180 protein-coding genes (1 of these 180 cut by a window edge) are annotated in these 230686 nt (G+C 44.3%); 105 read left to right on the forward strand and 75 right to left on the reverse strand.

Annotated features, from left to right (window positions below):
* Positions 1-200 precede the first annotated feature (200 nt).
* A complete protein-coding gene (locus B0E43_RS17610; protein WP_077352204.1) occupies positions 201-644 on the reverse strand; it encodes a nucleoside deaminase in 444 nt (147 codons plus the stop codon).
* 10 nt (positions 645-654) lie between these two features.
* Complete coding sequence (locus tag B0E43_RS17615) at positions 655-1791, reverse strand: hypothetical protein (protein ID WP_077352206.1); 1137 nt, start codon at positions 1789-1791, stop codon at positions 655-657.
* Between the two features lie 206 nt (positions 1792-1997).
* Between B0E43_RS17615 and B0E43_RS17620 the strand changes: the two genes are divergently transcribed.
* On the forward strand, positions 1998-3107 hold the full coding sequence (locus tag B0E43_RS17620; RefSeq protein ID WP_077352208.1) for a Na/Pi symporter: 1110 nt from the start codon (positions 1998-2000) through the stop codon (positions 3105-3107).
* 207 nt (positions 3108-3314) lie between these two features.
* Here B0E43_RS17620 and deoC read toward each other — a convergent pair whose 3' ends face one another.
* Positions 3315-3977, reverse strand: a complete 663-nt coding sequence (deoC, locus tag B0E43_RS17625) for a deoxyribose-phosphate aldolase (RefSeq protein WP_077352210.1) — start codon at positions 3975-3977, stop codon at positions 3315-3317.
* A gap of 3 nt (positions 3978-3980) precedes the next feature.
* Complete coding sequence (locus B0E43_RS17630) at positions 3981-5195, reverse strand: NAD(P)-dependent oxidoreductase (protein ID WP_077352212.1); 1215 nt, start codon at positions 5193-5195, stop codon at positions 3981-3983.
* A 34-nt stretch (positions 5196-5229) separates the two neighbouring features.
* Here B0E43_RS17630 and B0E43_RS17635 point away from each other — a divergent pair, with 34 nt between their 5' ends.
* A complete protein-coding gene (locus tag B0E43_RS17635; protein WP_077352214.1) occupies positions 5230-5820 on the forward strand; it encodes an isoprenylcysteine carboxylmethyltransferase family protein in 591 nt (196 codons plus the stop codon).
* A gap of 14 nt (positions 5821-5834) precedes the next feature.
* Here the strand turns inward: B0E43_RS17635 and B0E43_RS17640 are convergent, their stop codons facing one another.
* The 4 genes from B0E43_RS17640 to B0E43_RS17655 are packed head-to-tail and all read right to left on the reverse strand — an operon-like array spanning position 5835 to position 8998.
* Positions 5835-6389, reverse strand: a complete 555-nt coding sequence (locus B0E43_RS17640) for an FKBP-type peptidyl-prolyl cis-trans isomerase (RefSeq protein WP_254423453.1) — start codon at positions 6387-6389, stop codon at positions 5835-5837.
* Positions 6386-6955, reverse strand: coding sequence for an FKBP-type peptidyl-prolyl cis-trans isomerase (locus B0E43_RS17645; protein ID WP_077352216.1), 570 nt, complete (start codon positions 6953-6955; stop codon positions 6386-6388). The genes B0E43_RS17640 and B0E43_RS17645 overlap by 4 nt, the downstream gene beginning before the upstream one ends.
* Before the next feature lie 36 nt (positions 6956-6991).
* A complete protein-coding gene (locus B0E43_RS17650; protein ID WP_077352218.1) occupies positions 6992-7918 on the reverse strand; it encodes an FKBP-type peptidyl-prolyl cis-trans isomerase in 927 nt (308 codons plus the stop codon).
* 42 nt (positions 7919-7960) lie between these two features.
* Positions 7961-8998: a bifunctional oligoribonuclease/PAP phosphatase NrnA gene (locus B0E43_RS17655; RefSeq protein WP_077352220.1), complete on the reverse strand. Its 1038-nt coding sequence runs from the start codon at positions 8996-8998 to the stop codon at positions 7961-7963.
* 187 nt (positions 8999-9185) lie between these two features.
* On the opposite strand from B0E43_RS17655, the gene B0E43_RS17660 reads away from it, so the two are divergent.
* On the forward strand, positions 9186-9608 hold the full coding sequence (locus B0E43_RS17660; RefSeq protein WP_077352222.1) for a nucleoside-diphosphate kinase: 423 nt from the start codon (positions 9186-9188) through the stop codon (positions 9606-9608).
* Between the two features lie 260 nt (positions 9609-9868).
* On the opposite strand, the gene B0E43_RS17665 is transcribed toward B0E43_RS17660, so the two are convergent.
* The 4 genes from B0E43_RS17665 to B0E43_RS17680 form a co-directional block, all read right to left on the reverse strand.
* Entirely contained in the window at positions 9869-10681 is an 813-nt protein-coding gene (locus tag B0E43_RS17665; RefSeq protein ID WP_077352224.1) for a YgcG family protein, read from the reverse strand.
* A complete protein-coding gene (locus B0E43_RS17670; RefSeq protein ID WP_077352226.1) occupies positions 10662-11096 on the reverse strand; it encodes a TPM domain-containing protein in 435 nt (144 codons plus the stop codon). The genes B0E43_RS17665 and B0E43_RS17670 overlap by 20 nt, the downstream gene beginning before the upstream one ends.
* A gap of 2 nt (positions 11097-11098) precedes the next feature.
* Positions 11099-11689 (reverse strand): LemA family protein, encoded by a 591-nt coding sequence (locus B0E43_RS17675; RefSeq protein WP_077352228.1) that lies wholly within the window; start codon positions 11687-11689, stop codon positions 11099-11101.
* 102 nt (positions 11690-11791) lie between these two features.
* Positions 11792-12964 carry a retroviral-like aspartic protease family protein gene (locus B0E43_RS17680; protein ID WP_254423454.1) on the reverse strand — a complete coding sequence of 391 codons (1173 nt, stop codon included), beginning with the start codon at positions 12962-12964 and terminating at the stop codon, positions 11792-11794.
* Positions 12965-13256: 292 nt separating this feature from the next.
* On the opposite strand from B0E43_RS17680, the gene B0E43_RS17685 reads away from it, so the two are divergent.
* Entirely contained in the window at positions 13257-13736 is a 480-nt protein-coding gene (locus B0E43_RS17685) for a Fur family transcriptional regulator (RefSeq protein WP_077352232.1), read from the forward strand.
* On the opposite strand, the gene B0E43_RS17690 is transcribed toward B0E43_RS17685, so the two are convergent.
* The gene (locus tag B0E43_RS17690; protein ID WP_077352234.1) at positions 13714-14163 is read right to left on the reverse strand and encodes a hypothetical protein; all 450 of its coding nucleotides are present in this window, start codon (positions 14161-14163) and stop codon (positions 13714-13716) included. The genes B0E43_RS17685 and B0E43_RS17690 overlap by 23 nt on opposite strands.
* Positions 14163-14777, reverse strand: a complete 615-nt coding sequence (locus tag B0E43_RS17695; RefSeq protein WP_077352236.1) for a cytochrome c oxidase subunit 3 — start codon at positions 14775-14777, stop codon at positions 14163-14165. The genes B0E43_RS17690 and B0E43_RS17695 overlap by 1 nt, the downstream gene beginning before the upstream one ends.
* A 120-nt stretch (positions 14778-14897) precedes the next feature.
* On the opposite strand from B0E43_RS17695, the gene mfd reads away from it, so the two are divergent.
* From mfd to B0E43_RS31410, 4 genes are all read left to right on the forward strand, one after another.
* On the forward strand, positions 14898-18248 hold the full coding sequence (mfd, locus tag B0E43_RS17700) for a transcription-repair coupling factor (RefSeq protein WP_077352851.1): 3351 nt from the start codon (positions 14898-14900) through the stop codon (positions 18246-18248).
* Positions 18249-18425: 177 nt separating this feature from the next.
* Positions 18426-19649 carry a gliding motility lipoprotein GldJ gene (gene gldJ / locus B0E43_RS17705; protein ID WP_077352238.1) on the forward strand — a complete coding sequence of 408 codons (1224 nt, stop codon included), beginning with the start codon at positions 18426-18428 and terminating at the stop codon, positions 19647-19649.
* Positions 19650-20083: 434 nt separating this feature from the next.
* A complete protein-coding gene (locus tag B0E43_RS17710) occupies positions 20084-20287 on the forward strand; it encodes a hypothetical protein (RefSeq protein WP_077352240.1) in 204 nt (67 codons plus the stop codon).
* A gap of 33 nt (positions 20288-20320) precedes the next feature.
* On the forward strand, positions 20321-20506 hold the full coding sequence (locus B0E43_RS31410) for a helix-turn-helix domain-containing protein (protein ID WP_371454725.1): 186 nt from the start codon (positions 20321-20323) through the stop codon (positions 20504-20506).
* Positions 20507-20525: 19 nt separating this feature from the next.
* Here B0E43_RS31410 and B0E43_RS17720 read toward each other — a convergent pair whose 3' ends face one another.
* The gene (locus B0E43_RS17720; RefSeq protein ID WP_217349181.1) at positions 20526-21587 is read right to left on the reverse strand and encodes a DUF481 domain-containing protein; all 1062 of its coding nucleotides are present in this window, start codon (positions 21585-21587) and stop codon (positions 20526-20528) included.
* 190 nt (positions 21588-21777) lie between these two features.
* On the opposite strand from B0E43_RS17720, the gene B0E43_RS17725 reads away from it, so the two are divergent.
* Positions 21778-24192, forward strand: a complete 2415-nt coding sequence (locus B0E43_RS17725) for a prolyl oligopeptidase family serine peptidase (protein WP_077352244.1) — start codon at positions 21778-21780, stop codon at positions 24190-24192.
* 119 nt (positions 24193-24311) lie between these two features.
* Here the strand turns inward: B0E43_RS17725 and B0E43_RS17730 are convergent, their stop codons facing one another.
* Positions 24312-25094 (reverse strand): undecaprenyl-diphosphate phosphatase, encoded by a 783-nt coding sequence (locus tag B0E43_RS17730; protein ID WP_077352246.1) that lies wholly within the window; start codon positions 25092-25094, stop codon positions 24312-24314.
* Positions 25095-25233: 139 nt separating this feature from the next.
* Between B0E43_RS17730 and B0E43_RS17735 the strand changes: the two genes are divergently transcribed.
* The gene (locus B0E43_RS17735) at positions 25234-27117 is read left to right on the forward strand and encodes a mucoidy inhibitor MuiA family protein (RefSeq protein WP_077352248.1); all 1884 of its coding nucleotides are present in this window, start codon (positions 25234-25236) and stop codon (positions 27115-27117) included.
* A gap of 56 nt (positions 27118-27173) precedes the next feature.
* Here the strand turns inward: B0E43_RS17735 and B0E43_RS17740 are convergent, their stop codons facing one another.
* Genes B0E43_RS17740 through B0E43_RS17755 form a run of 4 tightly spaced genes read right to left on the reverse strand, consistent with a single transcriptional unit; the run spans position 27174 to position 29331 of the window.
* Positions 27174-27899, reverse strand: a complete 726-nt coding sequence (locus B0E43_RS17740; RefSeq protein ID WP_077352250.1) for a hypothetical protein — start codon at positions 27897-27899, stop codon at positions 27174-27176.
* 11 nt (positions 27900-27910) lie between these two features.
* Positions 27911-28438 carry a hypothetical protein gene (locus B0E43_RS17745; protein WP_077352252.1) on the reverse strand — a complete coding sequence of 176 codons (528 nt, stop codon included), beginning with the start codon at positions 28436-28438 and terminating at the stop codon, positions 27911-27913.
* A gap of 43 nt (positions 28439-28481) precedes the next feature.
* A complete protein-coding gene (locus B0E43_RS17750; protein ID WP_077352254.1) occupies positions 28482-28763 on the reverse strand; it encodes a transcriptional regulator in 282 nt (93 codons plus the stop codon).
* Entirely contained in the window at positions 28756-29331 is a 576-nt protein-coding gene (locus B0E43_RS17755; RefSeq protein ID WP_077352256.1) for a hypothetical protein, read from the reverse strand. Before B0E43_RS17755 ends, B0E43_RS17750 begins: the two co-directional genes overlap by 8 nt.
* Positions 29332-29458: 127 nt before the next feature.
* On the opposite strand from B0E43_RS17755, the gene B0E43_RS17760 reads away from it, so the two are divergent.
* From B0E43_RS17760 to B0E43_RS17770, 3 genes are all read left to right on the forward strand, one after another.
* Positions 29459-29911 carry a DUF1569 domain-containing protein gene (locus B0E43_RS17760; RefSeq protein ID WP_077352855.1) on the forward strand — a complete coding sequence of 151 codons (453 nt, stop codon included), beginning with the start codon at positions 29459-29461 and terminating at the stop codon, positions 29909-29911.
* 80 nt (positions 29912-29991) lie between these two features.
* Positions 29992-30630, forward strand: coding sequence for an energy transducer TonB (locus B0E43_RS17765; RefSeq protein WP_077352258.1), 639 nt, complete (start codon positions 29992-29994; stop codon positions 30628-30630).
* A gap of 55 nt (positions 30631-30685) precedes the next feature.
* Entirely contained in the window at positions 30686-31180 is a 495-nt protein-coding gene (locus B0E43_RS17770) for a copper resistance protein NlpE (protein ID WP_077352260.1), read from the forward strand.
* Positions 31181-31182: 2 nt separating this feature from the next.
* Here B0E43_RS17770 and B0E43_RS17775 read toward each other — a convergent pair whose 3' ends face one another.
* A complete protein-coding gene (locus B0E43_RS17775; protein ID WP_077352262.1) occupies positions 31183-32115 on the reverse strand; it encodes a hydrogen peroxide-inducible genes activator in 933 nt (310 codons plus the stop codon).
* 290 nt (positions 32116-32405) lie between these two features.
* Here B0E43_RS17775 and B0E43_RS17780 point away from each other — a divergent pair, with 290 nt between their 5' ends.
* The 12 genes from B0E43_RS17780 (at position 32406) to B0E43_RS22825 (ending at position 59839) form a co-directional block, all read left to right on the forward strand.
* Positions 32406-33713: a Gfo/Idh/MocA family protein gene (locus tag B0E43_RS17780; RefSeq protein WP_077352265.1), complete on the forward strand. Its 1308-nt coding sequence runs from the start codon at positions 32406-32408 to the stop codon at positions 33711-33713.
* A 24-nt stretch (positions 33714-33737) separates the two neighbouring features.
* Positions 33738-34949: a redoxin domain-containing protein gene (locus B0E43_RS17785; protein WP_077352268.1), complete on the forward strand. Its 1212-nt coding sequence runs from the start codon at positions 33738-33740 to the stop codon at positions 34947-34949.
* A 112-nt stretch (positions 34950-35061) separates the two neighbouring features.
* Complete coding sequence (locus B0E43_RS17790) at positions 35062-35502, forward strand: MarR family winged helix-turn-helix transcriptional regulator (RefSeq protein WP_077352270.1); 441 nt, start codon at positions 35062-35064, stop codon at positions 35500-35502.
* Between the two features lies 1 nt (position 35503).
* Positions 35504-35926, forward strand: a complete 423-nt coding sequence (locus B0E43_RS17795; protein WP_077352272.1) for an Ohr family peroxiredoxin — start codon at positions 35504-35506, stop codon at positions 35924-35926.
* Positions 35927-35962: 36 nt separating this feature from the next.
* The gene (locus tag B0E43_RS17800; protein ID WP_077352274.1) at positions 35963-36160 is read left to right on the forward strand and encodes a DUF2281 domain-containing protein; all 198 of its coding nucleotides are present in this window, start codon (positions 35963-35965) and stop codon (positions 36158-36160) included.
* Positions 36157-36540: a type II toxin-antitoxin system VapC family toxin gene (locus B0E43_RS17805; protein WP_077352276.1), complete on the forward strand. Its 384-nt coding sequence runs from the start codon at positions 36157-36159 to the stop codon at positions 36538-36540. Before B0E43_RS17800 ends, B0E43_RS17805 begins: the two co-directional genes overlap by 4 nt.
* Before the next feature lie 190 nt (positions 36541-36730).
* On the forward strand, positions 36731-39265 hold the full coding sequence (locus B0E43_RS17810; protein ID WP_077352278.1) for a M14 family metallopeptidase: 2535 nt from the start codon (positions 36731-36733) through the stop codon (positions 39263-39265).
* Positions 39266-39466: 201 nt separating this feature from the next.
* Positions 39467-43153 carry a two-component regulator propeller domain-containing protein gene (locus B0E43_RS17815; RefSeq protein WP_077352280.1) on the forward strand — a complete coding sequence of 1229 codons (3687 nt, stop codon included), beginning with the start codon at positions 39467-39469 and terminating at the stop codon, positions 43151-43153.
* A gap of 261 nt (positions 43154-43414) precedes the next feature.
* Complete coding sequence (locus B0E43_RS17820; protein WP_077352282.1) at positions 43415-50083, forward strand: sensor histidine kinase; 6669 nt, start codon at positions 43415-43417, stop codon at positions 50081-50083.
* A complete protein-coding gene (locus B0E43_RS23005) occupies positions 50073-50237 on the forward strand; it encodes a hypothetical protein (RefSeq protein ID WP_168171972.1) in 165 nt (54 codons plus the stop codon). The genes B0E43_RS17820 and B0E43_RS23005 overlap by 11 nt, the downstream gene beginning before the upstream one ends.
* A gap of 474 nt (positions 50238-50711) precedes the next feature.
* Positions 50712-56057, forward strand: coding sequence for an ATP-binding protein (locus B0E43_RS17825; protein ID WP_139352817.1), 5346 nt, complete (start codon positions 50712-50714; stop codon positions 56055-56057).
* Between the two features lie 2 nt (positions 56058-56059).
* Positions 56060-59839, forward strand: a complete 3780-nt coding sequence (locus tag B0E43_RS22825; RefSeq protein ID WP_139352818.1) for an ATP-binding protein — start codon at positions 56060-56062, stop codon at positions 59837-59839.
* A 205-nt stretch (positions 59840-60044) separates the two neighbouring features.
* Here B0E43_RS22825 and B0E43_RS17835 read toward each other — a convergent pair whose 3' ends face one another.
* From B0E43_RS17835 to B0E43_RS17850, 4 genes are all read right to left on the reverse strand, one after another.
* Positions 60045-61097, reverse strand: coding sequence for a 2-oxoacid:ferredoxin oxidoreductase subunit beta (locus tag B0E43_RS17835; RefSeq protein WP_077352286.1), 1053 nt, complete (start codon positions 61095-61097; stop codon positions 60045-60047).
* Positions 61072-62910, reverse strand: coding sequence for a 2-oxoacid:acceptor oxidoreductase subunit alpha (locus B0E43_RS17840; RefSeq protein WP_077352288.1), 1839 nt, complete (start codon positions 62908-62910; stop codon positions 61072-61074). Before B0E43_RS17840 ends, B0E43_RS17835 begins: the two co-directional genes overlap by 26 nt.
* Positions 62907-64712 (reverse strand): FAD-dependent oxidoreductase, encoded by a 1806-nt coding sequence (locus B0E43_RS17845; RefSeq protein WP_077352290.1) that lies wholly within the window; start codon positions 64710-64712, stop codon positions 62907-62909. The genes B0E43_RS17840 and B0E43_RS17845 overlap by 4 nt, the downstream gene beginning before the upstream one ends.
* 366 nt (positions 64713-65078) lie before the next feature.
* A complete protein-coding gene (locus tag B0E43_RS17850) occupies positions 65079-65357 on the reverse strand; it encodes a hypothetical protein (RefSeq protein WP_077352292.1) in 279 nt (92 codons plus the stop codon).
* A gap of 116 nt (positions 65358-65473) precedes the next feature.
* Between B0E43_RS17850 and B0E43_RS23195 the strand changes: the two genes are divergently transcribed.
* From B0E43_RS23195 to B0E43_RS17905, 11 genes are all read left to right on the forward strand, one after another.
* Positions 65474-67651: a tetratricopeptide repeat protein gene (locus tag B0E43_RS23195; RefSeq protein WP_077352294.1), complete on the forward strand. Its 2178-nt coding sequence runs from the start codon at positions 65474-65476 to the stop codon at positions 67649-67651.
* Between the two features lie 19 nt (positions 67652-67670).
* Positions 67671-68048: a response regulator gene (locus B0E43_RS17860; RefSeq protein WP_077352296.1), complete on the forward strand. Its 378-nt coding sequence runs from the start codon at positions 67671-67673 to the stop codon at positions 68046-68048.
* Positions 68049-68108: 60 nt separating this feature from the next.
* Positions 68109-69473, forward strand: a complete 1365-nt coding sequence (locus B0E43_RS17865) for a sensor histidine kinase (RefSeq protein WP_077352298.1) — start codon at positions 68109-68111, stop codon at positions 69471-69473.
* Positions 69474-69615: 142 nt separating this feature from the next.
* On the forward strand, positions 69616-71394 hold the full coding sequence (locus B0E43_RS17870; RefSeq protein WP_077352300.1) for a patatin-like phospholipase family protein: 1779 nt from the start codon (positions 69616-69618) through the stop codon (positions 71392-71394).
* A 104-nt stretch (positions 71395-71498) separates the two neighbouring features.
* Positions 71499-74747, forward strand: a complete 3249-nt coding sequence (locus B0E43_RS17875) for an ATP-binding protein (protein ID WP_077352302.1) — start codon at positions 71499-71501, stop codon at positions 74745-74747.
* 6 nt (positions 74748-74753) lie between these two features.
* The gene (locus B0E43_RS17880; RefSeq protein WP_077352304.1) at positions 74754-75134 is read left to right on the forward strand and encodes a response regulator; all 381 of its coding nucleotides are present in this window, start codon (positions 74754-74756) and stop codon (positions 75132-75134) included.
* 32 nt (positions 75135-75166) lie between these two features.
* Positions 75167-76492, forward strand: a complete 1326-nt coding sequence (locus tag B0E43_RS17885; protein WP_077352306.1) for a sensor histidine kinase — start codon at positions 75167-75169, stop codon at positions 76490-76492.
* Between the two features lie 16 nt (positions 76493-76508).
* The gene (locus B0E43_RS17890; protein WP_077352308.1) at positions 76509-76889 is read left to right on the forward strand and encodes a response regulator; all 381 of its coding nucleotides are present in this window, start codon (positions 76509-76511) and stop codon (positions 76887-76889) included.
* Between the two features lies 1 nt (position 76890).
* The gene (locus tag B0E43_RS17895) at positions 76891-77931 is read left to right on the forward strand and encodes an adenylate/guanylate cyclase domain-containing protein (protein ID WP_077352310.1); all 1041 of its coding nucleotides are present in this window, start codon (positions 76891-76893) and stop codon (positions 77929-77931) included.
* Between the two features lie 17 nt (positions 77932-77948).
* The gene (locus tag B0E43_RS17900) at positions 77949-78698 is read left to right on the forward strand and encodes a DUF6090 family protein (protein ID WP_077352312.1); all 750 of its coding nucleotides are present in this window, start codon (positions 77949-77951) and stop codon (positions 78696-78698) included.
* A gap of 151 nt (positions 78699-78849) precedes the next feature.
* A complete protein-coding gene (locus tag B0E43_RS17905) occupies positions 78850-82473 on the forward strand; it encodes an amidohydrolase family protein (protein WP_077352314.1) in 3624 nt (1207 codons plus the stop codon).
* Between the two features lie 83 nt (positions 82474-82556).
* Here B0E43_RS17905 and B0E43_RS17910 read toward each other — a convergent pair whose 3' ends face one another.
* From B0E43_RS17910 to B0E43_RS17925, 4 genes are all read right to left on the reverse strand, one after another.
* Positions 82557-82895, reverse strand: a complete 339-nt coding sequence (locus B0E43_RS17910; protein ID WP_077352316.1) for a DUF86 domain-containing protein — start codon at positions 82893-82895, stop codon at positions 82557-82559.
* The gene (locus tag B0E43_RS17915) at positions 82885-83193 is read right to left on the reverse strand and encodes a nucleotidyltransferase family protein (protein ID WP_077352318.1); all 309 of its coding nucleotides are present in this window, start codon (positions 83191-83193) and stop codon (positions 82885-82887) included. The genes B0E43_RS17910 and B0E43_RS17915 overlap by 11 nt, the downstream gene beginning before the upstream one ends.
* A gap of 66 nt (positions 83194-83259) precedes the next feature.
* Positions 83260-83724 carry a TspO/MBR family protein gene (locus B0E43_RS17920; protein ID WP_077352320.1) on the reverse strand — a complete coding sequence of 155 codons (465 nt, stop codon included), beginning with the start codon at positions 83722-83724 and terminating at the stop codon, positions 83260-83262.
* 2 nt (positions 83725-83726) lie between these two features.
* The gene (locus B0E43_RS17925) at positions 83727-84029 is read right to left on the reverse strand and encodes a DUF4286 family protein (RefSeq protein ID WP_077352859.1); all 303 of its coding nucleotides are present in this window, start codon (positions 84027-84029) and stop codon (positions 83727-83729) included.
* A gap of 95 nt (positions 84030-84124) precedes the next feature.
* On the opposite strand from B0E43_RS17925, the gene B0E43_RS17930 reads away from it, so the two are divergent.
* From B0E43_RS17930 to B0E43_RS17940, 3 genes are all read left to right on the forward strand, one after another.
* The gene (locus tag B0E43_RS17930; protein ID WP_077352322.1) at positions 84125-84790 is read left to right on the forward strand and encodes a carotenoid biosynthesis protein; all 666 of its coding nucleotides are present in this window, start codon (positions 84125-84127) and stop codon (positions 84788-84790) included.
* A gap of 98 nt (positions 84791-84888) precedes the next feature.
* Positions 84889-85335, forward strand: a complete 447-nt coding sequence (locus tag B0E43_RS17935; protein ID WP_077352324.1) for a sterol desaturase family protein — start codon at positions 84889-84891, stop codon at positions 85333-85335.
* Complete coding sequence (locus B0E43_RS17940; RefSeq protein ID WP_077352326.1) at positions 85332-86228, forward strand: MerR family transcriptional regulator; 897 nt, start codon at positions 85332-85334, stop codon at positions 86226-86228. The genes B0E43_RS17935 and B0E43_RS17940 overlap by 4 nt, the downstream gene beginning before the upstream one ends.
* 82 nt (positions 86229-86310) lie before the next feature.
* Here B0E43_RS17940 and B0E43_RS17945 read toward each other — a convergent pair whose 3' ends face one another.
* The 5 genes from B0E43_RS17945 to B0E43_RS17965 form a co-directional block, all read right to left on the reverse strand.
* Entirely contained in the window at positions 86311-88998 is a 2688-nt protein-coding gene (locus B0E43_RS17945; RefSeq protein ID WP_077352328.1) for an ABC transporter permease, read from the reverse strand.
* Positions 88999-89002: 4 nt separating this feature from the next.
* Entirely contained in the window at positions 89003-91627 is a 2625-nt protein-coding gene (locus B0E43_RS17950) for an ABC transporter permease (protein WP_077352330.1), read from the reverse strand.
* Complete coding sequence (locus B0E43_RS17955; RefSeq protein WP_077352332.1) at positions 91627-94218, reverse strand: ABC transporter permease; 2592 nt, start codon at positions 94216-94218, stop codon at positions 91627-91629. Before B0E43_RS17955 ends, B0E43_RS17950 begins: the two co-directional genes overlap by 1 nt.
* Position 94219: 1 nt before the next feature.
* Entirely contained in the window at positions 94220-96838 is a 2619-nt protein-coding gene (locus B0E43_RS17960) for an ABC transporter permease (protein ID WP_217349183.1), read from the reverse strand.
* A gap of 129 nt (positions 96839-96967) precedes the next feature.
* Positions 96968-97312 carry a PadR family transcriptional regulator gene (locus tag B0E43_RS17965; protein ID WP_077352334.1) on the reverse strand — a complete coding sequence of 115 codons (345 nt, stop codon included), beginning with the start codon at positions 97310-97312 and terminating at the stop codon, positions 96968-96970.
* 296 nt (positions 97313-97608) lie between these two features.
* Between B0E43_RS17965 and B0E43_RS17970 the strand changes: the two genes are divergently transcribed.
* The 7 genes from B0E43_RS17970 to B0E43_RS18000 all read left to right on the forward strand — a co-directional run bounded on the left by B0E43_RS17970 (position 97609) and on the right by B0E43_RS18000 (position 105244).
* Positions 97609-98121, forward strand: a complete 513-nt coding sequence (locus tag B0E43_RS17970; RefSeq protein ID WP_077352336.1) for an RNA polymerase sigma factor — start codon at positions 97609-97611, stop codon at positions 98119-98121.
* Positions 98122-98125: 4 nt separating this feature from the next.
* On the forward strand, positions 98126-99610 hold the full coding sequence (locus B0E43_RS17975) for an NAD(P)/FAD-dependent oxidoreductase (protein ID WP_077352338.1): 1485 nt from the start codon (positions 98126-98128) through the stop codon (positions 99608-99610).
* 21 nt (positions 99611-99631) lie between these two features.
* The gene (locus tag B0E43_RS17980) at positions 99632-100474 is read left to right on the forward strand and encodes a phytoene/squalene synthase family protein (RefSeq protein ID WP_077352340.1); all 843 of its coding nucleotides are present in this window, start codon (positions 99632-99634) and stop codon (positions 100472-100474) included.
* Complete coding sequence (locus tag B0E43_RS17985) at positions 100474-101184, forward strand: lycopene cyclase domain-containing protein (protein ID WP_077352342.1); 711 nt, start codon at positions 100474-100476, stop codon at positions 101182-101184. Before B0E43_RS17980 ends, B0E43_RS17985 begins: the two co-directional genes overlap by 1 nt.
* A gap of 3 nt (positions 101185-101187) precedes the next feature.
* Entirely contained in the window at positions 101188-102033 is an 846-nt protein-coding gene (locus tag B0E43_RS17990) for a 4-hydroxy-3-methylbut-2-enyl diphosphate reductase (RefSeq protein WP_077352344.1), read from the forward strand.
* A 16-nt stretch (positions 102034-102049) separates the two neighbouring features.
* Positions 102050-102769 carry a fatty acid desaturase gene (locus B0E43_RS17995; protein ID WP_077352346.1) on the forward strand — a complete coding sequence of 240 codons (720 nt, stop codon included), beginning with the start codon at positions 102050-102052 and terminating at the stop codon, positions 102767-102769.
* Positions 102770-102841: 72 nt separating this feature from the next.
* A complete protein-coding gene (locus B0E43_RS18000; RefSeq protein ID WP_077352348.1) occupies positions 102842-105244 on the forward strand; it encodes a TonB-dependent receptor in 2403 nt (800 codons plus the stop codon).
* Here B0E43_RS18000 and B0E43_RS18005 read toward each other — a convergent pair.
* The 12 genes from B0E43_RS18005 to polA form a co-directional block, all read right to left on the reverse strand.
* Positions 105241-105702: a DUF1905 domain-containing protein gene (locus B0E43_RS18005; RefSeq protein ID WP_077352350.1), complete on the reverse strand. Its 462-nt coding sequence runs from the start codon at positions 105700-105702 to the stop codon at positions 105241-105243. The two genes, B0E43_RS18000 and B0E43_RS18005, sit on opposite strands and share 4 nt — an antisense overlap.
* 50 nt (positions 105703-105752) lie before the next feature.
* The gene (locus B0E43_RS18010; RefSeq protein WP_077352352.1) at positions 105753-106199 is read right to left on the reverse strand and encodes an outer membrane insertion C- signal; all 447 of its coding nucleotides are present in this window, start codon (positions 106197-106199) and stop codon (positions 105753-105755) included.
* A gap of 383 nt (positions 106200-106582) precedes the next feature.
* Positions 106583-107017, reverse strand: a complete 435-nt coding sequence (locus tag B0E43_RS18020; protein ID WP_077352356.1) for a hypothetical protein — start codon at positions 107015-107017, stop codon at positions 106583-106585.
* Positions 107018-107079: 62 nt separating this feature from the next.
* On the reverse strand, positions 107080-107766 hold the full coding sequence (aqpZ, locus tag B0E43_RS18025; protein ID WP_077352358.1) for an aquaporin Z: 687 nt from the start codon (positions 107764-107766) through the stop codon (positions 107080-107082).
* Between the two features lie 106 nt (positions 107767-107872).
* Positions 107873-108838 carry a PD40 domain-containing protein gene (locus B0E43_RS18030; RefSeq protein WP_077352360.1) on the reverse strand — a complete coding sequence of 322 codons (966 nt, stop codon included), beginning with the start codon at positions 108836-108838 and terminating at the stop codon, positions 107873-107875.
* A gap of 136 nt (positions 108839-108974) precedes the next feature.
* Entirely contained in the window at positions 108975-109343 is a 369-nt protein-coding gene (locus B0E43_RS18035; RefSeq protein ID WP_077352362.1) for a DMT family protein, read from the reverse strand.
* Positions 109344-109488: 145 nt separating this feature from the next.
* Positions 109489-110199: an outer membrane beta-barrel protein gene (locus B0E43_RS18040; protein ID WP_077352364.1), complete on the reverse strand. Its 711-nt coding sequence runs from the start codon at positions 110197-110199 to the stop codon at positions 109489-109491.
* Between the two features lie 172 nt (positions 110200-110371).
* Positions 110372-111118 carry a TMEM175 family protein gene (locus tag B0E43_RS18045; protein WP_077352366.1) on the reverse strand — a complete coding sequence of 249 codons (747 nt, stop codon included), beginning with the start codon at positions 111116-111118 and terminating at the stop codon, positions 110372-110374.
* A gap of 193 nt (positions 111119-111311) precedes the next feature.
* Entirely contained in the window at positions 111312-112241 is a 930-nt protein-coding gene (locus tag B0E43_RS18050; RefSeq protein WP_077352368.1) for a glycosyltransferase family 2 protein, read from the reverse strand.
* A gap of 9 nt (positions 112242-112250) precedes the next feature.
* A complete protein-coding gene (locus B0E43_RS18055; protein WP_168171973.1) occupies positions 112251-113480 on the reverse strand; it encodes an FAD-dependent oxidoreductase in 1230 nt (409 codons plus the stop codon).
* Between the two features lie 36 nt (positions 113481-113516).
* Positions 113517-114890, reverse strand: coding sequence for a DNA repair protein RadA (gene radA, locus B0E43_RS18060; protein ID WP_077352372.1), 1374 nt, complete (start codon positions 114888-114890; stop codon positions 113517-113519).
* Between the two features lie 200 nt (positions 114891-115090).
* On the reverse strand, positions 115091-117928 hold the full coding sequence (gene polA, locus B0E43_RS18065; protein ID WP_077352374.1) for a DNA polymerase I: 2838 nt from the start codon (positions 117926-117928) through the stop codon (positions 115091-115093).
* 160 nt (positions 117929-118088) lie between these two features.
* On the opposite strand from polA, the gene B0E43_RS18070 reads away from it, so the two are divergent.
* Positions 118089-118388, forward strand: coding sequence for a hypothetical protein (locus tag B0E43_RS18070; RefSeq protein WP_077352863.1), 300 nt, complete (start codon positions 118089-118091; stop codon positions 118386-118388).
* A gap of 173 nt (positions 118389-118561) precedes the next feature.
* Here B0E43_RS18070 and B0E43_RS18075 read toward each other — a convergent pair whose 3' ends face one another.
* Positions 118562-118999: a hypothetical protein gene (locus tag B0E43_RS18075; RefSeq protein ID WP_077352376.1), complete on the reverse strand. Its 438-nt coding sequence runs from the start codon at positions 118997-118999 to the stop codon at positions 118562-118564.
* Positions 119000-119073: 74 nt separating this feature from the next.
* Here B0E43_RS18075 and B0E43_RS18080 point away from each other — a divergent pair, with 74 nt between their 5' ends.
* Positions 119074-120753: an amidase gene (locus tag B0E43_RS18080; RefSeq protein WP_077352378.1), complete on the forward strand. Its 1680-nt coding sequence runs from the start codon at positions 119074-119076 to the stop codon at positions 120751-120753.
* A gap of 97 nt (positions 120754-120850) precedes the next feature.
* On the opposite strand, the gene B0E43_RS18085 is transcribed toward B0E43_RS18080, so the two are convergent.
* Positions 120851-121414, reverse strand: a complete 564-nt coding sequence (locus B0E43_RS18085; protein ID WP_139352819.1) for a hypothetical protein — start codon at positions 121412-121414, stop codon at positions 120851-120853.
* The gene (gpmI, locus tag B0E43_RS18090; RefSeq protein ID WP_077352382.1) at positions 121411-122937 is read right to left on the reverse strand and encodes a 2,3-bisphosphoglycerate-independent phosphoglycerate mutase; all 1527 of its coding nucleotides are present in this window, start codon (positions 122935-122937) and stop codon (positions 121411-121413) included. The genes B0E43_RS18085 and gpmI overlap by 4 nt, the downstream gene beginning before the upstream one ends.
* Positions 122938-123071: 134 nt before the next feature.
* On the opposite strand from gpmI, the gene B0E43_RS18095 reads away from it, so the two are divergent.
* Together B0E43_RS18095 and nadC are read left to right on the forward strand one after the other, a co-directional pair.
* The gene (locus B0E43_RS18095; RefSeq protein ID WP_077352384.1) at positions 123072-123467 is read left to right on the forward strand and encodes a DUF4783 domain-containing protein; all 396 of its coding nucleotides are present in this window, start codon (positions 123072-123074) and stop codon (positions 123465-123467) included.
* A 42-nt stretch (positions 123468-123509) separates the two neighbouring features.
* A complete protein-coding gene (nadC, locus tag B0E43_RS18100; protein ID WP_077352386.1) occupies positions 123510-124367 on the forward strand; it encodes a carboxylating nicotinate-nucleotide diphosphorylase in 858 nt (285 codons plus the stop codon).
* Here the strand turns inward: nadC and queG are convergent.
* Complete coding sequence (gene queG, locus B0E43_RS18105) at positions 124348-125295, reverse strand: tRNA epoxyqueuosine(34) reductase QueG (RefSeq protein WP_077352865.1); 948 nt, start codon at positions 125293-125295, stop codon at positions 124348-124350. The two genes, nadC and queG, sit on opposite strands and share 20 nt — an antisense overlap.
* A 92-nt stretch (positions 125296-125387) precedes the next feature.
* On the opposite strand from queG, the gene B0E43_RS18110 reads away from it, so the two are divergent.
* Together B0E43_RS18110 and B0E43_RS18115 are read left to right on the forward strand one after the other, a co-directional pair.
* Positions 125388-125645 (forward strand): DUF6364 family protein, encoded by a 258-nt coding sequence (locus tag B0E43_RS18110; protein WP_077352388.1) that lies wholly within the window; start codon positions 125388-125390, stop codon positions 125643-125645.
* Positions 125638-126048, forward strand: coding sequence for a PIN domain-containing protein (locus tag B0E43_RS18115; protein ID WP_077352390.1), 411 nt, complete (start codon positions 125638-125640; stop codon positions 126046-126048). The genes B0E43_RS18110 and B0E43_RS18115 overlap by 8 nt, the downstream gene beginning before the upstream one ends.
* Positions 126049-126176: 128 nt before the next feature.
* Here the strand turns inward: B0E43_RS18115 and B0E43_RS18120 are convergent, their stop codons facing one another.
* Together B0E43_RS18120 and B0E43_RS18125 are read right to left on the reverse strand one after the other, a co-directional pair.
* Complete coding sequence (locus B0E43_RS18120) at positions 126177-128867, reverse strand: discoidin domain-containing protein (protein ID WP_077352392.1); 2691 nt, start codon at positions 128865-128867, stop codon at positions 126177-126179.
* Positions 128868-129078: 211 nt separating this feature from the next.
* On the reverse strand, positions 129079-129294 hold the full coding sequence (locus B0E43_RS18125; protein WP_077352867.1) for a hypothetical protein: 216 nt from the start codon (positions 129292-129294) through the stop codon (positions 129079-129081).
* Between the two features lie 252 nt (positions 129295-129546).
* Between B0E43_RS18125 and B0E43_RS18130 the strand changes: the two genes are divergently transcribed.
* Together B0E43_RS18130 and B0E43_RS18135 are read left to right on the forward strand one after the other, a co-directional pair.
* Entirely contained in the window at positions 129547-130647 is a 1101-nt protein-coding gene (locus B0E43_RS18130; RefSeq protein ID WP_077352869.1) for a VWA domain-containing protein, read from the forward strand.
* A gap of 2 nt (positions 130648-130649) precedes the next feature.
* Complete coding sequence (locus B0E43_RS18135; RefSeq protein WP_077352394.1) at positions 130650-132176, forward strand: magnesium chelatase; 1527 nt, start codon at positions 130650-130652, stop codon at positions 132174-132176.
* A 151-nt stretch (positions 132177-132327) separates the two neighbouring features.
* Here B0E43_RS18135 and B0E43_RS18140 read toward each other — a convergent pair whose 3' ends face one another.
* Positions 132328-132690 carry a DUF1304 domain-containing protein gene (locus tag B0E43_RS18140; RefSeq protein ID WP_077352396.1) on the reverse strand — a complete coding sequence of 121 codons (363 nt, stop codon included), beginning with the start codon at positions 132688-132690 and terminating at the stop codon, positions 132328-132330.
* A gap of 102 nt (positions 132691-132792) precedes the next feature.
* Between B0E43_RS18140 and B0E43_RS18145 the strand changes: the two genes are divergently transcribed.
* Complete coding sequence (locus B0E43_RS18145) at positions 132793-134169, forward strand: tRNA/rRNA cytosine-C5-methylase (protein ID WP_077352398.1); 1377 nt, start codon at positions 132793-132795, stop codon at positions 134167-134169.
* Positions 134170-134172: 3 nt separating this feature from the next.
* On the opposite strand, the gene B0E43_RS18150 is transcribed toward B0E43_RS18145, so the two are convergent.
* The gene (locus B0E43_RS18150; RefSeq protein ID WP_077352400.1) at positions 134173-135363 is read right to left on the reverse strand and encodes a hypothetical protein; all 1191 of its coding nucleotides are present in this window, start codon (positions 135361-135363) and stop codon (positions 134173-134175) included.
* A gap of 161 nt (positions 135364-135524) precedes the next feature.
* Between B0E43_RS18150 and B0E43_RS18155 the strand changes: the two genes are divergently transcribed.
* Positions 135525-135944 (forward strand): DUF202 domain-containing protein, encoded by a 420-nt coding sequence (locus tag B0E43_RS18155; protein ID WP_077352402.1) that lies wholly within the window; start codon positions 135525-135527, stop codon positions 135942-135944.
* Here B0E43_RS18155 and B0E43_RS18160 read toward each other — a convergent pair whose 3' ends face one another.
* Positions 135945-137030, reverse strand: coding sequence for a P1 family peptidase (locus tag B0E43_RS18160; RefSeq protein ID WP_254423455.1), 1086 nt, complete (start codon positions 137028-137030; stop codon positions 135945-135947). It abuts the gene before it with no gap.
* A 133-nt stretch (positions 137031-137163) separates the two neighbouring features.
* On the opposite strand from B0E43_RS18160, the gene nth reads away from it, so the two are divergent.
* From nth to B0E43_RS18175, 3 genes are read left to right on the forward strand one after another with little or no spacing between them, the layout of a single operon-like run.
* The gene (nth, locus tag B0E43_RS18165; protein ID WP_077352407.1) at positions 137164-137835 is read left to right on the forward strand and encodes an endonuclease III; all 672 of its coding nucleotides are present in this window, start codon (positions 137164-137166) and stop codon (positions 137833-137835) included.
* Positions 137836-139611 carry an asparagine synthase (glutamine-hydrolyzing) gene (asnB, locus tag B0E43_RS18170; RefSeq protein WP_077352409.1) on the forward strand — a complete coding sequence of 592 codons (1776 nt, stop codon included), beginning with the start codon at positions 137836-137838 and terminating at the stop codon, positions 139609-139611. It abuts the gene before it with no gap.
* Positions 139608-140828, forward strand: coding sequence for a glycosyltransferase family 4 protein (locus B0E43_RS18175; RefSeq protein ID WP_077352411.1), 1221 nt, complete (start codon positions 139608-139610; stop codon positions 140826-140828). The genes asnB and B0E43_RS18175 overlap by 4 nt, the downstream gene beginning before the upstream one ends.
* Here B0E43_RS18175 and gldB read toward each other — a convergent pair.
* Complete coding sequence (gene gldB / locus B0E43_RS18180) at positions 140791-141795, reverse strand: gliding motility lipoprotein GldB (RefSeq protein WP_077352413.1); 1005 nt, start codon at positions 141793-141795, stop codon at positions 140791-140793. The two genes, B0E43_RS18175 and gldB, sit on opposite strands and share 38 nt — an antisense overlap.
* Positions 141796-141914: 119 nt before the next feature.
* Between gldB and B0E43_RS18185 the strand changes: the two genes are divergently transcribed.
* From B0E43_RS18185 to B0E43_RS18240, 12 genes are all read left to right on the forward strand, one after another.
* Complete coding sequence (locus tag B0E43_RS18185; protein ID WP_077352871.1) at positions 141915-142919, forward strand: SPASM domain-containing protein; 1005 nt, start codon at positions 141915-141917, stop codon at positions 142917-142919.
* Positions 142920-143038: 119 nt separating this feature from the next.
* Positions 143039-145624 carry an SLBB domain-containing protein gene (locus B0E43_RS18190; protein ID WP_077352415.1) on the forward strand — a complete coding sequence of 862 codons (2586 nt, stop codon included), beginning with the start codon at positions 143039-143041 and terminating at the stop codon, positions 145622-145624.
* Positions 145624-146691: an exopolysaccharide biosynthesis protein gene (locus B0E43_RS18195; protein ID WP_077352417.1), complete on the forward strand. Its 1068-nt coding sequence runs from the start codon at positions 145624-145626 to the stop codon at positions 146689-146691. Before B0E43_RS18190 ends, B0E43_RS18195 begins: the two co-directional genes overlap by 1 nt.
* Before the next feature lie 13 nt (positions 146692-146704).
* The gene (locus B0E43_RS18200; protein ID WP_077352419.1) at positions 146705-147997 is read left to right on the forward strand and encodes an oligosaccharide flippase family protein; all 1293 of its coding nucleotides are present in this window, start codon (positions 146705-146707) and stop codon (positions 147995-147997) included.
* A complete protein-coding gene (locus B0E43_RS18205) occupies positions 147981-148928 on the forward strand; it encodes a glycosyltransferase family 2 protein (protein WP_077352421.1) in 948 nt (315 codons plus the stop codon). The genes B0E43_RS18200 and B0E43_RS18205 overlap by 17 nt, the downstream gene beginning before the upstream one ends.
* Positions 148919-150313, forward strand: a complete 1395-nt coding sequence (locus B0E43_RS18210; protein WP_077352423.1) for a hypothetical protein — start codon at positions 148919-148921, stop codon at positions 150311-150313. Before B0E43_RS18205 ends, B0E43_RS18210 begins: the two co-directional genes overlap by 10 nt.
* Positions 150314-150315: 2 nt before the next feature.
* Positions 150316-151191 carry a class I SAM-dependent methyltransferase gene (locus B0E43_RS18215; RefSeq protein ID WP_077352424.1) on the forward strand — a complete coding sequence of 292 codons (876 nt, stop codon included), beginning with the start codon at positions 150316-150318 and terminating at the stop codon, positions 151189-151191.
* Positions 151192-151337: 146 nt separating this feature from the next.
* Positions 151338-152492, forward strand: coding sequence for a glycosyltransferase family 1 protein (locus tag B0E43_RS18220; protein WP_077352426.1), 1155 nt, complete (start codon positions 151338-151340; stop codon positions 152490-152492).
* The gene (locus tag B0E43_RS18225; RefSeq protein ID WP_077352428.1) at positions 152464-153360 is read left to right on the forward strand and encodes a class I SAM-dependent methyltransferase; all 897 of its coding nucleotides are present in this window, start codon (positions 152464-152466) and stop codon (positions 153358-153360) included. Before B0E43_RS18220 ends, B0E43_RS18225 begins: the two co-directional genes overlap by 29 nt.
* Positions 153353-154501, forward strand: coding sequence for a glycosyltransferase family 4 protein (locus tag B0E43_RS18230; protein WP_077352430.1), 1149 nt, complete (start codon positions 153353-153355; stop codon positions 154499-154501). The genes B0E43_RS18225 and B0E43_RS18230 overlap by 8 nt, the downstream gene beginning before the upstream one ends.
* On the forward strand, positions 154488-155612 hold the full coding sequence (locus tag B0E43_RS18235; RefSeq protein ID WP_077352432.1) for a glycosyltransferase: 1125 nt from the start codon (positions 154488-154490) through the stop codon (positions 155610-155612). The genes B0E43_RS18230 and B0E43_RS18235 overlap by 14 nt, the downstream gene beginning before the upstream one ends.
* A 153-nt stretch (positions 155613-155765) precedes the next feature.
* Positions 155766-156179, forward strand: coding sequence for an OsmC family peroxiredoxin (locus B0E43_RS18240; RefSeq protein WP_077352434.1), 414 nt, complete (start codon positions 155766-155768; stop codon positions 156177-156179).
* 59 nt (positions 156180-156238) lie between these two features.
* Here the strand turns inward: B0E43_RS18240 and rlmF are convergent, their stop codons facing one another.
* From rlmF to B0E43_RS18265, 5 genes are all read right to left on the reverse strand, one after another.
* Entirely contained in the window at positions 156239-157192 is a 954-nt protein-coding gene (gene rlmF, locus B0E43_RS18245; protein WP_077352436.1) for a 23S rRNA (adenine(1618)-N(6))-methyltransferase RlmF, read from the reverse strand.
* Between the two features lie 24 nt (positions 157193-157216).
* Positions 157217-157948 carry an SIMPL domain-containing protein gene (locus B0E43_RS18250; protein WP_077352438.1) on the reverse strand — a complete coding sequence of 244 codons (732 nt, stop codon included), beginning with the start codon at positions 157946-157948 and terminating at the stop codon, positions 157217-157219.
* Between the two features lie 107 nt (positions 157949-158055).
* Positions 158056-159528, reverse strand: coding sequence for a M14 family zinc carboxypeptidase (locus B0E43_RS18255; RefSeq protein ID WP_077352440.1), 1473 nt, complete (start codon positions 159526-159528; stop codon positions 158056-158058).
* 197 nt (positions 159529-159725) lie between these two features.
* Positions 159726-160421: a response regulator transcription factor gene (locus tag B0E43_RS18260; protein ID WP_077352442.1), complete on the reverse strand. Its 696-nt coding sequence runs from the start codon at positions 160419-160421 to the stop codon at positions 159726-159728.
* The gene (locus B0E43_RS18265; RefSeq protein ID WP_168171974.1) at positions 160418-162130 is read right to left on the reverse strand and encodes a cell wall metabolism sensor histidine kinase WalK; all 1713 of its coding nucleotides are present in this window, start codon (positions 162128-162130) and stop codon (positions 160418-160420) included. The genes B0E43_RS18260 and B0E43_RS18265 overlap by 4 nt, the downstream gene beginning before the upstream one ends.
* A gap of 219 nt (positions 162131-162349) precedes the next feature.
* On the opposite strand from B0E43_RS18265, the gene lysA reads away from it, so the two are divergent.
* From lysA to B0E43_RS18290, 5 genes are all read left to right on the forward strand, one after another.
* The gene (lysA, locus tag B0E43_RS18270; RefSeq protein WP_077352444.1) at positions 162350-163573 is read left to right on the forward strand and encodes a diaminopimelate decarboxylase; all 1224 of its coding nucleotides are present in this window, start codon (positions 162350-162352) and stop codon (positions 163571-163573) included.
* Between the two features lie 224 nt (positions 163574-163797).
* Positions 163798-171552, forward strand: a complete 7755-nt coding sequence (locus tag B0E43_RS18275) for a PKD domain-containing protein (protein ID WP_077352446.1) — start codon at positions 163798-163800, stop codon at positions 171550-171552.
* Positions 171553-172590, forward strand: coding sequence for a type IX secretion system membrane protein PorP/SprF (locus B0E43_RS18280; protein ID WP_077352448.1), 1038 nt, complete (start codon positions 171553-171555; stop codon positions 172588-172590).
* A gap of 392 nt (positions 172591-172982) precedes the next feature.
* A complete protein-coding gene (locus B0E43_RS18285) occupies positions 172983-175049 on the forward strand; it encodes a gliding motility-associated C-terminal domain-containing protein (protein WP_168171975.1) in 2067 nt (688 codons plus the stop codon).
* A gap of 3 nt (positions 175050-175052) precedes the next feature.
* The gene (locus B0E43_RS18290) at positions 175053-176093 is read left to right on the forward strand and encodes a type IX secretion system membrane protein PorP/SprF (protein ID WP_077352451.1); all 1041 of its coding nucleotides are present in this window, start codon (positions 175053-175055) and stop codon (positions 176091-176093) included.
* A 46-nt stretch (positions 176094-176139) separates the two neighbouring features.
* On the opposite strand, the gene B0E43_RS18295 is transcribed toward B0E43_RS18290, so the two are convergent.
* Positions 176140-176628: a hypothetical protein gene (locus tag B0E43_RS18295; RefSeq protein ID WP_077352453.1), complete on the reverse strand. Its 489-nt coding sequence runs from the start codon at positions 176626-176628 to the stop codon at positions 176140-176142.
* 86 nt (positions 176629-176714) lie between these two features.
* A complete protein-coding gene (locus B0E43_RS18300; protein ID WP_077352455.1) occupies positions 176715-177824 on the reverse strand; it encodes a PD40 domain-containing protein in 1110 nt (369 codons plus the stop codon).
* Between the two features lie 74 nt (positions 177825-177898).
* Between B0E43_RS18300 and B0E43_RS18305 the strand changes: the two genes are divergently transcribed.
* Together B0E43_RS18305 and B0E43_RS18310 are read left to right on the forward strand one after the other, a co-directional pair.
* Entirely contained in the window at positions 177899-179140 is a 1242-nt protein-coding gene (locus B0E43_RS18305; RefSeq protein WP_077352457.1) for a M20/M25/M40 family metallo-hydrolase, read from the forward strand.
* Positions 179141-179145: 5 nt separating this feature from the next.
* Positions 179146-179925, forward strand: coding sequence for a Fic family protein (locus B0E43_RS18310; protein WP_077352459.1), 780 nt, complete (start codon positions 179146-179148; stop codon positions 179923-179925).
* 1 nt (position 179926) lies between these two features.
* Here B0E43_RS18310 and B0E43_RS18315 read toward each other — a convergent pair whose 3' ends face one another.
* Both B0E43_RS18315 and B0E43_RS18320 read right to left on the reverse strand, forming a co-directional pair.
* Positions 179927-180970: a glycoside hydrolase family 43 protein gene (locus B0E43_RS18315; RefSeq protein ID WP_077352461.1), complete on the reverse strand. Its 1044-nt coding sequence runs from the start codon at positions 180968-180970 to the stop codon at positions 179927-179929.
* 305 nt (positions 180971-181275) lie between these two features.
* Positions 181276-181686: a GxxExxY protein gene (locus tag B0E43_RS18320; RefSeq protein ID WP_077352463.1), complete on the reverse strand. Its 411-nt coding sequence runs from the start codon at positions 181684-181686 to the stop codon at positions 181276-181278.
* Positions 181687-181976: 290 nt separating this feature from the next.
* Here B0E43_RS18320 and B0E43_RS18325 point away from each other — a divergent pair, with 290 nt between their 5' ends.
* From B0E43_RS18325 to B0E43_RS18345, 5 genes are all read left to right on the forward strand, one after another.
* Entirely contained in the window at positions 181977-184136 is a 2160-nt protein-coding gene (locus B0E43_RS18325; RefSeq protein WP_077352465.1) for a TonB-dependent receptor, read from the forward strand.
* A gap of 12 nt (positions 184137-184148) precedes the next feature.
* Positions 184149-184793, forward strand: coding sequence for a hypothetical protein (locus B0E43_RS18330; RefSeq protein ID WP_077352467.1), 645 nt, complete (start codon positions 184149-184151; stop codon positions 184791-184793).
* 186 nt (positions 184794-184979) lie between these two features.
* Positions 184980-185981: a sensor histidine kinase gene (locus tag B0E43_RS18335; protein ID WP_254423456.1), complete on the forward strand. Its 1002-nt coding sequence runs from the start codon at positions 184980-184982 to the stop codon at positions 185979-185981.
* Positions 185978-186730 carry a LytTR family DNA-binding domain-containing protein gene (locus B0E43_RS18340; RefSeq protein WP_077352471.1) on the forward strand — a complete coding sequence of 251 codons (753 nt, stop codon included), beginning with the start codon at positions 185978-185980 and terminating at the stop codon, positions 186728-186730. Before B0E43_RS18335 ends, B0E43_RS18340 begins: the two co-directional genes overlap by 4 nt.
* Before the next feature lie 74 nt (positions 186731-186804).
* Positions 186805-187617 (forward strand): DUF4349 domain-containing protein, encoded by an 813-nt coding sequence (locus B0E43_RS18345; protein WP_168171976.1) that lies wholly within the window; start codon positions 186805-186807, stop codon positions 187615-187617.
* Positions 187618-187715: 98 nt separating this feature from the next.
* Here B0E43_RS18345 and B0E43_RS18350 read toward each other — a convergent pair whose 3' ends face one another.
* A complete protein-coding gene (locus tag B0E43_RS18350; protein ID WP_217349184.1) occupies positions 187716-188612 on the reverse strand; it encodes a sugar phosphate isomerase/epimerase in 897 nt (298 codons plus the stop codon).
* 137 nt (positions 188613-188749) lie between these two features.
* Here B0E43_RS18350 and B0E43_RS18355 point away from each other — a divergent pair, with 137 nt between their 5' ends.
* Positions 188750-189652, forward strand: a complete 903-nt coding sequence (locus B0E43_RS18355; RefSeq protein WP_077352475.1) for a cation diffusion facilitator family transporter — start codon at positions 188750-188752, stop codon at positions 189650-189652.
* A 14-nt stretch (positions 189653-189666) separates the two neighbouring features.
* Here B0E43_RS18355 and B0E43_RS18360 read toward each other — a convergent pair whose 3' ends face one another.
* The gene (locus tag B0E43_RS18360; protein WP_077352477.1) at positions 189667-190128 is read right to left on the reverse strand and encodes a DUF4251 domain-containing protein; all 462 of its coding nucleotides are present in this window, start codon (positions 190126-190128) and stop codon (positions 189667-189669) included.
* A 226-nt stretch (positions 190129-190354) separates the two neighbouring features.
* Between B0E43_RS18360 and B0E43_RS18365 the strand changes: the two genes are divergently transcribed.
* From B0E43_RS18365 to B0E43_RS18385, 5 genes are all read left to right on the forward strand, one after another.
* Positions 190355-191473 (forward strand): hypothetical protein, encoded by a 1119-nt coding sequence (locus B0E43_RS18365; protein WP_077352877.1) that lies wholly within the window; start codon positions 190355-190357, stop codon positions 191471-191473.
* A 211-nt stretch (positions 191474-191684) separates the two neighbouring features.
* Entirely contained in the window at positions 191685-192752 is a 1068-nt protein-coding gene (locus B0E43_RS18370) for a DUF3500 domain-containing protein (protein WP_077352479.1), read from the forward strand.
* Between the two features lie 4 nt (positions 192753-192756).
* Positions 192757-194142 carry a sulfatase gene (locus tag B0E43_RS18375; RefSeq protein WP_077352481.1) on the forward strand — a complete coding sequence of 462 codons (1386 nt, stop codon included), beginning with the start codon at positions 192757-192759 and terminating at the stop codon, positions 194140-194142.
* A gap of 225 nt (positions 194143-194367) precedes the next feature.
* Positions 194368-195861: an amidohydrolase family protein gene (locus B0E43_RS18380; RefSeq protein WP_168171977.1), complete on the forward strand. Its 1494-nt coding sequence runs from the start codon at positions 194368-194370 to the stop codon at positions 195859-195861.
* Between the two features lie 115 nt (positions 195862-195976).
* Positions 195977-196507 carry a nuclear transport factor 2 family protein gene (locus tag B0E43_RS18385; protein ID WP_077352485.1) on the forward strand — a complete coding sequence of 177 codons (531 nt, stop codon included), beginning with the start codon at positions 195977-195979 and terminating at the stop codon, positions 196505-196507.
* A 125-nt stretch (positions 196508-196632) separates the two neighbouring features.
* On the opposite strand, the gene B0E43_RS18390 is transcribed toward B0E43_RS18385, so the two are convergent.
* The gene (locus B0E43_RS18390) at positions 196633-198363 is read right to left on the reverse strand and encodes a hypothetical protein (protein WP_139352820.1); all 1731 of its coding nucleotides are present in this window, start codon (positions 198361-198363) and stop codon (positions 196633-196635) included.
* Between the two features lie 332 nt (positions 198364-198695).
* A complete protein-coding gene (locus B0E43_RS18395) occupies positions 198696-202793 on the reverse strand; it encodes a two-component regulator propeller domain-containing protein (RefSeq protein WP_077352489.1) in 4098 nt (1365 codons plus the stop codon).
* Between the two features lie 328 nt (positions 202794-203121).
* Here B0E43_RS18395 and B0E43_RS18400 point away from each other — a divergent pair, with 328 nt between their 5' ends.
* From B0E43_RS18400 to B0E43_RS18440, 9 genes are all read left to right on the forward strand, one after another.
* Positions 203122-204789 (forward strand): arylsulfatase, encoded by a 1668-nt coding sequence (locus tag B0E43_RS18400; protein WP_077352491.1) that lies wholly within the window; start codon positions 203122-203124, stop codon positions 204787-204789.
* Positions 204770-206104 (forward strand): APC family permease, encoded by a 1335-nt coding sequence (locus tag B0E43_RS18405; protein ID WP_077352493.1) that lies wholly within the window; start codon positions 204770-204772, stop codon positions 206102-206104. The genes B0E43_RS18400 and B0E43_RS18405 overlap by 20 nt, the downstream gene beginning before the upstream one ends.
* Complete coding sequence (locus tag B0E43_RS18410) at positions 206101-208131, forward strand: S9 family peptidase (RefSeq protein ID WP_077352495.1); 2031 nt, start codon at positions 206101-206103, stop codon at positions 208129-208131. Before B0E43_RS18405 ends, B0E43_RS18410 begins: the two co-directional genes overlap by 4 nt.
* Positions 208132-208177: 46 nt before the next feature.
* Positions 208178-209488, forward strand: a complete 1311-nt coding sequence (locus B0E43_RS18415; RefSeq protein ID WP_077352497.1) for an APC family permease — start codon at positions 208178-208180, stop codon at positions 209486-209488.
* The gene (locus B0E43_RS18420; protein WP_077352499.1) at positions 209485-209946 is read left to right on the forward strand and encodes a DUF4440 domain-containing protein; all 462 of its coding nucleotides are present in this window, start codon (positions 209485-209487) and stop codon (positions 209944-209946) included. Before B0E43_RS18415 ends, B0E43_RS18420 begins: the two co-directional genes overlap by 4 nt.
* A gap of 335 nt (positions 209947-210281) precedes the next feature.
* Positions 210282-210800, forward strand: coding sequence for a nuclear transport factor 2 family protein (locus tag B0E43_RS18425; RefSeq protein ID WP_077352501.1), 519 nt, complete (start codon positions 210282-210284; stop codon positions 210798-210800).
* Between the two features lie 204 nt (positions 210801-211004).
* Positions 211005-211637 carry a DUF2306 domain-containing protein gene (locus tag B0E43_RS18430; protein ID WP_077352503.1) on the forward strand — a complete coding sequence of 211 codons (633 nt, stop codon included), beginning with the start codon at positions 211005-211007 and terminating at the stop codon, positions 211635-211637.
* Between the two features lie 27 nt (positions 211638-211664).
* Positions 211665-212666 (forward strand): cytochrome C, encoded by a 1002-nt coding sequence (locus B0E43_RS18435; protein WP_077352505.1) that lies wholly within the window; start codon positions 211665-211667, stop codon positions 212664-212666.
* 29 nt (positions 212667-212695) lie between these two features.
* On the forward strand, positions 212696-212998 hold the full coding sequence (locus tag B0E43_RS18440; protein WP_077352507.1) for an EthD family reductase: 303 nt from the start codon (positions 212696-212698) through the stop codon (positions 212996-212998).
* Between the two features lie 22 nt (positions 212999-213020).
* On the opposite strand, the gene B0E43_RS18445 is transcribed toward B0E43_RS18440, so the two are convergent.
* Entirely contained in the window at positions 213021-213752 is a 732-nt protein-coding gene (locus tag B0E43_RS18445; RefSeq protein WP_077352509.1) for a response regulator, read from the reverse strand.
* On the reverse strand, positions 213752-215698 hold the full coding sequence (locus B0E43_RS18450; protein ID WP_077352879.1) for a histidine kinase dimerization/phosphoacceptor domain -containing protein: 1947 nt from the start codon (positions 215696-215698) through the stop codon (positions 213752-213754). Before B0E43_RS18450 ends, B0E43_RS18445 begins: the two co-directional genes overlap by 1 nt.
* Positions 215699-215866: 168 nt before the next feature.
* Between B0E43_RS18450 and B0E43_RS18455 the strand changes: the two genes are divergently transcribed.
* The 3 genes from B0E43_RS18455 to B0E43_RS18465 are packed head-to-tail and all read left to right on the forward strand — an operon-like array spanning position 215867 to position 217977.
* A complete protein-coding gene (locus B0E43_RS18455; protein WP_139352821.1) occupies positions 215867-216634 on the forward strand; it encodes a hypothetical protein in 768 nt (255 codons plus the stop codon).
* Between the two features lie 19 nt (positions 216635-216653).
* Positions 216654-217418, forward strand: coding sequence for a lipopolysaccharide assembly protein LapB (locus B0E43_RS18460; protein WP_077352513.1), 765 nt, complete (start codon positions 216654-216656; stop codon positions 217416-217418).
* A gap of 28 nt (positions 217419-217446) precedes the next feature.
* Positions 217447-217977 (forward strand): nuclear transport factor 2 family protein, encoded by a 531-nt coding sequence (locus B0E43_RS18465; RefSeq protein ID WP_077352515.1) that lies wholly within the window; start codon positions 217447-217449, stop codon positions 217975-217977.
* Between the two features lie 69 nt (positions 217978-218046).
* Here the strand turns inward: B0E43_RS18465 and B0E43_RS18470 are convergent, their stop codons facing one another.
* From B0E43_RS18470 to B0E43_RS18480, 3 genes are all read right to left on the reverse strand, one after another.
* Complete coding sequence (locus B0E43_RS18470) at positions 218047-219678, reverse strand: M28 family peptidase (protein ID WP_077352517.1); 1632 nt, start codon at positions 219676-219678, stop codon at positions 218047-218049.
* Between the two features lie 42 nt (positions 219679-219720).
* Positions 219721-220464 carry a hypothetical protein gene (locus B0E43_RS18475; protein ID WP_077352519.1) on the reverse strand — a complete coding sequence of 248 codons (744 nt, stop codon included), beginning with the start codon at positions 220462-220464 and terminating at the stop codon, positions 219721-219723.
* Between the two features lie 62 nt (positions 220465-220526).
* The gene (locus B0E43_RS18480) at positions 220527-223793 is read right to left on the reverse strand and encodes a S41 family peptidase (RefSeq protein ID WP_077352521.1); all 3267 of its coding nucleotides are present in this window, start codon (positions 223791-223793) and stop codon (positions 220527-220529) included.
* Positions 223794-224118: 325 nt separating this feature from the next.
* Here B0E43_RS18480 and B0E43_RS18485 point away from each other — a divergent pair, with 325 nt between their 5' ends.
* The 4 genes from B0E43_RS18485 to glgP all read left to right on the forward strand — a co-directional run bounded on the left by B0E43_RS18485 (position 224119) and on the right by glgP (position 229677).
* Positions 224119-225429, forward strand: coding sequence for a DUF418 domain-containing protein (locus B0E43_RS18485; protein WP_077352881.1), 1311 nt, complete (start codon positions 224119-224121; stop codon positions 225427-225429).
* 65 nt (positions 225430-225494) lie between these two features.
* A complete protein-coding gene (locus B0E43_RS18490; RefSeq protein WP_077352523.1) occupies positions 225495-226016 on the forward strand; it encodes a nuclear transport factor 2 family protein in 522 nt (173 codons plus the stop codon).
* A 131-nt stretch (positions 226017-226147) separates the two neighbouring features.
* Complete coding sequence (locus tag B0E43_RS18495) at positions 226148-227800, forward strand: carboxylesterase/lipase family protein (RefSeq protein ID WP_077352525.1); 1653 nt, start codon at positions 226148-226150, stop codon at positions 227798-227800.
* 221 nt (positions 227801-228021) lie between these two features.
* A complete protein-coding gene (gene glgP / locus B0E43_RS18500; protein ID WP_077352883.1) occupies positions 228022-229677 on the forward strand; it encodes an alpha-glucan family phosphorylase in 1656 nt (551 codons plus the stop codon).
* Positions 229678-229810: 133 nt separating this feature from the next.
* On the opposite strand, the gene B0E43_RS18505 is transcribed toward glgP, so the two are convergent.
* A protein-coding gene (locus B0E43_RS18505; RefSeq protein ID WP_077352885.1) for a PQQ-dependent sugar dehydrogenase crosses the window boundary here: on the reverse strand, positions 229811-230686 show its 3' portion. 798 nt of this gene lie beyond the right edge of the window; only the last 876 of its 1674 coding nucleotides appear in the window; the start codon falls outside the window, past its right edge — the gene reads right to left on this strand; the stop codon is at positions 229811-229813.

Raw genomic sequence — 230686 nt, forward strand, 5'->3', positions numbered from 1 at the left:
TTGAACAAAGAAGGGAAGACGATACAAGTCCGTCTCCCCTTCACAGTCTGGCTGATGCCGACTTAAGTATCGAAATTTAAGAAAATCCTTATTTCTTCTTGACTTTAAACACAGAATCTCAATGGTTTAAACCTAAAAGTGTTCAAAGCAGCAAGATTTGATCAACACTAACTTTTTTACCCAAAGACGAACTATCAAACTTAATCTCTCAGCTTTTTAAAGAAATCGAGGACTAGTTTTTCAGCTTCTTCGGCCAGCATTCCGGAAAAAACCTGGGTCTTGGGATGAAGCATAGCAGGATTGGTTTTCCGAAAGCCCCTTTTGTTATCGGAAGCTGCGAAATGAACTTCTCCTATTTGGGCCCAAAACAGGGCGCCGGCACACATGGCACAGGGTTCCAAAGTCACATAAAGACGGCAATCATTGAGGTATTTTGCTCCAAGATTATTTGCTGCCGATGTAATTGCCAGCATTTCGGCATGGGCCGTCACATCATGGAGCCTCTCGGTTTGGTTATAGGCACGGGCGATGATCCGGTTTTTGGATACAATGACTGCACCCACGGGTATTTCTCCTTCTTCAAAGGCGAACTTGGCTTGTTTCAAAGCCTCATTCATGAAATACTCGTGGGTGTATAAATCCAATTTTTAAATTTTATCTGAAAAGATCAAAAATTTCCTTTCTCACGCCCTCATTGATGACAATGGCCAATATCAGGGAAACAATTAAACCCGCCAAAGCTTTGAACATATCCTTTCTTGCCAATCGGAAAGCTCTGACGAGCCAGGCATTTCGTTTCTTGGCTTTTCCATGCTTCCCTAGAGCAATAGCCAGCTCCCTTCCCGCAAGCAAACCGATAAATACCCAGGTTGTGCTCATAGGAACATTGTTGTACAGCTTGAAATAAAACAGAATCGCAGCATACACTAAATCCACAAGGGTTGCTGCTCTTACATCAGCTACATTGGTTTTCTCATTGATGATATCCTGGATTTTGTCTCCTTTGAGATAAAAAATCAGTCCCAATCCCAAAAACACAAAGCCAGTATAAGCTACAAATTCATAAACGTCCAGTTGCCTTGGAAGAAATACTGCGATGTTGGCTGCGTCTTGCATGATCCACACTGCCCAAAGAGTACCGGAAGTAATCCATTGCAAAACCATCCAATAGGGTCTTGCCTCACCTTTCAGGTAATTTTTAACGAATCGCTCAAGCGCAAACCATACGATTACTGCCAAACCGAAGGCAAGTATATATCCGATAAAACTTTTGGTCATTACGGACACTATGGTACCCGCTTTATAGGTAAAAACATTCAATAACAAGAAAGTGGTGGATACAGGCCATCTCATTCGTGTCATGATCAATAGCACGATTGGTGCCGCTAGCTGGAGAAAGACAAATTCCTCTGGTGCCTTCTCCAAGCCAGGGGTGGTCAGCAGTTGAAAAGTAACATCACCGTTGAACACAAACCAGCTATAAGTAATGGTGCCCACCCAAATCAAACCTATGAAAAGCCACAACCAATACCATTTTCTGGCTTGATTGGAAATGATAAAAGTTCCGATAGTCTGGATACTGTCGTTCGCGATGGCAGAATAGGCTGCAAGAGCAAATCCAAACCACATGGCCGCATAAGTATATGGCGTAATTAAACCTGCAATGGAAATAAGGATACAGGTAATAATCAGGAAAGGGCGTTCGCTTTTGGTAAAATCAAAAATGGAATAGGTTTTCTTCGAAAGCTTTTCCTGATTGATATTTTGGTCAATTGCTTGTTTCTTGGCCATGTCGAGGCTTATGGGAGATCGGGCGCAAAATTAATTAAGTTATTCGCAACCTATGTTAACAAATTGTTAACTAAGGACAAAACCTTTTGTCAAGAGACTTTTGAGGCTTGCAATTCGTGAAAAAATTTGAACTTTGACCCAAATTTCTCATTAAAATTCTGATTTTCACTTTTAGTGGAAATCCCAAGTGGAACTGACCTATCTGAATGGAGGAGCTTGTATCGGAAAAGACTACTTTAAGTAAGGTCAGAAGCTACCTGATCGTTTTGATTTCGCTTCTGCTGTTCATTTTTGCGATTGATCTGTTGACAGTAGCAATGGGTCGGCTCAACAGCGATGTGGCGAGAGACATCATCGAAGCCACCCGAAATCCCTTCATCAGCCTATTTGTTGGACTTTTGGTGACTGCTTTGATTCACAGCAGCTCCACAGTGACTTCAAGCATTGTCGCCATTGTTGCTTCAAGCAATATGACACTTCAGCAGGCTGTCCCCATGATTTTGGGTGCAAACATCGGAACTACCCTTACCTCCACCATGGTTTCTTTCACTTTTATCAACAAAAGAAAAGAATTCAAACGGGCACTTTCATCGGGGATTTCACATGGAATGTTTAACATTCTAAATGTATTCATCCTCCTTCCTCTGGAATTGTACTTTAATTTCCTTTCCAATTCTGCAGAAAAATTAGCCAAACTTTTTGCAACCGACAACGACCGTTTGGGGCCATTTGAATACAACCGGATATTCACCAGAAATGTAACAGAGTGGATTGTGGAAAATATCAATATCCCTTTCCTGTCCACCATTCTTGCGATTTTCTTGGTGTTTTTCTCTATCAAAGTTCTGACAACTTCAGTATATAAGACCTTTGTTTTAGACGCTTTTCAGGATATCAGCAAGGTTATATTTAAAAATACCGGCCTTGCTTTTCTTTATGGAATGTTCTTCACAGCGGCTGTCCAATCCAGCACGGTGACGACTTGCCTGGTGGTGCCATTGGTTGCCAATAGGAAAGTCAGTGTGGTAAAATCCTTTCCCTTTATCGTCGGAGCCAATATTGGCACCACTATCACTGCAGTGATTGCTGCGCTGTACAAAACCGAGGCTGCGATTGCAGTAGCTCTTGTCCATGTTCTGTTTAATTCGATCGGGGCATTGATCTTTTTGCCATTTCCTGAAATAAGACAGATTCCGGTGAAATTGGCCGAATGGATGGGTGATACATCCGTACGGTACAGAGTTTTTGGATTTGCCTATATTCTGCTGACTTTTTTCATCATTCCGTTTCTGCTGATTTATTTAAGCCAGGACTAGGTTTAACCCGAAATATGCATTAGCAATTCTATTGCGGGCTGATCCGCCGCGGCGGACAAAATCAGCCACTAAGTTGCTGTTTTCGACTTCACCATCCCGTACGTACGGGATGCCTCAGTCTCCAAACAGCCTGATTTTCTTGCAATTTCAGCCCTTCCCGACATTCATCGGGACAGGCTATAACGAAACCTAATGCATAGTCCGGGTTTAAGAAACCTTTCTTTGCGCATCCATGATAGCTTTGGCAGAACTGGTACCGATCCGGTCAGCGCCTGCACGGATCAGTTCAAGTGCAAAATCCAGGGTTTTGATTCCGCCACTTGCCTTCAGACCAATAGCTGAGGGGAGAGATTCCCTCATCAGTCTGATATTTTCTACGTTGGCGCCCGAAGGCGCATATCCGGTGGAGGTTTTCACAAAATCAGCTCCTGCATCCTGACAGATTATGCAAGCCTCTTTGATCTGATCAGGACTGAGATAGGCCGTTTCGATAATCACTTTGAGAATCCGATCGGCTTCATGACAGATTTTGGCGATCTGGGCGATTTCGATTTTTGGCCAATTCATCCCGGAATGGAAAGCCGTTTGGGACCAAACCAAATCCAACTCATCGGCGCCTTCCTTGATGGCCTCTTTGGTCGCAGCCACTTTGGTCGCAGTATCTTCAAAACCAAAAGGAAATCCAATAACTGTCACCACCTGAATGTCCTGGTCTTTAAGATCCCGCTTTGTCTTTTTCACCCAAAAAGGAGGAACACAAACTCCGACAAACTGCTCCTCGATTGCATCAGCAATAAGCAAATCCACCTCTTTCGCGGTCATCGTAGGACGAAGGAGGGTTGATTCCAAAAACCGGTTTAGATTTTTCATGGCTCAATTTCCATCTTCAGCATAGACAAAATCCATCAGATACATAAACTCCAGGGTCAGATCTCCATCTCTTGCAATAGTTGCTTTCTCCAGAATAGATGCGTTCTCCTCCAGCAAAGCCGGAATGACCCATTGCTCGAGCTGCCTGCCAAACTCTACCGAGGACTCCCTCGGTAGCTCACAAGGTAAATTGTCAATTGCCATCACCGAAATACTGGTTTGGCTTCCGAAAGCCGGAATTTCAGCGCCGTTTTCACGATCCACATCATATACAGGATCCAAAATGGTAGAGGTACGAAGCGTAGTCGGGATCGATCCCCCCATATCACAAGTGACATCAGCAATGACGGAAAGGGCAAAATCAGGCGAATTGATATCCTCTACCCTAAATAATCGGGGCGCATCGGGATTCCAATAAGCTCCCGCAATCAACATTTCTCCAGCCTCGGCGAATTTGAGAAAATGACTTTCATACTTTTCCGGATGGGAATAAAACTCCTCCCGATCGTATCCCCCGTCCACTTTGCGCCGGTTGTAATCCGAAGAACTTAAAACGGTGTATACCGGCTCCTCAAAATAGAGGTGAAGAAATTCATGGGTTTCCACTTCAGGGATGCTTAAAACCTCCAGGATTTCTTTGATACCTTTGCCTACCCGGCCTGCGCCAGTGACTACAATTTTGATGGGTGGAAGCTGAACTTTTTTCAATTCCAGTTTCAGTTCGGCGAGGTCACGACATTCCGAAGCGCGCTTGATATCATACAGGGCGGTTTTTTTTCCATAAGTCCAGAAAGCATTGTAAGCTCCAACAATTCCTGCCCAGCGACCGAATGCAACAACCCGCTCACCTTCCTCATCTTTCAAAACTTCGTAATCAATCAGCCGGATGTTTTTGTCTAGAATGGCCCGGAGGAGCTTTTTGTTATAAAATTGTTTTTTGATGGTGTGGGAAAAAAAGAAATAAGTCTTACCCGCAATAAGGCGGTCCACAGGAACTTCCTTGACACCAAACAAAATATCCGCCTGTGAAATATCCTGCGTCACCTCGATACCTGAGTTTTGGTATTCCTCATCCGAAAAACAGCGGTCGGGGCTGGATTCGACCAGAAAGGACAAGGCGGAACCATAGGAATCGCGGAGTGTTTTCAATTGGTCGGGCGAAAATGGCGCTCGTTTGTCTGGTGGGTTTTTTCCCTCGCGGATTATTCCGATTTTCATAAAAATCTACTTATACCGGGTTTAGTTCTGGCAAATGACAAATCTCCTATTGGCTCTGAGTTGGGCGCTATTCTACATTTTGCACACTGCAGTAGCTGCTTCCAAGTTAAAAAGAATTTTGAAGGCAAAACCGCCCGCGACATCCAAATGGTATAGCTTATTTTATTCGGTTTTGTCGGCAGTACTTTTTATGGGGATTATCCTTCAGGCACTTTTTCTTCCTGTTCAGACCATCTGTATCCCGGGTCAGTTTGGCCAATATGCCGGATATATGGTTACGACTGCTGGTGTAATAGTCTTTGTGAAAGCAATCAAAGAAATCCCCTTGCTGTCATTTTTTGGGTTGAGGAAGAAAAAGCCTGAAGAATTGGAATTGGTCAGTTCGGGAATCTACTCCCAGATCAGGCATCCCTTTTTTTTTGGGCTGTTGGCTATCTTTCTGGGATATTTTCTGGTATCCGGAACCCTTGGCGCTTTGATTCATCTGACCTGTCTGGTCCTGTATCTGCCGGTTGGGATCTATTTTGAGGAAAAAAATCTTGTGGCTGTTTTTGGAGAAGACTACCGGGAATACCAACAAAATGTGCCTCCCTTTTTCCCAAAAATCCATAAAAAAAGGGGCTGAGCCCCTTTTTTATTTTAATCTATTCCGAGGAAATCAACCTCGAAGAGTAAGATCGAATTTGCCGGTATTCGGCTGTTGTTGACCTGATCCCGATAGGCATAAGGAGATGGAATTATCATCACCGCTTTGGTGCCTGGACGAAGTCTTCTAAATCCCAATTCCCACCCATAAATCACACTATTGGTTCCCATTACAAAACTAAAGGGGAGATAATCCCGACCCTCGACAAAAAGGTCATTTTCACGGGCTACACTTTCAATTGAAGTATCGAATACAGATCCACCTTCCATCAGGGAACCTGTGTAATTGGTATAAACCACTGTATTGGTCGTTGGTCTAGAACCTGCCCCTTCCTCCTGAACAATAATCACCACGCCACTTGGATCATGGATCCGATAAATGCTGTCGATCTGTGCGGTATCCAGAAAAGCAGCGATTTTGACGCTGTCAATAGCAAGGTTAGCCTCTATATCATATGCCGGACCGGTATTGTATGGATTGGTGGGCTCGCAGGCCATCATAGAAAAGCCTCCCAGCAAAACCAGAATCGGTAGGAACCTTTTTATCATGGATTGGTATGTTTAGGACCTTTTTTCACCTGAATCAATTCAAGTTCGAAAATAAGCGGAGAATTGGCAGGAATCCCTTCTCTTGGGTTGCTACCATAACCCATCCCAGAAGGAAAGATGACAGTGGCTTTCTCCCCTGGTTTCATTTTGGAGATTCCAAATTCAAAGCCGGTTAGGAAAGCTCCAAGACCATTTGGAAAGGTCAAAGGTTTATATTCTCTTCCAGATTGAAACACTCCATTATCCTTTGCAACCTGCTCGATCGTAGAATCAAATATCACATCGGAAAGAAGCCTTCCTGTATAATTCACTGTCACTGTATCCCCTATCAACATTCCTGAATTGACCTCGGGTGAAACTGAAGTCTCCCAGAACATATAAAATGCATCGCTTACCAATCCGTATTCTTTAACAGCACCATCAAAAGGGTTTTCTGCAAGGTAATTTTCAATGGCTTCCTTATCCTTCTGGAAAATCACTTCCTGACTCTGGTCAGGATCAATACAGGAGGAAACAGAAATGGCTCCCAAAAGCAAAGCTGCAAATGCGATCAGTCGGTAATGCATAGGTTCTGGTTTAGTTTTAATCTATTCTGAGAAATGTTATTTCTGCACGTCGGTCACTTCTACGTCAAAGACGAGAATTGAGTTGGCCGGAATCAGAGCACCAGCTCCGCTTTCTCCATAGGCCAATGGGGAAGGAATGATAAATTTGGCTTTTGATCCTTTTTTCAACAGCATCAAGCCTTCATCCCATCCCGGAATTACCTGACCCATTCCCACATTAACAGGAAGTGGCTCATAAGGTCTGCCTTCGGTGAAGATATTGTTTGCTTTAGCAATCTCAGCCAAAGAGGTATCAAACAAGGTTCCGTCGATCAGGTACCCGGCATAGTTAACATGCATGGTAGTACCTGGAGTGGTAGCTTCGCCGGTTCCTTCCTGCTCGATGATATAATAGAGACCGTTTTCAGTTTTCTGGGCATTCAAGCCTTTTTCTTTCACGTAAGCTTCGATGGTAGCAGCTTCTTCCACAAGCAAGGTTTTGGCTCTTTCGGCGCTTTTTGCCTGCTCAGCCATCATAGCTTCTTGATAGAATACCTGCATTGCAGAGTCAGTTTTCACATCAAATGCACCCAGTTTCACTTTCACGACATCGTCTTCCTTCAGGAAAGGAGGCTGGTTGTTGTTGAAAATCACTTTGGCAGTGGACTGGAAATTGATGGAGTCACCTTTTCTCAGGGTAAGGAAGATCTCATCCATACCGTTTTGAGGAGTAATGGTATCATTGGCCATCAGGTAGCCTGGAAATGGCTGATCGATGGTAGTGTAGATGACCGAATCGGTTGCAGTTGTGATTTCCAGGTTGTAAAGGACAAAATGCCCATTGGGAGCTTTTTCCGATCCTTCTTCGATATATGTATATTCGATTGCGTCTTTTTCAGTTGTTTTGGTTTTCTGACAAGAAGACATAGTGCTCGCTCCAAACATCAGAACGAGGATTGCCAAAAGGCTTTTGCTGTTTTTCATAAAGGTTAAGTGAATTTTCTGAGTAATTTTTCTGCGTATGCCTTAGCTGGCTGTGACTGGTTCGGAATGAAACAGTTCATCCTGACATTTTTCTACAAGTGATTCAAATCGATCAACGGTTTCTTTCAGGCTTAGTGCAGATTTTCCTCCGGCAGCATTTTTATGTCCTCCTCCGTTGAAGTAAGACGCGGCAAATTTGTTGACCGCTACATCGCTGCTGGACCGGAATGAAATTTTTATTCCGTCTTCCCGCTCTGAGAACAAAGCGGCAAGCTTGATGCCATCCAAAGATAAAGCATAATTGACCAATCCTTCGGTGTCTCCGGTCTGGCTTTGATATTTTTTAAGATCTTTTTTGCTGATCACAAAGTAGGCCGTCTGAAGGTCTTCGCGCACGACCAGTCTGCGGGTAATCGCAAAACCGATGAATTTAAGGCGGTTTACAGAGTTGGAATCGTAGATCCAGTTGGAGATCTGGGTAGGGTCTGCCCCTTTGTCGATCAGTTCGGCGACCACGAGGTGGACGTTTTTGGTGGTATTCGGATGGCGGAACCCACCTGTGTCCGTCATGATTCCGGCATAGAGACACTCGGCGATATCTTTGTCGATGGCGTCTTTGTCACCCAAGTCTTCCACAATCAGTTGGTAGACCAGCTCGCAGGTAGCGGCAGCTTTGGTGCTCCAATACTTAAAGTGTGCAAATTCCTCCGGATCTTGGTGGTGGTCAATGTTGACCACAAAAGCTTTGGACTTCCGGATCATCTCCCCCAGTTCATTGACTCTATCCAGGACTGAAAAGTCGAGGCAGAAAATTATATCTGCCTGCTCCAGACGAAGTGAAGCCAATGGAATGTCTTCTGGCTTGCTGAAATCCAGGACGGATTCGTTGCCTTTCATCCAGGAGAGAAAGGAAGGATAATCCGATGGAGTCACCACAGTGACCTCATGTCCTTTTTTGAGGAGATAGTTCGCCAGACCCAGGGAAGAACCCAATGCATCTGCATCAGGTTTCACATGGGTGGTGATGAATATTTTCTTGGGAGAGGAAAGTTCTTTTTTAAACGAGGCTAACGCTTCCATTAATATCAATTCAGCGGCACTTTTGGCTCATGTAGCGTGCAAAGGTCTGCAATTTTTCCAGAAACACCAAAGAACTCATTCTTCTGATCCTAAGCTTCATAGACTAGAATTCACTGCGCCAAGCTGGATTGTTATGGGAAAACCCCTATTTTTGCGGCCAAATTAAACCAAGACAAAACAAGATCCCATGGCAAGTAACAGAACATTCACGATGATCAAGCCGGACGCTTTTGAAGCCGGAAACTCAGGCGCTATCCTGAAAATGATCGAAGAGGCGGGCTTCAAAATAGTGGCCATGAAAGCTACCCAACTGACTCCGGCATTAGCTGGAAAATTCTATGAGGTACACAAGGAGAGACCATTCTATGCTGATCTGTGCAAATACATGTCCTCAGGACCAATCATCGCAGCTATCCTTGAAAAGGACAATGCAGTGGAAGATTTCCGTGCTTTGATCGGTGCGACCAATCCTGCCAATGCAGCTGAAGGTACTATCCGTAAGATCTTCGCCAAGTCTATCGAAGCCAATGCGGTCCATGGATCTGATTCCGACGAAAACGCAGCCATCGAAGGGAGCTTTTACTTTTCTCAAGCGGAGAGAGTTATTTAATCCTTCAACAGTCGATGGACGACAGTCCACAGCAATCAGCTATTGGACGGATAAATCAAAAAAAGCGCCTCAAATGGGGCGCTTTTTTTGATTTATTGGATTGCATTTTTTGCTTTTTGTCAAATCTGGGAATGTAGACATCTCACATAATTCAAAGTAAAATAAGATTTCTTTTATTTTACTTTGGCCGCTTAAAGTAAAATATAGACATCCGAATATTCCAACACTTTTTATAGCAATCGGATTATTGCAATCGGACTTTACCAGCTCCCCCCAGCTCCGCCGCCGCCAAAGGATCCACCGCCGAAGCCGCCAAACCCTCCTCCGCCACCGAAGCCGCCGCCAAAGGATCCTTTACCTGAGGAGAAATCACCGAATTTGCCGCCACCGCCTTTGAGCATATTGGCCAGCATGATGGTCGTCCAGAGGTCAATTCCCCCACCTTTTCCGCCCATGTGGTTGTCGTTGTCTTTTCGGTTTTTGATCAATGGAATGATTACAAACAGGACGATAAAGAGCAGAATGAAGAAAATTGCTCCTCCATGATCGCCATCTGACTCCACATCTTCGGCTTTGTATTCTCCGGAAGCCAGCTTGAAAATCATGTCTGTGGCCTGATCCAATCCCTGGTAATAGGCCTCCATTTTGAAATTAGGAAGGATCAGATTAGTGACGATCCGCTTGGCAAGCGCATCGGGCACGGCACCTTCCATACCATAACCTGTCGCTATAAACACATTTCGATCTTCCATCGCAGCAAGGATCAAAATGCCGTTGTTATTGTCGGCACCGCCGATTCCCCAGGCTTGAGCAAGGCGCTGGGAATAGTCCGCAATCTCGTATTCCCCTGTGGAACGCATCAGCACGATGGCAATCTGGGTAGAGGTACTGTCATTGTAGGCCACCAGTTTTTGTTCCAAACTAGCCACTTCATCAGCGGAAAGTGTTCCGGTGAAATCAGTGACCAAGCGTGGAGGATTTGGAACGGGAGGAAAATCCTGTGCATTGATTTGTCCGAATAGGAGGACAAAAAATACCAGGAGAATTGGCTGCTTAGCCGAAAGATACTTCATCCGAAAGTTCGTTTTTGTCGTCGGTTTTATCATAAGGGAAATGAGCTCCCAGCTGATCACCGGCTAAGTGAATGCCTTCGATGAGGCCTTGAGTGAATTTTCCCTGACGGAAATGGGAGGCCATTACTTCCTTGGTGCTTTCCCAAAAGTCTTTGGGAACTACTGCGTTGATTCCGGCATCTCCCAGGATTGCAAATTTGTGATCCAAAACTGCCAGATAGAATAAAACTCCATTCCGGTCCTTGGTCTGATACATTTTGAGGGTTTCAAAAACCTCCGCAGCCCTGTCTAGGACATTGGCTTTGCAGTGATTTTCGATATGAACCTGGATTTCTCCGGAGGTACGAATTTCAGAAGACTGGATTGCAGCCTTGATTTGGTCCTTTTCCTCCGGAGAAAATAATTTCTCGGCCATGATTAGAATTGTACGGTTGGGGCATTTTCAGCTCCTTCGGAAGCCTGGAAAGTACCTTTGGTCTCGAAGCCATACCATCCTGCAAACAGGTTGTTTGGGAAAGTACGGATGTTGGCATTGAAGGCAACCACGGATTCGTTGAAGTTTCGTCTGGCTACTGCAATTCTGTTTTCAGTACCTTCAAGTTGGGCCTGCAATTCCAGGAAGTTTTGATTTGCCTTCAGGTCAGGATATTTCTCCACAGTCACCAACAAGCGGCTCAATGCTCCTGAAAGCTGGTCCTGGGCCTGCTGGAATTCCGCAAGTTTTTCGGGAGTAAGATTGGTGGGATCGATCGTCATAGAAGTCGCTTTGGCACGTGCTTCCACCACACTGGTAAGTGTCTCCTGCTCAAATTCCGCGTAACCTTTAACGGTGTTCACCAGATTTGGAATTAGATCTGCACGACGCTGATATTGGGTTTCCACTTCAGCCCATTGTCCATTCACTTGTTCTTCCGTTTGGACAAACTGGTTGTAGCTACCGACTGCTTTGGTGTAGAGATAAATACCCAAGACAGCGATAATGGCAACAGGGATGAGAAATTTTTTCATAGTTTGTGAGTTGTGTTAAAAACGAGATGTTACACGGATTTCCTGTCCATGTGTTGTAATCCTGGATCAAAGTTATCCAAATTATCTTTTGCAGAGTGTTATTTAAATCTGCTTTTTCAGATAGATACTCACTTTGTAGTCACTGAAATTGTTCAAGTCATTGTTGATATACCGCCTCATCTCGAATTCAATTTCCCTGCCTTCCTCAGAGCGCAACAGTTTGAAAATCTCCGACAATTCCCAGAGAAATGTAGGAACCCGATTGATGGAAAGGATTTCATCAAAGGCCAAAATACCGGTTTTGTAAGCAGGTGAACCCAAGCGAACATCACTCACATAAAACCGGTTCTCGTCATTTGGAACTTTTTTCAAAGTCAATCCGCTCATGTCAAATTCAAAGGGTGCATAAAAGTTGTCGCCCTTGCGGATCAAGGCCCGTTTTCTGGGATAATCCAATACCAGCCGTGTCCTTCCCAGGACTTCTGATCCCAGGCTACCCTGCCTGCCAGTGGCCACGATTATGTCGCTAAACGTATTTTTATCAGGATAGGAAGTAAGTACCTCCTTCATGATCAAGCCTTCTATATTAAGCGAATTGACACGACCGATATAGCCATATAGGACTCCTCCCAGCGATTGGCCGAGTTGCGATTCGATAAAAAGCATAGGCATTTTGATGTCATCGGAGGTTTCCTGATTTAAAAGAAGGCCATGATTGGCTCCGGTATCGATCAGTAATTTGGCTTCGAGTTTAGGCCCGTTCTTTTGATTGATCTTTGCATTGACATAGGCTTTGCTATCCTCGATTAGTAAATCGAATTTCTTATAAAAAGGCGGTTTCCATTTGAGGGCTTTTTCTTTGTAAAACTCGACAAAGCCTTCATCATAGTTGATTTTTACCGGGTTAAACTTAAAAAACTCGTAGCCTAGAATCCCATAAACCGGCACTCCGATCACAGACTCCAGTTCGAAAAAATCCTCTTCCAGCACCAAAAGGCTTTGGAGTCTTCCCTCGATTTCACCCAAATCCAGGGTATTGACAGGGGAAACCTGGGCCATAATAACTGTGGAACCATCAGCTCCGGCAATACTCAGCCTTCGGGTATAGGTCAATCCCAAAGCATCACCTAGCGTTTTACTAAAAAGGATGTTGGACCGGACTCCTGTGTCTACCAAAAAATTGATCGCCTCTTGGCCATTGATGGAAACTGGCAGGATAATCAAGCTGTTTGAAGAATAAAAAGGAATTCGGACTTTCCTGACATCCTCCTTCATAAAGAACCCGGGTACTTGTGCCCAACCGGAGTCAGCAAACAGAAAACTTAAAAACAAAAGGAGCAGAACCTTTCTACAAGTCATTTGGGTAGGGAGATCTCTGTTAAAAGTTAATCAGATTTATTTTATCCATATACTTCCTCTAACTCAAAATCTACAATACTTGGCCGGGATTCACGTCAAAATTCATCAAGGGTAATTTAGATTAATCCCAAATTAACCAAGTTAACCGAGAACGGTTTGTCAAAAAATCGGGAATACGTCATCTTTAATTTTTAATCATGTAAACCACATGGCAGATCCGGCCCTGATAGAGAAAGCAAAAAAAATCTTTGAAAATTTCCTTATTAAACAAGGAAATAGGAAGACCCCAGAGCGGTTTTCAGTCATCGATGAACTGTACATTTTACCTGAAGATGAACACATCGATGTGGAAGGCCTTTTCCTAAAAATGCGAAACAAGGGTTATTCCATCAGTCGGGCTACCATCTACAACACCCTCGATCTGCTGGTAGAAAGCGGCTTGGCTGTGAAGCATCAGTTCAAAGATAAAGTTGCACTATACGAGCAGGCACTAACTTACAAGCACCATGATCACCATGTTTGCAACCAGTGCCGCAAAATCAGGGAATTCTCGGATCCCAAAATCAATGATATCAAAGAAAAGATGGGAAGAGAATTCCAGTCGGCCATCACCAGTCACTCCTTGGTTCTTTACGGAGATTGCAAAATCGAAAACTGTGAAAACCTCATTGTGTTGCAGACCTTTTGAAAATTTTTCGATAGACGGGCTTCCGGTAAGCAAACTGTACCCAAAGCACCGGATAAAGCAGGTAGTTCATCAATCCAAAAGGCGCTTCAAATTCAATCTCATCACGGATTACTGAGCCAATTCCTGTAGAAATCACCCGATGGGTATGTTTCCATTTTTTGAGAAAAAAGGGTAATTCCACACCCCAATCGACAAAGTAAAATTCCAAATCCGTTGTCCGGTCTTCAGTAATTTCACTGGTCCATTTTTGTCTGAAAAAGAGGAAATCCAGCTCCAGAGTGACGAAATCACCTTTTCTGGATCCATCAAATCGAAGCACCCTGACCGGAGGAAAAGGCGGGCTGAGTTTCTTGAAGAGTGATTGGTCGAAACCTGATTTCACTTCCAGGTAGCTTTGCTCCACAGAGGTTTGAAGGGCAATTTTCATTAAAAGCTGAGTACGAAAAGAAAGAACAAAACCAGCCAAATTACCTCCATAAATTGCCAGTAAACGGTGAAAAGTCGGATCCGCATTTTTTCGAAAGGATTTGTGATTAGGATCAGTTTCCGGATGCCGTCTTCCTGAGTTTTGCGCAGCTGAAAAAGCAAAATCAAAGCAAAAACCATAGCACCAAGGAGGTGAAAAATATGAATTCCCGAAAGCAGATACAGAAAACTCCCACTCGGAAGTCCCGTAAAATTGATGCCCATATCTGTCAGTTCTTTCCATCCTGCTACTTGAAGTATGGTAAATATCACCCCCAACAAAAAGGTATTTCGAAGTGAACTTTCGAGTTTGGAAATATTTTCTTCCTGAAAATGGAGGCGCATTTTGACAACGGTATATCCCGAAAGAATCAGCATGAAAGTAGAAATCAAAAATGCCACCGGAATGCGATGGTTGGACCCAGCCAACTGATTGCTGCCTGAAAAAAGAAATGCTATCACCAAAAACAAAAAAATCAAACCGCTGCCAAGCATTCCCAAATATAGTAATGTCTCGTAGGGATGTAGGCTTTCGATGCGCTGAAGCCAGGATTGGGGTTCCTTGGTTCTATTCATTCTCTAAAAACATTTTGGATGAGGCTTGGTTCAGAAAAAAACCAATTCCTCAAACTACACCCCGAAAAAGGCCAAAAAAACATAAATTTGGCCCTCTCTTTTCCTCTTAACAATTCTATCTTGGATCGTCAGTCCTTCCTTAACATTTACCAGTCCGACCCGATTTTTCAGACGCTTGCTCATCAGCTGGCCTCCGGAGAAAAATTCCGACTCCAGCTTCGGGGACTATCCGGAAGTCTCGACATGGTTCTTTTTGCTTCCTATTTTGAGAAAAATGGCGGATTCCATCTGATCATCGCCCAAGACAAAGAAGAAGCTTCCTATCTAAATTCGGATTTGCAAAACCTACTGAACACCGAGGAACACATGGTCTTCCCCGGCAGCTTCAAAAGGCCCTACCAATACGATGAAGTGGACAATGCCAATGTCCTCATGCGGGCAGAAATCCTCAATCAAATCCTGGAAACCAAGGGAAAGTCCCGAATCGTCATCACTTATCCCGAGGCGCTGTATGAGAAAGTGATCAACAAAAGGTCATTGGTGGAGAATACTTTTTCGGCGCGTGTCGGTGAGTCAGTCGATATGGAATTTGTGACGGAGATCCTCACAAGCTATGATTTTGAGCGGACGGATTTTGTCTACGAGCCGGGGCAGTTTGCTATCCGGGGTGGGATTTTGGATGTGTTTTCTTTCAGCAACGAGCACCCTTACCGCCTGGAGCTTTTTGGAAAGGAAATCGAAAGTATCCGGACTTTTGATCCGGAAACCCAACTTTCGATCGAAAAAGTGGATTTGATTTCCCTGATTCCCAATGTGCAGACCAAGCTCCTTCAGGAAGTCAGACAGTCTTTTTTGGGCTTTTTACCTGAAAAATCCATCATCTGGCTGAAAGATTACCAGCTGACTTCCGACGTGATGGACGAGTCTTTTCACAAGGCGGAGCAGGCTTTTTCGCAGATCGTTTCTCAAAGTCATACCGAAAACCTGTTGCTGAAACCAAGCGATCTTTTTGATCGGGGAAATGACTTTTCTGAGGCTATCAAGGCCTTTTCTACCGTTGAATTTGGAAGGCAATTTTACCTCAAAACTGATAAAAAGGTTTCTTGGGAAAGCCAACCTCAGGCTTCATTCAACAAGAATTTTGAACTGATCGTAGCCAACCTTTCAGACAATGAAAAGCAGGGATTTACCAATGTGATCACGGCCGAAAACGAAAAGCAAATCGATCGGTTGTTGGGTATTTTCCATGAATTGGATCCCACACTTCAGGTCCAAAGTATGCTTTTGGGATTGAGAGAGGGGTTTGTGGACAAGCAGGGGAAAATGGTCTGCTATACCGATCACCAGCTTTTTGAGCGGTTTCACAGATATAAAACCCGGACAAAAGCCAGCAAATCCAAGGCGCTGACTATCAAAGAACTTAAATCCCTGCACCCCGGGGATTACATCGTCCATGTGGACTATGGAGTCGGGCGATTTGCAGGACTTGAAAAAGTAGACGTGGGCGGAAAAATGCAGGAAGCAGTTCGGCTGATTTTCAGAGACGATGACCTGCTGTATGTCAACATCCATTCGCTGCACAAAATCTCCAAATATTCCGGGCAGGAAGGACAAATGCCCTCTATGTCCAAATTGGGTTCACCGGAATGGGAAAACAAAAAGTCACGGGTCAAAAAGCAGGTCAAAGACATTGCCAAAGACCTGATCAACCTCTATGCAAAGCGGAGATCTGCCCATGGTTTTACTTTTTCCAGGGATTCAGTCCTTCAGGTCGAGTTGGAATCTTCCTTTATCTACGAAGATACTCCAGACCAGGCTTTGGCCACGGCTGACGTAAAATCAGATATGGAAAAATCCTATCCAATGGACCGACTGGTCTGTGGGGATGTTGGATTTGGGAAAACCGAAGTGGCAATCAGGGCTGCCTTTAAAGCGGTCAATGACCGAAAACAAGTCGCTATCCTGGTTCCGACCACGATTTTGGCGATGCAGCATTTCCAGACTTTCAGTGAGCGATTGGAAAATTTTCCTGTCAAAGTCGAATACATCAACCGCTTTCGCTCAGCGAAGGAAATCAAGGAAATCATTGCCCAAGTCAAAACCGGTGAAATCGACATTTTGGTCGGCACACATAAGATTGTCAACAAAGACATTGAATTCCGCGATCTCGGCCTGTTAGTCATCGATGAGGAGCAGAAGTTTGGAGTAAAAGTCAAAGACCAGCTAAAAAATCTGCGGGTCAATGTGGATGTTTTGACCCTGACGGCAACTCCTATCCCGAGAACCTTGCATTTTTCACTGATGGGAGCCAGAGATCTTTCAGTGATCGCCACTCCTCCACCAAACCGACAGCCTGTTACAACTGAGGTCCAGACTTTTCGGGAAGAAGTCATCCGGGATGCCGTTGCCTACGAATTGAGACGGGGCGGACAGGTGTTTTTTGTACACAACCGAGTCGGAGAGATTGACTCCATCGCCAATCTGATCATGAAGCTCGTGCCGGATGCCCGAGTCATCGGCGCGCATGGCCAAATGGACGGCAAAAAACTGGAAAAAATCATGGTCGATTTCATTAATCATGAATACGATGTCCTGGTCTCCACCAACATCATCGAGTCAGGCTTGGATATCCCCAATGCCAATACCATCCTCATCAACCGCGCCCACATGTTTGGATTGAGCGATCTACATCAGATGCGCGGCCGAGTGGGTCGAAGCAACAAAAAAGCGTTCTGTTACCTGCTCACCAGTCCTTTGTCAGGATTGACAGCCGAGGCAAGAAAAAGACTTCAAACCCTGGAGGAATTTTCCGACCTGGGCGACGGATTCAAAGTGGCAATGAAGGACCTGGATATCCGCGGTGCAGGCAATCTGTTGGGAGCCGAGCAAAGCGGATTTATCACCGATTTGGGATTTGAGATGTACCACAAAATTCTGGACGAAGCAGTTCAGGAATTGAAGGAAAATGAATTTGCTGCATTATTCGAAACCGATCTTGCTGAAAAAGTAAAAGTTTTGGTTCAGGACTGTACGATTGAGACCGATTTGGAACTGCTGATTCCGGAGGAATATGTCACCAATATCAGCGAACGTTTGGGCTTATATTCCAAACTCGACGGGATCAAAAATGAAGAAGAACTCGATAAGTTTTCCCTGATGCTTCAGGATAGATTTGGGCCATTCCCCAAGGCTGTCAGTGACTTAATGGAGACAGTTCGTTTACGTTGGCTGGCAGAAAAGCTTGGAATTGAGAAGCTTGTCTTGAAAGGAAGGCAAATGAAGTGTTACCTTTTGCCCTCCAATCGGGATGACTTCTATTCCTCTGCGGTCTTTGGTAAAATCATGAAGTTTGCCCAGGCCCACTCCAAAGAGTGTAAAATAAAAGAACACAAGAATCGTTTGATACTTACAATTGAAGGAGTTCCTACCATTCAAAAGGCACAAAAGGTGCTTTTGGAAATGAATTTGTAAAAAATTCATTGAAATTTAACTGGCATAAATATTGCATTTTCGATTACCGATTTTGCAGCTATTGCCCGAATCAAATCATTAGAGGGCATTTGGAAAATTCTTGAATATCAAAATCCATTGGAAGTGGATTTCATTGCATCTATATTAGCATTCTGAAATAGACCAAAACATTACAATATGAGTCTGAACAACAAATCCTGGGGAATGTGGGCGACAGCTTTGGTGCTGGCTTCCGCTTCTGTTTTGTCGTCTTGTAACAAAACTCCCGGCTACGGTCGACGCACAGCAAATGATCCCGGGAAGAAAAGTGCCACCACCGGCCAAGAGTTCTCTTTCGACGAAAATGATTCCACCAATTTTTTTGTCTCCAAAAGAGCTGAGCAAATTCCAGGACCAAACTTGAAATTTATACAAGGTGGCCGGACTGTCTTGGGTTCCCAAGAGGAGGATGTTATGGCTTTTAGAGACAACTTGGAAAGGACCGTTTCCATTGCAAGCTTTTATATGGATGAAACGGAAATCACCAATAACGATTACCGTGAATTTCTTTTTGACATGAAGAAAAAAGTGAGCGCAGATTCACTTTTGAAGCTGGAGCCTTCTGAAAATGTTTGGTCCGGTGCAATGTCTTTCAATGACCTTTACCAGTCTTACTATTTCAGATTCCCGGGTTTCAATTTTTATCCAGTAGCTGGTGTTTCCTGGAATCAAGCAGGTGTTTATTCCAAGTGGAGGACGGAATTCGTTCAGGATCTGGTTAGAAAAGAGCGAGAAATCGATTCGACTTTCACCAAAAATCAACTGATCGAACGTGGTGTAGCCATGGCAGACTTCCGCCTTCCAAATGAATCTGAATGGGAATACGCTGCCAAGGCAATGATAGGAACTCAATACCTCGATGAAAATCAGGAATATGGACGAATTTATCCTTGGGATGGCCGTGGTGTACGTAACCCATACAATGTAAAGCGAAAAGGAAAGCAGGGTGACTTCTTGGCCAACTTCAAAAGAGGACGAGGTGACTACGCGGGTATCTCAGGTAACCAAAGAAACGACGGTGAGATTCTTCCTACCAATGTTTATGACATGGCACCAAACGATTTCGGACTTTACCATATGGCCGGAAACATGAACGAATGGGTTTATGACATTTACAGACCCTTGACATTCCAAGATGCTGACGATCTCAACCCAATGAGAAAGGATGGCGTCTACGATGAGGAAGAAAACTATGAGACTTCCATGTTTACGGACGAAATCAGAGTTTATAAAGGAGGATCCTGGAAAGATGTAGCTTATTGGCTTGCACCAGGTACCCGAAGATTTATGCACCAAGACTCAGCTACCAACAATATTGGTTTCCGCTGCGCGATGATCTCCATCGGAGAACAAGGAAAGTAAATCCTTCACTTTTGAATCACACCACCAAAACCCTGAAAGTTTTTCAGGGTTTTTTCTTTTCCTCTTCTTCAATTTTCGATTAAAGGGCTAAGTCCAGTCGGGAAACCCCAGCTGATACTTATTCCGGTTCGACCTTTTCGGATTGATTCACCGATGGGCAGCATATGTCCTCAAAGTGCTTATAAAACCTCCTAGCCTTTTTGTAATGAGAAATTTTCCAAAGTCCTTCCACTAACACCTTTATTCTATATCTACTTGAAAGTAGTTTGGCTTGCGGCGAAAAATAAGCTGCTGGTCCTGGTAGTTACGCCGCAGATTGCCTATTCGCCTTGGACGGGAGTGCAGGGGCTCGCTGCCCTAAAAACAGAAAAGGCTGTCCTTCTTTAGAGCAGCCTTTCCTTTGCCTGGATAAATCTTTATTGAATACTTATGAAATGGCCAAATCCCACATCCCCAAAATCCTGAATCAGTTCCAGATGTCCAACCCAAGTTTTCCCGGATTCGGTTGGATCTTGATTGGATTGGTTTCCTTGGCAATGGTCATTGCCTATTTTTTCTTCAGGTACAAACCTGCAGGAGGGCGTAACACGAAAACCGGGGTGGGATTTGGAATCGCTCCAACACCGGATTCAGTCTGAAAAATCCTGACTGTCGAAACACTTGCCGAATACCTGGAAACCAATCCAGTCCAACTCAACCGAAACTTCAAAAAACTTGGAACCACCCCCGGCAAATTCCTGAAAAATGCAAAACTCCAGCAGGCCAAAAATCTTCTGAATGAGGGAAAGTCTTTGGAGGAAGTGGCAAAGCAGATCGGGTATTCCACCAAATTTCTGAAGGAAGAACTGGGAATCTGAGCCCCTCAACGGTGCAGTCTCAGTATTTCTTTAATGACCATCCAAACTTCACTGCAAAGACATAATCCGACTGGGCCGCCTCCACCTGAGGCTGATTGTCAGTATTGAGGGTATACCTCAGCCCTAGGTAAAAGTGGTTGAGAAATTTGTATTTGATGTCCAGATTAAGATTGGTGCGGACCCGGCCAGATTCACTTAGTCCCGGAAAAATGCTGGCATCCAGAACAGATTCCCAGCGCTCAACAATTTTCCCGTTGTAATGCGCACTCAAAAATGATTCGGAACTACTAAAGTTGGTTTCCGATGTTGTATACCGCTCAGAGTTGGACATGATACCTGCGCTTACGGACAGGATTTCGTCTGAGCGGTGGATAAATATCTTTCCCAATCCGGCAAAAATATTCCTCCGCAGTTTTAAACTCTGCTCTGAGCTAGAATAGAGATTAAGCTTACTTGTCACAAACCACTCCTTGGATAGAACATACGAGGCCGAAAAAATCCCATTCCTCCAGTAGTTCAACACTGTATCCACGGAATTGGAAAAAGCGGAATAATCCGCCTCAAAAACCCACCTTCTGGACCGATAAGCGGAGTTGATCCCCAGGTTGGCAGAGAGGGAATTGTCGGCTTTGATCCGGTTGATCCCAAAATCCAAGCTGACTTTCAACCCGTCTTTAAATTTCCTTGGCTTATCCTCATTTACATCAAACACTCTCCTGGAACTGAAAAATACCACGGAGTCTGCACCGGCTATCCCGATTTGGCCCGAGTGTAGGGTATCCACAGCCAAGGCTCCTCGCCAGTTTTTGTTGCCCACATCATTGAGGACAAACCTGGAAGCAGATTGGATCCGGATCAATTCCGAAAATTTTATCTCAATGGCATCTTTGCGGTATTTCACTTTCAGACTGACCGATTCTGCATTGACATTGTCAATTTTCCCCACCAAGACATCACCATATTTTGTAAAAAGGGTGTCCTGCTGGGCAAAAAGCGGAGAAAGCATGACCAAACAAATTCCAATACCAAGCAAAACAGACTTAAGAAAAAATCTAAATTTCAATTCGAACATGGTAAACATGGTTAAAATGGGAATTCCAGGACCCCGGGCCTTTTCCCTGATAGGACGATTGGTTTGAATGAATGAGCACGAACAGGCCCAAATTAGCATGAACTGGATAAAGTTTAAATGTTCACCAGACCATTCATCGATTTATTACTCTGGTAAAATAGGGATTGTTTTACCTTCAAACTGAAAAATACAACTACTCATGAGACAACATCAATCCATCTGCTTGCTGCTGTGCCTTTGGGCCATGCTGGGGCAGGGAGTCAGTGCCCAAACTACTTACCAAACTCCCCCACAGTCCATCGCGGACCTGTTTAATGCATCTCCAACCCCTTCCGTCTCATTCAATAAAGACGGCTCGATGATGCTGATTCTCGAAAGAGCCGGTTCACCCACCATCGAAGATTTGGCTCAACCTGAGTTGCGGATAGCTGGAATTCGAATTAATCCGGCTATTTCTGGGCCAAGCAGAGCAAGCAGCTTTAACAATATCAAAATCAAAAAGACCCGCTCTGGAGAAGAAATCCAAATTAAAGGATTGCCTTCCAATGCCAAAATGAGTGGCTTTTCACTTTCTCAGGATGAAAAATACCTGGCCTTTGCCAACTCCGAGGCAACGGGTATCAGTCTATGGGTTATAGATTTGACAAGTTTCGAAGCTAAAAAACTCACTGATCCAATTGTAAATCAGGTTTTTGGAAACTCTATTGCTTGGATGTCTGACAATTCCCTGCTGGTCAAATCCGTAAATCCCAGCCGTGGCACAATTCCTAAAGCGCCAGCGGCTCCTGTTGGCCCTATCGTTCAGGAAACTTCGGGAAATGCCGCACCTAGCCGTACTTATCAGGATTTGTTGACCAATCCATACGATGAGGCACTTTTCGCATACTTCATGGATTCTCAATTGATGAAAATCACAATCGATGGAAGCAAAACACCAATTGGAAAGCCGGGCTTGATCAAGTCTATGGACATCAGTCCGGATGGTAATTTCCTTCTGGTGGAGGCTATTCAAAAACCGTTTTCCTACTTAGTACCTAGTGATAGATTTCCATACAATGTTGAAATCTGGAAATCAAACGGTGAACTGGTGAAAACCATAGCTGAGATTCCATTGGATGAAGTTCGCCCTACGGGATTTGATGCCACTGTGAAAGGGCCTAGAAATATCAATTGGAGGGCGGACAAACCTGCCACACTGTATTGGGCAGAGGCACAGGACGGAGGAGATCCTAAAGTGAAAGTGGCTGAGCGGGACATGGTTTTCACTTTGGATGCTCCTTTCTCCGGCGAAAAACAGAAACTCGCAGCCACTTCCCTGAGATTTGGAGGAATCAATTGGTCAGATGATTCCTTTGCGATTTTAAATGAGCGTTGGTTTGCAAGCAGAGTCGAAAAGAAGTCTGTGATCAATCCCTCAAATCCAAGTTTGGCTCCTCGGGTAATCATCGATCGCTCATCAGATGACATTTACACTGATCCGGGAGAACCGGTTATGACCGAAAATGAGTTTGGAAGAAACGTCTTGCTGCGCAAAGGTGACTTAGTCTACATGACCGGAGATGGTGGAAGCCCCGAAGGAAGCATGCCATTTCTGTCCACTTTCAACACCAGCACCAAAGAACAAAAAATCCTCTGGAGATCTCAGGCACCATATTATGAGCGTGTCACCAAAGTCATGAATGCTGATGCTACGGAATTCATCACCTTGAAGGAAAGTACCGATCTCCAGCCCAATTATTGGTTGGTAAACACCAAAAAGCGGATTGCTCCGATGCAGCTGACAGCTTTCGAGCATCCGTACGAATCCCTCAAAGGAATCCAAAAGCAATTGGTGACTTATAAAAGAAAAGACGGACTGAGTCTATCTTCAGTAGTCTATACACCGGAAGGATACGATTCTGCAAAAGACAGAAGACTTCCGGTTCTGATGTGGGCATACCCAAGAGAATACAAGTCTGCTGCCGACGCTGCTCAGGTACGGGGTTCAAAATATACCTTCACCAGATTGAGTTGGGGCTCACCTATCTATTGGGTGACTCGTGGCTATGCCATCATGGATCAGACCGAAATGCCGATTGTGGGTGAAGGGGATCAGGAACCCAATGATTTCTTTATCGAGCAATTGGTGGCCAATGCCGAAGCTGCCATCGATCACATTGTAGAAATGGGAGTCGGTGACAGAAACAGAATCGCTGTGGGTGGTCACTCGTATGGAGCATTTATGACTGCAAACCTTCTTTCGCATACTGATATTTTCGCCGCAGGTATTGCCCGAAGTGGAGCATACAACAGAACCTTGACTCCATTTGGCTTCCAATACGAGCAGCGAACCTATTGGGAATCGCCAGAAGTCTATTTCAACATGTCCCCTTTCTCCTTTGCACATCAGGTAAAAACTCCGATCCTGTTGATCCATGGTGAAGCAGACAACAATTCCGGTACATTCCCGATCCAATCCGAGCGCTATTACAATGCACTGAAAGGCCATGGAGCAACTACCCGATTGGTGTTTTTACCGCATGAAAGCCATGGCTATGCCGGAAAAGAATCAGTCCTTCATACTCTGTGGGAAATGGATACTTGGCTGGAAAAGTATGTAAAGAATAGGAAGTAACAGAGGATTTTAAACTCTTCCAAAAAATCAGACCTGCCAGGTTTTTGAAAACCTGGCAGGTCTTTTTTGTAAAATGGATTTAACAAAAATGCCTAGAAACTGTAAAATCAATTTTACAATTACCCCAAATCCGTCCCCCACATAAAGATCAAAAACAGAATTCCAAGCGCAATTCGATACCAGCCAAATGCGGTGAATCCATGGTTGGACACGTATTTTAGGAACAATTTCACCGCAATCCAGGCAGATATAAACGCAACCACAAAGCCAACAGCAAGCATGATCAGTTGAGCTTGGTCAAAAGCCAAATCGGACTTGATTAGATCATAGCCTCCCGCAGCCATCATGGTAGGTACAGCCAAAAGGAAGGAAAACTCCGTCGCCTGTTTTTTATCCAAGCCGTTAAAAACCCCGCCAATGATCGTCGCAGCAGCTCTTGAAGTTCCCGGAACCATGGAAAGGCATTGACACAGCCCGATGAAAAAGGCGTTTTTGTAGGACATATCCTCCACCTCGGCAAGGGTAGATTCTCTCGCCACGACTTTTTTGTCAATTAGGATCAGGATAATTCCGCCCAAAATAAGAGAAACAGAAACCACGATTGGATTAAAAAGGTAGCCTTTGATAAAATCATAGGCTAAGAGTCCGACTACTGCAGTTGGGAGAAATGCTGTAATGAGTTTAAAGTAGATATCCAAACTCCGGAAAAACCGCTTGATATACATTAAGGCAATGGCCAGAATCGCACCCAATTGGATAAAAACCTCAAAGGTCTTGACAAATTCATCCTCGTGAATTCCCATAGCAGCCGAGGCCAAAATCATGTGTCCGGTGGAAGAAATGGGCAAAAACTCAGTGAGGCCTTCGATAATGGCAATAAGGATGGATTGAAAAAGGGTCATGGATAAGATTTTTTAACTGGTGCAAAACTAACAAACCGTAGCGGAAGGCAAGTTGAATTCCGTCAAAGGAAAAGAGATTTTAACGTCCCGTTTTGACTTTGTTCTAATATTTCCTTTCTTCACCTAAACTCTTATCGACATGAAGCCCGTATTTATTTTATTCATCTGCCTATTTTTTTCAGGTACAATAAACGCCCAGGAAATCAAAGAAACCCCTTTTACGAGTAGCATTCAGGAAGTTATCTTGTTTCTTTCCGGCGCTCAGATTTTTGAAAAAGCACAGGGAAATATTCCTGCCGGAGAATCGCTAATCCTGATCAAAGGACTTTCGCCCTATGTGGATGAGAAAAGCATCCAAGCGAAGGGAATTGGAAACTTCACCATTCAGGCGGTTAACAAGCGCCTTGACTTTCTCAGCGAAAAAGAAGTCAATGAAAAAGTAAAAGCACTCGAAGACAAAATCCAGGAAATCCAATCCAACCAAACCAAGGAAACCACTCGGCTGGAGATCCTTGCCGAAAAGGCCAGTCTGCTCGATGCCAATAAAAAACTCGGAGGAACACAGGGCGGAACCAACGTGGCCGAATTAAAACAGGCGATGGACTTCTACGAGGCGGAACTGACCAAGATCTCTACCGAGCGGGCTCAGATTAATACGAGCATCCAAAAAGAGAATGACGAGATCATCCGCTTGGAAAATCAGATCCGTGCCATGCTGGAAAGCGAAAACAAATCCACTTCCGAGATCCGCATCCGGGTCAAGGCTCCAGCGGCTGGCCAAGCCAGCTTTGAACTGAACTACCTCGTCGCCAATGCCGGCTGGTATCCCAAATACGACGTGCGGGTAAAAAACGTAAGCTACCCACTCTCACTCAACTACAAAGCAGAAGTCTATCAAAATACCGGTGTGGACTGGAAGAATGTCAAACTCCGCTTCTCCAATGCCAATCCCAACCAAAGCGGACAGGCTCCTCAACTTGAAAAGTGGGAATTAAACTACGCTAGACTGACGACTTTCAATCCTAGAACGCAAGTATTCGGCTCGGTGGCGGGCCGCGTCACCAGCTCGATGGACGGCACTCCGATTCCTGGAGCCTCAGTTTTGGTAGTGGGAACCACTATTGGAACAGTGACCGATACGAATGGAAACTACTCGCTGACTTTGCCAAACGACGCTAGTCAAATCCTGGCTTCATTCATCGGCTACCAATCCAGATCCGTCCCGATCAACTCCGCGCAACTCAACATTATCTTAAATGAAGACACCTATGCGTTGAACGAGATTATGGTAGTGGCAGATGAATTTGAAACGCTTCAAGGAAGAGTTGCTGGTGTACAAGTAGATTCAAGAGCCAAAAAATCGATGGCTCCGCCCCCAGTTGCCGCTCCCTTACAAACCGAAGTCATCGAAAACCAAACCACCGTCGAGATCGAAGTTTCCGAACCGTACAGCATCAAGTCCAATGGGGAAAAAACGTTGGTCGATCTTAAAGCCTATGAGGTGCCGGCCATCTACCGCTACTCGGTGATCCCCAAGCTGGACAGCGATGCCTTCCTGATCGCCGAGATCGCTGACTGGAGCAAATACAGCTTGCTGGAGGGAGAAAGCAACCTGTACTTCGAGGATGGCTTTGTTGGCAGATCGATCCTGAATGCCTCCGCACTGGAAGACACCCTCCTGGTTTCCATGGGTCGTGACCAATCCATTGCCATCCTACGGGAAAAGATCGAGGAGTACTCCAAGAAGCGCACCATCGGATCCAATGTCACCGAAAACAGAGGCTACGAAATCTCCCTGAGAAACAATAAATCCCAACCGGTTATCCTCAAAGTAGAAGACCAAATTCCAGTTTCGGTCAATTCTTCCATTGCTGTCACAACTTCTGAACTTTCGGGAGGAAAACTCGATCCTCAGACGGGGATTATCACTTGGGAGCTTACTCTAGCACCCGGAGCTCAGCAAAAACTTTCGTTCCAATACGAGGTCAAGTACCCCAAAAGTGAACGTGTTATCTTAGACTAACAAAAAAAGCAGCGGCCATCGACCGCTGCTTTTTCTTTTATACAACCTCTTGTTTTTCATTCCAGTCCGGGAAGCAAACCTTTGCTCACCCACAGAAAATCCGGTTCCAAAGCAATGGCTTTCTCCCAAGTTGCTTTCGCCAATTCAGGATTGCCTTCTTGCTTTTGAATCACCCCGAGCCAAGCCAGATTGTCGAGATACATCCAGTTGTCCTCCACACCTATCTTTTCAAATTCTGCATTGGACTTGGCAAAAGCCTTAGCTGCCTCTTCCTTGTCTCCGCCCCACATTTCGGGGGTGAAATATTTCTTCCCTGCATACATTTTGAGAACAAGTCCAGAGTTGGGTTTCAGTTTGATGGCTTCGTCGAGCAGTGTCCCGCTTTTTACTCCATAGAACATCGCCTTCATCGGACTGTATGCGATTTTGTAGCCATAAAGTGAAGAAAGCAAGGCTTTCGCTTCGGCCTTAAATTTTTTGGATTCCGCTAATTGCTCGAGTCTTTCTTCCAGGCCATCCACATAAGCATCAAATAGTCGTTCATCTTGGTCTCGCATGGTAGCGTTGATCAGCCCGTATTCCATCAGAGCTAGCTCAAACAGATTTTCCTCAGATGGCGTGTTTTGGTAAGTTTTGGTGGCCAAAGCCACATTGGATTTCCAAGTCGCTTTATCCTGTTTCAGGTAAGCTTGGTAGCCCAATTTTCTGAGATCTTGGGTAAAGCCCATGCTCATCAAAGTAATCATGATCAAAAAGGCGAAGATTCTAGAGTTCGATTTCATAAGTTGTAGAATTAAAGTTTGGAAAGTGTCATCTCAAAAAACTTGACCCAATTGCCACCGGCATTGTATTCACCGGTTTCAAACCATTGTCCGTTTTCCTTGATTTCAATGATGTAGCGAACTTGTTCGCTCGGAAACCAGTAAAGCTTTTCCCCGATCAATTCCGCTTTGAACGTGCCTTTTCTGCCATTTTGAAGAAAAGAAGTAAAGTCAAACTTTCCCTCACCCTCACCCTCGGCATCTGTGATCAGCGCCAAAGCATTATGGATGACTTTGCCATCGGAAGTGCCCAACCCTTCTATCAACACGGCAGTTCCGCCGAGTTTGACTTGGATGTTTTCCTCCTGTTCAAAAGTGTAACGCTTTTGGTCCTGAGCTATCATCCAACCTGAGCCTTTCCATTTTCCTTCCAAAAATGAAAGTCGGCTGACTTCTGCCTTTGCAGCTTCATTGACTTCGAATGATTGCTGACCCGATGCAGCTCCCTGAAATCCAGTCAAAATCAGGGAAAAGACGAGTAATTGAATTAGAATTTTCATAATGTAAATTGGTTTATGTTATAAACTAAATCGACAAATTTTTTTAGGAAATGTAGTTTTTCAGATTTTCAACATAGTCCTCAAATGCCTTCACTCCAGCTTGGGTAATCTTACAGGTGGTGAGTGGTCTTTTGCCTTTGAATGACTTTTCAATCGAGATGTACCCAGCCTTTTCGAGCTTGTCCAGCTGAACACTCAGATTTCCCGCAGTTGATTCGGTTTTCTCCTTGAGGAAAGTAAATTCAGCCTCTTCCACGGCAAGCAGTAAGGACATGACGGCAAGTCTAAGTTGGGAATGGAGAAGCGGATCAAGGGGTTTAAACACGTTCACGACAGTTGTTATTCAAATAATATCCTGGCAAAAGATAACCCAGAACCATAGCAATTCCTGAAACTAGGTATTGGGCAGAAATCGGCAACATAAATCCTATCACTGCCGCGACCAAAAGTAATAAACCACCTCCACGGACAAAATTAACCCGAATTAGTGCTCCTGTAGTCCACATTCCAATTCCGGCAAGGATAAGAATAATTGGGTTTTGATAATATCCTATCACAGGCATAAAGGCCAACATAATCACGATCCCAACAAATACAGTGATCCAAACCTGATTGATCACTTCACTGATATGGGATTTGACCCGGGCTTTTTTGGCAATCTGAAAACCCTTCCAGAAACTTACAATTGCCGCTGGCGCCACCAAGAACCACACATAATACGGATATTCGTATCCAATCTTTTCCAGGGTAAAATGGCCAAAATTGCATATGGCAATCACCCAACCCCAAAGCCGCATCTGAAACCCGCCATCACCGGCTGTTTCCCTTTTTGCCCTGTTGATCATCTCCGTGATCAAAGCCAGGGACTCGTTGTTACTCAATTCTTTTTCCATGATGTTGATTTTGACAGATCTAACGGAACAAATATAAATAGGTTTACATTATAAACTATTTTACAACAAATATTTTTCTGAAATTATTCTGGTCCTTATTAACTTGAACCAACCGAAAGCCAGCCAGATGAAAAATATTTTTGACCCAATAGTCACTTCCGAACTTATCAATCGGATCAATCAACTGAAACCCGAAAGTCCTGCCATTTGGGGAAAAATGACAGTAGACCAAATGCTCGCCCATTGCTCTGTTGCCTATGAAATGGCTTTTACCAACAAGCATCCCAAGCCCAATGCCTTCATGCGCATGCTTTTGAAAGCGTTTGTAAAAAATGGCGTGGTCAACGAGGTACCCTATGCCAAAAACATCCGTACGGCTCCGGCTTTTATCATCAAAGACAGGAAGAATTTTGAAGAAGAAAAAGCCCGATTGATCAAATACCTGGAGCATACTTTAGCACTTGGTCAGGATCATTTCGAAGGAAAGGCTTCTTTATCATTTGGCCCAATGACTGCCAAGGAATGGAATAACCAATTCTACAAGCACTTGGACCACCATTTGACTCAGTTTGGGGTATAGTTGAATTAACTTCTACCAAAAAGTCTGACTTTTTGAAGAATCTTCTTGACTCAAAAAGAAATGAACAGTTAATTCAAAGCATGATTAAAACCAAAGTTATTTTACTCCTCTTACTTTTTCTCATAGGAGTAACTCCACTCTTTTCCCAAACCAAAAACCCACAATTGTCACATTGGGAAGCATTGATTAGTCGGCAGCTTATTTATCCAAAAGAAGCAAGAATATCCAAGAAGGAAGGATTGGTAGTAATCTCTCTTTCAACGGGTCTTGATTCCAACTTAACCGAGATCAAGTTGGAAAAAAATGCGGGAAAGCTATTCGACGACCAAACTTTGAAAGCTGTAGAAAATGTCCGGGATCTTTGGACGGATGACATGATTGCCGACCGAGAACCCGGTGAAACATATCTTTTGGTATTTAATTACTATTTCCTCAAGGAAGGCAACTCCAAACAAGATCGAATCAAATCAGCAATGAATTTGATCCAAAAAGGAAAGCCTGAAAAAGCCCTGCAAATCGCCGAACGGATGGTGAATGAAAATCCTTATGATGCCACCGGGCTCCAACTTAGTTCACAGATCAACCGTCAATTGGGTGAGGAAGCAGCAGCTACCTCTGATTTGCTTGCTTATCAAGAAATGTCAGAAAAAGTATTGACGCAGATCGACATCAAAGTTTATACGGTCGTAACCACAAGAACGGTCACAGGGACATTTTGATTGATATCCTGACTTTAGATTAGTGTAACTTTGATGGGTCAGAAATCCAGACACGATGAAGAATTCAATCTTTTACCTCCTGATTTCAATCTTTGCCTTCTCCTGTTCCAAACCTCAAGAAACGGAAAAAGAGACCGAGAAACCGGACACTGAACTCAGCAAAGAATTAAAGTCAACAGAATCAGAACCAGTCACCGGAGCCACTCAGCATACCGGAGACAACTCCCAAACCTCTCTCGATTGGCCGGGAACCTATTTTGCCACGTTACCCTGTGGGCATTGTGAAGGAATCGAGACCTGGGTCACCCTAAACCAAGATGGAACTTTTGTATTGAAAACCCATCACATGGGCTTAAATGATGATCGGGAAGAAATTTTCACGGGTAAATTCACCTGGGACCCAACCGGATCCACGATCCAATTAGAGGGTTTGATCGGCGGAGCTCCGGGAAAATACAAAGTCGGCGAAAACCAACTCTGGCATTTGGATCAGGCTGGCAATCGAATCGAGGGAGATTTGGCAGACCATTATATTCTCAAAAAACAATAACCTCACTTAAACCTTACAATTTTGCCGTGCGCTTTGGAGGTCATTTCATGTGGGATGGCTTCTGAGATTTCCCTATAAAGCAGTTCTACCAATTTTTGCTTCAAAAAGCTTCGGTTCAGAATAATACTTACTTCACGGGTTGGAGCAGTTCCTGCAAAAGGTCTAAGTCGACCTTTCTCTTCCTCAGAAAGTTCATGGGTAGCAAGTTCAGGTAGTAAAGTCATTCCCTGATATCGATTGACCATATTTTTCAACCCTTCCAAGGAACCGCTCTCGTAATGGAAGTTTTTGTGGCCGCTACTGGCTTGGTCACAAAAATTGATCACCTGATCCCGAAAACAGTGGCCTTGCTGCAAAATCCAAAGGTCCTCAGACTTAATCTGGCTGGGACGAATTTCTTTCTCTTGAAGCAAAGGATGATTTTTGGACAGGTAGGCATAGAACTTCTCGTAAAACATGGGTTTTTCCACAATTCCATTTTCTTCGAGCGGCGTCACCACAATACCCAGATCCAGCTCGTCATTCTTCAGTCTCTTCACAATTTCTTCTGTGACCATTTCCTGAACCTCCAGTTTTACGTTGGGATATTTTTCCAAAAACTTCCTGATAAATAGATGCAAAAGATAAGGTGCCAAAGTCGGAATGATAGCCAGCTTGATCGTTCCTGAGATATCTCCTTTCAACTGGGCAACCAACTCAAAGATTCCTTTACTTTCTGACACCACTTTTTTTGCCTGGGCGATAATTTGCACTCCGATTTCCGTTGGAATTACCGGCATTTTGCTCCTGTCAAAAAGGATCACTCCGAGCTCTTTTTCAAGTTTGCCAAGCTGAGCACTGAGCGTTGGCTGGGTGACAAAGCAAGATTCGGCAGCATGGCCAAAATGCCGGTGTTTATCGACTGCAATCAGGTATTCGAGTTGTTGAATAGTCATTTCATGTGATTAAAATTTGCTTTTCATTTGCCACATTGAATGCCCTCGTTAATCATCTTCCTTGGTGAGTAAGCTCTCACATGGGCATTTCAATAGAAAATATCTATGAAGGTAACCAAAGAAACAGAAAAAAGGGTTCGCCAAGTGAGCCGAAATTTTTCATAAATCACCTTTGATCAAGTCTCTTGGGGATTTAGTCAAATAAGCTTTCGGAAATTTTCCATACCTGCCTAAAAGAGTTAATTTATTCTCGCTATTTCACTGAAAATCAATAACCCAAAATCATTACCATGAGTAACTCCTCTTTTTCCAGAAGAAAATTCCTTGGCGCCAGCCTATTGACCACCGCAGGCCTCAGTCTAATTCCCGAATTAAGTTTTGCATCCTCTGCCAAACCCCTGTTTACTATTGCTCACGAAAGAGTCCGCTTGGGCTTCATCGGAGTCGGAAGACAGGCGATGGGCTTGTTGAACAATTTTATGAAAATCCCCGGAGTCGAAGTTGTGGCAGGTGCCGATGTCTATGCAATCAAGCGGGAACGGTTTGCACTCCGGGTTCAAAAAAACTTATCTGAAGCTGGGAAACCCAATTTGGCGCCCAAACTTTATGAAGATTACCGCGAACTATTAGCCAATCCGGAAGTGGATGCCGTGGTGATTGCCTCGCCAGATCATTGGCATGCAATCATGGCCATAGACGCCTGCAAAGCCAAAAAGGACATCTATCTGGAAAAGCCTTTGACTTTTACCATCAAAGAAGGACAGGAATTGATCAAAGCCGTCCGCTCCAATGGCGTAGTGTTGGCAGTAGGAAGTATGCAGCGGGCTGCAGTCAATTTCCAAACCGCTGCCATGCATGTTCAAAAAGGCAGGTTGGGAAAAATCTCCCAAGTTTTGGTCTATGTGGGCGAAAACCCACATCCAAAGCCATACGACCTCGCGGAAGAAACTCTTCCTGCTGGACTGAATTGGGAAAAATGGCTTGGACCAATTCCTTCCCTACATTTCAATGATCAGCTCAACCCTGGAATATCATTGAATCCCGAGAAAAATGAAGCAGTATGGGGTGCTTGGAGATGGTATAAGGAAACAGGCGGAGGACTGATGACAGATTGGGGAGCGCATATGTTTGACATTGCGCAGTGGGGACTCAGTATGGATAGAAACGGGCCAGTTAAAATTATTCCTGCATCAGGCGATACTCCGCTCACCTACCGCTATGCCAATGGGACGGAAATGTTGCTGACCAAATTTGATGAGGCAAGAGCTGGTGTAAAGTTCTTGGGAGAAAACGGATGGATAAATGTTTCAAGAGGGAATTATGACACCTCCATCAAAGAGTTGGAAATCGGAAAAGAGCCTGAAAATTTCACCTTTGGAGCACATCATGTGGACTTCATCGACTGTATCAGAAAAAGGAAAGACCCGATTGTACCTGTGGAAATCGGACACAGCACTTGCACGGTATGCACCTTGGGAAATATCGCAAATGAATTAGGCGGATCCCTGAAATGGGATCCAATTGCTCAGGTATTCACAGATACTGAAGCCAATTCCAAACTGCATTATGCCTACCAAAAAGGGTATACTCTGACTTAAAATTCTCACTTATCCACATAGGCTATGAACTTTCCTAAGCAAAAGATTATTCTGGGTGGGCTATATTTATCCACAGTCTTTATCTTTTCTCAATGTGGAAAAAGTACCCAAACCTCCACTGAGGAGACCCCCATCAGCACAGAAGCATTTGTGCCAAATCCCCAGGTAGTTTCGGAAAAACCAATTGCAAAACTTGCCATTGGAGATCAGGCGCCGCCATTCAACCTTCCGGATATAGATGGAAAATTCCATAAACTGGAGGATTTTGGTGATGTCGATGTTTTGGTGGTGAATTTCACTTGTAATCACTGTCCGACTGCACAGGCTTACGAGGATCGCTATATCAACTTGGTAAAAGAATATGAAGGCAAATCAGTGGCCTTCATTGCCATTTCTACTAACAGCCCAATTGCGGTTTTACCCGAAGAACTTGGCTACACAGACCTTGGTGATTATTATGAAGAAATGAAACTCAGAGCTGTGGATAAGTCTTACAATTTTCCCTATCTCTACGATGGGGACACCCATGAATTTTCCCTTGCATATGGCCCCACGGCCACACCGCATGTTTTTGTATTTGACAAGGAAAGAAAATTGAGCTATTCCGGCAGGATCGATGCTAAGGAAAAACCAGGAACCGGAAATGCGGAAGATCTGAGAAACGCAATCGAAGCAACATTGAAAGGAGAACCTTTACCAGTCGAATCTGCACAAACACCGGCTTTTGGCTGTTCTATGAAATGGGCTTGGAAAAATGAATACACCATCAAAACCAATAAAGAGTGGGCGGAAAGGGAAGTTACACTCGAAAAGCTCTCTCCTTCAGGTTTGGCTGATTTGTTGAAAAACGATACCGATGAACTTCTTTTGGTAAATTTTTGGGCCACCTGGTGCGGACCATGCATTATTGAATATCCTGAATTCGTGACCATGCAGCGTATGTATGGTGAGCGGGATTTTCAATTTGTATCTGTTAGCATGGACACTCCCGATCAAATTGACAAAGCCTTGAAATTCTTGAAAGGAAAAGTTTCTGCCCTTCCCAACTACCTCATGGACACTGAGGACAAATACGAAGTGATCAAAGTGGTTGGCAGTGATTGGGACGGAAGCTTACCTATTACTCTTTTGATTGAGCCTGGAGGAAAAGTCGCATACCGCGTTCCGGGGACTATCGATGCTTTAGAATTGAAAAAAGCAATTGTGGATCACCCGATGATCGGAAGGTATTATTGATTTCGGGCTTCAGAGATGAGATTTCACATTCGCGGATCACTGAAAACTGAAGCTGATCTATTGGAAATAGGATTGGAAACAAGTAGATTGTATCCAATCATATTTTAATTTTATGGCAAATACAGATTTTCCTTCGATCCGGCTTTCACAAGCACTTTACACCACATCAAGATTGCTTATCCAACAAATTCAGTCCAAACTGAATGAATTTGGACTGACTTATCCACAGTTTTTGGTGATGTTGATTCTTTGGGAAAATGACGGGTTGAAAGTTCACCAGTTGGGTGAAAAACTCAGTTTGGATTCCGGTACTCTTACTCCGCTCCTGAAAAAGCTTGAAAGTCAAAACATCCTGAAACGAAAACGCGGAGAAGCAGACGAAAGAACCGTGACCATCCATCTGACCTATCCAGGAAAATCACTCCAAGTCAAAACCTTGGAGGCTATCGCCATGTTGGAAGAGCAACTGGAAATCCAGCTGGGAAAAGAAACTCAAAAACTTTTACCCGGAATGGAGGACTTTTTAGACAAACTCAAAGCTCTAAAAATTTAAAATGGAAAAACTGATCGTAGACTACACAGCGGTGGCTGTCAACACCGGGGGAAGAAAAGGACATGTACGGACCGATGACGGAATCCTTGATTTTGATGTGGCCATGCCCAAAGAAATCGGTGGCGAAGGTGGCAAAACCAATCCGGAACAGCTTTTTGCGGCGGCCTTTGCAACTTGCTTTGGTGGGGCATTGGCTTCTGTTGCCGGTAAAACCAGCCTGCGAGATTCTGAGATTAAGGTGAAAGTCCACTTGGGACACTTCGGCCCAAAAAGCTTCGGAATCGCCGCAGATATCGAAATAAAAATCCCTCAGGCGGAATCCCTTGAACATGCCCAGCAATTGGCCGACTTAGCACATCAAAATTGCCTGATCTCCAATGCGACAAGGGGAAATATAGAGGTGAATGTGAAGGCGGTAGAGTGAGTTGTTACAGTGGATAATTTTTTCTACTTTCAAACTATGTCAGACTTCGAAATCATATTGAAATTCCAATCACTACCGGAAGAGATGAAAAAGAAGGTATTGAAATTTATGGAATCTCTTCAACCTACTTTCAAAAGTCCTCCCAAAAAAAGGAAAGCCGGTTTGGCAAGTGGAAAAATCAAGATCAAACCTGGCTTTGATGACCCAATTGCCGATTTTGCTGACTATTCATGAATTTTTTGATAGATACACATGCTTTGCTTTGGTTCTTATCAAACGACCCCCTTCTTCCTATCAAAACCAAGAATTTGATAGAGACCTCAGAAGTCTGCTTAGTTAGTGTAGCTACTATTTGGGAGATTGGAATCAAGGAATCTTCTGGAAAACTTGAATTAGAATTTGGATTTGAAAGACTTATTGAAATTATCAAAGAAAGCGGCTTCACAATTTTACCTATCACTTTAGATCATGTGTCTAAAAATCACACTTTGGAGTATTACCATAGGGATCCTTTTGATAGAATTTTGATAGCTCAGGCTATTTGTGAAAACTTGGTATTAATCTCAAAAGATTCTGAATTTCAAAATTATGGCGTGCCCGTGGTTTGGAATTGAAAAATTTTTAGGCTTTAATTAGATTAAGGACCCAGCAAAAGACAAGCTATAGCTTGCTTCATTTCATTTTTTGGAAAGCTATAGCTTTACATTTTTTGCTTGGTTTACCTAAAAGTCTGACTTTTCCCCGATCGGTAAGTCACAAAAATCCAAAACCGCTTATCTTCCCAGCAAGACCACCCTATCCCTTATGAAAAAAACTTTACTCTCATTTGCCCTCGCAGTCACAATCGCACTGGGTGCTTTCGCCCAGATTCAGACACCTGAACAGTTTTTGGGCTACAAGCCCGGAGATCGATTCACTCCCCATCACAGAATGGTCGATTACTTCGAGCATGTCGCTGCCCAAAACCCGAATATCAAACTGATCCAATACGGGGAAACCAACGAAAAACGCCCATTGATCATCGCCGTCCTCTCCAGCCCTGAGAACATGGCTAAGTTGGAACAAATCCGTACCGACAACCTCAAGCGGGCGGGTTTGGTGGAAGGGAATCCTTCGACCGAAATTCCTATCAACTGGATGTCTTTCAATGTCCACGGCAACGAATCTGTAGGTATGGAAGCTGCGATTTCCTCTTTCTATACCCTTGCTGATCCAAACAATGCCAAATCACAGGAATGGCTGAAAAACCAGGTGGTAATCATTGATCCCTGCATCAACCCTGACGGACGGGATCGCTATTCCAACTGGTATAACCAAAAGATGAATACCACGCTCCAGCCAGACCTTCAGTCTCAGGAGCACAACGAACCTTGGCCAGGAGGTCGTGCCAACCATTATTTGTTTGATCTGAACCGGGATTGGGCTTGGCAGGTGCAGGTGGAATCCCAGCAGCGATTGAAAGTGTACCAACAATGGATGCCTCAATTGCACCTGGACTTTCACGAACAGGGAATTGACCAACCTTTTTACATGGCTCCAGCAGCTGAGCCTTTGCATGAGCAATTGACTCCTTTCCAGCATGAGTTTCAGGATATTTTCGGGAAAAATACCGCCAAATACTTTGACCAGATGGGCAGGTTCTACTTTACCAAAGAGCGATTTGACTTGCTTTATCCATCCTATGGGGACACTTATCCGATGTACAACGGTGCAATCGGGATGACCATCGAGCAGGGTGGCGGCGGACGCGGTGGAATTGGCGGCTATAATTCTGTAGGTGATACGGTGACCTTGAGCAGCCGGATTGCCGGACATTATACTGCTGCCATGTCAGCGGCAGAGGTGACCAGCCAAAACGCCAAAAGATTGGTGGATGAGTTTGCCACTTACTTCAAGTCCAACTCCTCCAATCCCAAGGGACAATACAAAAGCTTTGTCATCAAAGGGGGAAGCAATCCTGCTCAGGTGGCCAAATTGCTTGAACTTCTGGACAAAAACGGAATAAAATACGGCAAAGCTGGATCAAAATCTGGTCTAAAGGGGTTTGAATACCAAACTGGAAAATCCGAGGTGGCTTTTTCTACCTCCGACAAGGACATCGTGATCAATGCCTATCAGCCGAAGTCTGTCCTGGCGCAGGTTCTTTTTGAACCTAATCCCAAATTGAACGACTCCATCACCTATGACATCACCAGTTGGGCCATGCCTTATGCTTATGGACTTCAAGGTTATGCCTTGGAATCAAAGCTGGATGCTTCCGGTGAATATGAAAAACCAGCTTTTAGCCCAAATCAGGCAGGAGCAACGCCAGTCGCCTATCTCGCCAACTGGCAAGGAACACGGGATGCGGCATTTTTGGCAGCACTCCTCAATCAAAAGATCCGAGTGAAATATGCCGAATATTCCTTTGTAGTTGAGGGAAAAAGCTTTCCAGCAGGTTCATTGATCATCACCAAAGGTGGAAATGAGTATGTGCCTGATTTTGACAAAAAAGTAACTGACACAGCCAACAAATTCGGAGTGATCCTAGCCACTACACAAACAGGATATGTAGATAAAGGGAAAGATTTCGGTTCGCCAAATATCAAAGTGATCAAAGCACCAAAAGTGGCTTTGATTGGCGGTAACGGCACTTCTTCCCTGAGCTTTGGGGAAATCTGGCACTTCTTTGAGCAGGAACTTAACTTCCCGATTGTTAATCTGGATGCCCAGGCTATGGGAAATTATGACCTAAGCAAATACGATGTGATCATCTTACCCTCAACTTTTGGCTCGGCCCTGAATACAAATGCCCAGCAAAAAGTTACCGATTGGGTGAAGGCTGGAGGTAAACTGATTGCGATAGATGCCGCACTGAATCTGTTTGTTAACAAGGAAGGATTCGCATTGAAGAATTTTGACACAGAAGAAGAGAAAAAGGCAGCCGAAAAAGCTGCTGCTGACCTTTCCAAACAGGAACGATTGGAGCCTTATACCGAAGGAGAAAGATTGGAAATTGCTTCTGGAACTGCAGGCGCGATCTATGAAATCAAAATGGACGAAACTCACCCGCTTGGATATGGTACCGGGGGCAAATTCTATTCCCTGAAAAACAACTCCAATCGCTTCTCTTACCTCTCGGGAGGAGCAAACGCCGGAGTTATTGCATCCAATGACGCCTATCGGACAGGTTATATTGGATACAAAATCAAATCCAAAATGGGTGAATCTCTCGCCATCGGAGCGGAAAGGCAGGGTAGAGGTCAGATCGTTTACTTTGTAGACAACCCGATTTTCAGAGGTTTCTGGGAAAGCGGAAAACTTGTCCTGAGCAACGCAGTCTTTTTGGTAGGCCAATAGACAATCCAACACCAATTTTACAACAAGCCGGTTGCTTTTCAGCAACCGGCTTTTTAACGTAATCGACCCTAGCTTGCTCCCAGCGCTTTTCCCATGATTCCAAAAGCATTTTTTCTGATTCAATATTTGGTTATCTTTTTCAAAAGTTTTGGATAAACACTGTCCGGCCTCACTTTTCGAAATTGGATTTTGAAAAATAGAATGAAAAACGCCCTTGCCATTTGGGGATTTGCTTTTTTGCTTTTTGCCTGCACTGAGGACAAAAATCCTGAAAATACTTTTGGGCATTTACCTTCTTCTCCACCGGAGGTAAGAGTTCTTTCGGATCTTCCAGATTCAATACAGCCTAAAACCATCAGTCTAAAATCCCTTCCTCCACCCAGGGTAGTCCAAGTTCCGGCACAGGATGCTGGCAGTTATTCTTACCAGGATGATAACGGAGAGACTCAAACCATTTCACTTCTTGCCCCTGAAAAACAAGATCTCCTGGTTCTGAGAAACGAAAGCGGAGAAATCATTAAAGACACCAATGGCAACCCCTACCTCCTCGGTGAGGGCGGGCTTTCTCAGTTCAAAACCTACTCCACAGATGACGGTTTGGCTCTGGATGCTGTCAATTGTGCCATTTTGGACAGCAGAGGACATCTTTGGTTTGGCACCAACGGCGGAGGAGTCAGCCGATACGACGGAAGCACCTTTACCAATTATACCTCCTCTCAAGGCCTGGCTGGAAACATCCTTAGAAGTATGCTGGAAGACAGCAAAGGCAATATTTGGTTTGGGACGATCAGTGGAGTCAGCAAGTTTGACGGTTACACGTTTACCAATTACACCCACGAGGATGGCCTGGCTGATGATGTGGTTTTTAGCATTTTGGAAGACCGCAGCGGGAATTTATGGTTTGGAACAGGCGGGGGTGGGTTAAGTAAGTTTGATGGGGAAACATTTACCACCTATACCACAGAAGACGGTTTGGCTGACAATTTTGTACTGAGCCTTTTGGAAGATCGGGAAGGCAACCTTTTCATAGGTACTTATGGAGGTGGCTTCAGCAAATATGATGGAAAGACATTTCGGAACTTTACCGAGCAAGACGGACTGCCCAGCAATCGGGTAAGGACTTTTACCCTCAGTGCTTCCGGAAAAATCTGGATCGGTACCATCGGAGGTGGTGCGAGCCTATTTGACGGACAATCTTTTACTACCTACACCATCGAGGACGGTCTGGCAGGTGATGTGGTACGGACCATTTTGGAGGATTTACAAGGCAATACCTGGTTTGCTACCGAAACCGGAATCAGCAGATTTGACGGGGAAAAATTCACCACCTATACCCGAAATCTGGGAATGCCGGCCAATTCCGTCCTGGCCGCTGTCAAAGATTCTTCAGGAAAACTCTGGTTTTGTACGGACGGCGGTGGGGTGACCCGATTTGAAGGAAGCAGCTTTACCAATTTTTCAGTAGCTCAAGGCCTCGGAAACAACATCGTGCTCAGCACCTTGGAGGACCGGGATGGCAACCTTTGGTTTGGAACTGCCGGCGGTGGAGTGAGCAGGTTTGACGGAAAAAGCTTTGTCACCTACACCCTTTCTCAGGGATTGGGAGGGGAAATTGTCTTTAGCATGATTCAGGATCGGTCTGGTAACTTCTGGTTTGGAACCGGAGGCGGGGTGAGTAAGTTTGACGGGAAGTCCTTTACCACCTTCACCACTGCCCAGACTCTGGGGACCAATGAAATCTATTCCATTGCCGAGGATCATTTGGGTAACCTTTGGTTTGGAAGCGAAGGCGGAGGATTGAGCAAATTTGACGGAGAAAACTTCACCAAATACACCTCCGACCAAGGTCTAGCAGGCAATATCATTCTGAGCATTTTTGAAGACTCTGAAAATCAGCTTTGGATCGGAGCCGTAGACGGTGGCATCAGCCTGTTTGACGGCAAAAAATTCACCAACCTGACAGCTGCTCAGGGTTTGGTGGATAATTCGGTCATCAAGATCAAAGAGGATCAGGAAAAGAACATCTGGATCGGAACCGAACAGGGCTTGTCCTTTTTGAGCCGCCAAGAGCGTAGCAAGATCGGAAAGACAGACTCCGCCCGGCTCACTATCCAATCTTTTGGAACGCAAGACGGACTTCCTGATAATCTGATCCAGCAGATCGTCCCCATGGACAACGGGAAAATCGCAGTAGGTACCAATCTGGGATTTGCGTTTTTCGATCCACCAAAGGGCGACTTGGCATTTACAAAACTGGAAAACCTAGAGATTTTCAACTCCAATACTGGCTATCCGGTCAAAGACCTCACTGACGGGCAAAACGGGATGTATCAGGACAGCCGGGGAATTCTCTGGGCCGGAACAGGAAGTAACAAAACCGCCCTGGTTCGCTTCGATTACCGGGAACTTGCCCGAAACCAAAATGCTCCAAAAATTTTCCTCAAACAAATCAGGATAAATGAAGAAGTCATTCCTTGGCATACGCTGGCAGAAAATTCGAATTCGGAGGCCATTTCCTCCGATGAATTGAACAATTTTGGAAAAGAGCTTATTCCGGAGGAAAGAGATTCCCTGAAAAAGAGATTTAAGGGAATTTCATTTGAAGGAGTTTCTCCTTTTTACGCTTTCCCAGAAAACCTAGTTCTTCCTTACCGACATAATCACATCAACATTGATTTCGGATCCGATGAACTGGCAAAACCCTATTTGGTAGAGTATCAATATATTCTTCAGGGATACGATGAGGAATGGAGCCCAGTGCTGAAAAAAACCAGTGCCACATTTGGCAATATCAGGGAGGGAGACTATACCTTTTTGGTCAAAGCCAGATTTACAGGGCCTTCAAATGCTCAGGCCGGCGGTTGGACTGAGCCCCTTTCTTACAATTTTTCTGTAAGGCCCCCTCTCTACCGAACCTGGTGGGCCTTTGCATTTTATACCCTGTTGTTCCTTTCACTCGCTTATCCTGTCCATAGATACCAACGCAACAAAGCCATTCAGGCAGAGCAGGAAAAAGCTAGGGAAAGAGAGTTGGAACAGGCTCGGGAAATCGAAAAAGCCTATACCAAACTTGAGGCAGCCCACGAAAACCTGAAGTCCACCCAAAATCAACTTATCCAGCAGGAAAAACTGGCTTCATTGGGCCAATTGACCGCAGGCATCGCCCACGAGATCAAAAACCCACTCAACTTTGTAAACAACTTCTCCGGATTGAGTTTGGAATTTCTCGATGAGGTAGAGGAAGAGTTGGAAAAAATGGAAGAAAGCGATGTCTTGGCAAATGTCAAAGACCTGCTCTCCGATATCAAAGTTAACCTAACCAAAATCAAGCACCACGGTGGGCGCGCCGACGGCATTGTCAAATCCATGTTGATGCATTCCAGAGGAGGCAGTGGAGCAATGGAACCTGCTGACCTGAACGAGGTGATCAAAGAGTACGTCAATCTATCTTTCCACGGCATGCGGGCCAACAAAAACCCGATCAATGTGGATATGGTGCTCAATTTGGATGAAACCCTTCCAAAAATCCCCCTCAACACCGAGGATTTTAGCCGGGTAATCTTGAACCTGACCAAAAACGCCTTCGATGCCATGCGTGAAAAAATCAACAAGGTCGGTCCGGACTACAAGGCCAAGTTGGAAGTACGGACAAAAGACCTAGGCAATGCCATCCTCATCGAAGTCGAGGACAATGGTCCCGGTGTACCGGATGAAATCAAAGACAAACTGTTGATGCCATTCTTTACCACCAAAAAAGGAACAGAAGGCACCGGTCTCGGCCTGAGTATCACACACGACATCATCAAGGCCCATAACGGGTCCCTGGACATCACCACAGTGGTAGGCGAATGGACCAAATTTAGCATTACGATCCCTAAATCTTCCTGATTCAATCCTATTGCCTATTTAGCTACTATTCAAAAACTTATCTTAAATTAACGTAGCCACTATTTTTTAATACCACCAAAAAGCTATCGGAAATCTTTTCGGTAGTAATTGTTTTTGCTAGTACCTACCAATCCCTTATTGCAAGAGTAAAAAGCCGAAGTACAGCTTGATTTTGAATGCATCCCCAGGATGTATGTCGGGATCAGGGCAAAAAACCTACAGTCTTAATTTCCGGAATTTTTCAAACCAAATGCACAAGGTATGAGTGTCAATGGAGAAACAGGTGACTTTGAAAACTCTGAATTAAAAAGGGATCAGCAAGATTCAAATGAAAAAATCATTTCTGAGGAACAAAAACTCAGGATTGAGCTGAAGAAGGTTTCAGCGGAACTGAATGCGCGGAAACGTGAACTGGAAATAGAATCTGCCCTAGAGAAAGTCCGTGCAACGGCCATGGGCATGCATAAAAGCGAGGACTTGAGGACAGTGGTCCAAATTCTATATGATCAACTCAGAAATCTCGGATTCCAATTGGGGGTTGCTTCAATTACCATCATGGATCCGGACACGGGCGATATTGATTGGTGGATGGAGGGCTTTGATTCCGGTTATTTTTTGCCTGAGCGCTACCATGTTCCATTTTTTAACCACCCGGGTCATCTGCAACAATTAGCCCATTGGAAAAGCGGGACGCCCTATGCGGAAATTGAGATTTCGGGGCAAGAAAAGAAGACCTATGATGCCTACTATTTTTTCAAAACAGATTTCGCCAAGGCTCCGGAGTCATCCAAACAACTGATGATGCAACAGGAGTCAGTGCGGTTTTCGATGGCCTATATGAAATACGGGGCATTGTCCTGGTCACCCACACCACTTTCCAAAGAGCAGGCGAAGGTAATGGAGCGATTCGCAAAAGTATTTGAGCAATGCTACACCCGCTTTCTCGACCTTCAAAAAGCTGAATCACAAACTAGGGAAGCCCAGATTGAAGCGGCATTGGAGCGGGTCAGGAGCCGCACAATGGCGATGCACAAGAGCGATGAACTTAGCGAAGTTGCCGTGATCTTGTTTAATGAGGTTAAATCAATGGGATTGGACTTATGGGGCTGTGGGTTCAACATTTGGGAAATGGGGGAAAAGGAGTGCACCTCATGGATGAGTACTCCGGATGGAAGGCTAACCCCCCCCTTCAGGATACCGCTGACCGAAATTCCACTCTTCATCAGGTTTGATGAATCCCTTAAAAATGGAGTTGACTTCTATGTAGAGGAAATCCGGGGAATAGAATTGGAAAAGAATTACCGATACATGAGCCAATTGCCAGTTCTTGGAGAGGGATTAAAAGCCTTTCTGAACTCCGGCAGACAAGTACCCACTTTTCAGATTGACCATGTTGTCAACTTTTCTCACGGAAATTTGATTTTCATTACCTATCATCCTTGTCCCGAGGCGCATGATATTTTCAAACGTTTCGGTAAAGTCTTCGAGCAGACCTACACCCGCTTTCTCGACCTCCAAAAAGCCGAAGCACAAGCAAGGGAAGCACAGATTGAAGCAGCATTGGAAAAAATCAGGAGCCGTTCCCTGGCCATGCACCAATCCGGGGAACTGAGGGAGGTCATTGCTATATTTTTTGAAAAACTGATTGAGCTGGACGCTTTGCTCGGCACCGTGGGTATAGCCTTGTATGATCCTAAGTCCAAAGACATTTCCTATTGGGTCGGGAATTCGATTCAAGACCCGCAATTGGTGGCAGCTCCTTTTGACGAAGCCATGATGAAGGAGGATAATTTCATAAGCCAAAGCTGGAAAGCAGTGAAGGAAAAGACTGAAATGATCAATGAGGTCTATTCCAAAGAACAAAAGGACAGGTATTTTGAGCACCTTTTTGCGCACAATAACCTGGTCCAAATCCCCGAAAGTGCCAGGGAAATTCTGCGGAAGATGGAAAGCCATGTGATATGTTTCTTTCCAAACAAACACTCTTCCCTGTTCGCAGACAGTTGGGACGGAAGGAAGTACAGCGAGGACAGCATTGGTATTTTGCGCAGGGCTGCCCGGGTGTTTGAGCAGACTTATGTGAGGTTTTTGGACCTTCAAAAAGCAGAATCCCAAGCTCGCGAAGCACAAATAGAGGCCGCATTAGAGCGGGTGCGCGCCCGCACCATGGGACTGCAAAAGAGTGAGGAGCTTCGTCAGGTCGTCAAAGTGCTGTACAATCAACTCAAGGAACTGGGATTTGACGGGGGGTTAGCCGGCATCATTATCATGGACCCCGATTCGGGTGATGTGGATTGCTGGGCTGAGGGATTTGATGATGGGTATGATTTGCCGGAAAAATACCATGTACCCTATTTCGACCACCCTGGGCAGCGCGAACTAATCAAGCATTGGAAGAGTGGGGCAGCTTATGCGGTAGTTGAAATTGCCGGGCAGGAGAAACAGTCATACAACAACTATTTTTTTTCCCATACTGATTTTGCCAAAATCCCCGAAGCCACGAAGCAATTCATGATGCAGCAGGAAGGATTGATGATATCCATGGCCTACATGCAATACGGCGCTTTGAACTGGTCACCTTCGCCCATTTCGGACGAACAGGCGAAAATCCTCCAGCGCTTTGCCAAAGTATTCGAACAGACTTATACCCGCTTCCTCGATCTCCAAAAAGCAGAAGCTCAAGCACGGGAGGCGCAGATTGAAGCAGCCTTGGAAAGAGTTCGGTCCCGGTCATTGGCCATGCACCATTCCGACGAATTGGAACAAGTGGTCTTGGCTGTCTCGGAGCGACTGTCCGAACTTGGTCTATTATTCGATGGAACCCTGATTTTTATTTCTGATTCCGAAGAGCGAAAAATTACGCTCTGGATTTCCACTTACCAAATGCCAACTCCCCTTAAAGTTCACTTGCCTTTTGATTCCGAAATGAAGGAGAATGCCATTTGGAAGGCCTTATGGAATTCAAGAAAAAAGGGAGAAAGTGTCCTGAACAAAACCTACTCCGGCAAAACAAAAGACGATTACTTCAGGTATGTCCAAAAATACAATTCGGAAACCATCCCTCCCGATGTAAGGCAATTGGAGCTTGAGTTGCCAAATTGGACCATTTCATATTCTGCCGAGAAAAATTCAATGCTAGGTGTTGACAGTTGGACGGGAAAGTCTGTCACAGAGGAAGAGTTCCAAATTCTGATCCGGTTTGGAAGAGTCTTTGAACAGGCCTTTATCCGCTTCCTCGACCTTCAAAAAGCAGAATCCCAAGCTCGCGAAGCGCATATTGAAGCTGCTTTGGAAAGGGTACGTGCGAGAACCATGGGCATGCAAAAAAGTGAAGATCTTCGTCAGGTTGTCAAAGTGCTGTATTCCCAACTCAAAGAATTGGGATTCAAGCAAGGGGGCGCGGCCATCAATATCATGGATCCTGATTCTGGGGATATTGATAGCTGGGGTGAGGGCTATGATGATGGCTATGATCTTCCAGAAAAGTACCATGTACCCTATTCCGAACTCCCTGGACTACGCGAACTAATCATGTATTGGAAAAGCGGGACACCTTTTGCAGTCGTTGAAATTGCTGGGCAGGAGAAGAAGTCACTTGATAACTATTATTTTTTCCATACTGATTTTACCAAAGTCCCTGAAACCACCAAGCAATTCATGATGCAACAGGAGGCCCTTGTGTTCTCCATGGCCTATATGCGTTATGGAGCATTGACCTGGACACCCGGTTCTCTATCTGAAGAGCAGGCGAAAATTCTCCAACGCTTTTCCAAAGTATTCGAGCAATCCTACACCAGATTTATTGACCTCCAAAAAGCAGAATCCCAGGCCCGGGAATCCCAAATTGAAGCCGCTTTGGAACGGGTTCGGGCCAGGACTATGGCCATGCATAGCAGTTCGGAATTGATTGAAACAGCGGAATTACTTTTTGACCAACTGAAGCAATTGGGGGCGGAATCACAAGGGGTTGCATTTGCCATTTGCGAAAAAGAAAATATCATGGTTCAGAAGTGGACAAGTATCGGGGTTTTTTCTGTCCCTTACACTTACGAGCCTGGGGAACTGCGAATGTATGAAGCCTGGAAAAACCAAACTGAGATTTATGAGGAGATTTATGAGGGAGAAAGGTTAAAAAAGTACTATGAGTTGTTTATGGAGATTCCGGAGTTTAAGCAGGGAATCCAAAAATTTATAGACAGTGGCTATCCACTTCCTGATTGGCAAAAAAACCATGCGATCCCCTTCAAATACGGCTATTTATTGTTAATCACTTTAAAGCCATTTGAGGAAACACATATTTTTTCCCGCTTCGCCAAAGTTTTCGAGCAGACCTACACCCGGTTTCTGGATCTGCAAAAAGCCGAAGCTCAAGCTCGGGAAGCTCAGATTGAAGTGGCATTAGAGCGGGTGCGTGCCAAAGCCATGGCCATGCATGTATCGCAGGAGCTCAACGAGGTAGTTTATGAACTCAGGAATCAACTGGGTTTACTTGGGCAAAAAGAATTAGACACCTGCGTCATCCATCTGCATGATGAATCTCCTGATTTTATATATGCATGGGCGGCTATGAGGCCACCGGAAAGTTCAGGTGAAATTCTGGAATCATCAGCCCACGTTCCAAAGAAAGGTCTTTTGATTATTGAAGAAGCTTTACGCGCCTATTCATTGAATATGCAGGATTATGTTCTTGTAAATGAGGGGGAAAAAATAATGCAATGGTTTGGGTTTCTTCAAAAAGAAGTTCCGGAAGCACACATCAAAATGGTGGAATCAGCAAAAGGTATAAGAATGGAAGATGTAAAATCCTTCTGGTCGTTTGCTGATTTTGCGGGAGGCTCTTTACTCATGGTCACAGTTGATCAACCCGAAGAAACTTCCCGAAGCCTGCTGCGAAGATTTGCCAATGTATTTGGTTTGGCTTATCGTCGATTTGCTGATTTAAAGCAGGCAGAAGCTCAGGCAAGGGAATCACAAATTCAATTGGCACTGGAACGGGTGCGGGCTCGTACCATGGCCATGCAGCATAGCGATGAATTGGCAGAAGCAGCTTTTGTTCTTTTCCAACAACTTCAAGCCCTGGGAATCGTCCATGAGCGGATCAATATTGGAATAGTCAAAGAAGAAACCAACACGATTGATTTCTGGATCACTGAGCAAGGTGGCAACCAGATCAATACACGATTCTCAGGCAAAATCGATGAGCCCACAACGCTTTCCAAGATGTATACCGGTTGGAAAAAGAATCAAAAATCCATGGTCATAGACCAGACTGGGGATGATTTGGAGAATTGGCTGAGGTATTTGAAAGATGAAATCGGAATCCCTTTTGATCCTGCATTTTTACACCATCGTCGCGTTCAGACTGTAGGATTCTTTTCAAAAGGGATGCTTGTCGTAACTACTCCCGAACCATTACCGGAGGAAAATCTAGGGCTATTGGTGAAATTTGCCGGGGTTTTTGATCTGACTTATACACGATTCAGTGACTTGAAACATGCTGAAGCACAGGCACGCGAAGCACAGATTGAAGTTGCATTGGAGCGGATCAGAACCAGAGCACTTGCTATGCAAACCTCCACCGAACTCAGTGATGTGGCCAATGTACTGCGCGAACAAATGGGAATTCTTGGCCAGGAAGATTTGGAAGCGTCAGTGGTTCATTTGTATTCTGCTGATTCTCCCACATTTGCTTCTTGGTATGCGTTTCGGGCTGGCGATAAAATAATTGAAGGCCAGACTACATTTCGCCTGGAAAATTCAGCTTTGGCTAAGGAGTTTTTGAAACTCTACCTGGACGAAATCACCGAGTACACGATCGAAGTAAAAGGCGCACAGCTGAAAGAATGGCTGGCTGAAATAAAAATAAACGCTCCTCAGATCGCTGACTACTGGGGGGATCTTCCACCGGAAAAACAGTTTTACCATTTTTCGGATTTCTCCGGTGGAGCATTGCTGATGGTTTCCCACCAAAACCTATCGGAAGAAACCCAAATGCTCCAAAAAAGATGCGCTTTGGTTTTCGAGTTGGCCTACAAACGCTTCCTGGATTTAGAAGCCAAAGAAAGGCAGGACATGGAATTGCGAGAAGAAAAGCAACGATTGGAGAAAGCACTTTCTGAACTGAAGGCCACTCAGTCACAATTGATTCAATCCGAAAAAATGGCCTCCCTCGGACAGCTCACCGCAGGAATTGCCCATGAGATCAAAAACCCACTGAATTTTGTCAACAATTTCTCTGAAGTGAGTAGTGAATTGATTGATGAGGTTTTTGATGAGCTGGAAAAATTAGAAGACTCAGACTGCAAAGAGGAAATTATTGCAATCCTAACTGACGTAAAAAACAACATCGGCAAGGTGAGCGAGCATGGAAAACGGGCTGACGGTATCGTCAAATCCATGCTGCAACACAGCAGATCCTCGGGGAATAAAATAGAATCCAAAGCCTTCAATCCCATTGTGAAGGAATTTGCCAATCTCGCCTTTCATGGGATGAGAGCTGGCAAAGCACCGATCAATGTGGAAATTGACTTACAGCTGGATCCGGAAGTGGGTGAGGTCAAACTGATTTCGGATGATTTTTCCAGAGTCATCCTCAACCTCTGCAACAATGCCTTTGATGCCATGCGGGATAAACTCCAAGAAGCCTCAGAAAGCCAGACAGACTTCCTCCCAAAATTGACCCTATCCACCAAGAAAACCTCCGATCAGGAAATCCAACTTGTAATTGGAGATAACGGAAAAGGGATCCCGAAAGAAATCCTAGACAAAATCCTCGAACCCTTTTTCACAACAAAAAAAGGGACCGAAGGCACAGGCTTGGGCTTGAGTATCAGCTACGACATCATCAAGGCCCATGGGGGAAAATTGGAGGTGAACTCTACTATGGGAGTGGGAACAGAATTTATTATTCAGATTCCAATTGACTTTTGAAAATGGAGACTTCACCTTCAAACTAACCGATGTGGGAAGGGGATTGAGATTGTCATTAGCCTATGATATTGTGAAGGCGGATGGAGGAGAATTGAAAGTGGAGACTAACCTGGAAGAAGGATGTACTTTAATTATTTTTTTGCCAATCGGCTGAATCTTCGGGAATCAAGAATTCCAGAAAAGTAAAATCTTACAAAATGGAATCTGACTCCCCCTTCTGATCAATTCCTGAAAGGCTTTCCGGCAGGAAAATGAGAAAACCTAAAATCCAAGCCAACCAGAAGTATCAGGTTGCCTTAATGGCCAGTCTTTCCTTCCGAATCTAAAGGGTAGGATTCAGGAAAATCAGAAAAATAAATCCCTGAATTCAAAGGGGATTTTGTATTTTGAAAAAGCCAAATATTATTTTCCCAAGCTGCCTTGTTTGATTTCCGATTGCAATGCCTTAATCCCACAATGCTGTCAGAAATCAAAGATTTCCATTTCCGAATACCTCATTACTGCTTTTTAAGAAATTAGAATTTCTTGTCAAAAGGTAGTTCGAAGGAGTCCAAGGTCCGGTTCTGTTTTTTGGTTTAAGCCATTAGGAGTCCGGTTATTGAGTGTTTTTTTCCATTTGATCCTGCCTATGAAAATTAACCAGCAAGTAAAAGCTCAAGCTTTGGAAGTCTACCAGCGATATTGGGACAGCTATACCAAAGGTGACCTGAAAACCTTTGCTTCTACCCTGGATGATCAATTTGAAATGATCGGCACCTCAGAAACTGAAGTCGCCCATTCCAAAGCGGACGGAATCGATTTTTATAGAGCCCAAATGAACGAGATAGTCGGAAAAGCAGAAATGCGAAACCGGCAAATCGATGTGATTCCGATAGACCATTTGGTTCTGATCAATGAGCAATGCGATATCTATGTGCTCTTGGATTCTGATTGGAATTTTTATTCAAAGATCAGAATATCAACCTTGGTCCGGGATACCAAGGATGGATGGAAAGTAGCCCAACAGCATGGCTCCCTTCCTGATATTCGGGTACAAGAAGGTGAGACGATCGCCCTGGAAAAAATCAGCAAAGAAAACCTCGAACTCCGGGATGCGGTCAAGCGACGCACTGTCGAACTGGAACACAAAAACCGCGAATTGGCCATCGAGGCGGCATTGGAGAAAGTGCGAGCCGTTGCAATGGGCATGAAAAAACCGGAAGACATGCTCGATGTCTGTCGAGTCATTTCAGATCAGTTGCAACAATTTGGAGTGGATCACATCCGGAATGTCCAGATCGCCATCATCGATGAAAACATCGGTCAGTACCTGTGCTACCAATACTTCACGCCGTACGACAATACCACCATTGAAAAAACCGAATACCTCAAAAGTCCGGTAGAACAAGGAATGGTCAGGCAAATGCTGGCTTCAAGAGACGGGTATTTTATCGGTAAACTCGACGGCAAAATACTTGAAGAGTTTAGGATTCATCGAAAAGAAGAAAACCATTTCCCGGATCCGCTTTTGGATGAAGCCAAAGAACTGGACTATTGTTTTTTGTCCATCGGGGAAGGAGGGCTTGGACTGACCTTGTACCAGCCGATTGCAGAGGAAATCCTGACCTTGTTCAAGCGCTTCCATCAGGTGTTTTCCCTTGCTTACCAACGATTTCGGGATATTCAAAAAGCAGAAGCCCAAGCCCGTGAAGCTGAAATAGAATTGGCTTTGGAAAGGGTAAGGGCAAGGACCATGGCCATGCACCATACCGAAGAACTTAAAGAAGTCATTCAAGTAGTATTCGACCAATTTGTAAGATTGAGTATCAACGTCGAACATGCAGGGTTCATCCTGGACTACAAAGAGCGGGAGGATATGCATATCTGGTTGGCAGACCAACAGCAGGGTGTGCCCACTGAGATCACAATTCCCTATTTTGATTCGCCCCATTGGAACAGTTTCCTCGAAGCCAAAGCTAAGCAAGCACCTTTTTTTGCCAACCTGCTGCCCTTTGAAGTAAAAAACAAATTCTACAAAGATCTTTTCGAGTGGATTCCAGATTTGACAGAAGAAGCGCAAAAAGCCATCCTCGATAAGTCCGCCCTCGCCATTTCGACTGTTTTGCTGGACAATGTGGGCTTGTATATCGAGCACTATTCAGAGACACCTTTTGCAACCGAAGAGAATTCGATTCTGATGCGGTTTGGAAAAGTATTTCAACAGACCTACACCCGCTTCCTCGACCTCCAAAAAGCAGAAGCGCAGACCCGCGAAGCGCAGATTGAAACATCATTGGAAAAAATAAGAGCAGCTTCGTTGGCAATGAAGGATTCAGCGGAATTAGGCGGAATTATTTACAAACTGTATCGCGAACTAACAAAGCTGGATGCGAAACTAGACCGGGCTTTTATTATGATTATAAATCCCGAAAATAGAGGTATGACTTGGTGGATGGCCGGGCACGAAGGCCTGTTGGCAGAGAATGGTTTTTTTGTTCAAATGAATCAGCATGCCTCCCATCTGTGGTATCTCGACTGCTGTAAGGAACGCAGAAAAAAATGGCAATACCTGTTAGAAGGAAAGGAAAAAAGAGATATGGACCGTTTTGTGTTGGGGGAAACAGAACTGTCCAGATTGCCTGAGTTCATCAAAAATGATATGGCCTCAGTAAAGAAAATCCATCTCTCAGGTTCATCAGATCAATTTGGTTCACTGGTCACAGGGAGTTTTGAACCTTTGCCTGATGAGCAGCAGGATATCATCAGTCGTTTTTCCATCGCATTCAACCAAGCGTATATCCGATTTCTTGACTTGCAAAAAGCCGAAGCGCAGGCACGGGAAAAAGAAATTGAACTGGCAGTGGAAAGAGTTAGGTCAAAAGCCATGGCCATGCATAAGACCTCTGAAGTTATGGGAGTGGTCATCACACTACGGAATGAAATAGACAATCTCCGGATTCTCGGCATTTCAGCTACTTCGCTTTACCTAAAACAAGAAAATGGCAACGTAAGGATATTAGATCTTACTTCATATGCAGAAACGGAAAAGGGCAGTGGATTTACACTTGATTTTGAATACCCGCTTGATGAAACCACAACTGCTTGGAATCGGATAATCTGGACTTATGATGAGCCTTATTTTGTGGTGGAGGCCAGTTTGGATGACTGGAAACAATCTATTGAATGGTTTGGAAAAGTATTCAGTAAGGATTATGCAGAAGATTTAGAAGGGTTTGTTGAAAGGTTGCCGGCCAGGCAAACATGGCACGCCTTTGTTAAAATGAGTCATGGCTTGCTAGCGTTGGATTTCACACTTCCACCACCTTCGGAAACGGAGGTTGTGTTGAAAAAGATGGGTCTGGCAATTGATCTGACTTATAAACGCTTCCTCGATCTCCAAAAAGCCGAAGCGCAGGCAAGGGAAGCCAGAATAGAGACAGCCCTCGAAAAAGTGCGCTCCCGCACCATGGGTATGCAGAGCAGTGAGGAATTGCCCATCGCAGCCAATTTATTATTCAAGGAAATTAAAGCCTTTGGTATGCCTGCCTGGAGTGCCGGGTATTGCACCTGGGAAGAAAACAAAAAGGCCATAACCTTATGGATGAGCAGTGAAGGGGTCATGCAACCTCCCTTTATAGCACCCACTACCGAGGATCCATTATTTATGCAAATGCGGGAAGCATTTGAGGCAGGTAAAAGTTTTCACGTCGTGGAAATGGGTGGAGATGATCTTGTCATGCATTATCAATACATGCGAACACTTCCGGTAGTAGGTGAAATTCTGGATTCTATCATCCATGCGGGCCATCCTCTTCCTACTTTCCAAATTATGCACTATGCGTATTTTACACATGGACTACTCCTCTTCATTACCTATGAGCCTGTTCCCGAAGCCCATGATATTTTTAGACGTTTCGCCAAAGTTTTTGACCAAACCTACACCCGGTTTCTGGATCTGAAAAACGCAGAAGCACAGGCACGCGAGGCTCAAATCGCAAATGCTTTGGAAAAAGTACGTTCCCGTTCTCTGGCCATGCAAAGTCCGGATGAACTTATAGAAGTTGCCCAACTGCTCCGGGAAGAAATGGGAGCTTTGGGAGTGGAAGAACTGGAAACCAGCTCGATTTACATCCACGATGAAAGCAGCGGATTGACAGCATGTTGGTTTACCATCAAAAACACTGATGATCCGGGTAAGGCGGTCACTGATCAGATGACCATCTACCTGCAGGATACCTGGGTGGGCCGGCAAATGCTTCAATTTTACCGATCCGAATCAAAACAGATTTCCATTCTGATGCAGGGAGAAAACCGCATCGAATGGATTCGCTACTGTGAGGGTAAAACAAAATTGTTCGGAACCAGCAATTTCTATGGGGATACCATTCCCGAGCGTACCTATCACCTGTACAAATTTTCAAACGGGTATATCGGAGCAGCTGCACCTGGAGAGATTTCCCAAGAAAGCTGGGATTTGCTAAGAAGAGCCACCGCTGTTTTTTCCTTCGCATACACCCGTTTTCAGGACCTGCATAAAGCCCAATTACAGGCAAGGGAAGCACAGATTGAAGCCGCATTGGAAAAAGTACGAAGCCGTACCATGGCCATGCAAAAGTCGGAGGAACTGGCTGACGCCGCCTATGTGCTTTTTGAACAGTTGAATATTCTGGGTGTCACCCACGAACGGATCAACATCGGCATCGTCGACGAGGAAAATAACTGTATCGACTTTTGGGTAACCGAGCAGGGAGGACAAAAATTACAAACCAAATTCTCCGGAAGAATCTCAGAACCCACCACCCTGTCCAAATCCTATGAAGCGTGGAAAAAGGGGGCAAAATCCTTGGTCGTGGATTTACAGGGTGAAGAACTGCAGAACTGGCTAAAGTATATGGAGGAAGAAATCAAAATTCCTTTCAACAAAGCCTATCTCCATACCAGGAGGGTTCAGACAGCCGGATTTTTTTCAAAAGGCATGTTGGTGGTCACAAGTCCGGAACCCCTGCAAAACGAGGCGCTTTATCTTCTGGAAAAGTTTGCCAATGTATTTGACCTGACTTACACCCGTTTCAATGATTTGTTGCTGGCAGAAGCCCAGGCCATTCGGGCAAAGGAAAACTTGATAGCCATTCAGGCTGCCAAATCCAGGGCAGAGGAAGCCCTGACCGAACTCAAAGCCACCCAAACCCAGCTCGTCCAGCAGGAAAAACTCGCCTCCCTCGGTCAGCTCACCGCCGGCATCGCCCACGAGATCAAGAACCCGTTGAATTTTGTGAATAATTTCTCGGAAGTCTCAATGGAGATGATGGGGGAGATAAAAGAGGAAAGAGCCAAGAGCCAAGAGGCAAGAGACGAGACCCTAGTGGATGAGATCCTGGATGATATCCGAGCCAACCTGGAGAAAATCTACGAGCACGGCACCCGCGCCAACAGCATTGTCTCTTCCATGCTACAGCACTCACGAGGTGGCTCCGGCAAGATGGAACCCACAGACCTCAATGGTCTGATCAAAGAATATGTCAACCTGAGTTTCCACGGAATGCGGGCAAGCAAAAATCCGATCGATGTGGATATCGTCTTGGATCTGGATCAGGAAATAAAGGAAGTGTCCCTGATCAAAGAAGACTTTACCCGGGTAATCATCAACCTGTGCAATAATGCTTTTGATGCGATGCGGACTAAAACCCTCCAAGGGTTCGAAACCCTTGGAGGGATGGACGTTTACCACCCCAAACTCACCATCTGCACCAGATTGGAAAAAGACCAAATCCTTATCGAAGTAGAAGACAACGGCCCCGGAATCCCCGACGAGATCAAAGACAAAATCCTGCAGCCTTTCTTCACCACAAAAAAAGGAACTGAGGGAACGGGTCTCGGACTCAGTATTACCCATGACATCATCAAAGCCCATGGCGGAGAGATTAGTGTGAATACCAGGATAGTTGATGGAACAGTTTTTACTATTATATTGAGTATTAAAATGATCCCTCAATAATTATGGTGCAATGGACCGGTAAATTCTTTAGGCTTACCCTCTACTTGGTATTTTTCATCGGGATTTATTCATGTCAACAGAAGGCAGATGTTGCCTTTCCGGAAAACCCTTCCGGATACGAAGTCCCAAAAACAGTTCCTTTTTCACTTCCGGAACCAGAACCTGTCACCTGGAAAATTTTTCCTCAAGACAGTGTTCCCAAGGGAGTCAAAGTCAACTTGAATCTGGAAAGTCTGCCTTACAAATCATTTTCTGCAAATGAATTCAGACCGATAAAAGCTCCCGCCAAAACTACCTCATTCGACTGGGATAAGCTCAAATCGATTCCTTTCGACTTGGATACCATTCCCTCCCAGCCTATTCCTGTGAGAAAATTTTTGTTGCCCGCACCTACCGTCACGGCAGCTTCAGTTCCATCGGTTTGGCAGGGAGGTACCTCAGCAATGATCCGCTTGGGACAGACTGAAGGATTGCTTGGCAACAAGGTTTACGCCATGGTCACCGATCCTTATGGAAGCATGTGGATCACCACTGACAGAGGCTTGACCAAATACGATGGCTCGGAGTTCCAGACCTACAATTTCTTTGGAAGGTCAGAAACAGGAGCAATTGAAATCCTACCCAAATTACTTTTTGACCCCGATGGAAGGTTAATTATTTCAGGCTTGGTAACAGGAGTCTATCGTCTCGATATCACCTTAGGATTGGTGGAGCATTTTCAGACCGGCAAAGGATTCATCCGGATGGATTACGATGCACAGGGGAAACTTTGGGGCGTAAACGGAGGACTTTACTTTTTGGATTTGGAAGAAAAGCGCATTTCCCAGCTGGAAATGAAAATCAATGACATCCCCATTACTGCCCTATTCGGGGTGAAAAATGACAACGAAGGGAATCTATGGATTGGTATGGGTCAAGGAATCGGAATCATGGATCCCTTTCAAAAATCCATCCACTTGATGGGAGATTCTATTGGACTAAATGTTCGAACGGCCTATGAATTCAAAGAAGATCTCAAAGGCAATATGTGGGTCTCGGCATTTTCCAACGGGGCCGTTTCAGTAAATCTGGAAAATCAAACTTTTCAGCAGCTTGGCCCGGAGCAAGGATACTTTGGGCGTACCGCAAATGTGCTACAAGATGTAAATAAACGTCTTTGGCTTATTTCGGAGGACACAGTCAGAATTTTTGATCAGGAAAAGGGCTTAATGAAAAAGCTGGTCACCCGTGCAGTTACCAGGGACAACAACTTTCCTTCCTCCTCACTTGTCGGCAAAGACGGAACCATTTGGATAGGAACCGATAAAGTAGGTATTCTTCTTGCCAATCCGAATGGACTACTTTCAGAATACTTCACGGTAGAAAATGGTATCGAAAGCAATGATGTCTGGGGAATCAATGAAGATTCAAAAGGTAGAATTTGGCTGGGAAATTATCGAGGACTCAATATCTATGATTCGGAAAAGGAACGGCTTTATCTATTTCAATTTCCCGGAGGGCAACTGGTCAATGATTTCCGGCAAATCAATAAAATCGGTGACGATGTGTTTTTTGTAGGAATGGCAAGAGGTTTCTCCATCATTGATCTCAAATCAAACACAGCGACGATTTATGAAACGCGAAATACGACCGGAATAGCAACCATATTTATCGCTGAGCAAACTCCTGATGGAAAGCTTTGGATGGGTTCAGGTTCCGGGTTGCTTCTTTTTGACCCAAAAGAAAACAGCTTCAAACGACTGGGAAAATCAAACGGCCTTTCTTCAGACATGGCATTTGTCGTAAAGAAGGACCGCAACGGACAAATCTGGGTTTGTACAGATACAGGAGTCCATTTGTTTGATTCCAGTGGGAATTCTCAGCGGAAATTGAACAAAGAAACTGGATTGATGACAGATTACAATTCCATGCTTTTTGAAACTTCCAAAGGCGAAATCATCATCGGCGGAGATATGGGATTTTCAATTTTGGAACCCAATGAAAAGACCATTACCCATGTTTCGGCCAAATCGGGGATCAGTCCCCCTTCGCTCTATGATATGAACGAAAGTAAAGGCAGAATTCACGTGGGTTCCGAAAACGGAATCATAGTCGTAACGCGCCCGGATGAAAACTCCCCAAATCAATTATGGCGTTTTTCGAATTACGGAAAGTCCTCCGGCCTCCCCTACAACGATCACAACCAGTCGACCTCATTTGTAAGTACTACAGGCCAAGTTTGGTGGGGCGCCGCACCGATTCTGGTGGTCAATCATCAGGATCCTTTGATAGACAGCCTTGCTCCCAAGGTGCATATCAAAGGCATGAATATTATGGATCAAAATCCCGTTTTTCTTAAGCCGGACTATTTCAAATCACGGCTTCTGGAAGGAGATACCCTTTGGACAAGTGATTTGTCGGAGAGCTGGACCAAAGAAACCCTACCTAATGACAGCAGCTACCTGGCGCAAAACAAGATCCAGTGGGACAGTATCAGCCCAGGATTCCGATTGCCGATCGGTCTGAAACTTCCCTACAATCAAAACTCATTCAATTTCTCCTTTGTAAACCAAACCGCACAAGGCAGGGATAATATTGCTTATCGCTACATCCTCGTGGGAGAGGACGAGGAATGGTCACCTGTCAGTCCAAGACCTTCCTCTAGAATTTATTACAATCTGCTGCCGGGAGAGTATTCATTCAAAGTCGCCACCCGTGGATTCAATGGGGTCTGGAGCGAGCCGGCATCTTTTGACTTTGTTATTTTGCCTCCTTGGTGGCAAACCTGGTGGGCATATCTCTTATTCGCCTCAATTTTCGGCGGAGTCACTTATGCCATTGTCTATGTGAGATCGCAGTACCTGAAAAAGGAAAATCGCATTTTGGAGGAAAAAGTCAGTCACCGTACCGAACAGCTGAAAAAATCCATCGACGAATTGAAGTCTACCCAGTCTCAATTGATCCATTCAGAGAAAATGGCATCACTCGGGGAACTCACCGCAGGAATCGCCCATGAGATTCAGAACCCGCTGAATTTTGTAAACAACTTCGCAGAAGTGAGTGGCGAACTCATCGATGAAATGAAAGAAGAGCTGGAGAACGGAAATATGGAAGCTGTGATGGAGATATCAGATGACCTCAAAGAAAATCTCAATAAGATCAACCACCACGGAAAACGGGCCGATTCCATCGTAAAAGGGATGCTGGAGCATAGTCGGGGAAGTACCAGTGAGAAAAAACCGACCAACATCAATGCTCTTGCAGATGAATTTTTGCGCCTAAGCTATCATGGCTTAAGGGCCAAAGACAAAAGTTTCACCGCTGACTTCGAGACCGAATTAGACCCAAATCTGCCTCTAGTAAATGTGGTAGCTCAGGATGTGGGCAGAGTCATTTTGAATCTGATAAATAACGCCTTTTATGCCTGTGCAGAGCGGAGTCGAAGTACCGGTGCAGAGCGGAGCCGTATTGCCAGCACCCAAAAAGTAACAGAATATGCGCATTCTGAAAACGGGTCTTCTTCTTATAGACCAAAAGTGACTGTCTTATCCCGCCTTGTCAACTTAAATGGAGATATCGGGGGAGTGGAGATTTGCATCAAAGACAATGGCGGCGGAATCCCAAAGTCAATCAAAGACAAAATCTTCCAGCCTTTCTTCACGACCAAGCCCTCGGGAAGCGGTACCGGTCTGGGACTAAGTCTTAGCTATGACATCGTCAAGTCGCATGGGGGCGATCTTCGGGTCAAAAGCATTGAAGGCGAAGGAACAGAAATGATCATCTTTTTGCCCATCTATGGCTAAAATCCACAGAATTCTGGACTGAAATAGCAGGAGCCAAAAAGTTTTAGAAGCTTTTGGATAGTTGGTCAAATGAAAAAAGTGGTCTTTGACCAATTCCCTGAAACCACCCAATCCGGGAGTTTCTAAACCATTGCCACAGGAAATGAAATTCTCTTGCCTGGGTGTTAGATTCTATATAAAAATCACCGGCTAGTTCCTTCTTTTCCTATCTAAAACTCTCATTGATCTGGCCTAGTACTTTATTCCCGGGACACAATTCGCCCTCTTTCAGTCTATTTAGTGGAGTAGATGTGATTTTGAGGGTTCCATGCAAATCCTTCCATTCTGTATTGACATAGAGCAATCCGGTCAAAATCTCCTCTTTTGCTCTTGCTTTTTGCAAAGCATTTGCTGCAGAAATCCTATCCTCGGGATTCCAGTCCAAATCCAGCTTATTCAACTGGATTTCCGAACCGTCATGCATTTCCACTTGGGCGGATTTTCCTGCCTTGTACTGGACATTGATTTCATTCTTGTCTGGAACCAAATCTCTGGCCGAAGTGGCCTCAATATGCTCTCTGACATAGTCATAGGATTTGGTTGATCCGGGATTATTGTTGAAAGTGACACAGGGTGAAATCACGTTCAAGAATGCGAAGCCCGGATGTCTGATTGCGGCTTTGAGCAAAGGAATCAGCTGCTGCTTGTCTCCGCTGAAGCTTTGAGCAACAAAAGTAGCACCCAACTCAATCGCCATGCTGGCCAAGTCTATTGCCTGAAAAGGATTAATGTTTCCGGATTTGTTTTTGGATCCCTGGTCTGCAGTAGCCGAGTCCTGTCCCTTAGTCAGGCCATAGCATCCGTTGTTCATCACCACATAGACCATGTTTAGATTTCTCCGAATCACATGAACAAACTGTCCCATACCGATGGAGGCTGAATCTCCGTCACCCGATACTCCAAAATAGACCAGATCCTTGTTTGCCATATTGGCACCGGTGGCTACCGAAGGCATCCGACCATGCACCGAATTAAATCCATGGGAATTTCCCAAAAAATAGGTGGGTGTCTTAGAAGAGCATCCTATCCCGGAAATCTTGGCCACCAAATGAGGCTCAATGGACAATTCGAAACAGGCCCTCACGATGGCCGCACTGATGCTGTCATGACCACAGCCGGCGCAAAGTGTAGATAAGCTCCCTTCGTATTCCTTCAGCGTATATCCCAATTTATTCTTGGGAAGCTTGGGATGACTAAACTGCGGTTTCAGATAACTCATGACTTGAGTGATTTTTTGGGTTTAAATAAAGTTTGATTTGCTGCCGAATCGAGTCTGCTGTGATAGGCATCCCGTCGTAGTTGAGCACGGACACCAATTTTTTGGGATTACAGTCCAATTCCATAATCAGCATCTTACGCATCTGGGCGTCCCTGTTTTGTTCGATCACAAAAACCGCTGAGTGGTCTTCAATAAACCCGACAACTTCTTTCCCAAACGGGAAAGCTTTGATCCGGATAGAATCGACTGAAATTCCTTCTTCAAAAAGTAGATCTTTTGCTTCTTCCGAAGAATAGGTAGAAGTTCCGAAATACAAAATCCCCAATTCACTAGAATCCGAAGAAGGAGAAGAAATTTCGGCCGCCGGAACCATTTTTTTGGCTGTTTCCCATTTGTGAATTAAGCGGTCCATATTTCTCTTATAAGCCCCGCCGTCCTCAGTATAGGCAGCATATTCATCCTTGGAAGTACCCCGGGTAAAAAACGAACCTTTGGTGGGGTGAGTCCCCGGATAAGTCCGATACGGAATCCCGTCTCCATCCGAATCCAGGTACCTGCCAAACTTCCCGATATCCTCCAGTTCAGCGGCGGTTAAGACTTTGCCCCGCTTGAATTTTCGTTTGTTGTCCCATTCAAAGGGTTCGCTTACGTGATCATTCATCCCCAAGTCCAGATCAGTCATCAAAATAACGGGAGTCTGCAACTGCTCCGCCAGATCAAAACTTTCTGCAGTCATATCAAAGCATTCTTTGGGAGATGAAGGAAAAAGCAGGATATGTTTGGTGTCACCATGAGAAGCAAATGCTGCTGCCAAGAGATCTGATTGCTGGGTGCGTGTCGGCATTCCGGTACTTGGACCTGTCCGCTGCACATCGATCAGCACTGCAGGGACTTCCGCAAAATAGGCCAAGCCCAGAAATTCGCTCATCAGGGAAATTCCCGGACCCGAAGTAGCAGTAAAAGCCCTAGCTCCATTCCAATTAGCGCCGATTACCATGCCCATGGCGGCCAGCTCATCTTCTGCCTGAATGATCGCGAATTTGTTTTCACCATTTTCCTCTTTTCGATGGGTTTTGCAATAGTTTTCGAAGGCTTCGGCCACCGAAGTGGAAGGGGTGATAGGATACCAGGCCATCACAGTGGCTCCGGCATAAACTGCTCCTATCCCGCAGGCTGTATTTCCATCCACCAGGATTTTGTCTTTTAATAAATCCCTGCTCTCAAGGCTGAAGGGCAAGGGATATTCGAAGTGGCTTTCCACATAATCCATTCCCAAACTAAGGGCGTGGAAGTTGGCATCAATCAGAGCCTTTTTACCTTCAAACTGCTCGGAAATCAAATTTTTTATGACGGATTCGTCCATGCTCAGTAACCTGACCAAGGCTCCGACATAGATGATGTTTTTCAAAAGTTGCCTCTTTCTGGGATCTTCAAAAGCATGAGTGGCCATCTCCATCATTGGAATACCGAGGTATTGAATGTCCTCTCGTTGATATTCAGGATTTAGGGTTTTGGTGCTGTCGTAGATAAAATATCCGCCCTCCTTCACACTCTGGACATCCTTGGCCATACTTTGTGGATTGACACTGATCATCAAGTCGATTCCTTCCCTACGACCCAAGTATCCTTTTTCGCTCACCCTGACCTCATACCATGTCGGCAATCCCTGAATATTAGAAGGGAAAATATTTTTTGGAGTTACAGGGATTCCCATCCTGAATATGGTCTTGGCAAACAGGAAATTGGCACTTGCAGATCCTGTCCCGTTCACATTGGCAAACCGGACGATAAAATCATTGATTCGATTCTTCATTTTTTAAAAGAGGGAAGAGGGGCGGGAACCTGATAAGCTTTGGTGACACTGTAAAAGTACTTTTGCATGTCCCAGGCAGAGGTTGGGCATCTTTCGGCACAAAGCCCGCAGTGCAGGCAAACGTCTTCGTCCTTGACCATGACCCGTCCGGTTTTTAGGATGTCTGAAACAAGTAGATCCTGCGTGGTGTTTTCGGCAGGAACCAATAAATTTTGCCTGAGCTGATCCTCCGACTCATTTGGTGTAAATGTGATACAGGAGGTCGGACACACATCCATACAGGCATCACATTCTATGCATCGATCCTCAGAAAATACCGTCTGGACATCACAATTGAGACATCTTTGAGCTTCTTTAAAGGCAATAGGGACATCAAATCCCAATTCGACTTCCTTTTTTCGGTCTTTGAGCGTGATGGATTTTTTGGCTTGTGGTACCACAAAGCGGTGATCAGCCGCTATCTGACTGTCGTAGCTCCATTCGTGGATTCCCATCTTTTGGCTGACCAGATTCGTGTAGGGTGAGGGCCTGTCATTAAGATCTTTCTCCTCGCAAAACAGATGGATGGATACAGCCGCCTGGTGTCCATGCGCCACTGCGGTGATGACATTTTCAGGCCCGAAAGCTGCATCTCCACCAAAAAACACATTTGGAAGTGTGGATTGGAATGTTTTCCGATCTACCACTGGCATATCCCATTCATCAAACTCCAATCCTAAATCCCGCTCTATCCATGGAAAACTGTTTTGCTGCCCAATGGCAATCAAGACTTCATCCGCTTCAATAAACACATCAGGCTCGTCTGTAGGAATGAGCTGTCTTTTTCCCTTTTCATCATACACCGCCCTAACCTTTTGAAATTTCATCCCGATGAGCTGATTCCCTTCAACCTCAAAACTGAGGGGAACATGATTGTCAATAATCTGAATATCCTCATGTGCGGCATCCTCTTTTTCCCAAGGGGAAGCTTTCATTTCTGAGAAAGGACTCCTTACCACCACTTTAACTTCTTTGCCTCCCAACCTTCTGGCCGTCCTACAACAGTCCATGGCGGTATTTCCACCGCCAAGAACAATTACTTTTTTTGGAATGGATTTCGTATGCTCAAAGGCTACACTGGCAAGCCATTCGATCCCAATGTGAATAAATGCCCCACCTTCTTTTCTGCCTGGCAGTTTGGGTAGATCCTTGCCCCTGGGAGCTCCAGTGCCTACAAATACAGCATCATATCCTTTGGAAATAACTTCCTTCAGGCTTTTTACATAGGTTAAAAATTGGGTGTGAATCCCCAAATCCAAAATGTAATTCACCTCTTCATTCAGAACTGTCTCGGGAAGCCTAAAAGAGGGAATCTGACTTCGCATCATCCCGCCACCGGCAATCTGCTCATCGAAAAGATGTACTTCATAGCCCTGTGGTGCCAGATCCCGCGCGACCGTAAGGGAGGCTGGACCTCCTCCGATCAGGGCAATCCTTTTTCCATTTTGGGGAAAAGGTGCCTGCGGCATCAGACTTTTCACCTCGCCTTTTTGGTCTGCAGCCACTCTTTTGAGCCTACAAATGGCTACCGGTTCTTCTTCCACTCTTACCCTGCGACAGGCGGGCTCACAGGGCCGGTCACAAGTTCGGCCTAGGATTCCGGGAAAAACATTGGATTCCCAGTTGACCATATAGGCCTCGGTGTATTTTTCGGCTGCAATTAATCGGATGTATTCCGGAACAGGGGTATGGGCCGGACAGGCGTATTGGCAATCCACCACTTTGTGGTAGTATTCCGGATCCCGGGTATCGGTAGGCTTCATGGTTATTTTGGGTTACTATAATCTTAAAAAACTCAAAATTTAATAAAGGCACTGAGTGATTAATATAAAAAATAATTCTGCAATTATGACTACTGACGAATTTTTTGACAACAATTCAGCGCCCTTTTTCTAATTGAGGAATTGCCAAAAAATGGATGTAGCCCTATGATCCGGAATCCTATAATCTATGGATAATCCAATCCTATCTATTAGGGTTCGACAGTATTCAAAAATGAGTTGAGGCTTTCTTGCCTTTGGGTCAGAAAGCCAAAGAATCAATTATTCTCTCCAGCTAAAACTGGACAAAAAACAAAACCCCGCTTTCAGATGAAGGCGGGGGAAGTTAAGTTTGAATGGAGGTAATTCTTATTCGGTACGGGCAGGATCAACGGCACCGGTTCGTGCTGGATCAACAAAATCTGTTCGAGCCGGATCTACAGAAAAAGAAGAGGAATCGCCTCCTCCACGGGTTTGACTTTCGGAGAGGTCATCCTCACTTTGATTTTCATCGTCACTAGACGAGTCATCCTGAGAATTGTCCTCGTCATCCGGATCCGGACCGGAAGCCAGGATCATGGCTGCTGCGAGAAATAATATCCTTGCAGGGCTATCTCTCTGAAGGGGAAATGAGTTGTTAGAATACATAAAATGCAATTTATATATGCTAAATATAATTTTTTTGCATCCTAATCCAAATTATATTGCTCTATAATTAGGTCTGATTCACCCCTATTATAACGAAAAGTTATTTCTGTCAAGTCATGCAAGATTATTTGAACTACCAGATGGGTCACAAACGAAATGTTTCATTTCTAGCGGCTTGCTTGTACCTCTTGACTTTTCTGACAGGGCATGCCCAATCTGTGGAAACCCTGCAGGCCGAATTGGAAAAGCTTTCAGCTGTGCCTGGATTCGCCTCTGACACGACCTATCTTAACAAAGCCAATGAACTTGGGTTCGTTTTCGCAGAGAGCAGTCCAGACAGTGCAGTTGTCTTCCTGGAAAAGCAACTGCAGCTTTGCCGGAAAGCCAATTATGAAAAAGGCGAAGCAGAAGCTTTAAAGATCTATGGGAATGCCCTTCAAAACATGGGTGACTTCAAAGGTTCCTTATCCTACTACAATGAGGCTCTTAAGATTGCTGAAGGCATTTCAGGTCAAAAATTGGTCCCAGGCATTTTGAACAATATTGGCCTTGTCAACTACAACCTCGGGAAATATGCAGAAGCGTTAAACAATTTCTATGAGGCCATAAAGGGAGCGGATCAGACAAACGATGCCAATGTCAAAGCTGCCGCCCTCAACAATGTGGCCCTTATTTATTTTGAGCAGGATAAACTCGAGGAGGCAAAAGAAAAATATCGGGAAATGCTGGCCATTTACCAAGAGATCGGCAATCAGGGCCGCATCATACTCGCCTACAACAACATCGGCGATGTGGAACTTAAGCAAAACAATCCATCTGAGGCTTTAAAAAACCTGAAAATCGCCCACCAATCGGCCATTGAATTGAACAGCCCGGAATTTGTGGAAATGACGTCCCGAACTTTGGCTGATATCTATTCGGCGCTAGACAGTGTATCCATAGCTGAGGATCTCTATCAACAATCTATCTCCATGTCCCGAGACAACGGATATGGAGTCCCTTATGCTCACTCCCTGATTGGATTGGCTAAATTGAATTATAAAAAAGGGGAATTAATTCAGGCTTCAGATCTCGCAAAAGAAGGACTGGCACAAGCAGAAAAAATGGCCCAGCCCATGCAGATGCGCAATGCCCATGAATTACTTGCCAAGATTTTTGAAGACGAAGGAAATTACAAAGAAGCGCTCACCAGTTTCCAGCAGTTCAAATTTTACAACGATAGCATCAACACTTCACATTCCCAGCGCCTCACAGCAACCTTGGAATCGGAATATGAATTTTCGAAAAAAACACTGGAGTATGAAAAAGCCAGTCTCCGACAACGATGGATCATATTCTCAGCTTTTGCGGGACTAATTGCTTTCCTGATCATCCTTTTATTGGGATACCGAAACAAAAAACACCTCGACAAAGCTTATCATTCGCTACAGGAGAAAACACATGAAATCGCCTTCAAAAACGGTGAATTGGAAACAACCCTAAAACAGTTAAAATCCACACAATCCCAACTCATCCAATCCGAAAAGATGGCTTCGCTTGGAGAATTGACCGCTGGAATCGCCCATGAAATCCAAAACCCGCTCAACTTCGTCACCAACTTTTCTGAACTCAGCACGGGTATGATTCAGGAAATCCGGGAGGAAAGAGTCAAAAATCCCACTGCCCAAGATCAACAGCTGATCGATGAAATCCTTTCGGATATTCAGGTAAACCTGGGGAAAATCCACCACCACGGAAAGCGGGCGGACGCCATAGTGAAAGGCATGCTGGAACACAGTAGATCAAGTACCGGAGAGAAAGTACCGACTGATATCCAACCTTTGATCAACGAATGCCTGCGTATTTCTTCTCATGGCTTTCGTGTCAAGGACAATTCCTTTTCGGCAGAATTCACCACCGATATGGAGCCGGGTCTCCCTAAAATAATGCTAGTACCGCAGGATATCTCCCGAGTTTTACTCAATCTGTTTAACAATGCATTTTACGCATGTGCTAATCCGGATTTTAGAAAAGAAAATCCAAATTTAAAACCTCAGGTTAAAGTGACTGTCAGCCGGGTTGAAAAGGACTCAAACCCCTTTCTAAAGGTCACAATAACAGACAACGGATCCGGCATACCCAACTCGATCATTGACAAAATTTTCCAGCCTTTTTTCACGACCAAGCCCACCGGTGACGGCACTGGCTTGGGATTATCATTGAGCTATGACATAGTAAAAGCTCACGGAGGAGAATTAAAAGTCAATTCGGTGCCTGGAGAGTTTACCACTTTCACCATTTTTTTACCAGTTTAAAAAACCTAACTTTTACCCTATGAAAATCCTTGTTGTCGATGACGAACGAGATGTGGAAGATCTATTTCGTCAAAAATTCAGAAAAGAGATCCGAAATGAAGGACTTGAATTGCTTTTTGCTTATTCCGGAAAAGAGGCCCTGGAAATACTTGAAAACAACAACCCTCCTCTAGTTGCCAGTGTTTTTTCCGACATCAATATGCCGGGAATGAGCGGCCTGGAAATGCTCGGCATCATCAAAAACCGTTTTCCCCAGCTCCAGGTCAGTATGATCTCTGCTTACGGTGATTCGGAAAACTACCAAAAAGCCATGAGCTACGGAGCGAAAGGATTTTTTACCAAACCAGTAGATTTTGAATCCCTTAGAAAAGAAATAGGTGAGATTTTGAGAAGTTAATACCAAAAATTACCCCTCCTACTCCAGCCAAATTTACACCAAGCAAAGCCACAGAGTAATATGATCCTGGTCAACCTGATCTCTCTTTTCCTTCTTTATTACCTAAAAAAAAGTGCCGGCCCCCAAGGGTTTCCTGAGAACCTCAACAGGTATTTCAAATATGGGATGATTGCCGCTGCCATCCTGATTGCTTTGGGAATAGCAAAGGCACCCCCTGAGATCCTTTTTCAACTGCTTTCCTTTGTATTGGTTGGAGGAATTATTTACCTGATTCTAAATACCCCTGAGCTGGATTACCAAAAGACATTGGCCATCACTCCTTTGCCGATCATTGGGGTCCAGCTTTTGGAATACCTGATCAAAACCATCAGTCCGGCGGTCTTTGATATCCTTGAAAATTACCTCGATGCAGCCGGATTCTTTGCCCTAATCTGGGCGGTGACCATGTGGCTGAATCACCGAAAGCAAATGAAGGAAATTGAGATCGAGCGGATTATCTCAAAAGAACAGGAAAGACAACTCCGAAATACCGAAGAGCAAAAAAGTCAGCTGGAAGTCTTGGTGGCTGAGCGGACCTCAGAAATCCTAAAACAAAAGGAGGAACTTCAGGAAGCCCTCAACGATCTCCAATCCACCCAAGCACAACTTATTCAGCAAGAAAAACTTGCCTCCCTCGGCCAGCTAACGGCTGGTATCGCCCATGAAATTAAAAACCCGCTCAATTTTGTCAATAATTTCTCAGAGCTGAGTGTAGACTTTCTTGAGGAAATCGGGGAAGAAATGGCGAAAATTTCCGAAAGTCCGGAAAAGCAAAATATCCTCGACCTATTGGAAGATGTTAAATCAAATCTTGTGAAAATCAGGCATCACGGTTCTCGTGCTGACGGTATTGTACGGTCTATGCTGATGCATTCACGAGGTGGAACCGGTACCATGGATCCTACCGATCTTAATTTGCTGATCAGGGAGTACTCCAACCTTGCATTCCATGGAATGCGCGCCAATCCCAATCCCATCAATGTGGACATTCAATTGGAACTTGCCGATAACTTGCCCCAGGTCAAGCTCAACGCCGAAGACTTTAGCCGGGTGATTCTGAACTTGGTCAAAAATGCCTTTGATGCCATGAGGGATAAAATTAATGCCCTCGGCAGTGACTATTCGGCCAAGGTAACGATCCGAACCAAAGATTTGGGAGATCAGATTCTGATTGAAGTGGAGGATAACGGCCCAGGTGTACCAGATGAGATTCGGGACAAACTGCTGATGCCATTTTTCACCACTAAAAAAGGAACCGAAGGAACCGGACTTGGGCTCAGCATCACCCACGACATCATCAAGTCCCACGAGGGAAAATTGGACATCGAATCAACGGTGGGTGAATTCACCAGGTTTCGAATTTTGTTGCCTAAAGCAAAACCTTGACCGGTTCAACGGCTATCTTCTTAAACTTAAAATCATCCTCTTGCAAAATGTTGGTTTGTTCGATTTTAATTAATTCCTATTTTAGACTAAACTCAATTTTTATATCAAGCAACTGTAATCCCAACTCTTAACTGCTCTGAAAGTGGATTCTCTTCAAAACAAGAATGAACATAACAAAAAAATTCTTCTCCGACTTTTTGGTAACCTCGAAGAGAACCTACTTACAGAAATTCTGGAAAATGGAAGGACTTCAGAACTAGAAACAGGAACTTTCCTTTTTCACCAAGGTGACCAGGATAATTCACTTTACATCGTGATCTCCGGCAGATTCAGAGCCTTGGCAAAGCAAGAGAACGGCTCATTGCACGCCTTAGGTGATATTGGAGAAGGTGAGCCGATTGGGGAATTTGCGCTCTTTATGGCAGAGCCCCGATCCGCATCAGTAGTCGCCATCCGAAAATCAATCGTGTTGGAACTCAAAGAAACCCAGTACTTGGATATTGTCTCCAAACACCCGGAATTTTCCAGCAAACTCACCCGATTTGTTGTAAACAGACACCGCCGGAATGCGCTTCAACAACACCTGGAGACCTCAGCAAAAAACATTGCAGTCATCAATCTACAATCGAAAATTGATATCTCCGACTACACGGAAGCGGTCAAAAAAGAGTTTGAGTCTCTCGATGTAAGTATCCAAATACTGGACCATGACTCACATGCCAATCTGGAAACCCAGGTAATGTATGACACCTTGGAACAACACAAGGGGTTGAACTTTTTGGTTTGCAGCGATGCTGATATGAATTGGTCAAAACAATGCATCATCTATGCGGATCTCGTGGTTTTGGCGACAGATTTTTATGGGAAAACTGAAATCTATGAGATTGAAAAGCACCTCGATCTGTATTCACAAAACATCCTCAACAAAAAAATCTACTTGCTCCTACTTCACCCCGAAAAAGCAAAATTTCCTGAAAGCACAAGGCGGTGGTTTGTTGACCGAAAAATTGACCTCCACATCCACTATCGGAAAAATCACGGCCCAGACATTCGCCGTTTTGCGCGGATATTGGCCAACAAGGCAATCGGGCTGGTTTTAGGCGGAGGGGGTGCCAAAGGATTTGCACATTTAGGCGTGATCAAAGCTCTAGGCGAAGAAGGAGTAGATATTGACTTTTTAGGAGGCACAAGTGCAGGTGCACTTTATGGTCTTTCTGCTGCTTATTGTGATTTTGATAAGGAGAAAATCGACTTCTACAGCAAAGATTCCGCTCAAAGCAAACTGACAAAAAATGATTTAACTTTCCCCATCATCTCCATTATGTCAGGAAAAAAGATGAGCAACTACATCAAAAAAATAATGGGGAATACGCACTTGGAGGATTTTTGGGTAGGGAGTTATTGTGTATCGACTAATTATTCCAATGCAACTTCGCGGATTCATGACAAAGGCTTGGCTTGGAAACAGATCGAGGCAAGTATCGCCATTCCGGGCATTTACCCTCCGGTAGTGATCGACAATCAGCTTCATGTCGATGGCGGCGTGGTGGACAATCTACCCATCGAAACCATGTACAAGTATCCAGTCAGGCATATCATTGCTATTTCACTTACCCAACTGAAATCACGTCCGGTAGAGTTTGATGAAACCCCAAGTTCAACCAGCATACTTTGGGACAAAATCACCGGAAAGAATAAGTACAGGCTCCCTGGGATAACTTCCATTCTGGTCAATTCGCTAACATTAAACAGCCGACAAAAGCAAGAAATGAGTAAGTCAGGTGTGGCGATTTACCTTGAAATGGAACTTAAGGGTATCGGCATGATGGATGATACCAAATGGAAGCAAATAGTCCAAAAAGGTCACGATCAAATGAAAGAAGCCCTAGAAAACATTCCAAAAAACGAGCGATTTTGGTGACCGATTGAAAAAATTCTTTGGCATGGATTAGAATTCATGATAAGTACCTATCAATCAAGAACTTTTTCCTATTTTCAAGAAATAGTCCAACCCATATTATTTTTATGCAAAAATTATTCTTTAGGAAGGTTTTTTTGTTTGTTACCCTTTATTCCTTACTCCAAATCAAAGGATTATCCCAAATCAACTCCTCACAGGGAATCCCGACAATCACGAATTATTCGGCAACCGATTTCGGAACCGGTGGTCAGCAGATTTGGAGTATCGGTCAGGACCAAAAAGGCTATATCCACATTGGGACAAGTATTGGGATCCTCAAGTATGACAGCAAAAACTGGGATCTGCTGATTTCTCCAATAAAAGGATTTAATACCAATGTTCGAGCCATCCATAAAGCCAAGTCTGGCACATTGTATTATGGTTCTCTGGGAGATCTTGGTTTTTTGTCACAGGATAAATTCGGAAATACGATACAGATTTCTCTACTACACCTACTCACTGAGGAAATTGTTTTCAATGATATCTGGTCTATTCAGGAATTGGATGGGAAAATCTATTTCCAAGCCCGAGAAGCCATTTTCATCTATACTCCAGAAACTGAAGGGCAAAAACCTTCTATTGAAATCTGGAAACCTGATACCCAGTTTATGTATTCCTTCGCAGTAGATGGGATCTTTTATGCCCACCAGATGGATTTGGGGCTGTACCGTCAGCAAAACATCGGACTGGAATTGATCCCCGGAAGCGAGTTTCTGGGTAAAAACCGGGTGCAAGTGTTGCTCTCTTTTGGGCAACCGGGAGAGTTTTTAGTGGGAGCATTTTCCGGCGGCCTTTTTCATTTTGACGGTAAGAATTTCAACCCTTTTGAAACAGAATTTGATTCCCTATTTAATGACCGAAGTCTCTATAAGGGTATCAAACTCTCCGACAATACCTATGCCTTGGGAATACTTGACCATGGAGTGTTCATCATGGACCAAGGGGGCAAAATCATCAGTAAATTCAGCACGAAAAATGGCCTGATTGATGACAGTATCTATTCGCTGTTTCTTGATGAAGCAGGCACCCTTTGGGTAGGTACAAATAACGGACTGTCCAAAATCGAGATTTCTTCTCCCCTGACTCGGTTTGTTTCAACAGAACATGACCTAGGCAGCCTTTTATCCCTCAATGCTTCCAATGGAAATTTATACCTGGGAGGATCTTCGAGTGTCCTTTATTTGGACAAGTCGGATGGGAAAATCAAAAAAGTAGAGGGAATCCCCAATTCACAGATTTTCGATCTGCAGGTGGATGGAGATCAGGTGCTTTCCAGTAATGTGGGAATTTACGCCATTAAAGGTGGGAATTCCGAATTGGTCAGAGGAACAGAAAGTTTCCAAATTCTTCGCATTCTGGTTTCAGAAAAACATCCTGGTTATGTTTTTCTAAGTGGTTCTTTTGGCATCCAGGTTTTGAAAAGAACTCTTTCCTCCAACAAAACTTATCAATACGAAGCCATCGGTGGATTAAACAAAATAGAGCGGTACATCTATACTATGGAAGAAGACTCAGAGGGAAATCTTTGGGGAGGGACCCAATCGGGTGACGTTTTCCAAATTGCCTGGGCAAAAACAGCCTCCGGAAATATTGATTTAAATAATACAACCGTCCGACAATTCGGTGAAGCTGACGGAGTTCCAGGCCTTGCAGGACGAGTATCCAAGGTCAAAGGTAAAATCTATACCTCCGGAATCAATGGCTTTTATCATTTCGACAAAACCGAAAATGCATTTGTGAAGGATACGGTTTTTAGTTTTTCTGATGAGGTTGCAGATATCAATTTAGACTCCTATGCCTTGCAAAGCGATGCTTTGGGACGTGTGCTGATCGACTTCAAAAACGAACGAAAGCTCGCCATACCCAATCCAGACGGCACCTATACCTTGCAGGACTTCCCGATAAATTTATTTACCGGTCGGGTGATATCTGCATTTTATTCCGAGCCCAGCGGGGTGATCTGGTTAGGTTCAGATCAAGGTCTAATCCGAATTGACAATCAAAAAGCCGTCAGCACAGAAATTCCTTTTCCAGTTTATTTCAACCGGATTATTGCCAATGCGGATACTTTAAACCATGAAATCCAACTTGAGGATGACCCCCGCCATGAATTGCCGTTCAAAAACAATTCCATCAAATTTGCCTATGCTTCTCCATTTTACATTCAAGAGAAACTGACCAAATACCAGACTTTTTTGGAGGGTTTTGATCAGGATTGGGGGAAATGGGAAGAAAATTCATTTCGGGAATTCACCAATCTCCCGCACGGAACATACAAGTTCAAGGTCCGGGCAAAAAACATCTATAATTCCATTTCGGATGAAATCTCCTATGAATTCATCATCCTCCCTCCTTGGTATGCCACTTGGTGGGCATATTTCCTTTATGTCCTTGCATTCGGACTTTTAGTGTTCGGATTGGTAAAAATCCAGTCTGGGCGACTAGTTGCCATCGAAAAAGAACGGGCAAGACAAAAAGAACTAGAACATGCCCGGGAAATCGAGCATGCCTATCAAAACCTAAAAGCCACCCAAGAACAGCTCCTTCAACAAGAAAAACTGGCTTCTCTCGGACAACTCACCGCAGGCATCGCCCATGAGATCAAAAACCCGCTCAACTTCGTCAACAACTTCGCAGATGTGAGTATGGAGCTTATAGATGATATGAGAGAGGAGCTTCAGAATGACAATAAGGACGAAGCCTTGGCGCTATCAGAAGATATCAAAAGCAACCTGCTTAAAATTCATCTTCACGGAACTCGAGCCGACAATATTGTGAAATCCATGCTGCTTCACAGTCGCGGCGGCAGTGGGAAAATGGAGCCGACCGACCTAAATGCAATGATTCAGGAATTTTCCAATCTCGCATTCCACGGCATGCGCGCCTCCAAAAATCCAATTAGCGTAGGAATCACTTTAGAATTGGATGAAAAAATAGGTGAAATCCCTCTTTTCACAGATGATTTTAGCCGTGTCATCCTCAACTTGTGCAACAATGCTTTCGATGCCATGCGTGAAAAAATGGGATTGGAGGAAACCAAAAAAAACAAATACACCCCAGAGCTGGCAATTACATCCAAATCCCTGGCTGATGGAGTCGAAATTAATTTTAAAGACAATGGCCCCGGGATTCCGGAAGAGATTCAGGACAAAATTCTTCAGCCTTTCTTCACTACCAAAAAGGGAACTGAGGGAACCGGGCTTGGGCTAAGTATTACCCATGATATAATTAAGCGACACGAGGGCAAGCTGACAATCCACTCCCAATTGGGCAAAGGCACGCAATTCATCATTTTTTTACCAAACAAAAACTAAAAACCTATGAAAATTTTATTTGTTGATGACGAAAAAGATGTGGAAGCATTGTTCCGCCAAAAGTTCCGAAAGGAAATCAAATCAGGCGAGATTGAGCTTGCCTTTGCTTTTTCGGGCAAGGAAGCTTTGAACATCTTGGGAGAAGAAAACCCTCCCAAATTTGTCTATGTTTTCTCCGACATCAATATGCCGGGAATGAGCGGTTTGGAGCTGTTGGATCAGATCAAAACCCGCTTTCCAAACATTCAGGTCAGCATGATTTCAGCCTATGGTGACAGTGAAAACTACGACCGGGCCATGAATTCAGGCGCGAAAGGATTCTTCACCAAGCCGGTGGATTTTGAACGCCTGAAAACAGAAATCGCCGAAATGGTCAAAAACCAATAATCTCAACAAAACCTATTTCCGGAAGGAAAATTATGGACGCGATCAAGGAGAAACTTCTATCAGATACAGTTCAGAGAGTCTTGGATATGATCGTTCAGGTAAATTTTCCGCTGGATTCCATTGATGCTTTTGTGGTTTCGGATGTGATGGGCTTTGGCACAACCGTGGATGAAAAAATTCTTGGGCTCGAAGGGTTAAAAAAACTGATTGCCGATCAGCAGGTCCAATCCAAAGGCCTTGATCTGAAATTTAAAACCAGCCTCATCCACAGCCGGATTTTTGCACGGGAAAATGCCGCCTTTTATTCGTATGATTTTACCATCACCATTAAAATCGGTACCGAAGAAACCTTTCTTCCCTTGCGGTTCAGTATAGTGTTTGAATACATGGATGACCAATGGAAACTGGTTCATTGGCATGGCTCACAGGCGGTAAATTCAGAAGGGGATACTTGGCACCGAAATGAGCTGGTCAGAAAAAATGAAGCTCTTCAAAAACTTGTCGGTGAAAAAACCGCCGACTTGGCCCAAAAGAATGCCCAGCTTGAGAAGGCCATTCAAACCTTGAAAGAAACCCAAGACCAGCTCATCCAGCAGGAAAAACTGGCTTCATTGGGCCAACTCACAGCCGGCATCGCCCATGAAATCAAAAATCCATTGAATTTTGTCAACAATTTCTCCGAACTCAGCACAGATTTTATTGACGAGATCGAAGTAGAGTTGGAAAAAACTGCAGAAAGTCCGGAAAAGGAAAACATCAAAGAATTGTTGCATGATATCAAATCCAATCTCGGCAAAATCAGACATCATGGATCACGGGCAGACAGCATTGTCAAGTCCATGCTGATGCATTCCCGAGGTGGGGCTGGCACCGTAGAACCCACCGATCTAAATGCTTTAATCCGGGAATATGCCAATCTGGCCTTTCATGGCATGCGGGCCAACAAAAATCCGATCAATGTTGATATTCGGTTGGATTTGGATGAAACAATTGGACTTGTTTCATTGAATGCTGAGGACTTTAGTCGAGTGGTACTCAACTTGATAAAAAACGCTTTTGATGCTATGCGCGACAAAATAAGTGTGGTAGGATCAGATTATAAAGCTAAATTAGAAATCAGAACCATGAACTTACCAAACAAGGTCTTGGTCGAGGTGGAGGACAATGGACCGGGTGTTCCGGAAGAAATACGAGACAAACTTTTGATGCCTTTTTTCACTACAAAAAAAGGTACTGAGGGAACTGGGTTAGGATTGAGTATTACCCACGATATCATCAAATCTCACCTTGGCTCGTTGGAAATTGAATCATCGGTAGGAGAATTTACCCGATTCAGGATTGAATTACCAATAAATTAAACTTAACTTTTTTCGCATGAAAATTTTAATTGTAGATGATGAGCAGGATGTAGAAATCATGTTTCTCCAGAAATTCAGAAGAGAAATAAAAAGTAAACTGCTCGAGGTTGAATTCGCTTTTTCAGGACAACAAGCGCTGGATTATTTGGGCCAATCAGGCTCACCTGACGTGGTATATGTTTTTTCAGACATCAACATGCCCGGAATGAGTGGGTTGGAGCTTTTGGAAAATATCAAAAGCAGATTTCCCCACATTCAGGTAAGTATGATTTCAGCCTATGGTGACAAAGAAAATTATAACAAAGCCATCAAATCCGGGGCAAAAGGATTTTTTACCAAACCGGTGGATTTTGAATCCCTCAAAAATGAAATAGCAGAATTGCTTACTGACAAATAGAATGGCAAAAATCCTGGTAGTGGATGATGAGGAAGATTTGGAAATGCTCTTCCGCCAGAAGTACAGACAAAAGATTCGTTCGGGAGAGTACGAAATGTACTTTGCCTTGAATGGTCAGCTGGCCCTTGATCTTCTAAAAGAGAATCCCGATGTGGACATGATTCTCAGCGACATCAATATGCCAGTAATGGATGGCCTGACCTTGCTGTCCAATACCAAAGAACAAAATCCCCTGTTAAAAACAGTGATCATTTCGGCCTACGGAGATATGGAAAATATCCGCAAGGCGATGAACTTAGGTGCGTTTGACTTCGTCACCAAACCGGTAGATTTTCAAGACTTGGAGATCACCGTTGAAAAAACACTGCACTACATCAATCAGATCAAATCCAATATCAAGGCTATCCGGGAAAATAACATTCTCCGAATGTATGTGGATGAGACCGTGCTGAGTTTTATGGGGGGAAAAGAAATTGAGGCGGCCCTGATGGAAAATGAAACCATAGTAGGCACGGTGGCATTTATAGACCTTTGTGGATTTACGAGAATTTCCGAAAACGAAGACCCAAATACCGTTGTCGGCTTGCTCAACGAATACTTTGATCTCATGGTCAGAGAAATCATCGATGAAAAAGGAAGTGTGGATAAGTTTATCGGTGATGCAGTAATGGCTGTCTTTCAGGGACCAAATCATCTCCAAAGAGCCATTACAAGCTGCATTGCCATTCGTGACAAAATGGAAGTCATACCTGAGTATTCAGTAACTACCCATTTCAAACCTCAAGTTTCTATCGGGATCAATTCCGGTGAAATGGTCTCAGGTAACATCGGGTCCAAATCCCTGAAGCGCCTGGATTATACTGTGATCGGCGATACAGTAAATGTGGCTGCAAGGCTACAGTCAAAAGCCAATCCCGGACAGATTTTAATCATGGACCACTGCCAAGCACAGGTACAGGATACCTTCAAGTTTAACCGCATCGGCGAAATGCCATTGAAAAATAAGGCCAATCCAGTAACAGTTTTTGAGGTATTGAGCTAGACCACCCGCTGATTTTTATGGTTTCGCTCTTTCGAAAAATCCGCCAAAAGCTTCTTCACCAAAACCGGATCATGCAATATCTGGCCTATGCGATAGGAGAGATATTTTTGGTTGTGATCGGAATTTTAATCGCCCTCCAGATCAATACCTGGAATGAGATCCGAAAAACCAGGCAATACGAACTCAAAATGCTTTTGGAACTTAAAAAGACGCTGGAAAAAGATCACAGGTATTTTTCAACACAGATTCCAAGGCTGACCAATAAGCAAGCTGCGGCCAATCGGCTACTTGAAATGATTGAGACTCAGGAGGAGAGTCTCGACTCAATAAATAAATACTTTGCCGACTTGAGGTTTGATGTATTGTTCCAATACAATGCCGGAGCCTATGGATCCATAAAATCCGGAGGGATTGACAAAATCTCCAATGATTCCATCAGGTCCCAAATGGCCGATATCTATGAATTTTTGATCCCCCGGTCTGAAAAGATTTTTGAAAAACTTGCAGAAGCAGATCCGGTTGAAAACGCATTGGTAGAAAAGCTGACCCAACGTGTAATCATCCAAAGAGGAAGTGGCGAGAAGATAATTCAGGGAAAAATCTTAGACCCAAAAATAATCAACAGGGAGGAGTTTCTACAATTGATTCAAATTCACAAAAACAACACCTATGTCACCAAATCACGCCTAGAAAGCCTTCTTCCACCGATGGATCGATTGATTCTGTTGATTGATGAAGAATTGGAAACCGCATCAGACAATCCCTGAAATTAATGGTTTCTTTTTATCACTGGTTGGTTTTTTAGTGAAACCAACCAGAAAAATGTCCGAATGCGATCTATTTAAAGGTTGATAAGGGTCGGGATTTGCAAATTCCCAAAGATTCCGAGTAGATTAATTGCCCAAATACTTATTTAATATGAGAAAACTTTTCCAACCCGCACTACTGGTTGCTTTTGGTGCTTCGGTCAGTTTTGCTTCTTTGGTTCCCAATCCGGCTGGGGACTTATTTCCCCTGAAAAAGGAAGTCAAAGATCAAACTGACAGTGTAAAAAAAGACAGCCTAAACTACCCTAAATTCAAAGACCTTCCTCTCAAGCCTGAGCGAGAAGTCAAATTTACCACCAAAGAAGGTACCTGGATGAGTGTCGATGTGAGCCCCGACGGCAAGACCATTGCATTTGATCTCATGGGAGACATCTACACTGTTCCCATTGAAGGCGGAAAAGCCACTCCGTTTACAAGCGGAATTGCTTACGAAACCCATCCCCGCTATTCTCCTGACGGAAACCAAATCCTTTTCACCTCCGACCGAGCCGGCAGTGATAACCTATGGTACATTGATATGGTGAAAAAGGACACTGTCCAAGTCACCAAAGACAAAAATGGAGATGTTCCAGGGGCACATTGGACACCGGATGGAGAGTACATTATCGTCTCCAAAGGACGTAGAATCGCCAAACTCTGGATGTACCACAAAGACGGCGGAGGAGGCATTCAGCTGAATGAAAATCCTGCCACCATGAAAACCATTGACCCCTTTGTGAGTCCGGATGGAAAAAAGGTCTATTTCTCCCAGAGATTTGGATCTTGGAATTACAACGCACTTTTGCCCCAGTACCAAATCGGAACTTATGATTTTGAAAAAGGGGAAATCACCGGCATTACTTCCCGCTACGGATCAGCTTTTACACCTACGCTCAGCAAAGACGGAATGTGGATGGTATATGGATCACGATGGGAGGACAAAACAGGACTTGTACTTCGAAATCTGAAAACGGGTGAGGAAAAATGGCTTGCTTATCCCGTCCAGCGTGATGAACAGGAATCCATCGCCCCACAGGGGGTACTTCCTGCCATGGCTTTCACACCGGACAGCAAGTCCATTATTGCTTCCTATGGCGGCAAAATCTGGAAACTTTCCGTTGATGGAAGTCCAGCGGTCGAGATTCCTTTTGAAGCAGATGTCAAATTGGCCATGGGTCCAAGGCTGTATTTCAACTACGAAATCAAAGACACGACGGCAAAACTTGCAACACAAATCCGGGATGCGGTACCTTCTCCTGACGGAAAAAAACTCGCATTCACCGTACTCAACCGATTGTATGTGATGGATTATCCAAACGGCAATCCAACCCGTGTCACCAGCAACCAATTTACGGAAGCGATGCCTTCCTGGAGTCCTGACGGTAAGCAGCTAGTGTTCACCACCTGGGACGAAAAACTTGGCGGTCATCTCTTTAAGGCAGCTATCGGAGGTGGAGTCACCAAATTAACAACTGAATCTGCACTTTACTATACTCCGGTTTGGGGACCAAACAACAAGATCCTTGTCTACAAAGGATCCAACCGACTGCTTCAGGAAGCAGAAGGACCAGGAATAAGTGGCGCAGAGGCAGAGTTGGTTTGGATGCCAGCCTCGGGTGGTGCATTCCGAAAAATCATGAATGCCGGAAACAATGGCAATCCGCATTTCACCCAGGATACGACCAGAATATTTCTAAACGGACCAGGTGGTGCCTTACTAAGCGTGAAGTGGGACGGAACAGACGAGAAAATTTACGCTCGAATTACAGGAATCACTCCTTTCGGATCGGCTGCAGATCCGCATTCTGATCATGAACATGCAAGTCTGGAGGAAGCCTCTACAGTTCGTTATGTGATGGGCAAGCCAATTTCCAATGCAGATGCAGTGAATTATTGCATGCTTCCTGAGGGTTCCAATTCCCGTGAACCTCAAATGATGCCTGCCAGTGCAAGTACCATTTATATGGCACCAGTTGGAAATAAAGCTTTGGCACAAGTCAACAATAACGTCTATGTGATCACCATTCCTTCTGCCGGCAAAGTCCCCACCATCAATGTTGCAGAACCAGCGGCCAGCAATTTTCCAGCTCGCCAGCTTACTGAAATAGGAGGGGAATGGCCGGCATGGGAAGCAAGTGGCAAAAAAGTGCATTGGTCTCTTGGCAACGGACATTGGGTCTATGACATCGATCGGGCTGATTTTGTGGATGATTCTGTCAAAACCGCTAAAAAGTTAAAAATGTTGGCAGATGCAGACAGTGTTTCGGCCTTGAAAGCACAGGGTGACGATGCGGTGAAACTTGCAGACTCTCTTGCGAAAGCAGATAAAAAACGAATCGATTCCCTTTTCAAAGCCGATAAAGAATTATTCAAAGCTGACAGCATTCACAAAGCCCAGCTGAAAGAAAAGGAAACTTACAAGCCGGCTGAAAATCAGGTTAAAGTCTTCTTTGCCAAGGATACTCCTAGCGGAAGCATACTCCTCAAAAATGCCCGAATCGTAACCATGAAAGGTTCCGAAGTCATCGAAAACGGGGATATTCTCATAGAAAATAATCGAATCAAAGCTGTAGGCCCTACGGGTACCCTGGATGCCGGAAATGCAAAAGTCATCGATGCCACCGGAAAAACGATTACACCTGGATTCATTGATACTCACGCGCATATGTGGCCAACCTGGGGTTTACACAAAAATTCAGTGTGGATCTATGCCGCAAACCTAGCCTATGGAGTAACGACCACCCGAGACCCTCAGACGGCAACTACTGACGTCTTGACTTACGGTGATATGGTCGAAGCCGGGATGGTACCAGGGCCGAGAGTTTATTCCACTGGACCGGGTGTCGGCTATTGGATGTACAACATGAAGTCTTTGGATCAAACCAAAAATGTCCTCAAGCAATACAGCAAATACTACAACACCCAATACATCAAGATGTATCTGGTGGGTAACAGACAGCATCGTCAGTGGGTAATCATGGCTGCCAATGAGCAAAAACTGATGCCGACCACGGAAGGTGGCTTGGATTACAAACTCAACATGACACAGTTATTTGATGGCTATCCAGGGCATGAACACGCGATTCCGATTCATCCGCTTTATAGTGATGTGACCAAAACCATTGCCGAAAGTAAAATGGCCTATACACCGACTTTGCTTGTGGCATACGGCGGGCCTTGGGCAGAAAACTTTTATTACACCACTGAAAGTCCACTTCACGATCCGAAGCTGAACCGCTTTACTCCGTACAATGAACTTAACTCCAAAGCTAGAAGAAGAGCAGGAGGACTTGGAGGTTGGTTTGCACCCGAAGATCACGTCTTCCAGAAACACGCCAAGGGAGTGAATTCAATCGTGACTCAGGGTGGACTTGCAGGTATTGGATCTCATGGCCAGTTGCAAGGATTGGGCTACCACTGGGAGCTTTGGTCAGTGGCCAGCGGAGGAATGAGCAATCTCGATGCGATGCGAGTAGCGACCATTCTAGGCGCGGAATCTCTCGGTCTGGACAAGGATCTTGGAAGCATCGAAATCGGAAAATTGGCCGACTTGGTGATCATGGATAAAAATCCTTTGGAAAATATCCGAAATACCAATTCCATCACGCATGTGGTGAAAAACGGACGAGTGTATGATGGAAATACTTTGGACGAAGTCCTACCAACTCCTAGAAAACTGGATGTCAGCTCCTGGACTAAAGCCACTCCGACAGTGACTACCAGCGTGCAGGACTAAAATTGAAATTGGAAAAACAAAAAACCAGCTCGATTGAGCTGGTTTTTTTTATGCTTAGATAAAGTGGGCTCCAAAATTAAAAATTACCCTTTCAATTCTTCCATTTCCTTTTTTAATTCGGGTAAATCCATAATTACAATCTTCCAAAGTGTGGTTGGGTCTATAGAGTCATAGGCGTGTACTATCATATTCCTCAAACCAATAATGTCTTTTGAACTTTTGATTTTTATGCTTGGATCTAAGTGGAGGATCTTTTTGATAGCTTCTCCAATAATTTCTAGATCCCTTTCCACTGTGCGAACAGCCATAAAGTTTGCGGAGAATTTTGAATAATTGCTTTGGTGAATTTCAACCACTTTTTCAAGTTCTTCAATTACCGATTCAATGTCCAAAATGTACTTCAAAACTTCTCTAGGCGGCATAGAGTGTGATTTTAGTTTTGTCGAGTTCCTCTTTGAAAATTGGATTTTTTACTACTCGATAAGAAATAAGGTCAACCTTTCGACCAAACAATTTTTCCAAGGCATTTTGTAGCGAAAAAAATGCTTCTCCATGTTCCAAAGGAGTTAATTTTTCGGAAAATAAAACTGCAAAATCAAGATCACTTTCAGGTTTAAATACACCATTAACAGCAGACCCAAATAGAAATAACTTTGAAACAAAATGATCCTTGCAAATCATTTTTATCTCTTCGCTATGGTCTCTTATTTGGCTAATCATATTTAAATGTAGTGAATTTTGAAAATTTCATCAGTTCCCATTTTTTTAAGGTGTGGCCCTTATTGTTCAGTTTAAAACCAAAATTGCAGTATTCAGCGCAGTAGCAAAAGTCACCCAAAGCAAATAAGGAACCATCAATCCTGAGGCGAGAGGACTGAATTTTTTAAACTGAATGATACAAAATACAATCGCCACCCAAAGCGGACCAATCACCAAAAGCCCAAATATGGGTGACTGCATTCCGAAAAAAGCGGGAGACCATAGAGCGTTCAAAATCAATTGAATAAAATAAAGTTTCAGCAGAGCTTTCTTTTGGGGATAATCACTTTTCCAAATTAGGTAACAAGCAATACCCATCAAGATATAAAGCAAAGTCCAGGTTGGACCAAAAAGCCAATTTGGAGGATTCCAACTGGGCTTATTGAGTGTCGAATACCAACTTTGTATAGCCGTTATTGTGAAAAATGCTCCCAAACCTCCCGCAACTTGCGGTAAAGCTAGGCTGACAATCAACTTGAGGTAGTTTGGCATCCTTAGATGGTTTCAAGGAGCGTTCGAAAAGCGATTGCTTTGTCACCATATCTTCCCTGGGTTTTGGCTCTTAGCTGAGCAGCATGCTTGCTTTCGTACTCCATCATCAGTTTTAGACTATCGGTGAAATATTGAATACAATAGTTCAATGAACCATCTTCGGAGTCATGAATTAGTCTGAAAATCTTATGCTCATGAAATATCCCGGTGGCCAAAACTTCCGGGATATGGGTAGATTTCATCCATAAAATAAAGTCCTCCTCGATGTCCGGGGTTACATTGAAGGTGATATTGTAGAGAATCATATCAGTGAATTTGGTTTTCTTTACTTTTGTGGCCAACAATTAAGGGCATCCAAAGTTAGGAATCCCAAAACGAAACTTCGCCCTTCAGATCAATTATGCATAAATATGTTCCTTCCCATGGGGACCCCAAGATTTCCAGATTACTGATCGGTAAGATTCTTATCGTCGCACTTCACCTGGTTGGGGTCATTGGATTGAGCCTGCCGGAGTATCAGGAATTGTTTTTGGGATTGACACCAGCACAGCTTCTGGTTTCCCTTTTTCTGATTCTTTTTTTTCATAGGGGATGGAATGATGCCTTCCCCATCTATGCGGCGGCGGCATTCTGGATCGGATTTGGTTCTGAGCTGATCGGGATACATACTGGGTATTTGTTTGGAGACTATGTATATGGACCTACTTTGGGTCCAAAGCTTTGGGAAGTCCCGATCATCATCGGCGTCAATTGGTTTATACTCAGCTATCTCACAGGAACTATTTTTCACAAAATTCCAAACGACTATTACGCTGCATTCCTGGGAGCTCTTGCCATGACTGCCTTGGATTATATCATCGAACCGGTGGCTGTTGCACTGGATTTTTGGGCCTGGAAGTTTGAAATTATTCCCTTGGGAAATTATGCGGCCTGGTTTGGAATCTCATTCCTGATTCATCTGATTTACCGCAAAGCTAATTTTGAAAAGTCGAATCCAATCTCGGCATTTCTCCTGATGGCAATCATCTTGTTTTTTACTGTTTTGAATTTTACACTCAAGGTTTGAGATGGCTCAATTCCACAACATTTCCCGACCTTGGTTACATATTTCACACTTTGGAATAAATTATCTAACAAAACTTCGGAATTCTGGTTGTGTCGATAATGATTAAGGCAATGGGATTTATAGCGATTGGATTTGCAGCCATGGAACTGTCCGGATGGTTTATCCATAAATACCTGATGCATGGGCCGCTTTGGATGATACACAAAACGCACCACCAACCTTCCAAATCCTTCTTCGAGCTGAATGATCTGTTTTCGATCTTTTTTGGAAGTATTGCTTTGCTTTTGATTTTCTCGGGAGTTGATACATTGGATTACCGATTTTGGATTGGGGTGGGGATTAGTCTTTATGGTGTTCTCTACTTTATCCTGCATGATGTGTGGGTTCACAGGAGATTGAAATGGTTTGACCGACCTAAAAACCCATTGCTGAAAGGCATTTTTAAAGCGCATCAGGCGCATCATCGGACCAACCGAAGGGACGATGCCGTGTCTTTTGGATTGTTTTTAGTACCCAAAAAATTCTTTAAAGACGAAGAAAAGTGAGCAGTTATTCAATCAAGGATCTCGAACAGCTTTCGGGCATCAAAGCGCATACCCTGCGTATTTGGGAACAGCGCTATAGTCTGCTCAATCCACAGCGAACAGATACCAATATCCGAACCTATGATGACGAAGATCTAAAGCTCATTTTGAATGTAGCTTTACTCAATGACAACGGCTTTAAAATCAGCAAAATTGCTTCTATGGCTGCCGGTGATATCCGGGAAGAAGTCATCAAACTGACAGACCGATCCCTGGCACACGATGATCAGATCCATGCACTGACTATCAGTATGGTCGAAATGGATGAGGATCGCTTTGAAAAGGTCCTTTCTTCCAATATTGAAAAGCTGGGATTTGAACAGACCATGTTTAATATTATTTACCCATTTATGTCCAAAATCGGTGTGCTTTGGCAAACCGGTGCGATCTGTCCAGCCCAAGAGCATTTTATTTCCAATCTGGTAAGGCAAAAGCTGATTGTTGCCATAGATAGCCAACCTAGTATCAAGGGTGGGAAAAAATTCCTGCTCTTTCTGCCCGAAGGGGAATTGCATGAGATTTCCTTGCTTTTTTCAAGTTACCTGATCAAATCACATGGACATAAAGTCATTTATTTGGGTCAAAGCACTCCAAATGGCGATCTGCTGTCCGTCTATAAACTCCACCAACCTGACTATTTGCTGACAGTAATCACCACTTCACCTTCTTCAGAACACACACAAGAATATCTCAACGAACTTTCGACGAGATTTTCTGAATCCCAGATTCTCGTTTCTGGTTATCAGGTGATCGGGCAGGACCTCTCTTTTCAGCCAAATGTCCGTCAGATGAATTATTTAAGGAACTTTAAGGATTTGCTGGTGGAAATCAGTCCAGTGGTTCAGGAAAAATAGCTCCGGCTTTTACAGGGTGTTTGATTTCCGTGAAAGAGTCAGCTCCGGCAGTTCGCCATCCCATATTTTTATTCATGGCCAGCTATTCGCTCCTTAGACTTTTAATTGGATTTGTGTTTGCGGCTTTTAGGGACTGAACCCCAATTGTGACTAAAGCAATCAGTCCCACGGCAGCTCCTGCGACTGCGAAAGTCCACCACCCCAGGTTGATCCTATAGACAAACTGCTGAATCCAGTTATTCATCATGTACCAGGCGAAGGGCGTTGCCAAGAGAATTGCAATTCCAATCGGTTTGAGTAAGTCCTTCGAGAGATTAAACAGGATACTTCCCACAGAAGCCCCCAATACTTTGCGCACACCGATTTCTTTGGTGCGTTGGCTGGTTGTGTAGGATGCCAAGCCCATCAATCCAAGACAGGATATCAGGATTGCGATACCGGTAAAGATGTTGATGATCTGGCCGAATCGCCTATCGTCATTGTATTGGCGCTGGTAGTTTTGGTCCAGAAACGCGTATTCGAAGGAGTTGCCTGGAAAGAATTTTTTGTAGGTGGCCTCGATGGAGGCGATTACCTCTTGTGTTTGATCTGACTCGACTTTAATTGAGGTAGGACTAAATGTGCTGTAGGTTGGCCGAAAGGCAATGGCTTCCATTGGTTTGTGGAGAGATTCCTGGTGAAAATCGTCCACTACGCCGACAATGTTCCATTTTCTTGTGCCGTTGGCACCCCAGATCAACTCTTGCCCAACTGCCTCTTCAGGGTTTTCGATTCCCAGCAATCTCACCGCACTTTCATTGAGGATGATGGCTGTCAGATCTTCAAAGCGGGATTTGTGGTCTGTCGTTAGGAATTTTCGACCGGCCAACAAAGCGATCTCATAGGTATCGAAGTAGTTGTAGTCAATACCTATATGGCTGAGCGTGTAATTCGCGTCGTCCTCCTGACTGGCCAATCGGATTCCAAATGCACGGCCCAGACGATCCCCTGCAATACGCGAAGAGGTAGTGGTATTCACCACGCCGTTAATCTGATTGAGTTCGTTTTTATAGCTTTCTACCCGGGTAATGAACGTGGAGTCAAACTGAGTTAACTCTGGTCCCTGGACGATCACAGTATTCTCTATTCTCATTCCCAAGTCCGCCTGATTCATGAAAGTGAGTTGTCGCGACACGATGATCGTGCAGGCAATCAAGGCAACGGAGGCGGTAAACTGAAAGATCACAAGCCCTTTCCTGAGCAGATTTCCTTTAGCCGACCGGCCAAATTTCCCCTTCAGGACAGTGACAGGCTGGTAAGAAGAAAGTACCAAGGCGGGATAAAACCCGGATACCAGCGCCCCGCCAAGCAGTAAACCAAAGGCAATTAGCACAGCGGGGGAGTCCACCGAATCAAACAGTGTGGAAACAGAAAGTCCACTGCCGATGACGGTGTTGAATCCGGATTGGAACACCAGCACAAGGAGGATCGCGAGGACTGATGCAAAAAAGGTAATGACCAGCGATTCCAAAAAGAACTGCTTGACAAGTTGGGACTTTACTGCACCCATGACCTTTCGCAGGCCCACTTCTTTTGCCCTCTCGAGTGCCCGGGAAGTAGTCAGGTTGATGTAATTGATCCATGCGATCAAGAGGATAAATCCTGCAACCACCAACATTGCCCAAACCGCCTTGCCACTGGCTGTTTTGGCGATGTCATATTCGTAGTCCGAGTAGAGATGGGCCTCCCGAAGCGGCTGGAGGTAGAATTTCTCCTCGCTTCCGGTCACCTTTTCTCCCTGAAAATAGCGTTCGCTAAATTCCGGGAACTTCGCTTCGAGTGCTTTATAGTCGGCCCCCTCTTTCAGTACCAGGTAGTGGCGCATGTCAGACCATTGCCAGCTGATGTCCGCTTCCTTGTCTTCTCCGCTATAGAGCGTGGAATAGGACACCAACACATCAAATTGGATGTGGGAGTTTTCGGGGATGTCTTTGCAGATGCCTTTTACTACATAAGGCTGTGAGTCGAGCCCCTGTTGAAAGGACTTGCCGATCAAATCGGAATAATCCCCGTCATTGGCTTCAAAGTACCTTCGGGCGGTGGTTTCCGTCAAAACGGCGGTGAACGGTTCCTTAAGCAGAGTGGTTCTGTCTCCTGCAAGCAGCTCAAAATCGAAGACAGAAAAGAATCTTTCGTCAGCAAAATGGCCGTTGTCCCCACGAAAGTTTTGATCGTCGATCCTCACGTTCATTTCCCCTCCGGGCATAAGCCGGGTGTATTCTTCAATCTCCGGATAGTCCTTTGCCATCGTAGGCCCGATGGTTGGATACGTGATCGTGCCATGTTGGATCAGGTTTCCATTTTGAAACCGGTCATTGGTGACGCGATAGGTGCGGTCAAGTTTCTTGTGGAAGGTATCGTAGCTCAGTTCGAACTTCACGAATTGGAGAATGAGCAGGCATGCGGCAAGCCCAATGCCCAGTCCAGCTATGTTGATGGTAGAGAATGCTTTATTCTTTAATAAATTCCTCCACACGATTTTAAAATAACTTTTGTACATACCGATATTGTCTACAGGTTGATATACTCCCATTTTTCTGTTGATCCCCGGCCGGAAGAGCAGCAATACATCCTTTGCAAACTTCCAATCCGCTTTTCTTTTCCCAATTTCCCTGACTCTTTCCCCATACAGCTCTATCAGATCTCCTTCAATACTAACCCTCAAATCCGGATGGCAAAACCATCGGAAGAAGCTGAGGGGGAGTTTGGGGGGATGGGAAAATTCTTTCATACACCTATTCCGATCTTAGGCTTTTCACCGGGTTCACAAGGGCAGCTTTAATCCCGTGAAAGCTTACAGTTAACAGTGTAATAGTCAGTGCACCAATGCCCGTCAAAAAAAACACCCACCACGAGATCTCGGTCCGATAATCATACTGCCGCAGCCACTCATCCAAATAATAATTGGAGATTGGAATTGCGATTAGACAGGAAAGCAATACCAAAACGACAAAATCCCTTGAGAGCATTTGCCAAATGCTGACAATAGATGCGCCCATAACTTTTCGGACTCCGATTTCCTTGGTGCGTTGCTCTGCTACAAATGATGCCAAGCCAAAAAGGCCTAAACAACTTATAAAAGTTGCCAGAATGGAAAAGAAAGTAGCCAATTTTCCAATGCGTTCTTCAGAAGAGAATTTCAAGGAGAATTCCAGGTCAGAAAACTTGTAATCAAAAGGGCTGCCTGGATTAAATTTGAGAAATACCTTTTCTACCTGTGCGATTGATCCACTTACACTTTGATCAGGGTTAAGTTTGATGTTGATCACATTTGCCCAGTCATAATCCAATACAAAGACGGTTTGGTGGATAGGTTCGTAAGGAGAGCCCATCACCATGTCTTTTATCACACCCAAAATTCTGTAAGGTTTATTGTTCCATTTCACTATTTTTCCGACAGGGTCTTTGATATCCATGTACTTAACCGCCGTTTCATTGATCACCATTCCGGATGAATCGCTTGCATAGTCTCTTGAAAAATCTCTACCATCAATGAACTGCCATCCCACTGTTTTTCCAAAATCGTGGGTAACGGCTATGGTGCCAAAATTTTCCCGGAAGTCGGGATCTTTACCTTCCCATTCAAATCCATCATTCTGCGAGTTCAATTCTGTAGCAGGTGTGGATGAGGTAGACATTTCTACGACCGCCTCTGTTTTCAACAATTCATCTCTTAAAACATTATACCTACCGTATAAATCGGGGGTATTCATAGCTACCGTGATCAGGCCATTTCGATCATATCCAATGGGACGGTCTTTCGCATATTGAATCTGGTTGAAAACCACGATCGTTCCTATGATCAGCGCAATAGATACTGTGAATTGTACTACAACCAATACTTTGCGTGGCATGGAAGCAAAGCGACCAACACGTATCGATCCTTTCAAAACTTTGACGGGATTAAAGGAAGAGAGGAACAATGAGGGATAAAGTCCGGCAAGTAGGCCTGTGAGTAAACTGAATAGAATCCCAAACAGCCAAAAGAAAGGATTTGACCAAAGTATTCCCATTTTTTTATCCGCCAGCTCATTGAAAAATGGTAAAGACAATTGGACCAACGCAACGGACATCAAAAACGAAAAGAAGACGATGAGGATAGATTCACAGAAAAATTGTGACATCAATTGACCCCGCATCGAGCCCATTGTTTTTCTTACGCCAACTTCTTTCGCACGCTTTTCGGAGCGTGCAGTACTCAAATTCATAAAATTGATGCACGCCAGCAACAGAACAAAAAGACCTATTATCCCAAATAGCCAAACGAATTCAATTCTCCCTCCAGGCTTGCCTGTTTTGTCCCAATCTGCAAACAAGTGCCAGCGTTTCATTGGATTTAAAAACACCCTATGTTCGATTTCAGCAACTTCTGGAACATGTTTTAAAAACATGTTCTCGATTTTTGAGGAGACAACATCGAGATTTGCCAGAGGCGAAATTTGAGCAAGGATTTGCCAGGAGTTGTTAGACCAATTGTCCTCAGCATTTCTAACCCAATTGCGGGAATCTGCATATAAATCCCATGGAGCGATGAATTTCATGTCCCTGAATTCAGTATTATGGGGGAAATCCTCATAAACACCAGTGACAACAACGTCGAGGTTATTACCAATCTTGATGGCTTTATGAATGGGGTCAACATCTCCAAATAAGATCTTGGCGGCAGACTTAGACAACATAATAGACGAAGGATCGTCCAGTCCCATCCTTGTTCCACTTAACATCTTTAAGCTCAACATCTCAGGGGCATCCGGGCTTAAAAAATTTCCTTTTATGGTAAATTTATTTTCGCCTGAGGCAAGAATATGTTCACCTGTCCACGATGACATAATTACATAATCAAAATCATCTGAGTAAGTAGAAAGAAGTTCTTTGCCTACGGGTATTGGCATGTATTCGGAGGTAAAAACCTCACCGTTTACCCTTCCCTGTTGCATTACTTTGGCAATCCTGTCGTAATTCTTATGATAGGTATTAAATGAAATCTCATCATAAATCCAAAGTCCTATCAACATCGCTACAGCCATACCCAATGCCAACCCGCCGATGTTGATGAATGAGTACCCTTTATTTCTCACCAGATTCCTCCACCCGATTTTAAAATAGCTTTTATACATACCGATATGGTCTACAGGTTGATAAGCTTCCATTTTTCTGATAATCCCTGGCCGGAAGAGCAGCAATACATCCTTTGCAAACTTCCAATCCGCTTTTCTTTTCCCAATTTCCCTGACTCTTTCCCCATACAGCTCCATCAGATCTCCCTCTATGCTATCCCTCAGATCCGGATGGCAAAACCATCGGAAGAAGTTCAGAAAGAACTCAGGGGGATATTTTTTACTGGGATCCGTGCTGCGCATTATTCGACTTTGAGACCTTTCACCGGATTTGATTTAATGACCTTGATGATCTGTGTGGAGATCACTGCCACCAATACCATTGTCAGAATTACCAGTGAAATGAGGATTCCTGAATTTCCGATAGGCATGGGATAGGCAAATAGCATCTTCAAATAGGCTTGGGTAAAATAATAACTAATTGGTGCACCGATAGTGAGTGAAAAAACCGTCAGCCAAGCATATTGCTTCATGATTAAGGATGAGATGTTCTTGAGGTTAGCACCCAGGGTTTTTCTGATACTGAATTCCCTTACCCGACCAGATACATTCAATGTCACCAACCCATACAATCCCAAACTTGCAAGCAGAACCGCTATTCCGGCTAATACTTTATTGAATTTTTCAGAACGATCTACACTGAAAAAGTAATTTGCCCATACTTCTTCCTGGTAACCTCCCTGAAATGGAATCTCAGGGTAAAGTTTTGCCCATTGATCCTGGATTGCCTGATAGGTTTCTTTTTCAGAACCATTCTTCACTCGCAAAGACAGGTAGCGAAAATCTTCCTTATCGGCCACCGTAAACAGTGTAGGCTTGATTTCCTGGAAAAAATCATTGGTGTGAAACTCATTTAGGACACCAATCACTTCATACTTGACATTGTCAATTTCAAATTGCTTTCCAATTGGATCGGTTAAATTCAGGTTTTTGGCAAGGAGCTCATTTACTACAACGGCTTGTTTGTCATTTTCTGAATCCCTTGTAAATCCTCTGCCTTCTTTCAATTTCAGGCCCATCGTTTCAAAATAGTTGGCATCGACAGCCAATCGATTTACTTCGTAGTGCTTATTTGCATCCATGCGAACCAAAGCGGTGGAAACATTTTTCCCCAGGTGATCTCTTGATCCGGCTAGGGAAATCACATTTGAATTCTGATTCAAAGCCGAATTGAATTTTTCAAATCCCAGGCGATTTGGGACTTCTAAATAAAGTGCTCCCTTTTGATCATAGCCCCAGCTCCTGTTGTTTTGAAAAGTATTGTTTTGGGTAAAAACCACAGCACTGGTAATAGTCATGCAGGCCAGAACCAATTGGGCACCCAAGAAGAATTTTGTGAGGGGATTCTTTCTTCCAAATTGCTGAGAGCCTTTGAATATGGTCACAGCTTCAAATTTTGAAATGTAAAAGGCCGGGTAAAGACCTGAAATAACTCCGGTCACCACGGCAAGGGCAATCAAGAATATCCAAAGATTTCCATTGAACAAATTCAGCTCCAGATCCCATCCTGAAAACTGAACAAACCAAGGAAGGAAAATCCCAATTCCCAATACAAGCCCTACGACAAGGGCAAAACCGGTGATGACTACATTTTCGGTAAGGAACTGAATAATTACACGCGAACGATTCGCTCCGATCACTTTTCGGACGCCGATTTCTTTCAATCGTTTGGATGCGGATACGAGGGCGATATTGATGTAGTTGAAGCAAGCAAGAGCCAGCATGAATAGGGCGATGATCGGCATTCCAATGCGCCCTTCTACATTATAATCTTGCGAGATTGCGTTTCGTATTTGTGAAGACTTCCCGTATAAAGTTGCCAGCTGTTCGAAGGAAAAAGAAGAAATCGCCCAATCAGGTTGCGCCTCATTTTGGATGGCTTTGTATTTTTCAAGCCCACGTTCGATTGCTATGACATCTTCCGGTTTTTCGACCTGAATTAAGGTCGCGGCCATAAATTGGCTCCAGTCACTGAGATCATAAGCTGGGTCTGCAACCTTGATATTTTCAAAATTGATCAGGAAGTTAAAGTTGATGGCATGAGACTTTGGAAATTCTTCTGCCACACCGGTTACTTCAAAGGCTTTCTTTGTCTTTTCATCGAAGATGATGAGCATCTCCCTACCAATGGGATTCTCATCGCCAAAGTATTTGATGGCCATATCCTCGCTGAGTATGATACTATTGGCGTCTGCCAAAGACTTTGCCGCACCCCACTTCAATGGGAAAGTGAACATTTCCAAAAACTCCGGATCAACATACCGCACCGTTTCATGAAAAACATGATCCTCCTGTTTGATGACCGCATTTCTGTCCTCCACACGGCATATTTTCTTAACCTGAGCAAAATCCTCCTTTAACATCTCACCAATTGGCCTCGGCGCTTGACCATATTGCTGCAATGCCCCGTCCCGGTCCGCAAAAAATGTTGTGAGGAAAACCACCTCTTTGTTTTCATGGAATTTGTCGATTTGGTAATCGTACTCCATAAATGCATAAACTACCAGACAAATACCGATTGCCACCGCCAAGCCAAAGACATTGATGAATGAGCTCAGCGGGTTTTTCATCAACCCTCGAAAGGAAACCTTGAAGTAATTTTTAAACATACCATAGTTAGTTATGTGGTTGTATCGGATTTCGGGGTGGATAATTCCCGGTCTAACCAGCAGTAAAACATCTTTTGCAAACCTCCAATCGGCTTTTCTTTTTCCAAACTCTTCAACCCTTTCCCCATATAGCTCTATCAGATCGCCTTCAATGGAATCCCTCAAATCCCGATGGCAAAACCAGCGAAAGAAGCGGAGAGGGAGTCGGGGCGGAGTGGTTTTCATATCATTCTGATCTTAGGCTCCTCACAGGGTTCATCAGGGCAGCTTTTAAGGCTTGATAGCTAACAGTCATTAAGGTGATCAGTACTGCGCCAAAACCTGTAAAAGCGAAAATCCACCAAGAAATTGATGTACGATACTCATAGTTTTCTAACCAGCTACTCAGATAATGATAAGCGATCGGAATAGAAATCAAACTTGAGATGACGACTAACAAAACAAAATCCTTTGATAACATGCCCCACAAATTGGCAACAGAAGCACCCATGACTTTCCGGATGCCGATTTCCTTTGTCCTTTGTTCTGCGATGAATGATGCCAATCCAAAAAGTCCGAGACAGCTGATCAGCATCGCAAGCCCTGCAAAAGCTGAAGTCAGTTTGGCAATCCGTCTTTCGTTATCGAATTTTTTGCCATAATCCTGATCTACAAATGAGTATTCAAATGCATTGGATGGATCATACTTTTTGAAAACAGTTTCAATTTTACTTAATGCTTCGGTAGCGCTTACTTTGGGATCAATCTTAACATGCGCCAGATTCACCCGCTTATAGTTGAGAAAGAAAAGCATTTGCTTGACAGGAGAATAAGGAGACTGTGTGATCATATCTTTGACAACACCTATTATTTTATATTCTCCATTATTTCCCCACTTGAGTGATTTGCCAACGGGGTCCTCCATTCCAAGGTATCTCGCTGCTGATTCATTGATGATAAAAGCCATCGAGTCCGATGCAAAATCCCTTGAAAAATCCCTGCCATCCAGAATCTGCCAATCAATCATTTCCCCAAATTCATGGGTTACACGAAGCGTTGCAAATTCTTCTGCCATACCAGGATCTTTGCCTTCCCAAGTAAAGCCGCCATTTGTAACATTCGTTGCTGTCAAAGGAGAATCTGTTAGTGCCACTTCCTTAACTGCACCTGAGTTTTGCAGATCATTTCTGAAGGCATCGAAATGATCCCGTATCCCATCTGCTCTGATAGGGGCCGAAATCACGCCAATATTATCGTATCCGATGGGGCGGTCTTTGGTAAACTGAATTTGTTTGAAAACAATCAAAGTCCCAATGATGAGGGTGATCGAAACGGTGAACTGAGCCACTACCAGAATCTTCCGCGGAATTGCCGAAAAACGACCTGCTCTAAATGCACCTTTCAAAACCCTGGCAGGATGAAATGATGAGAGATAAAATGCCGGAAAACTTCCTGCAATCATCCCGGTAATGATGGTAAAACCGAGACCAATTATCCAGAAAAACGGATTTGTCCACAGTAAACCAATTTGCTTTCCCGAAACTTCATTGAACCACGGCAATGCCAGTTGGGCAAGTACAAGTGACAGGAAAAATGACAGGACCACCACCATCATGGACTCTGTGAGAAACTGATTGATCAATTGAATCCTGACCGACCCGAGTGTCTTGCGAATGCCAACTTCCTTCGCTCTTTTTTCAGAACGGGCAGTGTTGAGATTGATAAAGTTGATGCAGGCGAGCATCAAAACAAATACGCCAACCAATCCAAACAACCAAACATATTGGATCCCTCCACCAACAGAGACGCCATTATTAAAATCTGAATACAAATGCCACTTGCTCATAGGATGGAGGAAAATCTCGGGTTTAAACCGGTCATCATCATCACCAGCAGCCACCACAGCATTCAATTTCACATCTTTGATTTTGAGAGACACCTGATCCATGTCGGCATTGTCTTCAATCTGGGCGATGGAGTGAAACCAACTGTTGCCCCAGCCTGTTCTTTCTTCCAGATTTTCACTTGTTACATACAGTTCCCAAGGGGCTATGAACGTAAGGTCATGAAAACTTGAGTTTCTGGGCAAGTCTTCATATACCCCAGTAACCATAACTTCCAATTTGTCATCCATCAGAATTGCTTGACCAAGTGGTGATAAATCACCAAAAACGTCCTTTGCTGTTGACTCAGAAAGTAAAATGGAATAGGGATCTTTGAGGCCATCACGTGTTCCGGACAACATTTTGAGAGTTAACATTTCTGTCACCTCGGGCTCCATAAAACTCCCCTCTTTCCTCACATCTTGCTCATTGAAAGTAAGTTTGTGCGATCCGTTCCATGAGCTCATGATCACATGCTTGAAATCACTTCCATATTGGTTTCGGAGTTCTGGAGCAATCTGCCTAGCCTGACTCCACCAGGTCTCTACCTCCCCATTGAAAGTTTGATTTTGTAAGACCTGTGCGATTTTGTCATAGTTTTCAAAATTCTTATTGAAGGTCAATTCATCATGAACCCATAAGGCAATAAGAATTGCAGCAGTTAGCCCAACAGCGAGACCGCCTATATTGATGGCAGAGTAACCTTTGTTTTTCACCAGATTTCTCCACCCGATTTTAAAATAGCTCTTATACATTCCAATATTATTTACAGGTTGATATCCTTCCATTTGTCTGATAATCCCCGGCCGGAAGAGCAGCAATACATCCTTTGCAAACTTCCAATCCGCTTTTCTTTTCCCAATTTCCCTTACTCTTTCACCATACAGCTCTATCAAATCCCCCTCTATGGCATCCCTCAGATCCGGATGGCAAAACCATCGAAAGAAGCGGTGTGGGAGTTTGGGAGGAAGTGGTTGGGACATTTTTTGAGTTGCTTAGTATTTGGTTGTGAAAAGTGATCAGTTGACAGTTGGCAGCTTTTTTTTATACTGCAAACTGTTTACTGTAAACTGAGAGACTGTCTACTGCGACTGATCACTGCAAACTGAATCCTACATCCCAATAAACTTCCCGTCTAGGGCGATTTTCGGAATGGAATTCCAAAGTTCCTCCCGCATAGTCTTGTTATGCTCCAATGCTCTTTTGCCCAAAGCGGTGATCTGGAAGAACTTTTTGGGCCGTCCAGCCCGCTCCTCCGTAGGTTCACCCTCGCGGGATCGCAAATAACCTTTATCTTCCAGTCGTTTGAGCGCAGTCTGCAAAGCACCAACACTTACTCCTCGGGTAAGTCGGCTTTCGATTTCCTTTTTGATGGATACTCCATAGGCCTCATCATAGAGGACACCGACGGTCAGCATGACGACTTCTTCGAATTCTCCCAATTGATATTGTCTCATATGGAAAAGGTTTTTTTCCTATTTGTAGTAATTAATGTGCCAAAAAATTTTAGCCCTTGAAAGGCTCAGAAAGGGCTTTTTGTTAAATCGAGAATGTTCGTAAAAGAACATTCATGTCCGCAAGTGAAATTTTCTCAGTCTGATACCAAGTACTCTGATCAATCTCAGCCTCAAGCTCATGGCTGCCGTTTTTCATTTGAAGAAGATTTTTGTTTAATAATTTTCATTTTTTATTAAACAATGTCTTGTATTTTTGTTTAATCTTTAATACATTTGATTAAACAAAACAAACAACCATGACGACTCTAGAATTCAGCTATTCCCTGACCAAGCTTTCCAGCTCGTTGAAACCTTTTGCCATGAAATTGACAAGAGATTTGGATGATGCAAATGACCTCTTGCAGGACACCATGGTCAAGGCATTTACCAACAAAGACAAGTTTACCGAAGGCACTAATCTAAAGGCTTGGTTATATACAATTATGAAGAATACCTTCATTACCAATTACCAGCGAATGGTCAGAAGGGGAACTTTCGTAGATACAACGGACAACCTGCATTACCTCAATTCCAGTGATGCATTGATCGAAAATGGAGTTTTTGGCAACTTCAAGATGCACGATATCCAGGTGGCAATCAAAAAATTGGATGAGGCTTATCGATCCCCCTTCATGATGTATTTCAGGGGATTCAAGTACCATGAAATTGCCCTGAAGCTTCAAATCCCCATTGGAACTGTAAAAAATAGAATTCATATTGCCCGCAAGCTTCTCAAAGAAGATTTGATGGTCTATAAGCATACTAATTGATTCTATGACGCAAAAAAAAGTGGTAGTGATCGGGTCAGGTTTTTCCGGGCTCTCTGCTGCTACACATCTTGCCCATACCAAAAATTGCTCAGTAACCCTTTTGGAAAAAAACGATTCTCCGGGTGGCCGAGCCAGAAAATTTGAGCACCAAGGTTTTGTTTTTGATATGGGCCCAAGCTGGTATTGGATGCCGGATGTGTTCGAAAGTTACTTCGCACATTTCGGAAAAAAACCAGCGGACTATTACGACTTAATCCGCTTGGATCCTTCCTATTCGGTGATTTTTGGCGAAAAGGATACGCTCGACATCCCCGCAGATTTGGGTCAGTTCAAAGCCATGGTTGACCAAATCGAACCGGGTGCTGGTATTCAACTGGACAAGTTTCTCGCACAGGCTAAATATAAATACCAGGTTGGAATCCATGATTTGGTCCACCGACCCAGCAGGTCTCTTTTGGAGTTTGCTTCTCCGGGATTGCTGATCGATATGATCCGGATGGACATTTTTCAGTCCATGGCCAAGCATGTCCGAAAGTTCTTTTCCCATGAAAAAATCATCCGGCTGATGGAATTTCCTGTGCTTTTCCTTGGGGAAACTGCCGAAAACATCCCGGCACTCTATAGCCTGATGAACTATGCAGACATTGCATTGGGTACTTGGTATCCCAAAAAAGGAATGCATGAAATCATCCGAGGAATGATCACTTTAGCTGAGGAAAAAGGAGTGAAAATCCGCTATTCCTCAGAAGTGGAAGAGATCGAAATAGAAGCCGGAATGGCCAAACAAGTCCGATTGAAATCTGGAGAAAAAATCCCTGCTGATGTGGTCATTGCAGGCGCAGATTACCATCATGTGGACCGTCATCTCCTCGATCCAAAATACAGCAATTACTCAGAGGAATATTGGGATAAGCGGGTGATGGCTCCTTCGAGTTTGCTCTTTTACCTGGGTGTAAATAAGCGGCTTAAAAACCTCCGTCACCATAACCTGTTCTTTGATGAACCATTGGGTCCACATGCCGATGCGATCTACAAAAATCCCAGATGGCCGGAAAAGCCCCTTTTCTACGCTTCGGTTCCATCCATTACTGACCCGACTGTAGCTCCGGATGGCATGGAAAACCTGTTTTTGTTGATTCCACTGGCTCCGGATCTGGAAGATTCGGATGAAATGCGCGAAAAATACTTCGACATTATCATGAGCCGTCTGGAGAAAATCACCGGGCAGGAAATCCGTTCCCATGTGATTTTCAAAAGATCCTATGCGCACAATGATTTCAAGGCGGATTACCATGCTTTCAAAGGCAATGCCTATGGACTGGCGAATACCCTACTCCAAACGGCAATTTTGAAACCTTCTTTGAAAAACAAAAAGGTCAGAAACTTGTATTATACCGGACAGCTGACTGTGCCTGGACCTGGTGTCCCTCCGTCTTTGATCTCAGGCGGAGTGGTGGCTAGAGAAGTGATCAAGGAAAACAATTTGTAGACAATAAGGTATATTAAAGTTATGGACGCAATTGCGCTTTTTGACCAAACAACCCTGGAATGCAGCCGCCTGATCACCCAGCGGTACAGCACCAGTTTTACCCTCGGCATCAAAACACTGGATAAGAAATTTCACTTGCCGATCTATGCCATTTATGGGTTTGTGAGGTATGCAGATGAGATTGTGGACACTTTCCACAGCAAAGACAAACAGGCTCTTTTGGCCCGGTTTAAAAAAGACACTTTTGAAGCAATCGAAACCGGTATTTCCCTGAACCCTGTTCTCCATGCTTTTCAGCTTATAGTCAACACCTATAAAATCGACCTGGATCTGATCGAGGCGTTTCTCCATAGCATGGAAATGGATCTGGATTTCAATACTTACGACGATTCCAAATACCAGGAGTATATCTATGGCTCAGCAGAAGTGGTTGGCTTGATGTGCCTAAAGGTATTCTGCGAAGGAAATACGGAAATGTATGAACGTCTTCGGGAACCAGCCTGCAAACTTGGAGCGGCATTCCAAAAGGTAAATTTTCTGAGGGATATTAAAAGTGATTTCGAGGAGCGGGGACGTGTTTATTTCCCGGGAGTTGATTTTACCAAGTTTGACAAATCAGCCAAAAACCTCATTGAGACCGATATCCAAAAAGACTTTAATGAGTCACTGATCGGAATCGAGCGGCTGCCCTCCGGAGCCAAATTGGGTGTACGAGTCGCATATTTGTACTACCAAAAATTGTTTGATAAGATCAAAAGCCTTCCGGCTGAAACCATCGTCCAAAAACGCATCCGGATTCCAAATTCACAAAAGCTGTCGCTGTTGTTAGGCACTTATTTCGAAACCAAACTTGGCTTGCTTTGATGGAAAAGTTCCTCTATTTGGGAGTCTTGCTTTTTGCGTTGGCGTATCCGCTTGCCCAGTCATTTGAGCACCGAATCCGCTTTTCATCCCAATGGTACGCCCTTTTTCCTGCTATATTAATTTCTGCCGCAATCTTTATCGGCTGGGACTATTGGTTTACCCAACTCGGAGTTTGGGAATTTAATCCCCGGTATGTTTTGGGGATTTTCTACCTGGAACTACCGATCGAAGAGTGGCTGTTTTTCATCATAGTTCCTTTTGCCTGTGTCTTTATTTATGAAGTCCTGATCTATTTTTTTCCAAAAGACATCTTTCAGCCGTTAGGGAAGCCCTTTGTCTATGTCATGGTCCCGTTTCTGATCGGCCTTGGGCTTCTCCACCTGGACAAATGGTACACTTCAGTCAGTTTCCTGGCTTGTGCTGCAGTCATCTTTGGTCATTTTCTGATTTTCAACGATCGGTACTTAGGTAGATTTCAATTTGCCTACCTGGTTCATTTAATCCCGCTGATGCTTTGCAACGGAATACTCACAGGAGGATTGACCGAGGAACCCGTCGTCATCTACAATAATTCCGAAAATCTGGGGATTCGAATTTGGACAGTTCCGATCGAAGATTCGATCTATTCCATGTCCTTATTCCTTTTGAATATCAGTATTTTCGAAAAGATCCGAAGCCCAAAAACAATTACCAAGCTCAGAAGTTTATAGGCTATGAAAAATCTCCATGTTCATATCGACGATCATTCCGGTTTTTGCTTTGGTGTGGTCTATGCCATCGAAATGGCAGAGGAGATTCTTGAAGAGCAGGGCTATCTCTATTGCCTTGGAGACATTGTCCACAATGACGAGGAAGTCAACCGGCTCACCCGAAAAGGTCTCAAAATCATAGACCACGGGGATCTCCATGGCTTAACTGACGAAAAAGTCCTAATCCGGGCCCATGGTGAACCTCCATCCACCTATGAGCTTGCAGTCAAAAACAACCTGACGCTTATAGATGCCAGTTGTCCGGTGGTGCTAAAGCTTCAAAACAGAATCAAAAATTCTTTTGACAAGGATGAAACGATCTACATCTATGGCAAGCACGGACATGCTGAAGTAATTGGGCTATTGGGCCAAACCAATAACAAAGCGATTGTTTTTCAGGATATTTCGGAGCTGGATATACCAAGTCTTCCCAAAAACCTAACGCTTTACAGCCAGACGACTAAAAGCACGGATAAATTCTACGAGATCAACGATATCCTTCGCCAAAAAGGAATCACAGTCAATACCAATGACACCATTTGCCGGCAGGTTTCTAACCGGGACAAAGAACTGAGAGACTTTGCTGAAAAATTCGACAAAATCGTGTTTGTCTCCGGGACCAAATCCTCCAATGGAAAAGTTCTCTTCAATGTCTGCAAAGAAAGGAATCCAAATACTTACTTTGTATCCAATCCAGAGCAAATTGACTCCGATTGGTTTGAACAAAATGAATCAGTCGGAATCTGCGGAGCTACTTCGACACCCTTGTGGCTAATGGAGCAAGTGAAAGAACGAATCCTGACCCTTTGATCAAATCGATTTAGCCATGAATTTGGCCCATAAATCCCAAACCAATTCTGTTGACCCCAATGGACTCATCGTCGGTTGGGGAATTATTTTTCTCTGGGGGTTATCACTTTTCCTTCTTCTAAATTTTCCTATTGCCTGGTCAAATCCTTTGGTTTACTTGGGGATTTTGGTTCAGATGCATCTCTATACCGGGCTTTTTATCACAGCACATGATGCCATGCATGGTGTAGTATCCTCCAATAAAAAATTAAACCTCCTCACGGGCTGGATCGCTGCCTTGCTGTTTTCTTACAATTTCTACGGAAAGCTTTTCCCCAAACACCACGAACATCACCGTCATGTTGCCACAGAAAATGACCCGGATTATCACCCTTCGGGAAAGTTCTTGGTCTGGTATTTCAGCTTCATCCGTCAATATGTGACCATCTGGCAGATTCTGCTGATGGCAGTGACTTTCAATATTCTCAAACTTTATTTACCGACTGAGAACCTGATCGTGTTTTGGATGCTGCCTGCAGTCCTATCCACTTTTCAACTCTTTTACTTTGGAACTTATCTTCCACATAAAGGAGAAAATGACAACAAACACCACTCAAGCACTCAGACAAAAAACCACATTTGGGCATTTATCAGCTGTTACTTTTTCGGATATCATTACGAGCACCATGATTCCCCTGGCACACCCTGGTGGAGACTTTGGAGGATAAAAGAGCAACAATCCGCGACAATCCGTTGATTTTTGTCAAAATCTATATGAAGCTTAAACTTTTTGGCTGACTTTTGATTTTAGTCCTAAACCAACCACCACATGCAATTCAGATTAGCCGTCTTGGGTATTTTTTTGTGCACATTTCAGGCATATTCACAGGGAATTATCCGTGGAAAAGTCTTCAATCCCGTCAACAATGAACCGGTCGCTTTCGCGAACATTCTGATCCTAAACACAGAATTGGGGGCGATCAGCGATGAAAATGGAATGTATGAAATCAATGCCATTCCTCCGGGACTTTACAATGTCAGAGCGAGTTTTGTAGGGTTCAAAACCTCCACCGCGTTTGAAGTTCAGGTGACTTTGGCAAGACCGGTGCAACTGGATTTTCAGCTTCAGGAAGATGCAGCGGATCTCAGCGAAGTGGTCGTCAACAGTGAATTTACCCGGTCCGAAGAAACTCCGCTATCTGTCAGAAAATTAAATACCAACGAAATCGAGCGCTATCCCGGAGGCAACAGGGACATTTCACGGGTAATTCAAGCCTTGCCCGGAGTGGCGAGTACACCCAGTTTTCGAAATGACATTCTGATCCGGGGTGGCGCACCCAACGAGAATAAATTCTATGTAGATGAGATCGAAGTGCCGGTGATCAATCACTTTTCGACCCAAGGTTCCTCCGGCGGGCCAGTTGGCATCTTGAATGTCAACTTGATCAAAAACCTGGATCTCATAGCTGGTGGATTCCCTGCAAACCGAATGGATGCTATGAGTTCCTTTTTTGAAGTGCAACTCAAAGACGGCCGCCGGGACAAGATGGCCACTCAGTTGACCGTGGGAGCTTCTGAATTAACACTATCCAACGAAGGACCGATCTCTGAGAAAACCACCTATTCGCTATCGGCAAGAAGATCCTATCTCCAAGGCCTTTTCCGGCTTTTGGGTTTGCCTTTTTTGCCGACATTTAATGATTTTCAGCTTAAAACGACCACAAAACTCAATGCTAAAACCGAGCTGACTTTCATCGGCTTGGGTGCCATAGACAACTTTGAACTTAATCAGGACATCCCTGAGGATGAAACCGAAGAGGAGCGTGAAAACAGGTTGTACTTGCTGGATGTGCTTCCGGTGCAAACCCAATGGAACTATGCAACCGGGTTGAAGTTGAAGCGTTTTCGAGAAAATGGCTTTTGGACCTTTGTCCTGAGCCGCAATATGCTCAACAATCAGGCAATCAAATACGCAGGCAATGACAACAGTTCGGAAGCCAACTTACTATTTGACTATACATCTCAGGAATCAGAAAATAAATTCCGGGCTGAAAACAGCATTTTCGGCAAGGGCTATACGATCAAGTACGGAGTAAACTATCAATATTCCAGATACTTCATCAGCAATTTTGATCGATCCACTTTGGCCTCCACCGGCGAAGTGATCGACGTGGAATCCACCTCTTTTTTCAACCAGTATGGAGCCTTTGTATCAGGCAGCAAAAACTTCTATGGGGATCGGCTTTTGATCAGCGGAGGAATCCGGATGGATGGAGCTGACTTCGCAGAAACTGCCTCAAATCCTCTCAATCAAATCAGCCCAAGAGTTTCCTTTTCCTATCAGTTACGGCCAAATCTCTTTGCCACCGCCAATGCAGGAATCTACTACCAAAAACCTCCCTACACCGTTTTGGGTTACAGAAACAATGAAGGTGAGTTGGAAAATCAGGAAAACGATGTCCGATTTATCAGAAACTCGCAATTGATCGCCGGGATTGAATTTTTGGTGCCGGAGAAAAACAGGAGATTCACCGCCGAGGCTTTCTACAAAAAGTACAGCAATTATCCTTCGTCAATCCGAAATGGAATCGCCCTAGCCAATTTAGGTGCTGACTTTGGCGTAATTGGAAATGAACCCGTGGAGTCCAATGCTGAAGGGAGAGCTTATGGACTGGAATTCCTGGCCCAGCAGCGTCTTTTTAATGACTTTTATGGCATCGCTGCTTTGACTTTGGTCAGAAGTGAGTTTACCAACCCAAATACAGAAGGCTTCGTGCCCTCATCCTGGGACAACAAATTCATCATCAGTTTGACGGCCGGAAAGCGTTTTGGGAAAAACTGGGAAGTTGGAGCCAGATGGAGATTCCTAGGCGGCACACCCTATACGCCCTATGATCTGGAAGAATCAAGCCTGATCAGCAATTGGGATCTGAGAAATGCGGGAATTCTGGATTACAGCCAGATTAACGCCGTCCGGCTGGATCCATTTCATCAGTTAGATTTGAGAATTGACAAAAAGTACTACTTCAAACGCTGGAATCTCAATTGGTACGTCGATATCCAAAATATCTACAATTTCCAGGCTGAGCAGGCGCCGATCCTGATTCCCGTACGGGATGATTCTGGAAACATTCTGTTAGATCCAAATGACCCGAACCGCTACCAGTTGAAATTGATTGAAAACCCGGCAGGAAGTGTCCTTCCCACAGTTGGAATTATTGTTGAATTCTAAGGTTTTGGCTTGAGCTCAACGAGCAATTTGACAATTCGATCCGCTTTGGTTTCTTCAGAATCGGCACTGTAGATGTATTCGATCCAATGCTTTTGTTCGGCTTCCTTGAGTTGGTTGAAGAGCGGAAGCTTGCCGGGATCATCTTCCAGACATTCAATTAATTCCCGGGGAATATCAGTTGGAATTTCATCCCTAAAAAGTTTGAGCAATACCACGTCGCCCTCCTCCTTGCCGATTTGGGTACGGATGGGTTTGGAGACGGGAAGAAAAAGAATTCCCTTCTTCAATGGCATCAGGTGTTTTCCTTCAAATTCAAACTGATCTATCGACCCGTTGAGCTTGATCATGCCAAAAGCCTTTCCGGACGGCAACAAGCTTACCGGAACTCGGATATAAGTCCAGCCTCCCTTTCCTGGAAATCTTTCCAGCAAAAACTCACCTTCCAAAATCAATTCCATGGCAAAAAAATAGAGCGGGTCACCCCGCTCCGGTTATCAGTGGTAAGTAATTAATTTAATCTCCATCGGATGTTTAGACCAAATCCACCCGCATCAAAACTCGTTTCTTCGACGATGATAAAGTAAGGTCTCCAATCTAAACCGATTGTAATGGGAACTTCGGAAAAAGGATATTCTGCACCGATCTCTCCGGCTACGCCAAATTTGAAATTATCCGATAAAAAAAGTGAAGGTCCAAAGCCGGCATACCATTTAAAATCCGAGGAGGAAATGTCGTCATAAACCGGATTCCAAAGGGCATCGATTCCTACCCCGTCATTTCCAAAGCTGACATCGGCATGGACTCTGCTGAACTCTCCTAAGGCAAAAACTCCGTCAACGGCTACATTATTTCCATTGACATTCCCAAAACGGATACCCACTTCCTGGGCCTGAGATTCCAGTGTGGCGAAAAGGCCCAGAAAAAGAACTAAAGAAACTACTTTTAAAAACTTCATAAGTTGTGCTAATTGATTTGTTGTATTTGGTTTGATTTAAAGAATTTTGACCAGTTGTTCGAACAGTAATTTTAGAAATCAATTTCAACCAAAATTGCGCCAAAAATCCAACCAAACATATAAAAGCCTAATCTGCATTTTAAATTCCTTTCCCAAATTTCGGATAGACTTCATCCCCTCAGCTTCCTTGAAAAGACGGAAAAGGGAAAGCTTTCCTGAATACTTTTTAGACAATCGGTCTGCCGCATGGAAAATAGAATAGAAATTTTTCCGAGAAATGGCTTGAACAATAAGACATCTTCTTTGCTCCAGCAATTTGGATTGGAAAAAAAAGAGCGGGTTTCCCCGCTCTTAAGATTTGATCCATTTTTCGTGTTTAAGCACTACAGCCTCTTGGTAAGACCTACTCCTCCAATAACTCCAGAACCACCTCCAAATTCTGCATTTATTCCCCAGCTTTCGTTCCAAAACCATCGGCCACCTACTTGGGCGCCCCAATTGAAACCGTCACCATCACCACCATCACCGTCAATTTCCTCTAGGCGATAACCTACATTTGCACCAACATAAACATCCCATTGAGATCCAAGTCCAAAGGCATCATCAAGATAGTAATTGCCTTTGGCTGCAATAACCCACCTGTTAAAGTCCCAATCTGTATAGACATTCGGACCAACAGTTATATTGCTACCGACCGGAAACTCAAGACCTGCATAAAGGCCAGTACCTACTCCTCCGAAGTTTAAATACTTCTGAGCTTGCCCATTTGCGCTAAGCGCTGTAAAAACTATGATTGCTACTAGAAATAATTTTTTCATCTTAGTAAGGGTTAAATGATATGACAAAATAGATTTAAGCAAATATTTAAATTTTCCTGAAATTACTCATTTGCAGGTGAAAGATTCTTGTAAACCAAACCAGCCAAAACTGCACCTATTATCGGGGCAACCCAGAAAAGCCACACTTGCTGAAGGTAAATTCCACCTGCGAATAAGGCCTGGGAGGTACTTCTCGCTGGATTGACAGAAGTATTGGTCACCGGAATACTTATCAGGTGGATCAAAACCAGGCAAAGACCGATCGCCAAACCGGCAAATCCAGCCGGTGCCTTAGGGTGAGTAGATCCCAAAATCACAATCAGAAAAATAAATGTCATTACCACTTCAGTGACAAAAGCTGCTGTCATCGAATATCCTCCCGGAGATGCCTCTCCGAAACCGTTGGAGGCAAACCCGCCCAATTCAACACCTGCCTTGCCTGTGGCAATCACATACAATATCCCAGCCCCAGCTATTCCTCCCAAAACCTGAGCGATGATATAGGGAATCAACTCCTTTTGGTCAAACCTTCCCCCCATCCACAGTCCGATGGATACTGCCGGATTGAGATGGCATCCCGAAATATGGCCAATACTATAGGCCATAGTTACTACCGTAAGACCAAAAGCCAAGGAAACCCCGACAAACCCGATTCCAAGTTCGGGAAACCCTGCTGCTAAAACAGCACTACCACATCCTCCAAGGACCAGCCAAAGGGTCCCGATAAATTCTGCTACCAATTTTTTCATAATGAAGGGATTTAAGGTTGTTGTTAAAAATACATTGAAAAAAGATACAAAAATCCCTACAATATCTTCACTTGAAGGTTCTTAGCGAGAGAAAATTTACCCTGGCCTATTTCATCAAAAACACCGGAGCCAATTGGGTTTTGATTAATGTATCAGTCAAAATCTTTGATTCCTTGGTCTCCCAGTTCATCAACACAATATGATATTGCCTCGAAACAGTATCTTGATATTGGTCAAAAACCAGCCATTTCCCATCAGGACTCCAGTCATGATATACTTCGTCTTTGCCACTTTGGGAGATTTGGCGATTATTGGAGCCATCAGGATTAATCCCAAAAATGAAGGTATGCTCTCCTCTGGAACTGGCATAAGAAATGAAATTCTCAGTTGGATGCCATTTCAATGCTCCTGCTTTGTATCCGAAACCCTTGGCTGCCGGATCATCAACCGGAAAATGAGTTAACTGTCTTTCCCCACTTCCATCTCTATTGATCAGGAAAACCTCCGGAAAAACTCCTTCAGTAGTTGCTTTTGGGCTCTTCACAAAAGCAATCTGAGATCCATCAGGAGAAAAAACAGGGTCCTGGAACCGACTTAAGGTATCCAGAACCAAGGGCTTAAAACTTCCATCGGTCAGATTGATCAGAAAAAGTTGATGCCTTACCGAAAGCTCTGGTCGTGCCGAAACGACCATTTCATTGGTCTTCGGATCAATATCCATCCAGCTGTCTTCCAAACGGAGGTCGCTGAGCTTTTTTATATCAGAACCACTAGATGTCATTTCATACAGGAAAAAATTCCGGTAGGCAGTATCTCTGTCGCTGATGAAAAAGATTTTGCCTTCATGCGCCAAATAAGTCCAGGCCACATCGGGATGCTGGATGACATTTTTGGACGACCTGCTGCTATCATCAGGATCAAGAACTCGGATTTCCCAATTGTCTTTAGCCAAAGAATCCGGTTCAAAAGTATTGTAGGCGATAAGGTATTTCTCCTCTTGGGTAGGCTCTGTTTTTTGCTCACAGGAACCAAGCAAAACTCCGGATAAAAAGATAAGGCTGAATGATTTCATTTGAAAATCGGTTTATGAAATTTACCTTTTTCCCTTATCAATGCTAAATCCCGAATCGGACTTTTGGGGATTAAATCATGGGCATTGTTCCGCCTGAGCGATTTCCCTAACTGAAAATGCGAGTTTTGGAATAAACCTATTTTTTGAAGATAAAGTAAACCGCTAAAATCAGGAATATCGCCCCGATCAGGTGATTAAGCTTCAAAGTTTCATTTTTGAACGCAATCAGGGTAAAAATCATAAAAATCACCAACGTAATCACTTCTTGGAGGACTTTGAGCTGAACCAAAGAAAACGGCCCTCCATTGCCGGCAAAGCCGATCTTATTGGCCGGCACCTGAAACATGTATTCAAAAAGCGCGATCCCCCAACTGATCAGAATCACCGAAACCAGTCCGAGTTTGTTAAACCACTTCCATTCTGCAAATTTCAGGTGGCCATACCATGCCAAAGTCATGAAGGTGTTTGAAAGGACCAGAAGTCCGATTGTAAGGAGTGCTTTCATTGGTTGGTTTTTTTGGAATCTAATCTCATCAAATTCCATCTATCCAAATAAAAATCCAGAGGAAAAAAGAATACTTTCCCCTGGATAGGCAGCATCCATACTCACTAAGTTCAGGCAAATATTTTTAGAAAAAATAAATGCCTATCTAAAACCTAAATCCCAAATTGACAAAGCCCTGGCTAGGCCTGGACTTAATGTCATTTTCAAACAAATTCTGTGTGGCTGAATTATAACCGAGTTCTATCACAAAAAATAAGACATCTATCCCAATCCCTCCTTGCCCATACACCACTACGCTGTTTAGGTCTTCACTTTGGACGTCAATAGTAGTATCATTCCCTACCCCGAGAATAAAAGACGGAACAACACTGATAAATGCTCTAACCGTAAATACTCTGCTGGTGAAAAATAAAAAATCTACCCCTCCAGTCAATGGGATGTCCAAGCTTTTTACAGTTAAGGAAGAAGAATCCGAACTGTCATTAAGGTCATTTATTTCAAAAACCGCATTGTTATACCTTGCTCCTGCACCCCAATATAAAAATTTGCCTCTCCGATAACTTACTCCCAGATCATAACCTAAATCACTACCTGTATCATAGGTAGTGGCGGAGGTACTGAGTTGGTTTACATTTGCACCTATATATACCACAAAGGTATTCTTTGCCTTTTTGTCCTCTTTTTCCTTTTGTACTGTTGTATCCGCTACAGCGAGTTGGGTGGTGTCAGCTGACGTTATTTTTACCGTATCAGGTGGGGCCACCTTAGTAGTATCCTGTCCAAATCCAGGATTTATTAAAAGCAAAAAGAAGATAAGGAAGAAAACTTCGAACGAGTATTTAGCTATTTGTTTCATAAAAAATTCAGTTTAAGTTCCACTGCATCACTTAATTACAAATATAAAATTTACTCTTTTTTTACTAACTACCTAAATTATCTCATGATATAAGTCATATTTTTAGGGTTTAAGTCATATTTGCAGACGATTTTTCCAAAATCTCATAGAATTAGAAAAAATCATAGAGCTCTTAGCGGAGAGAATCTTGAAATTGGTTTGATCCTTTGAGTTCCTTGATTTTGGAATTGTACTTTTTGCTCCAGAAAATCATCAGTGGAGTATAAAGAATGTAGGTCATTCCTCCTAGGATGGACGCCAGTCCGACATTTACACCTCGAAGTAAGCTAATCACCAGTATCGAAACCAATGGGACTGTTATAAAAATTACCATCCTGCTAATCTGCATCCTGGTGTGAAGTATTTCATAGGAATTGAGTTGGAGAAATTCCCGATTCCTGCTTGCATTCAGGTAAAAAAATAGCAAACAGATGTAAAGCGCCATGGCTACGAAGCCATAATAAATCATCAAATCTGGAACTTGAGCGCCCCTTATCTGAATCGAAATATCAGTTTCAAATAAAAAATTGGTTAGGAAAAGTGTCCAAAAGCGAAGCGGGTAAACATAGAATATGATCAAGGCAATGAACAGGACATTCAGGGTTTCGATCCAGGCACTGTGCAAGCCATAAATCAGGGAAAAGTTGACGTGCTCTTTCCAGACCAGCATCAAAAAAGCAATGCTAACCAAGAAAGCCGGAAGCGTTTTGGTAAATGCCACCAAATCCTCAAAGGAATTTGGATTGACCAGATTGAAAATGAGTAAAGTGATCGCAATGCCAAAAACAGCATCAGTCAGGTTATCCAACCTTCCCGGGTTTTTGCCACGGTAGTTGAAATTTGGGTCTCGAAAACTGTAATTCTTTAATTTAGTTCTCAATGAAAAACCGATTAGTCTTCTATAAAAATCAAAGACTTAAGGCGATTTTCCTAATTAATAAAGAGGGAAATAAAACACCATTTTGCACTCAAAAAATCAACTGATGGATGGTGAGGAGTACTTTCATTTGATTCCAATTTTGGTTTTCAAAGCTAGGGTGAAAGCCAAAATTCAAAAACTGTATTTGACAGATTTAATCCAGGCCGGTATCCTTTCTGACTTTCTGTATCAAATTTCCTTTTTTACCCCAAGCTCTCCTGAACCGGTAAGCTGATGGGTGAATTTTGAAAAGTTTTGAAATCCAATCTAAGGGTAACCCCAATACTCTTTTGATCAGGATTTTTGGTTTGAAAAAAAGCTGATTTTGAAGTTCTTTATGAGCAAAGACAGCTGCTTTTTCCATTAGGCTAGCCTTCAGTTCTAAATCATGCAGCCTTTTTCCAAAGAATTCGTGCTCGAAACTGTATCGGGTTATGTAAGAGTTTTTCCGCTCACCACTCAGGATGATCATACTCCCGACCCGAGTTGGAAAATGGAATAAGATACCTCCCAAAAAGGCACGAAATATCCATTCTTGGGAAGGAGTCACATATAGCTCATGCTCCATTTTCCAAAGCCCGAGGATTTGAGCGGACTTATTTTTCAAAAACCACGTGGAGGCCACACTAAATACATTGGTGGAAAACTTTCCATCAGGATGCACACTGCACAACTGAACTCCATAATTTCCGGACTCAAAATCATCCTGTTTTGAGCTTAAAATCTTTATTCCGGGGATGATAAGAAAATCTGCTCCTGTGGATTCAATTTCTTCAACGCATTTTGACAAGTGATCCGGGAAAAAAAGATCGTCCTGGTTGAGAAATGCAAGATATTTTCCTTTGGCCTTCTCAAGTCCAAAATTATTCGGCTTGGCTTGCTGACCGCTGTTTTTCTCCAGATTGAAAAATGAAATCCGGGGATCGGCAAACCTCTTGACAACCTCTTCGGTATCATCTGTACAGCAATCTCCCACTACGATCAGTTCCCAATCCTGAAATTCCGAATCCAACACACTTTGAATCGCATACTTCAGCAAGTGGCTGCTGTTGTACGTGGCGGTGATAATAGAGACAGCGGGCATGACCTAAATTTATGCGATTCCTTCCACCCTGTCTGCTATTTGCATCGCCAAAAGTGGAATCAGAGTATATTTTCCGGTATCGATAGTATGGTAGTTTCCAAAAGATCTTAGCCCAACCTCGAAACGATCATGAAGTCTGCTTTTTTTCTGATCTACATCCGAATTACCCAATGCCAAAATCGCACCCCCGACAGGATCTACACTACCTATTGGGAAATCAAGATTGCCTAAACTTGGAATTCTCTTTTTCAACTCTTCAAAACTCCCATGAAAGACCTTCATTCGTTCTTCCTTGGCATACATCGAATCCCATTCGGGTGGTCTATGCTCTGAAGACCAAGCCGTCCGTCCAATGGGATACCAAGATAAAAAAGCTCCCTTTCCCTTGAAATTTACCGTGTCACCATATGGACCCAAGACCATGGTGCAGGATGGAAGGTCTGCTTCCTTCAAAGGAATCAACAATTTATTGCCAAACTTGTATCGGAAAGACCACTCCCCGATCGGTGAGATCCCCATGGTTCGGTCAATTTCCAAAAGGCCATTCCATGCTGTGTTGATCACTTCGTCAAAGGTATCAGACAGGGCCAATCCATCCTGTAAATATTCTACTTTGAGACCATTTCCTACCTGAGACACGCCAGTCACTTTGGAGGAAAAGTGGGCCTCAATCTCCGGGTTTTGATTAAGAGCCAGCGTAAGTTTTTCGGCGATATATCGAGGCTCAAGGGAATACTCAGTAGTCCTAAAAACATCGTCTATCCACTCTGGATCGCCAATGCCATCGATCTCCGCTTTGGGCAAAAGCTCTGCCTCCAAAGTATCAAACAGTCCCACGTAGCGCTTTTTCGTTTTGGATTGGACCTGCCCAAAATAATCCACACATTTTTGATAGTGGGCATCAAGCTGCCCTGCATTCAACAGGGATCCTTTGTGGACCAGATAATAAAAAGGAGTAGAAACACACGCTTCAGGCTTTGCATCGGTCCACCTGCTCAGGTAATCAAAAAAATGGATGGCCCCATCTATCATCTTCCCGGCCGTTTGAAAGCTGCGGTCCATAGCGAAAATGAAACCCACGTGGATCTTACCTTCATTGGCATAACTTGCTTTTTTTAAGGGCTCCTGATGCTCTTCAAAAATTTGGACCCGATACCCTCTTTGGGCAAGTTCAAGGGCTGCACAAACCCCCAAACCTCCACCGCCTAAAATGGCGATTCTTCTGTCTTTTTTGGTCAAAATGAAATAAGGTTACTTTTCAAAAAGGTATTTAACTTAAAAAATTAACTGATACATCTCCTCCAGCTTGGACACCTGGACAACTTCGATTTTGAACTTTTTCAGATCCAATCCTTTGACTGCATATTTGGAAACCATGATTTTTTTAAAACCGAGCTTTTCAGCTTCAGCAATCCGGTTTTCGATTCGTGATACCGCCCGGATTTCTCCTCCCAAGCCGACTTCCCCGGCGAATGAAATATGTTCGGAGACTGGTGTATCCTCATAGCTTGAAATCAACGATGCGCACACCGCCAAATCCAATCCAGGATCGTCCACCCGAAGTCCACCGGCTACATTCAAAAACACATCTTGCTGCCCCAGACGCATTCCTCCACGCTTTTCCAGCACTGCCAACAGCATATTCAGCCGTTTGGCATCATGCCCGGTGCTGCTTCTTTGGGGGGTTCCATAAGTGGCAGGACTGACCAAGGATTGGATTTCAATCAGCAGAGGCCGATTGCCTTCCATCATGGCGCCGATGGCCACTCCGTTTAGAACTTCTTCTCTTTGTGTCAAAAGGATTTCCGAAGGATTGGCAACTGAGCGAAGTCCCTCCGCCCGCATCTCGTAGATCCCGAGTTCGTGGGTCGAACCAAATCGGTTTTTGGATGTCCTCAAAATCCGATAAGTCAAATGCCGATCTCCCTCAAACTGTAAAACAGTATCCACCATGTGCTCCAGGACCTTTGGTCCGGCGATAGAACCGTCTTTGGTAATATGGCCTATAAGGAAAACAGGTGTTCCGGTTTCCTTGGCAAATTTCATCAGTTCTGCGGTACATTCCCGTACCTGCGAAACCGATCCGGCGGCAGATTCCACGTACTGACTGTTTAACGTCTGGATAGAATCTATGACCAACAAGTCGGGATTCAGAATCTCAATTTGTTGGAAAATCTGCTGGGTATTGGTCTCGGAGAGCACGTAACAATCGGGATTTTTGGCATCCATCCGGTCAGCCCTCATCTTGATTTGGGCTTCGCTTTCCTCTCCTGAGACATACAAGATCGTCTTTCCTTTCAGAATCAAAGCGATTTGAAGCATCAGCGTGGACTTGCCGATTCCAGGCTCCCCGCCGATCAAAACCAATGAACCTGGGACAATTCCACCACCTAATACTCGGTCGAGTTCGGGGTCTCCCGTCACCCAGCGGGACTGCTCCTCGTAGTTTACCTCAGCGATCTTCTGGGGTGTATTGGCTTTTTTAATACCGGTTCCCTGCGGTTTCCAGCTTCCTTTTCCGGTTTCTTCCTTTTGGATGATTTCTTCAACATAAGTATTCCACTCTCCGCAAGCTGGGCAACGACCAATCCACTTGGGGCTTTGTGCTCCGCAGTTTTGACAGAAGAAAGAGGTTTTGGTTTTAGCCATTTTCGGATTTACGATTTTAGAAATACGATTTACGAGGATTCTAAGAACTTCTAAGGATCAGCTGGGAAATGACGCTCTTAATTCTAATTGCGAACTTGAGAAGCAAAATCGAACTTCTTGATACTAGCATCTTGATACCTATATCTTCGTATCAGAGTCTCAAATCTTGTGTCTGATATCTTGAATCTTGATTCTAAAAATCAATGTGCTTGCAGCCAATCCGCACCAACTCCAACTTCCACTTCTATCGGCACGGCAAGTTTGATCGCATTGGACATCAGCTCTGGAATGTTCTTTTTCAAAAGCTCAACTTCGTCTATATGGGCGTCAAAAACCAATTCATCATGCACTTGCAGGATCATTTTTGATTTGAGGTTTTCTTTTTTCATCCATTCATACACATGTATCATGGCCACTTTGATCAGATCGGCTGCCGAACCCTGAAGCGGAGCGTTGATTGCATTTCGCTCGGCAAAACCACGCATGGTCATATTCCGACTGTTGATATCCCGGAGGTAGCGGCGGCGACCGAGAATGGTCTCCACGTATTCATTTTTTCTGGCCTTTTCGATCGCTCCGTCCATGTATTCTTTCACCGCAGGAAATTCCTGGAAATAGGCATCAATGATTTCTTTCGCCTCAGTTCTCGGAATGGAAAGCCGCTGCGAAAGTCCGAAAGCCGAAATCCCGTAAATGATCCCAAAATTGGCCGTTTTGGCTTTTCTCCTCATATCCGTAGTCACTTCCTCCAAAGGAACTTTGAAGATTTTCGCAGCAGTGGTTGCATGGATATCCCGTCCATTTTTGAACGCCTCCAGCATCGACTCGTCTCCGGAAAATGCCGCCATCAGCCGAAGTTCTATCTGTGAATAATCCGCAGAAAGCAAAATGTGGTTTTCGTCTCTCGGAACAAATGCCTTTCGTATTTCTCGGCCACGGGCGGTCCGGATGGGGATATTCTGCAGGTTGGGATTGATGGAGGAAAGCCTTCCCGTCGCCGCCACAAACTGATTGTAAGTTGTGTGAATCCGTCCGGTTTTTGGGTTGATCATGGTAGGCAAAGCATCCACATAAGTCGACTTCAGCTTAACCATCTGACGGAAATCCAAAATCGCCTCAGCAATCGGATGTTCGTTTGCCATTTTGCTCAGAATTTCTTCTCCTGTTGCATATTGGCCGGTTTTTGTTTTTTTGGCCTTAGGATCCAGTTTCAGTTTTTCAAAAAGCACATCTCCCAGTTGTTTTGGTGAAGCCAAATTGAAGCGAACTCCAGCCAACTCGTAAACTTGCTTTTCGATTTCCTTGCTTTCTTTTTCCAACAAAATAGAAAGCTCAGCAAGGCTTGCAGTATCGATCCGAACCCCTTCAAATTCCATATCAGTCAACACCCGGATCAGGGGATTTTCGACCTCATCAAAGAGTTTTTCCAAACCGTTGGCCTTAAGCGTCGGATCAAATTTTTCCTTTAGTCTTAAGGTAATATCCGCGTCCTCGGCAGCATAAGCCGTGACTTCATCCTCGTCTACATCACGCATATTGCCCTGGTTTTTGCCTTTTTTGCCGATGAGTTCGGTGATGGAAACAGGCTTGTAATGTAGGTACTGCTGGGCCAGCCAATCCATACTGTGCTTCCCTTCCGGTTCGATGAGGTAATGAGCCAGCATGGTATCATAAAGCGTTCCTTTCACCTCGATTCCATAATTTTTCAGCACGAGCATATCGTACTTCACATTTTGGCCGATTTTGAGAATGGCTTCATTTTCAAAAAATGGACGAAGAATCTCCAGGATTTCCTGGGTTTGGTTTTGGTCTTCATAGACCGGAATGTAATAGGCTTCGCCAGAAACATAGGAAAAAGAAAGTCCCACCAGTTCGGCTTTCATGGCATCCAAGTCAGTCGTTTCTGTATCAAAACAGACTTCCTTTTGCATTTGTAGGTAAGTGACCAATTCAGCCACTTCTTCTTTTCCTTTGATTTTATGGTAGTTATGTACATTTGCCCAGATCGTATCCAAAATTGGAGGTGGACCAACTTCCAGTGTTGATTCAGGTTCACCCTCCTCTCTTTCCAATGAAACCGTTGCCAAGGGTGCAGTAGCAGCGCCAAACAAATCCATCTGAGCAGGAGCACTTATGGATGCTTTTTTAGAGCTCGGCTCTTTAAAAATCCGTGCCGCAAGCGTTCTAAACTCCAGTTCAGTGAAAATTGACTTGAGTTTTTCCTCCTCAAATCCATCATACCGCAACTCCTCCTGGACAAAATCTACCGGAACGTCAATCTTGATTGTGGCCAGTTCCTTGGAGAGAATTCCCTGTTGGGCAAAATTCTCCACGTTTTCACGTTGCTTGCCTTTGAGTTTATCCACATTTGCTATCAACCCTTCGACAGTTCCGAATTCCTTCAAAAGCTTAACCGCGGTTTTTTCCCCAATTCCGGGGATTCCGGGGATGTTGTCCACCGCATCGCCCATCAGGCCCAGGATATCTCTGACTTTGTCCACATGGTCAATGTCCCATTTTTCGCAGATTTGCTTTGGTCCCATCACATCCACTCCATTGCCCATAAAAGCCGGTTTGTAGAGAAAAATATGGTCATCGACTAACTGTCCGTAGTCCTTGTCCGGAGTCATCATGTAGACCGTAAACATCTCTTTTTCGGCCTTTTTTGCAAGCGTACCGATCACATCATCCGCCTCAAATCCATCCAGTTCAAGAATGGGAATTTTGAATGCTTTGACGATTTCTTTGACCCAGGGTATGGCTGTCGTGATGTCTTCAGGCTGATCTTGACGGTTTGCCTTGTAAAGCTCATACTGCACATGGCGAAAAGTTGGGGCTTTCGTATCAAAAGCCACCCCAATGTGGGTAGGTTTTTCCTTTTCCAATACTTCCAAGAGTGTGTTGGTAAAGCCCAACATCACCCCGGTATTCAGGCCCTTTGAATTGATTCTCGGATTTTTGCTAAAAGCAAAATGCGCCCTGTAAATGAGGGCCATGGCATCTAATAAAAATAGCTTGCAGGCTTGTTTTTGGGACATTTGTGGATAAATGTTAAGTATTTGTTCTGGCCAGGTTGAGGCTTCTAAGTTACAATTTTTCCGGCACCAGAGGCTTTGGTTTCGTTTTTCGGTCAGAGACTGGCAAGGTTTGGAACCAATTTTGGATTCATTGGATCCAGTACCAAAAAATCTACTCTATATGAAAAAGGCACTAATCATCCTGATATTATTTCTCAGCGTGCAGTTCGCTGGGGCGACTCCTATAAAAAATCCAAAAAAGGAGCTTACTGAAGCTCAGCAAGTCCGGTTGACTGAAATGGAAAATAGGTTGGAAGAAATCAAAGCAATGGATTTCAAATCCATGAGTAAAGCTGAAATCAAAGCCGTTAAGTCAGAAATGAAGGCAATGAAGGAAGAAGCCAAAGCCACCGGAAACGGTGTTTATCTTTCAATTGGGGCGATCATCATTATCATCCTGCTGTTGATTTTGATTTTTTGATATACAGGCTGTTTCTGAAAAGGAACAGCCTGATTTTCTCTTCCAAAATCTTCCCCTTGCCCTTGATTTTCCTTTGAATATAGACTGATTTGGTCGAAGTTCATTCGGTACTTTTTCTGGAAAACCCTTTATTTTTCCTAGATCAGGCCACTTTTCCCTTTTGTGTCCTGATTTTATTTTTCGGACTCATTTAGATAATTTTTTACCTGAAGTGCTCTCAGGAAAATCAAAATCAGAGGAATCAGCCAAACAATTTCATTGAAAACCAAATGAAAAACACTTCGCTTGTTCCAGCTCAAATCAGGTGCAAATCCGAAAGTAAACCAGATTGCTGAAATGATTTTGCCGGTAATCCCTGCCAAGATCAACCAAACCCAGCTTACCGGATAAAAGGCTGCAAAGAAAATCACCAGGCCAACCAAAATTCCGAAAGACCCAAAATAATTGGTTGGCAGCTCGGCCAATTCCGCATTTCCCATAGCCATCCATTTCAATAATTCGGGACCAAACCATTTGTACAATGCTGACCAGGCGATCGTATACATGCCTGCCAGGAGCAACAATCCCCTGAAATGCATAGGGAATGTGGGAAACAAAGGTTTTTGATCCATAGATAAGTTGATTTATTTGGGCGAATTGAACACCTTCAGGTGCTTTATGTTTGGTATTTATACAAAACTATCCAATGCAACGAAAAAACCACCTGAGCTCCCGCGCTTTTATGATTTTAGGAGCTACCGCCTTCCTGGCTCTTGGATTTACACTTGGGCGAAATGCCGGAGAAATCACGCCAGCCACCATAGATTCTGCTGCTGATCTGATCGGATTGACTTTTTCTCCACAGGAAAAAGACAGCATGATCAACACGCTCACCACACAGCGAAGCAATTTTGAAATTCTCCGACAGACCAAACTGGCAAATTCTGTTGCACCAGCTTTGGTATTCAACCCATTGCCTCAGGGATTTTATCCCAATCAGGATCAAAAACCTATTGATTGGGGATTGCCTGACAGGGTAGCATTACCGGAAAAGGAAAATGACATTGCCTATTTATCGGTAAGTCAACTTGCTGTTTTGATCAAAAACAAACAAATCAGCTCGGAACGTCTGACCAAAATCTACCTGGATCGGATCAAAACCTACTCGGATACGCTTCAGTGCCTGATTTCTTTGCTGGAGGAGCCGGCAATGGCAAAGGCCCGGGAAATGGATCAGGAATTGGCAGCCGGAAAATATCGTGGCGTGCTCCACGGAATTCCTTTTGGGATCAAAGATTTGCTGGCAGTAAAAGGAACCAAAACCACCTGGGGAGCAAATCCATACAAGGATCAAGTCATCGACGAAACAGCAGCTGTAGTCCAAAAGCTAGAAGATGCCGGAGGGGTATTGGTTGGAAAATTTACCTTGGGCGCTTTGGCTATGGGAGATGTTTGGTACGGCGGGGTGACCAAAAACCCCTGGAATCTCAAGCAGGGATCAAGTGGGTCCTCGGCAGGTTCTGCCTCGGCGGTTAGTGCGGGATTGGTGCCTTTTGCCATCGGGACAGAAACTTTAGGGTCAATTGTTTCTCCTTCCACACGAAACGGAGTCACAGGCCTCCGTCCGACGTATGGTCGAGTGAGCAAACACGGAGCGATGGCCCTCAGCTGGTCCATGGATAAAATCGGCCCGATATCACGTTCTGCTTTGGACAATGCAATCGTGCTTTCCATCATTAATGGATTGGATGAAAGAGATGCCTCCACCATTCCCGCTGCTTTCAATTATTCAGCAAAAAATGAAGTCAAAAAGCTCAAAGTGGGCTATTTCAAGCCTTTTTTTGAAGGTGATCGTGCCAACATAAAAAATGATCAGGCTGTACTTGAGGTTCTCAAAAACCAGGGTATTGAGCTCCATCCACTCGAACTTAAGGTAAGCATGAATCCCGCGCCAATTGTAAACATGCTTTTGGTGGAAGGAGCAGCGGCTTTTGATGAACTGACCAGACTCAATCTGGATGATCAACTCGTCGCCCAACACCGCAATGCCTGGCCCAATATTTTCCGCGCAGCGAGATTTATCCCGGCAGTGGAATATGTTCAGATGAGCCGACAGAGAAGTCTTTTGATCAAAGAAATGCACGAACTGATAAAAGGCTATGATGTGATCGTGACCCCTTCTTTCGCAGGCCAGCAACTTCAGATTACCAACTTAACCGGGCATCCAGCTTTGTGTATGCCAAATGGATTTGCCGAAAATGGAAGTCCAACTTCCATCACTTTGCTCGCAAATCTTTTCGAGGAGGAAAAACTCATCATGCTGGGCAGATTGATCCAGGAAAACACCGATTGGCAGGCCAAACGGCCTCCGATGTTTGACAAGTAGAGTTGAAAGACTCCCGTTTTTAGCCAAAAAATCCAAAAGAAAATGGCCCGGGAAATCCAATTCCGGGCCATTTCACTTTTTGTTTCTGCTTTCTTTTCTAACGCCAAATCACAACTCCCGAGATTTTGATCGTTGTCGGATCCAAAAACCAAACTTTTTGGGTGGTTTCGACAGAATAATGCTCCAGTTTATTTGTTGTCTGGTTCATGTGAAATTCACCGGCAGTAGAAGTCGAGAAAAAAAGGTTTTCATCCGACATCTTAAAACTGATGGATGATGGATACTCCTTGATGTACTTGATTCTTATCTCCTTCACTTTTCCTTTGGTCTCAGGCATTAGGCGATGGATCAAATATTCTCCTTCCGTTTCAGTGGAATAAGAAAGTGCAAGCGCAGAAGAATTGATTTCTGCGCTGTAAAACGCCTGAAATTCTTCTTTCCACTCTTTTAGGGAATACTTCTTTTCCACCAAATTCTCCTCTCCGTTGATCTGGGAGATTTTGGCCACCTCAGCACCATCCAATTTGGCAAGCTCCAAATCCAAGAATCCACTCAGATTGAAGTAGGGAAGTTCCTCCATCTTTTTCCCACCTTCACCGGATATGCATGAAAAAGCTGCCCATAGGAGCAGCCCGAGTATTAAATTGGTTTTGAATTTCATTTCTTCAACAGGATTTCTCCGGTCATTTCCGCTGGGATCTGAACCCCCATCAATTTCAGGATAGTCGGTGCCAAGTCTCCCAATTTTCCGTCTTTGACCGATAGTTGTTCTTTGCCATCAACCATAATAATCGGAACCAGGTTCGTGGTGTGGGCGGTGTTTGGAGTACCGTCTTCGTTGATCATCATATCAGAGTTGCCATGGTCCGCTATCACGATGGTAGTGTAATCATTGGCCAATGCGGCAGAAATTACATTTTGAGCACACTCATCGACTGCCTCACAAGCTTTGACTGCAGCATCAAAATCTCCGGTATGTCCGACCATATCCGCGTTGGCAAAGTTAAGGCAAATAAAGTCTGCACTCTTCTTTTTCAGCTCTGTATTGATTTTTGAAGCAATCTCATAAGCACTCATTTCAGGCTTGAGATCGTAGGTGGCCACTTTTGGAGAGGGGCAAAGGATTCTGCTTTCCCCGATAAACTCCGTTTCTCTTCCTCCGGAAAAGAAGAACGTCACATGGGGATATTTCTCGGTTTCAGCGATTCGGATCTGTTTTTTCCCGGCTTTTTCTAAAACTTCTCCGATTGTATTATTCAAGTTGTCCTTGTCAAAAAGCACCTGTACACCCTGGAAAGTATCATCGTAATTAGTAAAAGTGATGTAATCCAGGTTGAGTTTTTTCATGTTGTAATCTTCAAAGTCCCGTTGAGTCAAAACCTGGGTGATTTCACGGCCACGGTCTGTTCTGAAGTTGAAACAAATCACCAAATCGCCTTCTTCAATAGTAGCAAGTGGCTTGTTGTTTGCCCCGACATGGATGATAGGCCGGATAAACTCATCCGTCACATTGTTGTCGTAGGATTTTCGGATTGCGGCAAGGATGTCCTTGGACTTTTCCCCTTCGCCTTTGACCATTGCATCGAAGGCGAGCTTCACTCTTTCCCAACGGTTGTCGCGGTCCATGGAATAGTATCTGCCCACCACTGAGGCGATTTGTCCTGCAGAGTTTTTCAGGTGTTCCTGAAGATCCGCTAAGTATTTGATCCCTCCTTTAGGATCAGTATCACGACCATCTGTGAAAGCATGAATGAAAACCTGCTCCATGCCGTGATAGTTGGCGGCATCACAGAGTCCTTTCAAATGTTTGATATGTGCATGAACTCCTCCGTCAGAAACCAGCCCGATGAAGTGCGCTTTTTTGCCAGCTGCTTTGGTTTTTGCGAAAGCAGCTGCCAACACAGGATGTGAATTGAGTTCGCCGTTGGCCACGGCTAAGTTGATTTTGACCAAGTCCTGAAAAACAATCCTACCGGCCCCGATATTCATGTGTCCTACCTCAGAGTTGCCCATTTGGCCCTCGGGAAGACCCACGGCCAGTCCTGAAGCCTCCAATTTGGCATGCGGATACTTGGAATAAAGACTGTCTACAAAAGGCGTTTTGGCTTTGTCAATTGCAGAAACCGCCGGATTGGTGGCGATGCCCCAACCGTCCAAAATCATCAATAAAACTTTTTTGTCCATGCGGCAAATATATTACTTTTCAATCCAATCTTTCCCCAGAATTCTTTTCCCGGGGGACTTGTACACTTCATTTTTCTAAACAGGAAAATGAAGCTTGTCCTACTTTTTGGCTTAGAATTTGCCAACCAAGGCTGATGCTAGTGCTTAGGCTTATATTTTCAATTTTCCTTTGGATTTCTTTCCCGGATTTGGGGGGAAAATCGGAGAATAGCATCGACCCTATCGTCTCCGCCATCGGTAGTGGTTCGAGCAGTGAGTTGGCACGTTTTTTTGACTCCAGCATCTCGATGAATGTGAACGGACAACAAGGGGAATATTCGAAAAGCCAGGCGGAAATTGTGTTAAAGGACTTTTTCAAGAAAAACCCCTCACAAGGATTTTCAATTGTATTTCAAAACGAAAATCCCGGCAGTCTTAGTACCTATATCGGGGAATATTCGAGCACCCAGAACAAATTCAAGGTCTTTATCAAGGTCTCCCAAAACAGCAACAGTTTTCGGATCTACAGCCTTGATTTTGTAAAAAGCTGATTTCACCAGCCTTAAGCCCGCAGTTTTGGCTATTTTTGCGGCATGAAGCCAGCCTACCTCACTCCCGAAGCACTACAGAACTTCATCCAATCTGCCCTTTTTGAAGATATTGGACCAGGAGATTACTCTTCTTTGGCTTCTATTCCTGCGGAAAAAACCGGAAAAGCCCAGTTGCTGATTAAAGATGATGGAATCCTGGCGGGAGTGGAATTGGCCGGTGAAATTTTTAAGACCGTCGACCCAAAACTACATGTCGAATTCCTGAAACAGGACGGGGATGAAGTCAAATTCGGAGATGTGGGTTTGATCGTGTCCGGACCATCAGCGTCGATTCTTTCCGCTGAAAGACTCGTGCTCAACTGCATGCAGCGAATGAGTGGAATCGCGACTAAAACCCATCGATTAACCCAACTGATTTTGCACACCAAAGCCAGACTGATGGATACCCGCAAGACTACTCCCAACTTCCGTCTGTTGGAAAAATGGGCCGTACACATCGGCGGAGGGGTCAATCACCGCTTTGCGCTTTACGACATGGTGATGCTGAAAGACAACCATGTTGATTTTGCGGGTGGGATCCGACCTGCTATTGAGCGTACCCGAAATTACCTGTCCCAGCATGGTCTGAATCTGAAAATTGAGGTGGAAACCCGCAACCTCCAAGAAGTACAGGAAGTCCTGGAAGTCGGAGGGATTGATTATATCATGCTCGACAATATGGATTATGCCACGATGAAAGAGGCCGTGCGGATGATTGGAGGGAAATATTCAACAGAAGCTTCCGGAGGAATTACCGAGGATACCCTTGCCCAAGTTGCAGAATGCGGGGTGGATTACATTTCGATGGGGGCTCTGACCCATTCTGTAAAAAGCCTGGATATCAGTTTAAAGGCTTTTTAAAGTTTAGAAAATCCACATTCCGTTTGATTCCCTGAAACTTGGTCCGCTTCACGGCAGACTTGGAAAAAACCCGTTTGAAGGTCTCCTCAGTCATTTCAATCCACTCGCGGTTGGTAAATCCTGCCAATTCGGAATTGGTCTGAAAGGCAGGTTCAGAGTTTGGCTTTGAAAAGCGGTTCCAGGGACAAACGTCCTGACAGATATCACATCCAAAGGCCCAATTTTCCATTTTCCCGGCAAATTCATTGGGTATCGCCTCTTTCAATTCGATGGTCAAATAAGATATACACTTTGATCCATCGACAACTCCGGGCTGCACAATCGCATCGGTAGGGCAGGCATCAATGCATGCCGTGCATGTGCCGCAGTAATCTTTTGCCATGGGTAAATCCGGACTTGCTTCCAGATCAAGGATGAGTTCGGCGAGAAAAAAGAAGCTTCCCATCTCCCGGTTGAGAAGCAGACTGTTCTTTCCCAACCAGCCCAAACCCGCTTTCTGCGCCCATTGCCGCTCCATGACTGGGGCCGAGTCGACAAAAGACCTTCCGTTGATTTCCCCGATTTCTTCACGGAGAATCTCCAGGAATTCAGTCAGTTTTTCACGAATCACCTCATGATAGTCGGCTCCGTAGGCATATTTCGCCAGCTTGATATCGGATTTGCCTTCTGAAAGTTTTTGGGCTGGGTAATAATTGTAGATCAGCGAGACGACCGTTTTTGCCCCTTCTACGAGTTTGGTGGGATCCAGTCTTTTGTCAAAATGATTGGCGAGATAGCCCATTTGACCCTTATAATTTCGGTTGAGCCACTCTTCCAACTTCGGAGCTTCCTCCTCCAAAAATTCTGCTTTGGCAATCCCACAAAAATCAAAACCCAAGCGCTTGGCGGTGGATTTGAGGAGTTGGGAGTGTTTTTCGGCGGGATTCATAGGATTCGAAAAGTACTCTAAAACATCCTGAAGCCAAAGGATGGAAAACTTTTGAGAAATCACACGTATATTTAAATCAAACACGTGTAATCATGAAAACCAAACTCACGCTAACTGTAGAAAAAGAAATTGTAGAAAAGGCCAAGCAAAAAGCTGCCAGTAGAGGCATTTCCCTTTCCAAGATGTTTGAGGAGGTATTTTCAAATGAAAATCCGGAAGTAGAGAAGACAGAAATACAACTGATGGCCCAAAAGCTTTTAGAAAGGCTTAACTCCATAAAGCAAATGGAGCCACAAAAAGAATCAGATAAAGTTCACCTTAAAAGATTTTTGAAGCAGAAATATGGTTAAGATTTTTTTGGATACGAATGTAGTGATCGACCTACTTGGCAAAAGACAACCATTTTTTGAGGATGCAAAAAAATTTTTAATCCTTGCCCAAAATGGTTTAGCCCGCCTTTTTATAGCTGAATGCAGTCTGGGAAATCTATTTTATTTGGCCTTTGAAGTGTACAAAATTCCTCAATTGGAATTTTCAATGCATGAATTCATTTCGATTTGTGAAATTGCCTCTTCCGGCAAAAAAGTAATTTCCCAATCATTGAACTCAGAATTCAAAGACAAAGAAGATGGCCTACAATATTATACTGCCCTCGATAACAAGATGGATTTTTTGATCACAAGAGATAAAAAAGACTTTAAGTATGGCTATGGAAAAATGCCAGTTCTATCTCCTGTTGAATTTTTTGCCTAGTAAATAGACACCCAAAACCTCAACTTAAAAACTCCACTTTCGCCCTTAGGCTAAAGAACAGCCCGAAATTTGAAGTTTCGGGCTGTTCATTTGTTTCTACTCTTTTCCTTTTTCAGGTATTCTATTTCTTATCTGGCGAAAATCGTCAGTTTCTTCATTGCCCAAGGTTGTTCACCTTTTTCAGCGACTTGAATTCGAACAAATTTCCCTAAGGAGTTCCCGTTCAAACGTACGGTATTGATTCCTTTTACGCCGGTTCCGTTCCCTACTTCCACCCACTTGCTGCCATCAGCAGATACTGAAACGGTATATTTTAGCGGGAATTGCTCATCTCCTGAGTCGAACTGGATTTCCGCAAGGTTGTGCTCCTTTGGAAGCTCCACTTGGAACCACATTCCTGGTTCCTGTGGCGTTTCTGTTTTCCAACCTTTGAAGCTGAATGCATAGGACGGATCTTTGGTCGAGCCTACTCCCTGCAAAGCCGTACTGCTGGCAGTGACTTTCCAGGTATCCTGAGGGAAAAGTGCCTTTGGAACTTCCCCGACCAATTCGTCATAGCCATAATTGGACTTTCTGGCGGCTGTTTCTTTACGGACCTGGGCTACAAACTCCGGATCGACAAAGCTTCCCTTGTTTCCAAATTCATTTCGGATATATGAAACGACCGAGGCAATCCATTCATCATCATTGGTATTCATTGGGATCATGACGCCTTCATATTCTTTGCCTTCAATTGATCCGGTCAGGCCATGAAGCAAAGTTTTCACAGCATATTCTGGATGGCCTAATATTCTTGGGGACCCTGAGAATGCAGGAGCTATAAGATTTCCTCCTCCCGCAGGTGTTCCCAATCCTTTCACCCCGTGACAGGTTGAGCAGTAGCTGTCAAATATGGTCTTGCCTTTGGCAAAAAGAACTTGCTGCTCAGGAGAATATTGAGTTGAGGCCAGCTTCTTGGCTTCTTCTTCTCTTTCCAAAAGTTGAGTGGAAACCAGCTGAACCCCTTTCGCCTGGTTGGCCTTCAGACTGGACTGAAGCAGTTTATCCGCGTTTTCCACTTTCAGAATATAGGCACTTTGCAAAGCTTGGATTGCTACGCCTGGATCGGAATCATTTGCCATTGCCCGGTAATCGTCAGCCAGACTTTTTTCTCCATACTTGTAAAGAGTTTCGCTGGCTCTGAGAGCTTGGATTCGAATGGCGGGACTTGGGTCTTTCATCAATTTTCTGACCAGCTCCACTTTCAAAGCTCCCAATCCTTCCAGAGTCCAAAGGGCATGAATCCTCGCCAATTCATTGGTCGAATTCACCATTTTTTCCAAGTCCCCTGCAACTGATTTATCCTGTCTCAGGATGATGTTTTGCTGAGCCTGATCTCTCCACCAGCCATTTGGATGTTCCAGATGGCGGACGAGTTCGGCAGTTGTTTCATCATACATCCGAGGTTTTTCCTTGCTTCTCTCCATCCCATCGTATGTCACTCTCCAGATTCGGCCATTTCCGACGATATCATCCATTTGGTACTGCTGGATCTTAGTTCGCAAGTAGCTGCCTTCCTGTGTCCAGTTTCCTTCCTGGATAATTCCCCGGTACATATCCACGATATACATGGTGCCGTCCGGTGCTGTGGCGATATCCACCGGTCTGAAAAGTGGGTCGGTGGACTGGATAAACTCTGACTCCGAATCAATGTATTCGTTTTGGAGGTAGGTAAGACCTTCCTCTTTTTCGGATTTGACCTGCCGGATAATCCTACCAACAGGCTCCCCATAAAAATACTGTCCGATCAACTCTTTTGGAAGACGATCACCTCGAAATACGTCATTTCCTGCTGATCCTGTCACATTGTTTAGTGAACCGTCAGGTTTGGTTTCACGCATTCCCGGCTCGAAATCTGCCAGTTTCACCAAGCTGTATGGAACACGGAATCCCTCGCGAAGCTGACCCTCTACCCGGAAATTGCCATAGACAATCGGGAATTGGTAATTCTGCGGCACCCCGCCTGCTCCATCCTGAAACCAAACCTGCCCATAATTGTCCTGAGTCACACCCCACTGACCGTAAGGATTACCTGTCGGTTCTTGAATCACCCCATCTGGAGTCCAACGAATTCTTCTCGAATTGTAGGTACTGTACATCCAGTTGTCCATGGTCCAGGTCAAAAAGCTGGTCTGGTGCTCTACATTTCCGGACTTGCCAAGACCAGTGGCAAACAGCTCTTTTTTGTCTGCTTTGCCATCATTGTCAGTATCGGTGTATTTGTACACATGATCCTCATTGGATTCCATGGACAAAATGGTATTTGGCCCAAAAGGAACTACAAATCGCGGGAACACGAGACTGTCCAAAAACACTACGCCTGTCTCATAGATCCCGTCATTGTCCTCATCTTCCCATCTGGATATGCGTGAAGTGGCAAACAACTCTCCATTGGCATCGATATCCTGCATGTAACTTCTGAGTTCGAGCACATACATCCTTCCATTCCCATCAAACTGAATGGCGGCAGGTTCTCTTACTTGAGGTTCGGAAAGAATCGGCTCAATTTTGTATCCCGGCTTCAGGACGAAGGTTTTCATTTCCTCGTTGGCGGACAAAGGAATCACCGGTGGCATGGGTGTCAGATCGATGCCTTTCCAGCGGGGAGATTCCAAATCCACATCTGCCGGAATTGCTATACTCGGATAGGGAGCTTCTGCTCTTTTGGGATCCAAACTCTCAGCTGGTGAAATGTCAAATGGAGATCTTTCTTTTTTGCAGCCGGACAATACAGCTAAAGAAACACAGGAAATGAAAAGAAGTTTTTTGGATAGTTGCATCTACAATCAGGGTCAGGTTTTAGGCTAAAGATTTACTTCATTATATCATTGACTCTCTTCAAAGCCAAAACAGATCGGCCAAAATATGGGTTTTTGGCCTTAAGTACTTACCCTCAGAATATTTTTTTAGGCTACTTGGCCAAGATATAAAAGTGAAACCCTTCCTGAAGAAATGGAATTTAGCTTGGCACCTAAAAAGTGATTTTCTCTTTTATTCCTTTAGCCGATCCTGATACCATTGCTCATCAAAGGTCTCGTTGATTTCAACAGGAGCTGTCAAAACTGCCCAGACCATCCAACCTATCAAAAACGGACCGGCAAGGAAGATCAACCAAATAAGAAAGTGACTGATATTGATCTGGATCAAGGTGACAAACAGAATCAAAATTCCTGTCACTATTCCTACCGAAGTCAGATAGTTTTTCATCTTTCCGGAGATTTTATCTGTTATATTAAACTCAGATGCATATCCGTTTGTTATTCCCCAAACTGACAGCAATAAGGCTTGCCAGGCTTGTAAAATGGCATTTTCCAACCAAATTTATTTATCAGAGCCGCCTGCTAAAGTCTTGCGTCTAAAATCTAATTATGAAATCGAGCATGACGAAACTGTCACACATTGAGATGAATTTCATCCACGCGAGATTCCATGTGGTCATTGAAAATCAATTATAAACACATGAAAGGATTTCGCTTCACCCAGTATGTACCTCCCAATGATCCGGAGAAAAATACCTTCGAAAACCTGCTCAATATTTTCCTTCAGCTAGTTACAATGACGGGAGGGGATGTGGCAGAAGCACTGAGTTGGCTGACCAATCTGGACAAGCGATACAACATGACCAATCCGAATTATGGCATCGGTGACTTTATAGAAGACCTCAAATCCAAAGGATACCTCACAGAGGAAAATCAAAAAGGCGAATTCAAAATCACCGGAAAGGCAGAGCAAAACATCCGCAAAAATGCACTGGAAGAGATTTTTGGCAAATTGAAGCGCAGCAAATCAGGCCAACACAAGACCACTCATTCCGGTACTGGAGATGAGCGGGGCACAGACCGACGTGCTTTTGAATTCGGTGACAACCTGGACCAGATTGCCCTGACTGATTCTCTCAGAAATGCCCAGGCCAATCATGGCTTTTCGGGTGAATACCTGCTCACCGAGGATGATCTTGAAGTCATGGAAAATGAGGTTCGGTCTCAGACCTCCACCGTTTTGATGATCGATATTTCCCACTCCATGATTTTGTACGGGGAGGATCGGATCACACCTGCCAAAAAAGTCGCGATGGCACTGGCGGAACTCATTAAAACTCGCTACCCAAAAGACACCTTGGACATCATCGTGTTTGGAAATGACGCTTGGCAGATCGAAATCAAGGATTTGCCCTACCTGCAGGTTGGACCCTACCACACCAATACTGTGGCTGGATTGGAACTCGCAATGGATTTGCTAAGAAGGCGAAAAAACCCAAACAAGCAGATTTTCATGATCACCGACGGTAAACCAACCTGCCTGAAAGTCGGAATCAAATACTATAAAAACAGCTTTGGCATCGACAGCAAAATCCTCGCTGAAACGCTAAAACTTGCTGCACAATGCCGAAAAATTAAAATCCCCGTGACCACTTTCATGATTGCCTCTGACCCTTACCTGAAGGAATTTGTCAAAGAGTTCACCAAAGTTAACAACGGCAATGCCTATTACTCCAGTCTCAAAGGTCTTGGAGACCTCATTTTTGAAGATTACAGACGAAACCGAACCAAACGCTTCTAAGCATGGACTACCAAAAACTAACCGGAAACCAACTTTTACAAATCAAAACCCTCGGACAGCTTAAGGCTGCCGGATATACACCAAAGTCCATCAAAGAAGAGCTCCGTGACAACCTGATTCTGAAAATCAAACGAAAAGAAAACGTCTTTGAAGGAATCTGGGGATACGAAGACACTGTGATTCCTGACATCGAGCGGGCCATCCTTTCCCGCCACAACATCAATCTGCTCGGGCTTCGCGGACAGGCCAAAACCCGGATTGCACGGATGATGACTCATCTTTTGGATGAATATTTGCCGGTAGTGTTTGGATCAGAACTCAATGATGATCCGATGCATCCGCTTTCCACTTTTGCCAAAAATCTCATAGAAGAAAAAGGAGACGATACTCCTGTCACCTGGTGGCACCGGGAAGACCGATATACAGAAAAACTGGCAACTCCTGACGTTTCTGTAGCAGATCTGATCGGAGACGTAGACCCAATCAAAGCTGCGACCATGAAACTCAGCTATAACGATGAGCGGGTGATTCATTACGGACTGGTTCCGAGATCCCACCGTTCGATTTTTGTCATCAATGAGCTTCCGGATCTGCAGGCTAGAATCCAGGTTGCCCTCTTCAATATTCTGCAGGAAGGCGACATTCAGATTCGTGGGTTCAAACTGAGATTGCCATTGGATATTCAGTTTGTCTTCACAGCCAACCCGGAAGATTATACCAACCGTGGAAGTATCGTCACTCCGCTGAAAGACCGGATCGAAAGCCAGATCATCACCCATTATCCAAAATCAATCGAAATTGGCCGAAAAATCACAGCCCAGGAAGCTAATCTAAAAGGCAAACCGCTGGAAAATATCCACGTGCCTGAGCTCATGAAGGACCTCATCGAGCAGATTGCAATTGAGGCAAGAGGTTCTGAACTGGTGGATGAAAAAAGCGGTGTATCTGCCAGATTGACCATTTCAGCCTATGAAAATCTGATTTCGGCTGCCGAAAGGAGACTTTACCTAAATGGAGAAGCCAACACGGTGGTTCGGATTGCCGACTTGATCGGGGTGATTCCTGCTATCACCGGAAAGGTCGAACTCGTCTATGAAGGCGAGCAGGAAGGGGCCGGATTGGTTGCTTACAATCTGATCGGAAAAGCAATCCGTACCCAGTTTGTCAATTATTTCCCTTCTCCTGAGCAAAAGAAAAAGGACAAAAGCGGCAATCCCTATGTGCTTCCTTTGGCTTGGTTTGGGGAGGGAAATGTGTTGGATATCCTTGCCTCCCAGCCGGACAAAGAATACAAAAGCCTGCTTCATACCGTCCCAGGACTGGAAGAAGTAGTGACCCAGATGGTCAAAAAACTTCCTGAAAAAGAGAAGGAATTTTACATGGAATTTGCACTCCACGGATTGGCTGAATTTTCTCAGTTGAGCAAAAAGCTATTGGATACTGGATTGCAGTTCAAAGATTTGTTCAGTTCCATGTTTGATATTGGGACAGCGGATGAAGGAGACTTCGGGGAAGAAGATGATAATTGAAAAGGGGCGAAAGCCTCTTTTTTGGTTCACCGTAGGAGGCGCTGAGAACGCTGAGATCTTTTAATATTGATTTTGCACTCTTATGGTAAAAAATTAGTGTTGATCCCTGTCTTCTTCTGCGAACACCTTGGAAGACTCTTGCGGAGATTTTTCACTTCAAGTGCAGCAAGATCAATGCGATCAAGGCCGGGAATCCCTGAATCCAAAAAATCTTCTTGCTGGCCGTCAGGGCGCCAAAGACTCCCGCAACAAGCACGCAGCTGAGGAAAAAGACGGCAATGTAGAATGACCACATCGGATCGGAAATCAATAATGACCAGATCAAGCCAGCCACCAAAAAGCCATTGTACAAGCCCTGATTGGCGGCCAATACTTTTGTCTTTGGAAATACATCCGCTGGTATTGACCTGAATGTTTTCCTGCCAATTGTGTCCCAAGCGAACATTTCGAAGTACAAAAAGTAGAGGTGCAAAGCAGCGATGCCACCGATAACGAGTTGTGAGGCGAGTTCCATTTTCTTTGGGGTTTATCGACAATTTAATCTTTTTGTAATAAACAGTGATCAGTCCCAGTTTCCTGCTTACTGCGACTGCTTACTGATCACTACCTTTGTCCTATGTCCGACATCCAGCTGCCCATTGACTTTGAGTCCCAGATGCTTTCTCTTTTGGGAAAGCAAGAGTTTGAAGCCTTCAAGTCAGCAGTCAACCAATCACCCCGCACTTCCATCCGCCTCAATCCGGCGAAAACTTTTTCACCTATCTGGCCAATGTCACCAATTCCTTGGTCAGAAAATGGCTTTTTCCTCGAGGAACGACCAAGTTTTACCCTTGACCCAGCCTTTCAGGCGGGAGCCTATTACGTGCAGGAAGCCTCCTCCATTTTTATCGAACATATCCTGAAAAGTCTGCAAATCCCCAAAGGCATCTACCTCGACCTGGCAGCAGCTCCGGGTGGAAAAAGCACGCTCCTGTCATCCTATTTAGGAAATAAAGGCCTCTTGGTTGCCAATGAAGTCATCCAATCCAGAGCCCAAATCCTGAAAGAAAACGCGATCAAATGGGGTCTGGGAAATATTGTGGTGACCAATAACGATCCCGATCACTTTGAACCTTTGGAAGGATTTTTCGACCTGGTGCTGGTAGATGCTCCATGCTCGGGCGAAGGAATGTTCCGAAAAGATCCCCAAGCCCGGGAAGAATGGTCGCCAGATCATTTGATCCTATGCTCTTCACGGCAAAAGCGAATCATGGACAAAGCCGGTGCTTTGGTCAAAGGCGGAGGCTACCTGATCTACTCCACCTGCACGTTCAACAAGCAGGAAAATGAGGAAATGATCCATTTTCTCACAGAAGAATTTGCCTTCGAGCCTGTCCAAATTCCTCTTGATCCTACTTGGAATATTGTAGAATCTCAAGTCGAAACTCCTGATGGGACCTTCTTCGGGTACCGTTTTTTCCCACACAAAGTCGAAGGTGAAGGCTTTTTTGTCACCGTGTTGAAACGCCCGGATTCCGCTTCAAGCCAAGACCCCGGCCGAATCAAAGACTTCAAGCATCCGGTTTTGAAATCTATTGGAGAGCGGGATGAAAAAGCAATGGAGTCGGAATTGGGATTTGAGGGAAATGGAAAATACTACAGCTTGAATGATTCCATTTTCAGAATCAACTGGAATTATTTCAGGCATTTTGAAAAAATTTCCCAACACCTAAGTCTCCGGTATTTCGGTGTGGAATTGGGCAAAAAGCAAAAAAACGACTGGATCCCTTCTCACGAATGGGCTCTATCCACCTTGCCAAAATCCGGCTTTTCAACTTTCGAAACCAACTTGGATCAAGCCCTGGATTTTCTCAGAAAAAACGAACAACAGATCCCTGGTCTTCCTTTGGGATGGGTGCTTTTGACCTACCAGAATCTGCCTCTAGGCTGGGTAAAAAACCTCGGAAACCGCCTGAACAATTACTTTCCGAAGGAGTGGAGAATACGGATGTGATCGCTATTCCTTGATAAATTCGAACCTAGCCCACTTTTTCCGGTGTCTGAGTGCATGGCCTGTTCCCAAAAACGGCGGCAAATAGGTCAGTTTTTCCAAGCGAACTTCGTGGATTCCAGTCGGCAGATGAGCAATGGGAATCTGGCCAAACAGGGCCATCTGTCCCGTATGTCCAGCTGTTACCTGTACCCATCTTTCGGCATCTATCAGAGAATCGTTGAGATAAATGCGATATTGATCGACAAGCGATTCAATCTTTTTCCATTCGATAGTGTCAGTGCTTAACAGTCCATTCATCTTCTGAGTGGAGCTTTCCTCCCGTTCATAGCGCGCCAGATATAGGTTCAGTACCTCTCCACTCACGGTTTTGGCTGGAGTCCACATTCTTGCGAAGCGTCTCTTTTCAGAATTATACTCTTCAAAATACCCACCGTCGTCCGGCCATTCGTAGTAGGAATCGTCCACATTTGCACTGGCTTGGTAAGCCGAAAACCCTTTGGTATCCTGGACAATAAACGGCATGGCCAGTACGACCAAGCTGATTGAAAACGAAACAAAGAACCATTTTCCAAGATTGCTCTGATAGATCGCTCCGATCGTTCCGCTCATACTTTTTCCCACAAAGTCTTTTATCCCGGAATTCTTCTTCAGCAATGGCACAATGGCAAAGCCAGCCATTGAAATCATGAAGATGATGTAGACGATCTGAAAGTCAAGATTGAAAACCAAGTAGATCCCTATCAACACAAGAAGGTACACTGTGATGGAAAAAATCGGGATGGCAACTGAGATCGGTGCTCCATAAAGCATACTGCACCATCGCTCCAGCTTGAGCAAGAAATATTGGGGAGGGTGATATTCCACTGATTGGGAATACTTGAAGAGTTTTTCCTTCACAATCCCATCAGGAAAGGCATAGGTTATCCCCAGCATCCCAGCCCAGATGAAGCGCATCACCAAATGGCTCACCAGAAAGATCTTAAACACCGAAATAATCACCGAAAAATACACCAAAATCAACTGAGCAGGGATTTGTTCCAAGCCATAATCCTGAATCAGAATGACCGAAAACTCAAACAACCTCGAGGGAATCACAAACAAAAAAGCCAGCGATATACCTGAAATAATCACCTCCGGCTCCCAGCTGTTCCTCTGAAGATGCTCAAGCCAAGTGAGGTCCTTTTGTTTTTCCATAAACAGTGGGTAGGTTCTTAATTTAAAAATTCCCGCAAGATGAAAACTTCCCGGATTATCAGAAGAATTAATCTGGAAAAAATATTTGAATTAATGGACTCTGGACTATTTTGATTTATTCGGGGAATTTTGATTAAAATCACAATGAAAACCACACAAAAATGGCTGAACTATTGGAGGAAAAGAGCTCGGAAAATTCCGAAAAGAAAAAAGCTAAAAAGCTGATCCAACTGGAGCGGACCCGTACAGCTTTTGAACGCCTGCAACTGGCCTGGGTTCGAACTGCCCTGACCATTTTGGCAATTGGGGTTGGGGTTTATGAGTTTTTCTTCAATCGCCTCGAGTCTGGGAAAAAGCCGCTTTTTGAAGCATTCACAGGAAGAGAGCTGGCTCTTGTGCTTTATTGCATATCCTTTACCATTTTGATTTTGTCTCTTTTGCAACACCGCGAAAGTATGGCAAAATTGAAGGAAAGCTATCCTGAAAGCCGCTATTCGGTTGCATCCCTTTTGTCGTTGATCCTTTTATTATTGGCTTTGTTCCTTACCTCGTTACTGCTCTGGAGGGCATTTAATCCCTGATTATTTCGCCTTGATCCATTCCAGGACCTGAGTTTTGGGCAAGGCCTCCACTGTTCTTCCGTCTTTCCCGGTCATCGTTTCAGCAGCAAAAAGTGAGTTAATGATCGCCTCTTCCGTGGCTTCTATGACTCCAAGGAAAAGTGCAGTCATGTCGTCATTGCCCAAAAATTCAGCCTTTTGAAGGGTTTGGGATGGAATCGAATGGGGAATTCTCTGTCCTTTTGCCGTAGAAAAAGCGATCACATAATCACCAGACCCATTGGAAGCGATGCCACCGGTTTTGGCCAAACCCATCATGGCGCGCTGGGCCATCCGCTCCAGATTCCGTTCCAATACCGGCGCATCTGTTGCGACAATTATCATACAGCTTCCGTCAGATTTTTCAAGGGCATCCTTAAAAGGGTAATTTCCCAATTTTTCTCCAACAGGAACTCCGGCGATCTGGAGATTTCCTCCAAAGTTGGTTTGAACCAACACGCCAACAGTATATCCACCCAGACTTTCCGGTAATTTTCTGGAAGCTGTTCCAATTCCCCCTTTCCAGCCAAAGCAAACGGTACCCGTTCCGGCACCCACATTTCCTTCCTGAATTGGGCCTGATTTGGCTGATTGGATCGTCTGGATGACTTCTTGAGGAGAAATGTGCATTCCGCGGATATCATTCAGGTAGCCGTCGTTGGTTTCGCCTACTACTGCATTGACCGATTGGACGTTTTCATTTCCGGCCTGATTCAAAGTATGCTTGGCGATTCCCTCAATTCCGGCAGCTACACTTAGGGTATTGGTGAGGACGATCGGGCTTTCGATATTTCCCAATTCCTGTACCTGGGTGACACCCGCCAGTTTTCCAAATCCGTTTCCAACAAAAATTGCCGCAGGTACTTTCTCCTGAAATAGATTCCCTCCATGAGGCAAAATGGCCGTGACTCCCGTCCGTATGTTTTCTCCTTCGATTTTGGTGAAGTGCCCAACTTTCAATCCGGCTACATCGGTGATTGAGTTTAAAAGCCCCGAGGGCAAAACTCCAAAAGGAACACCCAACTCACGGGGCCGGGATTGGGAAAATGCAGCGTTAATATTCATCATACACAAAAGAAGGAATAGGATAATTTTCATCAATAAGTAAAGTGGATGGAAGTGATGACTAAATTTTCATTTTTACAACTCTTTATTTTTCAATATTACTTATCTTAAGCACCCTTTCCAATCGTACCCATTCATGCTCAAAAAACAGCGATACGACGCATTTATCAAACATTTTTCCGAAAACATGCCCGTGGCAGAGACGGAGCTGCACTATGAAAATCCCTTTCAGTTGTTGGTTGCTGTTGTCCTTTCTGCCCAATGCACGGACAAGCGGATCAATATCGTCACCCCGCCATTGTTTCGTGATTTTCCAACTCCGGAACACTTTGCAGCATCCCATTTTGATGAGCTTTTTCCCTACATAAAGTCCGTTTCTTACCCCAGCAATAAAACCAAGCACCTTTTGGGATTAGGCAAAATGCTGGTGGAGGATTTTGGAGGGGAAATTCCCGAAACAGTCGCAGAATTGACCAAACTTCCAGGAGTAGGAAGAAAAACTGCCAATGTCATCACTTCTGTAGTATGGAATCAACCCAATATGGCCGTGGATACACACGTGTTTCGTGTTTCGAGGCGTTTGGGACTGGTTCCCTTGACTGCCAAAACTCCCCTGGAAGTCGAAAAACAACTGGTGAAAAACATCCCAAGGCAATACATCCATGTTGCACATCACTGGCTGATCTTACACGGCAGGTACACTTGCCTGGCCCGGAAACCCAAGTGTGAGGAATGCGCCATTACCCATTTTTGTAAGTTTTTTGAAAAGAATAAAGGAAAAGCGGATCGGGAGGATGCCGAGGTCTAAATGTGCGGGATTCATTTAATCTGGGGAAAAGGAGCCAATCAAAAATCCATTCAAGCTCTTGTTGATGCTTCTCACCATAGAGGACCAGATCAGTCTGCTATTTATTCTCCCTGGAACGGGCTTTGGATCGGTGTAAACCGCCTCAAAATCCTCGATCCCGGGCCTGAAGCTGATCAGCCGTTTTGGGCTCCAGACGGGAACAGTCTACTTATTTTGAACGGGGAGATTTACAATTTTCAGGAACTGAGAAGTCTACTTTCCAAGATGGGAGTTGAATTCATCACCCAGTCCGATACTGAAGTTTTGCTGCATTACCTGAGGTTTTTTGGGCAAAAAGGCCTGGAAAAACTCAACGGAATGTTTGCCCTGATCCATGTCGATTTGATCACTAAATCAGTGTTGGTGGCCTTGGATAGAAATGGAGAAAAGCCGCTATACTATTCCCAAAATCCCGAAACCTTGGTGATTTCTTCTGAAATCCGGGGAATCGCCGCAATTCGAAATCCCGCACCGGACTGGGAGCAAGCAGACCATTATTTCTATTTTAGGGCACCAGTACCGGGTAAGACATTTCACAAGGGCATCCGTGCATGGAAGCCGGGGCGATTCAGCACCATATTTAGGCATGACACTTTTCGTTGGGACACTTTAATTTCACCCAAGGAACCTGAAGAAATTCCAAGTCAAAATGTATTTAGGAAAAGTCTGGAAAAGGCCGTGCTCAATCAGTTTCATGCGGATGTTCCGGTCGGAATTCTCCTGAGCGGCGGTGCTGACAGTTCGCTGCTTTATTCCCTTTGGTACCAAAAAACAGGGACTCCACTCCCCGCCTATACCATTCAGGTAGAAAAAAAATACCGGACAAAATATGGAGACGGAAACGCATCCATCCGGCTTGCCAAACAAATTCCGGCCGAACACCGGTTAATTGAAATCAATCAGAGGGTCTTTCTTGAAAACTGGGACCAATACATCCAAAGCGTGGATCTTCCGGTGGGAGATTCTGCGGGTTTCCTGACTTGGATGATCGGCAAAACTGCAAAACCGGAAGTCAAAGTCTTGGTTTCCGGAGCCGGGGCGGACGAACTTTGGGGAGGATACCAGCGCCATCTAGCGTTTTCGAAGTATTGGGAGCAGCATGAATTTTGGAACAACTGGGCAGGTTTTTTTGGGAAATTCCCTTTCGGAAGAGCTTGGCAAAAGTACATGTCGGCCATTGGGACCAATCCAAACCAAACCTTTCTCAACTTTTCGGCCCTTCAAAATCCGCCTGTCTGGATGACTGACGATTATGCTCGAATTTTCAACAAGGATCTCCCGGAATACAAGCGGATGCTGGATTTTGACCGACAAGTCTATCTTGTTCAGGACGTTTTGAAAATCCATGACAACGCACTGATGGCCCATGGGATCGAAGGCCGGGCTCCCTATCTCGATGCTTCGATTTTGGGACTTTGGCAAAAAGTGAACGACCCCACAATCCTTACCGGAAAACCATGGATCAAAAATATCCTTCGGGAAAATGACTTGGACTGGGTGGCAGATCGAAGAAAGTTTGGTTTTGGTTTGCCTTTGAAGGAATGGCTAAGTGGAAAAAACGAGTTTTCAAGCCGACTTTTCACGGCGCTGAAAGACTTTGACCGAAGCAACGGGGAACACTTCCAGATTCCGGTCCGACAGCTCCTGCAGAATCCCGAGCAAAGTGTTAAAATTCATTTCTTAGCGCTCTATAATCTGTTTCTTTTAGCAGAATGGTCGAAATTGCACCGAATATGAGGCTCATCTATATCCACCAGTATTTCCGGACTCCCGATCAGGGCGGAGCCGTCCGATCCTTCTACTTGGCCAAAGGCTTGGTGGAGGCTGGAATCGCTGTGGATATGATTTCCACTCATGGGCAACCAGGCTACGACCAGCGCTGGATTGACGGGATCCGCGTACATTACCTTCCAGTGGACTATGATCAAAAATTCGGATTTTTGAAGCGAATTTGGGCTTTTTGGAAGTTTGTGGTTGAGGCCAGGAAACTTTTAAAAAAACTCCCAAGACCGGATTTGCTTTACATCACTTCCACTCCTTTAACTACCGGATTGATTGGCATTTGGGCAAAAAAAAGGATGGCCTTGCCATATATTTTTGAGGTTAGGGATCTTTGGCCGGAAGCTCCTATCCAAGTTGGCGCAATCAGAAATCCGATTATCAAAAAGCTGCTCTATTCACTTGAAAAGAGAATTTATGACCAATCCCTGAGCTTGGTGGCACTTTCTCCGGGGATTGCATCTCATCTGCAACATATCAGCCCCAGCAGGGAAGTAGCTCTGATTCCTAATTTTTCAGATTTATCTGTCTTTTTCCCAAAAGTCAGAGATCAAAGACTGGCAGATCAAATTGGTTTGGAAGCTGCATTCACAATCACTTATACCGGTGCGTTGGGTCAAGTGAATGCAGTAGAGGAGCTTTTGGATTTGGCTGAAATGGCCCAAAAAAGGGCGAAAAACTGGAATTTTCTGATCATGGGATCAGGAAGCCATGAGGAAAAACTTAAGAAAATATCCCATGCCAAGAGGTTGAAAAATGTCCGTTTTATCCCTTTTGCTGCTAAGGAAAAAGTCAATGAAATTCTAAGCATCAGCGACCTGGCCTGGGTTTCCTTCGCCCATTTGCCAGTATTAAAAACAAATAGTCCCAACAAGTTTTTTGATGCTTTGGCGGCTGGAAAGCCCATTTTGGTCAATCACAAAGGCTGGGTTTACGACTTGGTGAAAACTCACGAACTGGGAATTTCCTGCCTACCTGGAAAGATGGAGGCTGCTTTTTCCAAACTTGAATACCTGGAGCAAAACCGGTCTGAATTGGACAGATTGGGCAATAATTCCAGAAAATTGGCGGAAACCTATTTTTCAAAAGAAATCGCCCTGGGCCGACTTTTGGAGGTCATTGATCCCAAGCCAAAGACTACTCAGGTCGACGAGGTCGATATCCGGACTGCCTGAAGATCGTCTCGGAGTTGGACTCATTCATCAGTTCGGGCAAAGGCACGCTCCCATTTATCCCATAATCGTCCACGATATTCCATCCCAGCCATCTTCCCAATCTACCAGGGGCTTTGGTGGAAATCGCATCTGTAAACGGGGCTTCGCCGATGTATTTGCGGATTTCAAAAGGATTGGTTTCGTAAAGCAATTCATTTTCGACAAAGTGGGACCAGATGAATTCTTCATTGTCATAACACTCTGCGATTTCGGCCGGAGTATATCCGATGATAAATTGGTCGGGCGTGCAGGGCAGGATTGCTTTGACAAAATGGTAGGCTTTGCCATAATAAATCATTTCGGAGAGGAGGGTGTTCTCCTCAGGATTGACCGAATTGTATCTTGAGGAAATTGCCAAAACGATCATCGGTACGAGATAGGGCTTTTCATATCGATCTGCCATATACCTGGCGATATCCGGCTGAAATGTATGATCCGCCGGAAGAAAATAATCCAGACCGATCACCATGATATCTTCTGTCACCACCAAATCCGAATTGAAACCTGAAACAAACGTGTAAACCTTAGGAGTCTTGAAGTCGGGAAAATAATGCTTGATGTATTTGAAGGCATTTTCGAGTTCTTTTTCAATGTCGGCGATGTCCCCAAATTCCACCTTGACCGAATCATACAAAACCCGCATCGCAGAGTCCTGGTGGACTTGCAAGAGATTGGCAGCAAGTGAATCCGGAGAAGGATAGGTGCTTTGCTCCAGATAGGTTTCGGCAAATTCGGGATGCTTGTCCAGCAAAAAAAGAAAGTCCTGGGTAGATTTTGCCGCAAAAAATTCATCTTCCAGGCGTGTGATGGAAACCTCCAAATCCTGGTCTAGGATCTCCGGATCCAATTCGCAGACCTCTTCTTTTTTGCCGCAGGCAAAAACTAAAAACAATACTGGAATCAGAAATGCAATCCGGGTAAGACTCATAGAATATTGGTTTCAGATTCAAAAGTAAGGAATCCAATCTTAATCCTTTGAAACGCATCCTGAGACCAATTGGTATTTTCGGTTTTGCTTCTTGCTGGCTTAATTCCGTATTTTCCGAAGTGAAAAACAAATGGATCACCGGGTTGGAATTTTATCGATACCTGACTTTGCAAAAAGTCTCCAATTACCTGCTTTTAAGGAGTTCTTTTCGCCTAAGTCAAGTCCTCCACAGGCCAATTATGTGGGGAAAACCAACTACACTCAGCATCGAACCGACTACCAGCTGCAACTTGAGATGTCCTGAGTGTCCTTCGGGCTTGAGGTCTTTCACCCGACCAACAGGAATGCTACAGGAAAAGCTTTTTGAATCCGTGATCGATCAGGTCAAGGGGCATCTTTCCTGGCTGCACCTGTACTTTCAGGGCGAGCCTTTTTTGAACTCCCGATTTCTGGAAATGGTCAACTACGCCGATTCCAAAGGCATTTTCACCTCCACCTCCACCAATGCGCATTACCTTCACGCGAAGCAAGTGGATGAACTTTTGAAAAGCGGCTTGAAGCAGCTAATCGTGTCTATGGACGGAATCACGCAGGAAGTCTATGAAAAATACCGGGTGGGAGGAAATCTGGAAAAAGTGCAGGAGGGACTCAAAATGCTGGTTTCGGAGCGAAAGAAAGCGCGACAGAACTTTCCTAGAATCGTCCTTCAATTCCTGGTAACCGGACAAAATGAGCATCAGCTTCCAGCATTGAAAACCTGGGCCAAAAACATGGAAGTGGACGAACTTCAGCTCAAAACCACTCAAATCTATGATTTCGAAAACGGCTCGGAATTGATTCCATCAGACCTAGGCTACTCCAGATATATTCCTGTCGGAAACGGCCAATGGAAACTGAAAAAGAAGCCCGAAAACAAATGCTGGAGAATGTGGGAAGGTGCCGTAGTAACTTGGGATGGAAAAGTGGTCCCCTGTTGCTTTGACAAGGATGCAAGCCATGTGATGGGCGAGTTAAAGGAGCAACCTCTGGCTTCAATTTGGAATTCTTTGGCTTATATCAAATTCAGAAAACAACTCCTTTCAGACCGGACTCAGATCGAGATTTGCAGAAATTGCACCGAATAGGGATGACCGTTTGAGGCTTGAAGCCTAGTTTTTGGACCTATATTTGGTAGAATTAAGAAATTGACGGATTTTTAAATCCCATATTTGCCCGATATTCACCCGGAACAGCCTTTTAGATCATGGTTTTATACACAAGAATCTGGTACTTTTTTGTCTTAGTTGTCCTGTTGATTGGTTCAGTTACCCAGACCAATGCCCAGCAAACCACTGATTTGACCACAATCAAAGTCGATGAGCTCTCCGATGAGCAAGTTTCCGAACTGGTCAAACGCGCCAATGAAGCAGGATTGGGAGTGGATGAATTTCTTCAAATGGCCCAACTCCGGGGTATGCCTTCTTCAGAAGTTGAAAAACTCCGAAACCGAATTCAGGAATTAGACATGGGAGGTTCAGCATCTCGGAGCTCAAATGCCTCCAGTAGGGATCCCCGTCAGCAATTGGATTTAAATGAAATTACCAAAGGACTTTACCAGCCTCAGGAAGAAATAGTAGCATCTGGAACCGAGAGTGAAATTTTTGGAACCTCTCTGTTTTATCAAAAAAACCGACGTTTGAGTTTTGAACCCAGTCTCAATCAGGCTACACCGAAGAGTTATATTTTGGGCCCGGGAGATGTGGTATTCGTAGACATTTACGGTCAGTCCGAGCAATATTATGAAGCCACGGTCAATCCGGACGGGTTTGTCCTTTTGGACAATATTGGCCCTGTTTCTGTTTCGGGTAAAACTATCGAAGAAGCCACCGGAATCATCAAAAGCCGGGTTAGCAGATTTTATCCCGGATTGTCTGGAGGCAATCCCACAACTTTCCTTCAGGTGACTTTGGGTAATGTCCGAACAATCAAAGTTCACATTTTGGGTGAGGTCAGATTGCCAGGCACTTTTACACTCAGTGCTTTTTCCACAGCGTTCAATGCCCTATATGCAGCCGGTGGTCCCAACGAAAACGGTACCATGCGAGCCATCAAGCTGGTCCGAAACAATAAGCCAATAGCAGAAATTGATGTGTACGACCTTCTGATCAACGGGACTGCCAACCTGGATTTGCAGCTTCAGGACCAGGATGTTCTGTTGGTTTCGCCTTTTCAATCCAGGGTGAAACTTAATGGCGAGGTAAAGCGACCGATGAATTTCGAAATCGGATCGGAGGACACTTTTGAAAATCTCCTGAGCTACGCAGGCGGATTTACGGACTTGGCTTTCAAAGACCGGGTTGCCATATCTAGAATCACAGGAAATCAACGCTCAGTCTCTGATGTTTATCAAAACCAGTTTGGAATGTTTATTCTCAAAGGAGGCGATGAAATCACGGTGAGCAGGATATTGGACCGTTACAGCAACCGCGTTCAGATCAAAGGAGCAGTTTACCGTGAAGGCACTTTTGCGCTTTCAGAAGGATTGACATTGTCTCAACTGGTGAAAAATGCCGAGGGGCTCAGAGGAGATGCATACACTGAGCGGGCAAGTATTCTCAGAACCAAAGAAGACCTTAGCTCCGAAATGATTGAGGTCAATCTGAAGGACGTTTTGGCCGGAACCGCCCCCGATGTGGTTTTGAAACGAGAAGATGTGATTCGGATTTCCAGCATTTACGACATCCAGAATGAACGCTACGTTCAGATTCTAGGTGAGGTAAAAAAACCCGGAACCTACCCTTATTCCGAGTCCATGAAAATCGAGGAGCTGATTATCCTCGCAGGAGGCCTTCAGGAATCGGCAAATTCCCAGGACATCGAGATTGCAAGAAGACTGGAAGATTCTGATCTGGGAACTCTCTCGGATATCATACCAAGCCGTGTCAATCCGGATCTTTCCATCAGTCCCGACTCGCCCTCACTTCAGCCTTTTGATCAGGTGATCGTAAGAAAGCGGGCCAACTTCACCATGCAGAAGCTCGTGGCAGTAGAAGGACAGGTGAATTCTCCCGGCATTTTTGCCATCCAAAGCTCCGTCGAACGGATTTCTGATTTGGTGAACAGAGCAGGTGGTCTCAATCAGTTTTCCTACGCAAAAGGTGCATCGCTGATCCGCCGAACGGAATTTTTCAACACCGAATCCGAACAGATCCGAAGACAGCGAAATCTGGAAGCATTAAAAATGAAGCTGATCGAAGACCCCAATAATTCCGAGGCGCAGGAAGAATTGCTGCAGCGCCTCTTCCGGGATCTTCCCAAAGAAAAAGTGAATCCGGTAGATACCTTACTTGCCAATGCCAAAAAAGAATCCCTCGATCAGATCGCTGCCGGTACCCCTGGTTTTGCGGTGAAGCTCAAAGAATCTGAGGCGGTGGCGATAGATTTGGAAAAAATCATCCAAAATCCAGGTTCTGAGGAGGATTTGATTTTGGAAGAAGGCGACATCCTCTCTGTTCCGAAATTGCTCCAGACTGTCAGAATGCGGGGAGATGTGGTCTATCCGACGACACTTCGTCACGAAAATGGCAAGGGGCTGAAACATTACATCAATGGTGCAGGAGGATTTGAGCGAAGAGCCAACGAAAAACAAACTTACGTAGTCTATGCAAACGGGGCGGTAAAACGGACCAAGGGTTTCCTTGGAATCAAAAATTTCCCTCCAATTGAGCCCGGAGCAGAGGTAATTGTGCCGACCAAAGGTCCGAAAGTTCCGCTTCGACTTGGAGATATAGTCGGCGTAACAACGGGTTTGGCAACTTTGGTATTGGTCATGTCTCAAATCAACTGGTAATGGCAGAGTCAAAGCATTTTTCCGGAAACCAGTTTACACTGAAGGAGGTCGTCCAAAACCTGATGGAGTGGATGGCATTTTTCCTTTCTCAGTGGAAAATCCTGGTACTTGCAGGTGTAGTCGGAATGGGATTGGGAGCCTTGGTTTCGAAATTCAAAAAGCCGGTTTTTCACGCCGAAACCTCTTTTGTGCTAGAGGAAGGGGACGCAGGAGGAATCGGACAAATGTCCGGTTTGGCGTCATTGGTTGGGGTGAATCTCGGTTCTCTGGGAAGTACCAGCGGACTTTTTCAGGGGGACAACATTATGGAGCTTTACCGCTCAGACCGGATGCTTGGTGAGACAATGCTCAGCCCTTTCAGCGAAAACCAAATGTTGATTGACCGTTTTGTTGAGTTCGAAAAATTGGATGAAAAGTGGGCTTCAAAGGTGGATTTTTCTTCCCTGGATTTTTCTGTGCCAAGAGAACAATTCACAGTTACCCAAGATTCAGTCGTCAAGGAAGTGGCCAAACTGATTAGGGAAAACCAACTCAGCGTTTCCAAACCTGACCGAAAGCTGAGCATCATCCAGGTAAGTATTTCTTCGAAGGACGAGCATTTTGCCAAAGCATTCAACGAAAAGCTGGTTGAAAAAGTGAATACTTTCTACTTCGAAACCAAGACCAAAAAAACCGGAGAAAACCTCTCCATTCTTCAAACCCAAGCCGATAGCGTGAGGTCCATTTTGGACGAAAGCATCGGAGCTTATGCCTCTGCCCAAGATCGTGTACCCAATGCCAACCCATTGTTAAATTCAGCTAATGTGGAAAGTAGAAAACGGCAAATCGACGTACAGGCAACCGGAGCAGTTTATCAGGAAATCGTCAAAAACCTGGAGATCGCAAAAGTCAATCACCGCAACAATTCCCCTTTGATCCAGATCATCGACTCCCCGAGGCTTCCACTGAAGCGATCGGAAGTCCGATTGGTAAAAGGTGTAGTTTTGGGGGCTGTAATCACCGGCCTATTGGTATTTTTCGGACTTTATTTCCGCAGATTATACCAAAAACATGTGCAGGAAAGCTAAGCTCTAGGCTGCCATGTTCGAAAAACTAAACCTGCTCATCCCGCTCGGAAATTTTATCCGAAACAAATCGATCCAGAATTTCCTTTTTCTGGCGGTCATTCAGTCATCCAATGTGCTGATCTCTATCATTTCAATGCCACTCTTGATTCAGAGCATAGGAGTAGATCAATTTGGATTGGTGAATCTGGCTCTTTCAGTGATTGTTTTGCTGAATATTTTGGTGGTATTTGGATATAATCTGACCGCCCCAAGAGAGGTGGCTCAAAACAGCGAGGATAAGACTGCCTTATCCCATATCGTGTCCAATATTTTCTCGGCAAAATTTCTTCTTGCCTGCATTGCGTCACTGATCATTCTTGTTGGCGCATTCGGCTTTGGGTTGTTTCAGGAGTACCGCTTGATTTTGGTGTTTTCATTGCTTTTGCTTTTTTCAGAGGCTTCCCTTCCGCTTTGGTTTTTCCAGGGCATGGAAAAAATGAAAATGGTGTCTATCGCCAACATCTTTTCCAAGTTGCTTTTTCTCATGGGGATCGTTTTGTTCATCCATTCCCCGGAGCAAAGCAAGTGGGTTAACTTTATGCTGGGATTTTTGGGGGTAGGAATCAATCTTCTATTGTTAGGCTACATTCATACTTTTCTTGGAATCCGCTTTTACAGACCTGAATTTTCAGCGATATGGAAAAGCCTTAAAGACAACATTTTATTGTTCTTCAGCAGCTTTGCAAGTTTTATCTCTATCAATGGCGGGCTCATTATTCTGAGTTTTTTCTCTGGAGCAGAAACCCTTGGAATGTACAGTTTGGCTGAAAGAGTCATTATGGTTTTGAGACTCTTTCCCGCCTTGATTATTCAAGCGATTTTCCCAAATGCTGCCAAACTTTTTAAAGAGAATCCAGTAGAATTTAACCGTTTTCTTAAAGGAGTTTATTTGCGGGTATTGCTTTTTGGGGCATTTATAGCCGGTGGAGCGTATTTGGCAGCGCCATGGATAATCCAGGTACTTTCCAGATCCGAGCTGAGAGAATCAGTAGTTTATCTTCAGATACTTTCTGCAGTACCTTTTTTGGCATGTCTTAATATTGGAAATATTACGATTATGTTGGTTTCGGATCTCAAAGAACTGCTTTTCAAGGCAAGTTGGATGATGTGTGTTTACATGGTTGTAGTCTCTGCGTTCCTGACTTCCAAGATGGGAGGAATTGGCCTTTGTATCGGCATCATTTCTACAGAAATTATCGTGTTCTTAATTTGTCTGGTTCTCCTTTACAGACATAATCGAACTTTGTTTCATGGCTTTTACTCCTGAGGCTTCGGTCGCAATTATTCTCGTCAACTGGAACGGATTTGACTTTACCAAAGCCTGTTTGGAATCGCTGGGTAAAGTTGATTTCCCTGATTTCAAGGTGATTTTGGTGGATAACGGTTCACAAAACGAGGAAGGGGCAAGATTAAAAAAAACTTTTCCAGAGGTCGAGCTGATCCAAAATTCAGCAAATCTCGGATTTGCAGGAGGAAATAATGAAGGAATCCGGTTTGCATTGAATCAGGGCTTTTCCCATGTGATGCTCCTCAACAACGACACGGAGGTAGAGCCGGATTTCTTGGGAGAAATGATGCTAAAGCTCAATCAGCATCCGAGGTGGGGAGTGGTCCAGCCTTTGATACTTTTTCTTCATGACAAAAAGCAAATCTGGAGTGCCGGTGGCAAATGGATCGCATCAATCTGCCGGACAATAACTTTGGGAGATCGGGAGCCTATTTCCGATTACCGGCCTAAAAAGTCAGAATTAGACTGGGCGACCGGCTGCTGTATGCTTGTTTCCAAGGAAGCGATTTTGGAAGCGGGACTACTCAATGAACAGTACTTCGCGTATTTCGAAGATGTGGAATGGTCACTTCGATTTCAGAAAGCTGGATTTGGAATTGGCCTAGCCGAGAAAGCAGTCATTTATCATGAAGCAGGAGCCTCTTCAAAGAAAATTCATTCTGAGGGAACACTCAGTGCCCGGGTTTTTTATTACCATGTCCGAAACCAGTTTTTTCTGATTCGCGGTAACAGCCAAACGACGGGGAGTTTTAGCAAAACTCTTGGAGGGCTAATCTATAATCTAGGCCGGTTTTTTCTCTGGATGGGATATTTTCTATTTCGGAGAAGGTTTCAAAAACTTAAAGCGGTAGCACAGGGCATCCGTGATGGCCTCACCGAACCCCTTCAATCCGCTCCAAAATGGCTCTGATTTTTTTCATAGCAATAGCATTTGCTGTGGGCGCCGGATTTTTGTGGGTGCTGCAGGAGATGATTTTCAAAGGCAAATGGAGCTATTTCATTTTCTTTCTGGCGGCGTATCTTCCCTTTTACATCACAAGTCTCAGCGTAATTTTCCTGGCTACACGCTCTCCGGAGGTAGTTGGAATATTTCAGGTGCTAAAAGAAGCCGTGGTTTTAGTCGCCATTTTGGTCTTTATTTTTTATAACAAAAGAATTTTCAATTACCCATTTCGGCTTCGATCAACTGACTGGCTGATGCTGGCTTTATTGAGTCTGGCATTTTTATACTTGCTCCTTCCACTGGGACAAGCTTCCTTTTTCAATAAGGCCCTGTATTTTAAAAGCATGTTGATCCCGGGACTTGTTTATTTTCTGGGAAGAAACACCACGTTTGACGAAGTTGAAATCAACTGGATTTTTAAGCTTATTTTCTCCGTGGCTATTGGGGCCTTTTTGGTCAATTGTATCGAACACTACTTTTTAAATGCCCATTTACAGCAATTCACTGGCTATTCCCTTTATAATCTGGTGATCAACAACATTGATCCAACCGGAAATTTTGGTCTGACCTGGACATTTGAAACCCAGGCAGTGACGAAGCGGTTGGCCAGCTTTTTTTCAGATCCCCTGGAGTTGGCGAGTTCAGTGCTGATGGGTTTTGCAGCGGGACTGATCTGGTTTTTGACTTCTAAAAAAGAATACAACTGGCCATACTTAATGGTAATGGGATGCTCGATGGGAAGTTTGGTTTTTTCCGCTTCCCGCGCCGCTTTTGGGGCATTCTTTATCATGATCTTTTTCGTGGCATTGGTTTTCAGGTTGTACAAGCTGATCGGAGCGGGATTTTTTGCTTTATTGGGTTTTGGGATCTATGTAGTGGCCTTTGGTTCAGATGATTTTTACTTTTTCGTGATTGATACACTCACCTTTGAAAATACCTCCAGTATCGGCCACGTTGTCGAATGGCTTTTGGCTCTGGATTCTATGGTAGCCAATCCCCTTGGAATCGGACTGGCCATGAGTGGCAATTTTGGCAGCGTAGCCGATGAATTACGAGTCGGGGGTGAAAATCAATTTTTAATCTATGGTGTTCAGATGGGCTGGTTGGGGATGTTTCTCTATATTTTTCTTTTGATATCCAGCGTAAAAAACTCCATTCTTGTATTCCGAACCACAGACAATTTGGGGATAGCCAGAATTTCATTTACCGGCGGAGTGGTAAAAGTCGGGTTACTTTTGCCCCTTTTCACTGCGAATGTGGAAATTTACACCTATGTCTCGTGGATATCCTGGTGGATGATCGGGTTAAGTATCCACGAATATTCCTTTTTAAAATCATTGGGGAAAAACTAAACATGATCCTTCATCGAAAATGCCCGATATGCAATTCGGAAAATCTCCGTGGGTATGCAATAGACACCACCAGAAAAGGACCGCATATCTCAAGAGTACAATGTAATTCTTGCAAGCTTGTCTTTGCCAATCCCATGGCAGATGAAAAAGAACTGGAGGAATACTATAATCAATATTATGAAAAGGACCTTTATGAGGCGATGAATTACAAAGCCTTGATTTTGAACCATTTTTCCAGAATTCAGGGTCTTCAAACCGAGTCCATAAAAAAAGAAGCTAGATATCTGAGCGGATTAGTTGCTGGATCCAAATTTCTAGACGTAGGCTGTGGTTTGGGCCTGGGACTGGCTTACGCAAACCAATTTGATTGTGAACTTTATGCGACAGAATTTGACCAGGGAGCTCTGGATTTTGTCTCGGATCATTTCGCAGTTAAAACTTTCAGAGGCGATGTTTGGTCGGCTAATTACCCGGATGATTTTTTTGATTTTATCCACATTTCCCATGTAATCGAGCATGTTTTGGATCCAAAGGCCTATGTCCGGGAAATGAAAAGGATTGTGAAGCCTGGAGGAATTATTGCCATCGGTACTCCGGATATCTCCAGTAACCTTTACAAATTTTATCGGTGGACTAATCTGGTCAGACTAAAGGTTCCTGATGTAATCGATGGTTTAGAACATACCTTCATTTTTCCAAAGTCGGTTTTGAAATCGCTTTGTGAAATTGAAGGAATGAAAGTACTGGATCATTTTACCCATTCTCTTGGAGAGAAAATCGGAAATTTAGTCCGGTACAAAATGCCCCTAAGCAAAAAAGTAAACCGGCTCATTCAAAATGCATTTCAGGTGAATCAATGGATTATTTGCCAAAAATGAAGCATTTGTTTAGGGGAGCCTGAATTTTCCTGCTGTTAATAAACTGACCGGAAAGGGGATCAACAACTGTTAGAATTAGTATGGTAGATAAAGTTTAACTTTGCGGAAACCTCAATTAAATTTTTGAGAAAAGCCAAAATCCTGCTTTGAAAGTTCTCCTCGATCTTCAATACCTCAATGTCGCTTCCACGGGGATCAAAACCTACATGTTGGAGTTGGCAAAAGCAGCCCGGAAATATCCACATCCGGAGATCGAGTGGATATTTTCCCATGACCCTGAGGTCCAGGTAAATGATCCCTCTTATAAAAACTTGCAATCCAAGATTCAAAGGTTGAATTACCACTTGGATTACTTTCGATGGAAGGAATTTCAACTGCCGGATTTGGTAAAGAGGATCCAACCAGACGTGTTGATTTGTCCGGACTTTGTTGCTCCTGCAGCTACTTTGCCCTGCAGGAGGCTGACTGTATTTCACGATGCTTTTTTTTGGCAAATGCCCGAAAACTATCCGAAATGGTGGAGAAAATATTTTCTGAGTCTGATCAAAAAAGGACTGAAAGAGAACACGGAAATCATCACCACGACAACTTATTCCAAGAAATCTCTACTCAACCATTTGGGAAATTCCTGGCCGGTTTATGTTATTTATCAAGCCCCAAAAGGGTTGTTAGCTGATTCAAATCCTGAGATTTTATCTAAAAACAAACTCGGTAAAAAGGATTTCTTTCTTCACATTGGCACCTTTGACAAAAGAAAAAATCTTCCCCTGCTGGTGAGTGCCTTTGCGGAATTTTTATCCAAAACCCAGTCAGAAAAAAAGCTCGTTTTAGCAGGAGGCCCCGGTCAAAGCAAACAGATGAATGATTATCCAGTCGTCAAAGAATTGATCCGGAAGTTGGGTTTAAATGAAAAAATTCTACTTCCCGGTTATCTATCGGATGGAGAAATCAAAGCCTTGTATGAGGAAGCATTCAGCTATGTCTTTCCCTCAGAAAATGAGGGATTTGGCATTCCCATTTTGGAGTCCATGGGCTTTGGCGTGCCGGTGATTCATTCGGATCAGCCTGCTTTATTGGAGGTTGCTGGAGGTGCCGGTTTGGTGTTTGAGTCTGGGGTGCAGTCCGATTTGATGGAAAAAATGATACTTTTGGAGCAAAATAACGATTTGAAATCAGGGCTTATTCAATCTGGCACTTCCAGATTTAAAGACTTTTCAGCAAAAAAATTTATCGAAGCTTTTAATCAGATTATTCTCAGTTCGCCAAAGCTCAATGAGGCAAATCACCTGCCCGGTCTGTAAAATTCCTCCAGAAAACACTCCGGTTTCCCAATCGATTCATTTATGCAACACCTGTGGGGTTCGATGGACCTACTTTGTCGAGGAAGTGGATTCAGAAGCACTTTATAAAGATGAAGTTTATTCTATAGTAGATAACAGGAAATCGATTTTTGAGCGGATTATCTTTTTCGAGGCAAAAAAAATTCTTCGAAAAGCGCATGAAATTCATCCCAACGCAAATTCACTTTTAGATTTTGGCTCAGGCAAGGGGCAATTTCTCTCCAAAGCAAAAGAAGCGGGGTGGAAAGGCTTGGGTATTGAAACTGCAATCGAAAGAGCTACTTTTGCGCGGGAAAAATATCAGGTGGCTGTTTTGAATGACTTTTATCAGGGAGGCAAAATCCAAAATGGAAACTTTGACTTCATTACTCTAAATCATGTTTTGGAACATTTGCCAGACCCGATGATGCTTTTGTCTGACCTTCTGGAGAATAATCTGGCAAAAGATGGGCTTGTATATTTAGAAGTACCCCGCTCAGATTCCTGGCAGGCTAAAATCGCCGGATTGAATTGGATGCATTGGGACATTCCGAAGCATTTGACCCACTGGACGGAAGAAGGACTGGAAAAGGAGTTTTCAAAAATCGGGTTTAAAAAAGTAAGTTCACGTGGTTTCTCCGTTCATTTGGGGGTGTTAGGTATGCTTCATGCCTTGCTTTCCAAAGCAGGTTACAAAGAGAATCTTATCTTGCGGTTGAAGAAGAACAAAACTCCGAGTTTGCTTTTATTGATTGCTTTGTTTTTTCCATTTGCAATGATTTTTGAATTGATTTCCTCTGGATTTGATAAGTCCGGAATCTTTGGGATTTACCTGAGAAAAAATGGCTAAGGCTCGAAATGTACTTTTTCTACAAAGCTCCTCTGACCTTTATGGTTCGGGCAGGATCATATTGCAAGTATTGAGGCTATTTAAGAGAGAAGGCTTTAATCCCGTGGTTGTTCTTACAGGACCTGGACCACTTCAGACAATATTGGAGCGGGAAAATTTTCCGGTTTACATCTTTAATCTGGGAATTCTCCGCAGGAAATACGTAAACCCATCAGGTCTCCTGAATAGACTGAACAAAAATCTGAAAGCCTATCAATTTCTGAGCGGATTGCACCAGAAATACGGTTTTGAGCAGGTTTATTCCAATACACTTGCAGTCATAGTCGGAGCCTATTGGGCCAAAAGAAATCAGATTCAACACCAATGGCATATTCACGAAATTCTTCAAGGACCTGCTCCTTTGGTCAAGCTCCTGAGCAGCCTTCTGGACAATAGCACCCCAAGACCGATCGCTGTTTCACAGGCAGTTGCAGATCACTGGCAGCCACTTTTGAAGAAGTCTTTGATTCAGGTAATCCACAACGGAATCCCCTATGATGAATTTTTAGCAGAATTCCCTTCGCCGAAAAAGCAATTGGGTCTGCCAGAAGACGAAATAACAATAGGAATGGTCGGTCGGATAAATCCTGGAAAAGGACAGCTTTTCTTTCTGGAAATGGCCGAAAAACTGGCAAAAAAATATCCTGCAACACATTTCGTCCTCGTTGGCGATTCCTTTCCAGGATATGAGCCTATCCAGGAGGAATTGGGAAAAAGGATCAAAGTCAAGAAACTGGAAAATAGGGTAACTTACCTTGGCTTCAGGTCAGATATTCCTGCGGTCATGAAGGCATTGGATATTTTCGTTTTGCCCTCGATTTTGCCGGATTCCTTTCCTACTGTAATTTTGGAAGCAATGGCTTCAGGAAAACCCGTAGTTGCTACCAACTCAGGCGGAGCATCAGAGATGGTGCTAGATGGAAAAACAGGGTATTTGATTCCGGTTGGCAGTGTTGACCATGGAGTTGAGGCGTTGGAAAAACTTATAAAAAATCCTGAAATCCGTTTGGCTTTTGGTAAAGCAGGAAGAACTCGGGTACTATCTGTGTACAGTTTGGAAGCTTTCGAAGAAAAAATTAAACCCATCTATGCCGTCCTCTGACAAAAAGCTGAAAGTGGCCATCATGGGTGCAAAGGGATATCCCTACGTTTATGGCGGGTATGATACAATGATCAAAGAACTCGGGGAAAGATTGACCGAGAGGGGAGTTGTCGTGCGCGTCTATAATCACAGGTCATTATTCGAGGATCGACCCCGTTTTATCAACGGAATCGAGTGTATTTACACTCCAGCAATTGAGACCAAATCCCTGACACAGCTCACACATACCTTTACTTCAATGATCCACGCCTGCTTTTCAGACGTGGATGTCATTTTTGTAGTCAATAGCGGAAACGGTCCTTTTGGATTGATTTCAAAGTTGTTCCGAAAACCAACCGCCATCAATGTGGATGGGTTAGAATGGCTTCGCCCGAAATGGAAAGGTATGGGATCCAAGTATTTTTTCTGGGCATCAAAGATGGCTACTAAGTTTTACGATCAGGTCATCAATGACTCTGAGGAGATGCGGAGAGTCTATCTTGAGCTTTTCAATGCTGACTCCAAAGTAATCGCTTACGGTGCCAATCCAAAAGAGACAATGGATTCAAAACTGATTGAAAAGTGGAATCTGGAGAGCAAAAGTTACTTTCTGATTGTAGGAAGACTTGTGCCTGACAATAACGCCGACTTGATCATTGAAGGATTTTTGAAATCAGATTCCAAACGGATTTTCGCAATTGTCGGAGACGTACCTTTTGAAGACGAGTGGGCCAATCGGTTAAAAAACATTCAGGATAGTCGACTGCTTTTCACCGGCTATGTGACCGATCCGGATGAACTGGCGGCACTGTATGGTCATAGTTATGCCTATTTTCATGGGCATGAGTTTGGTGGAACCAATCCGGCAATGCTCAAAGCATTGGGATATGGTTGTGCAATTTTAGCCTTGAATACCCCATTCAATCAGGAAATGCTTCAAAATGGAAAGCATGGATGGTACTTTGAAAAATGCGTAGATTCTGTCAAAGAGATTGTGGAAAAATCGGAAACCGAACCTGAAAAAATGGAAGAATTCCGATTGACAGCAAGGACAGGCCTGACCCAGAAATACAATTGGGATTTTGTGACTGATCAGTATTTGGAGGTATTTGAGGCTTTGGCGGAAAAATAATTTCTACATTTTTTCAAAGTAAAGACCTTATCCCATACCGAATTCAGGTAAAAAATAGAATTGAAACATGAGGAACCCATCGGAAATTAAGGAACTTTCATCTCCGGATAGAACTTAACTTTATATCTTTCAACCTCTAAACTCTTTAATCCCATGATCAGAAAAGCAACCGCCGTCTGGAACGGAAGCGGCAAAGAAGGCAAAGGTCACTTGACCACAGCCAGCACCGTCCTCAACAAAACACAATATTCTTTCAACACCCGATTTGAAGATGGAGTAGGTACAAATCCGGAAGAATTGGTAGCAGCCGCGCATGCGGGCTGTTTTGCGATGAAGCTCAGCTTCAACCTCACCGGAGTAAACTTTCCCCCAAAAGAACTCGAAGTGACCTCCAATATCACTTTTGAAGAAGGAACTTTGAAAAAATCCCATCTGGTATTGAAAGCTACTGTAGATGGAATTTCCGAAGAAGAATTTGCAAAGCAGGTGAAAGATGCTGAAGAAAACTGCCCGATTTCCAGAGCGCTCAAGATGGAAATCAGTGTGGAATACACATTGAACGCTTAAAAGTCCTCGCAGCACATAATAACAAACTCTCCAAGAGATTAAAGTCCTTGGAGAGTTTTTCATTTGCTCCAGCGAAATTTGCTCCAATCTTCTCGTTGTTTGGGATTTAGAAATGTCCAGGCTACAAACCGGCTTTGCTTATTTCCCTGGGTCATTGGGACGGTTTTTTGCGCTGCCACTCCGGCATTTTTTAGAATAGCTTCAATCGGTTTGAGATTTTCGGACTTCGAAACCAAAGTCGTAAACCAAAACACCTGACTTTTGAACCTGCTGCTCTCCAGGATCATTTTTCTGATGAATTCCAGCTCTCCGCCTTCCGTCCAAAGTTCTGCACTTTGCCCACCGAAGTTCAGTTTGGCCTTAGAGACGTCCTTTCCGGTGAGATTCCGGATTTTTCTCCTGCTTCCTTCCTGCGCAGCTTCGGCTGATTCATGAAAGGGCGGATTGCAAAGCGTGAGATCAAAAAACTCTTCCTGTTGGATGATCCCTTCAAAGATCGCCTCCGGATTGTTTTGGCCTCTCAATTCGATTTTTTCCTGGAAGTTGGGGTTGTTATCCAGGTTTGATTTGGCGGAATTCAGTGCAATTGGATTGAGTTCGGAGCCGACAAACCTCCAGTCGTAGATCGCCGCTCCCAAGAGCGGGTAGATCAGATTGGCACCTGTTCCGATGTCTAAAACACGGATATTGACCGGTTTGGGAAGTTTTCCCACATTGCTTGGCGCCAGCAAATCCGCCAAATGATGGATGTAGTCCGCTCGACCTGGGATGGGTGGACAAAGAAAACCGTCGGGAATATCCCAAGAAACCACCTGATAATACTTCTTCAAAAGTGCCCGATTGAGGATTTTTACGGCTTCTGGATTAGAAAAATCGATCGTTTGATTTCCAAATTCATTGGTAAAAATGAAGGTTTTCAGCTCAGGCAATGCCCCGACCAGGGTTTCCAGGTCGTAACGCCCTTGATGGAAATTGCGGGGATGGATACTTAATTTTGGTGCTGGGTTTTTCATTTAGGCAAAACTACCCAATGTATCCTATTCCACTCCAAAACTCAGCTTCATGGTAATAGAAGCAGTTTTGTTCTTGGCTGCGGTATTGAAAGTGCCTCCCCAGGAATAATCTTCCCCTGAGTTTTGCCCCGTAATCTGGAAGATTCCCATGTTGGCGGTGATCAGATCTCCAAGGTCAGAGTTGGAGTTTTCAGCTATCCGCTCAGCTCGGATTCTTCCGTCTTCAGTGGCTTTGGCGATCATCTCGAGCTTCAAAGATTCCAGTTGGGTGTAATAGTAGCGTGGAGGCTGGGAGTAAAAAGTAATGCCCTGATTGAGCAATTCGGTGATTTCACGGCTGATCTTTTCAACTTTTTCCACATCCTTGGATTCGATGACAAGGGTCTGACTCAACTGATAGCCGGTAAAGGTCTGACCGGCATAAGTGCCATTGGGCGTGTAGTTTTGCTGGTAAAGCGGATTGGTGCTCACGGCATTAAAGACCAGCTGCTCGGAAGGAATTCCTTTGGATTTAAGGTAATCGGTCACTGCACTTTTGTCTTTTTCAAGGTCTGCATAGGCGGTCTTGAGATCACCGCTTTCCCTGGAAAAATTACCGTCCCAAACTACCAAGTCTGAAGAAAAGTTTTGCTCACCTAGTCCGGTTACGTTGATGGTTCCCTGAGGCCGGTTCCGGTTTACTATGGCATTGCCCAGTACGAATGCGGCTACGATGATTGCCACGGAAAAAAGTATTGAAGAAAGATTGGTCTTCATGATTTAGAAAGTTGATAAAGTGGAAGATAAGCTATTTCACAGAGGGAATCAAATGCAAAAACCCGCCGAAGTGGCGGGTTTTGACTTTCCTTTAGGAGAATGAACTGCTATAAAACCCGATTTTTAAATTCCTGCTTCTTTGGATTTTGGAGATCGATCAGATAGCCGTTAACGATGGCGTATTTCAAGTCACCTTCTTTGGCCAAGAAAAAGTTGGGAGCTGACCCAGTCATCCAGCCGCCGGAGATTTTATCTGTGGTTTTCAGGACCTGGATGGGCAAACCATGCAGTTGGCGAGCGGTTCCGTTTTTGACTTTGGCGGCCAAATACCCTTGCTTGAGCAGTTCGAGGGCTTTTTCTTCGGAAATGGCCTCGATATTTTCAAAGGCTTCGGGATAGACTTTTCCCAAGGTGAATTCCAAACCGGTCGCGTCCAAAGTTTCAAAACCAAAATAGACCTGCATATCGCCCAAGTCATCGATTGCCCCCGAAACGTAATAGCTACCGTTCGACTCTGATTCCCTTCGCCTGATCACCAAGTCCAGCGGATAGAGCTTGCCGTTTACCTTGACCTGCATCTCGTTGATCATCAGATCGACAAGTTGCATCCCATTGTCAGGAATGGCGAAATACTGCTCCGTCGTGTAGCTTTCGTAGCCTTTGGTGGCGATCTGGTGCAGGGCATTAAGGATAATCATGAAATTGATTTTGCGGATGTATTGCTTCTCCGGATCGTTGGGATAACCGCCCGATTCGATAAGGATGGTGGTCGTACCCCATTTCTGGATGTTGTCCCCAAAAGCACGCGGCTCAAAAGCGTCATCGTACTTGCCGACACCTCCCGGAATGAGCTGCTGCAGCAATTCATTCATCCCGGCAATGGTCTTCATCGCCCGTCCACGAACCTCATTGATTTCGGTTTCGTAGTTATAAGCCGGTGCCAAAAGTGAGATCGTAGCCTGTTTCGGGGTGTTGACCACATTGTAATAGGTTTGCTGGTCGTGGAGGTTAAAACCAAATTCCGGCTCGAAGTCGTCCCGGGCTTTTTTGAGAATCACCGCCTCGGGAGAAATTTGGGAAATCGCATCCCGATTTAGGTCGATATCCAAGTTATTCCTTCTCTTAAATGCATCGGCGCCGTCGGGATTGAGCATGGGTATAAACTTCAGGTTCAATTCAGAATCCAGGAGTTTTCTAAGTTCATCGTACCCGTCATTTTTTCCTTCCAGAAAATTAAACAAGTCAAAAAGTGCCATGGTAGCTGTACTTTCATTTCCGTGCATTTGCGACCAAAGCATGACCTTGGTCTGCCCTTTTCCCCAGTTCAAAGATGAAATACTTCGCTGATCGATCGACTCGCCTAGTTTTTCGATTTTAAAAGCTGATGAATGCTTCTGGATCAAGGGCTGAATATCCGCGTGTTTGAATCGGCGGTGGGTAATCGCAGGCTCTTTGAATTTCTCATAAGCAGATTCCAGCACTGCCAAGGGCACCTTTTCGGAGGCTACTTGAGCTTGGATAGGAATAACAAGTAGAAGAAGAGAGGAAAAAAGCAGCTGAATTTTAATTGAAGCTTTCATGGAGTGGGGATTTTGTCAATCAGTTTTAAAACTAGGAAATCGGGTGAAATTTCTTGGATTAATTTGTTCCAAGCCAAAAAATCATGCCACGTACTGATGGAAATTGGGATACCGAGGTGACAGGAAAAAAATCCCGCAGCATCTCTGCCACGGGATTTTCTAGTCTTGTGTCTTAAATCTTGGATCCAATGTCTTTTTTAGCCTTCTCCCACAATCAGCTTAAACCCTTCGCCATGCACGGTGATGATCTGCACCTTGGGATCGTCTTTGAGGATTTTTCGGATTTTGCTCAGATAAACGTCCATGGATCGTGCGTTGAAGTAGCTGTCGTCACCCCAAATCTGCTTCAGGGCGTGACTTCGATTGACCAGCTTGTTGATTTCGGATGCAAGTAGGCGGATCAGTTCGTTTTCCTTGGAGGTAAGTTTATGCTTTCCTTCTGGGCCTTCAATAAACTGTTCGTCATAATGAAGGACAAAATCTCCGAAGGAATAAGTCTTGAGAGGATTGACTTCAGTGGATTTTTGGGTTCGGCGGAGGATAGCCGTAATCCTGAGCAGCAATTCCTCCATGCTGAAAGGCTTAGTGAGGTAATCGTCCGCACCGATTTTCAGTCCTTCGATAATGTCATCTTTTTGATTCTTGGCCGTAAGGAAAAGGACTGGAAGATCCTCCTGAACTTTCTTGATCTCCTTGGCCAGGGTGAAGCCGTCTTTCTTCGGCATCATGATATCCAATAAGCAAAGGTCAAACTTGTCCTTTTTGAATTTATTCCAGCCTTCCTCACCGTCACGGCAGAGGGTGGGTTCATAGCCTTTCATTTCAAGGTATTCCTTTAGAATGTCTCCTAAATTTGGATCATCCTCTACAACTAATAGTTTGGCCTTGCTCATTGTTTTTTGGGTAAATTAATGGTGAAAGTACTGCCTTTTCCGAGTTCTGATTGAACGTGAATTTCTCCTTTATGGGCTTCAAGCATCGTTTTGACGTAGGATAAACCCAGCCCAAAGCCTTTTACATCGTGGACATTGCCCGTGGGAACCCGATAGAATTTATCAAAAATTTTCTTTAACGCATCTTTGGACATACCGATTCCCTGATCTCGGATAGTCACAACGACTTGATTTTCATCATCCCAAGCTTCCACCCGAATGAGGGGGTTTTCTTTCGAATACTTGTTGGCATTGTCCAACAGGTTATTGAAGATATGAGTGAGATGAAAAGGGTCTCCCTCCAGCTCTGGATTTCTCAGTTTGTTGACAAAATCAATTTTCCCCCCGCGTTTTTCCACTTGAAAACTAATATGGTCTACGGTACTTTCTAGCAAATCAGTGAGATTTATGGTTTCAATTTGGAGTTTAAAATCTTTCTTATCCAAAGCAGCAGCCTGAAGAACTTTCTCTACCTGAGAAACGAGGCGCTTGTTTTCGTCTTTGATGATGCCCAGATATCGGGTACGGAACTTATCCTGATTGGATAAGTCAGGATCCTGAAGTGCCTCCACGGCCAAACTAACAGTGGCAAGGGGAGTTTTGAACTCATGGGTCATGTTGTTGATAAAGTCATTCTTGATGTCTGAAAGGGCTTTCTGACGGATAATGACCTGGATTGCGTAAATGAAACAGAAAATGATGACCAGAATAAAGACAATCGAACTCGAAACCGGCAACCAAACCTGTCGGATAACATGGATGTTTTTCTCAGGAAAAAAGATGAACAAGAAGTTATCCTTTCCCAAAATATCATTGGGAAAAAGCTTGGCTTGCACTCCGTTGGTTTTGAGCCGGACAGGGTCTGAAACCATCCCTATGGGAAGAATTTTGCCAGAATCATTCATCAACCCCAATTCAAAATCCTCGGAAATACCCCGCTCAATCAACCGCTTCCTCAGCAATATTTTTACCATCCCGGTATCCAACCGATCTTGGATAGCCTGTTGGCCTTCGGCCAATTCTGCAAAAGCCTGATTCATCAATTCGATCTTCAGATTGGTCTTTCGGATTTTTTCCAAAGCATCATCAGAGATGTTGAATTCTGCCCTGATTTGGGGATAAGAAATTCCGGATTGGTTTCCTTGCTGTATATACCCCTGATTCTTGCTCAAGTAGTCCAATTGCCGCTCTTTTTCCTGAAGCAAAATCTGCATCTCATCCGGAGTAAACATGGTCGAGGCGATCTCAGGAGTCATATGGGTTAGGAAATTTTCCAATTCGGAAAGAATCGAAGCATCGACTCCCCGGGATAAAAGCATCCTGCGAAAAGTTGGACTCACTTGGGGAACCGGGTAGGACAGCATGGTGTCGACCACCGAAGGGCGACTATAAGTTGGTGTCGCCTTGATATTCAGCTCTATTGGATCGATTTTCTTGAAAACTGTCTCCTGAAGTACGGAATCCTGGATCAGCTGACTCAGAAACACATCGCTGGTTTCTCCTTTTTCAAGTTCGGCAATAGTGCCAGAAAGTGCCTGAAGGACATTTTGATCAAATCGCTCCTGATTAATCCGGATGGCATTTCTGATCCAATAGGACTGGAATCCCATCAAGCCAAAGCTCGCCAGGGACATCAGGACAATGATCAGGGTGATGCTTCCTTTGGTCATGATACAAATTTAGATTGATTCGCAGGCTCGAAACATCGCTTAACATGATTTAACTCAGGGCTGATTTTCAATATTTTTCATTTCTGAACAATCGGAGTAATCTTGCCGTTGAGTTCATAAGTTTCTTAATTACACTAAATCCAAAAAAAGGGAAGGTTCTAGCCTTCCTTTTTTATTGAATAGGTAACTTGCGCCCTCAAATCCTAAAACCTATTCACCGTGCCAAATCCTACGCACATCCAGGGAGTTTCCATTTCTGCTTTAGCTGACGAATTCGGAACCCCGCTTTACATCTATGACGGGGAAAAAATCACTTCCCAGGTCAAAACCCTTCAAGAGGCTTTCTCGGCTGTTCCTTTGAAAATCAAATTTGCCACCAAGGCACTTTCCAATATCAATATCCTAAAACTGATTCGCAAAGCCGGTGCGGGAATAGATGCCGTATCGATTGAGGAGGTAAAATTGGGCATGATGGCGGGATATTCTGCAGAGGAAATCATGTACACGCCCAGCGGGGTTGCATTTGAAGAGATCCAAGAAGCAGTCAATCTGGGAATCATGATCAACCTGGACAGCTTGCCACTGATGGAACAGTTTGGTCAAGTTTATAGCAATTCTGTTGCAGCCTGTATCCGGATCAATCCCCATATCATGGCAGGAGGGAATCTCAAAATATCCACCGGACATAAGGAAAGCAAATTCGGAATTTCCATTGAGCAATTGCCTCAAATTCTGGAGGCAGTTGCAAAATACAAGCTCCAAATTATTGGTTTACATATTCATACCGGTTCTGATATTCTGGATGCAGAAGTGTTTTTGAGAGGAGGAAATGTGCTTTTCGAAGCCGCAGTTCAGTTTCCGGATCTGAAATTCCTCGATTTTGGAGGCGGCTTTAAAGTGGCCTACAAGCCAAATGATATCGCAACTGATGTGATGGAAGTTGGAAAAAAGGTTGGAGAGGCTTTCCAATCTTTCTGCAAGCAATACGGCAGGCAATTGGAACTTTGGCTGGAGCCGGGCAAGTTTCTGGTCAGTGAAGCCGGATACCTGCTGGTCAAAACCAATGTGGTCAAAGAATCCACCAGTGTCACTTTTGTGGGTGTGGATACGGGTCTTAATCACCTGATCCGACCCATGATGTACGATGCCTACCACAGCCTCTACAATCTCAGCAATCCCGAAGGCAAAAAAGCCAAATACAATGTCGTAGGGTACATTTGTGAAACAGATACCATTGCTTCCCACCGGGAATTGAATGAGGTAAAAGCAGGGGATCTCCTGGTGATAAAAAATGCAGGTGCCTATGGTTATAGCATGGCTTCCAATTATAATTCAAGGCTGAGACCTGCTGAAGTATTAATCTGGGAAGGGCAAGCCCGGCAGATTCGAAAGCGTGAAAAATTCGAGGATTTAATAAGAAATCAGGAAATTCTGGAATTTTAATCCAAAGGCGCCAAGCACGGCGCCTTTGGTATAATTATTGAGTTTCAAAGCAAATCGGGAAGCGAAATAAGAAATTGATTCGTTACCCTTTGTGGAATGAATTCTATTGATTGCTCGCCCCAATCCTAAGCCCTAGTAGTTTCATCTCCTAAAAACAAATTGAACCCATTTAAACAGCTTAAAATCTGTAATTTTAGCCTGAGGAAATTGGTGGCGAAAGTCTCATGACTAAGGAAAAAAAAGTAAATCTTTTTCAGTTTTTTATCCTGTTGCTCCTTGGGCTATTGGGTAATGAATCCTACGCCCAAGTCGCTATTCCCAGAGATGGTTTTCCCTATTGCGAGCCATTTACCAGCTCCACTCCCCGAGCCAATACCATATTTGACGGTGATCCCGTTTCGGCTTTCCTGACATCAGGAAACCTGGATCCCTCGAATCAGGGGGTGTTAAGACTTACCAATAACGATGCGGATCAAAGAGGTTATGTTTTTGTTGACCTTCCATTTTCATCAGCCTATGGGATCAAAACTTCCTTCGAATATTTTGCCTATGCTCCTTGGGACTTGGTAGAAGGGCCCGGAGATGGTTTTAGTTTTTTTCTTTTTGATGGAACAATTAGCGCTGCCACCTTTGAGATTGGTGGACTGGGCGGATCATTGGGCTATTCTCCTTTGCGATACAGCGGTGGAAATTTTGGAGGAGGCTACGGTCTTAAGGGCGCTTATATGGGGATTGGCCTGGATGAGCGCGGGAACTGGGGAAATCAATTTGAGGGGAAGTATGGAGGCTTTGCCAATCCATTTCAATATGGGTCAGGACTTTCTCCAGCTTTTTTCCCTAGATATCCCAATAGCATTGCCATCCGGGGACCAGTCGAAGCTGCGGACGCGGTCCGGGACAATGGAATGACTGGAAATTTTGTTGGCTTCCCTGCGTTGTTTCCTTCTCCTCCGGTATATAATAGTTATCAGTTTATTGATGGGAAGATTTTAAATAATGATCCAAGTGATGGCTCTCCTTTTGACGTTTTGGATCCAAAATTCTTTTTACCATCCAATCAACGATTTACAGTTGGGGCTCAAGGCAGAGTAGAAAATTGTGCTCAAGTAGGATATCGCAAGGTATTTATTGATTTAAGACCGATTGGTAATGGTAATTATACCATTTCAATGGACATGCTTGTGAGGACAGCTTTTGGAATTCAGGTCGTAAATATTTTTAATAATGTCCCTTACCCTTATACCGCTCCCCAAAACCTTAAAGTAGGATTTGCTGCTGCTACAGGAGCTGCAAAAAGAAGCATTCATGAAATCCGAAATGTAACTGTAGAAGTATCCAGCATTGATCCCTTGTTGGCACCAAATCCACCCAACTTGGACGAAAAAGTTTGTTTTAATGAAGACCTGACCTTTGATTTTGATGTTGCTCTTCCAGCACAAAACCAGTTTATCCGCTGTTTACAACTATACACGACTAATCCAGGTCCACCAAACAATGCTTCAAATCCTAACGGGGATCCTACCGTTGGGAATTGCGGTCTTTCAGGAGTATGTATAGAGAAATGTAAGCCGGAAAACAAAACTATAGTAGTTCCTGGAGTCGGAACCTTTGAATCTATCCTGGAGAACCTTACTGATCAGAATTTTGGAAATGAGCGGAATGAGGCCAAAATCAAGTTCACTCCTGTTCCAGGGTTTTTTGGTACCCACACCATCTTTTACAATGTACTCGATAACTATGGCTTGACATCTGAGCCTAGAACAGTGACGGTTACCGTAAATCCTTTTCCAAAAATCGATAGTTCCGGTGCAATCGTAGGCCCAACCTGTAACGGTCAAAATGACGGAAATATCAACAATGTCGTCCTGAAGGATTTGATTCCCGGATATACTTTTTCTTGGACGGATCCAGCAGGAAATCTTATTCCAAATATTAATTACACTGTAACTGAAACAACGGTAGGCGGATATATTCAGGCAACAATCGGAGTAAATAATATCAATTTGGGTAAATACACTCTGACTGTAAACAATCCAGCCACTAACAGTGCATGCGACGATACGTTCGACTTTAATGTTATTGATGTCAGAGGGACACCCGTAGCCGTGATTTTGGACGATCAGGAAGTCTGCGATGGAACACCGGTAATTTTCCTTCCCCAGCTTGAGGATCCCACTGATGCTAATAATCCAACCTTTCTTTGGTGGAAAAACATCAATAAAACCGCTGGATCCCAAATCTCCAACGGGCTGACAGAAGGAGGGGTAACTTATACCATAGCTGCACCGGGAGTTTTAACAATTACAGGATTGCCCCAAAGCGCCACTCCTTATGAGTATTTTGTGGAAGTCAAGGCAGACCCAAGCCAAAACTTATGTGCGACTCCGCCAGGATCCTTAAAGCGGGTTCAGGTACTCGTATTGCCGCCTTTGAACATATCTGCTACTGTTACAGATGATCTCTGTCGGCAAAGTACTGGTCAAATTATCGTCACTGCAACAGGTGGATTTCCAACCAAAACCTACAGCCTAGACGGAGGCCCATTTCAGCCGTCTAATACTTTTTCAAATTTATTGCCTGGAACTTACACCATTGATGTCAATGCTGGGACTAACTGTATCGGCACGATTACCAGAACAATCAACGGTCCAGCCACAGCTCTTTCTATCACATACCTCGATCAAGTCAATCCCTCCTGTGGACTGAATAACGGCGCGTTGAGATTTCAGGCAGGCGGAGGTACTCCGGGATATACCTTTACTATCAATGGTTCGCCGGTAACTCCTGTTTTGGCTGGAGGGATTTTCACCATTTCAGGATTAGCCCCTACTGCAAACTATACCGTTCAGATCACTGACACTAATTCATGTCCAGCCAACTTTACAACTCCTTCATTCAGTGCCATTCCAATTCCATCGTTTGGGGTCACAGATGATGTTATCTGTCCTGGAGAAACGGCTATCCTTACCCCGACAATCCTCGAACTCAGCAATGCTTTAAACCTTATCTATACCTGGAAGGATAAAAACGGAAACAATTTGGTAAATGGTGGTGGCATAACTTATACAGTCAATAGTACTACCGGAGAATTAAGCATTGCAGGTCTTCAGGAAAGCGCTAATCCTTATGAATACACATTGGTAGTTGGTGGGACAAATATTTGTAATAATACCCCTATTCCGGCAAAAGTCACGGTCAATCCATCCCCTAAACTGAATCCACCAACCGTGGTAAATGTCTCCTGTTTTGGGGAAAATACTGGAACAATTACATTAATTCCTACTGACCCAGCCCAAGCAGCAAATTACCAATACAGTATCGATGGAGGGACAAGTTTTCAGGCATCTCCTGTTTTCGGAAATTTGGTTGCAAATACCTACGACTTTATCATCAGAAATTCTGTTACGGGATGTTCTTCCGAATTGAAAGGGGTGATAGTCTCGCAACCTACCGAACTCATTTTAAATCTGGATAAATTCATTCAGGCGGCCTGCGGAGTACCAAATGGACAACTTGAAATCTCATTTATTGGGGGTACACTAGGATATAAATTGGAGCTATTGCTGAATGGAACTGTGATTCAGACCAACAATTCTCCAACTTCCCCGACAGTTTACGCAAATCTTGCTCCCGGCAATTACCAGGTAAGGATTACTGACAATTTATCGTGCGTAAAAACAATAGATCAAACCCTCATCAACGATGTAGGTATTCCGATTTCGGTTGACCCAATGACTGATGAATTGTGTTTTGGGGACATTTCAAAAATTACTCCAGTAGTTTCTACATCAGGCTCGGCACAACTCAAATGGTATAAAGACGCTGCTGCAACCCAAGAAATTGTTTCCAGTCCCACACCGGATGCTAATGGGCATGTGTTTACTATAAATTCAACTACCCAAGAACTGACAGTTGGTGGGCTAAAAGCCGGGAATTACAACTATTATTTGGTGGCAAAAGGTCCAGGTTATTGTCCTAATCCTCCCTTTGTGGCAAGTGTCAAGGTCTATGAGCCAATTGTAGCGACTCCCGTAGTCACAGATGAAATTTGCTTTGGGGCAAAAGACGGAACTATAACAGTAAACGCAACCGGAGCAGATGGTAATTTCGAATACAGTTTGAATAATGGGCCTTTTGTTTCAACAAAGGTATTTACAGGCTTGGATAAAGGAACTTACACAATTGATATCCGAAGCACAGGAAATAATGGTTGTACTTTCCAAACCACTGCAACTGTAAATGCCCCTTCTGTACCAATATCAGTCAATTCTCCTGGTATCCTTAGAAGTTCATGTGACTTGCCAAATGGAAGTATAGAAAACCTGGTAATTAGCGGTGGATGGGCAGGTTACACAGTAGAGTGGAGAAAAGGTTCTTTGACAGGTCCAATTGTACCTGGTGGGTTGACTGGGGCTGAGAATTTGTTAGCCGATACCTATTTCCTGATTGTTAAAGACCAGAAAGGGTGCTCTGTTTCTTTTGATTTCGTCGTGGAAGAAATGCCTGATCCAGTATTTGTGGTGGCTCCAGTGGAGGTTTGTGCAGGGGAGAATGTGGTTTTAACTCCGGTGAATACCGTTTCCGGTTCGGCTGATTCACAAATCAAATGGTTCAAAAATTCCGGTTTAACCCAAGAAATTACTACAGGTCCAGATACTGCAAATCCCGCAATAGGATATTCGATTAATGCATCAGGTCAATTGACTGTAACAGGATTGCCAGGGTCCGAAACAATTTATACCTACTACATGCAAACTGTCTGTACCGGAGAAGTGGTCCCAGTTGAAGTAATGGTAAGAATTGTACCGGATTTGGTATTTGAAACTACTCCTGAAATTTGCTTTGGTGCCGCTGATGGTAAAATCCGAATTATTTCAGGTGCTGTGGGTACTTTTGAGTATTCAATAGATGGCAATTCTCCAATTTCTCAGGCTGGACTTGAGGCCTTGACTTTTGCACCAAAGGTTTACAGCGTTGCAGTTACCAATGCAGGTCTTTGCCTTAAAACTTATCAGGTAGAGGTTTTGGGCCCTTCCAATCCAATTTCCAGAGGCACATTTACTGTTCAGCGAAGCTCATGTAATCTTGATAATGGCAGTATTGAAAATCTCGTCATTTCCGGAGGATGGGGTGAATTTACCACAGAATGGAGGAAGGGTTCCCTGACAGGTCCAATTATTCCTGGAGATATTAAAGGAGCCAAAGACTTAGGTCCAGGCAACTATTATTTGATAGTTACCGACAAAGAAGGTTGTCAGGAAGAATTTGATTTTACAATCACCGAGCAGCCTCAACCCAATTTTCAGGTAAATTCGCCTGAAATATGCGCAGGAGAGAATGCGGTTTTCAATCCAGTCAATACAGTTTCCGGTTCTTCACCAACTGAACTGAGGTGGTATAAGGACTCAGGAAAAACCCAGCCAATCCAAAATGGTCCTGATGCGGCCAACCCAGCTGTGGTTTACACAATTAATTCTACCACTGGTCAGCTATCCATTGCCGGATTGGTTGGCAAGTCAACGACATACTCCTATTTCCTTCATGTGGTATGCTCAGATCAATTAGTCAAGGCTGACGTTTTAGTCAGGGTTGTTCCTGATCCGAAATTTGTTACCGAACCTGTAAGTTGCTTTGGAGGAAATGATGGTAAAATAATTATTCAGTCAGGAGGAGATTCTAAATATTCCTATTCTGTCGATGGAGGCGCAGCACTTACAGAGCCACAGCTCGAGGCGCTTTCTTTCAAGGCTAAAAAATATTCGGTAACCGTTTCTAACCAAGGCTTCTGCTTGACAAGTTTCGAAGTAGAGGTTATGCAACCGGTTTCCGCCCTGGCAGTGGCTCCTTTGACCAAATTTGATCCAGGCTGTGGGGCAGATGTGGGAATCATCCGTACTCAAATCACCGGCGGATGGGCTCCATATTCAGTTACCTTATTTAAAAATGGTACAGCAGCAAATACCCAGACGATTCAGGGCCCTGCCTACGAGATCACTAACCTATCTCCGGGACAATACTATTTGAGTGTCACAGATGCAGAAGGTTGTGCTATAAATTCCAATACAATTACGATGGTTTATGGTCCAACCCAGGTTTTGGTGGACGATATCGAAATTTGTGAAGGAGAGACTGCCGTATTAACACCAATAGCAAACCCGGTTCCAACGGGGGCTGTTTTCGAATGGTTTAAAAACAGCGCACTTACCATTCCAATAGTTACAAGCCCTATTCCAGATGCAAATGGCCATATTTTCCAAATTGCATCAAATGGAACACTTTCAGTTTCCGGCCTAACTTCTGCCAATTCTCCTCTTACTTATTATGTAAGAATTTCCGGTGGAAATTCATGCCCGGGATTTGTAGCTGCTCCAAAGGTTATTGTTAACAGACTTCCGAATTTGACCTCTACAATAAAAGACGAGGTCTGCTTTGGTGATAAAGGAACTATTACACTTACAGGAAGTGCAGGAGATGGCACTTTTACCTATTCCCTGGACGGAGTCACATTCCAGACAAACAACCTATTTTCGGTAACACCAGGAACTTACACAGGATATGTGAAAAGTGGGGCCGGTTGTTTGACCGAGCTACCAAATTTGATTGTAAAGGGACCGGTTTCGCCACTTGTAGTCACATTGCCCACTAAGCAGGACGCAACCTGCAACGCGTCTGATGGCAGTATTAGTTTTGAAATTTCCGGGGGTTACAATACAACCTATACTGTTTTGACTACTAGAAATGGACAAACCTACAAGACTGATGTCGTACCTGCCGGAACCTATGTCATGATGGGATTGCCATCCGGAAGCTATAGTTTCACAATAACTGATGCTGGAGGTTGTATGGTATCGGTTCCAGGGGATATTGAATTGGAAAATCTCCTCACTCCACTTGCTGCAAATGACGAGGTAATCTGTGAGGGAGAAACTGCCTCTCTAATACCTTCAACAACACAAACAGGAGTAACTCCGATATTTACCTGGTACCAAAATGCCAATGGAACCGGTCAAATTTTGTCAGGCACAAGCAATGGTGTAACCTACCAAATTGCCTCTAATGGAACACTGTCTATTTCAGGACTTCAGGGTCGGCAAAACCCTTATGTTTATTACCTGAAAATATCTGGAAATGGTATTTGCGAACCACCTCTTGAACAGGTAGAGGTGCTTGTTTATGATATCCCAAACCTGAGAGTATCCAATCCCTCAATCGTATGTGACCCCATGGGAACGGTTGATCTAACACAATTTATTGAGGGATTTGATCCTAATATTTACGATTACCTCATATTTAATCCATCAGGCAGCATAATGCGAATTGATGAATTGAATGCAGTAAATCAAAGTGGAAGTTATCAAGTCCAAAACGCAATTAAAGGATCAAGCTGCTGGTCTCCAAATCAAAGAATTCAGGTTTTGATAACCGAGGAAGAATTGATTCCAGACTTCAATTATGAGGCTGATTTGGGTGGAGGGAATTTCATAGCAAATTCCGAGGCACAGATTTTGGAGCAGGTGAATTTCTTGGATACTTCATTGGGTAAAGTGATTATCTGGAATTGGGATTTTGGCGATGGTGCAAGCAGTTCAGAAGAAAACCCATCCCATGTTTATAATAAAAAAGGAACCTATACTGTGACACTGACCACCATCGATGAAATCGGATGTATAGCAGTTACCCAAAAAGTAATCACGGTCTTGGATGATTATGTGGTTATTGTTCCCAATGCATTTACGCCAGATGGCCTAAAAAATCAATATTTCAAACCCCAATTCAGGGGAATTGCCTCGATGGAATTCTACGTGTTTAATACCTGGGGAGAATTGATTTTTGAAGCAAATAGTCTTGAAACCTTGGGTTGGGATGGAACCTTAAACGGGAAAAATGCTCCAAATGGGAATTTCGTTTACAGAGTAGTTTTTCAAACCCGTTCTGGCGAGAAACTTGAAAAAACCGGTGTGTTTATATTAATACGATAAATGGCAAAAAAGCTGTTAATAGGTTGGTTTGCGTTATTATTCTTGGTTTTGCCTTTGGCAAAAGCCCAGGATGTCCAATATTCCCAATTTTATGCAGCTCCTCTTTATCTCAACCCCGCCCTTACAGGCGCTTCCGAGCTCACCAGGGTTGGTGTCAACTACCGAAACCAATGGCCTGGACTCGACCATAGCTTCAATTCTTATTCGGCCTACATTGATCACTACATCTTTGACTATAACAGTGGGATTGGGCTGATTTTCAACGGAAACCAGGAGACCATGGCCAACCTTTCTACCAATGAAATCGGCCTGAGCTATTCCTACAGACTCCGTCTGAGTGATAAGTTTTTTTTCAGAGTAGGTGGGCAGGTGAGCTACATGCAGCGTGACGCCTTCTTCTCAGATTTGGTATTTGGATCCATGATTGACATCGTAAACGGGACTGTCGGAGGCATTACCGATGAGCTTAACGGCATTCCCTTAGACAGCCGATATTCATTTGTCGATTATGCCGTTGGGGGGATGTTTTACAATGACAAGTTTTGGCTGGGAGCTTCTGCGCACCACCTCACTGAACCGAATATTTCCTTTGTGGATGATCAGACCAGTGTATTGCCTATGAAGGTCTCACTGCAGGGTGGTTACAAAATAGACCTAGCTCCGGGTAGCAGGGATTATTTCACCAATAATTACAAAGAACGCTCAGTTTCCTTCGCCTTCAATTACAAGCAGCAGGAGCCCTTTAGCCAATTGGATGTTGGGGCACAGTTGTTTTTGCAGCCTTTGGTGTTAGGAGTTTGGTATAGAGGACTTCCTACCAAAAACAACCTTCCAAACAATGAGGCATTCATTGGATTGGTTGGGGTGGCACTCGAAAGCGGATTGGATATAGGTTACTCCTATGATGTCACTACTTCCAAACTTGGACAAAAAAACAGTGGTGGTGCACATGAAATCTCCATCAGATACACTTTTTTGTGGGGTGATCCCAGGTCAAGAAGCCAGAGATCCCGGATAATTCCTTGCTTTAGGTATTGATATTCAACAGGAAATTCCACCGAACGAAAAAAAATCAAAAATATTTTAAAGTTTTTTCAAGGCCTGTTCAGCAGGCCTTTTTTCATTTCACATCCTAAAAAAAGCATCACCTCAACAGTTTTTTAATTTATAATACATTTTGAAGAAAAATTAGACTTTTCCAAGTACCGCACTTCCTTTACAACAAATCCCCTCTCGCTAGGAAAATAGAATTTTTAGATACTATTTTCTCAAATACAGCATTTTTAAAGAATATCATTTTGCTGTATGTGATTTACAAAAAATATTATTCTTAAAAACGAAATACACAAAAGGGTTTTTATAAAACAAAAATCCTGGGCTGAAAGAGCCGAAAAACAAAATGAAGTGCAAAAATGAAAGTGTCAAATAAAATGTCAAGCGTTAAGATTCTCTTGCTGATACTCAGCATGACAATCAATTATACTGCCTTGGCACAATTTGCCTTCAACATCCCAAAACATCAGAATGATCGGATTTCCAGCTATTCCCCAATACAGGTTGCTGTGAGCGGAAAATTGGCACTCTGCTCTCACAGCGAAAAAGGAAATATCCTCCTGGACATAAGTGGTGGAGTACCTCCTTATACATTTAGATGGAATACCAATGAAACCACCCAAAACAGAACCAATCTCTATGCGGGGACTTATACGGTTTTGATCTCCGATTCACAGGGAACTTCACATACGGAGCGGATCATAATCCAGCCACCGTTCCCGCTGATTCTCAATCCGGTTGAAAAAAAGGATGCGACCTGTGGCTCTGGCTATGACGGATACGCCAAAATCAGCGTCAAAATCGGACGCAACGATTTCGAAGCAGACAGCCCACCCTATGAAATCAAATGGAGTCATGGTTTGAAGGATGTCTGGGAAGCCGAGGGTTTGGCTCCCGGAGTTTACACCGTTTTGGTTTCTGACAAATACAACTGTGATGTGAGTGTTTCATTCGAAATCAAAGCCGCAGCAGAAGGAATCCAAGTATCCGAATCCATTCAAAATCCCGTATGCGAATCTCCCGACTCCGGCCAAATCTCCCTGAATGTATCCGGTGGTGTTGCTCCTTACACCTACTCTTGGAGCAACGGTGCCAAAACAAAGGACCTTGACCAAATCAGTTCAGGAGCCTATCAGGTATTGATTACTGACAGCAAGGGATGCAGCTTTCAGGCTTCCTATACAATTGAATCTCTGGGTTCAGTTCAAATCTCCTCAAAAACAAAAGCCCCAAGTTGCCAAGGCTCTTCCGATGGAGAGATTGAGGTCTCTGCACTGGGAGGCAAAGCTCCATTTACCTACTTGTGGAGTACCGGACAGAGTTCTCCAAAAATTACTGGCCTGTCTTCTGGAACTTATTCTGTGAAAATCTCAGATACATCGGGCTGCACTGTGGAACAGCAATTCTCTCTCACTAATCCAACATCTCTTTCACTTGAGGTATTGGAAAACCGCCCAGTATCCTGTTCCGGAAAAGCTGATGGAGGTATCTCTCTGAAAATCTCAGGAGCAAAGGGCACTTATCGCCTTTCCTGGTCAGATGGAATCAAAGACCTGCTCCAAAGAAAAGACCTGGTCGCCGGCACTTACACGATTACTGCAACTGACGAGAGTGGTTGCTCAGTTAGCACCCAAGTGACAGTCACCGAATCTCAAAAAATCCAGGCAAGAATTGAAACTTCGCTGGATGTGGATTGCGCATCAGGAAAAGCGACTGGTGTGGCTTGGATTTCCATTCAGGGAGGAAAAGAACCCTACACGATTAAGTGGAATAGCAGTACAGCCAATTCACGTGAGATCAATTTCAACGCTGCCGGAATCCTCAAAGCCTCTGTGACAGATGCGCTAGGCTGTACTGTGGAAACTGAAGCCAAAGTGGACTTTCCCAATCAAAATACGCAGGGAGCCAGACTTGATTTCCAATACCGCAAACTAGCCATCACCAGTGAACCCGAGGTAATGGTCAAAGAAGAAATCCTGTTTGAAAGTGAAATTGCCCCGGAAATCATTGTCTGGGAATGGGAATTTGGGGACGGAAACAAATCCTCTGACAAAGATCCCGTCCACATTTTTTCCAAGGTGGGAGAATTTGAGGTAAAACTCACCGGCTATGATGTTTATGGCTGCTCCACTTTTGAAATCAATACCATTCAGGTCACTTCCCCGACCGAACTGATCGTCATTCCAAACGCATTCTCCCCAAACGGAGACGGGCTTAATGATTTCTTTATGCCAAAAATCAGAGCCATTTCATCGTTTCAGATGGAAATATTCAACCCCTGGGGCGAAAAACTCCATATCACCCAAAGTCCCGAAAGCAGGGGCTGGGACGGCACTTACAAAGGCCAGCTGGTACCCGCCGGCAATTACCTCTATCAAATCACCTACACCACACTTGACGGGAATTCGATGACCCGTACAGGTGGAATTACCCTAATCAGATAGGTTATGAGAATACATTTAAAGTTTATCACCCTAATGTTTATCCCCCTATGTTGCGCATCCCTGGGCCTTCGGGCTCAGGATGTGCAATATTCTCAGTTTTATGCCAATCCACTTTATCTCAATCCAGCTATGGCCGGTGCATCGGAGATGACCCGGATTGGGGTAAATTACAGAAACCAGTGGCCGGGACTTGATCAGTCTTTTACTTCTTATTCTGCACATATTGACCATTACATGTTTAATATCAACAGCGGAATTGGACTTGTATTCAACCGATCTGAGCAAAGCATGGCCCACCTGAGCGTTTCCGAAATTGGCGCCACCTATTCCTACCGAGCTCGTCTGGGATTCAAGTCGTTTCTTAGAGTAGGCGGCCAGGTCAGTTATATGGATCGGGATGCCTATTTTGGAAACCTGGTCTTTGGCAGCCAGATTGATGACCAAACAGGAGCAATCGGAGATTTTTCCGGAGAAAACCTGGGTGCAGATTTCAGCCATCAATTTGTAGACTACAGCCTCGGCATGTTGTTCAACAATGAAAACGCCTGGCTTGGAATTTCGGCTCACCACATTACCCAGCCAAATATTTCTTTCATTGATGGCCAGGTAAGTGAACTCCCCTTGAAACTTTCCGCACACGGAGGATATCGGATTGATCTATCAGGAGGCTCAGCCAAAAACTTCATGAACCAACGTTCAGGTACCAGAGATCTTACTTTGGCTTTCAACTACAAAAACCAAGGGCCATTTACCCAACTGGATCTGGGAGCTCAGATTAACCTTCAGCCACTTGTTTTAGGAGTCTGGTATCGCGGAATACCTGTATCTGACGTCACCCAATCCAACCACGAATCAGTGATCGCCCTGGTTGGAATTTCCCTTGGGAATGGCCTGGATGTGGGATACAGCCATGATTTCACCATTTCATCCCTTGGAAATGGAAACACCGGCGGTGCAAATGAGATTTCCCTCAGATACAGCTTCCTGGCAGGATCAGCCAAAGGCGCAGGGAGAAAATCCTCCATGCCTTGCTTTAAGTATTAACCGATAGGGGATTCAGGACACTGGAATAGTAAATAAATCATCAAACTCAATTTTTCAAGCTGGAACGAAATTGATCACAGGGCATAGGTACCAAATTGACTTCATGGCTGAAGTCCAAGGAATCGATGCTTTTAAAAACTACTATTCCGTCGCTTTCCACGATTTCTCCAAATCCTTCCCTCCAACCTTCTCCAAACCGCTTGAATACGACTTGCCGCTTGGAAGAGTCTCCTTCTGAAAGAAAGTTGAACTCGGCTATCAGCAGAGAATCCTTTAGCGTTCCTTTGATTAACCCCCAGCTTTTGTCTTTCTCAAAAAATAAATAGGCAAGCTCACCAGTCACATTGAATTCATCCGGCTGAATTCTCATGCGAATAGTATCTTTTCCACTGACGTACTGAAAACAGTCTTCCAGAATCTCAGCTTTGGATACGCTGTCTGGGGAAAAGTGGGCATCAATTGGGGAATCTTCCTTCGGACCATTGCAAGCGGCAATGGCAAAAACTGCCAGTAAAAGGACACAAAGCGCTTTCATAGTTGTTTATCAGATGGTTAGATCAGATATGAAACAAAAAAGCCGCCAAAAAGGCGGCCATGGTGTGTGCCTGGATGAAGTGCTATCTAGTTTCCGATCCACTCCGCCACAAACAGATTGGTGTCACGTGTTCCGCCGTTGTTTCGGTTGGAGGAAAAGACCAGGTATTTGCCGTCATTGGAGAAAACCGGGAAGGCGTCGAAAGTCCCGTCATGGGTGATTCGGGTCAGACCAGTGCCATCCAGATTGATCATGAAAAGGTTAAAAGGATAGCCTCTTTCGGTTTGATGATTGGAGGCGAAGATGAGCTTTTCACCAGAAGGATGAAAGAAAGGTGCCCAGTTGGCTTTGCCCAAACTCGTGATCTTCTTGACATCCGAGCCATCCGCATTGGCCACATACAGTTCCATTTCGGTTGGCTTTACCAGGCCTTCTTTGAGCAAGTCCTTGTATTCGGTAACTTCCTCTTCACTCTGCGGACGGGAAGCTCTCCAAACCAATTTGCTGCCATCGGGGGAGAAAAATGCACCCCCATCGTAGCCTAGTTCTGTTGTGATTTGCTTCACATCCGAGCCGTCGATATTCATCGTGTAAAGTTCCAAATCACCTGAGCGCATGGAGGTAAAGACGATTTTGTCACCTTTTGGAGACACGGTCGCTTCGGCGTCATAGCCAGGTTCGCTGGTCAATTGGGATAGGACCGTTCCATTCAAATCAGCAGTAAAAATGTCAAAGTTCTCGTAAATCGGCCAAACGTATTTCCCATCGGATCTTCTCTCCGGCACTGGAGGGCAAGACTCACCACCCAAATGGGTAGAGGCGTAAACAAAGGTTTTATTACCTGGAAGAAAGTAGGAGCAAGTGGTGCGACCGAGTCCTGTGCTGATTTTTTTGGGAGCATTGGCTTTGAGGTCGTCGGTTTGCCAGTTCACAAAAAACACCTGATCACATGAATTATCCCAGCCTGCGAAATCTGACTGAAATACCAGCATCGAATCATCGAAAGACCAATAGGCCTCGGCGTTATTTCCGCCAAAAGTGATTTGTTTGATGTTTTTGAGGTATTTCATTTCCTCTGGATGAAGCAACAGCGAGTCGGAAACAGAATGAGCTTCAGTTTCGGGTTGGACGATTGATTCGGTTTTTGGGCTATTTGCAAAAGCCGAAAGAAGGATGGAAAATAGGATTTGGATCATTTTAAAGTTCGAAATTGAAAGAATTGCGCGCCTAAGATACCAATTATTATCTTTGGACTAAATTCACCCATAACATGAAAAAAATCCTTTCTTATTCTCTTTTGATCCTCGCTGGGGTGCTCTCAGCGGTTTCTTGCGATAGCCCACCAAGTGATGAAAAACTCCTATCGGCCCTAAAAGAAGATGTGACTTTCCTTGCGGCTGATGATTTGGGTGGTCGGGCCATAGGCACCGAAGGAGAACAAAAAGCAGCGGAATACCTGGCCGGTGAATTCGAAAAAATCGGCCTGGAGCCAAAAGGAACGGAGGGCTTCTTTCAGCCTTTTACAGTTTCCAAACCTACAAACCCCCACGAAGAAGCGGTGATCGGGACCGACGGTGAAGGAATTACTGGCCGGAATGTGGTCGGATTTTTAGATAAAAAAGCCGACAAAACCATCGTGATCGGTGCTCATTTTGACCATTTGGGAATGGGAGGACAAGGCTCACTTCATCGGGGAGATTCGGCCATCCACAACGGTGCCGATGACAATGCTTCAGGCACTGCCGCCCTATTGGCTCTTGCCAAAATCCTCCAACACGAAGAGCTGAAAAGCAATGTGCTCTTCATTGCTTTCTCCGGTGAGGAAAACGGGCTTTGGGGCTCCAATTATTTTGTGAAAAACCCGACCATTGATCTCAAAATGGTCAACTACATGATCAACATGGATATGGTGGGTAGATTGAATGAGGAAAAATCCCTTGCCGTCTATGGTGTAGGCACCAGCCCGAGTTTTCCATCCATTTTGGATCCAATCAATTCTGACAGCCTAAAAATTGTCACTACCGAATCAGGAGTGGGACCATCTGATCATACCTCATTTTACCTGCAGGATCTGCCTGTTTTACACTTTTTCACCGGTCAGCACGAAGATTACCACAAGCCCTCCGATGATTCTGACAAAATCAATTACGAAGGTTTGGTGACGGTGGTACGCTACATTTCCCGACTAGTAGCCCAACTGGATGCTGAACCGAAACTAGCCTTTACCAAAACCAAAGATTCCAGCGATTCTCCCCGCTTTACTGTTTCGATGGGTGTGGTTCCAGATTACATGTTTGACGGCAAGGGAATGCGGATCGACGGCGTATCCGAAGACAAACCCGCCCAAGCTGCCGGTCTCCTCAAAGGTGACGTGGTCGTGCAAATGGGAGACTCAACTGTCTACGATATGATGAGCTATATGCGAGCTTTGAGTGCTTTCCAAAAAGGAGATTCGACCAAAGTGGTGATCGAGAGAAGTGGTCAAAAGGTCGAAGCAGTGGTCAAGTTCTAACAATTATGGAAAAGCTTCTTTCATTCCAGTATATTAAAGAATATCAACAAGGTCTGCCTGCTGGACTGGAAGAAGCTTTTCTTAAAATCAAGGAAAAACCCTGGAATCTCGACTCCTTCAAGTTTTACACCGCAGTGTCAGTCATGGCTTCCGCAAAAATTGAAGGAGAATCGCTTGAAATTGACAGTTACCTCAAACATAAAACTCAAGAGGTAGAATACCTGCCCAATTTGACTCAAAAGCCAAATGATCTGTTTGAGGCCTATGAATTTGCCAGAGATCATTCCTTGACTTTGGATAATTTTTTGGAGGCACATCAAATCTGCACCAAACACCTGCTCCCTGATTCTTCAAGAGGAAAGCTGCGTAAAGGGAATATGCTGATTATGAACCAACAAACGCAACAGATCCAATATGAAGCTGCATTTGGCTCCCAAGTAAAGTCAGAATTTGATCAGTTTTGGAAGGAATTATCCAAAATCTTAAGTTCTAAATTGACTTTTCAGGAATCACTTTTTTTTGCCTCGCTTGTCCACCTTGTCTTTGTTAAAATCCACCCTTTTGCTGACGGAAACGGAAGAACTGCCCGACTTTTAGAAAAGTGGTTTTTGAGCAACAAATTGGGTGAAAAAGCATGGTTTATCCCAAGCGAATATTTCTATTTTACTCACTTGGGCGACTACTATCAAAATCTTGGAAGGGTAGGTCTTTTTTATGAAAAGCTGGATTATTCCCAAGCAATTCCTTTTCTTATCATGCTTCCCAAAGCAATTAAACCCGACTGATTTATTGAAGACTTATCGGATTCGCTTCCACTCCCTCAAAGGTCATTTTGATTGGTTTGATGGTTCCGTCCTCATTAAATTCCATGATGTCGATGCAGGTCACCCGGTGATCCCGCCCTTCGGTAGGAATCGGCCGACGGTGATAGACCATGTACCATTCGTCTGTTCCCGGTTTTTGGATGACCGAGTTGTGACCTGCCCCTGTCGCCACAGTGGTATCTGATTCGAGGATCGTTCCGATTCGTCGGTAAGGTCCGGTTGCTTTTTCTGCCATGGCATAGGCTACTTTATAGCTGTCATTGGTCCATCCGCCCTCGGACCACATCAGGTAGTATGTTCCTTTTCGGAGAAACATAAAAGGCCCTTCTACATAACCCTCGGGGGTGATCTCATGGAAAAACTCTCCATCTTCCCAAGGTTCAAAACCTGTGAAGTCAGCATTCAGCTTATCTATATTGCAATGACCCCAGCCTCCGTAGAAAAAGTAATGAGTCCCGTCCGTGTCCTTAAATACAAACTGGTCGATTGGCTGGGCTCCATGGTGAAAGTCCGATAGCAGCGGCTTGCCCAACAGATCCTTGAAAGGTCCAGCCGGTGAATCAGCCACTGCGACGCCGATTCCACCAAAATGATTGATGTCATTGTTCGGATCATATCCCGGCCGTTCGGGAGTGAGCGGGTCATTGGCTGCGAAAAACAGGTAATATTTCCCGTCTTTCTCAATAGCCGCCGGTGCCCACATTGCCTGCTTGGCCCATTTGACCGCGGCAGAATCGAGGATTAGCTCGTGCTTTTCCCAAGTCACCAAATCCTTGGAAGAAAAAGCATCAAAATGCATCTGATTCTCAAATGCCGCCGAGTAAGTCGGATAGATCCAATATTCATCCCCAAACACAATCCCCTCTGGATCGGCATACCAGCCTTCGAAAATCGGGTTTCCTGAAAGCTTTGGCGGTTCTTCGGTTTCTGTTTTTGGAGAGGAGCAGGCACCTAAAAACCCTGCCAATAAGGAAACAATTACTATTTTAAGATCAGATTGGTTCATTTGAAATAGACTTTAGATCAATATAATAGGATAAAAAAAGACTAGGGTAAATATCTCAATACTAAAGCAGGGAAATCGCTTTTTAAATCACCTTCTTATCCATCATTTGGCTGAAATTGAACCATTAAGGGAATTAAGGACATGTAGTGCTATTCTCAACCTTGATTAATTGGGGTTTTACTAACAGCGATGCTAGTCGTTATCCTTAATTTTCTTAATTATCTCAATGGTTTATTCAAACCAGCGGTATTTGATTTACTCCTGCCCTTTTTATCCAAAAAGATTAAAAGCAATTATTCTGAATATTAAATTAAACTCTCAAAATACTCATTTATCAAAGGCTTCATGGCTTTAGTGAGATTGTCGGAGTAGAAATTAAACAATAGCCCCTGGGGTTTTTTAAGCAACTTCATATAGCTCATCAACTGTGCAGTATGGACTGGCAATAGTTCTTTGACAGTTTTAAGCTCGACAATGATCGTGTCCTCAACCAGAAGATCTAATTTTAGCTCAGAATCAATCAAATAGCCATCGTAATTTATGTTGATAGGAATTTGCTGCTGAACATCGAATCCATTTTTTTCCAATTCAAAGCATAAGCATTTTTCATAAATACTTTCTAAAAGTCCTGGTCCAAGTGCTTTATGGACTGTAATTGCACAGCCAGTGATTTCGTATGAAAGCTTAGTCACTGCCGCTTTTGAAACATATTTCATAGTCCCGAAAAAAGTTTAGGTCAAATTAAAGACAATATTTTTTTAACATTAAGGGAGTTGAGAAAATTCAGGACTGCAATTCAAAAGGCAATGTCTCATTTCTAACGAAAAATTTTTTAAGCCTTCGCTCCTTGGCGAAGCTAACCAAACTTAATTCCCTTAATTTCTAAATGGTATAAAAAATATCAGTTCTCAGTTTTTACACTTCAGTCACCATTTCTGACACTTCAGTCAACTTCAATTTTTCACTTCACAGATCCGGGACAATTTTGATTCAAATCTGAATCGAAATGAAAATCCGACTGATACTTTTAGCCTACTTTTTCCTCAGCCAAACTCTTGCATTTGGACAAACGCTTATCTCCGGAAAAGTCCTTGACGAAAAAGGAAATCCGCTGCCAGGAGTCAATGTCTTCATTAAAGGAAGTTTTGACGGCACAAGCAGTGATACTTCCGGAGCATTTGAATTCGAAACCACAGAAACCGGAGATCAGCTGTTGGCTTTTAGCATGATGGGTTTCAAAACCCAGGAAATCTATGTGGCTCTTTCAGCTCCAAAACTGGAAATCGAAGCCCTCAAATTGGTCGAAGAATACAATGAAATGAATACCGTCACAATCTCAGCAGGAGCCATGGAAGCTTCGGATGAGAAAAAATCGGTGATTCTCCGACCACTTGACATTGTCACTACACCTTCCGCGATGGGAGATATTGTCGGAGCCTTCCAGACTTTGCCTGGCACAAGTACCGTGGGAAATGACGGCCGGCTTTTCGTGCGGGGCGGAGATGCCAGCGAGGTCGGGATCTATATCGACGGCATGCGTGTGGGCAATGCCTATGGAACCACGGCTGGAAATGTGCCCACCCGCACCCGATTCAATCCCAACCTGTTCAAAGGAACTTTCTTCTCCACAGGCGGCTATTCTGCAGAATTTGGCCAAGCACTTTCCTCCGCTTTGGCACTCAACACCAAAGACCTGGCGATCCGAAGCCAGGGAGATCTGTCCCTCATGTCCGTCGGAGGTGGCTATGCACATACCTTGGCCAATGACAAACGAAGCATCAGTATCAGCGGAAATATCTTTGACTTGACTCCCTACCAAGCGCTGGTGAAGCAGAATTTTGACTGGGAAAGGTCTCCATACGGCCTGGATCTGGAAGTGGCCGCGCAACACAAGCTCAACAAAGGTGGTCTGCTCAAAGTCCTGGCACGAACCGAAACCGGAGGAATGAAACTTTGGCAGCCTCAGCCGGGAATGGATGGAAAGGGAATTTTGGTGGATTTGACCAACAACTATACCTACGCCCAGACCAACTGGAGAAAAACGTATGAAAACGGATGGACGCTGTTTTCCGGTGTTTCCTTTTCGCACAACAAAGACTTCATCAGCTACGATGATTTAGATGTGGAGCGAAAAAACAACTTGACACATGTCAAGTTCAGCACGATCAAGGATTTTAGCGATCGGTTTTCTGCGAAAACAGGGGTGGAATATTTCATCCACGACTATTCCGAAAAACTTGTCGAGGAGGACCTGGACCGCTCTTTTGAGGAAAATGAAGCCTACCTATTTACCGAATGGGACTGGTACCTGACCAAGAAGTTTGTTCTCCGAGGAGGACTGCGTGCCGGTCATTCCAAACTGGTCGTAGATCAGTGGCTAGACCCGAGAGCTTCTTTGGCTTACAAAATCTCAGAGTTCGGCACCCTCTCTTTGGCCGCTGGTCGATTCCATCAATTGCCTGTGGATAACTTCCGGGTTTTAGACGTAACACTGAAAAATTCTGAATCGAAACACCTGATTTTAAACTATTTGTTCCAAAATGACGGAAGAACATTCCGAGCAGAGACTTTCTACAAATCCTATGATCAACTCGTCAAATTTGAGGGATATCCACAAAACCCCCAAAATCTCCGCAACGAAGGGTCAGGTTTTGCCAAAGGCTTTGATGTTTTTTTCCGGGATCAAAAAACCTTCAAAAACACGGACTATTGGGTGACCTACAGCTTTGTAGACAGCGAGAGGAGCTACAATCAATTTGAAACCAATGTTCAGCCGGATTTTGCTCCCACCCACAATTTCTCTGTGGTCGTGAAGCACTTTATCGTAAAACTCAAGTCACAGCTTGGCGCATCCTATTCCTTCAATGACGGCTATACTTACACTGATCCCAATTTTTCGGGAGAAATGAATTCGAAGACTTCTGCCTATCAAAACCTGAGCATCAGCTGGAGCTATTTGCCCAAGCCCAATCTGATCATTCATGCCGCAGTGACCAATGTCCTCGGAACGGAAAACATCTTCGGGTATTCTTTCGCCCGAAATCCAAACGAACAAGGACAGTTTGAATCACTCCCAATCGGGCAAACCGCCCCGAGATTTCTATTCGTCGGAGTATTCCTGACACTGTCCAAAGACAAAAACGCAAATCAATTAAACAACCTCTAAATTTTAAAAATCATGAAAAAGTCTCTTTTCACTTTCGTACTTTCCCTAATGTGGATAACTCTTGCATTTGCAGCAGATCCAGCCTATGAAAACGCCATGAAAAAGCAAATAGCAGCCATGAGCACCATCCAGTCTGCTGACGAATCTCAGTCTGTAGCCAACGGTTTTTTGAGAATTGCCGAAGCAAAATCTGAAGAATGGCTTCCGCTCTATTACGCCGCCTATATTCAGTCGACAGCCGCTTTCCGGTTTGAAGTGAACAAAGATCAATTCTTTGACCAGGCGTTGGAGTTGGTGAACAAAGCGGATAAAATCGCTCCCAACAACTCTGAGATCACGGCTTTGAAAGGATACATCATCATGGGAAAACTCTCTGTCGACCCGATGAACCGTGGCCAGGAAATGAGTCCTTTGGCCTTGCAGACTTTTGGAAAAGCAATCGCGCTGGACAAGGAAAATCCAAGAGCGACGACGTTGATGGCACAAATGGAATTGGGAATGTCTCAGTTTTTTGGAAGCGGCCCTGAAAAGGCTTGCGGATTGGCGAGAGTTGGACTGGAGCTTTATGCCAAGGAAGAAACTAAAATCACGGATGGCTACCTGCTGCCCGCATGGGGAAAAAATCTCGCGGAGCAGGTGGCAAACTCCTGCAAGTAGTCTGATTGGGGAAACCCTATGACCTGCCCGTTTTCTCGAAGATTTTAGGGAAAACGGGTTTTACCTGCTGATTCATTTCCAAGCAAAAATCCATTTTGTGTATCTTCCGACATGACTCCAACGACCGAATATTCAGTTATCAGAAGCAAAAGCGATTTCTGGTATGATCTCAGGAAGTTTTTGATAATGAACCTGACGATTGCGCTGACGATTCAGGTGATTTTCTGCTCCACTTGTTTTTTTTCCTGGGAAGGAATCAAATCGATGATCCCAGACTTTATTTTCTCGTTCTGTGTATCAGTGGTGTTGAGTTGGGGCGGCAGTCGGGTGGAGCATTTCCTGGATCCAAGAGTTTCGTGGGTTCACACGCCTGTGAAGAGACTCCTGTTTACGACGGCGCTTTATCTCGCATATGCATTTGTCGGTTGTTTCATTATCGTATTTGTATACTCTTGGGTGATTGACCAGTATACGCTGGATCAGATTCCATGGAAGCACATCTTTCGGTTCAGCCTGACTCCGATGTATATTGCATTGGTATTCATGGCCATATTCACCACACGTTCCTGGCTAATAGAGTGGAGAAAATCTGCCATTGAAGCCGAACAGCTTCGATCTGAAAAGCTGGCCAGCCAATATCAAAGCCTTAAAGACCAACTCAATCCTCATTTTCTCTTCAACTCCCTGAACGTACTTTCTAATCTGGTCTACGAGGATGCAGATAAGTCTGCAGCTTTCATCCAGAAGCTTTCTAAAATCTATCGGTATGTGCTCGAAGTGCAGCAGGAAGAACTGGTCAGCTTGACTAAAGAACTGGATTTCGCAAGGAATTATCTGGAACTTCAAAAGATCCGGTTTGAGGAAAATCTCTCCTTCTCCATAAAAATCCAAACCGAAAAAGGGTATTTCATTCCCCCTCTTTCCCTCCAACTGCTCCTGGAAAATGCCATCAAACACAATGTGGCTTCCCAGGACAATCCTTTGTTTATCCACATCCTGCAAAAAGGAAATGAGCTCTGGGTAAGCAACTCGTTTCAGCCTAAATCCGGTCAGACTGAACCCTCCACGGGAGTCGGCCTTAATAACATCAAGATGCGCTACCAACTCCTCAGCGACCGACAAATACAAGTCATACAGGATGAGAATGAATTCTTGGTCAGATTACCACTTTTAGAAGTTGCCCAATGAAGATTATCATCATCGAAGACGAAAAACCAGCTGCCAACCGGCTGATTAAACTCTTGGAGCCTCACTTTCCGGGGATTCTTCCAGTTGCCAACATAGATTCTGTGACGAGGGCAGTGAGTTGGTTTAGTCAAAATTCAGAACCCGATCTGATCTTTTGTGATATCCAATTAGCGGACGGAATAAGCTTTGAGATTTTCGAAAAAGTGAAGTTATCCACACCGGTGATCTTCACCACAGCCTTTGATCAATATGCCATTAAAGCCTTTCAGGTCAATGCGATTGACTATTTGCTCAAGCCGATCGATCCGGAGGAACTCGCCAAAGCTGTGGAAAAATTCAAAAGCCGTCAATTGAAACCGACACTGGATTTCGAGGTATTGAAGGGTTTGCTTCAGCAGGAGAAAAAGACTTTCAAATCCCGGTTTTTAGTCCGGTTTGGAGAAAAGATCCAGAGCATCCCAATTGAGGAAGTTGCTTTTTTTCTTAGTGAGGAGCGGGTGACTTTTTTGCAAACCAAAGAAGGGAAAAAGTATGTGTTGGACTCTACACTTGAGCAGTTAGAGGCAAGTATAGATCCGGCTGTTTTTTTCCGAATCAATCGAAAATACCTCATTCGAGTGGATGCGGTGGATGAAGTTTTGACCTACTCCAACAGTCGCCTCAAAGTCAAACTTAAAAATTGCACTGACAACGATATTTTGATCAGCCGGGAAAAGATGACAGAATTCAAGTCCTGGCTGGATCTGTAAGTGTTAATTTATATTGGGAAAACAGCAAAAAGCTTAGCCAGAGCGTTTCTATCTTTATCCAAATGTTTTACACTATGAAGTTATTTTTGCTCAAACTTCCCATTCTCTTCTGCTTTATCGTCGCGGCTTGTGGCACACAAAATCCCGTCGAAATCGCCCCGGATTCCAGTTCCTCTTTTGAGGAAATGCGTGGGGCGCCTCCAACTGAGCAAGCGGCTCCGGATGCTGAATTCACGGAGCGAAAAATCATCCGGGAAGGAGACCTTTACTTCGAGTGTCGGGATATCGAGGAGACGGACACTTTTATAAAGAATGAAATCAAAAATTTAAAGGGCTTCATCTCCAATGAATCCTCCAGTAGCTATGAAGAGCGGACTGAAAAGCGATTAACCATTCGGATACCGACAGACCAACTGGATCCCTTGATCCAAAAAATCCAAGATCACGCAGTCAAAATAGAAAATATCAACATCCGGAGCGAGGATGTCTCCGAGCAGTTTATTGACGTGGAAGCACGGCTAAAAACCAAAAAAGAATTGGAAATCCGATACACTGAACTGCTCAAAGTCGCGCGGACAGTCGATGAAATTTTGGGACTGGAGCGTGAATTGGCCAATGTACGTGGAGAAATCGAATCCATGCAGGGAAGGCTAAATTACCTGAGCGACCGAGTGAGTCTAAGTACACTCAATGTGTCGTTTTATGTCGAAGGAGAAATGGCCTTCGGATTTATCTCAAAACTCAAAGAGGGAATCAAAAACGGCTGGACAAACCTGCAATGGTTCCTTGTGTTTCTGGTGAATCTTTGGCCGTTCTTCCTCATTTTCCTAGTGGTCCTTTTCCTTATTCTGAAAAGAAGGAAGAAACTGCCTCCCCCGATGAGGTAAAGGAAAGCTAATTTCCGAACGATAAGCTTTGGAAAAATTCGCCCTCACCCGCAAAACTAAAACCCTCCAAGGGTTTGGAACCCTTGGAGGGTTGCATGCTAGGCAAACAAATCAATAAGATTCTTTTTGAAATAGTCCGCACTATCCTTCACGCTTTGGATAGGATTCTGGGCAAAGTTTCCGCCCTGCTCGATGTAGTAATATTTCATGCCCGAGAGTGAAGCATCAGGTAAAATTTTGGTGTAGTCGATTGATCCGTTACCCATCTCAGTATAATCTCTGCTGACCTTGTCCATGTCCTTGATATGCCACATGACAAAGCGTCCGGGAGCTTTCAGGAAGAGTTCATGGGCAGAGCTCGGAGAGCTATGCGACACCCAATAGAGATCGATCTGGAGCTTAACCAAATCAGGGTCTGTATTTTTCAGAATGATATCGTATCCATTTTCCCCGTTGTGGTCGATAAATTCAAAGTCGTGATTGTGGTAGGCAAAGCCCAATTTGGCCTTAGTCACACGTTCACCGATCGCGTTCAGCTTTTCGGTGAGAAGTTTAAACTTTTCGATAGATCGGGATGCCGGATCGAGCCAGGGCCAGGTGATGTACTTTTGACCCAAGGCATGCGCTCCGACGATGCACTGATCGGTGTAGCGCATGAGTTCTTCTTCCGGCCCGTTGAAGTATTTGATAAAATCGTAATGCCCACTGGTACTTTCCAGAGAATTATCCTCAATTACTTTCTTGAAATCAGCCGCTGGCATTCCGTAGTACTTGTTTGCCGGCCCGTCATAGCCGTAGATTTCGGTGTCCTGATAGCCAAAGCTGGCAATGGTTTTCAGGGTTTTGATGGGATCTTCGGCCATGGGCTGTCTGATTGTAAAAAGCTGAAGGCCCATCTTGTAGTTTGCTTTTGGAAAATCAAAACCGGAAAGTCCAAGGCCGGCTAGAGAAAGGGCAAAGCCTGACTGCTTGATGAAATCGCGTCGGGAAGGCATGGTGAATAGGTTAGGTTTGGGTTAAAAATTTTTAGTCGAAGCTGACCGTTTTAAATATACAATTCAAAAGCACAAACTTCCGTTAAGCAAAGCCAATTAGGGTTCCGCAGTTTTCGAAAAGCCACTAACTTTAAGAAATGTCGCACGATCACCATCATCCTCACGATTCTGGAAAAAACTTAAAAACCGCCTTTTTTCTAAATCTGGCCTTTACAATCATTGAGTTGATTGGTGGATTGTATGTAAATAGTGTCTCCATCTTATCGGATGCGGTTCATGATTTAGGAGATTCCCTTTCATTGGGTACTTCTTGGTATCTGGACAGACTTTCAAAGAAAAAAGCAACCGAATCGTATTCTTTTGGGTATCGAAGATTTTCCCTTCTGGGCGCATTCATCAACGCCATCATATTAATTCTCGGTTCTGCCTTTGTGATCAGAGAAGCCATCCTTAGACTTCAAACCCCGGAGGAGTCTGACGCAAAAGGGATGCTTTACTTTGCGATTTTAGGAGTTGCTGTAAACGGCTTTGCCGCCTGGAAACTGAGCAAAGGAAAAACGATGAACGAGAAGGTGATTTCCTGGCATTTGATCGAAGATGTATTGGGATGGGTCGCTGTGCTGATCGTTTCAGTGGTCTTGATCTTTTATCCCAATCCCTATCTTGATCCGGCGCTTTCACTTCTTATTTCGGTTTACATCCTTTGGAATGTCCTAAAAAGGCTTCAGGAAACAGTCTTTTTGTTCCTTCAGGGCCAACCTGCCGATGTGGATAAGTCGGCCATTGAAAAAGAAATCCTGCAAATCCAACATGTAGAATCTACCCACCACACCCATATTTGGTCTTTGGACGGGGAGCATCACGTATTCACTACCCATGTGAAACTCAAACCCCTCAATTCATTGGATGATTTGCTGGCAGTGAAAAATGAACTCAAGAGGATCATGAAAAACTATCCCTTTGAACACTACACCATCGAAACAGAAATTGATCAGGAAGATTGTGTGCTTCTTGAGGATGAGAAACACACTCATTCCTAAATGAGGAGCAAAGCTTATTCCTGAATTATCCCGGAATAGTTCATACCCTCTTTGCTGTTGCTGGTGATTCTGAGAGAGGTATTACCCGTTTTTTGAATGGTCAGGAAAATTGATCGGATATCATTTTGTTCTGTAGGCTCGATGGTAATATCCCAGCCGCCTTTCTTGCGGGGTTTGACCTCATAGGTGTATTCGGTAATATCAAATTTCAAGCCTCCATCAGTTGATCCTGGAGTTCCTGAATAAGATCTGCCAAAAAAAGGCAAATCTCCCACTACTTTTTCCGGACTGACATTAAGTGTGTATCCGGGATCCAGCTGGATCATCCTCCCACGCATTCCGGTTGCCTGCCGACCTTCAAATACGAACGTCTTTGAATCAACTGCAGCCTGCAATTTTTCCGTATCAGTCTGTTGAGCTTGAGCCAACCAAACCAAGTTTAGGAGGAATAGAAATAGGAGAAATGTGTTTTTCATAATGCTTCGTTTTATCTGATTTTAATTTAGTCAAAAGACATTTATTGCTATGATTTTGATAAAAATTTTCCTTTTTCCAAATACTAGTCGAATTTGGACTGGAATTTTCACGGCTATTAGCTTGACTTCTTTCCCAAACTGACATTAGTCATGTTTTTAGGTAAAGTCTCCATCTACATTTGACCAGACAATGATAAATTACCAACTATTTCAAAAAGTATCTTTTATGAAAAAATTCCTTCTGTTAGGAATAGGCTATTTGTTGACTTTAGGTTTTGTCAACGCCCAGGTTTTTTCCAACAAGCCAGTTGGAGAAAAACAGAAAAGGGTTATTGATAGCGTCAAGATGGCTGAATATCCCTATGCGCTTCCTATATTGGGAGACAAGGCGGCTGGGGCAGGCTTTGAGCTGCCCTATTCTGCGGGTGTCAGCGCTCAATACTTTTGGCAGCAATCTGACATTATCATCGAAAATATAATGGTCGGATTCAACAACGGCCAAATGTACGACGTCGACGAAATCATACGCTTTAACAAAGCCGTAGCCACAGCAAGTGCAGTGACTGTCAGACCGGACATCTGGCTTTTCCCCTTTTTGAATATTTATGGGATTTTGGGCAAATCCCAAGCGTCCACCGAAATTGGATTTGGACTATGGCTTCCGGATGGGGAAAACAACTTTACTGAAGTGCTGTCCGCCGGCTCATTGGTAGAGTTCAATGCGACCACATTTGGACTGGGGATGACACCTACCATTGGAATTGGTGGTGGATTTATGGCTTTGGATATGAATGTGGCCTGGACGGATGTGCCGCAGCTTGCTAAACCTGCTAAGACCTTCATTTTTGGACCCCGTTTTGGGAAAAATTTCAAGATGCCGAATCAAAAAGCAGTGACTGTGTGGGTTGGAGGATTCAGGGTACACCTTAGTTCAGAGACGTACGGATCGATCCCTCTGAGTGAAGTGTTTCCCGAGGGATCTTTAGGTGGAAGAATCGATGAGGGCATAGAAAAAGTCGAAAGCGCCCAAATAAAGGTGGACACCTGGTGGGATGGTCTCAGTCCCGTGGATCAAAACAACCCGATCAACAAAGCTAAATACAACAAAGCAAATGATGTCTTGGAAAGAGCGAGTAACATCCTGGTAGCTGCAGACGGTGCGATCAGCACCATCGAAAGTTCAACTGTCCAATACTCCATGGACAAGCGCCCTGCGGATATGTGGAACTTTATCATTGGAGGACAATATCAGTTCAGCAAACATTTTATGGTCAGAGCAGAATATGGATTTCTGGGAAGCCGAGAGCAGTTGATCACGGGAGTCCAGTACAGATTTGGACTCTAACTTCAAAAGGTCCATTTAACGCGGATCCTCCACTTCAGGCGGCCTAGGGTAGAAATTTCCTAGGCCGCCTTTGCTTTTTATAGCGAGCTGATTTTCAGGATTTTTTAAATAAAAACTAGAATTTTCCACTAACTTTTATTTCTCTGCAGGCAAAAGGTTTAACTCTTTTGTCAATTAGGAACCCTTAACTCTACCATCTTTTCAATCCACCATGTTTAAAAAAATAATTTATACGCTGATTCTGGCAATCTTAACTGTTCCGGCTTGGGCTCAGAATACAGAAAATCTAAAAGCTTCAACACTCGGCTTCATTCGGACACTCGAAGGCAATCAGGTTGATTCCGTTTACATCACATTTCCGGATAGTGCCAGAACTCAATGGACCAACTTACCGCTTGGGCTTGCTCCCCGATCGGGGCTTCGATTTGGGGATCTTTCCGAAGAAAGCAAAATCGCTTTTCACAAAGTCCTGAGCTCGATATTCAGTTCCCAGGGTTATTTGAAAACCTTCGCCATTATGCAGGTTGACGACATTCTGCATGAGCTGTTTGAAATCCAGTTTCAGCAGGGAAAGGTGGATGAAAGAAGCATGGGGTTTATCCGGAAACTAAACTGGGACTATGGAAATTACTATGTCGCGATAGCCGGAAATCCTGAAACGGATGACACTTGGGGCCTTAAGTTCGAGGGACATCACATTTCCATTAACCTCACCGTGGCCGGGGATGAGTTTACAATGACTCCCTTATTTTTTGGATCAGATCCGGCAGTGGTCGAAGCCACTCAGTATGCCGGACTGAGGCCTTTGAGCAAGGAGGAGGATTACGGTTTTTGGTTGGTAAATGCACTGGACGAAACCCAAAAAGCCAAGGCAACCCTGCCCGAAAAAGTGCCGGGAGACATCATCACCAGCCCGGACCGACCCCAGTGGTTGGAGGAATTCAAAGGAATCAAAGGATCCGAACTCAACGAAGGCCAACAGAAAATCCTGCATTACCTGATCGAAGAATACATCGGGAATCTGGATCGGGAAAAAGCTGAAGAATACCTTGCTAAACTTCATGCCCGGGGAATGGGCGAAGTGTATTTTGCCTGGATCGGAAGCTACGAACCGATGAAAGCCCATTATTACGTCGTCCACAGTCCTGACTTTTTGATCGAATACGACAATGTGGGCTTCCTTGACAATGCCAATCACATCCACAGCATCTGGAGGGAAAAGGGAAATGATTTCGGTGAGGATATTTTGAAAAAGCACCGAATGGATCATAAACATTAAAGAAATGAAGGGAAAATATATTCTGATTCTGATCGCCTCCCTGCTTTTTTCCTGCGGATCTCAAGAGGAAAATGAGACCAAATCCGATCTGCCAAATATCGTTTTCATTTTCGCCGATGATTTGGGCTACGGAGATATAGGTTGTTTTGGTGCCTCGGATATTGCCACTCCAAACATTGACCGAATTGCTGCAGAAGGGATTAAATTCACCTCATTTCTATCAGCCTCGCCGGTTTGCAGTCCTTCAAGAGCTGGACTTTTGACTGGACGGATGCCCCAGCGAATGGGAATCAATGCTGTTTTTTTCCCGGAAAGTTTCACCGGAATGGATCCTGAGGAAATCACCATCGCCGAAATCCTGAAAGAAAAAGGCTACCGAACCGGAATCGTAGGAAAATGGCATTTGGGCCATATGGAAAAATTCCTGCCCCTCAATCAAGGCTTTGATGAATACTTTGGAATTCCCTATTCCAATGATATGGCATCGGTGGTGTATATGAGGGGAAATGAAGTGGAAAAATTCAAAGTCGATCAGCGCTACACCACCAAAACATACACGGAGGAATCTTTGAAATTCATCGATTCTACTGCCGATCAGCCTTTTTTTCTATACCTGGCGCACAGCATGCCGCATGTACCGATTTATGCTTCTCCTGAGTTTGAAGGAAAATCCAAGCGTGGACTTTATGGAGATGTCATCCAAGAGTTGGATTGGAGTGTGGGGGAAGTCTTGAAAAAATTGGAGGAAAAGGACATTCTGGAAAACACGCTGGTTGTATTTTCCTCAGACAATGGCCCATGGCTGGTGATGGAAGATCATGGAGGTTCCGCCGGTCCACTCCGCGAAGGCAAGCAATTCACTTTTGAAGGGGGAGTGAGGGTGCCCACAGTCGCCATGTGGAAAGGAAAAATTGATCCCGGCCAGGTCTATGAGGACTTGGCCACTCAGATGGATTGGTTCCCGACTTTTTGCAAGCTCGTAGGAGCAGAAATTCCCCAAGACCGGGAAATTGACGGCAAAGACCTGGGGTCGGTTCTTTTTGAAAATGGAAATCGGGAAGGCGATTCCTTCCTCTATTACATGCTTTCAAGTCAGGAAGCTTTTCGGGAAGGGGATTGGAAGATCAAGCGACCTTATCCAGGATTCGCAGGCACGAGAGGGATGAAAAAAGTAGATGCCCACGACACACTCTTATTCAATCTGAAAAATGATCCGGGAGAGACCACCAATCTGGCGGGAGAAAACCCGGAGAAAACCGCCCAGATGATGCGGGCGATGGAACTTGCTGTGAAGCAATTAGGTCCTTTGCCGGAAAGTAAAGTGGTCAGGACTCCTCAGGATAACAGTCACTATGAATATTTGGAGAAGAAACATAAAGGTGAAAATTGAGTACTTCAGGTCTCTCAGGTTCTAAATGGTTTTTCTCAAAAATTCCCCGAAAAGAAATTCAGTAAGTAGGGGAAGATATGGATTCCTTTCGTCCCAGGTTGGGCTAAGAGCAAAATCAGCCTATTTAAATTGATGAGTGCTGAAGACGTAATCTTTTTGCATTCAACACACCAGTATAATGATCAACCTGCAGAAATTTTTCCAATTATCTCTTTCAAGAAAATCATGAAATCCACCTCCTTAAATCTGATCCTCAGCCTTTTTTTGACCATTTATTTTGGACTTGAATCAGCTGGGCAAACGACCGTACAATATGACATTGTCCTGAAAGGTGGCCGTGTCATCGATCCCGAAACCAAACTGGATGCTATCAGAAATGTAGGTATCCTCAATAACCGCATCGCCCAGATCAGTTCGGAAACCTTGCAGGGAAAGGAAATCGTGGATGTTAGCGGATTGGTGGTAGCCCCGGGATTTATTGATTTACATGTGCATGGCCGCAGCAATGTGGAACAGGAATACCAATTGCACGATGGGGTGACCACTGCTTTGGAATTGGAATGGGGAATTGAAAACCTGAAAGAGTGGTATGTTTCAAGACAGTCAAAGGCCTTGATCAACTATGGCGGCAGTGTATGCTGGCCATATGAGCGCTTTAAAGCGATAAACAAAGACGAAAGGGTATTGAAGGAAATGCTGGAGGTGAGTAGTAGTGGTCAGTCAGACCTCGCCACGATGCAGGATCGAATTCAGCACACTTACACCATGGGCCTCGAAAGTGCTCAAGAAAGTGCCGTAATTGAAAACATCAAAACATCACTGGCTGAAGGCGGCATTGGAATAGGTGTTCCCATCGGGTATTTACCCACAACAAAACCTGAGGAAATGTATCAGGTATTCAAATTAGCCGGTGAATTAAATACTCTGGTATTTAGTCACGTACGGCAGCCTGATATCATTTCCATACAAGAAGTAATAACCAATGCCATCCTCACACAGGCACCTTTGCATATTGTTCACATCAACAGCATGTCATTGGGAAGTATTCAAATGGCACTTGAAATGGTAATGGCAGCACAGCAAAATAATTTTGGCATTACGACAGAATTATATCCCTATACCGCAGCCTCCACTAGGCTTCAAAGCGCCATGTTTACCGAAGGTTGGCAACAAAGGCTGGGTATAAACTATGGTGATTTGCAATGGGTCGCCACTGGGGAACGACTGACTGAGGAAACTTTTCAAAAATATCGTAAAGAAGGCGGTATAGTCATCATGCACATGATGAAACCGGAATGGATCCAAAAGGGTATTGCGGAACCCGGGGTGATGATTGGATCGGATGGAATGCCCTATAGCAAACTTGCCCATCCCCGTACTGCGGGTACTTTTTCGAGAGTCTTGGGCAAATATGTCAGAGAAGATCAGGTGATTGATTTGAATACAGCCATTGAAAAAATGACCCTCCTCCCGGCAAAACGCTTGGAAAACATTGCGCCAATGATGCGCTTCAAGGGAAGGATTCAGGTAGGTGCCGATGCGGATATCACCGTTTTTGATCCCAAAACAATAAAAGACAAAGCGACCTTCGAAGAAGGACTGGAGTTTTCGGAAGGGATAGAATATGTGATCGTAAACGGCACATTTATTTTGAAAAATGGCGAGACAGTATCAGATGTCTTTCCGGGAAAGGCCGTCTATGGGAAGTTTAAAAAGTGATTGCATTCCAAAAATTACTGAAAGTGGTTCTTTGTGAAAGGAATAAATCCAACTACAACAGCCAATTAAAAAACATCAAGGGCGGGATTCCGAGAGCATAAAAAAACAGGTTAATATGAAAACAGCAAAACTGATCGTCCTCAATGCGCTAGCAATTCTTATTTCAATCACTTTGAAAAGTTGCAGCCCTAACAGCAACCCTACCCCAAAGGTCGAAACATCAGAACCCACCCTCACCAAATCGGAACTTGAAGATGAAGCTTGGCAGATGGAAGAACTGTATTGGGAGTATGTCCAGAAAATCGACACAGTTACTTATAAAACCCTCTGGCATGATGATTTTATTGGCTATCCTAGTTTTGGTGATGGGGTTTCTGACAAAAGCAGAATAGCCAGTTGGATCTCGGAATTGCATAAAGACCCGGATCTGAAATACAGCTATGTCCTTCATAAAAAGGCATCAAACGCCATCGAAGATGTAGTTATGGTTTTTTACGATACGGATTACTTTTGGACAGACAAAGAAAATCAAGTAGTCAGAAAGGAGACCTATAAGTTTACCCATACCTGGAAAAAAGTGGATGGTAAATGGCTGATTCTTGGGGGCATGGCCGCAATTAAAAGTCAAGATGCATTGAACGATTAAAAAATCAGAAATGGTCGAAAAAAATGGTGAATCCATTCACAAAAAACTCCCCCTTTTCGTAGTAGAAAAGGAGGAGTTGGTCACCCATCTGGTTTTAAAAAACAGGTTTTTCTTTGAATAGAACCTCAATATTTCGAAACTCGGTAAATCACATTTTTGCCTCCACCCGAAACATAAACATCTCCGGATTGGCCAACTGCAACGCCATCAAACCACCAGGTAGGAGGAATGGCCGGCAAACCAACAGCAGGGGCACTGAGCTTTAGGCCATCCACAATTTTGGTCACCTCTCCGGTGGACAAGTCAATACGGGAAAGCCTTGATGCACCGGATTCAACCACCACCAGATTTCCTTCACTGTACCAAGCCAAGCCCTCGGGGTTGGCGAGTCCTGTGGCCACCACTGTAGGAGGCTTAGGTGTGTCCCCATCAAATCCAATCTCCCAAACTAGCCCAGTACCCCAGTCTGCTACCCATAAGGTTTCTCCATCTGTGGCCAATCCGCCGGGTGCAAAAACATTGACACCATCTATAGGCAAGATCATGGAATGGTCACTTGCCCGGACCACGCCGCCGAGTCCCAAATCGGACACCGCAATATCACCCTTGAATCGGATGGCATCTATAGGGGCTCCCATTGGAAAGGATTGAACGACCTGATCCGTCTGTGGATTCCAGATTTGGACCACCGCACCAAACCAGGAAGAAACGATCAGATTGTCCCCGTCTGCTGAAAGTGTAAAAGGAGTGGTCAGATTACCTGCGCCACCCAACAAATCTCCTTTGTAAATACCTTCTGATTTACCTGTGAAACCATTGTATTTCCGCAAACGGTAAAGGTCTGCCACAAACAAAGCGTCCTTGTTATTGGCCCCGGGCAAAACCGCCAAGCCCATCGGCCCGATCATCCCACCACGACTGATGATGCGGGGCTGCCCACTTGGGAGGATTTCTACCACAGTGCCAAAATCGGCATTGGAGATAAACAATTTGCCATTGGAATCAAATGCCAGATTGTCAAGTCCAGGTTCAAGGGTAACGAAAAGGTTTTTCTCCCCGGTAAGATGATTTACTTTAAATACTTCGCCAGTTTGAGCGAGTACATGAAGGACTCCACTTGAATTGAACTTTGCAGCAACCGGCGTGGTGAATCCAGATGATATTACCTGCACGGTCCCATCCCCATAGGGATTGAAGGAAGGAAGATCCCCAGGACTACCGATATCGACTTTTACCACCAAGCCTGCGGTAAAAATCGGCCCGTATAAAAATCCGTCCGGCCCAAAGTCGAACCCATTCAAAAACCCAAGGGGATAAGGATTTTCAGGAGTGGAACCGATGATCTGTCTGGGCGGGGCAATCAGGTTGGGATCCAACTCGTACAGTCCGTCACCGAGAAAGCAAAGTCCAACAATGAGCCGTCCATCATTTGAGAAGGTAATCGGGTTGACGCCCGGAGCCACAAACTGCTTGGTGACCGTACCGGCTGGAGTCCTTCTCCCGACCTCTCCGGTAAATATATCCGTCCAGTAGAGCGACCCGTCTGGGCCAAATGCCAAATCATCGGGAGTGGTCACCCCAACTTCGGGCCCAAGTTGCTTCAGGATCTTCCCGGTTTGCTTGTTCATCACGATAATTTCCTGCCCATTTACTGATCCGATGTAAAGGTTACCGTCTGGACCAAAGTTGACTCCATTGGTTCCCTTCAGTGCTGCTCCCTTGACAATCTCATGCACGACGGGTTTAAAGTTCTTCTTTTTAGAAGGGTAAGGAATTAGCTCATTGAATTCTTGGCAGGCTGTGATTGTCAGGAGCAAGCCCAGGCATGCTAAAAAGAAATTCGGTTTACGTTTCATAATTTTTGGGTTTTAAGGATTAGGTGTGTTTTGTTCCTTTAAAAGAGACTTTTGACGCGTTTACTTGGAAAAATATTCTCAAGCCAACTGGAAAATCCAGTTCAGCGAAAGGCCAAAAGCAGTTCCATGAAAAGGGGTTATAATTACAAGGGAAAGCTACTTTGACAGAGAGAATCCGGCAGTAGCTATTGTTGCAGATGCTTTAGGCTTTGTTCCAAATCAGAAAATGGGGCTGATAAGGCAAAATTATTTCGCTTGGAAAAAGATGTGGTTGGTAGTTCGAATCTTAAGTTTCGAGTCGAAAAAAATTGTAGCTAGGCTCAGCTAAAGAATCAGCCCTTTCTAAAAAAGCTTGGAGCTTCTCCAAATTCCTTGGTAAACTCCTGGGTGAAATGGCTTGGATTGCCATAACCCACCGAGTAGCCGATTTCCGAAATGTTCAAATCCGGATCAAGCAAAAGTTTCTTGGCTTCCTGCATTCGTATCGTCCGGATGACTTGGGAAGTGGACTTATTGGTCAGGGCCTTCAATTTACGATGAAGTTGAGTCCGACTTACTGCCAGTTCCCGGCATAACTCGCCAATGCCAAACTCCTCGCTTTCCACATTCGCCTCCACGATTGCGCGGAGCTTTTGCAGGAAAGCATCTTCCTGAATTTCAGCGGGAGTTTCGGGTTTCCCTTCAGGCTTAAGCGCTGCATAGCGTTTGCTCAGCCTTTCCCTCGCCTCAATCAATTTCCTCAAGCGGACTTCCAGCTCTTTCTTTTCAAATGGCTTGGAAAGGTAAGCATCTGCTCCTCTTTCCAGCCCTTCCAACCGGGATTCCAGATCCGCTTTGGCAGTGAGGAGGATGATAGGAATATGGCTGGTCCGTTCATCTTTTTTTAGCCTTTCTACGAGTTCATAGCCGTCCTTTTCAGGCATCATCACATCACTGACGATGATGTCCGGGATCATCTCTATGGCGACTTGAATACCTTGAAGGCCATTTCTGGCTTTCTGGATTCTGTATTTGTTTTGTAAGCAGAGCTCCAGATAGTTCAATACATCTTCATTGTCCTCCACCAGCAAGGCCAGCGGGTGGCTATCCCCGTGATCTTCCTCAGCTCCAAAAGCTGATGCCTTCACCATATCGGTGAAAGTTCCCGGTAAATCTTTGGTCAATTCGCCGGCATTTCCTTTAGGAGCATCATTTTGGATGGGAAGTCGAAGTGTAAATTCCGACCCCTTTCCGATCTGACTGCTGACTTCGATCGTTCCTGACATGAGTTGCACCAGTTCTTTGGTGAGTGCCAAGCCAATTCCGCTTCCTTGCTCCGACCTGGTAGCCGAATTATCCACCTGATAAAATCGGTCAAAAATATAAGGCAAATGTTCAGTTGGAATTCCTTTGCCGGTATCCTTCACTTTGATTTCCAAAAATTCTCCCAATTCCTGGGTCTTAATCTTTTCAATTTTGATGTAAATATTGCCTCCCGGGGGGGTGAATTTTACAGCATTTCCTACCAGATTGGAAAAAATGGCCTGAATTTTCTCCGGATCAAAGTCCATGTACAACTCCTCAAAACCGGGGAGTAAATGCAGACGGATATCCTTGGAATCGGCCAAGGAATGAAAAGATTCGGTCAGGTATTTTAGATAACTCAGGATATTGTCATGGATCATTTTTGCAGATAATCTGCCCGACTCAAGCTTGGACAAATCCAGCATCTGATTGATCAGTCTCAGTAGCTGCCCACTGTTCCGCTTGATCATCGGCAGTCCCTCATTCAAATTTTCAACAGAGGGATGTGATAATATATGATCAGAAATACCCGAAATCACCGTCAAGGGCGTGCGGAATTCATGTGTCAAATTGGTATAAATCCTGGTTTTGAAGAGATCAAGCTCTTTTAGACGTCCGACTTCGGCCTCGGCCAGTTTTCTGCGAAGCAAAAAGCTATAAACCCAATAAAGCAGTAAAAAAAGCAATACTGCATAGGACAGCCATGCCCACCACTGGGTAAACCAAGGCGGCATCACTACTATAGAAATCGATCGCTGTCCCACTTTCCCAAACCGGTTGGCGGCTTTGATACGAAACACATACTCACCTGGGGGCAAGTCATGATATTCGGCAACATGGGCATTCCCACTTTTCCAATTTTGATCGTAATAGTCCAGTTTGAAAAGGATGTTTTTTTCAGACTCACTGGTTACGAAATCTATGCTGCTAAACTGAAGGGAAATTGCATTTTGGTCGTAGGGAAGCCTTATTTGCTTGGTTTCATTCAGGGGAAAGGGCAGGATTTTGCTTTTCCCAGGCACAAGTTCTGAATTGGCAATAAAAAACTTGGTAAGGTAAGGTATTGGTTGGGCCGAGTATTGATCTGTAAGCTCCTGGGGAGAGAAATGAAAATATCCGGATCCATCACCGGTAAAGATTTCTCCTTTTTTGGAAACAAAAGTCTTTACTGAATTAAAACCGTTTTCCGAGGCATGCTTCCAACTCAAGCCAAACAAGACCGCATTATTTGTCTCAGGGTCCAGCTTAATAAATCCCATATCGGTATTTAGCCACAAAAATCCCGATTCATCTTCAGCGATTCCCTTGACCAGCATATTGTCGATGATCAATCCAGTAGCATCAAAAAATGAGTTGAAAACTTCAGTTTCCTGATCAAACAAAAAAAGTCCTGATCTATAAGAATTGACCCAAATTCGCTGTTTACTATCCTCGAAAATACTGATTATTGAGGCCCCTGCCTTACTTAATACACGTTTGAAGTCTCCGGAATCCGACTCAAAAAGATCTAGTCCTTTATCTGTCGCCACCCAGATATTCCTCTTTGAATCTTGGAATAGATCAAAAATTGTGTTGGAACTCAAGCTTCTCAAATCTTCCCCATTATGTTTGAAATGCTTGATCTTCCCCGTCTTTGCATTTAGTACATCAAGGCCATTATTTGTGCCAATCCAAACTGTTTCGTCTATTAGGGGCAGCACAGAAATTGCCGCAAAGGAGGATAAACTTTCATTGTCTTTCTCATTTGAGCTGAGGAAGATGGTGTTCCTTGACTTTTTGTCAAAAAAGTAAAGCCCTCCAAGCGTCGTCACCCATAAATTTCCCTGCTCATCAAAACTTAGATCAGTAATGAATTTTGAACCGATAGTGCGTTGAACAAACGAGTAAAAACTAGCCGTTCCCTCGTCTTGCTCTCTTCCAACAAGACCTTGATTGGTCCCAATCCAAACATCATTTTCGGAACCCTGGGCAAAAGTGATCACCCTGCTTCCCGTTTGAGTATGATGAAATTGATGTTGAAAGGTTGAAACTTGAAAGAGGACCTGATTTTCAGTCTGTGGTTCCCAGCCCGAAATCCAAAGGAGATCGTCCTTAGTCTTTAGCAATGTCCAAAAATCATCCTTCTCCAGATGATGGGACCCAGTACCGGATGTTCCAAAAAACTCCATGGTTTTGGAAACAGGATCATAGCGGTTGATACCTGCCCCATAGGTGCCAATCCATAGATGGCCCCGTGCATCTTCATTGATGAAAGTGATATGATCTACTGCAAAGTTGGCATTTGGATTTACAGGCGGACGGGATAGTGCATTCGGGTTATCAGGGACGTTGGGTAGCCGTTGAAATGTACCCTGTGCCCGATTCATGCTATGCAGTCCATCCCCATCGGTTCCGACATAGAAATTCCCTTTTTTGTCCTCAAAAATTGACCGTACCCGATTGCCGATGAGCGACCTTGCATTCTGGTGATCATGGCTGTAGTGAGTGATCACACCCGTGTCTTTTTCCAGTTTGTACAATCCCGAAGCAGAATGATCGGTTGGATCAAAGGGATTGCCTGCACCTATCCAAATAGTACCTGCCCGATCTTCATAAATTACCCTGACTACAGCATTAGTAAGCAAAATCCCAGCAGGAGAATTATCCGTGATGGACACAAACTCGCCAGTTTGTTGATTTAGGGTGTCCAATCCATTCCCTGTCCCAACCCAAAGTGTACCAGAGCGATCTTCCAAAAGCGCATAAATTTGATCATCTTTTAGGTTTGAGGGTTCATTGGTGTGGTGCTGAAAGTGCGTGAAAGTTTCCCTGGCCGGGTCAAATCGATCCAAGCCATTTTGAGAACTGCCAATCCAGATAATTCCTCTCTTGCCTGCACTCAGCGATTCGAGTCGGTTTGAAAAAAGTGAGTTGGAATTATTGGGATCAGTCTTAAAGTATTTTTTAGTGGAGCCATCGTATCTGATCAGCCCATTGTAATTGTCAGCAAGCCAGATAAATCCCTCCTCATCCTGGCACATACCCACAATATTCGTGAGGAATTGATCCAATGGATAAGGAATGGGTGTGATTTTGACTTCCTGACCTTTGCATAGAAAAGAAGCCATTATAAAAATGAAAAACAGGACAACCCTTGGGTTTATCATTGGGTGATAAACAGTTTATTTTAAGGAACTTAGTTTAATTTTTGCAGCAATACAAAAACGAGAAAGCCCAAATCCAATTTTTAAATTCTTGCTTCAAGGAGAATTCACTGCCCTAAAAAGCCGAATAGTGATTCGAAAAATAATCTTTCTCGTTGGGAAAAAAATCCATACAGTTTGTCCTAGAAAAAGAAATAGGGGCCGTTCATTTTTCTATTCTCTTCTGTCACCGCTGTTTAAATCAAATTGAACAACAGATTGAAATTCTGGCATTTCTGTTTAAGTTGAATCTGATAAAGATTCCTAACAATCCTAATATACTATTGTACACATGCACTCCAAAGTACAAGAATTGGCACTTTTCGGTCTATTAGGATTTTCACTTTTCTCCTGTCAAAAAGAAATACAGCACCCAAGCCCTCCTAATATCCTCCTGATTGTGGCTGACGATTTAGGCTATGCGGATTTGGGTTCCTTTGGAGGGAATATCGAAACTCCCAATCTGGATCAATTGGCCAAAGAGGGTATCAGGTTCAGCAGATTCCATACGGCTCCGTTTTGTGCAGTGACCCGGGCCATGTTGTTATCGGGAAATTTTAACCATGTAGCAGGAATGGGTTCGCAGGATTTGGTCACGGGAGTTCCAGGATACGAAGGACGGCTCAGCGATCGAATCATCCCATTTCCAGCTCTACTTCAAAATTCAGGATACCATACTTATATGGCCGGTAAATGGCATTTAGGCCTGACTTCAGAAGCAAACCCTGCCAACAAAGGCTTTGAAAAATCTTTTGTGACCATGCAAGGAGGTGCCAATCACTACAGTAATCGGGGAATTTTTCCTGAAACTCCAATATCGATATACTCTGAAAATGGAGAACCGGCGACCTGGCCGGAAGGCGCATATTCCACAGATTATTATACTGACAAACTGATTTCCTACCTCGATGCAGATCAGAAGGATGAAAAGCCCTTCTTTGTATTTGCAGCCTATACTTCTCCGCATTGGCCGCTGCAAGTGGATTCAACCTACTGGAAAAAATACGAGGGAAGATTCGATGAAGGTTATGAAAAATGGAGAGAACGCCGACTGGAATCCCTCAAGAAATCCGGGATGATTCCAGAATCTGCAACCCTTCCTCCACTTCATCCCCGGGTCAAACCCTGGGATTCACTTTCTCCTGAGGAGCAAAAAAAGGAAGCCCGAAAAATGGAGCTCTATGCCGGAATGTTGGATAACTTAGACTACAACATCGGACGATTGATTGCCTATCTCAAAGAGTCCGGGCGATATGAAAACACCCTGATTGTCTTTATGTCAGACAATGGTGCCGCTGCGGAGGATTTCTACTACCATGACTATTTTGGGCCCTTTCTCCGAGAAAATTACTCTGATAACTTTGAAGAAATGGGCACCGAGAGTTCCTTTATTTCCTATGGTCCTCAGTGGGCCGAGGCGGGAGCGGCTCCTTTCAAATACTTCAAAGGCTACACGACTGAAGGAGGAATAAATGCCCCAATGATTATAGCAGGCAAAGGTGTAGAAGCCAAAGGAAGCATCAATTCTGCTTTTCTTTCAGTTATGGATATAGCGCCCACCTTTTTTGAATTGGTAGGCAGTTCTTATCCCGATTCCTATCAGGGCAAACCTGTTCAAAAACCGGCAGGAGAGTCATTACTGCCAATTTTGAGAAATGAGCAGGCTGTAATCCACGACTCCACTTATGTTTTTGCTTTGGAGCACCGGGGAAATGCCATGCTGAGAAAAGGAAACTGGAAACTCCTGAATAACACCACTCCATTTGAGAAGTCAAATTTTGAACTGCATAATCTCTCCCAAAGGCTGGATGAGCAAGTCGATCTGAAAGACCAATACCCTGTGAAGTACCAAGAATTACTTAAAGAATGGGAAAAATGGTCCCAAGCCGTGGGCGTCAGAATCCCTACGCCCAAACCTGGCGAAAACCAAATGACAAGCGATGACAGGCCACGAAACTAATGAATTGAAACGCGAAGTTGGCTTGGGCGGAGTTATCACCAACGTATTGAGTATTTCCATTGGAAGTGGAATTTTCCTCCTGCCAGCCTTAGTTTATGTGATTTTGGGCCATGCGAGTATTCTCGCCTATGTTTTTTGTGGATTGATATTCCTTTTCTTGGGGCTTTGCTTTGGGGAATTGAGCAGCCGAATCCCGGACACAGGGGGCTTGTATGTCTACATCGAGCGGGCTTTCGGGCCAATGGCCGGATTTATTGCCAATATTCTGTATTGGTTTGGAGTTGGAACTTTAGTCTGCGGAGCTTTGATGAATGCCCTGGCCGATATTGCAGGAACTTATTTTCCATTATTTCAGCAAACAGGAGTACGCATCGCTTTCTTCGCTGCTATCACTGTTTTCAGCTGCTTTCTGAATATCAAAGGAATCCGGGATAGTATGGTTTTTATCAAAATCCTTACTTGGACCAAAGTCCTTTCCCTGTTGGCTTTGGTAAGTATAGGCTTAACCCAGTTGGATATTGCGAATATTGTTTGGAAGGGATTTCCGGAATTGGGGAAAATCGGAGAAGCTTCCATTTTGCTGATTTTTGCTTTTTTGGGCGGAGAAATGGCCCTTGCATCCGGTGGTGAGATGAAAAACCCCACACGGACAGGACCGATTGGCTATTTGGTAGGAATCATCCTGGTGATTTTAGGATTTTGCTCCATCCATTTGGCCGTGCAGGGAGTCCTGGGAGATTTCATGCTTACCAATCAGGACGCACCCCTTGCAGAATTGGCGAAGGTCCTATTCGGGGAAACTGGTTTCCTGCTTGTATTGATACTTTCCTTTATCGCAGTAAGTAGCACGCTGAGTTCGACATTTACACTTCTTCCCCGCATCGTATATGCAGGAGCAAAAAACGGACTATTACCCCAAGTTCTTTCGCGCATTCACCCCAAGTTCGGTACACCCTTTATTGCTATTTTATTCTTGGGTATTTTGGAATTCGGCTTCGCCGCTTCCGGAAGTTTTCGCTATTTATTGATTTTGGTAACGGGGGCTTGTTTGGTGATTTACTTCGGAGCGGTGCTTGCCTTTCTTAAGCTTCGTTGGAATTCAAAGGTTTTGGATCCGAAAGTATTCCAAGTCCCGGCTGGCAATTTCATCGGATTGATTACCTTAATTGCCCTAGCCTGGGTCTTTTTTCAATTGAGCCAAAAAGAACTGCTTGGCATTGGTCTATTCGTCTTAATTCTGTCCATACTCTATCAGCTGATGGTACTCTATAAAAGAAAGAAAACTGCAACATCCCAACAAATTACTCCTCTATGAAAAAACCACTAATCTTCCTTCTCATTTGTTTTGGGCTTTTCACGGCTGTATTTGCTCAGGAAAAAACCAATCTCGAACTGACCGACCTCTTCCAGATGGAGTATGTCAGCGATCCTCAGATTTCTCCGGATGGCACTCAGATTGTCTTTAGCCGAAACTTCAAAGACATCATGACCGACCGGGATTACTCTAATCTCTGGATCAGCAACATCGACGGTTCCCGCATCCGTCAACTAACTCAGGGCAATCAGCGCGACTATGCCCCGCGCTGGTCCAATGACGGCAAGAAGTTGGCTTTTCTCTCCAATCAGGATGACGAAAAGGTGAAGCTTTACCTCATGTTTCTGGATACCCGGGAAACTATGGCGCTGACCAACACCTCCACACCCCCAAGTTCAGTGGCTTGGAGTCCAGATGACAGTCAATTGGCCTTTACCCAGTTTGTGCCCGAAGCTAAAAAATCCATGCTGAACATTCCTTCAAAACCCGAAGGTGCGGAATGGAATGCTCCGCCGATCTTTATCGATGAGCTAAATTATCGGGGTGATGGTTCAGGGTATTTGAAACCCGGAAAATCACAGATTTTCACCCTGGGAATCGATGGAGGAACGCCCAGACAGCGAACTTTCACTTCAAATAATCACGGAAGTCCCATCTGGTCAAAAGACGGAAACAGCCTTTTTTTCTCAGCAAACCTTCATGAAAATCATGAATTGGAACCAGCAAACTCCGAAATCTACAGCCTGAATCTCAGTTCAGGAGAAATCAAAGCACTGACCTCACGCTTCGGTCCTGATTCCGAACCTGCACTTTCTCCGGACGGCAAACTGATTGCTTTTACAGGGAATGACGACACTTTTCAAGGGTACACAGTCACCAATCTGTATATAATGAATGTGGATGGAACTGGGGTCAAAAACCTCACGGTTGACTTGGATCGGGATGCAGGAAATCTCCAGTGGGAAGGAAACAGCCAGGGAGTTTACTTCCAATACGATGAATTTGGAGATACCAAAATCGGGCATGTGGCACTGACAGGAAAAATCAGAACTGTAGTCGAGGGCCTTGGAGGTTTGGATTTGGGCAGGCCATACAATGCCGGAACATTTACCGTTTCAGCCAACAACCGTTTTGCTTTTACCCAAGGTGGACCTGAGCATCCGGCTGACTTGGCGATCTGGAACGGCGGAGAAACCAAAAGGCTGACGGCTGTCAATGATGACCTGTTTTCCTTCCGGAAAATCGGGAAAACTGAGGAAATCTGGTGGGAATCTTCCTTTGACCAAAAGCGGGTTCAAGGCTGGATCGTGACTCCGCCGGATTTTGATCCTGCCAAAAAATATCCCCTGATTCTGGAAATTCACGGTGGCCCTTTTTCTATGTACGGGCCTTCTTTCGCCTACGAAATCCAGGCTTATGCCGCTGCTGGATATGTGGTCCTCTATACCAATCCGCGGGGAAGCACAGGTTACGGACAGGAATTTGGCAACGCCATCCACCACGATTACCCCAATCATGACTATGAAGACTTGATGTCCGGAGTGGATGCAGTGATTGCCAAAGGATACATCGATACCGAAAACTTGTTTGTCACCGGTGGATCCGGAGGCGGAGTGTTGACGGCTTGGATCGTGGGGAAAACAACAAGATTCAAAGCGGCTGTTGTGGCCAAACCTGTAATCAACTGGACGAGCTTTGTGCTTCATGCAGACTCCCCAGCCTTTTTTGCCAAGTATTGGTTTGGAAAAATGCCTTGGGAAGATCAGGAGAATTATTGGAGAAGATCCCCACTTTCGCTGGTTGGAAATGTGAAAACACCGACCATGTTGCTGACTGGCGAACAGGATTTCAGAACTCCCATTTCTGAAACTGAGCAATACTATGCTGCTTTGAAACTTCAGGGAGTAGAAACCGCCATGGTGCGAATACCCAATGCATCACACGGTTTGGTAGGGCGCCCAAGTATGCTGATGAGTAAGTCAGCGGCGATTTTGAGTTGGTTCAACCATTACAGAGACAAAAAATAATGTCCAACCTATTAAAAGGAACTGAACTAATTTTCGCCACTATTTTATGAGTACAAGAAATGAAGACCTTAAGCGGGAAATCGGCGTTTGGGGGCTCTCCGCCAACATTGTCAATATCATAGTTGGCGCCGGGATTTTTGTACTGCCGGCTATTATTGCCGAAATCATGGGATCGGCAGGCATTATTGTCTACCTGTTTTGTGGTTTTTTGATTGCTTTGGTCATGCTTTGTTTCGCTGAAGCAGGAAGTAAAGTGACAAGATCAGGTGGAGGATATGCCTATGTGGAAACGGCCTTTGGTCCTTTTCCCGGTTTTTTGGCGGCGGTTTTTTTGGTCTTGGGCAGTGTGTTTTCCGATGCTGCCGTTGCCAATGCCTTGGTGGAATTAATCGGTTTAGCATTTCCCGTATTCAAAAATCCCATTGTACGGGTTGTTTTTTTGTTTCTGATATTTTCGGGTTTGGCGACGCTCAATGTGATCGGTGTAAAACAGGGGATCGGTTTGGTAAAAATCAACACGGTCGCCAAACTGACTCCCATGGTGTTATTGATCGTTTTTGGATGGAAAGATGTCTCCCTGGCTCATTTAGCCTGGGAATCCACTCCAACCATCGAGCAGTTTGGGTCAGCCTCCCTGATTTTGTTTTTTGCATTCCAAGGTGGAGATACCGGTTTGACCGTAGGCGGAGAAATAAAAGAACCCCAGAAAACGGTCCCAAAAGCCATCTTCATCGGGATTTCATTTGTATTACTCCTATACATTCTCATTCAGACTGTCACCCAGGGAATCTTGGGTAGCGATTTACCCCAGTTCAAAGAAGCTCCCTTGGCTGAGGCAGCGAAAATTGTCTTTGGACCAATAGGATATTCCATCTTGCTGATCGGTGCAGGGATTTCCATGTTTGGAATGCTGAGCGGTGAAATACTGAATTTACCCCGGGTAATTTTTGGTCTGGCCAGAGATCGGATTATTCCATTAGACAAGCTTGCTGCGATCCATCCCAGATTCAAGACTCCTTATCTGGCCATTCTGCTTTACGCAGGTTTGGGATTTGTTTTAGCGGCAGCAGGAGGATTCAGGCAGTTGGCCGTCATAGCATCAGGCAGTATGCTGTTGGTGTATTTCGGAGTTTCATTGGCGGTAATCCAGCTCAGGAGAAAGAAAGCAGCCAATCCTGCCGATTTCAAAATCCCCCTTGGCTATACTGTTCCGATTCTCTCTGCAGGCATCATTCTATATTTTCTTTCCAATCTGAGCGGATATGAAAAGGTCGGCACCCTAATTTTTATCGGGGTGTTGGCCTTGATTTATTTTCTGGTTAAGTTTTTTGAAAAGAGAAAAAACCAGGGAACATGAAAAAACCTAATCACTTTCTAATCCTCACAATTCTACTTGCCCTTCTGTGTTGGCATACAAATGTCTATGCCCAAGGGTTGGATAAACAACAAATTCTCTCCCAGAGAAAAGCTTCCAATGAAGCCCTGAGGAAATTTGATGAAGAGCTGAATGCCTCATTTTCGACAGAGGATGCTTTCATCACCACAGGTGCGGGGACACTGATTGCAGGCAAAGAAGCGCTGTCAGCTTACCTCAAATCCCAAACCGGCCCGAGAATGTACTGGGTACGAACTCCAAATGAAGTGCTGGTCAATCCCAAAACCCAATTGGCATGGGAAACTGGAACCTGGAAAGGATATGTAGAAGGATCTGAAGAGGCCGTGGTAGGAGGAAAGTATTCTGCCCAATGGACCAAGAAATCTGGGACTTGGCTGATCCAATCCCAACTTTTTGTTACCCTTGAAAACCTCCCATGATTTTAATTTTAGGACAGCTCTAACCCTAAAAGGGGGAATTTTAGCTGGGATGCCTATGGTTCCTTATATCCTATTGAATTAAATAAGGAGCTCGAAATCGATTATCCTGATCTGGAAATATTTCCGGACCATTCGAGACCGCATTTAACCTTTACATATTTCCTAGCTCTGGCTTGTTCCTATTTTTCCTTTGGAAAATTTTACCGCATGCCCGGACAATAATATCCATTGTTCATCCCTCCTTCCTTTTGATTTCAGGCAATAATCAGGACTTTAAGTCACTGGCTAACAGTGATTTTTCTATGTCTAAACAATCTTATCCAACTCCTTTTATCATGAAAATTTTCAAAAAATCCCTGGCATTTGCTTTCCTGCTGATGCTGACAACCCTCGTTTCGACTGCACAAGATGTGACCCTTGAGTTTCAAAATGCGACAACCGCTCTTGAAGTGGTTCAAAAATACACCAAAGCCCTACAGGCCGGAGATGTAGCCACGATGAATGCCCAACTGGCACCCGATGCGATGATTTATGGCTTAGGCGGAGGAATGGACTCCCTAACTGTCGCCCAGCACAAAGAGTATTTCACCAGCAGTACCACGAATTACAAACACAGCATTTCCCAGGAACTTTATCTACCAGTCAAAGTGACCAACAATTGGAATGAAGGTGAATGGGTATTGTCATGGGGGACAAACACACTGACCAACAAGGCAACCGGCAAGACCATAGTTGTACCCTTTCATACGGCTGGGAGAGTTGTCAATGGCAAGATTGCCTATTTACGTTATTGGTATGACATGCTCAATATTCTGGAAGCGCAGGGATTTACGATTACTCCTCCAACCAATTGAGTGTATCAACGGTCAAGAAAACCTTAATCCCTTTGGTGTTCTCCCGATTACCAAAGAGAATTTTTTAGACCATTCAGCATTTAGAAACAGTATTTACGCCAAACCTTTTCACGCTGAATCCTAGCTTGGAGTAAAAGGATTGACCTTATCCTAACTTTTAACCGGGATCGAATTGGAAGTGGCTAACAATGAGAATTAAAAACTATGGCAAATACGCTCACTCTTATCCCTGACAAACCCAAAGCTTGGCTGATCCTGTTGGTTTGGGCTTTCCTATTCCTCTTTGCCGGAAAATTTGTCCTGAATGATGCCTTACCCTACTTCGGTTTTGACGAAGAAGTTTTTGGAAGATTTTGGGGAATGAAATGGCCCCTGATCGGTCACATTTCCGGAGGATTGCTTGCCTTGACCCTGGGACCGTTTCAGTTTTGGACTGGATTGAAGGCCAAGTTTGTAAGAGTGCACCGATGGACTGGCAGGCTCTACCTGACAGGAATACTTATCGGGACAATCAGCTCAGTAACCTTAGCCCTGACTACCGGTTTGGCGATTCACTGGACTTGGGCCTTTTCCTTGCTAATGCTGGCGATGGCTTGGTTCTTTACGACAGGTATGGCACTTCGATTCATTTTACTCCGGCGATTTCAGCTTCACAAAGAATGGATGATCCGAAGCTATGTCGTCACGTTTGCCTTTGTACTTTTTCGCTGGCTGAACAGCACTCCCATTCTGGTCGAAATGGGAAACTTCATCGAAAGAGGCCCAACAATGATCTGGATTTCCTGGGTCGTCCCGCTTTTTTTCACAGAAATCATCCTTCAATGGAATAAGAAATAAAAATCATTTCACCTAAATGCTGATCCCATGATCAAGAAAATTCTTCTCGGAATTCTGGCTCTTCTGATAGTGCTAGTCGGTTGTTTTGTGATTTATGTTCAGTTAAACTGGGACAAAGTCTATGACATCCCCTATCCTGATCTTCAGGTAAGTACTGATTCTGCAGTAATCGCAAGAGGAAAGTACCTGGTTCACGGTCCGGCACATTGTTCGAATTGTCATGTGTCCACACTTGAAGAAATGGTTGCTACCGATGCCGGAGACCCTATTCCTCTCAAAGGAGGAGCAGAATTCGCTTTGGGGCCTTTGGGGAGTTTATTCACAAAGAATTTGACGCCGGACCCAACCACGGGCATCGGAAGATATTCTGACGGGCAGGTGTTCCGGATGATGCGGCATGCGGTGAAGCCAGATGGCACGGCGAGTATTGCTTTGCTGATGCCATTTTGGAAGATGGCAGATGAGGATTTGGTAGCAGTTGTTTCCTATCTAAGATCTATGGCTCCCATCACTAACAAAGTCTCGGACAGCCATTGGACCTTTATGGGAAAGGCCATCAAGGTATTTTCTCCAACCTTCCATCCAATTGAGCACCCCGATGCAAGCCCAACTGCTCCTGCTATGGAAGCAACTCTTGAAAGGGGTGAATATTTGGCGAGAAATGTGGCGAATTGCGTGGCTTGTCATACCGAGCGGGATCCTGTGACTTTCGAGGCAATAGGGCCTGAATTCGCCGGGGGAATGGAATTTGAACCCTTTAAAGAAATGCATATTATGTTGGGTGAAGACCCCGAATTGTGGATGCGCTCTCCTAACCTCACTCCACACCCCAACAGTGCTCTTTCCAGGTTTAAAACTGTAGAAGAATGGAAAGCCAGGTTTAGGCAAGGACGATTGATCAAGATTTCGCCCATGCACTGGGGGCCTTTTTCCAGGATGTCAGACCAAGATCTAGAAGCACTTTATCTCTATCTTAACAGTCTCGATCCCATCGAACACGAAGTGGGAGAATTGATGTTTAAAAAATAATCGGCACCGGATTTCAAATTAAAAATATCATGATCAAACTAACTGTTCTCTACGGTCACCCTGTTGACCCAATTGCATTCGAGGCCTACTATTCCAGCACGCATATGCCTTTGGTTGCTAAAATCAAGGGCATCGTCAAAGCCGAAACCACCAAGTTTTTTCCCGAGGCAGATGGTAGTAATCCAGCTTTTTACAGGTTGGCAGAATTGTATTTCAGCAATCCGGAGGCTCTTCAAAAAGCGATGGCCTCACCCGAAGGAGCGGCGACTTCGGGGGATCTGGCAAATTTTGCAACAGGTGGGGTTACTGTTTTGGTAGGTGCAGTAGATTGAACTGGCTTAAATCCCGAAAGGATCAAACTTTATTAAGCATTCTGTGCAGGTCTTCTTTGTACTGCTTTCCTATCGGGATCAGTTTTCCCTTTAAATCCACATAGGATTCGGCCACGGCATCAAGCTTTCCAAAATTGACAACAAAGGATCGGTGGATCCTGACAAATTGCTTGGGGTCCACTTTGTCACAGAGCCTATTCAGTGGACTTACGATCAAATACGTCTGAGTGGTGGTGGTGATTTTGCAGTAATTACGCTCTGCCTCCACATAGAGAATGTCGTCCAACATCACTTTGACAAGCTTATTTTGGTTTCGTATGAAAATTCGGTCTTCCTGCGAGTCTACAAATGCATCCTCCACAGTTACGTGCTCTCTTTTTTCTTTCACCATTTCCTCCACTAAAGCAATCGTCCGTTCCAGATTTAGGTTTGTAAATGGCTTTGCGATAAAGGCGTAGGGATGAGTTTCCTTGGCTTTTTCAAAAGTGGAATCATCCACATTTGCAGTTAGATAGATAACAGGAATATCCAGGTACTTCCGGATGGCTTTTGCTGCATCAATTCCGTTGGATTGACCTTTGAGCTGGATGTCCATCAAAATCATATCGGGCTTGGTTTCCAGTGCATGGTGGATTGCTTCCTCGGCTTTGGTTTCGATCCCGGTCACCTCATATCCAAGTTTACAAAGTTGCAAACTGATATTTGCCGCTATGATCATGTCATCTTCAACGATCAGAATTCTGGCCTTATCCATCAAGCAGCTTTGTTGATTTGAAACTCAAAACTGAATTCTGTGCCTTCCTGCATCAGAAGGGTCATTTTTCCATCCAGTTGCTTGGTGAGCAACCGGATCAGTTCACTTCCAAAACCCGACCCGTGGATTTGGGGAATCTCTGGCATTCCTATGCCATTGTCAGAGACCATCAGATGCAGGTGACTGCCTTTTCCTAACAGCCTGACACCGATCTCACCGGAGCCATTTTTGGGAAAAGCATATTTCAGGGAATTGGAAATCAATTCGTTTACAATAAGCCCAATCGGAATGGCCAGATCTACATCGAGTTCTAGAGGCTCCATTTCGGACAAAAAGCGGATTCTTCCAGAGGCATCAAAGGTATCGATGATGTAGTTGCCAAGGCTTTCAAAAAAATCCTTCATCTCGATAGACTTGATGTTTTCTCCCTGATATAGCCGCTTGTGGATCATCCCCATGCTGTGGACCCGATTTTGAGTTTCCTCCATGATTGCCTGAAATTCTGGGTTTTCGATCTGTGCCGTTTGAAGAGAAAGCAAGCTTGAGATGGTCTCGAGATTGTTTTTTACCCGGTGATGTATCTCCTTGAGAAGAAATTCCTTTTCAAGATTCTTTTTCTCCAAGAGTCGGCTGTACTTCTTTTTCCGAAGGAAAATCCGATAAAGTACAAATAGGAAAACCACCAAAATTCCGGACAACGTTAGGATAAAAGCCTGGATAATTTTGTTTTTGGCCAGCTTTGCTTCTTGGAGCTTGATGGTGCTTTCTTTTTGTGTAAGCTCCATCTGGGTTTGCAAAAATGAAATCTGCTCATTGGCATGGTCTGTGAAAACGTCCTGACGGAGTTGGTCGTAGGTTCGTGTAGCCTCTAGAGCTTTGGCAAACTGATTCCCTCCCTCCAGCGCTTTACTCAATTCCAAATAGACTAAACTCAGGTAGTATTTATCCCCGAAATCCGGAGTGGCTGCCTGAATACTTTTTTCCAAAAATCCTGCTGCTTCTGAAAAATTCCCGGCAGCATTGCTCGCTTTGCCCAAAGACAAATAGGAGCGCATAATCATAAATTTATTCCCCAAAAGCTCGGCATATTTCAGAGCCATATTTCCCGATGTAACTGCTTCAGAAAAATTCCCCACTTGGGTATTGAGCTCCGAAAGCGCAATGTAGCTATCACTCAGATTGTTGTAAAAACCGTATTTTTCCCCGATCTGGATTGATTTTTCAAAATTGGCTTTTGCCTCCACGTGTCGGCCGAGTTCAACCAGGTTATTTCCCACCACATGCAGAGTGAAGTCATAGTCCAAGTCATCCATCCCTATTTCTTCAAAAATTGCGAGTGACTTCAATCCATAATCCAAGCCGACAGCAAATTTTCCCTGCTTCCAAAAAAGGTTGCTCATATCCGAATAGGCCATGGCAATAGCCTTTGGGATATGGTAGGTTTCTCCGATTTTTAGGGTTTTGGCAGCAAAATCAAAAGCTTCACCAAGTTTTCCTCTTCTTTCATAAACGTATCCCAGATTGGTATACAGCAACCACCATTCCTTTTCAGGGATTTTGGTTTGGGCATTTTTCAATACTAGTTCTGCCAAGTCCAGCTCTTCCATCCGAAGCAAAATCGCCCCTTGAGAAACCTGAAGCTTTCCCTGCCAATAGGTATTATTCAGGATATTTGCCTCCTCTAGGCCTTGGTTTAAAAATTCAAGCGCTTGATTCAAATTTCGGGTATGATGGTAGTAACCCAAGTCATTCAACATCCTCAAACGAAGTAGGGAATCTGATTGGATTTGCGCCAAAGCCTCCTCCATAACAGCTAAATAATCCCTTCCAAAATCATCTGTCTGGACAAAGACTTCTTTGTATTGGAAAAATCCATTCTTTTTTACAACCTGCGCAAAAGTCAGATTGAAAGTTGAAAAAAGCAGAAGAATCCAAATACCCTTCATTTTATAAATGTAACAAAATATAATCTTTTTAAAATCAGTATTTTGTAGTTCAAGTCCACAGAAAAGTATTCCTTTCTTTTGGGACAGTTTTGACCAGCCTTCGTCCTTTCTTCCTTTTTCGGTAACCCTCAACTGTTCAAATTGGAAAGAAATAATCCAAATATTCCTATGAAAAGGCTTTTTAGAAACTCCGCTTTGGCAATTTTTATAGTTGCCTTAATCATCTCTGCAAGCAGTAATTCATTTTCCCAAAATGAACCGTTGGGTCCACTGATGTCTGTAACCGAATTTACCATCAAACCTGGTCATGACCTCCAGTTCCAGGAGGGTGTCAAAGCATGGAAAGAATGCTACCTCGCAGCAAAAGGCGAGTGGACCTGGAGAGTCTGGCAAAGGCAACAAGGAGAAGGCAACGTCTATGTTCTAGCCTCAGATATGCCGAACTGGGCAGAAATGGACAAAGATGATCCAGTTGGAAAAAATTGTGCAATGATTGCCACCAGTTTGATCAATCCTCATGTAGATAAGGCTACCAATCATGTCACAAGGCTTCTTCCGGCAATTAGCAAAACCACTCCAACCACGAATGAAGTGATCTCCGTGACTTTTTTTGAACTCACTCAATCTCATGGTTACCATTTTCTACCCGCAATCCGAGAACTTTCTGCAAGTATTTCCAAAGCTGAGGGAAGTCCAAGAGGATATTGGTATAGCTGGTTGACGATGGGGCCGGAAAGTCCAAACTATCATATCGTCAATCCCTATGAAAACTTTGCAGCTATGGATGTGGTGAGGGATGGCCCTTGGGATGTTTATGAAAAAGAACATGGAAAAGAAAAGCGGGATGCCCTCCAGGCCCTTTTCAGATCATCCTTAAAAAATACTTGGATCTATCAGTACAAGCTAAATGTGGAAATGAGCCGCCCTACCAAATAATTATTTTAACCTAAAAACCATGAAAAAGCTATTTCTTTTCGCCCTTCTTTTTATAAACATCAGCACACTACGGGCACAGGGCTATTTTCTGCCGGTTTCGACAACTTCAGAGGAAGCAAATAAAAACTACCAAGCTGCGGTGATGTCTACGCAACATGCTGACCTAACTTCTTATAGGGAATTAATGGTTAAAGCTCTCGAAAGTGATCCCGAATTCTTTATGGCTTTGGCACATCGGGGAATGGGTAGTCTAAACTCGACCAATCCGGATTTTCCAAAAGAAAATATCAAAAAAGCCCTCGCTGTTTCCGAAGACAAACTTACCGAGTCTGAAAAAATCTTAAGGAAAGCCCTGGTCCTGTTGGACGATGACTTAAAGACAGATATCACAGGAGTGATCAAGGAACTTCAGGCGGCTTATCCAAATACAGCCCAAGCCTATGATTTTGGCCTTTTTGTCAATTACTTCTACAAAAAAGATTATCCTGAAGCTATAAAAAACGGAGAAATGCTGATAAAACTTGCCCCCGATCATGGCGGTGGATATAACATGCTGGGATACGCAAATATGGCGGCTGGAAACATGAAGGATGCCAAATCCAATTTCAAAAAGTACATCAATAAATTCCCCAAAGAAGCCAATCCTTATGACAGCATGGGGGAATATTACATGAATGTGAAAGACTATAAAAACTCAGCCAAGTACTACCAAAAAGCGGCAGATATGGGTTTGGAAACTTCACAGGAAAGAGCCGATGAGGCTAAAAAACTCATGGCCAATTAGAAATTACCACTATCAGAATCCTACTGAAATGAAAAGTTATCCATTAATCTGTTCTGTAATTCTCTTGCTTTTTGCCTGTGAAGGCAAACAGCGCTACACGCAGCAATCTGCTGAAATTGAAGCCATAAAATCAATCATCAGCAGTTATGAAAGTGGAGATTTTGAGGCTTACCTCCCGCACTATGCTGAGGGGGCCCAGATCTTTTTCAATGCGACTGAAGATAACCCGGCAACAATTCAGGAAATCATCGCACAGCAGAAGCTGGAATTAGAAGCCTTTTCCTCTTATTCCTTCGACCGGGAACAAGACTATTTAGAAATGGTGACCGATGACAAAGGAGAAATCTGGGTGAATTATTGGGGAGTTTGGAAAGGAACGATGGCAGCAAACGGAAAAACTTTTGAAACCCCAATTCACATGACGACTCAATTTGTTGACGGCAAAATCGTGAAATCCCATGGTTATTGGGATAACGCTCCGATCAGGATAGCCATCATGGAACTTCAGGCCGCCGCTGCCGCAGAGGCAGCATTGGAAAAACCTGATGGTGAAGAGTAAACCAAATTTTTTTGAAAACCGGGAAGATCCTCCAAGAGGCAATTGTGCTTTCTTCCCGGTTCCTACTTTTTATTTTCCTCCCGAACCAAACAGGTCACCGGGGTTCCAGATCGGTTTTTCAGTGGTTTGGGCTATGGAATAACTGATCAAAAAGTTCAGCTGGACGTAAGTTTTTGCTGCGGTGAAATTGAAAATCCCATCCATGCCGTCCGCAGCACGGTGGTAATATTTCGCCCTCCACTCCTTGATAAAGGCATCCATATCAAATCCCGGGACATTTGTTTTGTTGCCGTATTTGATATGCAAAGCAGGAATTCCACTGACCACAAAACTGTATTGATCACTTCGCACAAAGCGGTTTTGCTCAGGCTCTGGATCTGCCTCGATGTCCAAGCCGAGGTAATCTGCCGCGAATTTTACATTTCCCAGAATACTGGAATGCTCAGCCCCCAAAGGAACAATCGAAAGCAGAGGAGCAATTACAGTAGGCATGTCCGTATTCACGTTTGCAACAATCGAAGATTTTGGAACTGTTGGATTAGAAGCAAAATAGGAAGACCCAACTAAGCCCATTTCCTCTGCCGTCAACATGACGATTAGGATCGAACGCTTGGGTTTTGCATTTCCATTTTTATAAATCCGCGCAATCTCCAACAGGGAAGCAACTCCTGATGCATTGTCATGGGCTCCGTTGTAAATCGAATCCCCATTTTCCGGCCTTCCTATTCCCACATGATCCAAGTGGGCGGAATGCACCACATATTCATTTTTCAACTTTGGGTCTGTGCCTGGAATCAAACCGATCACATTGTAGCTCTCAAATTCGCTGTGGGTATTGGAATAGCTTGCTGAAAACTGGTAAGAAAATTCAAAAGAGGAATTCTTTCGTGCTTTGATATCGGCAAGTACCTGATTCAGGTTTTTGCCCGAATTCAAAAACAGGCCGGTGAGAAGTGATTTGCTTCCATTGAGGGCAAAGCCCAGGTTTCCAACAAATCCTCGTCCATAAGCTGTCTTTTTCTCGGGATTCAAAGCAACATTTGATTGGATGACCGGATTGGAATTGGAAAATGGAAGATTCAAATTGACCAAAATCGCCCCTGCTGCTCCTTTTGCAAAAGCTGTATTCATTTTATTCCCCGGACTGGAAAAGTGGGAAACCAAAGTCGAAGCAGAAATTCCATCCGGAACTCCCCCAACCATCACCACTACTTTTCCTTTGACATCCATTCCTTCATAATCGGAATACAATCCCGGAATTTCCACACCATAGCCTACGAAAACCAAAACCCCTTCCCCGGAAGCTTTGGCCGTTAGAGGATGCGGAATCGGTAAAAAGTCTGTCCCAAAATCCAGGGAAACCTCATTCCCGACTTTGTCTCTCAGCAAGGCTTTTGCGGTGGAGTTATCCACTACAGTTTTTCTCAAAAACAATTTCTGTGTGTATTCCCCGGAATCACCACCAGGCTGAACGCCCATCATTTTGAACTGATCTACTACATAATCCACCGCCATCTGATACCCTTCCGTGCCTGGCATTCGGCCCTTCAGCTTATCATCAGCGAGGTAGGCAATGTGATTTCGGATAGTGACCGTATCTACTTGACTCATGGCCTTTTTGACGGAGCCCGGTACAGGCACTTTTTGTGCAAAACCCTGAAAAGCAATAAGGATCAAAATGAGGGAAAAGAAATTTTTCATCAGGGAACAAGAATTGGGTGATCAATAAATTGAAAGGTCAAATTAAGTTAAGTCGATCCCATAAAACCAAGCTGAGAAATCCTGCCAAGCGGGAATTTTAAAAAAAGTGAAGAGCGAAATATGATAGATCAGCAAAAGAACTAGAACTATCAAAAAGACATCTTTCCTTCGATGGGTCTTCCAATCCCAGACCGCCAATCCGATCACGATTAAATCCGCCAGCAAATACCCGAAAAAGGGAACTACGGGAGACCCTTCCAATTTGGGTGCAAGTTCCACCAAGGCAGGGATGTACTTATAGATAATTCGATCGGTAATCGGAGTAAACAGTGGGAAAATTGTACACACCATATATCGGGCATGAGTGAATCGGTCTTTGCGAAAGTAAATCCCAAGGACATAAATAATCATCAAAACAACCGTCGCATTGAACATCAAGGCCATTGAAAAATAGGTGCCCAAATTTACCTCTGGACTTTTCCTAATCGTAGCATGGATCAAAAGGATGGTGGATAAAATCAATAGCGGGAAAACCATGTAGGAGGCCTTTCCAACCAAAGTGTGAATGTTGTATTTTTTTGTTCGGATCAAGACAGCCTGCCCAATTAGCATCAGACACCATAAGGTCATGAATAAGCCATGGAAATGAACATAAAATGACATCGGCCTTCCCAAAATCGAATAGTAACTACTCCAAAATGCCAGCATAGCAAAAGCAAAAAAGGCGATCAGATAGAGCGCACTTCTTTGAAATAAAAACTGGTTTAGATTAAAGGTTTTTGACAAGGCAGGTATCTTTTGAGTAAAATCATATCTCCGAGGTTAGTGTCTCCTCTCACATCAACTTATCAATTCTTCCCATTCTTAAAACTCTTATCCGGATAAGCTGGGGCCTGAGGCACAGGTCTTGGATCTGCTTTGATCAACTCCTTCAAATGCTCAATTGCAGCATCGAGTTGTGCATCATTTCCATCAAAAGTCGCTTTTGGAAGATTAATCACTTCAATGTCAGGAATGAATCCGACACTTTCGATTAGCCATTCCACTCCTTGGTCGGTTTCTCCATACACCCCGTTCATTGGAGCTCGTGCCACTCCGTTATCTGACAAAGTGTTCACGCCGGAAAGCCATACTTCTCCGCCCCAGGTTCTTGTCCCAATAGCCTTGCCCAAGCCCAATCTCCGGAAGCCTTCGGCAAAAGCTTCCCCATCCGAAGCGGTGAATTCATCCACCAGCACCACCAAATGTCCGCGAAAGGCATAGGGCATATTGGAATAGGGTTCCCCGGTTCTGCCTTGCCAATAGAAAAATGCCTCACGCATCAGTTTTTCCAAAATAAAGGAATCAATGTTTCCGCCACGGTTATTGCGGACATCGACTACGAGCCCAGATTTTTTAAACTGCGGATAAAAATCCCGGTACCACTGCCCGATATCCGAAGCCGTCATAGCACGAAGGTGAACGTATCCGATTTCCCCATCCGATTTTTCTTCAGCGATCAAGCGACGAGTATATTCCCATTCGTTGTAGCGAAGATTGGATTCTTGTTGAGAAGTCATTGGGACAATGATCCGATCTCCTTTGTCGGCACCATCGCTTCCGAGCACTTTTATCCTAACCTGCTTATTGGCCTTGTCTCTCAAAAGGTAGAGCAAATCGGGAGCGTCCATTACCGAAATTCCATCGATATGGGTAATTACATCCCCCTCCTGGATATTGAGATCAGAATGGGAAAGGGGAGACATCTCATTAGGATAGTCAGGATCACTTTGGAAAATATGATCGATGGTATGGCCTTGAAGTTTTTCATTCCTGGAAAAATTCGCTCCTAACATTCCAAACTGGATCTGATCCTCACCACTGCGCAGATCTCCGCCACCCACCGAAGTATGAAGTACACTTAACTCGCCGATCAATTCTCCCATCACATCAGAAAGCTCCCGACGGGTAGTCACTCGCTCGACCAGCGGAAGGTACTTTTCATACATCGCATCCCAGTCTACTCCATGCATATTTCGGTCGTAGAAATAGTCTCGCTCCATTCGCCAGGCGTCCGTATAGATCTGTTTCCAATCCTCTCTTGGATCGACAGAAAACTTCCAGCCACTCAGACTCAATTGATTTTTGGAAAGATCAGAAACCGGCGAGGTTCCCAATTCCACCACATAATGATTTGGGCCACTGCGAAGGACCGCATATTTGTTATTCAGCGAAGTCACAAAGCTATTGACCTTATCGGCAAAGACTTTTTGCTCGGCTTTCTCATCGATCGGTGTCATCATCAAAGCCGGATTATCATCATTGGAAGCTCCGCCTCCAAAATAAATCCCCATGCCAGGACCCACTCGATGATAGTAAAGCGCTTTGTCAGTTACCACCAGGTTCTTATAGTTGCCAGCAGGGATAGGAACCTCACGAACTCGTTCCTTCAATCCATCTTCATCGATTGTGACCACAACAGGCCCATCGGACTTTTTCTCCTCAGCAGGTTTCAATTCGTTTTTGGGTTGAAAAGGTGAGACCAATCCCATTTTCAAACCTACCTGATAGATTTTGATCTGCTTTTCCCAGAAAGGCTCCGGCTGCCTGGTTCCCCAAGGCGAACCGATTCGCGATTCAAAATTCCGGTCAGACAGGAAGTAAATCCATTTTCCGTCAGGACTCCATTGCGGATTCATGCAGTTGGTGCGGTCGGAGGTCAGGGGAATCCGTTTGCCGGATTCGGCATGGAAAATAAAAAGCTGCATAAAGGAATTGGAAGCTGCCTGACCGAAGGCCAGCCACTTACTGTCAGGCGACCAAGCCATTGCTCCACTGATGTCTTCGTCAGTAGCGGTAGCTTTGGTTTTTTTGCCGGAGGCCAAATCCTGAATCCAAAGGGCATTGTCAAGATCGTAAAAAGCAAGTTTTTTCCCGTCAGGAGAAGGAGTAAGCCCAAATCGCAGGGTCGTTCCGTCATCCGTAAGCTTTTTCCCCTGATCCAATCCCAAGCCGGAATATTGATGAATTTCAAACTCTCCACTTTCGTCTGAGAAGGCCAGAATATCTTTGCCATCCGTAGAAAAAACCGCATCCCGATAGCGTACGCCATCTTTTTGGCTCAACCGCAGAGACCTGCCCTGCTTTACGGGAAAAACAAAAACACGTCCCCGGGCCGAAAATGCGATCTTTTCCCCATCGTTGCTCAGGGTTGTAGCGGTGATAAAATTCTGCGGGTTGTCAATCCAGTATTCCCTGAGCTGATCAAAATCGGAAGTTAGGCTGATTGCCAGCTTTTTCTCTTGCGAGCTGCCTAAATCATGGGTATACAAATCAGCACCGGCTCGATACACCAAGTTATTTCCATGAAGCGCTAATTCTCTCACATCATAGCTAGGCTGCTTGGTGTGCTGCTTCAGGTCAGATCCATCCTCGTTCATGGACCAGACATTTTGGATTCCGTCACGGGAGGAAAGGAAATAGATCCGACCTGAATGATGTATCGGATGATGGTCTTCTCCATTGTAGTCCTTGGTCAGTTTTACCGCCTCGGCTTGTCCATCGGTGTATTTCCATATTTGCCGGGCAGTCCCTCCTTCGTAGCGTTTGGTGACATTATTGTGAAAAGTCGGACTAACAAAAAAGTACGTGTCTCCTGAGGCATTGAAGCTTCCCTCTGCCGCCATATCCAATGGAATAATCGATTTATTCCCGTTTTCTATATTCATCACCACGGTATTCAGGCGGGGCAAAGTGGAATATTGATTGGTCACGTAAGCGACTTCGGTAGCAGATTTCCAATCAGTCGGCACGGAAGGCGCAGGTTCGTAAGTCAAGCGTCTCGGCAATCCTCCCGAGATCGGAATCAGATACAATTCGGTCGGACCTTCGTAGGTAGCTGAATAGGCCACCCATTTTCCATCGGGAGAAATCTTGGGTGAGCTTTCTTCCCCCGAATGAGTGGTCAGTCGAATGGCCTCACCACCCGTGAGGGATGTTTTCCAAAGGTCACCTTCGGCTACAAAAACCACGGTGTTTTCATGGACATCCGGCTGCATAAAATATCCCGGTGCACTTTGTCCATATCCACAAAAAGGTCCGATCAGTGCAAAACTAAGTGCTAATACTTTTTTCATAAGAAATGGGGGAAATTGGGCAAAAAGACAGAAATGGAAATTAGGGAAATTTATCCAATGTGATTTAAACCAGAAATTTGATAACCTTATTTCAAATAGAATTCTCCAAAAGTAGAAACCAAACGAAATTCGGTTGCCTTATCCTTTTTTTGAATTTGACCTACAAAATGGTTTTTTAAGTAATCCATTGAAATTCAGAGTTTTTTGCCTTCGAATTATCCACTTTTTTTGATTAGCTTCCAATACCAAACATTTTGCAGGTAACGCTTTCGGAGTGTTTCCTTTTTCGCTTACCAGTCCAAACTCTACCCCATTTTTCCTTTCGATGGAACAAACCGGAACTCCTTTATTACTTCCCTTGCAGGAAAATGAGCGAATCGAGTCGCTCGACGTCATGCGGGGAATCGTCCTTTGTGGCATTCTCCTGATGAATATCAATGCCTATGGCCTGGCCGAAGCCTACATTGATCCGACCATTTCGGGAGGATTTACCGGGCTGAACAAATACACCTGGATCATGACCAACCTGCTGTTTGAGGGCACCATGCGGGGACTTTTTTCACTTCTTTTTGGGGTGGGAATGTTCATTTTTTTGGACCGATTAGAGAAAAAAGGAGCTGGTATCAAGGCTGCTGACATCTTCTTTCGGAGGCTGCTTTGGCTATTGGTTTTCGGGATTATCCACGGCTACTTGTTTCTTTGGCCGGGTGAAATTCTGTTTGATTATGCCATCATGGGTTTTTTGGTCTATTCTTTCAGGCATACAGCCCCTAAGAAACTGTTCATCATGGCAGTCCTCTTATTTACCATCGGTGGAGTTTGGAATTTTTTCGAGTACCGGCATGCCGCAAAACTCACCGAAGATTTAATCACAATAGAGTCTTTCAAATCCGAGAATAAAGAGCTGACCAAAGAACTTGAAGGTGCTCAAAAGGAGTGGGAAAAGATACAGGAAAAACGCTCTCCGGAATTTATACAGGAGTCAAATGAAACCAGCAGAAAAGGATATCTGGAAGTACTTGCCTTTCGTGCTCCAGTTAATATGGATTTTGAAATGTATATGTTCTACAGGTATAACGCCTGGGATATCCTGAGCATGATGCTGGTAGGAATCGGGCTGTTCAAACTTCATGTGCTTTCCGCCCAAAAGTCCTACCGTCTATACTGGGCCATGGTTTTGGGAGGCTACGGAATTGGGCTGTCGGTGAATTATTTTGAGCTGAAAAACATCCTGGACGCCAACTTTTCTTACCTGTCCTTTGCCGAATCCAATGTCACCTATGACCTGGGACGACTGACCGTGAGTATGGGCCATGTCGGATTGATTATGCTTTTCTGCAAAAGCCAAGCATTTATCTGGCTCAAAAAAAGCATCGCCGCAGTAGGCAAAATGGCCCTAACCAATTACTTCATGCACTCGGTGATCTGCATTTTTGTGTTTACCGGAGTAGGCTTTGGGCTTTTTGGAAAGCTTCAGCGCTACGAACTCCTATATGTCGTTTTTGGAACCTGGATTTTCCAACTGATTCTAAGCCCTATTTGGCTGAAATACTATGAATACGGGCCCCTGGAGTGGATTTGGAGAAATCTTAGCTATCAAAAAGTTTATCCTTTCCGCAAAAGCAATCCATCCTGATTTCATGATCATTCCTTGAAAATTTTATTCCTTTTCTATTTTACTAAAACCTAACCCATTACACTATGAAAAAATTACTGATTGTCCTCCTGACTGGGTTTCTCCTAAGTGCATGCCAACAAGAGCAGCGCTATACCCAACAATCTGCTGAAATCGACAGCGTGAAATCATTGTTTAAATTGTACAATAGTGGAGATTTTGATGGCCAAAAAGCTTTTTATGCTGATACAGCAAAGCTTTTCTACAATGTTCCAGAGTCAAAACCCTCCACCATTGACCAAATCATCACAATTCAAAAAGAGGAAATAGCGCCATTTTCTGCTTATTCGATCGAATTCACAGATGATGCCGTGGAAATGGTCCTGACAGACAAAGGTGAAACCTGGGTCAACTTATGGGGAGTTTGGAAAGCAACTCTCGCAGGTACCGATCAGTCATTTGAGATTCCAGTCCATTCTACTTTCCAATTTGTGAATGGCAAGATTGTCAAGGAATTTGGGTATTGGGACAATTCGTCGGTAGCCATGGCATTTATGGAATTGGAAGCGGCAGAAAAAGCAGCTTCAGATACGACAGCATCCAATTAAAACGCAAAAAGGCCGGACCGAAAATCCGGCCTTTTTTATTGACAATCAGCAGAAAGTGGATGAGTGTTTAGGAATTTAGCTTCTATTCACTCAACTTGAGACAATAGATTGGCAATAAACCTAAAAACCACATGAAAAATAACCGCCGCGACTTTTTACAAAAAATCGGATTGGGAACAGCCGGACTCGCCGCAGTTCCTTTTACCGGAAATGCAAGCCCAATTCCAGCCAATAAAGCAGAAGATGAGCAATACCTCCAGATAGGAGATGATATAGCTGTTGCGAACACCGGCTTTGGAAAAATCCGTGGCTACCAACTCAATGGGGTTTATACCTTTTTGGGCGTTCCCTATGGACAAAATACGGCGGGCAAAAACCGTTTTATGCCTCCCCAAAAACCCGAGAAATGGGAAGGGATCAAGGATACAGTCTGGTGGGGAAATACCGCTCCGCAAATCATGGATAATCGCTATGCCGCTGTTCACTATTCTTTTGCAGACCATTGGAACTATGACGATGTATCAGAGGATTGTCTTAAACTCAATGTCTGGACTAATGGACTTGCCGATGGTAAAAAACGCCCGGTCATGGTTTGGCTACACGGCGGTGGATTTACCAATGGCAATGCAATCGAACAGGATGGTTACCACGGTGAGAATTTTGCCAAAAAAGGAGATATAGTCTTCGTGTCCATCAACCACAGACTGGGGCCAATTGGATTTACGGATCTATCTGGAGTAGGAGGGGAAAAGTACGCTGCTTCAGGCAATGCAAGCCAATTGGACATCATCGCCTCCCTCCATTGGGTCAGGGATAATATCGCCAACTTTGGAGGAGATCCGGGCAATGTCACCATCATGGGACAATCCGGCGGCGGAGCCAAAGTGACTTGTACCATGGCAATGCCCGCTTCCAAAGGCCTAGTCCACAAAGGAGTCGCCCTCAGTGGAAGCATGCTCAAAGCCAATGACCAAGCATACAGCAGAAAGCTGGGACAATATGTAGTCGAGGCTGCTGGATTGACTTCTGCTGAAGTGGACAAACTACAGGAAATCCCCTGGAGAGAATACATTGACATTGCCGGCAAAGCGATGGATCGGATGAGGAAAGAAAATCCACAACCCGGATTCAGAGGAGGATTTGGACCTGTGGCAGATGGAGTGAATGTTCCCAAAGGTGAATTTTTCTCCGATCCCAACAGCCATGAGTCTGAAATACCGCTGATGATCTGCACCACTTTTCATGAATGGGGAGCCACACGAACCAATCCCCAATTGGAGGCAGGGGGGCCCGAACAGGCGATTGAAGGTTTAAAATCCCGCTTTGGGGACAATTCCGAAAAGGTTTATCAGGCCTATGCGGCCAATTTCCCGGGAAAAAAGCCTGCCGAAATCATGACCCTTGCCGCCTCTAACCGGCAGAATGCTGTGGCCTGCGGCAATGCTAAAGTGAAACAAAAAGCTCCTGTCTATATGGCTTGGTTTGGTTGGGAGCCTAATCTATACAATGGCCGAATGAGAGCTTTTCACTGCATCGACATTTGCTTCTGGTATGACAACACCGACCGAATGTATACGCATACCGGCGGGGGGAAAAGACCTCGATTGCTTTCCGAAAAGATGTCTGCTTCGCTTTTGGCATTTATGAAAACAGGAAACCCAAATGCAGGGACACTTCCCAATTGGCCAAAATTCACGGCCCAAAATGGCGAAACCATGGTGCTAAATGACCAAAGCGAAGTGAAAAACGATCCGGACCGGGAAGCCAGAAAATCCCTTTCTTAGTCTTGAAGTTTGACTTCTGTTTGTATTGATTTTTGGGTTTCAAGAGGTCATTCTTTTGAAACCCATTTTTTTAAATTAATTCAAATTGGTAGGAGATCCCCTTTTTTTGGGGAATGTCATTTTTTACCTTATCGGAAAGAGTTATTTTTCAACTTTATAGATTTCCTCCACCCAAAAAACCGCCGGTTTTTAGAAGACATTATCGATTTAACCCCTTTACCATGACCGACTTTAAAAACTACAAAGTTCCCTACGAACCTGCCCACGCATATTCCAAGTCCGTAGCTTACTTTTCCATGGAATTTGCCATTCACCAGCCACTTAAAATTTACAGCGGTGGGCTTGGCTTTCTCTCCGGTTCTCATTTGCGCAGCGCATACGAACTCAAGCAAAACCTGATCGGAATCGGCATCCTTTGGAAATATGGCTACTACGACCAGGGTAGAAATCAGGACCAAACACTGAAGGCCGAATGGTATGAAAAAACCTACAGCTTCCTCGTCGATACCGGAATCAAATTCCAGGTGCCTGTTCACAACCAACCTGTCTGGGTCAAGGCTTGGTATCTGCCACCGGATACCTTCAAAAGTGCTCCTCTTTTTCTTTTGAGTACTGACCTGCCGGAAAATGACTACCTCAGTCAGACCATTACCCACAGACTTTACGATGCAGATACCGCCGCCAAAATCGCCCAAATGATGATTTTGGGAATAGGGGGGGCGATGCTGATTGACCAATTAAATTTCAATCCTGAAATCTATCACCTCAACGAGGCGCATGCAGGTAGCAGCATTTATTACATGTTGAAGAAGTTTGGAAGCAAAGAGGAAGTCAAAAAAAGGCTGGTATTCACCACCCATACTCCGGAGGAAGCCGGTAATGAAAAGCACGACTACTTTCTCCTGGACAAGATGAGCTTTTTCTATGGGCACTCCATTTCCGATGTACAAAAATTGACTGGAATGGAAGGCACTGTTTTCAATCACAGTTTAGCAGCTTTGCGCTTTGCCCGCGAAGCAAACGGGGTAAGCAAGCTACATGGCGAAGTCAGCCGAAGAATGTGGGGTGGATACTCTGATATTCCGGAAATCCAATCCATCACAAATGCCCAAAACTGGAAATATTGGGCGGATAAGCAGCTTTATCGCTTTATGGAAGAAGCTGACAATGAAGCCTTCGACGACAGAAAGCGTTTCTTGAAGAAGCGGGCATTTGAAATTGTTGCTGACCAAACCGGCAAATTGCTCGATCCGGATGTCCTAACCATTGTTTGGGCAAGGAGATTTGCAGCTTACAAGCGCCCGGATTTGATTGCGCAGGATTTACAAAAGTTTGAAGAACTTATCAACAGTTCCGCCTATCCAGTTCAGATTATTTGGGCAGGCAAGCCCTATCCGATGGACTATGGGGCAATCAGTGTGTTCAACTCTCTGGTCCACTTGAGCAAGCGCTACAAAAATGTGGCGGTCTGTGTGGATTATGAATTGACGTTGAGCAAGAGACTCAAGCAGGCATCAGACGTTTGGCTAAACAACCCAAGAGTGCCCCGTGAAGCATCCGGTACCAGTGGAATGAGTGCATCCATGAATGGATCGGTCAATTTCAGCACCTTTGACGGATGGATTTGTGAATTTGCCAAGCACGGGGAAAATTGCTTTATCGTCCCTCAGGCAGATTATCACAATCTGAGCATTCAGGACCAAGATGAGCAGGACTTGGATCACCTATACGAAATTCTGAAAAATGAAATCCTTCCAATCTATTACAGCAATAAGCGCAAATGGAGGGATATTGTACAAGCCGGCATGCACGATGTACGGTTTGAATTCGAAAGTAACCGGATGGCCAAAGAGTATTACGAACTGATGTACCATTAAGGAAACTGAAAAAATGAAAAACCCCCGGCAGGATCAATCCTGTCGGGGTTTTTTATTGGCTCCACTAACTCAGAGCAATTTGGATAATCCCATTATATCCAATTCCATGTGTCCTTCTGAACCTTAGAATCTATCAATCCTCTTTGATTTTGAAGACTTTCCCCTCCGTTTTACTCATGATGTAGACGTTCTTTTCAGCATCAATCCCAAATTTCAAATCCACCCGGTCATGGTTGACCAGGGCTTTCATGGAAATTTCCTTTCCTTCAAAAGTTACACCCCAGCTTTTCACAATAGGACTGGAGGATTCATTGAAATCTGCAAAAAACAGCCTTCCTGAAGGCACATCGCCAAATACAAATTTCCCTTTCAGTGGGCCTTCAGAAATGAAATAGCCACCGATGATGGCGACCGTTTCGTCATGCTCCAACTGGATCAGCGGATAAGTCACTCCATATTTTTCGTCATCAGCAGGAAGGGGATAAAGCGCGCGAAAACTTCCAAAAGGATTGATCATAAATCTGCCCTCGCGAATTGGCCATCCATAGAATTTACCAAGTTCGATTCGGTTGATCTCTTCAATGCTGTGTTGTCCGATGTCGGTGGCATAAAGCATTCCTTGCTCATCCCAAAAAACCCGGTTTGGATTTCTGAAACCGTAGGCAATGATTTCACCAGACTTACCCGGATCTCCCGCAAAAGGATTGATTTTGGGTATTCCGTATTTTCCGTTTTTTCCATCTTTCCCGGCAGGGTCAATTCTCAAAATGCTACCATAAATTCCAGTTCCTTGGTGGTTGGAAATTTCCACAAAGCGCTTTTCCGCAGTGCCTCCATCTCCGTACCCGATATAGAGTAACCCATAATCCGGATCACCTTTTTTGGAATGTGGGTTGAAAGTAAGTTCCTGCATGCCGTGGGCCTGGGAGGCATTGTCAATTCGCAGAATTTCACGGTCGGTGCCTTTGAAAATTTTTGCTTTTGGATCATCAGCCTTCCATTCGGTCAC

The sequence above is a fragment of the Algoriphagus sp. A40 genome (genome assembly GCF_002002735.1).
GTDB lineage: Bacteria > Bacteroidota > Bacteroidia > Cytophagales > Cyclobacteriaceae > Algoriphagus.

Bases quoted from the DNA above. Each gene is read 5' to 3' on its own strand.
- B0E43_RS18370 (WP_077352479.1), top strand. From the start codon at position 191,685: ATGTTTAAAAAAATAATTTATACGCTGATTCTGGCAATCTTAACTGTT.
- B0E43_RS17640 (WP_254423453.1), bottom strand. From the start codon at position 6,389: ATGATAAAAAGGTTCCTACCGATTCTGGTTTTGCTGGGAGGCTTTTCT.
- B0E43_RS18275 (WP_077352446.1), top strand. From the start codon at position 163,798: ATGACTAAGGAAAAAAAAGTAAATCTTTTTCAGTTTTTTATCCTGTTG.
- B0E43_RS18070 (WP_077352863.1), top strand. From the start codon at position 118,089: ATGAAAAAGGCACTAATCATCCTGATATTATTTCTCAGCGTGCAGTTC.
- B0E43_RS17630 (WP_077352212.1), bottom strand. From the start codon at position 5,195: ATGAAAATCGGAATAATCCGCGAGGGAAAAAACCCACCAGACAAACGA.
- B0E43_RS17775 (WP_077352262.1), bottom strand. From the start codon at position 32,115: ATGACTATTCAACAACTCGAATACCTGATTGCAGTCGATAAACACCGG.
- B0E43_RS17850 (WP_077352292.1), bottom strand. From the start codon at position 65,357: ATGTATTCTAACAACTCATTTCCCCTTCAGAGAGATAGCCCTGCAAGG.
- B0E43_RS18200 (WP_077352419.1), top strand. From the start codon at position 146,705: ATGTTCGAAAAACTAAACCTGCTCATCCCGCTCGGAAATTTTATCCGA.
- B0E43_RS17985 (WP_077352342.1), top strand. From the start codon at position 100,474: ATGGAAAAGTTCCTCTATTTGGGAGTCTTGCTTTTTGCGTTGGCGTAT.
- B0E43_RS18465 (WP_077352515.1), top strand. From the start codon at position 217,447: ATGAAAAGTTATCCATTAATCTGTTCTGTAATTCTCTTGCTTTTTGCC.
- glgP (WP_077352883.1), top strand. From the start codon at position 228,022: ATGACCGACTTTAAAAACTACAAAGTTCCCTACGAACCTGCCCACGCA.
- B0E43_RS17980 (WP_077352340.1), top strand. From the start codon at position 99,632: ATGGACGCAATTGCGCTTTTTGACCAAACAACCCTGGAATGCAGCCGC.
- B0E43_RS18175 (WP_077352411.1), top strand. From the start codon at position 139,608: ATGAGGCTCATCTATATCCACCAGTATTTCCGGACTCCCGATCAGGGC.
- B0E43_RS17620 (WP_077352208.1), top strand. From the start codon at position 1,998: ATGGAGGAGCTTGTATCGGAAAAGACTACTTTAAGTAAGGTCAGAAGC.
- B0E43_RS17690 (WP_077352234.1), bottom strand. From the start codon at position 14,163: ATGAAAATTGCCCTTCAAACCTCTGTGGAGCAAAGCTACCTGGAAGTG.
- B0E43_RS17995 (WP_077352346.1), top strand. From the start codon at position 102,050: ATGAATTTGGCCCATAAATCCCAAACCAATTCTGTTGACCCCAATGGA.
- B0E43_RS17675 (WP_077352228.1), bottom strand. From the start codon at position 11,689: ATGAAAAAATTTCTCATCCCTGTTGCCATTATCGCTGTCTTGGGTATT.
- B0E43_RS18035 (WP_077352362.1), bottom strand. From the start codon at position 109,343: ATGAAAGCACTCCTTACAATCGGACTTCTGGTCCTTTCAAACACCTTC.
- B0E43_RS18210 (WP_077352423.1), top strand. From the start codon at position 148,919: ATGGCTCTGATTTTTTTCATAGCAATAGCATTTGCTGTGGGCGCCGGA.
- B0E43_RS18080 (WP_077352378.1), top strand. From the start codon at position 119,074: ATGCAACGAAAAAACCACCTGAGCTCCCGCGCTTTTATGATTTTAGGA.
- B0E43_RS18125 (WP_077352867.1), bottom strand. From the start codon at position 129,294: ATGAAAAACTATCTGACTTCGGTAGGAATAGTGACAGGAATTTTGATT.
- B0E43_RS17875 (WP_077352302.1), top strand. From the start codon at position 71,499: ATGCAAAAATTATTCTTTAGGAAGGTTTTTTTGTTTGTTACCCTTTAT.
- B0E43_RS23195 (WP_077352294.1), top strand. From the start codon at position 65,474: ATGCAAGATTATTTGAACTACCAGATGGGTCACAAACGAAATGTTTCA.
- B0E43_RS18250 (WP_077352438.1), bottom strand. From the start codon at position 157,948: ATGAAGACCAATCTTTCTTCAATACTTTTTTCCGTGGCAATCATCGTA.
- B0E43_RS18355 (WP_077352475.1), top strand. From the start codon at position 188,750: ATGTCGCACGATCACCATCATCCTCACGATTCTGGAAAAAACTTAAAA.
- B0E43_RS18480 (WP_077352521.1), bottom strand. From the start codon at position 223,793: ATGAAAAAAGTATTAGCACTTAGTTTTGCACTGATCGGACCTTTTTGT.
- B0E43_RS18225 (WP_077352428.1), top strand. From the start codon at position 152,464: ATGAGGCAAATCACCTGCCCGGTCTGTAAAATTCCTCCAGAAAACACT.
- B0E43_RS18155 (WP_077352402.1), top strand. From the start codon at position 135,525: ATGGCTGAACTATTGGAGGAAAAGAGCTCGGAAAATTCCGAAAAGAAA.
- B0E43_RS17680 (WP_254423454.1), bottom strand. From the start codon at position 12,964: ATGAAGGAGGATGTCAGGAAAGTCCGAATTCCTTTTTATTCTTCAAAC.
- B0E43_RS18310 (WP_077352459.1), top strand. From the start codon at position 179,146: ATGGAAAAGCTTCTTTCATTCCAGTATATTAAAGAATATCAACAAGGT.
- B0E43_RS17865 (WP_077352298.1), top strand. From the start codon at position 68,109: ATGATCCTGGTCAACCTGATCTCTCTTTTCCTTCTTTATTACCTAAAA.
- B0E43_RS17845 (WP_077352290.1), bottom strand. From the start codon at position 64,712: ATGAAGCCTACCGATACCCGGGATCCGGAATACTACCACAAAGTGGTG.
- B0E43_RS18490 (WP_077352523.1), top strand. From the start codon at position 225,495: ATGAAAAAATTACTGATTGTCCTCCTGACTGGGTTTCTCCTAAGTGCA.
- B0E43_RS18315 (WP_077352461.1), bottom strand. From the start codon at position 180,970: ATGAACCAATCTGATCTTAAAATAGTAATTGTTTCCTTATTGGCAGGG.
- B0E43_RS17660 (WP_077352222.1), top strand. From the start codon at position 9,186: ATGGCAAGTAACAGAACATTCACGATGATCAAGCCGGACGCTTTTGAA.
- B0E43_RS17925 (WP_077352859.1), bottom strand. From the start codon at position 84,029: ATGATTCTCTACAATATCACCTTCAATGTAACCCCGGACATCGAGGAG.
- radA (WP_077352372.1), bottom strand. From the start codon at position 114,890: ATGGCTAAAACCAAAACCTCTTTCTTCTGTCAAAACTGCGGAGCACAA.
- B0E43_RS17915 (WP_077352318.1), bottom strand. From the start codon at position 83,193: ATGATTAGCCAAATAAGAGACCATAGCGAAGAGATAAAAATGATTTGC.
- B0E43_RS18390 (WP_139352820.1), bottom strand. From the start codon at position 198,363: ATGAAACGTAAACCGAATTTCTTTTTAGCATGCCTGGGCTTGCTCCTG.
- B0E43_RS17735 (WP_077352248.1), top strand. From the start codon at position 25,234: ATGAAGCCCGTATTTATTTTATTCATCTGCCTATTTTTTTCAGGTACA.
- B0E43_RS17885 (WP_077352306.1), top strand. From the start codon at position 75,167: ATGGACGCGATCAAGGAGAAACTTCTATCAGATACAGTTCAGAGAGTC.
- B0E43_RS18255 (WP_077352440.1), bottom strand. From the start codon at position 159,528: ATGAAAGCTTCAATTAAAATTCAGCTGCTTTTTTCCTCTCTTCTTCTA.
- B0E43_RS18445 (WP_077352509.1), bottom strand. From the start codon at position 213,752: ATGGATAAGGCCAGAATTCTGATCGTTGAAGATGACATGATCATAGCG.
- polA (WP_077352374.1), bottom strand. From the start codon at position 117,928: ATGTCCCAAAAACAAGCCTGCAAGCTATTTTTATTAGATGCCATGGCC.
- gldB (WP_077352413.1), bottom strand. From the start codon at position 141,795: ATGAGTCTTACCCGGATTGCATTTCTGATTCCAGTATTGTTTTTAGTT.
- B0E43_RS18330 (WP_077352467.1), top strand. From the start codon at position 184,149: ATGAAAAAGTCTCTTTTCACTTTCGTACTTTCCCTAATGTGGATAACT.
- B0E43_RS17615 (WP_077352206.1), bottom strand. From the start codon at position 1,791: ATGGCCAAGAAACAAGCAATTGACCAAAATATCAATCAGGAAAAGCTT.
- B0E43_RS18085 (WP_139352819.1), bottom strand. From the start codon at position 121,414: ATGAAATTCAAAACCAATTTAATACTCGGGCTGCTCCTATGGGCAGCT.
- B0E43_RS18095 (WP_077352384.1), top strand. From the start codon at position 123,072: ATGCTAGTGCTTAGGCTTATATTTTCAATTTTCCTTTGGATTTCTTTC.
- B0E43_RS18360 (WP_077352477.1), bottom strand. From the start codon at position 190,128: ATGAAAAACACATTTCTCCTATTTCTATTCCTCCTAAACTTGGTTTGG.
- B0E43_RS18135 (WP_077352394.1), top strand. From the start codon at position 130,650: ATGGACTACCAAAAACTAACCGGAAACCAACTTTTACAAATCAAAACC.
- B0E43_RS17905 (WP_077352314.1), top strand. From the start codon at position 78,850: ATGAGAAAACTTTTCCAACCCGCACTACTGGTTGCTTTTGGTGCTTCG.
- B0E43_RS18410 (WP_077352495.1), top strand. From the start codon at position 206,101: ATGAAAAAACCACTAATCTTCCTTCTCATTTGTTTTGGGCTTTTCACG.
- B0E43_RS18240 (WP_077352434.1), top strand. From the start codon at position 155,766: ATGATCAGAAAAGCAACCGCCGTCTGGAACGGAAGCGGCAAAGAAGGC.
- B0E43_RS18150 (WP_077352400.1), bottom strand. From the start codon at position 135,363: ATGGAAAAACAAAAGGACCTCACTTGGCTTGAGCATCTTCAGAGGAAC.
- queG (WP_077352865.1), bottom strand. From the start codon at position 125,295: ATGAATCCCGCCGAAAAACACTCCCAACTCCTCAAATCCACCGCCAAG.
- aqpZ (WP_077352358.1), bottom strand. From the start codon at position 107,766: ATGAAAAAATTGGTAGCAGAATTTATCGGGACCCTTTGGCTGGTCCTT.
- B0E43_RS18440 (WP_077352507.1), top strand. From the start codon at position 212,696: ATGATCAAACTAACTGTTCTCTACGGTCACCCTGTTGACCCAATTGCA.
- gldJ (WP_077352238.1), top strand. From the start codon at position 18,426: ATGAGTCTGAACAACAAATCCTGGGGAATGTGGGCGACAGCTTTGGTG.
- B0E43_RS18020 (WP_077352356.1), bottom strand. From the start codon at position 107,017: ATGAAAAAATTATTTCTAGTAGCAATCATAGTTTTTACAGCGCTTAGC.
- B0E43_RS17975 (WP_077352338.1), top strand. From the start codon at position 98,126: ATGACGCAAAAAAAAGTGGTAGTGATCGGGTCAGGTTTTTCCGGGCTC.
- B0E43_RS18160 (WP_254423455.1), bottom strand. From the start codon at position 137,030: ATGATGAATATTAACGCTGCATTTTCCCAATCCCGGCCCCGTGAGTTG.
- B0E43_RS17745 (WP_077352252.1), bottom strand. From the start codon at position 28,438: ATGAAAATTCTAATTCAATTACTCGTCTTTTCCCTGATTTTGACTGGA.
- B0E43_RS17990 (WP_077352344.1), top strand. From the start codon at position 101,188: ATGAAAAATCTCCATGTTCATATCGACGATCATTCCGGTTTTTGCTTT.
- B0E43_RS17810 (WP_077352278.1), top strand. From the start codon at position 36,731: ATGAAAAAAACTTTACTCTCATTTGCCCTCGCAGTCACAATCGCACTG.
- B0E43_RS18325 (WP_077352465.1), top strand. From the start codon at position 181,977: ATGAAAATCCGACTGATACTTTTAGCCTACTTTTTCCTCAGCCAAACT.
- B0E43_RS17695 (WP_077352236.1), bottom strand. From the start codon at position 14,777: ATGAATAGAACCAAGGAACCCCAATCCTGGCTTCAGCGCATCGAAAGC.
- B0E43_RS18320 (WP_077352463.1), bottom strand. From the start codon at position 181,686: ATGAAATATGTTTCAAAAGCGGCAGTGACTAAGCTTTCATACGAAATC.
- B0E43_RS17780 (WP_077352265.1), top strand. From the start codon at position 32,406: ATGAGTAACTCCTCTTTTTCCAGAAGAAAATTCCTTGGCGCCAGCCTA.
- asnB (WP_077352409.1), top strand. From the start codon at position 137,836: ATGTGCGGGATTCATTTAATCTGGGGAAAAGGAGCCAATCAAAAATCC.
- B0E43_RS17790 (WP_077352270.1), top strand. From the start codon at position 35,062: ATGGCAAATACAGATTTTCCTTCGATCCGGCTTTCACAAGCACTTTAC.
- B0E43_RS18455 (WP_139352821.1), top strand. From the start codon at position 215,867: ATGAAAAGGCTTTTTAGAAACTCCGCTTTGGCAATTTTTATAGTTGCC.
- B0E43_RS17965 (WP_077352334.1), bottom strand. From the start codon at position 97,312: ATGAGACAATATCAATTGGGAGAATTCGAAGAAGTCGTCATGCTGACC.
- B0E43_RS18280 (WP_077352448.1), top strand. From the start codon at position 171,553: ATGGCAAAAAAGCTGTTAATAGGTTGGTTTGCGTTATTATTCTTGGTT.
- B0E43_RS17900 (WP_077352312.1), top strand. From the start codon at position 77,949: ATGGTTTCGCTCTTTCGAAAAATCCGCCAAAAGCTTCTTCACCAAAAC.
- B0E43_RS17840 (WP_077352288.1), bottom strand. From the start codon at position 62,910: ATGAAGAATCGAATCAATGATTTTATCGTCCGGTTTGCCAATGTGAAC.
- B0E43_RS18430 (WP_077352503.1), top strand. From the start codon at position 211,005: ATGGCAAATACGCTCACTCTTATCCCTGACAAACCCAAAGCTTGGCTG.
- rlmF (WP_077352436.1), bottom strand. From the start codon at position 157,192: ATGAAAAACCCAGCACCAAAATTAAGTATCCATCCCCGCAATTTCCAT.
- deoC (WP_077352210.1), bottom strand. From the start codon at position 3,977: ATGAAAAATCTAAACCGGTTTTTGGAATCAACCCTCCTTCGTCCTACG.
- B0E43_RS22825 (WP_139352818.1), top strand. From the start codon at position 56,060: ATGGTGCAATGGACCGGTAAATTCTTTAGGCTTACCCTCTACTTGGTA.
- B0E43_RS18385 (WP_077352485.1), top strand. From the start codon at position 195,977: ATGAAAACAGCAAAACTGATCGTCCTCAATGCGCTAGCAATTCTTATT.
- B0E43_RS17795 (WP_077352272.1), top strand. From the start codon at position 35,504: ATGGAAAAACTGATCGTAGACTACACAGCGGTGGCTGTCAACACCGGG.
- B0E43_RS18305 (WP_077352457.1), top strand. From the start codon at position 177,899: ATGAAAAAAATCCTTTCTTATTCTCTTTTGATCCTCGCTGGGGTGCTC.
- B0E43_RS17665 (WP_077352224.1), bottom strand. From the start codon at position 10,681: ATGAAGTATCTTTCGGCTAAGCAGCCAATTCTCCTGGTATTTTTTGTC.
- B0E43_RS17785 (WP_077352268.1), top strand. From the start codon at position 33,738: ATGAACTTTCCTAAGCAAAAGATTATTCTGGGTGGGCTATATTTATCC.
- B0E43_RS18380 (WP_168171977.1), top strand. From the start codon at position 194,368: ATGAAATCCACCTCCTTAAATCTGATCCTCAGCCTTTTTTTGACCATT.
- B0E43_RS18295 (WP_077352453.1), bottom strand. From the start codon at position 176,628: ATGAAAGCGCTTTGTGTCCTTTTACTGGCAGTTTTTGCCATTGCCGCT.
- B0E43_RS18350 (WP_217349184.1), bottom strand. From the start codon at position 188,612: ATGCCTTCCCGACGCGATTTCATCAAGCAGTCAGGCTTTGCCCTTTCT.
- B0E43_RS17970 (WP_077352336.1), top strand. From the start codon at position 97,609: ATGACGACTCTAGAATTCAGCTATTCCCTGACCAAGCTTTCCAGCTCG.
- B0E43_RS18365 (WP_077352877.1), top strand. From the start codon at position 190,355: ATGAAAAAATTCCTTCTGTTAGGAATAGGCTATTTGTTGACTTTAGGT.
- B0E43_RS18195 (WP_077352417.1), top strand. From the start codon at position 145,624: ATGGCAGAGTCAAAGCATTTTTCCGGAAACCAGTTTACACTGAAGGAG.
- B0E43_RS17670 (WP_077352226.1), bottom strand. From the start codon at position 11,096: ATGGCCGAGAAATTATTTTCTCCGGAGGAAAAGGACCAAATCAAGGCT.
- B0E43_RS18230 (WP_077352430.1), top strand. From the start codon at position 153,353: ATGGCTAAGGCTCGAAATGTACTTTTTCTACAAAGCTCCTCTGACCTT.
- B0E43_RS17760 (WP_077352855.1), top strand. From the start codon at position 29,459: ATGAAAAATATTTTTGACCCAATAGTCACTTCCGAACTTATCAATCGG.
- B0E43_RS17945 (WP_077352328.1), bottom strand. From the start codon at position 88,998: ATGAAAGAATTTTCCCATCCCCCCAAACTCCCCCTCAGCTTCTTCCGA.
- B0E43_RS17755 (WP_077352256.1), bottom strand. From the start codon at position 29,331: ATGGAAAAAGAATTGAGTAACAACGAGTCCCTGGCTTTGATCACGGAG.
- B0E43_RS18115 (WP_077352390.1), top strand. From the start codon at position 125,638: ATGGTTAAGATTTTTTTGGATACGAATGTAGTGATCGACCTACTTGGC.
- nadC (WP_077352386.1), top strand. From the start codon at position 123,510: ATGAAGCCAGCCTACCTCACTCCCGAAGCACTACAGAACTTCATCCAA.
- B0E43_RS17890 (WP_077352308.1), top strand. From the start codon at position 76,509: ATGAAAATTTTAATTGTAGATGATGAGCAGGATGTAGAAATCATGTTT.
- B0E43_RS18260 (WP_077352442.1), bottom strand. From the start codon at position 160,421: ATGAGCAAGGCCAAACTATTAGTTGTAGAGGATGATCCAAATTTAGGA.
- B0E43_RS18335 (WP_254423456.1), top strand. From the start codon at position 184,980: ATGAACCTGACGATTGCGCTGACGATTCAGGTGATTTTCTGCTCCACT.
- B0E43_RS17860 (WP_077352296.1), top strand. From the start codon at position 67,671: ATGAAAATCCTTGTTGTCGATGACGAACGAGATGTGGAAGATCTATTT.
- B0E43_RS18415 (WP_077352497.1), top strand. From the start codon at position 208,178: ATGAGTACAAGAAATGAAGACCTTAAGCGGGAAATCGGCGTTTGGGGG.
- B0E43_RS17725 (WP_077352244.1), top strand. From the start codon at position 21,778: ATGAGACAACATCAATCCATCTGCTTGCTGCTGTGCCTTTGGGCCATG.
- B0E43_RS18450 (WP_077352879.1), bottom strand. From the start codon at position 215,698: ATGAAGGGTATTTGGATTCTTCTGCTTTTTTCAACTTTCAATCTGACT.
- B0E43_RS18460 (WP_077352513.1), top strand. From the start codon at position 216,654: ATGAAAAAGCTATTTCTTTTCGCCCTTCTTTTTATAAACATCAGCACA.
- B0E43_RS18010 (WP_077352352.1), bottom strand. From the start codon at position 106,199: ATGAAGTTTTTAAAAGTAGTTTCTTTAGTTCTTTTTCTGGGCCTTTTC.
- B0E43_RS18485 (WP_077352881.1), top strand. From the start codon at position 224,119: ATGGAACAAACCGGAACTCCTTTATTACTTCCCTTGCAGGAAAATGAG.
- B0E43_RS17685 (WP_077352232.1), top strand. From the start codon at position 13,257: ATGGCAGATCCGGCCCTGATAGAGAAAGCAAAAAAAATCTTTGAAAAT.
- B0E43_RS18290 (WP_077352451.1), top strand. From the start codon at position 175,053: ATGAGAATACATTTAAAGTTTATCACCCTAATGTTTATCCCCCTATGT.
- B0E43_RS17740 (WP_077352250.1), bottom strand. From the start codon at position 27,899: ATGAAATCGAACTCTAGAATCTTCGCCTTTTTGATCATGATTACTTTG.
- B0E43_RS18420 (WP_077352499.1), top strand. From the start codon at position 209,485: ATGAAAAAACCTAATCACTTTCTAATCCTCACAATTCTACTTGCCCTT.
- B0E43_RS18345 (WP_168171976.1), top strand. From the start codon at position 186,805: ATGAAGTTATTTTTGCTCAAACTTCCCATTCTCTTCTGCTTTATCGTC.
- B0E43_RS18405 (WP_077352493.1), top strand. From the start codon at position 204,770: ATGACAGGCCACGAAACTAATGAATTGAAACGCGAAGTTGGCTTGGGC.
- B0E43_RS18375 (WP_077352481.1), top strand. From the start codon at position 192,757: ATGAAGGGAAAATATATTCTGATTCTGATCGCCTCCCTGCTTTTTTCC.
- B0E43_RS17770 (WP_077352260.1), top strand. From the start codon at position 30,686: ATGAAGAATTCAATCTTTTACCTCCTGATTTCAATCTTTGCCTTCTCC.
- B0E43_RS18435 (WP_077352505.1), top strand. From the start codon at position 211,665: ATGATCAAGAAAATTCTTCTCGGAATTCTGGCTCTTCTGATAGTGCTA.
- nth (WP_077352407.1), top strand. From the start codon at position 137,164: ATGCTCAAAAAACAGCGATACGACGCATTTATCAAACATTTTTCCGAA.
- B0E43_RS18140 (WP_077352396.1), bottom strand. From the start codon at position 132,690: ATGGAACTCGCCTCACAACTCGTTATCGGTGGCATCGCTGCTTTGCAC.
- B0E43_RS18265 (WP_168171974.1), bottom strand. From the start codon at position 162,130: ATGACCAAAGGAAGCATCACCCTGATCATTGTCCTGATGTCCCTGGCG.
- B0E43_RS17820 (WP_077352282.1), top strand. From the start codon at position 43,415: ATGAGTGTCAATGGAGAAACAGGTGACTTTGAAAACTCTGAATTAAAA.
- B0E43_RS18400 (WP_077352491.1), top strand. From the start codon at position 203,122: ATGCACTCCAAAGTACAAGAATTGGCACTTTTCGGTCTATTAGGATTT.
- B0E43_RS18050 (WP_077352368.1), bottom strand. From the start codon at position 112,241: ATGCCCGCTGTCTCTATTATCACCGCCACGTACAACAGCAGCCACTTG.
- B0E43_RS17895 (WP_077352310.1), top strand. From the start codon at position 76,891: ATGGCAAAAATCCTGGTAGTGGATGATGAGGAAGATTTGGAAATGCTC.
- B0E43_RS17730 (WP_077352246.1), bottom strand. From the start codon at position 25,094: ATGACCCTTTTTCAATCCATCCTTATTGCCATTATCGAAGGCCTCACT.
- B0E43_RS18215 (WP_077352424.1), top strand. From the start codon at position 150,316: ATGATCCTTCATCGAAAATGCCCGATATGCAATTCGGAAAATCTCCGT.
- B0E43_RS17880 (WP_077352304.1), top strand. From the start codon at position 74,754: ATGAAAATTTTATTTGTTGATGACGAAAAAGATGTGGAAGCATTGTTC.
- B0E43_RS17930 (WP_077352322.1), top strand. From the start codon at position 84,125: ATGCATAAATATGTTCCTTCCCATGGGGACCCCAAGATTTCCAGATTA.
- B0E43_RS17645 (WP_077352216.1), bottom strand. From the start codon at position 6,955: ATGCATTACCGACTGATCGCATTTGCAGCTTTGCTTTTGGGAGCCATT.
- B0E43_RS18300 (WP_077352455.1), bottom strand. From the start codon at position 177,824: ATGATCCAAATCCTATTTTCCATCCTTCTTTCGGCTTTTGCAAATAGC.
- B0E43_RS18470 (WP_077352517.1), bottom strand. From the start codon at position 219,678: ATGAAAAATTTCTTTTCCCTCATTTTGATCCTTATTGCTTTTCAGGGT.
- B0E43_RS18145 (WP_077352398.1), top strand. From the start codon at position 132,793: ATGTCCGACATCCAGCTGCCCATTGACTTTGAGTCCCAGATGCTTTCT.
- B0E43_RS18000 (WP_077352348.1), top strand. From the start codon at position 102,842: ATGCAATTCAGATTAGCCGTCTTGGGTATTTTTTTGTGCACATTTCAG.
- B0E43_RS18190 (WP_077352415.1), top strand. From the start codon at position 143,039: ATGGTTTTATACACAAGAATCTGGTACTTTTTTGTCTTAGTTGTCCTG.
- B0E43_RS17650 (WP_077352218.1), bottom strand. From the start codon at position 7,918: ATGAAAAACAGCAAAAGCCTTTTGGCAATCCTCGTTCTGATGTTTGGA.
- B0E43_RS17955 (WP_077352332.1), bottom strand. From the start codon at position 94,218: ATGAAAACCACTCCGCCCCGACTCCCTCTCCGCTTCTTTCGCTGGTTT.
- B0E43_RS17825 (WP_139352817.1), top strand. From the start codon at position 50,712: ATGAAAATTAACCAGCAAGTAAAAGCTCAAGCTTTGGAAGTCTACCAG.
- B0E43_RS17835 (WP_077352286.1), bottom strand. From the start codon at position 61,097: ATGAGTTATCTGAAACCGCAGTTTAGTCATCCCAAGCTTCCCAAGAAT.
- B0E43_RS17655 (WP_077352220.1), bottom strand. From the start codon at position 8,998: ATGGAAGCGTTAGCCTCGTTTAAAAAAGAACTTTCCTCTCCCAAGAAA.
- B0E43_RS18005 (WP_077352350.1), bottom strand. From the start codon at position 105,702: ATGGAATTGATTTTGGAAGGTGAGTTTTTGCTGGAAAGATTTCCAGGA.
- B0E43_RS18110 (WP_077352388.1), top strand. From the start codon at position 125,388: ATGAAAACCAAACTCACGCTAACTGTAGAAAAAGAAATTGTAGAAAAG.
- B0E43_RS18205 (WP_077352421.1), top strand. From the start codon at position 147,981: ATGGCTTTTACTCCTGAGGCTTCGGTCGCAATTATTCTCGTCAACTGG.
- B0E43_RS17765 (WP_077352258.1), top strand. From the start codon at position 29,992: ATGATTAAAACCAAAGTTATTTTACTCCTCTTACTTTTTCTCATAGGA.
- B0E43_RS17720 (WP_217349181.1), bottom strand. From the start codon at position 21,587: ATGTTTACCATGTTCGAATTGAAATTTAGATTTTTTCTTAAGTCTGTT.
- B0E43_RS17635 (WP_077352214.1), top strand. From the start codon at position 5,230: ATGACAAATCTCCTATTGGCTCTGAGTTGGGCGCTATTCTACATTTTG.
- gpmI (WP_077352382.1), bottom strand. From the start codon at position 122,937: ATGGACAAAAAAGTTTTATTGATGATTTTGGACGGTTGGGGCATCGCC.
- B0E43_RS17910 (WP_077352316.1), bottom strand. From the start codon at position 82,895: ATGCCGCCTAGAGAAGTTTTGAAGTACATTTTGGACATTGAATCGGTA.
- B0E43_RS17710 (WP_077352240.1), top strand. From the start codon at position 20,084: ATGGCCAAATCCCACATCCCCAAAATCCTGAATCAGTTCCAGATGTCC.
- B0E43_RS17920 (WP_077352320.1), bottom strand. From the start codon at position 83,724: ATGCCAAACTACCTCAAGTTGATTGTCAGCCTAGCTTTACCGCAAGTT.
- B0E43_RS18120 (WP_077352392.1), bottom strand. From the start codon at position 128,867: ATGCAACTATCCAAAAAACTTCTTTTCATTTCCTGTGTTTCTTTAGCT.
- B0E43_RS18395 (WP_077352489.1), bottom strand. From the start codon at position 202,793: ATGATAAACCCAAGGGTTGTCCTGTTTTTCATTTTTATAATGGCTTCT.
- B0E43_RS18285 (WP_168171975.1), top strand. From the start codon at position 172,983: ATGTCAAGCGTTAAGATTCTCTTGCTGATACTCAGCATGACAATCAAT.
- B0E43_RS17950 (WP_077352330.1), bottom strand. From the start codon at position 91,627: ATGCGCAGCACGGATCCCAGTAAAAAATATCCCCCTGAGTTCTTTCTG.
- B0E43_RS17800 (WP_077352274.1), top strand. From the start codon at position 35,963: ATGTCAGACTTCGAAATCATATTGAAATTCCAATCACTACCGGAAGAG.
- B0E43_RS18495 (WP_077352525.1), top strand. From the start codon at position 226,148: ATGAAAAATAACCGCCGCGACTTTTTACAAAAAATCGGATTGGGAACA.
- B0E43_RS18075 (WP_077352376.1), bottom strand. From the start codon at position 118,999: ATGGATCAAAAACCTTTGTTTCCCACATTCCCTATGCATTTCAGGGGA.
- B0E43_RS18425 (WP_077352501.1), top strand. From the start codon at position 210,282: ATGAAAATTTTCAAAAAATCCCTGGCATTTGCTTTCCTGCTGATGCTG.
- B0E43_RS18340 (WP_077352471.1), top strand. From the start codon at position 185,978: ATGAAGATTATCATCATCGAAGACGAAAAACCAGCTGCCAACCGGCTG.
- B0E43_RS18040 (WP_077352364.1), bottom strand. From the start codon at position 110,199: ATGAAACAAATAGCTAAATACTCGTTCGAAGTTTTCTTCCTTATCTTC.
- B0E43_RS17960 (WP_217349183.1), bottom strand. From the start codon at position 96,838: ATGTCCCAACCACTTCCTCCCAAACTCCCACACCGCTTCTTTCGATGG.
- B0E43_RS18130 (WP_077352869.1), top strand. From the start codon at position 129,547: ATGAAAGGATTTCGCTTCACCCAGTATGTACCTCCCAATGATCCGGAG.
- B0E43_RS17815 (WP_077352280.1), top strand. From the start codon at position 39,467: ATGAAAAACGCCCTTGCCATTTGGGGATTTGCTTTTTTGCTTTTTGCC.
- B0E43_RS17805 (WP_077352276.1), top strand. From the start codon at position 36,157: ATGAATTTTTTGATAGATACACATGCTTTGCTTTGGTTCTTATCAAAC.
- B0E43_RS18030 (WP_077352360.1), bottom strand. From the start codon at position 108,838: ATGAAATCATTCAGCCTTATCTTTTTATCCGGAGTTTTGCTTGGTTCC.
- B0E43_RS18235 (WP_077352432.1), top strand. From the start codon at position 154,488: ATGCCGTCCTCTGACAAAAAGCTGAAAGTGGCCATCATGGGTGCAAAG.
- B0E43_RS17935 (WP_077352324.1), top strand. From the start codon at position 84,889: ATGATTAAGGCAATGGGATTTATAGCGATTGGATTTGCAGCCATGGAA.